The sequence below is a fragment of the Ectothiorhodospira shaposhnikovii genome (genome assembly GCF_047222355.1).
Taxonomy (GTDB): domain Bacteria; phylum Pseudomonadota; class Gammaproteobacteria; order Ectothiorhodospirales; family Ectothiorhodospiraceae; genus Ectothiorhodospira.
The window spans coordinates 1,838,836-2,069,521 of record NZ_CP178333.1; the positions used below are offsets into that span (position 1 = coordinate 1,838,836).

The following is a 230,686-nucleotide window of genomic DNA, read 5'->3' on the forward strand; positions in this document are numbered from 1 at the left end:
CTGGGCCTGACCGCCCTGCCCTTCCCGGGCGGGTCCCGAGCCGCCGTCACCCTCCCGGGATGTCTGACTGGATTGCCGGGAAGACGAGTCGCTGGGCCGACGGTCGTCGATCTGGCGATAGAGGCGTTCCACGTCCCATTCCAGCAAGGATTTTTCCTCGCTCTGCTGGATCTGCAACACGTCGCCCAATAGGCTGGACAGGGTGACGGAACCCTTGGGCAGGGCCATCCAGGTGAGGTGCCCGAGGCTGCTGTTGACGATGGCGTCGGCGCAGATATTGAAGAGGTCCGGGTCCACGCTGCCCCTCAGTCGGGCGATGGCCTGCATGCGCTGGGGGTGGCGCAGGGCCACGTGCAGCACCTGGTGGGCCACCAGGCCCACCTGCTGGGGATGAGGCAGTCGTTCGAAGGCGGGGCCGTAGACAATGGTATGGCCGTCGTTGGCGACGGTGATGGCCTCCCGGCCATCCGGCAGGTCACGGTGCTGCACCCACAGGGCCAGGCCGCCCGTGGACGGCGCGAACTCCACCAGGGTCTGGATGGCGCGGGTGCCCCGGTGGGTGGGGCCGGTGGTGAAGGCGGGTGTGTTCATTCCCCACGCTGTTCCATGTAGCGCCCGTAGACCGGGCTGCCCAGCACGGCATTCTCCAGCCCCAGGGACAGGGCCCGGTGCATGAGCAGTTCCATGGTGAGGGTCTGGGCTTCGCGGATGGGCAGGGGAACATCGCCGCGGATGTCCGGATACTGCTCCACGATCTCCAGGGCCCGGGCCATGCCGTGCTCCCCCGTCACTGCCGCCAGCAGGCCGTAAATCATGCCGTACAGACCGTCCAGGGTGCGGGGCAGCAGGGCCGCCGTCTCCTTGCCGGGGGCGGCGTCCAGCAGACGGGTGACGTCCACCCCGGCCTGGATTTCCCGCAACACGCCGAAGAATTCCGCCGCGTTGGCGGCACCGATGCGTCCCTGGACAAACAGGCGCTTGGCACTGTCCGACATTCCCGACTTGAGCACGTTGGAAATGTCTTCCCAGCCCCGGGGGCTGGCGCCGATCAGGTAGTCGTTGGCCAGCTGGGTCTGGGTGTCGTCCAGCTTGTCGGCGCGCACCTTGAGGTAGGCCATGACCTCGGGGGCGAATCCCCGCGCCAGGGCATGTTCCAGAAAGGCGTCGATCACCGTCTGCACGTTGAAATGGAACATGCGGTCCGCCAGGGCCGTGCCCATGTCGTGGCTCACGGCGCCGTGGAAGCGGGCGTTACCGGCCGCCACCACCATCCAGCCTTCGGGCAGGAGGTAATGGCCGACACGGCGGTCCAGGATCAGGGAATAGGCGGAGATCTGCAGGCGCTGGTCCGCGGCGGTCAGTTCGTCCAGAAACAGGACGCCTTCGGGCGTATCGGCCTCGGGCAGGAATTCCGGTGGGAACCAGACGGTGCGGGACTGCTGTTCGTCCGCGTAGATGGCGCCGCGAATGTCCACCGGTTCGATGGTGGTCAGGCGCAGATCCACCAGGGGGACGTCATAATGCCGGGCCAACTGGGCAACGATGGAGGATTTCCCCACCCCCCGGGTCCCCCACAGCATGGAGGCCCGGCGCCGCAGCACCGGATCGGCATATTGCTCGATCAGGGCCTGCTTGGCCGCGGCGATGGAAACTGCGGGGATGTTCATGGGGTTGCCTTGCATGCGTTATATCCGTCCTCGGGGTTGATCGTTTGGGACTGTGCCATATCGGCTCAGGCATCGGTATCCCGGGTCCAGGCGGGCAGGTCCAGGGGTCTGGGCGGGGGCGGGATCTCCAGTACCGGCACCTCCCGCGACCAGCTCCAGAAGACCGCAAGCAGCAGGACCGGGGGAATGCCGGTGGTCCACAGGGGCAAGGGCTCCTCGCGGCCCAGACCCAGCAGGTAAAGCACCGGCACCAGCGCCAGGATGCCCAGTACCCCCTGGACCGGGAGGCTGCGACGAAAGACCACCTGCCAGCGCCGACGCAGGAAGCGGGCATGAAAATCCTCGGGAGGGCGGGAGAAGATCGCCACCAGATGGGAAATGGTCTGGGCAAACTTGTTTTCCGCGTCCTCGGAACGCTCGGGTTCCCGATGGGCCAACTTGATCGTGGACTTCCAGCCGCTGTCGGTGGCCTGCAGGGGACGCCAGGCCCGGCCTCGCACGGCCAGCAGATCGGCGGGCAGGGCCACTTCCCCGGCGGGCGGTTTTTCCAGCACCAGCTTGGCCGGCAGGCCTTCCACCTGGCGGGCGTCCAGGGTCAGGCGTCGACCGGCCACCACAGCCTCTCCGCCCGCAAAGCGCATGGGCCAGATTTCCCCGCCCTGCAGACGGCGCCGCGCCACCCGCCGGACGCGGTAATCCAGGGCCGCCAGCACGCCATCCACCCGCATGAACTGCTGCGCCGGGGCCACCTTGGTGAGCTGCCGGTAGACCCCTTCCACCGTGGGTCCTTCCACCTCCAGCGTGGCCTTGATTCCCGAGGCATGGGTCAGGGTCCGGACCAGGCGGAACTGGTCGGCCTTCGGGTTTTCCAGGGTGAGGGTTTCCGTCAGGGTCAGGCCGGCCAGACCCACCGACGCATGCTCGACGGGCTGGAAGACGAGGGTTCGTGCCTGCCGGTCCGTGGCCGCCAGATCCACCCGGCGGCCATCCCGTGAAAAGGGTGCCACCAATTTGAGAATTTCATGATGGGTCAGTGGGATCACCTTCCCTCCTTCGCCCTGTTCCGGATTTTGCTCCGGTGTTGGATCGGCGCCCACCATCCAGCGCAGCGTGGCGCCGAGGGGCATGGCTTTTCTGACTGTCATAGTACGATATGTTTCCCCATGAATGTGCTGACCCTACCGTCACTCCCGACTTCCAATGACGGCTGGTCCAAAGGCCGGAATGACAGCCCGGATTCAGGAATCATTTTTTCCAGCATATCCCTAAAGTCGCTCAAGAGACTGCCGCTACAGTCAGCATACCCATCATTCCCGGAGTTCACCGTGGTCAAGATCAACACACCCGTCACGGTCCTTCCCAACACCCCCGACTTCAAGGCCAGAAATCAGGGGATGTCCCAGGCCGGTGGCCGTACCGACAGCGACAGCACCCGCGCACTCTCGAATCTGCAGACCCGTATCCTGGAGGCCCTGGCCAAGCATACGCCCGGGATGAACGCGGCCGGTTTCAAGCAGCTCAAGGCAGAGGATTACACCCCGGACAAGGTGGCCGACCGGATCACCCAGTTCGTGGAAATGGGCCTGGCCAACGCCCGCGCCCGCGGGGCTTCCGAAGAACAGCTTCAGTCCATGTACGACAGCGCCATGAAGGGCGTCGAACGAGGCTTCAGGGAGGCCAGGGAGATCCTGGACGGCCTGAACCTGCTCAACGGCCGCATCGCCGAACAGGTGGACGAAACGCAGCGGCTCACTTTCGAGGGCCTGGCGGCCCTGGCACCCAATGGGCAGGGGCAGTCCCTGTCGTCCCTGACCAATTTGTCGGTGATGCAGCGTTACAGTCGCGCCGAGAGCCTGGAGCTGACCCTGACCACCCGCGAAGGCGACAAGGTGACCATCCAGTTCCAGAGCGCCACCGACATCCAGGCCCGAGGCGGGATGCGCGGCGACGGCAATCAGTCCATGCAATGGCTGGACGTGAGCCGGGCCGAACAGAGCGGCTATCGGTTCTCGGTGCAGGGTGATCTCAATGCCCAGGAACTGGAGGCCATCGAGAACCTGGTGCGGGATGTCAGCAACCTGGCCAATGAGTTCTTCAACGGGGATGTGCAAAAGGCCTTCGAGATGGTCCCTGATCTGCGTTTTGACGGCAGCCAGCTGGCCTCCATGGATCTGAGCATGACCCGGGTGGAGCAGTATTCCGCCGCCGCGCGGTATCAGCAGACCCAGCAGATCGAGGAAGGCGAACGTGCCCGGCCCGGCCTGCGCCTTGGTCAGCTCATGCGGGAGATGCAGGAGCAGTTCAACCGCTCCGTGCTGGCATTCCTGGATCGTCCCCAGGAAGAGGCGGGGCGGATCATGTCCGCGCTGGTGCAGCAGGATGTGCGGTTCCTTGAGGCCGGTGAATCCCAGCAGGCGCGGTTCCGGGAGAATCTGGATCGGCTGTTGGGTGCCTTGCCCCGGCAGGAAGTGGATGGGGATGTTTGATCAGTATTAAAGGCCTATCCGGAATCCGTCATTCCCGCTTTCGCGGGAATGACGGGAGGGGGAGCAGGGAGTGACGGGCGGGGAAATCGGGAGTGACGAGAGAGGCCGCCGGAGGTTCACGGCCGCCGATTGCGCCCCAGGCCGGACAGTGGATCCACGTCCCGCCAACCCATGAACAGCAGGGTGAACAGTCCACCATGGAAGAACAGCGACGCCACCCCCAGATGCGACAACTGCCAGACCATGGCCGTGGCTCCGGCCATGGCCGCCACCCCCAGGGCATACCCCAACAGATACCGGCGGTCCACGGGCCTCAAAAGTCGCCAGCTCACAAGCGTCAGCGCCCCCAGGGTCAGCACCGTCTTGAGTCCGGCAAACCCCTTCAGCAAGGCCGCCGTGTCGGCGTCAACGGCCCGTGGCGCTGCCGGATCACCCAGTGCCAGCACCAGCGAAACGGCCAGCAGAGCCCCGCCCCAAGGCAGCAGCAGGCGCCCGTGGAGGACGCCGCGAGAGTGTTCGGCGATGATGGATTTCATGACATGCCCTCATCAGCAAATGATGAGGTTGGACCGCGGGCAGCGGGGAAAGTGGCATCGGTAAGGGGATCAGTGGCCGCCTTCCCTGCCCGGCTCCGACATTTGTCGACGCCGCAAATCCTCGTAGTGACGGCCGGCGCAGTAATCAATCTTCCAGAAATACAGCAGGTTGATCAGGCGCCGCAGCAGGCACCAGCGCCTGTCACCTTCGGTGCAGAGGCGATAGGCCTTGCCCGGCAGGGATTCCGGCAGGTCCTGGTGGGATGGTTCAGCCTTCGGGGATTCCGTCATGTCGGGATGGTCCTAGGGACAAGACAGTTGTCGAGCAGGCTACCGCCAGCCCTTTTCCGGGTCAAGATCCGCTCTCTCGCAAAAAGAGGGCTGTGCCTGGTTTTATGGGTGGGGCTTGTGGGAGCGGCCCCTGGCCACGAATGACACAAAGGCTTCCCAAAGGCCCCTCCCACAGGGAACTTGTCAGAGGCCCAGACGCTCCGCCACGAAGTCGGCGTCCTTGTCACCACGGCCGGAGAGGTTGATGAGGAAGCGAGTGCCGGGTTCGGCTTCCCGGGCGGCCTTCATCACCCAGGCCACCGCATGGGCGGATTCCAGGGCGGGAATGATCCCTTCCAGACGGGACAGGCTCATGAAGGCGTCCAGACAGGCCTCGTCATCCTGGGCATGGTATTCAGCGCGGCCGATGTCCTTGAGATAGCTGTGCTCGGGACCCACGGAGGGGTAATCCAGGCCGGAGGCGATGGAATACACCGGCTGCGGTTCACCGGCCTCATCCTGCAGCATGTAGGAATGGAAACCGTGCATGGTGCCCGGCTTGCCGTAGGTCAGGGTAGCCGCATGCTCGCCCAGGCCCAGACCGCGACCGCTGGGCTCCACTCCCACCAGACGCACCCCCAGATCCTTCATGAAACCGGAGAACAGACCCATGGCGTTGGAACCCCCGCCCACGCAGGCCACCACATAGTCCGGCAGCTCGCCCTTGAGGGTCAGGAACTGCTCCCGGGCCTCGCGGCCAATGATGGACTGGAAGTCCCGCACCATCATGGGGAAGGGATGCGGCCCCACCACGGAACCGATGGCATAGAAGAAGTTCTGCGGATCCTTCATGTATTCCTCGAAGGCGCTGTCCACGGCGTCCTTGAGGGTGCGGGTGCCGGTTTCCACGCTGATCAGCTTGGCACCCAGGATCTTCATCTTGGTGACGTTGGGATGTTCCTTCTCGATGTCCACGGCACCCATGTGGATCTCGCAGGGCAGGCCCACCAGGGCGCAGGCGGTGGCCATGGCCACGCCATGCTGGCCGGCACCGGTTTCGGCGATCACCTTGGTCTTGCCCATGTGCTTGGCCAGCAGGGCCTCCCCCAGGGCATGGTTGATCTTGTGGGCACCGGTGTGGTTCAGGTCTTCCCGCTTGAGGTAGATCTCGGCCCGGCCACCGCAATGGGCGCTCAGGCGCTTGGCGTGATAAATGGGACTGGGACGACCGACGTAATAGGTATACAGCTCCGCCAGTTCGTTCTGATAGGCCTCGGTCCGGCGGATGGCCAGAAAAGCCTCGGCGATCTCATCCATGATGGCCTTGAGATGGGGAGGCACCGCCTGACCGCCGTAAGGACCAAAACAGCCATTGGCATCGGGGGTGGGCTGTTCGAGCAGGGCTTGCAGATCGGTGGCCGGGGCTTTGTTCATGGATGTCTACTCTCGTTCAAAATCGGCGATGGAGTCAAAACTGGATCAAAGAGGCTGTCAACGACCCGTAATGCTAACCGCCCTGCCCCGACCTGAACAGTGCCGGCTGCCACGGCGGCTTCCCGCCTGAAACCATAATGAAAATACGGCATTTGCTTATCACCAAATCGATTCATGTTATGCTGCGCCGCTACATCACCGTCTGATTGAGCCTGCGCCATGCCGCAACATCGCCCACTGCTCGAAGATGACTTCCAGGACAAGACCCTGGACCCGGCCCAGGAGCGGGCCTGGCAGCATTTGCAGCGCATCCTGGATGCGTTGCAGGCCGCCCCGCCCCGCCCTCCCGCCCACAGTCATGCCATCACCCGCTGGCTGCGCCGGACACCCGCACCCGCCGAACCCGTGCGCGGCCTCTATCTCTGGGGCGATGTGGGTCGCGGCAAGACCTTCCTGGTGGACCGGTTCTTCGAGGCACTGCCCCTGGAAGACAAGCTGCGGCTGCACTTTCACCGTTTCATGCAGCGGGTCCATGCCGAACTCAAGACCCTCAAGGACCAGCCCGATCCCATCCGCGTCGTCAGCCGCCGACTGGCCACGGCGCGGGTGCTGTGCCTGGACGAATTCTTCGTCTCCGACATCACCGACGCCGTGCTCCTGCATCGCCTGCTGGCGGGGCTGATGGAGAACGGCGTGACCCTGATCACCACCTCCAACATCCCGCCCCGGGAGCTGTACAAGGACGGCCTGCAGCGGGACCTGTTCCTGCCCGCCATCGACATCCTGCAGCGCCATCTGGAGGTGGTCCATCTGGACGGGGCCGTGGACTACCGGTTGCGGGCCCTGGAACAGGCCGAGATCTACCACGCCCCACTGGATGACACCGCCGACGCGCGACTCCACGAGGCCTTCCTGTCCCTGGCGCCGGAACCCGGCACCCTGGGGGGAACACTGACCGTGGAAGGACGGGACATCCCGGTGCAAAGGCTGGCCGACGGCGTGGTCTGGTTCGATTTCAAGGATATCTGCGATGGCCCCCGCAGCCAGCTGGACTACGTGGAAATCGCCCGGGAATTTCACACCGTGCTGATCTCCCGGCTGCCGGTCATGGATGCCGCCATGGAAAATGCCGCACGACGGTTTCTGGCCCTGGTGGACGAGTTCTATGATCGCAAGGTCAAGTTGATCGTCTCGGCCGAGGTCCGACCCGAACAGATCTACCAGGGGCAGCGACTGCGGTTCGAATACCAGCGCTGTGTCAGCCGCCTGCTGGAGATGCAGTCGCGGGCGTACCTGGCCAGCCCGCACCTGCCCTGACGGGGATCATTTGATCCCGGCGGGACATTATTTTAATGTCCCCCCTTATCCGGACTGAACGCAGGGATTCACCGATTGACCGTCCAGCCGGTACTCACCCATAGCGGCCAAGGCGTTTCACCATGCTGATCAAGCATCCTGACGATCATTCCCACCATGCAGAAGTGCTCCACGGACTGATGGAGTCCTATCCCGGGCAGGCGGACGAGATTCATCGGGAACTGCTGCAGGTGCAGCTCCGGGAATCCATCCACATGTTCGCCGAACTGCTGGAAATGCAGATGGACCCCCTGGACGAGAACGTGGTGATCCTGCATGACCTGCGCCTGGAACACGAGGGCCGGTTCGTGGAGTTTGATCACCTGCTCATCAACCGCAACCTGCAGATCACCCTGGTGGACTCCGTCCTCGTCGGCTGCGGTTCCCTGCGGATCACCGCAACCGGTGACAGCCTGATCTGGTCCGAAGAGAACAACCGCTGGCTGACCGCGTACCGGCAACCGCTCCAGGAACTGGAGGAAAAGGCGCAGATCCTGGGGCAGATCCTGGATGCGGGCTGGTGGCCCAAGCGGATGGGCATCCGTCTGGCCCACCCCATCGAAACCTGCCTGGTACTGGACGATCATGACCGGATCGTGCTGGATGACCCGGATGCCTACGCTTCCCGGGTCATCAAGATGGGGGATTTCCTGCCCTGGTACAGCAAACAGCGGATGAAGACGCCCATCACCCAGGGAGCGAAGGCCCTCATGCAACGGGCGGTCAACCGGGTGGATCTGAACAGCCTAGAACGGATCGGCTTCGATCTGGCGGATCGGCACCATGCCGCGCCGCTGGACTATTACGAACGTCTGGGTCTGGATCAGGTGGCGCCGATATCTCCGGACGACCATCCGGCGCCGGAGGAAGAAGAGATGGCAGACATCCCGGCCATCGAGACGCCGGCCGTCGAACCCGAACCGGAGCCGGAGCCGGAGCCGAAACCCCACCCCAAGACGGCGGCAGGAAAGAAGAACACCGCGCCCGCCGACGAGGATCGCCAGCCCTCATCCCGCATCGCCGCGGCACTGAAGCTGAAGACCCCCGAGTTCCTCGCCGAGATGGAATCCCGGGGCCTGCTGAAAAAGAATCAGAAGGATCAGCTGGAACTGACCCCGGCCGGACGCAAGCTCGGCGGCAAGGTCAAGGGACGCGGCGGCAACCGCTCGTTTTCCTGGCCCAAAGCCGCGGTGGAGGCCCTGTTCCAGAATCCGGAATCAGAGCAAGAAAAACAGACCTGAGACAATCCAGATACCGGTGGTACGGGCTCGTTCGGATCATGACCGGTATACTTTCAGTCGGATGCCGCCATAGAGTCCGGTCACATGGACAAGCCCACTGTCCTGATTGTTGATGACGAACCCGTCAACCTGTCCCTGCTGACGGAGTTGCTGCGTGCCGATTATCGCGTCAGAGCGGCCAGCTCGGGGCGCCACGCGCTCAAGGCGGCCGCCTCCAGTCCCTTTCCGGATCTCATCCTGCTGGATGTGATGATGCCGGAGATCGACGGCTACAGTGTCTTGAAAACCCTTCGGGCCCGGCCCGATACCCGGGATATCCCGGTCATCTTTCTCACCGCCCTGAGTGATGCCGTCGACGAGGAACGGGGCCTGGAATGCGGTGCCAACGATTACATCACCAAGCCCATCAAGCCCGCCGTGCTGCGTGCCAGGGTACGCACTCAGCTGGACGTAAAGCGGGCCCGCGATTTTCTGCAGAACAAGAACGACTATCTGGAGGCGGAGATCGCACGCCGGATGCTGGATCACGAAATCGCCCAACAGGTCGGTATCCGCGCCCTGGCACATCTTGCGGAAACCCGTGATCCCGAAACCGGCAACCACATCCTGCGCACCCAGGTCTATGTGAGGCTGCTGGCGGAAAAGCTCGGGGACCATCCCCGTTTCGCGTCCCAACTCACTCCCGCCAACATCGAACTCCTGACCAAGTCGGCGCCCCTGCATGACATCGGCAAGGTGGGCATCCCGGATGCCATCCTGCTCAAACCCGGCCCGCTCACGGAAGATGAATGGCAGATCATGAAGACTCACGCCCGACTGGGCTTTGATGCCATCGAGCGGGCGGAGGCCGACGTGGAACGCCCGGTTCCCTTTCTCATCCTGGCCAAGGAGATCGCCCGCTGGCACCATGAAAAATGGGACGGCAGCGGTTATCCGGACGGTCTGGCCGGAGATGACATTCCGGTATCGGCCCGGATCATGGCGGTGGCGGACGTCTTCGATGCCATGACCTCGCCCCGGGTCTACAAACCGGCCCTCCCCATGACCGAGGCCCGCGACTTCATCGGCGATGCCCGTGGCCGCCATTTTGATCCCGACGTCACGGATGCCTTCATGGCCGTCTATGATGAATTCGCGCGCATCGCCCATCGCCATTCCGATGCCGAACCCCCACCTCCATGAACCATGAATCCCTGCTGCTTGAGGCACGCGGAGACCTGTCCTGGGTCATCCTGATCTTCATGGCCATCCTGATGGGCCTTCTGGTGGCCACGGCCACGGCCATGTTGCTGAACCAGCGCCGCCGTCTGCAGCTGGAACGGGCCATCAGCCGGGAAAAGGCAGACAGTCTGGCCGTGGCCGAACAGCACCAGCAACAGCTCAAAGCCTCGGAGTCCCGCCTGCGGGAGCGGGAAGAATTGCTGCGACAGTTCATCGAGCATGCCCCCGCGGGTCTGGCCATGTTCGACCAGGACATGCGCTATCTGGCCACCAGCCGCCGCTGGCGGGACACCTACGGCCGCGGCGAGCAGGAAATCCCGGGGGCGTATCATTACGACGTCTTCCCCGAGATCAGCGAGGCCTGGAAAGCCGTCCATCGGCGCGGACTGGCCGGCGAGATCGTCCGTGCCGAGGAAGACCGGTTCGAGCACGCCGACGGCACCGTTCAATGGCTGCGCTGGGAAGTACGCCCTTGGCGCCATGACGGCGGCAGCGTCGGCGGCATCATGATCCTGTCGGAAGACATCACCGAACGTCACCATCAGGCCCGGACCCTGCGCCTGCTGGCGCGGCGGGCCGAGGCCCTGCTCGAATTGCCCAAGACGGCCGAGATTCTTGACGAGAATACCTTTCTGCAACACACCCTGACCATCGCGGAGGACCTGACCGAAAGCGGTATCGGTTTCATCCATTTCGTGCATGAGGACGGCGACCGGATTGATCTGGCGGCCTGGTCGGAACAGACCCTGGCCCGGTTCTATCGGACCGAGATCAGACGACATCACGCGTTGAGCCAGGCCGGTCCCTGGGCGGATGCCGTGCGTCGGAAGGCACCGGTGATCATCAACGACTATGCCGGCCACGGAGACAGGGACGGTCTGCCGCAAGGCCATTCCCCCCCGCGACGGATACTGGTCGTGCCGGTGATCGAACAGGACCGCGTGGTCATGCTGGCCGGTGTGGGTAACAAGCCAACCGATTACACCGATACCGACACGGAAACCCTGCGACTGATTGCCGAACAGGCCTGGCACCGGGTGCAACGCCGGCGATCCGAAAATCACCTGCGCCAGCTTTCCCTGGCCATCGAGCAAAGCCCCGATAGCATCGTCATCACGGATCTACAGGCGCGCATACTGTATGTCAACGAGGCGTTTCTGCAGACCACGGGATACACCCGCGATGAAGTCCTGGGGCAGAACCCGCGCATCCTGCAGTCCGGCAAAACCCCGCCGGACCATTATCAGGACATGTGGCGACATCTGACCCAGGGACAACCCTGGAAGGGGGAGTTTTACAACCAACGCAAGAACGGCACGGAGTACATCGAATTCGGCCATGTCGCCCCGCTTCGACAGCCGGACGGCGGCATCACTCACTATGTCGCGGTCAAGGAAGACATCACCGAAAAGAAACGCACCGCGGCGGAACTCGATCGCCACCGGCACCAGTTGGAAACTCTGGTGGCTGAGCGTACGGCGCAACTGGAGGATGCCCGTCGGCGAGCCGATTCCGCCAATCAGGCCAAGAGCGCCTTCCTGGCCAACATGACCCACGAGATCCGCACCCCGCTCAATGCCATCGTGGGCCTGGTACACCTGTTGCGCACAGGCGACGCCACCCCCGCGCAACGGGAAAAACTGAACAAGGTGGACAGTGCCGCCCATCACCTGCTTTCCATCATCAGCGACATCCTGGACATTTCCAAGATCGAAGCCGGCAAGTTCAGCCTGGATCAACAGGATTTTCACCTCTCCGCCATCCTGGATCACGTGCGCTCGGTGATCTCCGAGACGGCGCGCGCCAAGGGTCTCACCCTGAAGACCGAAACCGACTCGGTACCCGTCTGGCTGCGGGGCGATCCGGCCCGACTGCGTCAGGCGCTGCTCAATCTGGCGGGCAACGCGGTGAAATTCACGGAACAGGGAACGATCACCTTGCGCGCCCGACGGCTATCGAGCCGGGGGGACACGGTTCGGGTCCGCTTCGAGGTGGAAGATACCGGCATCGGGATCGAGGCAAGCCGCCTGGACCTGCTGTTTCAGCCCTTCGAGCAGGCGGATACTTCCATCACCCGAAAATACGGCGGAACCGGCCTTGGCTTGGTGGTCACCCGTCGACTGGCGGAGCTCATGGGGGGAGGCGCCGGCGCCCGCAGCGAACCCGGCAAGGGCAGCCTGTTCTGGTTTGATGTCAGGCTCCATCAAGGTCGTGCCCGTGGTACCGTCGCCGACGATCAGGGAAACGAGAGCATCCCCGCCACGGAGCGTATCAGGCAACATGCCGGCAAGCGGGTGCTGCTGGTGGAGGATAATCCCATCAATCAGGAAGTGGCCGCGGAGCTTCTGCACCGGGTCGGCCTTTCGGTGGACAGCGCACGGGATGGGGCTGAGGCCCTGACCATGGCGTCGACGACGGACTATGACCTGATCCTGATGGATGTCCACATGCCCGACATGGATGGCCTGACCGCCACCCGTTGCATCCGTGCCCTGCCCGGCCGCAATGACCACCCCCCCATTCTGGCCATGACCGCCAATGTGTTCGAGGAAGACCGACGCACCGCCCTGGCGGCGGGGATGAATGACTTCATTCCCAAGCCCGTGGACCCGGAGCTGCTTTACCGAACCATCGTGCGATGGCTGGATCCGGACACGCCGGATAACGCCGATGCAGAACCGGAGCAGGTGCGGGATCGTGATCCGATGCATGTGGCTCCCCGGGGACTGGCCACCGCCGCCGGCTACCATGCACGGTATCGGACGCTCATCCCCCGCTTCCTGGAATACCATGGTGAAGATCCTGTACTGTTCAGGGATCTGGCCGGGCGAAGAGACTGGGAGGCATTGAGCCGACGGGCCCATGCCCTCAAGGGGGCGGCCGCCAATCTGGGTGCCGATACCATCGCTGTCATTGCCCGCGAACTGGAACGGCTGGGACGGGACACACAGGACACGAAGATGCTCAACACCCTGTGCGAACAATTGCGGCAGACCCTGGACAGCCTGCGGGCCGGCTTCCCGGCCACCGATGCAGCCCTCTGCCGAGCGGATGCCGAAGACCACGACGCCAAGGCCCTGTCCGCTGAAGAGGGAGAGCGGGTACTGGATCGGATGGAAGCGCTGCTGGACAGTGACGACACCGACATCGTCGATGTCTATGAAGCACACCGTCACTGGCTGCACGGGACACTGGGGACGGAAGTCCAGGCGCTGCGGCGGCACATCGAACACTTCGACTACCCCGCAGCCCTGGCACTTCTCAGACACCTGCGCCGCTAGGCTCAGGCCACGGCGCGGGCCGCATCCCCGCGGGGATCACCACCGGTCAGACGCAGATCAAACCGTTCCTGCAGCACCTGGAACACGTCGGGGGTGATGAAGGCCGGCGGATTCGGCCCCAGGGTGATCCCCTTCACCCCCAGGCTCAACAGGGTCAGCAACACCGCCACCGCCTTCTGCTCGAACCAGCTGATCACCAGGGTCAGCGGCAGTTCGTTGACCCCGCAGTTCATGGCCTGGGCCAGGGCGGTGGCCACCCGGATGGCGCCGTAGGCGTCATTGCACTGCCCCATGTCCAGCAGGCGGGGGAAACCCAGGTGCTCGCCGTAGTCGTGGTCGCGGATGCGGTATTTGCCGCAGCCCAGGGTGAGGATGAAGGTATCCTGGGGCGTGGCCTCGGCATAGTCGCTGAAGTAGTTGCGGCCCTTGGCCGCGCCGTCGCAGCCGCCGATGACGAAGAAGCGACGGATCTGACCGGCCTTGACCGCGTCGAGCAGGGTCTCGGCATGGGCCAGCAGCACACTGTGATGGAAACCCACCACAGACTCACCGGTCACGGCATCGGGGCAAGGCGCGCAGCGCCGGGCGGCCTCGATCACGGCGGAGAAATCGTCACCCTCGATGCACTGTCCCTGGGGCACCGCCGTGGCCCGGGTGGTGAACAGGCGATCCCGATAACTTTCCGGCGGGATCAGCACGCAGTTGGTGGTGGCCAGGATGGCGCCGGGAAACTGGGCAAACTCCCGCTTCTGATCCTGCCAGGCGCCGCCGAAGTTGCCGGCCAGGTTCGGATGTCGATGAAGCTTGGGATACATGTGAGCCGGCAGCATCTCGCCGTGGGTGTAGACCATGATGTCGGTGCCCTCCACCTGCTTGAGCAGGTTCCACAGATCCAGCAGATCATGGCCGGTCACCAGGATGCCGGGGCCGGCCACCGTGCCGTGTCTGACGGTGGCTGGGGCGGGCTGGCCGAAGGTCTCCACATGGCCCCGATCCAGCATCTCCATCACCTTCAGGTTCATCTCGCCGCAGCGCATGCACAGCGCCAGCAGGCTGTCCATGTTGAAGTTGACGTTGGTCATGGTGGCAAACAGGGCTTCCTCCATGAAGGCGGCCACGTCCGGATCGGACTGGCCCAGACGGCGGGCATGGTGGGCATAGGCGGCCATGCCCTTGAGGCCGTAGAGCAGCAACTCCTGCAGGGAGTGCATGTTCTCGTCCTTGCCGCAGGTACCCGGCGAGCTGACGCAGGCGGTCTGGCGGAAAGTCTGTTCGCACTGGTTGCAATTCATGTCTGCGCTCCTGGAAGGATCTGAAAAGGTGGGCGCAGTATCGGTAACCGGCCGGCGGACCGGCCTTGACTCGCATCAAGGCGAAAACCACCACGTTGCCCCGGCTTCGTCAACGACCGATAGCGTGCGGCAGTTCCCGCTCCCGGCACAGGAGCTGCGCGATGGGTAAATATCTGGCACCCGGGGTGTATGTGGAAGAGGTGCCCTCCGGCGCACGCCCCATCCAGGCGGTGGGCACCAGCACGGCGGGCTTCGTGGGCATCGCACCGATCCGGTCGGCACACCCCCACGAAGCGGTCGGCATCAGCAACTGGACCCAGTTCTTGCGGGAATTCGCCTCCAACGGGGGCGATCACGTCGGCAACCCCCTGGCACAGGCCGTCTATGGTTTTTTTCTCAATGGCGGCAGCCGCTGCTACGTGGTCAACTGCCAGAGCGAGGACCAACTCAGCGGCAGCCATCAGGGCTTGAATGTCCTTGAGACGGTGGACGAGGTAGCCATCGTGGCCGCCCCCGGCATGACCGGGGCATCCGCCTATGATGCCGTCCTGAGCCATTGCGAGCTGATGGAAATCCGTTTCTTTCCCGGCGAAGGCATTCGCGTCTGGGGCGCTCGAACGCTGGCCCCGGCCGCCGGCGAATGGCCGGACGGGTGGACTACGCCGACCTCACCCTGCGCTACGGAATGACCGCTTCCACCCAACTGTGGGAATGGATGGAATCCTCCATTGCCGGCAACGTGGATCGCCGCCATGTCTCGTTGATCAGGGCCGTGGCCTGAGACGGTCAGTCCCCCACTCGCTTGAAGTCCCCCGCCGACGCCAGGGGCGGCGGGGCCATGCGCAGGAACAGGCGGTACAGATCCGCCGCGCTGTCCCCCTGCCCCATGGTCTCCCGCAGCAGGCCCAGCACCAGGAACATGAGGATGGTGCGCTCGGGCAGGTGGCTGAAGCCCTCGTCGCCCAGCCCCTCCACGTACTCGGTCATCAGGGCCTCGGCCCGGGCGAAATCCCGGCTCCAGATCAGCAGCACCAGCAGATCGTAGAGCACCCCCAACTGGGCCGCCTGGTCATACTCGTCCAGGCGGCCCAGCAGTTCATAGGCCTCCAGCAGGGTATCCCGGGCCTGGGGCAGACGATCAGTGGATTTCTGCAGGGCGGCCAGGTCCACCAGGGTATGGAACACCTCCATGTGGGCATGGCCGTATTCCTCCTGTTTCCCTGCCAGCACCTTGAGCAACCAGCCTTCCGCCGCCTCATGATCCCGGGCCTCGAAACAGGCCACAGCCAGATCCCGCTGGATGACCATGAGATTATCGGGGTCCACCCGTCCCGGCTCCGCCGCGAGCTTCAACGCGGACTCCAGATGGACCATGGCCTTGTCGAAGGCACGCTGGTTCATGCACTCCCGCGACATCTGATGCAGCAGTTCGACGAGCATGGCCGGATCGGGGCCGCGCACCCAGCGCAACCGCCCGAAGGGCTCGTCGGTGTCGCTGGAGGAATTGTCCGTGGTCAGGGAGACCACCCGGGGCCGGTTCTCGTAGAGCCAGGGGTTATCGTGCAGGGTCCAGTAGGGCGCCTTGTAATCCCGGGAAAAGACCGACTCGTCCAAGCCTCGCCGAAACGAGATCAGACTGCGGGCATAGAGGGACTTGAGTTCCCTCTTGCTGGGGATGCGCCAGTCCCGGAATCCGGCATGACCGCTGCTGTTGAAATACTGCAAGCGGATCATGGCCGACTCGGCGGAAAAGACATCGGGACTGCCGTATACCGTGCCGCCGCTCCAGGACTCCCCCACCGAGTGGACGAACCACTGAAGGCCCGTCTTCAGGTCCATCACGGTGCCGTCGCCCAGATCGATGAAACGCTCGCCCCGTCCCATCGGGGCTGGAGACAGGGCGTAGGAATACTGATAGGCATAGCGGCGGGCACGACTGGGCCTGGCCGCCGGTTCCGGTGGTTGGAATCCCCTGGCGTAGCGCTGGTTGGCGATCCAGGTGTCGTGCTCCCGGCGCCGCTCCGGATCGGACAGCACCGTATAGGCATCGTTGATGATCTTGGTGATCCGCTCCGCCTTCTCCCGCTGATGCTGATTCTTGTCCGGGTGCCACTTCTGGGACAGGAACTTGTAGGCCCCCCGGATCACCTCGGGACTTGCGTTCTCGGTGACCTGCAGATTTTCGTAATGGGTTCTTAACCGCTTCATGGTTCAGCGCAATCCAATGATGTCCTCCACGTCTTCCGGCCAGGTCAGGGTATAGGCAAAGCGGATCCGGGTCCGGGCATCCGGTTCCAGAGACTGGTGCCAGGCCAGCACCCCCCGCTTGCCGTCCACGTCCCGCTCGCTGGGCGGGGTGGCGCGACTGCCCAGTTCCACCTTGATGCGTTCGTCCCGGGCCACCGGAAGCTGATCCAGCACGGTGATGTCCACCGGCCGAGGATGGGCATTATGCACCGAGATCAGGTAGGCCCGCTCCAGCCGCTGCTGACGCCGGATCAGTCCCTCCTGGCCGCGGCTGTCCCGGTCCAGTTCATAGCGGATGCCGATGCGCTCATCCACGCCGAAGGCCAGGCGCAGGGGACTGCCGGGCTGCAGGGCCGACAGCGGCACCTGGCCCACCAAAGTGCCGTCCTGGAACAGGTTCACCTGTCCGGCAGGCAGCGGCGCTTCGCCCTCGAAGGTGGTTTCCGCAAACAGGTAGGCATGGGGCATCAGCCGGGGCACGGCGCGGGCCGACAGGGTGGCCTCCAGGCGATGCTCCGCCAGGGCATGACGATGAGGCTGATTGTCCGAGGGGATGGTGACCTGCCCCGCGATCCGGTACAGGGCGCTGAACTGCGCCGCCTCCAGGTCGGCCACCTGCTCCCCCGCCTTCATTTCCGGCACCGGTGCCATGGACATCAGGGCATCCATGGCCGCTTCCTGGGCGCGTCGTGCCATGGGCGCCGGTGTCGGCCGGGCCACGTCCACATACCAGGGCTGCAGTTCCGGCAGCCGGCCGCCCAGTTCGGGGCGGGCGGTGGACAGTCGCAGGATCACGTCGTTCCAGTCCTGGCCGGTATTCTGGCTCAATTCCGCCCGCTGCACCAACCGCAGTTCACCGGTGGCGGTATCCAGACGGGCCTCGTAAATGGGACGCCAGCCGGCATGGCGCACCCGGTATTCCAGCCTCAGGACGGCCTCTCCCGCCGCCGGGCTTTGATAATGTACCCGCGCCTCCAGGGTATCCCGGCGGCCCCGTTGCAGGGTCTCCAGTTCGTCACGGATACGCCGGATGTCCGCCTCGACGTCGCGCAGGGACTGTTCGTGGTTCTGGATGGCGCGCAGGATGTCCAGGGCGCCCTCCCCCACCACCCGCCAGGCCCGCGGCCACTGGTCCGGATCAAGGCCCGTCTCCCCCGGCGGCGAGGCCTGCCCCATCCGCTCCACCAGACGCAGCTGGATCTCGCCGGCGCGGATCTCGTCGGTGATGCTCCGCTTGCTGTCTTCCAGTGCCTGCAGTCTTTCCGTCAGGGCCTGCTCGGCGGGGTGGGCCAGATCACGGCCATGCACCACCCGGGTCTCCAGGGTGCCCAGCATCAGGCCGTCGGGACCCCGGGCGCTGACCCGCAGGCCGGCCGTATCCAGATCAGCGGGCAGCCGGTCCACGGTGATCACCCCCTGCCCGGCGGACAGGGTGGCCGTGTGCTCCATCACCACGCCGGCCTGGTTGGGGAACACGGTGACTTCCACCACCTGGCCCGCCCAGGCGGTACCGGAGACGGCGGCGAACAGCAGGGACAGCGACATCCTGAAGGGGTACATGATGCAGGGACTCCCGGGAAGCGTTGCAGGGATGACACAATCGGGGATTTAGGCGATACCATATGCCAGATCCGGGTGCGTTGCACCATTACTCACTGATCCGGCCAGGGCAGGCACGGCCACTGGAGTCTTTCATGTCACATTCAATCGCCGTCATCCCCGGTGACGGTATCGGCAATGAAGTCATGCCCGAGGGCCTGCGCGCCCTGGAAGCCGCGGCTCGACGCTTCGGCATCGACCTGAATTACACCCATTTCGACTTCGCCTGCTGCGACTACTACCTGGCCCACGGCCGCATGCTGCCCGAAGACTGGTTCGACCGGCTCAAGGGCTTTGACGCCATCTTCTTCGGTGCGGTGGGCGATCCGGCACGAGTACCGGATCACATCTCCCTGTGGGGTTCCCTGCTGCAGTTCCGCCGCGCCTTCGACCAGTACATCAACCTGCGCCCCTGCAAGCTGCTGCCCGGCATCCGCAGTCCCCTGGCGGGCCGCGACCCCGGCGACATGGATTTCTACGTGGTGCGGGAAAATACCGAAGGCGAATATTCCAGCATCGGCGGCCGCATGTTCGAAGGCACCGAGCGGGAGGTGGTGATCCAGGAAACGGTGATGACCCGGATCGGCATCGACCGGGTATTGCGGTATGCCTTTGAACTGGCGAACCGCCGCCCCCGCCGGAAACTGACTTCCGCCACCAAGTCCAACGGGATTTCCATCACCATGCCCTACTGGGACGAGCGGGTGAAGGCCATGGCCGGGCACTATCCGGAGGTGACGGTGGACCAGTACCACATCGATATCCTCACCGCCAACTTCGTGCTCCACCCCGACTGGTTCGACGTGGTGGTGGCCAGCAACCTGTTCGGCGACATCCTCTCCGACCTGGGACCGGCCTGTGCCGGCACCATCGGCGTGGCCCCGTCGGCCAACATCAATCCCGACGGCACCTACCCCAGCCTGTTCGAGCCCGTGCACGGCAGTGCCCCGGACATTGCCGGCCGGGGGATCGCCAACCCCATCGGCCAGATCTGGTCGGCGGCGATGATGCTGGAACACCTGGGCCACCAGGCGGCGGCCCAGGCCATCGTGACGGCCTTTGAAGCGGTGCTGACCGAGGGTGATCCCCGGGTGCTGACCCCCGACATCGGCGGACAAGGCAACACCCGCACCCTGGGCGAAGCAATCGCCGCCCGGATCGAGGGCTGACCCGCCCCGGGATGGCCCTACATGGCGGGGTAGTTGGGGCCATCCCCCCCCTGGGGCACCACCCAGTCGATGTTCTGACCCGGGTCCTTGATGTCGCAGGTCTTGCAGTGCACGCAGTTCTGGGCATTGATCCGCAGTCGCGGCCCGGCACCGTTCTCCTCCACATATTCATAGACGCCCGCCGGACAGTAGCGGGTCTCGGGACCGGCAAAGCGGGCATGATTCAGTGACAGGGGCAGCGCCGGGTCCCGCAGTCGCAGGTGGACCGGCTGGCCTTCCTCGTGATGGGTGTTGGACAGAAACACCGAAGAAAGCCGGTCGAAGGTGAGCGTGCCGTCGGGCTTGGGATAGTCGATGGGGGTCGAGGATGCCGCCGGCCGCAGGGCGGCATGGTCCGGATGATGGTGCAGGGTCCAGGGCGCCCGGCCCTTGAACACATAGGTTTCCAGGGCGGCATGGGCCAGACCGCCCCACAGGCCCCAGCGGAAACCGGGACGGATGTTGCGGGCCGCATGCAGTTCCCGCATCACCCAGGTCTGATCCAGACGCTGCCGGTAATCGGTGGCCTCGCCCCGCTGCCCGGCCCCATCGGCCAGCAGATCGAATACCGCCTCGGCCGCCGTCATGCCGCTCTTCATGGCGTTGTGGCTGCCCTTGATGCGGGGCACATCCAGAAAACCGGCGGCGTCTCCGGCCAGCAGGCCGCCCGGGAAACCGAGACGGGGAATGCTCTGCCAACCGCCCTCCACCAAGGCCCTGGCCCCGTAGGCAATGCGGCGCCCGCCCTCCAGCACCTCGCGGATGGCCGGATGGGTCTTGAACCGCTGCATTTCCTCGAAGGGGCTCAGATAGGGGTTGCGATAATCCAGTCCGACGATGAAACCCACCGCCACCTGATGGTCTTCCAGGTGATAGAGGAATCCGCCGCCATAGGTGCCTCGATCCAGTGGCCAGCCGATGGTATGACGGACGGTGCCGGGACGGTGCCTTGCCGGGTCCACTTCCCAGAGTTCCTTGACCCCCAGGCCGTAGGTCTGGGGGTCGACGCCGTCCCGTAGCGCAAAACGGGCCATCAACTGCTTGGTCAGTGAACCGTGACAGCCCTCGGTGAACAGGGTCTGGCGGGCGTGGAGTTCCACCCCCGGCTCAAACTGGGGGCCTTCGCTGCCATCGGCCAGACGACCCATGTCGGCGGTGGCCACGCCCATCACCGCACCCTGGTCATCGAACAGGATCTCCGCCGCCGGGAATCCGGGCAGGACCTCCACCCCCAGATCCTCGGCCTGCCGGGCCAGCCAGCGGCAGAGATTGCCCAGACTGATGATGTAATTGCCCTGGTTGTGCATCTGGGGCGGCAGGGGCAGTGTGAACGCCCGCTGCCGCCCCAGCCACAGGAAGGCATCTTCGGTGGCCGGCGTATGCAGGGGTGCCCCCCGGGCCTGCCAGTCGGGAATGAGTTCGTTCAGGGCCCGGGGGTCGAACACGGCCCCGGAAAGGATATGGGCACCCACCTCGGAGCCCTTCTCCAGGACGCAGACCGACAGTTCCCGGCCGGCGGCCTCGGCCAGCTGCCGCAGACGAATCGCCGCCGCCAGGCCGGCCGGGCCGGCGCCGACGATGACCACATCAAATTCCATGCTTTCACGTTCCGACATGGCGGGTGTCTCCGTATCAGGGTGTCGGGTCAGGCCTTCATCTGTCTGAGTCCGTCCCGCAACGACGGCAGGATCTCGAACAGATCCCCCACCAGGGCGTAGTCGGCGGTCTGCACCATGGGGCACTCCTCATCCTTGTTGATGGCCACCACCACCTTGCTGTCCTTCATTCCGGCCCAGTGCTGGATGGCGCCGGAGATGCCCACGGCGATGTACAGCTCCGGGGCGACGATCTTGCCGGTCTGGCCCACCTGGTAGTCGTTGGGCACAAATCCCGCGTCCACCGCCGCCCGGGAGGCACCGATGGCGGCACCCAGTTCATCGGCCACGGCCTCCAGCAACTCAAAGCCCTCCGCACTGCCGACGCCCCGCCCACCGGAGATCACCACCCGGGCGGCGCCCAGTTCGGGCCGTTCGCTGCGGGTCATGGCATCCTCCACGAACCGGGACAGGCCCGGATCGGGGCCGGCGGCGATGGCCGTGATCTCCGCCTGCCCATCCTCGGGGGCCGGGGCAAAGGCCGTGGTGCGGATGGTCAGCACCCGGATGGGCTCCTCGCAACAGACCCGGGCCATGACATTGCCCGCATAGATGGGACGCTGGAAGACGGTGGGGCTCTCAATCGCGGTGATGTCCGATACCTGGCCCACGTCCAGCAGGCCCGCCACCCGGGGCATGACATCCTTGCCATGACTGGTGGCGGCGGCCACCACCGCCTGATGGTCGGCGGCCAGGGCGGCGATCAGTACCGCCAGGGGCTCCGCCAGCTGATGTGCGTACAGCGGGTCATCACACAGCAGCACCTGCGTCACACCTCGCAACCGCGCCGCGGCCTCGGCCACGGCACCGCAATGATGACCGGCCACCAGAACCCGGACGTCGCCCCCCAGGGCCGTCGCCGCCGCCACCGCCCGGCGACCGGCATCGGAAAGGATTTTATGATCGTGTTCCGCCACTACCAGGACTGTCATGGTTGTTCTCCTGTTCAAATCACCTGGGCATCATGCTTGAGCCGATGGAGCAGGTCTTCCACGCTCTCCACCCGCACCCCGGGCTTGCGTGCCGGCGGTTCCGACACGCCCAGGCAGCGGATGCCGGTGGACGTATTCACGCCCAGGCTTTCAAGCGGCTTGATGTCCAGTGGTTTTTTCTTGGCCTTCATGATGTTGGGCAGTTTCAGGTAGCGGGGTTCGTTAAGCCGCAGGTCGGTGCTGACTACCGCCGGCAACGGTAGGGCCACGGTGCGGGTCCCGCCGTCCACCTCCCGGCTGACCCGGGCCTCGCCGTCCGCCAACGCCAGCCGACAGGCAAAGGTGCCCTGCCCCCAGCCCAGACGGGCCGCCAGCATCTGGGCGGTCTGGTTGCAGTCGTCATCGATGGCCTGCTTGCCCATGAGCACCAGCCGTGGCGCTTCTTCATCCACGATGGCCTTGAGGATGCGACTGATCACCACCGGCTCCAGAGCGGCTTCCGGAGTCTGTACCAGAACCGCCCGGTCGGCGCCGAAGGCCAGGGCGGTGCGCAGCACATCCTGGCAGGCATCGGTGCCGATACTCACCGCCACCACCTCGCTCACCTGCCCCGCCTCCTTCAGGCGCACGGCCGCTTCCATGGCGATCTCGTCAAAGGGGTTCATGGACATCTTCAGATTGGCCAGGTCCACGCCGGAACCATCCGAGCGGGCGCGCACCCGTACGTTGTAATCCACGACCCGTTTCACCGGTACCAGTACCTTCATGGGCATTCTCCTTCAGGATTTGTCTTCGGGACGCATCACCAGCACCGGCGAGCGGGCGGCGCGGACCACCTCGCGGGCGAAGCTCCCCATGAGCGCCCGCTGCAGACCGGCACGACCATGGGTGGTCATGGCAATCACGGCCCCCTTGATGAGGGCGGAATACTCCACCACGGCCTGGGCCACGTCCTTGCCATGAAGCACATCCCAGTTGACGGACATGCCGTGCAACTCGGGCATGTGGTCCGCCACCCGGCGCAGATAGACCCATTCCCCGGAGTCGGCGCCACCGCCCACGCCGAAGGAGGGCTTGAGCACCTGGATCAGGCGAATATCGGCACCAATGGCCCGAGCAAAGGACACGGCCTCCGGCAACATGGCCTCGGACAGCGGCGAACCATCCAGACAGACCAGCACGGTGCGGATCGGGCCGGTCCACTCCTCGGCAAACTCCGGCCCGGTGAACAGCAGGGGCCGGTGCGTATTCCGTACCATGTGACTGGCCACACTGCCGGCCACGGCCTCCCCCACCAGGCCGCGGGCATGGGTGGACATGACCACCGGCGAGTCCGGGTCCTGATTGATGAGTTCCATCACCCCGTCGGTGACCGAGGCATGGGTGATCACTTCCACCAGGGCATCATTGAGTCCCCGGGCCGCCAGGATGCTCTGCAACAGCGCCTTGCGTTCGCCGGCATCCTGATCCCGGGACACCACGGAGGCCAGACGGACCCGCAGGCCCAGCTGACCCGCCAGTGACAGCCCCGGTCGCAGGGCCGCCTGGGAGCGGACGCTTGAATCCAGCGGAATGGTGACGGCAGCAGACATGACATGACTCCTTGTTGAGGACGTTGCGCGACTCAGGCAAGCCAGCGCTTGCGGCGTCGATAATGTTTCACGTTGAGGTAATCCACCTTGCCCGCGCCGCCCAGATAGAACTCCTGGACATCCGGATTCTCCCGCAGCACGGCGGCCTCGCCGCTCATGACCACATGACCGTTTTCCAGCAGGTAGGCATAGTCCACCACGGCCAGGGCGGCGGTGGCGTTCTGTTCCACCAGCAGCACGCTCATGCCCTGTTCCTCGTTGATCTTGCGGATGATCTCGAAGATCTCCTGCACCAGCAGCGGGGAAAGGCCCAGGCTGGGTTCATCCAGCATGATCAGGTCCGGCTCGGTCATCAGGGCCCGGCCGATGGCCAGCATCTGCTGTTCACCGCCGGAGAGGTAACCGGACTTGGTGCGGGCCCGCTCCTTGAGGCGGGGGAAATAGGTGAACACCTGTTCCCGCAGTTCCTGATAGCGCTGTCGGCTGCCCCGCAGGGGGAAGGCGGCCAGCAGGTTGTCCTCCGGGGTCAGATGCTCGAAGATGCGCCGTCCCTCCAGCACGTGGACAAGACCGGCGGCCACCCTTTTGGGCGGTGTCAGCGGCAGCATGTCCTGTCCCTTGAACCAGAGATTGCCGCGGGTGACCAGACCCCGTTCCGGTGCCAGCAGACCGCTGATGGACTTGAGGGTGGTGCTCTTGCCGGCGCCGTTGCTGCCCAGCAGGGCGATCATCTGCCCCTGCTCGATCCTCAGCGACACACCCTTGATGGCAAGGAACACCCGGTCATACACCACTTCCACGTTGCTCAGTTCAAGCAGGGGCTGGGCCGTATCCCGCAGGGGCACGGCGGTATTCGATGATGTCAGCATGGGAACACCGTTTTCCTGTCTGTGGTGGAGGGTTCCGGAGAGTGCCACCCCGGCGGCACCGGGGTGGCCGACCACGGGCTAGCGGCCGTCCCTGAAACCCTGGGCATCCTTCTCGATCTCGTGCCAGACGATCTCCTGGAAGGCGTTGCTCCAGTCGGTCAGGGGTTCCCAGGTCTGGCCGTTCCACTGGGAGACACGGCCATAACCGCCGCCCTGGTGGTCGGTGGCGGTGAGGGTCACCGGCGGCATCAGGCCACGGGCATCGAAGCCCTCAATCATTTCAAAGCCGCGACGCAGGGTGTCTCCGGTCAGGGGCGCGCCGAATTCACGGATGGCGAGGCGGGCGGCCTCCACCGCCACCGCCATGGTGGCCACGCCGATGTTGTAGTAGCTCGATCCCACATTGGCGGCGGGACCGGCACCCAGACCCGGTTCAACCACGTGAGTGAGAATGTCCTGGATCACCGCCGGCTCCCGGCCGGAAGCCACCGCCTCGAAGCGCTTGACGCCGTTCATGTGGTTGCCGCCCACATTGCGGGCATCGGTTTCCGACAGCCACACCACGGAAAGGATGTTCTGAGGACGGATGCCGTTACGAATGGCCTCGCGCACGGACACCTGCTGACCGCCGCCGGCACCCCAGATGATCACATGGTCGGGCCGGTAGCGACGCACATCGGACCAGGTGGCGGACTGTTCAGTGCCCGGGCTGGGATAACCGAAGCTGCGCAGCTGGAAACCCTTTTGCTGGGCCAGCTCCTGCAGCACCGGCAACGGTTCGCGACCAAAGGGCGAGTCGATATGCACCAGGGCGATGCGCTTGTTGGCCAGACCGCCCTGATGACGGTCGATGTAGTCCGCCAGCAGCGTGGCCTGGGACCAGTAGGTGGCCATCATGGGAAAGACGAAGGGGAAGGTCTCGCCGTGGGAGGCATCGCCGCGCCCGTGCAGGGCGGTGATCATCACCACTTCATCCCGCAGTACCCGGTTCACCGCCGCCCGGGATACCGGCGTGCTGAAGAAGTCCACCAGCACGGCGCCCTCGCGCCGGGCCCGGTTGTAGGCCTCCAGACCCCGCTGGGGTTCGTTGGCGGTGTCGCGGATGATGGTCTCGATGGGATGACCCTCGACGCCGCCGGTTTCGTTGATCAGGCGCAGGTAGTCCTGCTGGCCTTGGTTGTACTCGCTGGAGACGAAGGTGTAGACGGCGGTGAAGTCCTGCAACAGGGCGAACTTGATCGGTTCCTTGTCGGCACTGGCGGTCCCTCCCACCGCCAGTGCCATGGCGCCGGCCACCCCGGCCAGCCCTTTGAGCAATGTCTTCATGGCATACTCCTCATTATCATCATCTGGCCCGGGGGCCTGGTTGGTATCAGCTCTGGGTATGACGGAACGGCCAGACCAGGAAGTACTTGCGGATGTTGTCGTAGATCTTGGCCAGTCCCAGGGGCTCGAACAGAATCACACCGATGATCAGTGCCCCGTAGACCATCAATGGAATGTGCGACAGCAGATTGAAGGAGATGGGAATCAGGTCGAACTTGGCCACGAAGGCCAGCAGGTTGGTGAGCACGATGGGCAGCAGCAGGACAAATCCGGCCCCCAGATAGGCACCGATGACGCTGCCAAGGCCCCCTACCAGCACCATGGCCACCAGCTGGATGGAGACGTTGAACCCGAACTGTTCCGGGGTCACCGCCTGGTAGTAGCAGAACGCCAGCACCGCGCCGGTCACACCGCCCAGGAAGGAACTGGCAAAGAAGGCCAGCAACTTGTACTTGAGCGGGTTGACGCCGATCACCGAGGCGGCAAAATCCTTGTCCCGCACCGCCACCAGGGCACGCCCGAAGCTGCTGCGCTTGATGTTCATGATCAACAGCGTCACCACCACCGTCCACAGCAAGGCCGTGTAGTAGAGGGCACCGTCACTCTGGAGCGGGATGAACAGGAAGGTCACGTCCGGGGTGCTCAGGGTGGCCTGGGCACCGCCGGAGATGGCCGGCACGTTGATGATGGTCCACTCCACCAGGTACTGCATGGCCAGGGTGGCCATCACCAGGTAGAGCCCCTTCACCCGCAGGGCCGCCGCCCCGAACAGGCAACCGATGAGGGCCGCCATCAGGCCGGCACCCAGCAGGGCCAGTTCGAAGGGCACCCCGGCCCGGGTCAGATGGATGCTGGTATAGGCCCCGATGGCCATCACCGCGGCAAAGCCGAAGTGAAGCTGGCCGGCGACGCCCATCAGCAGGGTCAGGGACAGGGCCGCCGCGGTCCAGATCAGCCAGGGCAGCATGTAGCTGGTCAGATACAGGTCGGAGAGCAGGAAAGGGGCCGCCACTGCCAGCAGCAACAATCCCTGGACGATCCGCCGGTCGGCGGTCACGGGCCAGAGGGCACGCGCCGACTCGTAACGGGTATGGTGAATGCCGGACAGTCGATAGAACATGGCGCTTAGACCCTCTCGATGTCTTCACGGCCGAAGATGCCGTGGGGACGGAACATGATGGTGAGCAGGATGATCAGGGAAGTGACCACGTCGCGGGTGCCGCCACCCACCAGCGGGTCCACGTAACCGGGGATCACGCTGCCCAGGATGCCGACGATGAGACCGGCGATGAGAACGCCGTAGATGCTGTCCAGACCGCCCAGGATGACCACGGCCACGGCCGGGAACAGCAGGGCCGTCAGAGTCCAGTCCACCCCCTGTACCGAGCCCCACATGGCCCCGGCGGCCACCGCGGAGATCCCCGCCAGCCCCCAGGAGATGGCCACCGCCCGCTCCACGGAGATGCCCACGGACCAGCTGGAGATGTGGTTGTCGGACACCGCCCGCAACTTGGTGCCCAGGCGGGTGCGGAAGAACAGCAGGGACAGGCCCACCATGGCCGCGCCGATAAGGCCGCCCACCAGATATTCCCGGTTGATGAACACGTCACCGATGATGATGGGCATCATGTCCAGTCCCAGGTCCAGACTCTTGGGCGCCGCCCCCAGCAGGCCGGGGCCGATGCCGCGCAACAGGCTCTCCAGGCCCAGAGTGAGCATGACCACCATGATGATGGGCTGCCCCACCATCTTGCGCAGCAGGAAGCGCTCGGTGAGCATGCCGAACAGGAACATGCCCACCAGGGCCATGAAGAGGGCCACCAGGATGGGCGTGCCCAGCAGGCCGGCAAAGATCCACACCAGATAGGCGGCGATCATCACCATGGCCCCCTGGGCCAGATTGGGCACCCCCGAGGACTTGTAGATGAGCACGATGCCAAGGGCCACCAGGCTGTACATGAGCCCGGTCAGCGCCCCGTTGATGGTCAATTCGATCAGGAACTGGAAATCCATGGGTCACACCTCCTCCGCCAGCCGGGCACCGGTCACGTCCGCCACCGCCAGGTGGCGCTTGAGGGTGCCGGACTCGCCGGTTTCGTAACTGATTCTTGCCTCGAACTCGATGGCGCCGCGGCCGTCGTAGAGGGATTCGATGATGGGGGCGTAGTGGGCGTCGATGACCTTGCGCCGCAGCTTGCGGGTCCGGGTCACCTCGCCGTCGTCCGGGTCGAACTCCTTGTGCAGATTGACAAAGCGCTGGATTGCCAGGGCCTCGGGCAGCACTCCGTTCACATGGGCCACCTCCTTGCGCACCAGTTCGTAGACCTGGGGCTTCTGGGACAGGTCGGCGAAGGAGGTGTAGGCCACCCCGTTTTCCTCCGCCCAGTGCCCCACCGCGTCGATGTCGATAACGATCAGGGCGGCCAGATAGTCCCGATCCTTGCCCAGGATGCAGGCATCCTTGATGTAGTGACTGAACTTGAGCCGGTTCTCCACGTAGGTGGGGATGAACCGCTCGCCACCCCGGGTGTATACCACCTCGGACACTCGGCCCAGTACCACCAGCTGACCGTCCTCCTCCAGATAGCCCGCGTCCCCGGTATGCATCCAGCCGTCCTGGAGGGTCTCGGCGGTGGCCTCGGGATTGTTGAAGTAACCGTCGAAGATGTTGTCGGAACGCACCAGGATCTCGCCATCGTCGCTGATCTTCAGTTCCACCCCGGGGAAGGGTCGACCTGCGGTGTGCAGGCTGATGGAATCCGGTGGCTGAGCCACGCACAGGGCACAGTTCTCGGTCTGGCCGTAGAACTGGCGCAAGTTGAGGCCCAGGGCGCGGAAGAACAGGAACACGTCCTCCCCCATGGCCTCGCCGGCGGTATAGGGCCGCTCCACCCGGGCCAGTCCCAGCTGATCCTTGAGGGGGCCGAAGATCAGCACCTCCCCCACGGCGCGCCAGACACGCTCGACCGCCGTGGGCGCCCTGCCCTCCAGCCGACGCCGTTCCAGTTCCACCGCAAAGGGCATGAAATGGTGATAGAGGCGACGCTTGAGGCCGGTGGATTCACTGATCCCCACCTGGATGCGGGTGAGCATGTTGGACCAGGCCCGGGGCGAACCGAAGTACAGGGTAGGGGCGATTTCCCGCAGATCATGCAGGGCGGTTTCCTGGCGCTCGGGGATATTGACGCAGAAACGCAGTACCAGGGCGGCGCCGATGGTGAAGATGAAGTCACCCACCCAGGCCATGGGCAGGTAGGCCATGTGCACCTCGCCTTCGCGGAAATATCCGGCCTGGGAGGCATTGCGCACCCCCGAGAGGATGTGCCCATGCTTGAGGGGAATGCCCTTGGGGGCACCGGTGGTACCCGAGGAGTGCAGCAGCACCGCCGTGTCATGGACCGAGGGCCGGGACTGCAGGTCCCGGGCCAGGTTCGGCTCCCGTTCCAGCCGGGCACGCCCCCGAGCCAGCAGGTCTTCCAGGGCCAGCGCACCCCGGGGCTCCTTGTCCTTGAGACCCCGGGGGTCATCGAACAGGATGTGATCCAGATGGCCGTAGCCGGCGGCGCGGATGCCCAGCAGCTTGTCCACCTGCTCCTGGTCCTCCACCAGGGCACAACGGATGGACTCCGCCTCCATCTGGGACTGGATTTCCTGGGGATTGGTGTCCGGGTAGGCCGGGGACGGCACAGCCCGCAGGGTCACCGCCGCCAGCATGCCGAAATACAGTGCCGGCCGGTTGTCCCCCACCACCAGGACCCGGTCCCCCGGACCGATCCCCAGTGTCTCCAGACCGGCGGCCAGGGCCATGACCCGTTCCAGGTAATCCTGCCAGGTATATTCCTGCCAGATACCCCGGTCCCGCTCCCGCAGGGCGACCTGGTCACCATGGTCGCGGGCATTGTTCACCAGCTGCCGGATCAGGTGGTCCTGATCCTGCCAGCCAGGGTGCATGGCCCTGGAGCTCTCCAGATTCTGATGTATCTTTTCAGGCAGCATCTTTGACCTTCCCGATATAGGCCGTGACGACGGCAGGATCATTGATGGCTTCGCGGGTGGGGCCTTCGGCGATCTTCTCGCCGTTGTTGAGCACCACAGCCCGGTTGCAGATGGCGGTGACCACGTCCATGTGATGCTCGATCAGCAGCATGGTGGTACCCATGGCCTCCCGGGCATCCAGGATGAAGCGCACCATGTACTCCTTTTCTTCCTGGTTCATGCCGGCCATGGGCTCGTCCAGCACCAGGAAACGGGGCTCGGCACAGAGGGCGCGGGCCAGTTCCACGCGCTTCTGCATCCCCAGGGGGATCACATCCACGGGTTCGTCCCGCACGCTTTCCAGTTGCAGCAGGTCGATGATTTCCTCCACCTTGACCCGGTGCGCCACTTCCTCCTTCTGCGCCCACCACCAGTAGAACAGGGAGGCCATGATGCTGGGACGCATGAAGATGTGACGGCCCAACAGGATGTTGTCCAACACACTCAGGCCCCGGAACAGGGCCACGTTCTGAAAGGTGCGGGCGATGCCCTTCTGGGCGATGCAATGGGGCTTGAGTCCGTTGATGGGTTCACCCAGAAAGCGGATCTGGCCCTGCTGGGGCGGATAGAAGCCGGTGATGGCATTGACCAGGGTGGTCTTGCCCGAGCCGTTGGGTCCGACCAGTCCGAAGATCTCTCCCTTGCGTACCGACAGGGAGATGCCCTTGAGTGCCTGAAGACCGCCGAACCAGCGATTCACCTGGTCGCATTCCAGTACGATGTCCTGGTCGGCGTCATGCTGAGTCTGTGTCACGCCTTACCCTCCCGATGCCTGGTGATCTTGACTGCCGGCGGCCAGGCTGCCGGCGGTGTGTTGCGTTGATGGGCCGTAGCCGGCCCGTGGCCGCCGGGGCGGCTCGGTACCGGTCGCTGTTTCCGTGATCAGCCCCTTGCATGCTCGCGGCGGGGCCGGGCCGCCTTCAGGTCGCCGGCGGCGCGGGGATGCCCAGCGCCGCCAGGGCCTCGTCACGCAGCATGAACTTGAGCGCGCGCCCCGTACTGCGGGGAAATGCCTCATAGAGACGCACATGCAGGGGAATCTTGAAATGGGCGATCTGCCCCTTGCAGAAGTCCTTGACCTCCGCCTCCGTGAGCGATACCCCGGACCCAAGTTCCACACAGGCGCAGACCACCTCCCCCAGTCGGTCATCGGGAATGCCCACCACCACCGCATCCCGGATCCCAGGATGGGTGCGCAGGAAATCCTCGATCTCCCGGGGGTAGATGTTCTCGCCGCCGCGAATGATCATGTCCTTGACCCCGCCGACGATGCGGCAATAACCCTCCTCGTCGATCCGGGCCAGGTCGCCGGTATGCAACCAGCCGGCGGCATCCACCACCCGCCGGGTCAGCTCCGGATCGTCCCAGTACCCGCGCATGACGTTGTACCCCCGCACGCACAGCTCGCCGGTGACCCCTCTGGGGACGATGCGGCCCTCGCTGTCGATGACCTTGGCCTCCACGTGGGGGCGAATGGTGCCGACGGTGTTGAGGCGCCGTTCCACCGGGTCATTCACGTCGCTCATGAAGGAGATGGGAGAGGATTCGGTCATGCCGTAGCCGATGGTGACCTGATCCATGTGCATCAGGCGCATCACCTGATCCATGGTGTCCGGTGGACAGGGCGCCCCGGCCATGATCCCGGTGCGCAGGGAAGCCAGATCAAAATCGGCGAACCGTTCATGGTCGAGTATGGCCTTGAACATGGCGGGCACCCCGTAGAGGGCGGTGCATCGCTCGCCGGCCACGGCCTTGAGGGTGTCCAGCGGATCGAAGGCCTCGCCGGGATAAACCATGGTCGCTCCATGTCCCAGGCAAGCCATGTTGCCCATCACCATGCCGAAGCAGTGGAACAGGGGGACCGGGATGCAGACCCGGTCATCCGCCCCCAGGCGCAGGGTCTGCCCAACCATGTAGCCGTTATTGATGATGTTGTGGTGGGTCAGCGTGGTGCCGGCGGGCTCGCCGCCCATGGCGTTGCTGAACTGGATGTTCACGGGATCATCCATCTCCACCCGGGCGGCCAGGGCCGCCACTTCGGCCAGGGCCTCCGGATCGACGTCACCCTCCATGAGCCTGGTGAAATCGAGCATGCCGGGGGTGCTCGCCTCCCCCACCCGGATCACGCGGCGCAGTGACGGAACGGCGACGGCGTTCAGGATGCCGCTTTCGGCCTCGGCCAGTTCCGGCAGCAGTTCCTGGAGCATCCGGATGTAGTCACTGGTCTTGAACGCATCCTGGGTCACCAGGGCCCTCGCCTGCACCAGGTTCAGGAAACGCTGCAACTCCGCCTTGCGCACGCCGGGATTGATGTTCACCGAGATCATGCCCAGGCGCGCCGCGGCCAGTTGGGTCAGAGTCCATTCACTCCGGTTCATCATCCAGATGGCGATCCGGTCCCCCGGCTGCAGACCCAGCCCCAGCAAGGCGGCGGCCAGCCGGTCCACCGCGACATCCATCGCCTTCCAGCTCAGGCGGACACCGTGGGCACAGTCCACCAGGGCCGGGCCCTCGGGGTGGCTGGTCGCCAGCAGGCGCAACCGTTCCCCCACGGTGGTACCCTGGAGCGGCTCCCCCCCCTTGCCCTGCACATAACTGCGGTCAGGCTGACTCATGATCTCCTTCCTCCGGAGCGCCGACGTTTCGGTTGACGTCGATCTGGTTATGAAGTTATGGCTAATCTAGTTACCGTTTACGTCTACGTCAACTATTTTTTTCCATGATTCCACTGGGGTTTCTATGTGCAGTGCACAAAACCCATGCAGGCAAGTTGGCAATTGCGTAGAATATTCCGTAAACGGAAACCTGATCGAGTCCAGCGGGTCCAAATCAGGACCCACGCGGCGACACCACAGCCAGGAAGCCTCCATAACCCATGGGAAAACATCATGAGCGAACCCCAGCCGACCATCCGGGAACACGACCTCAACGGCACCACCTACACCATCGGTGAACTGGCGAAGGAATTCGACGTCACCACCCGCGCCATCCGCTTCTACGAGGACGAAGGCCTGCTCAGCCCGGTTCGCATCGGCTCCAAGCGCCTCTACCGCCGCCGGGACCGGGCCCGGCTCAAGCTCATCCTCCGTGGCAAGCGCCTGGGCTTCACCCTGGCCGAGATCCGCGAGACCTTCAATCTCTATGACGAAGCCCATGGCGAGTCCCAGCAACTGCGCTATTACCTCTCGGTGCTGGAAGAAAAGCGCCAGCACCTGATCCGCCAGCGGGCAGACCTGGAAGAGACCCTGCGGGAACTGGATCAGTCCTATGCCCATTGCGAGCAGTTGCTGGCACAGCAGGAGCAGCGCAAGGCAAAAGACCAGAATGCCGCCGCCCGCCGACCGACACGTCGCGATCCGACGGCCGCCACCCAGCAGGACTCTGTGGCGAACTGACGCCGGGAAGCCCTCCCGGCCCACCGGCAACGGCACCGCGCCCGGTGCCGCCCCCCCCTTTTCCGCCCTCATCCCGGCCAGATTTAACCTTTCCGTAAAATACTTACGCCCAAATATTGACGTTTACGTCAACGGAATTTAAGCTCCATCACAACCACCCAACACAGAGGGACTTTCCATGAGCCATTTCCCCACGCTGGACTTTGCCCTGGGCGAGGAAATCAACATGCTGCGGGATGCGGTGGCCGAGTTCGCCGCCGCCGAGATTGCCCCGCGGGCGGCGGATATCGACCGGGAGAACCAGTTCCCCCAGGATCTGTGGCCCAAGCTGGGTGAAATGGGCCTGCTGGGCATCACGGTAGGCGAGGAATACGGCGGCACCGGTATGGGGTATCTGGCCCACATGGTGGCCATGGAGGAGATCTCCCGGGCCTCGGCCTCGGTGGCCCTGTCCTACGGCGCCCATTCCAACCTGTGCGTGAACCAGATCAAGCTCAACGGCACCGAGGCGCAAAAGCGCAAGTACCTGCCCAAACTGATGACCGGCGAGCATGTGGGCGCCCTGGCCATGTCCGAGCCGGGCGCCGGTTCCGACGTGGTCGGCATGCGCCTGCGGGCACGCAAGGAAGGCGACCGCTATATCCTCAACGGCAACAAGATGTGGATCACCAACGGCCCCGAGGCCAGCACCCTGGTGGTCTACGCCAAGACCGACCCCGATGCCGGCCCCCGGGGAATCACCGCCTTCATCGTGGAACGGGGCATGAAGGGCTTTTCCACCGCGCAGAAACTGGACAAGCTGGGCATGCGCGGTTCCAACACCTGCGAACTGATCTTCGAGGACTGCGAGATCCCGGCGGACCACATCCTGGGCAAGGAAGGCGAAGGGGTGAAGGTACTGATGTCCGGCCTGGATTATGAACGGGCGGTGCTGGCCGCCGGCCCCCTGGGGATCATGGCCGCCTGCATGGACGTGGTCATCCCCTACGTGCACGAACGCAAGCAGTTCGGCCAGGCCATCGGCGAATTCCAGCTCATGCAGGCCAAGCTGGCGGACATGTACACCAGCCTCAATGCCTCCCGGGCCTATGTCTATGCGGTGGGCCGGGCCTGCGACCGGGGCGAGACCACCCGCAAGGATGCCGCCGGCGCCATCCTCTTTGCCGCCGAAAAGGCCACCTGGATGGCCCTTGAGGCGATCCAGTGCCTGGGCGGCAACGGCTATATCAACGAATACCCCACCGGGCGCCTGCTGCGGGATGCCAAGCTCTACGAGATCGGCGCCGGCACCTCGGAGATCCGGCGCATGCTGATCGGCCGCGAACTGTTCAAGGAAACCCGCTGAACCTGCTTCAGCCCATCGTCGGGGACGCCAGCACAGGGGAGTCAGGGACCATCATGAACGTCATCAAGAGCAAGATCGACACCCGATCCGGGGAGTTTGCCGCCAACCAGACCGCCATGGGCGCTCTGGTGGAAGATCTGCGATCCCGGGTGGCCCGCATCACCCAGGGGGGCAGCGAACGGGCCCGGGACCGGCATCTATCCCGGGGCAAGCTGCTGCCTCGGGAACGCATCCAGGTCCTGCTGGACCCGGGCTCCCCGTTCCTGGAACTGTCCCAACTGGCGGCCCTGGGGATGTACGACGATGAAGTGCCGTCCGCCGGCATCATCGCCGGTATCGGCCGGGTCTGCGGCCAGGAGTGCATGATCGTGGCCAATGACGCCACGGTGAAGGGCGGCACCTATTACCCCATGACCCTCAAGAAGCATCTGCGGGCCCAGGAGATCGCCCGGCAGAACCGGTTGCCCTGCATCTATCTGGTGGACTCCGGCGGTGCCAACCTGCCCAGCCAGGACGAGGTCTTTCCGGACCGGGATCACTTCGGTCGCATCTTCTACAACCAGGCCGTGATGTCCTCCCAGGGCATCCCCCAGATCGCGGTGGTGATGGGTTCCTGTACCGCCGGCGGCGCCTATGTGCCCGCCATGGCCGAGGAAAGCATCATCGTCAAGGAACAGGGCACCATCTTCCTGGCCGGGCCGCCGCTGGTGAAGGCGGCCACCGGGGAGGTGGTCAGCGCCGAGGAACTGGGCGGGGCCGATGTGCATTCCCGCGTCTCCGGGGTCACGGACCATTACGCCCTCAACGACGCCCATGCCCTGGGGCTGGCGCGCCGCAGCGTCGGTCGCCTCAATCGCTGCAAGCGGGTGGACCTGGACATTCGTCCCACCCGCCCCCCCCTGTACGATCCGGCCGAGATCGGCGGCATCATCCCCGCCGACAGCCGCAAGCCTTACGACGTGCGCGAGGTGATCGCCCGCATCGTCGACGGCTCCGAGCTGGACGAATTCAAGGCCCTCTACGGCACCACCCTGGTCTGCGGCTTTGCCCATATCCACGGTTACCCCGTGGGCATCATCGCCAACAACGGGGTGCTGTTTTCCGAATCGGCCCTCAAGGGCGCCCATTTCATCGAGCTGTGCAGCCAGCGGGGCATTCCCCTGGTATTTTTGCAGAACATCACCGGCTTCATGGTGGGACGCAAGTACGAGTCCGGCGGCATCGCCAAGGACGGCGCCAAGATGGTCACCGCCGTCGCCTGCGCCCAGGTACCCAAGTTCACCGTCCTGATCGGCGGCAGTTTCGGCGCCGGCAACTACGGCATGTGCGGCCGCGCCTATTCGCCCCGCTTCCTGTGGATGTGGCCCAATGCCCGCATCTCCGTCATGGGCGGCGAACAGGCGGCCAACGTGATGGCCCAGGTGAAGCGGGATACCCTGGAACGTCGCGGCGAAACCTGGACCCGCGACGAAGAGGAACGGTTCAAGACCCCCATCCGCGAGCAGTACGAACGCCAGGGCCACCCCTATTACGCCACCGCCCGGCTCTGGGATGACGGCGTCATTGATCCGGCGGATACCCGCATGGTGCTGGGGCTGGGTATTTCCGCCAGCCTGAATGCCCCCATCCGCGAGACCCGCTTCGGCCTGTTCCGCATGTAGTCGCAAGGAGCCCTTTCATGCCCGACACCTCAGCCCTGACCTGCGAGATCCGGGACGACATCGCCTGGATCACCCTCAACCGTCCCGAGCGGCACAACGCCTTCGACGACGCCCTGATCCGGGACCTCACCGAGGCCCTGCGCCGGGTATCGGCGTCGCCGGCGGTACGCGCCGTGGTGCTGGCAGGCGCCGGCAAAAGTTTTTCCGCCGGCGCCGACATCGGCTGGATGAAGCGCATGGCCCACTACACCGAGGCGGAAAACCTGGCGGATGCCCAGGCCCTGGGGGATCTCATGGATACCCTCTATCGCATGGACCCGCCGACCATCGCCCGGGTCCATGGCGCCGCCCTGGGCGGCGGCGTGGGCCTGGTGGCCGCTTGCGATCTGGCCCTGGCCACGGAGCAGGCCCATTTCTGCCTCTCGGAGGTTCGCCTCGGCCTGATCCCGGCCACCATTTCCCCCTACGTGATCGAGGCCATGGGGGCACGCCAGGCCCGGCGCTACTTCACCACCGCGGAGCGCATCGATGCCCGGGAGGCCGCGCGCATCGGCCTGATCCATCAGGTGCTGGCGGACGAGGCCGCCCTGGATGCACAGATCCTCCAGACCCTGAACCAGATCCGTCGCAACGGCCCCGAGGCCATGGCCGCCGCCAAGGCCCTGGTCCGGGACGTGAGCCATCGCCCCATCGACGCCGCCCTGGTGACCGAGACCGCCGGGCGCATCGCCCGCATCCGGGCCGGTCGGGAAGCCCAGGAGGGCCTGGGTGCCTTCCTGGAAAAACGGCAGCCCGCCTGGTGCCCCTCCGACCCGGCCTGATGGCCCCCAACCGCAGGGAATCGAGCATGTTCCACAAGATACTGATTGCCAACCGGGGCGAGATCGCCTGCCGCATTGCCCGTACCTGCCGCGAGCTGGGGATTCGTACCGTGGCCGTCTATTCCGAGGCGGACCGGGAGGCCATGCACGTCAAGGCCTGCGACGAGGCCTGGCCCATCGGCCCGGCACCGGCCCGGGATAGCTACCTGAACATCCCCCGCATCCTGGAGGCGGCCCGACGCAGCGGCGCCCAGGCGATCCACCCCGGCTATGGGTTTTTGTCCGAGAACGCCGATTTTGCCCGCGCCTGCGACGAGGCCGGCATCGTTTTCATCGGTCCCCCGGTGGGGGCCATCGAGGCCATGGGCTCCAAGAGTGCCGCCAAGGCGATCATGGAAGCCGCCGGCGTGCCCCTGGTGCCGGGGTATCACGGCGACGATCAGTCCCCTGCCCTGCTGGCCGACGTGGCCGCACGGATCGGCTATCCGGTCCTGATCAAGGCCTCCGCCGGCGGCGGCGGCAAGGGGATGCGACGGGTGGATGATCCGGACCGGTTTCGCGAGGCCCTGGAAGCGGCCCGGCGCGAGGCCCGCTCCGCCTTCGGCGATGACCGGGTGCTGGTGGAAAAATACCTGCTCCAACCCCGCCACGTGGAAGTCCAGGTCTTTGCGGACAGCCAGGGCCGGGTGGTCCACCTGTTCGAACGGGACTGCTCGGTGCAACGGCGACATCAGAAGGTCATTGAGGAAGCGCCCGCCCCCGGCCTGGATCAGGCGCGTCGGCACCAGCTGGGCGAAGCGGCCATTGCCGCCGCCCGCGCCATCGGCTACGTGGGCGCCGGCACCGTGGAATTCATCATGGACAGTCGCGGCGAATTCTATTTCATGGAAATGAACACCCGCCTGCAGGTGGAGCACCCGGTCACCGAGATGATCACCGGCCAGGACCTGGTGGCCTGGCAACTGCGGGTGGCCGCCGGTCACCCTCTGCCCTGCGAACAGGCTGACCTGGCCATCCGGGGACATGCCTTCGAGGCCCGCATCTATGCCGAGGACGCAGATCGGGATTTCCTGCCCGCCACCGGCACCATCGGCCACCTGCGCACCCCGCCGTCGAGCCGGCACGTGCGCATCGATACCGGCGTACAGGAAGGCGACGAGATCAGCGTTCACTACGACCCCATGATCGCCAAGCTGGTGGTCTGGGATCAGGACCGGGAGACCGCCCTGCACCGCCTGGCCACGGCCCTGGAGTCCTTCATCGTCGTGGGCACCACCACCAATGTGGGTTTTTTGTCCCGCCTGGCCCGCCATCCGGCCTTTGCCGAGGCACGGATCGATACCGGCTTCATCGACACCCACCGGGCCGACCTGCTGCCGCCGGTACCACCGATCAATGACGGACAGCTCTGTGCCGCCACCCTGCATGAACTGCTTCGAGTGGAGCAGGCGGCCCGGGAGCGAGCGCGTCAGTCCGGCGACATCACCTCCCCATGGCATGCCACCACCGGCTGGCGCCTGAACACCGACAGCCACCGCACCCTGCACTTTTTCGACTCGGCCCGAGACCAGGATCTCAAGGTGGTGGCCCATTATCTGAATACGGGCTTTCGCCTGGACCTGGGACAGGGTGAACACTGGGTCCAGGGCAATCTGCAGCCCGATGGTCGCCTGCGCATGCAGGTGGACGGCGTGCATCAGGATGCCTGGGTGTTGCAGGAAGGACGCCGTCTGAGTGTCTGCATGGCGGGTCACACCCGTGACCTGGTGATCCATGATCCCCTGGCGGCGGGCATGGACGACGAGATCCAGGAAGGCAGCCTGATGGCCCCCATGCCGGGCCTGGTGGTCGCCGTCCATGTGAAGCCGGGTGACGTGGTGCGGGAAGGCGATCCCCTCATGGTGCTGGAGGCCATGAAGATGGAGTATCAGATCAGCGCCCTCACCGACGGCATCGTCGACAGCGTGAACTACAGCGAAGGCGAACAGGTGACCGAAGGCGCCCAGCTCCTGACCATTCGCCAGGGAGAATGACCCATGGCACCCATCACGACCCCCTATTATCTGGAAGACCTGAGTCCCGGCATGTGCTTCGAGACCGAGGCCACCACCATGACCGAGGCGGACATCATCCGCTTCGGTCGGGAATTCGACCCCCAGCCCCACCACGTGGACCCGGAGGCCGCCCGTCACACCCTGTTCGGCGGTCTGGTGGCCAGTGGCTGGCACACCATCGGCGTGATGACCGCCCTGGCGGTGCGCTCCGGCATGCCCCTGGCGGAAGGTCAGATCGGCGTGGGGGTGGAAGGCATTCGCTTCGCCAAGCCGGTTCGCCCCGGTGATCGCATCCGACTGCATCTGAAGATCCTGGAGGCCCGCCCGCGGGAATCCCGGCCCGGCTGGGGGGTGGTGCGGGTGCAGTGGACCGGCATCAACCAGCATGACGAAGTGGTGGTCGAACTCCAGCCCAGCGTACTGGTGCGCGCCCGCGACGGGGAGATCGCCCGATGAACCTGTCCGGATCGTCAGTGCGTCTGGTGGAGGTCGGTCCCCGGGACGGCCTGCAGAACGAACCGGGTACCATTCCCACGGCCGTCAAACTGAGCCTCATCGAGCGCCTGGCCGACGCGGGCCTGACCTGGATCGAGGCCACCGCCTTCGTTTCCCCAAAATGGGTGCCCCAGATGGCGGACCATGGAGAGATCATGACCGCCCTGGCACTCCGACCCGGGGTGCGCTATCCGGTCCTCGCGCCGAACCTCAAGGGTCTGGAGGCCGCCGTGGCCGCGGGCGCCAGGGACGTGGCGGTCTTTGCCGCGGCCTCGGAAAGTTTTTCCCGCAAGAACATCAACTGCGGCATCGACGACAGTCTGGACCGTTTTGCCCCGGTGATGGAACGGGCCAGGGCGCTGGACATCCCGGTACGGGGCTACGTCTCCTGCACCCTGGGCTGTCCCTATGAGGGCGAGATCCCGCCGGAGGCCGTGGCCCGGGTGGCGGCGCGCCTCCATGCCATGGGCTGCCATGAGATCTCTCTGGGAGACACCATCGGCACCGGCACCCCCCTCAAGGCCCGTCGCATGGTGGAGCGGGTGGCCGAGGTCGTGCCCATGGCGCAGCTGGCGGCCCATTTCCATGACACCTACGGCCAGGCCCTGGCCAATCTCTACGCCGTCATGGAACTGGGCATCCGCACCATCGACACCTCGGTGGCGGGCCTGGGGGGCTGCCCCTATGCCCGGGGCGCCTCGGGCAATGTGGCCACCGAGGACGTGGTCTACATGCTGCACGGCATGGGTATCGACACCGGCGTGGACCTGGCGGCCCTGGTGGAAACAGCCCACTGGATCTGCGGACAGTTGGGACGGCCCGTGAACTCGCGGGTGGCCCGAGCCATGGCGCCTTGTGATACCTGAAGACTGGTCAGCCGGCGCGCTCCCACCCGCCCTGAATGACCCGGATCCGACCGGCCGCCAGGTTCTCCATCACGTTGCGACCCATCACGAAAAAGCGTTCGCCGAAGATCAGTGACGGGTTCAGCGCCCCGGACTCGCCCCGGGCCTCACGGCCCGTGTGCTTGCGGCGCCATTGCAGCGCCTGCTCGCTGATATCCTCCATGAACAGGGGACGCAGTCCGATCGTCTCCAGCCGCGCTTTCAGGGTTGCCAGGTCCGGCAGATGGCTGTGCCGGGGCAGGTCCGCCCAGGGCACGGGTAACTGCAACGCCCCCTCCCCCGACCCTGCCACCACTTCATGGATCAGCAGTCGCCCGCCGGGACGCAGCACCCGGACGATCTCATCCAGTGCTTGCGGCAGGTCCGGCACGTTCAGGAACACATGCTGTGCCCAGACCGCATCAAAGGTGGCCATGGCAAAGGGCAGGCATTGGGCATCGCCGTGAACAAAATCAGTCCTGGCGGCCAGCCCGGTGGCGCGACTGAGCCACCGGCCGGTGGACACGAAATCCGGCGTGATATCCAGGCCGGTGACCCGCAGCCCATGGTCATGGGCCAGCAGACGGGTCGTGCCCCCGGTGCCGCAGCCCAGATCCAGCACCCGCTCAGCTTGGGAAAAACCCGCCCGGTCCGCCAGCCGACGGCTGGCCGCCCGTCCGCCCACATGAAGTTGATCGATGGCGGCGACATCATCGCAGGCGAGTCGATCCGGGTTCAGCCCAGCCTGGATCATGGCTTGACGCAGGATCTGTTCAAGCCCCGACGGGGCGTAGCGTGAGGCAAGGGAGCCGGCAGGGTCCGGTGGTTGCAAGTCCATCTCTATCAAATCCATTACGAAAAAAGGGGAGCCGTTCGGCTCCCCGAAGGATGGCCCGCGATCAGAATCGCGTCTGCAGATTGAGGCTCACCGCGTTGACGCTGTCCCGGTCGGGCAGCAGATCGGCGGTATCGGCAAAGCCGTAGGTGGCCCAAAGACGAGTGGACTGGGTGACGTGGTAGTGGAGCTGGATATCACCGAATACCACATCCTCGGACTGGTTCAGATCCCGTGCCAGACCGTCATACTGCACCCAACCGGCGGCCAGCTTGAGCTGCCAGCTGTCGCTGGGACTGAAAGTGCCCCGGACCGCAATCAGATGACGGTCGAAGTCCCGTCGAACTCCCTCGAACTCCCTGGCTCCCTTCCCCAGCCCGGACATGCTCAGGGCGTCGATCCGGGTGGCGGTGGCATCGTGGCGGGGGCTGCTGTGAATCAGGCTGGAGAAGCTGTCGAACCCGGGCTCGATCAGAGAGCCATTGAGGTTGAAGAAATACTGACCTTCCAGCTTGAAGGCGGGGGTGACGTCAAAACCGCCGCGCACAAATCCTGCGTAGGTGTCATTGGTGAACAGGGCATCCCCACCGCCCAGATAGTGGGCACTGGCCGTCAGTTCCACCTCGCCCACCTTGCCCTGGACCCAGGGGGAGATCAGGGTGCCGCCGCGCACGTTGTAGAACCGATCCGATTCGTAGTCCCCTGTGGCATCCTTCTCATCATCCCCCAGGTAGTAGCCCAGCAGCGCCCCCCAGGCCCAGCCGCTGTTGCGGCCGGTCAGGCCGGTATAGAGCAGGTAACCGTCGTCCTTGTTGTCATCCAGGGTCTTCTTGCGACGCTGGTCCGCGCCCACCAGGAAGGTCACCCCGTCGGCCACCGGCCCCAGCAGGATGATGCGGTCACGTCGGTCGTCCGCCACGGTGATGCCGAAGTTCCAGTTGGCAATCTGCCGGCCCGCCCGGAGCTGCCAGCCCTCCCCCAGAGGCACACTGACATAGCCGTAGTCCAGGGTCACGGTGCGGTGATCCCGGCCGTCGGTGAAGGGTTGGTTCTGCTGAAGATCTTTCAGATCACCCGAAGTGTCCCCCCGCCAGGTGTCGTTGATCAGATTGACGCCCGCATGCACGCTCACCCCGTCCTGGATGCGGATGTCCGTGCGCAGACGCAGACGCTGCTCAAAACCGTTCTGGTTGCCCCCGGTGGCCATACTGCGATCAAAACCGCGCACATCGATGTCGCCATTGAACTTGTATTCCACGGCCTGGGCGCCTGGCACGGCCAGAAGGCCGGCCAACGCAAGGTGGCTGGGTCTGATACCCATCATTGACTCCTCCCATCACTTTCTCTGGTGGTGATTCTTGTCTGGGTGCTCCGGTCGCAAGACGCCGGGCACCGACTAAAACTAGATTACGTTTACGGTAACGTCAATATTTATTTTCCTTGACGTAAACGGTAACCTTGAGACCCAATCAGCATTGCACCACCCACAAGGTCCGCGGAGAGACATCATGGCGACTCAGGCTGAAATCCTTTGGCAACCGGGAACACGTGAACTGAAGGAGAGCGGGATGGCCCGCTACCAGGCCTGGCTGGCGCAGACAGGCTACGGCCATTTCCCGGACTACCCGGCGCTGCACCGCTGGTCCGTGGAACACCTGGAGGCCTTCTGGGAGAGCATCTGGCGCTTCACCCAGGTTCGCGCCAGTCGGCCTTACGAGCATGTCCTTGACCACCCCGCCATGCCCGGTACCCGGTGGTTTCCGGGGGCACGGCTGAATTTTGCCCAGAACCTGTTGCGCCACGTCATCGACCAGCCCGATGACCGGGAAGTGATCACGGAAGTCAGCGAATCCCGCCCTGCCCTACGGCTGAGCCGGGCCGGACTGCTGGCACGGGTGGCCGCCCTGCAGGCCGCGCTCAAATCCCAGGGGGTCGAACCGGGGGACCGGGTGGCCGGCGTGGTGGCCAATACCCATGAGGCCCTGGTGGGGATGCTGGCGGCCACCGGCATGGGGGCCATCTGGAGTTCCGCTTCTCCCGACTTCGGCACCGCGGCGATTCTGGATCGCTTCGGCCAGATCGAACCCAAGGTGCTCCTGGCCGCCAACGGCTACCGGTATAACGGCAAGTGCTTTGATCGCAGGCAGCAGAACCTGGATCTGGCCGCGGGCCTGCCGACCCTGGCCGGCGTGATTTCCCTGCCCATCGTGCCGGAGCTGGGCCACCCGGAGGATGACCGTTTCCTGAGCTGGGAGGAGATCATGGCCGTCCATGCCGACGCCGAACCGGTGTTCGTGCAGGGGCCGCCGGATCAGCCGGTCTATATCCTGTATTCATCCGGCACCACCGGCGTGCCCAAATGCATCGTTCACGGCGCTGCCGGCATGCTGCTCAACCACAGCAAGGAACTGCTGCTGCACGGGGACATCGGTCCCGATGACTGCTTTTTCTATTTCACCACCACTGGCTGGATGATGTGGAACTGGCTCGCGTCCGGCCTGCTGACCGGCGCCAGACTGGTGCTGTTCGACGGCTCGCCCGGCCACCCCGACATGAACCGGCTGTGGGATCTGACGGCCGAGGAAGGCGTCACCCACTTCGGCACCAGCGCCCGGTTCCTGGGCAACTGCCGCAAGCTGGAACTCATTCCCGGCAGAAGCCATGATCTGTCCGCCCTGCGGGTGATCTTCTCCACCGGCTCCCCCTTGCTGGCGGAGGACTTCGACTGGGTCTATCACGGTGTCAAGAAGGATCTGATGCTGGCCTCCATCTCCGGCGGCACGGACATTTGCGGCTGCTTTGTCGGCGGCAGCCCCCTGCTGCCGGTGCGCCGGGGCGAGATCCAGTGCGCACAACTGGGGGTGGATGCCCATGCCTTTCTCCCGGACGGCAGTGATGCCGGCCCGGAACGGGGGGAACTGGTCTGCCTCAAGCCCCTGCCCTGCATGCCGGTGGGATTCTGGAACGATCCCGACGGCAGTCGTTACCGGAGTGCCTATTTCGAACAGTTCCCCGGCGTCTGGGCCCACGGGGACTTCATCCAGTTCACCACCCACGGCGGCGCCATCATTCACGGCCGCTCCGATGCCACCCTCAACCCCGGCGGCGTCCGGATCGGCACCGCGGAGATCTACCGCCAGGTGGAGACCATTCCGGAAATCCTGGACAGCCTGGTAGTGGGGGCGCCGGACCCGGAGGGGGACGTGCAAGTCATTCTGTTCGTGGTCATGGCCCCGGATCAGCCCCTGACAGCGGAGCTGGAACGGACCATCCGCACCCGCATCCGCACCAACGCCAGTCCTCGACACGTCCCGGCACGGATCCTGGACGTACCCCAGATCCCCTACACACGCAGCGGCAAGAAGGTGGAACTGGCGGTGGCAAGGATGTTTCAGGGCGCGGAGATGAGGGAAAACACCGGCGCCCTGGCCAACCCGGAGGCGCTGGAACAAATGGCAGACGTGCTGCGGGAGGCCCGGTTACTGGCCTGACCCTCGGATCACATGCGCTTCTGTTGTGGTCCCGGCGATAATGCCGTCACAAGGATTCGGCCGGAATACCACGAAAGTATAGTGGCACTGCAGAGCAAGCACCGACCCCGTGTCATTCCCGCGCAGGCGGGAATCCAGAGGAAGACTGTCGAATCTCCAGACTCCCGCTTTCGCGGGATGTCAAGGCAATCGGAAGGCCACCCGAGTTCAGACATGTACCGGACAACCCGCTGAAACTAGGAACCGGCCGGCAATTCATGCACACTATGTAATGTTATTGTGCCCAGGCATCTCCAGCCGACGAAGATGTCCCGAGGCCTGTTCCGATTTGTCCACTCATTCCCGGAGAGACCATGCCTGCCAGAACACGTATGATCCTGATCGCCGCGGCGGCCTTCGTGGCCATCGTCTTCTTCCAGCCCCTGCTGACCTTCCTCGGCGGGATACTTGTGATCGCGGTGGCGGCCACCCTGATCTTCCGCGACCTGCCGCAGGATACCCAGGACATGATCGAAGGCCACATCAATGGCTGGATCGGTCGTGCCCGCAGTGGTTTCTGGCCGTCCGACAGCAGTGCCCCTCGGCGCGGCAGCACGTCGGCCCGCGCCCGGGTGATCGAGGCGGAACTGGATGATGATGACTACGAGGAGGAAGCCCCGGCACCCAAGCCCAAGCCCCGCGCTCGCCGTCCCCGTGCCAAGAAGACCCCCTCGGCCTCCGGCAGCAACACGTCTTCCTGATTCCGCCTCACGGAAGCCACCTTGTGGGGGCAGGCCTGCCCGCGAGCCGCGGTGCCACTGGAAACACCGCTCTCGCCGGCAAGGCCGGCTCCCACAGGGGAGATGCAGACAACACCTACCCGGCTTCCGGGTTGCCGGTCACGTTTTCCCCTTGCCGCGTCCGGCATTTCGCTCCTCCCCCATCACCAGCAAACCCGCATTGCCGCCGGTGGCCGTGGTATTCACCGTCAGTACCCGCTCGGTGGCGAAACGCAGCAGATAGTGGGGGCCGCCGGCCTTGAAACCGGTCCCCGACAGCCCCTCGCCGCCGAAGGGCTGGCTGCCCACCACCGCCCCCACCATATCCCGATTGACGTAGGTATTCCCTACCCGCGCCTGACGGGCCAGCCGGTGGACAACGGCATCGATCCGGCTATGAATTCCCAGCGTCAGACCATAGCCGGTGGCATTGATCTGACGGATCAACCCGTCCAGTTCACCGGTACGCCAGCGCAGCACATGCAGCATGGGACCAAACACCTCCCCCGGCAACTCATCCAGCCGCTCCAGCCGATACAGGCTCGGGATCATGAAACTGCCCCGCTCACAGCCGCCCGACAGACGGGCACGGTGAAGCAGCCGATCCTTGCGCCTCATCTCCTCGTCATGGGCCTGCAGGGCCGCCAGGGCCCGGTCGTCGATCACCGGTCCCACATCGGTGGAGAGCCAGTGGGGATCTCCCACCACCAGGGTGTCCATGGCGCCCTTGAGCATCTCCAGCAGGGGTTCGGCCACCGTCTCCTGCACGCACAACACCCGCAGCGCCGAACAGCGCTGACCGGCACTGAAGAAAGCCGAACGCAGGATGTCCGTCACCACCTGCTCATGCAGGGCGGTGGCATCCACCACCATGGCATTGATGCCGCCGGTTTCCGCGATCAGGGGGACGATGGGGCCATGCTCCCGGGCCGCCAGCCCCCGGTGAATCAGACGGGCGGTCTCGGTGGAGCCGGTGAAGGCCACCCCGGCGATGCGCGGATCGGCCACCAATCGGGGGCCGATCTCCTCTCCCCGACCGGGCAGACAGTGCAGCACGTTCACCGGCACGCCGGCCTGATGCATGAGTTGCGTGGCCCGCACCGCCACCAGGCTGGCCTGTTCCGCCGGCTTGGCGATCACCCCGTTACCCGCCGCCAGGGCGGCGGTCACCTGGCCGGTGAAGATGGCCAGGGGGAAATTCCAGGGGCTGATGCATAGAAACACCCCCCGGCCCCGCAGGGTAAGTTCATTGCGCTCCCCGGTGACCCCGGGCAGGGACAGGGGCCGGATGAACCGTTCCCGGACCTGGGCGGCATAATAGCGGCAGAAATCCACCGCCTCACGCACCTCGGCCTGGGCATCCCGCAGGGTCTTGCCCGCCTCTTCCACGCACAGGACCATAAGCTCCGCCGTGTGCTGCTCCAGCAGATCGGCCACCCGGTCCAGGATCGCCGCCCGCTGGGCCGGCGGGCGTTCATCCCAGTCCGTCCAGGCCTGATGAGCGGCCGCCAGGGCCGTCTCCAGATCCTCGTCACCGGCCCAGGTGACGCGGCCGACTTCCCGCCCCCGATCGGAGGGCGCGTAGACCCCATGTCCATGGCCGGTCCTGAGCCGCCCGCCGCAGAGGGGGCCACCGTTCCAGGGGGCACGCGCCCCGATGCGGTTCATGTCCGCCGCCAGCGTCCGCAGGGTCTGGCGGTCGGCAAAGTCCAGGCCCCGGCTGTTGCGTCTGGAGGGGGCATAGAGGGCGCCGGGCAGGGGGATGCGTGGATGGCGCCAGGTACCGTAACCCTTGAGGGTGTTCACCGGATCGGTGATGAGCTGTTCCAGATGTTCCTCGTGCAGGCGATGAACAAAGGACGAGTTGGCGCCGTTTTCCAGCATGCGCCGCACCAGATAGGGCAGCAAGGTCTCGTGACTGCCCACCGGGGCATAGATCCGGCAATGGCGGCGACCCTGGCCGGACCGTTCCACCAGTTGCCCGTAGAGCCCCTCCCCCATACCGTGGAGACGCTGGAATTCGTATTCCCTGTCGCCGGCCATCTCCATCACCGCCGCCACCGTCTGGGCATTGTGGGTGGCGAACTGGGGGTAGAGGTGGGGACTGTCCTGGAGCAGGCGGCGGGCACAGGCCAGATAGGACACGTCGGTGGCCGCCTTGCGGGTGAAGACCGGATAATCGTTCAATCCCTGCTGCTGGCTGTCCTTGATCTCCGTGTCCCAGTAGGCGCCTTTCACCAGTCGCACCATGACGGTACGACGATGCCGGGCGGCCTGCCGCTCCAGCCAGCCCAGCACGGCCCAGGCCCGTTTCTGATAGGCCTGCACGGCCATGCCCAGGCCATCCCAGCCGTTGAGGTCCGCATCGGCGATCAGGGCCTCCATCACGTCCAGGGAGAGATCCAGGCGCCAGGATTCCTCGGCATCGATGCACAGGGAGATACCCTGATCCCGGGCCAGCCGGCACAGCTCCAGGATACGGGGCAGAAGCCGGCATTGCAGACGGTTTTCCTGGCCGGGTTCGTAGCGGGCATCCAGGGCGGAGAGTTTCACCGAAATGCCCGGTCGTTCCCGCAATGGAGCGCGCAGGTCCACCGCCTCGCCGATGCGTTGAATGGCCTGCCGGTAGGCCTCGAAATAGCGCCGGGCATCCTCCTCGGTGCGGGCCGACTCCCCCAGCATGTCGTAGGAATGGCAATAGCCCTCCTGCTCCCGGGGACGTGCCCGTTTCAGGGCCTCGTCGATGGTGCGCCCCAGCACGAAGGCATCGCCCAGCATGGCCATGGCGCGGCGCACGGCGGAACGGACCAGGGGAGCACCGGCCCGGGCCAGCAGACGATGGACCGTTCCCCCCAGCCAGTGGCGGCGATCCTCGGTGTCGATGATGCGCTCGCTGATCCACAGTCCCCAGGTGGCGGCATTGACGAAAAAGGGCCGGTCCTTGCCCAGGTGGGCATCCCAGTGGGCGGCAGAGAGCTTGTCCTGGATCAGCTGGTCCGCGGTGGCCTTGTCCGGCACCCGCAGCAGGGCCTCGGCCAGACACATGAGGGCAATGCCCTCTTCCGAGGAAAGGTCGTATTCATGCAGCAGCGCCCCGATGCCGGACTGGTGTTCCTGGGCCTTGATCATGCCCCGCACCAGCCCCCGGGCCAGGAAACGCACGCGGGTCGCCGCCTCTTCCTCCTGGGAGGCATGGGACAGCAGGGCCTTGACCGCCTCCGCTTCATCCATGCGGCAGGCCAGCATGATGGACTCGCGATCCTGGATGGACAGCGCGTCGAGGTCCGGGTACACGTATCGGCTCATGTTCTTGTTGTCCTGTGGCAAATGCACGCCATGTCGGCGGGGCGTCCGCGGCTGGCCCCGACGGGGTGTCCTTCTTAGAATAGCCGCTCGCATCGGGATCGTTCCAAGATCCTGCCGCCATCACCCCAGCCAGCGCCGGGCCACCCTGGCGCCCTCCTCCATGTCCGTCACATAGGTCAGGCGCCCCGCCTCCTTGCGTACCCCGGCCCGGCGCAGCTTGACGATCAGGCGGGCCTTCATGCCCACGAAGATGAGGGCGATCCCCTTCTGACGCAGATCGGTGATCAGGCTCTGCAAGGCCACCAGGGCGGTGCCGTCCATGCTGGGGACATCCCGCATGTCCAGCATGACCACCTTCACGCCGGGGTCCACCAGCCGCAGGGAAGACATGGCCTTCTCCGCGGCACCGAAGAACAGGGGACCGTTGACGTCATAAAGGGCCACCGCCGCCGGCAGTGAGCGGGTATCCGGATGACGGTCCGTCTGCACCCGGTCGGAGTGGGTGATCAGGGACATGCGATGAATGAACAGGGCCGCCGCCAGCCCCATGCCCACGGCCACCGCCAGCACCATGTCGAACAGCACCGTCAGGCCGAAGCAGATCAGCAGGATGGCCACATCGGGCCTGGGAGCGGAGCGGATCGTGCGGGCAAACAGGTGGGCCTCGCTCATGTTCCAGGCCACCACGAACAGCAGCGCGGCCAGGGCCGCCATGGGGACATGGCCCAGCACGCCGGCCAGGCCCACCACCGCGATCAGCACCACCAGGGCATGGACCACGGCGGCAATGGGGGATCGGGCCCCGCTGCGGATGTTGGTGGCGGTCCGGGCGATGGCACCGGTGGCGGTGATGCCGCCGAAGAAGGGTGCCACCACGTTGCCCAGGCCCTGCCCGATCAATTCCGAGTTGGGATCATGGCGGGTTCGGCTCAGCCCATCCGCGACCACGGCGCAGAGCAGGGATTCGATCGCGCCCAGCATGGCAATGGCAAAGGCCGGCCCCAGCAATGCCCGGATCAGATCGAAATTCAGCTGCAACGGTTGCCCGTCGGGACCGGGGAGATGCCACGGGAGGGCGAAGGCGGGGGGAATGGGCGGAATCCCCTGCCCCGACTCCCCCCGGTATTCCCAGGTGAAACGGGAGGCAATGGTATCCACGGCCCCACCGCCCAGCCAGTGATTGAGGGCCCATGTGGCCAGGGCCGCCGCCACCAGTGCCACCAGGGGTGCGGGCACGGGAACCTTGAGACGTCCCCAGAAGATGAGGATCAGCAGGGTGAAGATGCCCACCCCCAACTCCATCGGGTTGATGCTGGGGAAGGCGGACACGATGCTCCCCAGGTTGGCCAGATAGTGCTCTCCCAGATGATCCACGGTCAGCCCCAGAAAATCCGGCAACTGCAGGGTGGCGATCACCACGGCGATGCCGGCGGTGAACCCCAGTACCACCGGATAGGGCACGAACTGGATCAGGGCACCCATGCGGGTCAACCCCAGGGCAATCAGGATCAGTCCGGCCATCACGGTGGCCACCAGCAAGCCGCCCAGACCGTACTGCTGCACCACCGGGATGAGGATCACCACGAAGGCCGCCGTGGGCCCGGAGACGTTGAAACGGGAGCCTCCGGTGAGGGCGATGATGGCCCCCGCCACGATGGCCGTGTACAGGCCATGTTGGGGCGGCACCCCCACGGCGATGGCCAGCGCCATGGCCAGGGGCACCGCGACAATACCAATGGTCAGGCCGGCCATCACATCCTTGCGCAGGTTGGCCAGACCGTAGCCTTCCTTCCAGGCGGCCCGAAGCCCCATGAACAGACCGGGCATGCGGCCGGACCAGGGGGAATTGTGCATGAATGACACTCCTCAAAGGTGCTGACGGTTCGACGACGGCAAGGGGATGGCAGACAGCTGCCCGGGGCAGACCACGGCCTGTGCCTGATGCAAGGTGACGGGAGTCGTGGCAGATATTGCCAAACGGAATGATGGTATCACTTCTGACACAAATCAGGGGATTCACGCGTCACGGTCTTGCCCTGGCGAGCCGTAAACGGTGAACATCCGGAACTGGGCATCCAGAATCATGGAGCAAGGCATGGCAAAGGCATTCCATTCTTCAGGCAACGGACGGACCCTGGCCCTCTGGGTGGTGGCGCTGGTGTCCCTGGCGGCCATTCTGACCGCCCTCTGGCAACTTCATGCCGGTACCCGGGGGCTCGAGATACGTCAGATTCAGGTGGATGGCGTACCCATGACCCTATATCTGCCGGCCCGGGAGGCTCCCGCCCCGGTCGCGGTCATTGCCCACGGCTTTGCCGGCTCACGGCAGATGATGCAGCCCCTGGCCATCACCCTGGCCCGCAACGGGTACATCGCCCTGACCTTCGACTTCCCCGGCCACGGCGCCAATACCCAGCCCTTCGTCGCCGATCTGCTGGACGAGGACAAGCGTCGCGGCCTGCTGGGCGGAGCGCTGGAGACCGCGGTGACCACGGGCCTGGCCCTGCCCCGTTCGGATGGACGCCTGGCGTTGCTGGGGCACTCCATGGCCGGGGACATCATACTCATGCACATGCATGAACACTCCGACCGGGTCCGGGCCGCCGTGCTGCTCTCCCCCTACATCTCGGGCGCCTTTCCCATGGAGACACTGAACAACCTGTTGTTCGTGTTCGGCGGGCTCGAACCCGCCGGCCTCCATCAGGCCGCCCTGGCGGCTTTTGCCCCCTTGACGGATACCCCCGAGACGGGCGTCACCTACGGCAACATGGCGGACGGCTCGGCCCGGCGCCTGGCTCTGGCCGGCGGGGTGGAACACATTGGCGTGCTCTACGCGCGGGACATGCTGCGGGAGTCCCTGGCGTGGCTGAACGCCAGCGTCAGCCCGGCGGGTGCAAGCCACGACGGTGATCTGGACCGGCGCGGCCCCTGGCTGGGCCTGCTGTTTTTGGGCATCATCGCCCTGGCCTGGCCCCTCTCCCGCCTGCTGCCCCGGGTGGCGGTCCCGTCGGTGGGTCTGGGCCTGCCCCGTCGGCAATTGCTGAAAATCCTCTGGTTACCGGCCCTGCTCACGCCCCTGCTGCTCTGGCCCGTGCCCGTGGGGCTGTTGCCCCTGTTGCTGGTGGACTACCTGGCCCTGCATTTTGCCGTCTATGGCCTGCTCTGCTGGGGCCTGCTGGGATGGTCGGCCCGTCGCCACCGGGAATCCGCCGGGGTCACCATCCGCTGGCAGGCCCTGGCTCCGGCCGTGCTGCTGGCGGCCGGCTATCTCACCCTGGCCATCGGCATCCCCGTTCATCTCTATGTCACCGGCTATCTGCCCGGACCGGAGCGGGCGCTGATCCTGCCGCTGGTGTTTCTGGGCATGCTCCTGTTCTTCTCCGCCGACGAATGGATGACCCGAGGGTCTGAAGCGGCCCGCGGGGCCTATGCCCTGACCAAGGTCTTTCTATTCCTGTCCCTGATCCTGGCCGTGGCCCTGCGGCTGGAGACCTTGTTCTTCCTGATCATCATCCTGCCGGCGATCCTGGTGTGTCTCACCGTCTACGGCCTGCTCAGCGGGTGGATATATCGCGCCACGGGGCACCCCTGGGTGGGCGCGACGGCGGTGGCCCTGGCCCTGGCCTGGGGCATGAGCGTGACCTTCCCCCTGGTGGGGGCATAAGATGAAGCGGGACAACCAAGAGGACAACCAATGACAAAGAGAATCGTCACCCTGACCCTGAATCCGGCCGTGGATGCCTCATGCGCCACCGACAAGGTCAGGCCGGTCCACAAGATCCGCACCACCAACGAGCGCATGGACCCGGGCGGCGGCGGCATCAACGTGGCCCGGGTGGTCAACGAGCTTGGCGGGCAGAGTTTCGCCGTCTATCTGGCCGGTGGACGGTCCGGTGACGTGCTCGACGAACTGGTGGCCGATGCCGGGGTCATGGCTCACCGGGTCCACACCCGCGAAACCACCCGGGTCAGCCACGTGGTCTACGAACAGAGTTCAGGACAGGAATTCCGCTTCACCCCGGAAGGTCCCACGGTGCAGCCAGCCGAGTGGAAGGCCGCCCTGGATTTCATCGAACTGCTGGACTTCGACTACGTGATCGCCAGCGGAAGTATCCCGCGGGGGACACCGGAAGATGTCTACGCCCGTCTGTCGGTGATGACCAAGCGACGCGGTGCCCGGATGGTCCTGGATACCTCCGGACCGGCACTGGCGGCCGCGTTGGAAGAAGGCGTTTACCTGGCCAAGCCCAGCCGGGGTGAGTTTGCCGCGCTGATGGGACGGGATCTGGAAGACCCCAGGGAACTGGAAGCAGCGGCCCGGGAGATCGTGGCCGATGGAGGCGTCGAGATCCTGACGGTAACGCTGGGGCATGATGGCGCCCTGCTGGCCACCCGGGACGGCATCGCCTGGCTCAAGACACCGGAAGTGACCGCCAAGAGCGCCGTCGGTGCCGGTGACAGCTTCGTGGCCGGCATGACCCACGGCCTTTCCACCGGTGAAAGCATCTCCCGGGCCTTCGCCCTGGGCGTGGCGGCGGGAACGGCCACGGTGCTCACCTCGGGTACCGAACTGTGCCACAAGTCCGACGTGATGCACTTCTGGGAAATGCTGACGCAGCAGGAGTAGGTGCATGATCCCATGCCTGCCTTTCGCTTTCGGCTCAGTCCTGCATCGCCACCTCGTCCACCAGGGCATCCAGCGCCGCCGGATCGGGCAATGCCAGATAATCCACCAGATGCTCGCTGCTGATGCTCCATTCCGCATAGGTCATCAGGGAGGCATCCACCGCCGTGGCAAAACGCAGGGCCAGTTTGAGAATGACGACCAGATCCGGCACGTCTTCATGGAGGGTTCCCAGATGCGTGATCTGGTCCACCGCATACTGCTGGTCGATGGCGTGGACCACCGCCGGGGGAATATGCCAGCGCTGGGTGATCAGCGCCCCCACCCGGGGATGCTGCACACCGAACAAGCGCATCTCCTCCGGCAACAGTGCCGACCATCCCTTCGTCGGCGCCGCCTTGACCAGGGCGACATACTCATCGCCCATCAGACTGCACAGGGCTGGAATCCCCACCATGTGGAACAACCCCAAAAGATGGGCCTCGTCCACCAGATCCGGGCGCTTGATCACCCGTGCCGCCCGGGCCGCCGACTCCGCCACATGGACCCCGCGTTTCCAGAAGGCCGCCATGCCGGGATACTGAGCCATGGCATTGCGCAGTGCGACGGTACGGACAATGGCGTAAACCCGGTTAAAACCCAGCAACATCACCGCCTGCTGAATGGAACTGATCTCCCGGGCCCGTCGAAACAGGGGGGAATTGACGATCTGCAACACGCCGCCGGCGATACTGGCATCACCGGCGATATGCCGGGCGACCCGCCCCAGGTCGGGATCCTCCCTTCTGGACTCCGCCACCACCACTCGCAGCACCTCCGGTTGGGGAGGGATGACCAGCTTGTCGACGATGTCGTGTTCTTCAACCTGCATGGATCCAGTATCCTGTCGGGCACAAGCGCGATAGCTTCCTTTCGCGGAGAGTAATCCATTGACAGCCGATTGCGTAGTCGCATGAACAGCACCAGGCAGGAAGACCCCCATGGCCTGATCCGCGACCAGGGCATGATCACCCGCTGTGCCCTGGAAGTCATCGACGCCATCCGTGTGCAGCGCGGCCGACCCCTGCAGTCCCGGGACCGAATGGCCCTGAAACTGCTGACCCCGCGCAATGCCGCCCTGATGATGAAGGAAAACCGTCGACATCTGGCCTGTCGTCAGGTGAGTTTCGAGATCCTTACCGATGACGTGGGCCTGGGTGCCTATCGCCTCCTCCCCGTCGGCGTGCATGTGCTCAATCCGGAACGGGGCTGGTGGAACGATGACTACGGCGTCCGCCGTTTCCTGTGGAACCTGTATCTGGGGGAAGATCCCATCGAAGGCATGCAACGCATCCTGGAGCGCCTGTTCAAGGTATCCCCCCAGGGCCTTCGCACCCTCTCCGGCAACCTGGACATGCACCAGGCGGAACAGGACATTGAGGCCACCGTCCGCCCCGACCTGAATCTTTACATCCGCCGTCACAAGGGCAGCGTGGAAACCTCCCTGCGCAGGCTCAACCAGGCCCAGGCCCTCCACCGGATCAAGGACCTGGGAATCGACACCCACGGACAGGGCCGCATGGCCCTGGTGTTCGGCAGCAACCGACGCTATGCGGTGAGTTTTGCGGTGGAGAGGGCTTGATACCGGCGCCCATCAAGGGGCATCATCCCCGGTCAAACGGGTTCGTGACACCGGAGTGTCATGGACCCGGTGCACAATTCATCCACTGCAACATGATCCTGTCTCGGACCCCGGTCCGATCCGCCTTTTTTCTCACATCTTTCCCAGTTTGATTCGAGGCCTATGAGCAAAGTCCTGATTATCGGCGCCGGCGGCGTTGGCGGAGTTGTCACCCACAAATGCGCGCAGCATCCGGAGGTCTTCACGGAGATCTGTCTGGCCAGCCGCAACGAGGCCAAGTGCCGCGCCATCGCGGCCCAGCTGGACCGTCCCATCCAGACCGCCCAGGTGGACGCGGACGACGTGGAGGCCCTGGTGGCCCTGATCGAGTCCTTCAAGCCTGATGTCCTCATCCATGTGGCCCTGCCCTACCAGGACCTGACCATCATGGAAGCCTGCCTGCGCACCGGCACCCCCTACCTGGATACCGCCAACTACGAACACCCCGACGAGGCCAAGTTCGAGTACAAGGAGCAGTGGGCGTTCCAGGACCGCTACGCCAAGGCCAACCTCATGGCTACCCTGGGCTGCGGCTTCGATCCGGGGATGACCAACATCTACTGCGCCTGGGGTCAGAAGAACCTGTTCGACGAAATCCACCGCATCGACATCCTGGATGCCAACGGCGGCGACCACGGCTACCCGTTCGCCACCAACTTCAATCCCGAGATCAACATCCGCGAGATCACCGCCAACGGCCGCTACTGGGAGGAAGGCGAGTGGAAGGAAACCGCTCCCCTGGCGGAAAAGCGGGTGTTCGACTTCGACGGCATCGGTCCCAAGGATATCTACCTGCTCTACCATGAGGAGCTGGAGTCCCTGTGCCGCAACATCAAGGGTCTCAAGCGCATCCGTTTCTGGATGACCTTCTCCGAAAAGTACATCACCCACCTGAAGGTGCTGGAGAACGTGGGCATGACCTCCATCGAGCCCATCCGCTTCGAAGGCAAGGAGATCATCCCCCTGCAGTTCCTCAAGGCCATCCTGCCCGACCCGGCTTCCCTGGGGCCTCGCACCAAGGGCAAGACCAACATCGGCGTGATCCTGGACGGCATCAAGGACGGCAAGCGGCGCAAGGTCTACATCTACAACATCTGCGACCACGAGGCCTGCTACCGGGAAGTGCAGTCCCAGGCCATTTCCTACACCACCGGCGTGCCCGCCGTCACCGGCGCCATGCTCATGGTACAGGGCATCTGGCAGGGTGCCGGCGTGTTCAACGTGGAGCAGCTGGACCCGGATCCGTTCATGGAACGCATCGGCGACATGGGCCTGCCCTGGAAGATGGTGGAACTGAATCCCGACAGAGATCTCCTGGCCTGATCGCCCATGGACAAGACGACCCCTCCCTTTTTTGACGTCCATGCCTGCCCATCACCCGCCTTCGTGGTGGACGACGCCCTGCTGCGCAAGAACCTGGCCCTGCTCAAGCAGGTCCAGGCCGACAGCGGCTGTCGCATCCTGCTGGCCCTGAAGGGCTTCGCCATGTGGGATACCTTCCCCATGGTCCGGGAATACCTGGTGGGCACCACCGCCAGCGGCCAGGACGAGGCCCGCCTGGGGGCGGAGAAGTTCGGTGGGGAGGTGCATGTGTACTCCCCCGCCTTCACCGACGAGGAGATGAAGGTGGTGGTGCAATATGCCGACCACATCAGCTTCAACTCCCCCACCCAGTGGCAGCGTTTTCGCACGCAGGTGGCCGGGGCGGCCCGGCACATCTCCTGCGGCATCCGGGTGAATCCGGAGTATTCCGAAGGCAAGGTGGCCCTCTACGACCCCTGCGCCCCCGGCTCCCGCCTGGGGACCCGGTCGGTGGATCTGGCCGGGGTGGACCTGACGGGCCTGGAAGGCCTGCATTTCCACACCCTGTGCGAGCAGAACAGTGATGCCCTGGAGCACACCCTGGAGGCTTTCGAGGCCCGGTTCGGGCAATACATCCCGGGCCGACGGTGGATCAACTTCGGCGGCGGTCACCACATCACCCGGGACGACTATGACGTGGAACGGCTGATCCGCCTGATCCGGGATTTCCGTGCCCGTCATCCGGGGGTGACGGTCTACCTGGAGCCGGGCGAGGCCATCGCCCTGCGCACCGGCTACTTGGTGTGCACGGTGCTGGACATCGTGCAGAACGCCGGTCCCATCGCCATCCTGGACACCTCCGCCACCGCCCACATGCCGGACGTGCTGGAGATGCCCTATCGACCGGAGATCATCGGCGCGGGCATGCCGGGGGAGAAGACCTTCACCTATCGTCTGGGTGGCTCCACCTGTCTGGCCGGCGACATCGTCGGGGAGTATTCCTTCGACCGTCCCCTGGAGATCGGACAACGTCTGGTATTCACCGACATGGCCCACTACACCATGGTCAAGACCACCACCTTCAACGGCATCCGCCTGCCCGCCATCTGCCGGGTGGAAGAGGATACCCGGGCCGTGAGGACAGTGAAGACCTTCGGCTACGAAGACTACATGCGTCGACTGAGTTGACGGATTCTCCGGGACGACAGGAACCCGGACACGCCGAAACCAGAAAGACAGGCACGAAAAAGGGCGGGATATCCCGCCCTTTTTTCACACTACTTCCCTTTTCACCCCATCATGCCGCCGGGGGCTGCTCGTAGGTACCTTCCAGACGGTCCTCCAGCTCCTCGCCGGCACGGCGCAGCGCCTCCAGGGTCTCCTCGTCGGGCTGCCAGTAGTTGCGCTCCGAAGCCTCCAGCAAACGATTGGCCATCTTGGCCGAGGCAGTGGGGTTGAGGGCGGCCAGACGCTCGCGCATCTCCGGATCCAGCATGAAGGTCTCGGACAGCTTCTGGTAGACCCAGGGCTGCACCTGACCGGTGGTGGCGGACCATCCCATGGTATTGGTGATATGCACCTCGATCTGGCGCACGCCCTCATAGCCATGCTTGAGGGCCCCTTCATACCATTTGGGATTGAGCATCCGGGTTCGGGTTTCCAGGGCGACCTGTTCCGACAGGGTGCGGACGGTCCCGTCACCCTTGGTCTGGTCACCGATGTATACCGGGGTATCCTGGCCGCCCCGGGCCTGACGCACTGCCCGGCTGATACCGCCCAGGGTATCGAAGTAATTGTCCACCGTGGTGATGCCCAGCTCCACCGAATCCAGGTTCTGGTAGGTGAGCTGTACGTCCGCCAGCATGCTCTTGAGCAGGGCGTCCTGCTTCACCGGACGGCCGGACAGGCCGTAGGCAAAGCCCTTGCGCTGGGTGTAAGTGTCGGCCAGTTCGTCCTCGTCGTTCCAGCGGCCGTTCTCCACCAGGTTGTTGACGTTGGAGCCGTAGGCACCATCGGCGTTGCCGTAGACCCGCAGGGCGGCGGTTTCCAGATCGCAGCCGTGCTTCTCCTGGTAGGCCAGGGCATGGGCACGGACGAAGTTCTGATCCAGCGGTTCATCGGCGCTGGCGGCCAGGAAGGTGGCCTCGGCCAACAGCTTGATCTGCAACGGCAGCAGGTCGCGGAAGATACCCGACAGGGTGATCACCACGTCGACCCGGGGACGCCCCAGCTCCTCCAGGGGAATCAGGGTGGCGCCGGCCAGGCGACCATAGTTGTCGAACCGGGGTCTGGCACCCACCAGGGCCAGGGCCTGACCGATCTGGCTGCCCTCGGTCTTGAGGTTGTCACTGCCCCACAGCACCAGGGCGATGGATTCCGGCAGCGGGTTGCCTTCTTCCACATGGCGGGCCAGCAGGCGTTCCGCCTGGCGGGCGCCATCCTTGAGGGCATAGGCACTGGGGATCCGGAAGGGATCGAAGCCGTGCAGGTTGCGGCCGGTGGGCAGCACCTCGGGGGTACGCATGACGTCACCGCCCGGGGCCGGGCGCAGGTAGCGTCCGTCCAGGGCCTTGAGGATGCCTTCCAGCTCAGTTTCCTGGGCCAGCAGATGGTCGGCATTGGCCAATTCACGCAGACGCTCCAGGGTGGCGTCGTCCACCTGGGCGCCGGTCTGCTTCACCGCCTTGTCGGCGGAACCGGTGCGGACCAGTGCCTCGATCAGGTCACGGTCGGGCCGACTCTCGTCGGTGGCCTCGGCCATGGACAGGAGCATGTCCACCCGCTCCTCTTCGGACAGGGGCTGCCCCACCACGTGCAGGCCGTGGGGAATGAGGGTGTACTCCAGTTCCAGGATCTGTTCGTTGAGCTTGAGGATCTGCGTGTCCGCATCCCCAGCATCGGAGACATCCCACAGGGGCTCGGCCTTGCACAGCTCCAGCTCGGCGGCCTGGGACTGGATCAGGGCCGCCAGTTCCTCCCTCTGATGGGCCTGCTCGGGCTCCAGACCGCGCCAGCGCTCCAGGGAGCTCTTCAGGTCCAGCAAGCCGCGATACAGCCCCGCATGGGCCACCGGCGGGGTCAGGTAGCTGATCAGGGTGGCACCGGCGCGGCGCTTGGCAATGGCCCCTTCCGAGGGGTTGTTGGAAGCGTACAGGTACAGGTTGGGCAGATCACCGATGAGCCGGTCCGGCCAGCAGGTGCCGGACATGCCCACCTGCTTGCCGGGCATGAACTCCAGGGCGCCGTGGGTACCGAAATGCAGCACCGCGTGAGCCTTGAAATCCTCCCGCAGGTAGCGATAGAAGGCGGAGAAGGCATGGGTGGGGGCAAAGCCGTGCTCGAACAGCAGGCGCATGGGGTCGCCTTCGTAGCCGAAGGACGGCTGCACGGCCACCAGCACGTTACCGAACTGCCGTCCCTGGACCAGGATGGAGCTGCCGTTGCTGAGCAGCTTGCCCGGCGCGGCGCCCCACTGGGATTCGATCTGCTTGAGCCAGCGTTCCCGGCGCACGTGCTCTTCGGCGGGGATCAGGGTATGGACGTTGGCATCGGAGCCGTACTGCTCCCGGTTGCCGTTGATCACCGCCTCGCGCAGGGCGTCGGCGTTCTCGGGCAAATCCACCTGGTACCCTTCCGCCTTCATGGCCTTGAGGGTATTGAAGAGGGATTCGAACACCGCCAGGTAGGCGGCGGTGCCGGTATTGCCCGCATTGGGCGGGAAGTTGAACAGGACGATGGCCACCTTGCGCTGGGCGCGCTCGGAGCGGCGCAACGCCACCAGCTTGCGCACCCGGGCCACCAGCATGGCGGTACGCTCTTTGCAGGTGGACATGTCCTGCGGGTTCTCGATCTGGCTGAAGGTGCAGGGGGTGTCGCAACCCTGGCAGACCGCCCCTTCACCACCGGGACGTCCCCCATAGACCATGGGCACGGTGCTGCCGTCCAGCTCCGGGATGGCCACCATGATGGTACTTTCCACCGGCAACAGGCCGCGGTCGGAGTTGCCCCACTGGTCCAGGGTCTGGAATTCCACCGGATGGGCGGCCACATAGGGCACGTCCAGCTTGGACAGGATCTCCTCGGCGGCGCGGGCATCGTTGTAGGCAGGACCGCCCACCAGGGAAAAACCGGTCAGGGACACCACGGCATCCACCGTGGGACGGCCATCCTTCATGAAGAACTTTTCGATGGCGGGACGGGAGTCCAGGCCGGAGGCGAAGGCCGGCACCACCTGCATGCCTTCCTCTTCCAGGCTGCGGATGACCGGATCGTAGTGGCCGGCATTACCCGCCAGGACATAGGAGCGCAGCACCAATACCCCGACCCGACCCTTGGCATTCTTGTCGGACCAGCGGACCGGCAGATCCTGCAGACGGTCGGAGATGCGCGGTTTCATGTCCGGGTGATAGATGCCGGTCTCGGGATATTCCACCGGCATGGAGGACGGCACCTTGCCCTTGAGGGCGGCGCGAGGGCCGGAGGCATAGCGGTCGACGAGGAAGCGAATCATGTTGCTCATGTTCTCTTCCGAACCGCCCAGCCAGTACTGCAGGGTGAGGAAATAGGCGCGGACGTCCTGGGCGGTGCCCGGGATGAAGCGCAGAAGCTGGGGAATGCGCCGCAGCATCTTCATCTGCTGGGCGCCGGCGGTCCCGCCGGATTCCTTATCCTTGTTGCCCCGCAGGCGCTTGAGCAGGGTCATGGGGCCGCTGCTGGGCTTGGACATGTCGAAGCTGCCCATGTGGGTCAGCTTGGTCACATCGGCGGCGGACATGGCGCAGACCAAGGCATCGCAGTTGTCACGGCGGGCTTCCAGGGCCGGCACGATGGGCTTGTACTGGTCTTCCAGGAACAGCATGGTGGCGATAATGATGTCCGCCTTCTCGATGTCCGACCGGCAGGCCTCCAGGGCCTCCTGGTCGCCCTGCCACTCGGAGGCGGCATGCAGGCTCAGCGTCAGGCCCGGCAGGTCTTTCTGGAGCTTGATCCGTGCCCGGTCCGTGGCACTGGCCAGATGAGTGTCCATGGTCACGATGACAACCCGGACGGGAGTATGATCAACTGTGGACTTGGGCTTTGTTGCCATGATGCTCTTGGTGCCTGTTGATAGATTGGGCCGGGTGAGGCGGTCGGACGAATTCACCCTGGAATGCGTGTCAAATTAGATCGCCCTGCCCCGGGTGTCAACCAAGCTAGACAACAACCCGGGGTATAGTTGAGCTTTATCGTGTTGTCAGTTCAAGTGGAGACCTGTCTTGAAAGGAATTACCCGAACCTTCCTCACCGGCCTGGCGGCCATTCTGCCACTCCTGGTCACCATCGTCCTGCTGTTATGGCTGGGCAACACCCTGGAAAACCTGCTGGGCGCGGTACTGCAGTGGGTATTGCCCGACATTCTCTATTTCCCGGGCCTGGGGCTCGTCACCGGACTGGGCCTGATCTTCGTGCTGGGACTCCTGATGCGGGCCTATGTGGTGCAGGGGATCTTCAACTGGGTGGAAGGCTGGATGCAGCGCATCCCGGTGGTGAAGACCATTCACGGCACGGTGCGGGACGTGACCCGGCTCTTTTCCAGCGACATCCAGAAGCGCTTCGGTGAGGCGGTGCTGGTCACCCTGCCGGGGCTGGAAGGCAAGCTGGTGGGATTCGTCACCCGGGAGGATTTTACCGGACTGCCCGACAACCTGGGCGGCAAAGGGATGATCGCCGTCTACCTGCCCATGAGCTATCAGATCGGCGGCTACACCCTGATGTTGCCGCGGGAGCGGGTGGAACCGCTGGATCTGTCCCTGGAAGATGCCATGCGCTATACCCTCACCGCCGGTGTCTCAGCCCACAAGAACGATGACTGATCCTGCACACTCCCGCTGCCGGCGCTATCTCAAGGTGCCCTGGAACCCGTCCTGGAACACCCTCAGGGCAGCCACCCCAAGGCCTTCCGCCAGACGGGTGAACAGATCCTGGCGCCGGGTGAAGTCCACGATCCGCTCCTCGCCGACCACCTCCCGGGCGACATAACCGGCACTGCCCAGGCCGTCGATCAGACCCAGCTCAACGCCTTCCTCGCCGGTCCAGATCAGGCCGGTGAAGAGGCGGGGATCATCCGCCAGCCGATCGCCACGACCGGTCTTCACCGCCTCCACGAATTGCATGTGGATGCGATCCAGCATGGCCTGGACATGGGCCTTTTCATCCGCCTGCACGGGCATGAAGGGATCCAGCAGCCCCTTATTGCCGCCCGCCGTCATCAGACGGCGTTCGATGCCGAGGCGGTCGATGGCGTCCACAAAGCCGAAGCTGTCCATGCGCACCCCGATGGAACCGATGATGCTGGCCCTGTCGGCATAGATCCGGTCCGCGGAAACGGCCACATAGTAGCCACCGGAAGCCCCCACATCGGAGATCACCGCATAGAGCGGGATATCGGGATGCTGCTCCCGCAGGTGCCGGATGGCGTCATTGATGTAACCGGCCTGTACCGGACTGCCGCCCGGGCTGTTGATGCGCAGGATCACCGCCACGGTATTGCGGTTCTCGAAGGCGGCCCGCAAGCCCCTCACCACCAGGTCGGCACTGGCGGCACTCCCCTCGGCAATGATGCCCTGGACATCCACCAAGGCGGTGTGGGGCGCCTTGCGATCCGCGTCCCGGCCCGGCATGGAGTCCATCACCGCAAACAGGATGAAGAAGAGATAGGCAAAGCCCAGCAGTTTGAAAAAGATGCCCCAGCGGCGGGCGGCGCGACGCTCCTTGACGCCCGCCAGGGCAATCTCGCGCAGCGCCTCCCGCTCCCAATTCTCCGGGGCGGAACGGCGCTGGCCGTCATCGGGATCCATTGAAGCATTCATCGGTTGAAGTATCCTTGATTGCACATGATGTTTTCGACCACAGGCCCTATGAGGACCGCCCCTGGCACCGGCGCTTCAGCCACTCCGGCAATTGCGCCACCCCTTCCAGCAGGCCCCTGGGGGCATGGGATTGCAGTTCCCGGGCGGAATGGACACCGGAGGTGACACCCAGGGCGTCGGTACCGGCATTGCGGGCCATCAGCAGATCGTGAGTGCTGTCGCCGATCATCAATGTCCGCGCCGGCATGACGCCCAGCTCGTCCATGATGCCCAGCAACATCTGGGGATGGGGCTTGGAGAGTGTCTCGTCCGCGCAACGGGTCGTCAGAAAGCGAGGCCCCAGGCCCGTTTCCTCCAGCACCCGATCCAGTCCCATCCGTGACTTGCCGGTGGCCACGGCACACCAGTATCCCTGTCCACGCAGGTCATCCAGCAGTTCCGGCACACCCGCAAACAGGGGCATGGGGGTGTCGTCGGTGAACAGGAACCGTTCCCGATAGGCCTGGGTGAAGGCATGGAACAGATCCTCGTCCGCGTCCGGATAGAGCTGCAGGATGGCTTCCCGCATGCCCAGGCCGATCACGTGACGCAGACGCTGTTCCGGCAACGGGGCAATACCCAGGACCTCGATGGTGGACTGCATACAGGTCACAATGCGCGCCACCGAATCCATCAGGGTGCCGTCCCAGTCGAAGACCAGCAGTTGATAGGGGTTTTCAGATGTCACGGGGAAAAGACCTCAATCCAGCGATGCAAGCCGCTTCAGCACCTGCGCCAGCTCCGGTTCCAGCGGGGCTTCGACGGCATAGGTGCGGCCGCTGCCCGGCAGCGTGAAATGCAGGGCACGGGCATGCAGAAATTGGCGCCTGAGCCCCAGTGTCTTCAACCGGCGATTGAACTCGAAATCACCGTAGTGCCGATCGCCCGCCACCGGATATCCCTCATGGGCGGCGTGCACACGGATCTGATGGGTTCGCCCCGTGCCGATACGGATATCCATCAGGGTGGCTTGGTCAAAACGCCGCACCGGGATGAACAGGCTGTCCGCGTCACGGCCCTCCTCCTCATCCACCTGTACCAGACGGATGCCACCGCGACGGACATTACGGGCCAGACCCGCGTTCACCCGACGCTCCCCCCCCGGCCACCGCCCCGCCAGCAGGGCCAGGTAGATCTTGTCGATCCCACCGCCACGCAGAAGTTCATGAAAGGCCAGCAACGCCTGGCGGTTGCGGGCCAGAACCAGGCAGCCGCTGGTCTCCCGGTCAAGGCGATGGGCCAGTTCCAGGAAGGGCTCGCCACGGCCCATCTTGCGCAAGGCCTCGATGACCCCCAAGGCCACGCCACTGCCCCCATGCACCGGCAGACCGGCGGGCTTGTTGATCACCAGCAGGTCGTCGTCTTCCAGCAGCACCGACCGTTCCAGCAGATCCACCAGCCCCGGGGGTAGCGGCCGGTCGTCCTGACGCGGCTCACTGCGGCTGACCGGCGGAATCCTTACACTATCCCCGGTCACAACCCGGTAATCGGGCTTGGCGCGGCCCTTGTTGACTCGCACCTCACCCTTGCGCAGCAGCCGGTAGACCCGGGTACGAGGCACGCCCTTGAGATGGCGCAGGAGGAAATTGTCCAGGCGCTGTCCGGCATCGGCCGCGCTGACCTGGACGTGGACAACCGTCGAAGGGCTGGATTCGGGGCTTTTGGACATCATCGAATAATAACAGGTCACTCAAAGGTTTGATGGAATTTTACCGGATTGCTATCATGACGTGTCGCGCTGGGTTGACTCGGCAGATATCGGAGCGGCCCCCGCAGCCTCGTGGTTGCCGCAAACCCTCCCGAATCGCCCACCTCCCGCGACCGACAGAACACCAAACGGAGAATGCCTGCCCAGAGGGCATGTGTCGTTCCCCGTCATGGATATCCACGCTCTAGAAAAAAGATCCTTTTGAATATTCTGAGCGGTTTTTTGGACAATCTTGCCCCCACGCCCCCATGCCCTGCACATGCGGGCGTCGTGCTCCCATGGCTGTTCGCATGCGCCCTGATGATCGGCGGCGCGCGCCCCCTCCATGCAGCACCGCCGACGCCGTGTGACCGCCGGGGCGTGGCCGGGCATTGCACCCGAGACACACTTCATGAAACGAATCCTAGTCAATGCCACGCAGCCGGAAGAGCTGCGTGTGGCCATGGTGGACGGCCAGAAACTCTACGATCTGGACATCGAACTGCCTTCCCGCGAACAGAAAAAGGCCAACGTCTACAAGGGTGTCGTCACCCGCGTCGAACCCAGCCTTGAAGCCGCCTTCGTCAACTATGGTTCGGAGCGCCACGGCTTCCTGCCCTTCAAGGAAATTGCCCGCGGCTATCTGAACCAGCCCGACAGCCCCGAAGCCTCGCCGAAAACCTCCCTCAAGGAGGGCATGGAACTCATCGTCCAGGTGGAAAAAGAGGAACGGGGCAACAAGGGCGCCGCCCTGACCACCTTCGTCAGCCTGGCAGGGCGTTATCTGGTGCTCATGCCGAACAACCCCCGGGCCGGCGGCGTGTCACGCCGCATCGAGGGCGAGGAACGCAGCGAGATCCGCGAATCCCTGGCCCAACTGGACGTCCCTCAGGGCATGGGCCTGATCGCCCGCACCGCCGGTGTCGGCCGCACCGTGGAAGAACTGCAGTGGGATCTGGAATACCTCAAGACCCTCTGGAACTCCATCGCCGAGGCTGCCGAAAGCCGCAAGGCCCCGTTCCTGATCTACCAGGAAAGCAACGTGATCATCCGTACCCTGCGGGATCACATGCGTAACGACATCGCCGAAGTCATCATCGATGATGCCAAGGTCTTCGGTCAGGCGCGGGATTTCGTCCAGCAGGTGATGCCCAACAGTCTGCGCAAGCTCAAGCTCTACGAAGATCATGTCCCCCTCTTCAACCGCTATCAGATCGAAAGCCAGATCGAAGCCGCTTTCCAGCGGGAGGTGACACTGCCCTCCGGCGGTGCCATCGTCATCGACCACACCGAGGCGCTGATCTCCATCGACGTCAACTCCGCCCGCGCCACCAAGGGCAGCGACATCGAGGAAACCGCCCTCAACACCAACCTGGAAGCCGCCGAGGAGATTGCCAGGCAACTGCGCCTGCGGGACTTGGGCGGCCTGATCGTCATCGATTTCATCGACATGGCCCCCAACAAGAACCAGCGCGAGGTGGAAAACCGTCTACGCTCGGCTCTGGAAATGGACCGGGCCAGGGTCCAGGTGGGACGCATCTCCCGCTTCGGCCTGCTGGAGATGTCCCGCCAGCGCCTACGTCCCTCCCTGGGAGAATCCAGCCAGATCGTCTGTCCCCGCTGCAATGGTCACGGCCATATCCGCAGCGTGGAGTCGCTGTCCCTGTCCGTGCTGCGACTGGTGGAAGAAGAGGCCATGAAGGAGAAAACCGGACGCGTGCTGGCTCACCTGCCGGTGGATGTGGCCACCTTCCTGCTGAACGAAAAAAGGGACGTGATCTCCACCATCGAGAGCCGTTACAAAGTGGACATCACCCTGGTGCCCACTCCCAACATGCTGACGCCCCATTTCACGGTACGGCGCATGCGCGGCGAGGAAGTGACGGAAGAACTCGAAGGCAAGAGCAGCTATCAGATCCTGACCGAAGATGAACCGGAACTGGTGAATCAGACCCGCAAGAGCCGGCTGGAGAAGGCGCTGGTGCAGACCATTGCCCCCTCGGCCCCGGTGCAACCGGACATGCAGCCCCGGGCTAGGCCACTCGCCCCTCAGGATCGCCGTGGTGTCTCTCCGGTGTCCCTGCCCGGCCTGTTCAGCCGCATCTGGAGCAGCCTGTTCTCCAATGAAGAGCGCCCGGTGGCGCCGCAGGCCACGCCACCTCGCCCGGCGCAACGCAGTCAATCTGTCCGCGGCTCTGAGTCACAGGGCGGCCAGGCCCACGGCGAACACGCTGACAGCGGCACGCCTCCCGCTCGGCGTGAGCGCCAGCCCCAGGAGAGTGATGCCGAGACGGGCAGGGGACGCTCTCGTCGCAACCCCCGTTCCCGCCGTGGTCGGGATACGGGCAACGATGAGCGCTCGCGCGGCAATGGCGGTCAGCGCCCGGAATCGTCCAGGCGCGTCGAAGAATCCGACGCCGGCAAAACCGTGGAATCCAGAGCGGCCGAGACACCATCGGCGGCCACCGTCGAGGAATCCCGCCCGAGCGAAACCACCCAGCCCCCAGCTCAGGAGCGTCGGGACCGGGACGGTGCCACCGGTAGCGGCACCCGCAGCCGGGGACGCCGTGGTGGGCGCCGTCGTCGCCGCGGCACAGGCTCGGGTGATGAGACGCGCGGCGCGGAAAACAATCGTCAGGGCGATGCTCAGACCACCACGGAGCCGACACAGGAAGGCCGCAAGGCGCCTTCCGACGGTGCGGAGCAACGTTCCGGAGAGGGTGAGGACAGCCGCGCCAGGGATCGGCGCCCGCGTCAGGCAGAAACCGGAGCGACCACGCCCAAAACAGAGCAACCCGGACAGGAATCCCCGGTAGCCGCACCCCCCGCCGACCCTGACCACCGGCTGCCCCCGCCGCCGGCGGCCAAGCCCTTGGTCGTCTCGACGGAACCCCAGTCTGCCGGGCAACCGGCACCCAAGGTGGAGCTGGCCCGTGAGGCTGCCCAGCCCACCCAGGAGAAGGCGTCACCGGTAAAGGAGACCGCAGGGGAGAAGGATCTGCAGGCCGCCCCCTCGGCCAAGCCGGACGAGGGTGGCAAGGGCGTGGCGGAAGACGCCCGGGAACCCCGTCGCTCGGGTTCCGTCAAGGCCCAGAGACCGGCCGGCAATCGCCGCGGGGAAGGCCGACGCACGACGGCCGGCACCAGCAAGGAAGAGGCCGCCAGGACGGCGAAGGAACATGCCGGCACGGTCGCTACTGCCACCGCTCCGGAACCATCGGCCGCGACTGACAAATCCGCGCCCACCGACAAACCGGCGCCCGCCGGTCCGGTGAACAACGGCAAGGAAACACCGACGACGGACAGCGGCAAGGGCCAGGAAACGACGGATCGCTGACGGCGAGGCCCGATCCGCCACCCGGGCCGGGGGGACTACCCCCGGCCCTTCAACGGAAGATCGTGAGCCTGACAGAGGTGCAACAACAATCCTCTTGAAGCGTCTTCCACCATGTCCATGACCCGCTCAAAGCCGGTGGAACCACCATAGTAAGGGTCCGGCACCTCCCGCTCGGACCAGTGGTTGCCGAACTCCATGAACAGGGACAGACGCATGCCGGGACGCCCCTCGCCCATCAGGCGGACGTTCTCCAGATTGTCCCGGTCCATTACCATCACGTAATCAAACCGTTCCAGATCCGCGCGCTCGATGCGCCGAGCCCGTTGCCCGGACAGGTCAATCCCCCGAGCCTGGGCCGTGCGCCGCGCCCGCTCGTCCGGTGGCTCGCCCACGTGATAGGCATGGGTCCCCGCGGAATCCACATGAAGCAGATCCGCAAGACCGGCCTGTGCCACATGATGTTCGAAGACACCCTGAGCCATGGGGGATCGGCAAATATTCCCCATGCAAACGAACAGGACATTCACTTTCATCTTGAAATCTCCGTCAACAGGCCCGGATTGCCTGCGCCGCTGAAACCATTTCTTGATCATTCATCATCCATCCCGACACTCTCCAGGCACGTTGCCAGGGCGCATCGACGCAGGCTATGGTTAGACCATCCATGGAAACTTCCGCTCCCCAGCTGATTCGTCTCCCACCTGCCGACCTGCAGGCCGGCACGCTGAGCAATCTCCTGCAACGCCTACAGACCGGACAGATCCTCCAGGCCAGGGTTCTGACCGGCAGTCTGAATGCAGGAGATGCCGTCCAGTTACGGCTGGCGGGTGAAACCCTGGCACTGCGCCTGCCGGTGGTCGTGCGCGCCGGGGATAGCCTGCGGATGCAGGTCACCGCCGTCAACCCCAGACTGGAACTGTCCCTGCTGCGGGAAGCATCGTCGCCACAACCCTCCACACCGCAATCTCCGCTGCAGTCCGCGCCACACTCTCCATCGCCGAATACGCCGCAGGCAATCCTGCCGACCTTGCTCCGACAATGGGTGCCCCAGCAGTCGGGACAGGCTCCCCTGCTGGCAAGCCTGCATGCATTGAACCAGCCGGGACAGGCCGGTGCCGCCGGGATTCCCGAACCGCTGACCCAGGCCTTGCAACGTCTGTGGCAGGCCCTGCCCACCCCCTCACACATTGCCACCCCGGAAGGTCTGCGCCAGGTGATGCTGGGGTCGGGCCTGTTCTACGAAGCCCGGCTTGCTCACCCCGCACCTTCGGCGCGCACGGATCTCCCCCAGGACCTGAAGGCACGCCTGCTGTCCCTGGCCGAACAACTGCGCGCCCTGCCCCTGCAGCCGCGCACCTCGTTGCCCCGGGGCGGCCAAGTGACGGCGGACCTGCCGCCGCCCTTGCCCAACACCTTACCGACCGCCCAGCCTCGCGCTCCGGCGGCCGCCGGTACCGCACTCCTGCCCGCCCCTCTGTTGCTGGACGCACTGCGCCAGCAGGTGGAGCGATCCCTGGCCAGACTGGTGATCCACCAGCTTTCGTCCACGGAAAAACCGGACGAGGTTTCTCAGCCACGGTGGCTGCTGGAACTGGCCCTGCGCGCAGAACAGGGGGTCGACATCGTCCATATGCGTCTGGAACGGGAGGCTCGCCAAGGTCACGGGGATGATGCCCGTGAACATGCCTGGAAGGCGGATCTGGCCCTGGATCTGCCGGAACTGGGACCGGTGCATGTCAGGATCGTAGTCCGGGGACAGGATGTCAGCACCCACTTCCGGGTCGGCTCGGAAGAGACACGTCGACGCCTTGAAGACGCGCTACCCCGGCTCAAGGACAACCTGGAAGCCAGGAATCTTCAGGTTCACAGCCTGAACTGCCGCACCGGAACACCCCCGGAACCCTCGCCCACCGCCGCGGACGGCCCCTGGATCGACAGCCACGCCTGATGAAGACACCCATCGAACACAAGCAGGGCCGGCGGCAGGCAATTGCGTTGCACTACGGCGGCAGCGGCGCCCCACGCCTGACGGCCAAGGGTGAAGGGGAGCTGGCGGAGCGGATACTGGACATCGCCAGGGCCCATGATGTGCCCGTTCATCGGGATGCCGCCCTGAGCATGACCCTTTCCCGCGTCCCCCTGGGTGAGGAGATTCCGGAAAATCTCTATGTGGCGGTGGCGGAAGTCCTGGCCTTCATCTACCTGCTCAGCGGCAGGACGCCCGCCGATGCCGGCAGACATCAGGACACGGACTGATCGCGATGCATGGCCAGCAGCAGTTCCGCCTCCCCCGATGAGAGCCCGCAACTGGCCACTAGGTCATCCCGGGTCGCCCCCTGTCTGACCATGCGCATGGCCTGCCGGTAAGGGCCTTCGTCCACATCGCGCATGAGCACCTGTTCCTGCTGCTCCGCCAGACGCCGCAGTTGCTGATCCACCTTCTTGCGATAAGCCTCGAACTGCTGTTCCTCGCTGTGCAGCGCACTGAGTGCGCCCCTCAGGGCCAGCACGGAGGTTTCCTGCAGGCTCAGGCGCTTGCGCACGCCATCCAGTTGGTGCTTGAGCCAGAAACAGGCCGCGGCACTTGCCATGGCAATCAGCAAGGCCAGGGTCATGACGATGTAAGGAATCATGCGTATTCGTCTATGTGGTTGGGGTCATCATCCCGGTCAGACCTGCGCGGCGGCCCGGAGGGCGGCTTGCCGTCATCCTGACTCTCGTCGTCCGCATCGCCTTCCGGTCGCTTGCGACGGGGCGGAGAACGGGGAAACCGCCCCCGCTCGTCCCCTTCCTCGGGCACGGGGCGCCCCGGCACCAGTGGGTGGGCAGGCGGAATCGGGAGATCTGCGGCCATGGCGTGCCTCCGGAAAAGAAGGTCATCCCTCTTAAAGGGTTGCCACCTCGGCCCACTCATCATCGGTGAGCAGCTTGTTGAGGTCAACCACGATGGTCAGCTCGCCGTCACGACTGGCCACGCCCTGGATGTACTTGGAGCTTTCATCGTTGCCCACGTTCGGAGCCGGCTCCACATCCCGGGCCGCCAGCTCGATGACTTCGGCCACGCTGTCCACCATGATGCCCACCACCTGTCCACCCACCTCGATGATGACGATCCTGGAGGCATCATCGGACTCCTTGTCCATCAGCCCCATGCGACGACGGGCATCAATCACCGTGACCACATTGCCGCGCAGGTTGATGATACCGAGCACATAATGGGGTGCCCCGGGTACCGGCGCGATCTCCGTCACCCGCAGCACTTCCTGCACCTGCATGACGTTGATGGCATAGGTCTCCTCCGCAAGCCGGAAGGTGACGTACTGAGTGGCAGCTGCCGCCTGGGATTCTTTTGCCATGAAATGAAACCTCTGTTCGGGCCGGGTGCATCATGTCATGTGACCGGCAATGGATCTTGATATTGGAATTCAGGCTGCAGGAAATGCCTTCAGCCCCAGGTCCCCTGTTCCAGGCTCCGGGCCAGATAATCCGCATCCAGTATCGCACACAGATGCTTGATCACCGTGCCGGAGAGCCAGGGCCGCTTGCCGCTGGGCGAACGCCAGCGCACCAGCTCGGGAGACAGGGTCAGGGTCTCTTCCACCCGGTCACAGACCAGTCCCCAGCGCCCCTCGTCGATGAGGATCAGGTTGCCGGGAGGCGGCCTTTGCGCCAGACGATCCGGTGGCAGTACATGGGGGCTGATATCCACCACCTTCACCTTGCGGCCATGGTGCTCCGTCAGTCCCAGAAACAGGGCACTGTGGCCGGGCATGGGGGTAATGTCCCTGGGCATCGCCAGAATGCCGGTCAGTTTGACCAGTGGAATCGCCAGCGTCACACCGCCCAGCCGGAACAGCAGACACTGAAAGGGCTTCCGTGCCCAGGCCGGGGGGTGATCCTGCACCGGTGCCGTCGGGGGCGGCGGCGGTGCGACAGGTACCGGCTTGATCGGGGTCACCAGGGCGCGTGCCGGGGCGGCGGGCGCGGGCTTGACGACGGCCGGCGGTACCTCCGGCGCGGACGGCCGTGGCGTGACTTCCGCAATTTCCTGCAGCAGGTCATCCAGATAGGCGGTGAGTGCCTGGGGTTCATCCACCACCGTGATCCGTTGCTTGCGCGCCTCCGGCCTGTCATCCCGCTGGTTCATGATGCGGCCCTTTGACGAAAGTCGTCCTGTCCCAGTAGGCTCGCCAGCAGGCGTGCGTAGGCTTCCGTCCCCCGGGCGTCCGGCGCCATGATGGGCAGGGGCATGCCGGCAATGGCCGCTTCCCTGAACTTGGTATCCACCGTGATCACGCCTTGCCAGAGGCAGTCGCTGTAATTGTCACGCAGCTCCCACAGCGCCTGGGTGGAGGCGCGGGTACGGCGATCGAACAGGGTGGGTACCACCACGTATTCCAGGCTGTCCTTGCGGGAACGCTGGATCATCTTCAATGTCTGCAGCATGCGGTCCAGCCCGCGAATGGCCAGATATTCCGTCTGTACCGGGATAAGCAGCTTGCTGCAGGCCGCCAGTGCATTCACCATCAACACCCCCAGCATGGGCGGACAATCCAGCAGGACGTATTCAAAGCGCCCCTGGAGTCCCTGGATCGCCCGTTTGATGACCAGCCCCATGCCTTCCCGGGTCCCCAGCTGACGATCCAGCGTGGCCTGGGCCGTCGATGCGGGCAGGATGTACAGGTGATCGAAGCGGGTGGCGCGTACCGCCCCGGCCGCCTGGATCGGCCGGCCTTCCGCGGCCTGGTGAAACAGGCTGTAGACGCCGCCGGTCGCGCCTTCCGGATCACCGCCGAAATAAGCGGTCAGGGAACCGTGCGGGTCCAGGTCCACCAGCAGGGTCTCATGCCCCCTGGCTGCCAGCAGCCCGCCCAGGGATACCGTGGAGGTGGTCTTGCCCACCCCCCCCTTCTGATTGGCGACAGCCCATACTACGGTCATGGCTGATCCTCCAAAGTACGTCGTCCCTGGTGCAACAGTATCTGGATATCCTCGCGCAGCATCTCCGGCGGGGCACCCTCTCCCATGCCGGGACGACGCCCCGCCAGCACCACGATGTTGACACGACGATTCCGCAGACGCCCTTCCGGTGTCGCATTGTCGGCCTTGGGGCGGTATTCACCGAATCCGATGGCCGCCATCTGCTCCGGATCCACCCCGTTGCGGGCAAACAGGTTGACCACGGTGGCGGCCCGCCCGGATGACAGCTCCCAATTGGAAGGATAGACCGGCGTGCTGATGGGTATATTGTCGGTATGACCTTCCACATGGATGCGCGCGGGAAACTGGGCCAGGATGGCGGCCAGTCTCTCCAGTATCGGCACCGCTTCCGATGCCAGTTCGGCACTGCCGCTGGCGAACAGGATGCTGGTATTGATCTGGACCTCGATCCAGAGTCGATCCCGTCCTACCTCGATCAGGCCTGCCTCGATCAATGGCGCCATGGCCACCTCGATCTGGTCCGCCATGGCATTTATGCCCTCGATGGCTACCGACAGTCCGTCCAGATCCATGTCCACCAGAATCTCTTCCAGGCTGCGGGTCATCTGCCCCAGTTCCGCGGGAGAGGTGATGGGCGGCGGCTCCACCACGGAAGGACGTGGTGAGCGGGTCAGATCACCCACCTGAACCGGTTCGATGGTTCTGGGGGTAGCCCTGAAGGCCTCGACCAGAGACTCGGAAAGGATCCGGTACTTACCTTCGTTGAGCGACGAGATCGCATACATCACCACGAAGAAGGCCAACAGGAGGGTCAGCAGATCCGCATAGGGGATCGCCCAGGCCTCGTGATTGACATGATCCTCGTGTTTTTTGCGACGTCTCGACATGACAGGCTTCCAGCAACCTCCTCAGAGCCGCGGCCATGGTGCATGGCCCAACGGATCAGTGCAGATACCCCTGCAGTTTGGTTTCGATATTGCGCGGGTTCTCACCCTCGGCAATGGAGATGATTCCTTCAATGATCATTTCCCGATAAGACCCCTGATTCTGGATGATGGCCTTGAGCTTGTTGGCCACGGGCAGGAAAAACAGGTTGGCCGAGGCAATCCCGTAGATGGTGGCCACAAAGGCCGCCGCGATGCCGGCACCCAGGCGACTGGGATCGGCCAGGTTCTGCATCACTGCCATCAGGCCCATCACCGCGCCGATGATGCCCATGGTCGGTGCATAGATGCCCATGCTTTCATAGACCTTGGCGGCCTGGGTGTGAAAATCTTCACGGGTCTGGCTGTCCACCTCCAGAATCGTGCGGATGGTCTCGGGCTCCGTGCCGTCCACCAACAGCTGCAGGCCCTTGCGGGCGAACGGGTCTTCCTCGGTTTCCGCCAGCGACTCAAGCCCCAGCAGGCCCTCCTTGCGGGCCACCTGACTCCAGCCGATGATCCGCTCGATGATCGCCTCCGGATCCAGACGCGGCGGCATGAAGGCCCAAGGCAGGATCTTCATGGACTGCAGGAACACCGCCGGCCGGGCCTGGATCAGGGCGGCGGCGATGGTACCGATCACCACAATCACGAACGCGGCCAGATTCCACAGAGCTGCCAGGCCACTGCCCTTGGCAATGGTGCCACCGAAAATGGCCACCAGGGCCAGCAGTACACCGATCAGCGTCAGGATATCCATGAGTCAGCTCCCCTCCGCCAGCAACCTGCCGATCTGAGAGAGCGGCAGAATCCGATCCGCAAGCCCCGCATCCACCACCGCGGCCGGCATGCCGTACACCACGCAGCTCTCCTCATCCTGGGCCCAGATCTTCGAACCGCAGCGTTTCAGGAGTCGCGCTCCCTCCCGACCGTCGGCACCCATGCCGGTCATGATGATGGCCAGGGCATCGCCGCGAAACACCGCGGCAGCGGAATTGAAAGTGACATCCACGCTGGGGCGATAGTGTTGCTCGGGTGAACTGTCGGTGATCCTGATCCGTTGCTGGCCTGAACGGGCCTCCACCAGCATCTGCCTGCCGCCGGGGGCCAGCAGGGCCAGTCCCGGGGCCAGCACATCGCCGTCGGCCGCTTCCTTGACCCGGATCCGGCACAGCTGATCCAGGCGCTGAGCGAAGGCCGGCGTGAAGGTGCCCGGCATATGCTGCACCAACAACAACGGAAGTGGAAAATGGGCGGGCAGTTCGGACAGCACCTTCTGCAGTGCCAAAGGCCCTCCCGTGGAGGTCCCGATAAGAACCACCCGAAAATCCCTGAGCTGGATCGGGGTGCGATCCGGGACGCTCCTGGCCGATCGGGGTACCGGCGTACCGGCAGGCGGCACGACCATCACCGGCCTGCCCGACAGTGGCGGCGCCGGCGTCACGCGAGAAGCGGCGCCGGATGGCGAGGCAACCGCCGTGGTTGAGGTCGTAGGCCGGGAGAAGCGCCGCCGACCCACTGCCTTGACACGCCGTCGCAGCACTTCCTTGGCGTGCTCCTGGTCACGGGCAATCTCCTCGAATTTCTTCGGCAGGAAATCCACCGCCCCGGCCTCCAGGGCATCCAGGGTGGCCTTGGCCCCTTCGGTGGTGATGGAGGAAAACATCAGGATCGGCACCGGATGACGGGCCATGATGCGCTTGACGGCGGTGATGCCGTCCATCACCGGCATCTCGATATCCATGGTGATCACGTCCGGACCCAGACTGGCGGCCAGTTCCACCGCCTCCTGGCCGTTGCCGGCAGTCCCCACCACCTCAATGGACGGATCGGCATTCAGGATTTCCACGATGCGACGCCGGAAGAATCCGGAATCGTCCACCACCAGAACGCGAACCGCCATCAAGTCTCTCCGTCTTTTCCAGGTCATGGGCCCTCGCGTCCGAGTCGATCGGGATGATGCGAGAGCAGGTCAGATCAATGCCTTCTGGCGTAATTCTTCAAAAGCCCAGGCACGTCAAGAATCAGCGCAATGCCACCATCACCGGTGATGGTCGCCCCCGCCAGACCGGGAACGCCGTGCAGCATGTTGCCCAGGGGCTTGATGACCACCTCTTCCTGGCCGATCAGGCTGTCCACCACGAAGCCCACGCGCTGATTACCGCTGAACACCACCACCACATGCCCCATGCCCCGGTATTCATCGCTGCTGCCGGGCACAAGCCACCGCCGCAGATAGTAAAGCGGCAGGGAGCGATTACGCACCATGATGACCTCCTGGTCATCCACGCGGTTGGTCCGGGACAGATCCAGGTCGAAAATTTCACTCACATTGGCCAACGGCAACGCAAAACGCTGCCGGCCCAGCACCACCATCAAGGTGGGCAGAATGGCCAGGGTCAGCGGCAGACGGATGCTCAGGGTACTGCCCTTGCCCAGTTCGGAAGTGACTTCCACCCGCCCATTGAGCTGGGCAATCCGGGTCTTGACCACATCCATGCCGACACCGCGACCGGAGACGTCGGAAATTTCGGTCTTGGTGGAAAAGCCCGCCCTGAAGATGAGATTGAAGGCATCGTGATCGGAAAGCCGTGATGCCGCATCTTCATCCATCAGTCCCTTTTCCACCGCCTTCCCGCGCAACACCTCCGGGTCCATGCCCTTGCCGTCATCGGAGATGGTCAGCAGGATATGATCACCCTCCTGGGCTGCGGACAGGACCACGTGACCGGCACGGGGCTTACCGGCGGCCAGGCGCTCCTCCGGCGACTCGATGCCGTGATCGACCGCATTTCGCACCAGATGCACCAGGGGGTCGGCCAGGGCCTCCACCAGGTTCTTGTCAAGATCGGTGTCCTCCCCCCACAGTTCCAGATTGACCTCCTTTTTCAGGCTGCGGGCCAGATCCCGGACCACCCGGGGAAAACGCCCGAACACCTTCTTGATCGGCTGCATCCGGGTCTTCATCACCGCGGCCTGCAGATCCGCCGTGACCACGTCCAGGTTGGTCACGGCCTTGGATACCTGTTCATCCCGCATCCGGGAGCGCAGGGTCGCCAGGCGGTTGCGCACCAGCACCAGTTCCCCCACCAGATTCATGATGTCATCCAGACGCTTGGTATCCACCCGGACCGAGGTATCAGCCAGAGCGGCGGGCTTGGCTCCCTTGTCGACACCACCGACCGGCGTCTCCGTCGGCGGCGCAGGCCTGGCAGCGGACGGCGCCGGAGCGGCGGGTGTCACGGGTTTGGGCGCCGCCCCCTTGCCATGGAGATTATCCAGCAGGTTTTCAAACTCATCATCGGTGATGATGTCCCCCGCCCCCTGGGAGGATGCCGGCTGGGCAGAGGCCGCCCCCGGCTTTCTGCCCTGCAGCGCATCCAGGAGTTGGTCAAACTCTTCATCACTGATGGTGTCACCCTCGGCCCGATGCGTGCCGGCGGACATCGGCGATGGTACGGCGGCGGCGGGCGACGGTTGCGGGCCGCCATTCTGCTTCTGATCCTGCAGAGCGTCCAAAAGGGCTTCAAACTCATCATCCGTAATGTCCCCCTGCAACTCCCCCGATGCCGATGCCGGTGCGGGCGGAGGCTCGGGTGCCGCGGGGATCGCTGGAGGGGGCGGCGGTGCCGATGCCTCCTCTTCTCCCTCGGGTAGCGTCAGGGGTTCCAAGGCAGCCATCAGCGGGTCCGGCGCGGGCGCCGGCTGCGTGCCGGAACGCACCTCGTCGAACATCCGATTCAGCACATCAACCACCTGAAGGATGATATCCATCAGGTTGCTGTCCACATGGCGCTGGCCCTGGCGCAGCAGGTTGAAGACATCCTCGGCGCGATGGCAGATCTTGACCAGGTTGTCCAGACTCAGGAACCCGGCTCCGCCCTTGATGGTGTGAAAGCTGCGAAAGACCGCATTGAGCAGGTCCTTGTCATCGGGGGTCTGTTCCAGCTGCACCAGCTGCTCACTGAGACCCTCCAGCAATTCGCCGGCCTCAACCAGAAAGTCCTGCAGGATTTCGTCGTCGGTATCCAGACTCATGTCCGTCTCTCACGCCCGGTGCAAACGCACCCTGATATTCCGGTTTGGCGGCCGGAGCGGCGAAATCTGAAACCGGCGGGTGCTCCGATGACAGGCCCGGCCTTAAAATCCAAGACTGGACAACAGGTCATCCACATCATCCTGGCTTTTCACCACGTCACCATGATCCGAGGTCCCCTTGACCGCGGGACCCGTCGGCTGAACCCCCGCGTCCCTGTCCTTGCCCTCCGGCGTGGACAGGCGCTTGCCGGAAATCCGCACCAGCCCCACCAGGTTATCCTCCAGATCCTGCACCAGGGTCATGACGCGACGAATGACCTGCCCCGTCAGATCCTGGAAATCCTGGGCCATCAGCACTTCCGACAGCTGACTGCGCAGGGTTTCCGCGTCCCGTTCCGTATCCTGGAGAAAGTCGGCCAGGGCCTGACTCACCGATCGGAACTCGTCCACGGTCATTTCCCGCTGGCGAAAACGGGCCCAGTCGGCCCCGAGTATCCGTGCCCGATTTGCCAGTGCCTCGGAAACCGGCAATGCCGCCTCCACGGCATTGAGGGTGCGATGGGCCGCCTGATCGGTCATGGCAACCACGTAGTTGAGGCGTTCCTTGGCATCGGGAATATCCTGGTGTGTCAGCTCGGAGAGCCGGGAATCCAGACGGAAACTGTTCAGAGCCTCGTGCAGATCACGGGTCAGCTTGCCCAGCTCCTGGAACAGCAGGCTCTCGTGCATGCGACCCATTTCCTCGATGAGACGCCCCGCCCCTTCCTCGTCCCCCGACTCCATGAGCGTGACCAGCTCCCGGGCGCGTTCCAGCTGCTGCTGTCTGAACAGGGCTTCTTTGCTGTCTTCCTGGTTCTCCATGACGTTGTTCACCCTTTTTCCTGAAGCCGCTCGAAGATCTTGTTGATCTTCTCCTTCAGGGTTTCCGCGGTGAAAGGCTTGACGATATAGCCATTGACGCCGGCCTGGGCCGCTTCAACAATCTGCTCTCGCTTGGCTTCCGCCGTCACCATCAGGACGGGCATGTCCTTGAGGCGGGGATCGGCACGCACAGCCCGCAGCAGATCAATGCCGGGCATGCCGGGCATGTTCCAGTCGGTGACCAGGAAGTCATAGTTACCGTTCTGCAGCATGGGCAGCGCAGTGCTGCCGTCATCAGCCTCGGCGGTATTGTTGTATCCAAGATCCCGCAGCAAATTCTTGATAATGCGGCGCATCGTGGAAAAATCATCCACGATGAGGATCTTCATGTTCTTGTCCACAATAACCTCCCGATTAAACACGCACCGAAGCGAGATCCCCGAACGGGGCGCTCCGGCATTCTGAAATCAAATTCTGCCGGCAAGCGGGGAATCAGACCCGCTCACCGTCGGCCACCCAGTCGGCCATGCGGGCCCGGAGACGAACCAGCGCCTGACCATGGATCTGACACACCCGGGACTCACTGACACCGAGCACTTCACCGATCTCCCGCAGGTTCAGTTCGTCATCATAATACAGCGAGAGGATCAAACGCTCCCGTTCGGGCAAGGCATTGACATGCTCGGCCAGGGCTGTCTGAAAATCCATTCGGGTGATGGACTCCAGGGGCGTCTGCCCCTGGGCCGGGAGGAAATTGTCCACATCGCCATCCCCGTCGCAAAGATCATCAAAACCCAGCACCCGGCTGCCGGCGGCATCCCGCAGCATGTCGTGGTAGGTGTCCAGGTCCACGCCCAGGGCAGCCGCGATTTCCGCACCGCTTGCCTCGCGCCCTTCCCGGTTTTCAATTTCCCGGATCACCTCGCTGATGCGCCGGGCATTGCGATGCACGGAGCGGGGGGTCCAGTCACTGCGACGGACCTCGTCCAGCATGGCACCTCGGATCCGGATGCCGGCATAGGTCTCGAAACTGGCCCCCTGGGAAGGGTCATAATGACGGGCAGCCTCCAGCAGACCGATGACCCCGGACTGGATCAGGTCTTCCACCTGCACATTGGCAGGCAGGCGGGCGAGCAGATGGTAAGCGATTCGCTTGACCAAGGCGACATGCTCATCCACCAGTCGAGTATGATCTGACTCTGCGCTGGCATACATGGCTATGGCACTGATGTGACTGGCTCCAGGTCGTTTCGACCACTGTTGATCAACCTTTCCACAAAAAATTCGATCCCGCCCCGGGTGTTGCGGGGCATGGGCCATTGATCGACGCGACCGGCAATGGTGCGAAAGGCACGGGCGGCAGGGCTGGAGGGATAGGCCTCCAGCACAGTCTGCCGACGCTGCACGGCCTTGCGCAACAGGTCGTCATGAGGAATGGCGCCGACGTAATCAAGGATCACGTCCTCCAGAAAACGGTCACAGACGGACACCAGCTTGCGAAACAGGGCCCTGCCCTCATCCTCATTGTCGTTACGGACCATGTTGGCGAGGATGCGAAACCGCATCAGGCCATGATCCCGGTGCAGCACCTTGATCAGGGCATAGGCATCGGTGATGGAGGCCGGCTCGTCGCACACCACCACCAGCACCTCCTGAGCCGCCCGGCAGAACCGGGTCACGCTGTCATGCAGGCCTGCCGCGGTATCCACCACCAGTACATCCAAGGGGTGAGACAGGGCGCTGAAGGCACGAATGATACCGACATGCTGTGCCGGTTCCAGATCCGCCATGCGGGCAATGCCCGAGGCCGCCGGCACGATCAGCATGCCGGCGGGGCCTTCCAGCAACACCTCTTCCAGCGTCTTTTCGCCGTTGAGGACATGGTACAGGTTGGCCTTGGGCTGCAACCCCAACAACACGTCCACGTTGGCCAACCCCAGATCCGCATCCAGCAGCATGACCCGCTTGCCGCCCTGGGCCAGGGCCGCGGACAGGTTCACCGACACATTGGTCTTGCCCACCCCGCCCTTGCCGCTGGACACCGCCAGCACGCGCACCGGGGACACCGCTCCCGCCGGCGGGGATAACCGGGCCATATTGGGCTCACTGGCTGGAGGCATGGACATACCTGGCATTGGGCTGGTTGATGGGCTCGCGGAACATGGGAGAAACCACCTGGGCCTGACGGGCATCCGCCCGCTCGCCACCGGCATCCGCCATCCTGGCGGCGGTGGCCACCAGTCGGGCGGCACGGGCCGGACGCAAATCATCGGGGATGCGCTGGCCTTCGCTGACGAAGGTCAGCGGCAGGCCTGCCCGGATCAGGGTCGACAGGGCCTCGCCCAACGAAGCGGCTTCATCCACCTTGGTCAGTACGCACCCCTCCGGCTGCAATCGGGCAAAGGATTTCACGGTCTCCGTCATCACGGCCTTCTGCACATTGGCGGCCATCACCAACAGGGTCCTGGCGGAAGGCAGTGCCGTCAGGGATTCCAGTTCGGCCAGCAGCTTCATGTCCCGCTGATTGGTACCCGCCGTATCAATGATGACCAGCCGCTTGGATTTCAACCCCTCTAGCATATCGCCCAGCTGGCGTGCTGTCTGCGCCAGATAGACGGGAACCTCAAGGATCTGACCAAAGGTCTGCAACTGTCGATGAGCGCCGATGCGGTAGGCGTCCGTGGTGATCAGGGCCACCGAGTCATGGCCGTGCCTGAGGCTCTGCAACGCCGCCAGCTTGGCCACCGTCGTGGTCTTGCCCACGCCGCTCGGCCCCACCAGGGTGATGATGCCGGCCTGATCCAGGATACCGTCCGGAGTGACCGCCAGGCGACCGGACAGCTGGGTCAGGGCCTCCTGCCAGGCCTCCGCGGGGTCCTCGGGATGACTGACGGCCAGGGCAATCTCCTTGGCCAGCTCCGGCTCCAACCCCATGCGCTGTAACCGGGCCACCACGCCGGCCCGACCCGGATCACGGCGCATGAACTCCTGGCCCGCCAGACTGGCAAGCTGGTCCTGCAGCATGGCGCGCAACCCTTGAATTTCTTTCTGCATGGCCAGCAGCGTGGGCTCCTGGGACCATTCGATGTTGACGACCTTGCGGGCCTTGGCCGGTTTCACGGGCTCGGGTTCCGTGGCCGGAGGCGGCGGATCGACCACCGGCGTCATCAGGGCGGGCAGCCCCTCCTCCGCCCAACCATCATCACGACGGGCGCGCAGAGGCGGAAATTCCCCCGTCTGGACTCGGATGCCTTCCCGGAGTGCGGGAGCTTGTACCGCCTCGGGCCGAGGCGTCCCGGGACTGCGCGGGGCCTCCGGCCCGTCATCGGGCGCGCCGGAGCCGGCCCCCACGGCGGGAGAGACCGTCCGTTCGGCGGCAAGGGGTGAGGGTCTGGACAGGGGCGAGGGTCTGGATACCGGCTCCCCCGATTGGGCGGCCATCTCCATTACCGCCTCCTCGTCATAGTCCATGGCGGCGATCAACTCGATGCCGCCCTCCACGCTGCGGCTGGAAAGGATCACCGCATCCGGTCCCTGACTCTCCCGCACCAGGCGGATGGCCTGGCGCATATCCGGTGCAAAATAGCGTTTTATCTTCATGACGGTAACCCGTTACCCCCGTTGCACTAACCCGTTTCCCTACCGACGGTGGCCACCACCCGGATCTGCTTGCTGTCCGGTATTTCCGTGTAGGCCAGGACATGGAGCCCGCGTACCGCCGAACGCAGCCAGCGGGACATCCAGGGCCGGATGTCCGGCGACACCACCAACACGGAAGGTTCGCCCGACATCTCCTGACGCTGGGAGGCCTCTGCGATGGAACGCTGCAGGCGTTCGGCCAGTCCGGGTTCGATCCCGAGTCCTGCGCCGCTGCCTCCCTGTGAGGATTTCTGCAATATCTGTTCCAACGCTGGATCAATGGCCAGCAAAGGCAGTTCCGATGCGGTTCCCACAATGTTCTGGACAATGGCCCGCGACAGGGAGACCCGGACCGCGGCCGTCAATGCGTCAGGATCCTGACTCTTGGCACCATGCTCCGCCAATGTTTCGGCGATGGTGCGCATGTCCCGTACCGGGATCTGCTCCGCCAACAGGTTCTGCATCACCTTGAGCACCACCCCCAGTGCCAGGGTCTTGGGCACCAGGTTTTCCACCAGCTTGGGTGAATGCTTGGCCAAGGTGTCCAGCAGGTGCTGGACCTCCTCGTGGCCCAGCAGTTCATGGGCATGGTCACGCAGGATCTGAGACAGATGGGTGGCAATCACCGTCCCCGCGTCCACCACCGTATAGCCCAGCCCCTGAGCCTCCTCCCGCTGCGCCGGATCGATCCAGAGCGCATCCAGACCGAAGGTCGGGTCCTTGGTGGGCGTCCCCTTCACCTGACCGAAGACCTGTCCGGGATTGATGGCCAGCTCCCGGTCCGGGAACACCTCGCCCTCCCCCGTGGTCACGCCCATCAGGGTGAGCCGGTAGTGATTCGGCCCCAGGTCCAGGTTGTCGCGGATGTGCACCGGCTGAATCAGGAAACCCAGTTCCTGGGACAACTTGCGCCGCACGCCCTTGATCCGGGCCATCAGCTGCCCCCCCTGGGAACGGTCCACCAGCGGGATCAGGCGATATCCCACCTCCAGACCCACCAGATCCACCGGCGGCACGTCATCCCAGGTCAATTCCTTCATCTCCGGACTGGTGGGGGGCGGCGCCTCCTCATCCAGCGCCCGGGCCACGGCGGCCTCCTCGGCGACGCGCTGCTGGCTCATCAGGTAGGCGCCGGCGCCCATCAGGGCCCCCAGACTCAGAAACACCATATTGGGCATACCGGGCACCAGTCCCAGGGCACCAACGATGCCGCCCGCCACATAGAGGGCGCGGGGAGAACCGAACAACTGCTTGACGACCTGCTGGCCCATGTCCTGGGCGGTCGACACCCGGGTCACGATAATGGCCGTGGCCGATGACAGCACCAGCGAAGGAATCTGTGCCACCAGGCCGTCGCCGATGGTCAGCAGAACGTAGTTGGTGGCCGCATCCCCCACACTCATGCCGTGCTGCAAGGTGCCGATCACCAGGCCACCGACGATGTTGATGAACAGGATCAGGATGCCGGCGATGGCATCCCCCCGGACAAACTTGCTGGCACCGTCCATGGAACCGTAGAAGTCGGCCTCCTGGGCCACCTCCTCCCGGCGCTTACGGGCCTCGTCCTGGGAGATCAGCCCCGAGTTGAGATCGGCGTCGATGGCCATCTGCTTGCCGGGCATGGCATCCAGGGTGAAGCGGGCGCTCACTTCGGAGACACGGCCGGCGCCCTTGGTCACCACCACGAAGTTGATGATCACGAGGATGGCAAACACCACCAGGCCCACGGCGTAGTTGCCGCCCACCACGAAATCGCCGAAGGCCTGGATCACATTGCCCGCCGCATCGGTGCCGGTATGTCCTTCCAGCAGGATGACCCGGGTCGAGGCCACGTTCAGGGCCAGGCGCAGCAGGGTGGCCACCAGCAGTATGGTGGGGAACACCGCGAATTCCAGCGGGCGCGGGGTGTATACCGCCACCAGGATCACCACCAGGGAAAGGGCGATGTTGAAGGTGAACAGCAGATCCAGGGCCAGCGGCGGCAGCGGGATGACCATCATGGCCAGCAACGCCATCAGCAGCAACGGCGCTCCCAGCCCCATGCGGTTCACATTCTTCAGACTGTCTGCAAAGCTCGCCATTTATGCATTCTCCGCAGGCGGCACATCACGTTTGAGAAACTCTTCCGGCACCGGCAGATCGGTAGGCGGTGTCGGCACCATCCCGCCTTCACGCAGCGCGGCACGCAACTGGTAGACATAGGCCAGCACCTGGGCCACGGCGACATAGAGTCCGGCGGGGATCTCCTGCTCCAGACGGGTGCTGTAGTACAGCGCCCGGGCCAGGGGCGGCGCCGACAGGAGGGTGACACCGGACTGTCTGGCCACCTCCCGGATCTCCCCCGCCACCAGATCCGCCCCCTTGGCCACCACCCGGGGCGCCCCGCCCTTCTGCTGGTCATATTTCAGGGCCACCGCAAAATGGGTCGGGTTGGTCACCACCACATCGGCCTTGGGCACCTCGGCCATCATGCGGCGCCGGGACACCTCGTACTGGAGCTGACGCACCTTGCTCTTGACCTCCGGCTTGCCTTCGGTCTCCTTGAACTCATCCTTGACCTCCTGCTTGGTCATGCGCAGCTGGCGCTGGTGATTCCACAACTGGAACGGCACATCAATCATGACCACCAGGATCAGGGCCACGCTCAGGGCGACGAAGGTCCAGGCGATCATGTAGCCGGCGCTCACCACGCCCGGCACCATCTCCTGCCCCCCCAACCCCAGCAGGCGATCGGAAAACTGCCAGAGGATGCCCATTGCCACCACCGCGATCAGGGAGAACTTGGCCAGGGTCTTGGCCAGTTCCATCAGTCCCTGGGGACCGAAGATGCGCTTGAGCCCCTTGATGGGGCTGAGCTTGTCCGGCTTGGGCTGGAGTCCCTTGAGACGAAAGCGCCCCCCGCCCATGACCACCGGCCCGGTGATGGCGGCAATCACCAGGACCAGGAACATGGGGGCCAGGATCATCAGTGCCTCGCCGATGCGTGCCTGCAGCGCCACCATCATGAAGGAGGGATCAAAGATGCGATCCCGATCGATGATCAGGCTATTTCGGATCAGGGCCTGGATATGATTGAGAAACGCTCCGCCGAACAGCAGCAAGGTGGTGGACCCGGTGAGCAGTACCAAGGTGGTGTTGAGTTCCTTGGAACTGGCCACCTGCCCTTTGTCCTGGGCGTCCCGCAGGCGTTTGGGCGTCGGTTGTTCTGTTTTTTCCTGTGAGGATTCATTCTCGGCCATGGCCTAGCCTCCCAGGATGCGCTGGATGAGTCCGAACCCGGCCATGGCCAGATCACGGATACGGGGTTCCAGGGTGGGCAGATTAAGCATGATGAGGACGAAACCCAGCATGATCATCATGGGAAAGCCCACCGCGAAGATGTTGAGTTGGGGCGAGGCCCGGGTGATCACGCCCATGGACAGGTTCACCATCAGCATGGCCGCCACGATGGGCAGCCCCACCAGCAAGGCCCCCACGTACATGGCGGACCCGAAGCTCGCCACGCCCCAGAAATCCACCCGGGTCAGCCCATCGACACCGATGGGCATGAGGTAGAAGCTCTGCAACAACATGTCCAGCAGCGCGACATGGCCGTTCATGGCCAGGAACATCAGGGTACCCATGATCACGAAGAACTGGGACACCACCGGCACCTGGACCCCCATGGCGGGATCCACCATGGAGGCATAGCCCAGCCCCATGGACAGGGCGATGGACTCACCGGCCATGGTCAGGGCGCTCATGACCATCTGGAAGATGAACCCCATGGTCACCCCGATCAGCACCTGCTGGAGGGTGACGATCAACCCTTCCATGCTCAGGGGCTGCACGGCGGGCGCCGCCGGCAGCAGAGGAGCGATCAGCAGGGCCAGGACCATGGCAAGGACCAGACGCACCCGCAACGGCACCGTCCCCGCGCCGAAGATCGGCGCCGCCATCAGCATCGCGCCGATGCGCACGAACGGCCACAGGAAGGCGGTGACCAGGGCGATGAGTTCGGTGTCGGTGAAATTGAACATGACCGATGACGCCTACCCGATCAGCCCGGGGATGCTCTCATAGAGCCGCAGGCAGTAATCCACCAACAGATCCAGCATCCAGCCGCCGGCGATCACCAGGGCCGCAAACATGCCCAGCAGCTTGGGAATGAAGGACAGGGTCATTTCCTGGATCGAGGTGGCGGCCTGGATCATGCCAATGAACAGACCGATGGCCAGGGCGGTCAGCAGCACCGGCGCGGCGATCAGCACGATGACCCACACGGCCTGCTGCCCCACTTCCACCACGGTATCCGGCGTCATCGGCATGCTCCTCGCGGTTCAGACAAAGAAACTGGTGGCCAGGGTGCTCATGATCATCGCCCAGCCGTCCACCAGCACGAACAGCATGATCTTGAACGGCAGGGAGATGATCAGCGGGGAGAGCATCATCATGCCCATGGACATGAGCACGCTGGCCACCACCAGGTCGATGATCAGAAATGGAATCAGGATCAGGAAGCCGATCTGGAAGGCGGTCTTGAGTTCACTGGTGATGAACGAGGGTACCAGGACGGAAAAAGGTACATCCTCGGGTCCCTCGAAACCGTCATGCCCGGCAATGCGGGCAAACATGGCAATGTCCGTCTCCCGGGTCTGCTCCAGCATGAAGTCCCGCAGCGGCACCCAGGCCCGCTTGACCATCTCCTCCTGACCGATCTCCTCGGCCATGAAGGGCTGGATGGCCTGCTCGTTCACCGCCTGAAAGACCGGCGCCATGATGAAGAAGGTCAGGAAAAGGGCCAGTCCGATCAGGATCTGATTGGAAGGGGTCTGAGTGGTGCCGATGCCCTGGCGCAGGATCCCCAGCACGATAATGATCCGGGTGAAGGAGGTCATCATGATGAGGGCTGCCGGCAGCACGCTCATCAGGGTCATGAGGATCAGGATCTGCAGCGTGACCGAATAGGTCTGAGTACCGCCCGGATCCGTGTCCACCGACAGCAGCGGGATACCGGCCTGCGCCATCACCGGAGCAGCCGGCCACAGGAGCAGCAGCAGCGCCAGGGGTGACAGCAGCAGCGCCCTCATGACGTCCCTCCCTGCCGGCCCATGGCTTGACGCAGGCGCTCGGCAAAACCGCCGCCATGACGGCCCTGGGTCGCGACACCCTCCCCGGTCCGGACCGGCGCATCCAGGACATGCAGGGTCTGCACCCGGCCCGGCGCCACCCCCAGCAACAACTGGGTCTCGCCCACCTGGACCAGGACCATGCGCTCGCGGGCCCCCAGGGAGACCGCACCGAGCACCCGCAGCTCTCCGGACACCCCGCTGTGCATGCCGCCCATGCGGCGCATCATGAAGCCCAGCACCAGGATGGCGAAGATCACCAGGATCAGGCCCATCACCAGTTGTCCCAGATAGGCCGCGCCATCCCCCGTGATGCCAGGTCCGGGCACGCCCCCTCCCGACTCACCCGCCGACACGGCCAGGGGCATGAGCAGAAGCAGCACCACACCGATGAAGGGCTTGAGTAGGGACATGGGACGCCTCACTTGAGCTTGCGAACCCGTTCCGCCGGGCTGATCACGTCGGTCAGGCGGATACCGAACTTCTCGTTCACCACCACCACCTCGCCATGGGCCACCAGGGTGCCGTTGACCATCACGTCCAGGGGTTCTCCGGCCAGGCGATCCAGTTCCACCACGGAACCCTGGTTGAGCTGCAGCAGGTTACGGATGGGGATCCTGGTCCGCCCGATTTCCATGGAGATGGTCACGGGCACGTCCAGGATCACACCCAGGTTGACCTCGGCACCGCCCTCGGCACCCCGACCGGGGGTGGCTTCGGCACCCAGATCCTCAAAGGACATTCTGGGCGTGGGATCCTTCCAGGCATTACCCTTGTTGGCGGCCTCGCCACTCGCGGCACCGCCTGCATCCTGTGCGCCCCCGGCGGCCTCATCGGCGGCCGGGGCACTCCCTCCGGCCTTCTGGTCCGCCTCGGCCTGTTCGGCCAGGGCCGCCGCCCAGATATCCTCTTCTTCGGCTTCGGGTTTGTTGTCCTGATCTTTGTCACTCATGGAGGTCATCCTCGCTGTATTCATTCACTGAGCCGGATCGGCCCGGTAATCTTGATGGCATTGAAACCGTCCGACGTGCCGAAACGACCGCGAAACACGGGGATGCCCTCGGCCCGGATCGTGACTTCCTCGGGAATTTCCACCGGAATGATGTCACCGGGCTTGAGGTTGATCATGTCGGCCACGGTGAGCTCGGTCTCCGTCAGCTTGGCGGTGAGTTCCACCTGCACCATCTTGAGTTCCTCGCGCAGAGCCTTGACCCAGCGGTCATCCACGTCCGCCCGATCGCTCTGCAACCCCGTGTCCAGCTGTTCACGGATGGGCTCGATCATGGAATACGGCATGGTCACGTGCATTTCACCGCCACCGCCGTCCAGTTCCACGTGAAAGGAGCAGACCACCACCACCTCGGTGGGGCTGACGATATTGGCGAACTGGGGATTGACCTCGGAGCGGTTGTATTCAAAGTCCAGATCCATCACCGGTGCCCAGGCCTTTTTCAGATCCGTGAAGGACTGGTCCAGCAACATGCGGATCACCCGCAGTTCCGTCGGGGTGAACTCCCGCCCTTCGATCTTGGCGTGATAGCGACCGTCCCCGCCGAAGAAATTGTCCACCAGGATGAACACCAGCTTGGGGTCGAGCACGAACAGTGCGGTACCCCGCAGCGGCCGGACCCGGACCATGTTGAGGCTGGTGGGCACATACAGGGAGTGCACGTATTCCCCGAACTTCATCATCTTGACCCCGCCCACGGAAATCTCCGCCGAGCGACGCAGGAGTTCGAACAGCCCGATGCGCATGTAACGGGCAAAGCGCTCGTTGATCATCTCCAGGGTGGGCATGCGCCCCCGGACGATACGATCCTGGGTGGTCAGGTCGTATTCCCTGGCCACGCCATCGTGAGCGAGCAACTGATCCTCGGTCTCCACCGCACCGCTGTCCACCCCGTGCAGCAGGGCATCAATCTCGTCCTGGGAAAGAAGATCACTGGTGGCCATCACTCTGCCTCACTGCATCACAAGACTGTTGAAGTACACCGCTTCCACCTGGGTGCGTTCTCCCCGCGTGCCCAGCACGTTGATCACTTCCTCCAGCACTTCAGCGCGAACCTGTTCCTTGCCTGCCTCGGTGATCAGATCGTCATAGGTCTTGTTGCCGATGAGGATCATCAGGTTATTGCGGATGACCGGCATGTGGCGGTTCACCCCGTCCAGCACGGCCTGATCCCGCGCCATGACCACGATGCCCACCTGCACGAAGCGTATCCGGCCCGAGCCCTGGAAATTCACCACCAGCGGAGGGTCCAGAGGCAGATAAATGGCCGGCCGCACCGGCTCCGGACGATCCTGCCCCGGCTCGCTACCGCCCAGCAGATACCAGGCAATCCCGCCGCCGGCCCCGGCGGCCACCAAGGTGGTCAGCAGAATGATCACTATCAGCTTCAGCATGCCGCCCTTGCCCTTGGTGGGCTTGGGGGCGGCGGTTTTTTCAGGTTTTTTGGCCATGACTGCCTGGGCCTCCGTTTTTCATGGAAAGAAGCAACACCCGTGCCAGATAAAAAAGAAACACAAAGTGCAATAAAATCAATTACCTGAGAACCAGGAACACCAGGACGTGACGAAATATTGACGACCGACGACAGCCACGGGACGACGGGCCGACACGGCCCGCCGGAAAGGCAAGGTGTACAGGGAGGGAATTATACGGTGGTCGGACAGGAGACGCCGCCCCGAAGAGGCGCGGCATCGACGACGGCACCTTCCGCGGCCGCTAGAGGCCGGGAAAGGTGATCAGGCATAGGCATCCAGAAGGCCGGTACCGTTCGGATCGGCGGCGCCCGCGGTCCCGTCTCCGGCGACACGCGGATCGACACCGTCGGGATCATCCGGACGCAATCCGGCCTCGTCCCGAGCCATCTCGTCCTGTCCGCCGGCCTCGCGACCGGAAACATCCACATCACCCAACTGCACGCCGCTGTCGGCAAACATCTCCCGCAGCCTGGGCATGGCGGCATCCAGTGCCTCGCGGGCCTGGGGATGATGGGCCAGGAACTGAATATTGGCACGATCGCCCTCCATGGTGATGCGCACCTCCAGCGGCCCCAGGTGGGGTGGGCTCAACCTCAGTTCCGCCCCCTGCATGTTCTGGTTCACCATCCACAGGACCCGGCTGCCCACCGCCTGCCCCCAGTTGGGGCGTGACATCGGCACGTCCACATCCAGGGCACGCAGGGGGAGGGGCTGCGTCGGGGAATGGGGCTGGGCCTGACCGGCAGGCAATGTCTCGGCACTGGTCGGCGCCAGGGGAGCGGCCGCGTCACGCCCGCCCTCCCCGCCCAACCGGGCCACCAGGGCATGCAACGCCTGAGGCATGATCGGGCTCCCGTCCTGTTGTGCCGCTCCCGCACCCTGCTGCCCGTGCAACACCTGGGTCAACGCCGCCGTCAGCGCGGTGAGCCCGCCCCCTTCCGGGCGACGATCCCCCCCGGGATTGAAGGATTCCCCGGCAATTCCCGGCAATCCCCGGCCCGTCTCGGCCAGTTGCTGCCATGCCGCCAGCAGGGAGGCCATTGCGGTATCGTCCCCCTCCTGCCGCAGATCCTCCAGGGTGATGCCGGCCTCATCCATGAGCCGAGCCAGCCAGTCGGGCGGGAAAATCATCGCCGTCGGATCCTGCGCCAGCAAGGCATCCAGGGCCACGGACTGCATCGGGTCCGGATGGCCGCCCGTCAGCTGCTGCAACTGTCCCAGCAGGCTCAGGTGAAAATCGGCGCCCTCCCCGGTCAGGGCAGCGATAGGACTGCGCGAATCCCCCCCCAGGGCAGGCAGGGCGTTCAGTGCAGAAAAGGGCATGAATGACATGTTCATGGCCAGACCCTCGACAGTATCAGGTGAGTCCCGAAATGATGATAAACGTTTGCAATATACGGGCCAGGAATCACTCGATGTCATGTCGCCGGCGACCGTTACGGTCGTCCTGCTCCGCCTGTTCCCGTCGGTCCTGCGCCCTGCGCTCTTCGTGCTGGAACTGTTCGACCACACGATTGAGGGCCTCGGTCTTGCCCCGGGCCTCCACCCAACGCCCACGGCTCATTTCCAGTTCGCGCCGAGCGGCGGCCACCAGCCTCGCCTGCTGTTCGATCGCTTCATTGAGACGGTGCAGAAACAGGCGGTAGTCCCGCACCGACATGCCGGTCATGCCCACCCCGCTTTGGGACTCGAAGCGCTGGGCATACTCGTCACGGTAGCTGCTCAGCTCCTCCAGACGCGCGACGCGCTCTTCCAGGGCCTGCTGTGATTGACCCAGGCGCTGTGCGGCCAGTTGCTGGCGGTTATCCGCCACCTGTACCACGGGTTCCATGCGTTTGGATCGATTCATGACCTACCTCTCTGGTTACAGCCCATCAACGGATCAGCTGCCTGCCCCGCTCGTCACCGCCGGTCGGGGGTGGCGGCGGTTCCATCAGTCCATCCAGTGCCTTCAGGCTGTCCTTGAACGTCACCGACTGGCGCATGTCCTGCTGCAGGTACTGTTCCAGCCTGGGCTGCATGGCAACGGCCTCGTCCACCCGAGGATCGGCACCGCGCTGATAGGCACCCACGCTGATGAGATCCCGATTCTGCTGATAGTGGGAATACAGTTGTTTGAAGCGGCGGGCGGCCTGGATATGCCCGGGGTCCACGATCTCGTTCATCACCCGTGACACGGAGGCCTCGATATCGATGGCCGGATACCGTCCCGTGTCGGCAATCCGTCGCGACAGGACCACATGGCCGTCAAGGATCGCCCGGGCGGCGTCGGCAATGGGATCATTGGTGTCGTCCCCTTCGGCCAGCACCGTATAGAAAGCCGTGATGGACCCACTACCCTGATCCCCGTTTCCGGCCCGTTCCACCAGTTGGGGCAACTTGGCAAAGACCGACGGGGTATACCCCTTGGTCGCCGGCGGCTCGCCGATGGCCAGGGAGATCTCCCGCTGGGCCTGGGCAAACCGGGTCAGGGAATCCATCAGCAACAATACGTCATGCCCCTTGTCGCGGAAGTATTCCGCAATGCTGGTGGCCAGCATGGCGCCATGCAGACGCATCAGGGGAGGATGATCCGCCGGCACCGCCACCACCACGGCCCGCGCCATGCCCTCGGGACCGAGGATGTTCTGGACGAATTCGTTCACTTCCCTGCCCCGTTCCCCGATCAGGCCCACCACCGTGATGTCCGCCGTGGTGTAACGGGTCATCATGCCAAGAAGCACGCTCTTGCCCACGCCGCTACCGGCGAACAGCCCCATGCGCTGACCCCGGCCCACCGTCAACAAGCCGTTGATGGCCCTGACTCCCACGTCCAGGGGTTCGTGGATGGGGCGCCTGGCCAGGGGGTTGATGCTGCGACCGTTAAGGGAGACATGCGCATCGCACTGGGGCGCGGGGCGACCATCCAGCGGCCGCCCGGAACCGTCCAGGACCCGCCCCAGCAAGGCGTCACCCACCTGGGTGTCGCGGGCATGACGGGTGGGAATCACCCGGGCGCCCGGCGTCAGGCCACTGACGTCGCCCACCGGCATCAGGAAGGTACGTTCCGCGGAAAAACCCACCACTTCCGCCTCCACCTCGTGGCCGCCGGCACTGATGACCCGGCAGCGCCCACCGATGGAGGCCTGACAACCTTCCGCCTCCAACGTCAGGCCCACCATCCGGACCAGACGCCCCTCCGCGACAACCGGTTGGGCACGGGCCGCCCGTGCCCGATACCGGGCCAGTGTCTCCGCCAGCAGGCTGGAACGCACGTCGGGACGGAGCGCGGGCGGCAACCGGCGGGTGTCAGTCATCGCCGCCGCCTCCCCCCTGATCGGTGCTGCGCTCCCCGCCCCATACCGAGGCAATGACGGCATTCAGACGGGATTCCAGGGTGGCATCCACCCGTGATGTTTCGGTGATCACCCGCACCCCGCCGCGACTGAGAGTGGGATCTTCGACAATGGACCAGGGACGTTCCAGATCATCCAGCCGCAGGGTTTCCCGGACCAGCTTGCTGTCATCCGGATGCAGGTGCAGATGCAGCTTGCGTTCGGCGCTGGGCAGGGCTTCCAGGGCCTCCCTGAGCACCGCGACGATCGCCCCGGGGTCGGTCTTCAACTCGCGGCGGACCAGCTGGCGGGCTACCGCCATGGCCAGTTGCACCAGTTCGTCCTCCACTGCGGCATCCAGCGCCGCATAGGGCTGCTCAAGCCCCTGGATCAGATGGTCCAGCAGCGCCAGGCGCTCCTTCACGGCAGCCTCCGCGGCCTTCAGGCCATCCGCCTGTCCCTTGGCAAATCCTTCCTTGCGACCCTGCTCCAGCCCCAGTCGGCGCCCCTCCTCCTGTCCCGCCCGCAGGCCTTCTTCACGGGCCTGGCGCTCGATGTCCATGATGCGGTCGGCGGTGGGCAAACCGGGCGCCGAATCCAGCGCCTCGTCTTCCGCCTCTGTCTCCGGCGCCGACGGTTCGGGATCAGATGCCTGATCCGCCAGGGGCGCATGGATATCGGGCAGTTCCCAGCGCCTGGCACCAGTCCCCTTTTCCGATGTGATAATGCGTTCGATCATTCAGTGTCTCCGTCCGGACTAGACCATCTGCTCGGCGCCCTTGTTGCCGAGCACGATCTCGCCGGACTCGGCCATGCGCCGGGCGATGCTCAGGATTTCCTTCTGCGCGACCTCCACCTCGCTCAGACGCACCGGCCCCTTCGCCTCCAGGTCGTCCTGCAGCATCTCGGCGGCGCGCTTGGACATGTTCCGGAGGATCTTGTCCTTGACCGCGTCGTCGGCACCCTTGAGGGCCAGAACCAGGGAGTCGGTGGACACCTCCCGCAACAGGGACTGGATACCGCGATCGTCCACATCCACCAGGTTGGCGAACACGAACATGAGATCCTGGATCTTCTGCCCCAGGCCCTCGTCCAGATCCCGGACCTTGTCCATGATCATGCCTTCCTTGGTGGAGTCCATGAAATTGAGGATGTTGGCGGCACTCTTCACGCCGCCCACCGACGAGGACTTGACGTTCAGGTTGCCGGCAAACTGACGTTCCAGGATCTCGTCCAGTTCCATCAGTGCCGCCGGCTGTACTCCATCCAGGGTGGCAATGCGCATCAGAATGTCCGGCTGGGTACGATCCGGCAGGAAGGACAGCACGGCGGCGGCATGGTCCGGATCCAGGTAGGACAGGACGATGGCGATGATCTGCGGATGTTCCAGCCGGATGACCTCGGCCACGGCGCGGGGGTCCATCCACTTCAGGGATTCAAGCCCCTTGGAGTTGCGTCCCAGCAGGATCCGGTCGATCACCCCGTCCGCCTTGTCCTTGCCCAGGGCGGAGGTGAGCACGCTGCGGATGTACTCGTCCGACCCCATGCCCAGCGCGGTCTGCTCCTCCACTACGGCGATGAAGTCATCCAGCACCTCTCCCACCTCCTTCTTGGAGACATTGGACAGGGAGGCCATGGCGGTCCCGATCCGCTGCACTTCCTTGGGACCCATGTGCTTGAGGACCTGGGCGGCCGATTCCTCGCCCAGGCTCATCAGGAAAACCGCGGCCCGGTCGGGCCCGGACAGTTTGCTCTTAGGATCCATCTTCAGCCACCCAGTTCTTCACCACTTGAGCCACCAGTTTGGGATCTTCCTTGATCAGTTCGCGCACCCGCTGCAGATTTTCTTCATAGCTTGCCGGCTTCTTACCCGGCAGGGCCTGAGGTTCACCGGCGCCCTCGTGGGTCAGGCTGAGTTGATCTTCTCCCAGCCCTTCACCTTCCAGGCGCTTGCGCTCCTCCGCTTCTTCCTCCGTTTCCGGCGCACCCTTGGCGGCCAGTCCCTTGAGCATGGGACGGACCACCAGGAGGATCAGCAGCAGGGCCACCAGTGCCACCAGCGCCATTCTTGCCAGATCCTGAGCCCAGGGCTCCTGCCAGATCACCGGCGCGGGGAAGGGATCAGGCTCGGCCACGGCGCGGAACGGGGCGTTCATGACATTGACACTGTCGCCGCGACGGGCATCAAAGCCCACCGCCTCGCGCACCAGGTTCTCGATGCGCTGCAGTTCTTCCTGGGGGATGGGCTCGCGCACCATCTCCCCATCCTCATTCAACTGTTCACGGAAATCCAGTACCACCGCCACCGACAGGCGACGCACGGTACCGGGCGCCTCGCGGACGTGGCTGATGGTGCGATCCACTTCGTAATTACGGGTCATGCGGCGACTGCTGGAGCCGGGCATGGCGGCGGCATCAGGCCCCAGCACACCCTCCCCTTCGGCATCGAGCACGCCACCCGCGGGCGGCTGATTGGTCAGGGCACCGGGGATACCCATCATGCCCAGACTGCCGCGGGATTCCTCCTCCGCAAGTTGCTCGCTGCGCAGGGCCGTGAGTTCGGGGTCATAGTTCTCGATCGTGCGTTCGATGCGGGAAAAATCCAGGTCGGCGGACACCTGGGCGCGCACCCCGTCGGGTCCGACAATGGGCGAGACGATATCCATGATGCGTCGGACATAGCTCTCTTCCATGCGGCGGGTGAATTCCAGGTTACGGGTGGAGAGATTCATGCCCTCATCCTCGTCCCTGGGGGTCAGCAACTGACCTCGCTGATCCACCACGGTCACCCGCTCCGGCTCCAGATCGGGAATGCTGGACGAAACCAGATGGACAATGCCGGCCACCTGACGTTCCGTCAGCGTCCTGCCGGGGTGGAGATTGACCAGCACCGAGGCACTGGGCTTGGTGCGGTCACGCACGAACACGGTTTCCCGGGGCATGGCCAGATGCACCCGAGCCGTCTCCACGCTGGCCAGGGTCGATACCGAACGGGCCAGTTCTCCTTCCAGGGCACGGTGATAACGGGCCGTCTCCACCAGGCGACTGGTTCCGATCCCCTGATCCTGTTCCATCAGCTCGAAACCGAATCCCCCCGTGCGCGGCAATCCTTCCGTCGCCATCTGCAGGCGGGCTTCATGCACCCGTCCCGCGGGCACCGTCAGGGCGCCGGTCATGGGGTCGATCCGGTAGTTGATGCCCTGACGCCCCAGTGCCTCCATCACCTGAGCCGACTCCCGTTCTCCCAACCCGGGGAAGAGCACGGCATAAGATGGCCGGGTGACCCACAGGAACAGACTCGCCACCAGAGCGACCACCGCCGCCACCCCGACCAGCAAGCCGACCTGGCTCTGCCGGGGCAGACTGGTGAAACCCTGCATCTGCTGATTGAACGTCGTGGTCAGTGAAGTGGCCATGATGCTTCCTTAAAAGGACCTACACCTGCATGTTCATGATGTCCTGATAGGCGGACACCAGACGATTGCGCACCTGCATGGTGGCCTCGAAGGAGATGCTGGCCTTTTGCGTGGCGATCATCACCTGGGCCAGATCCACGTCAGGGTCCCCCATCTCGAACCGGGTGGCCAGCTGATTGCCCTTCTGCTGGGCACTGTTCACCTTGTCCATGGATTGCTTCAGCGCCGCGGCAAAATTGGGCTGCGCCGGTTGCGGCACCGCGACCTTGGGGCCTTCCAGACCGGCACTGGCCGCCAGCACGCGCATCTGCTGAAGCACTTGGTTGATCTGCATGTCACTCATCTCGATACCCTCCCGGCCCGCATCGGCGGACCAAGCATCAATGCATGTCAATAGGGAATGGTCACGCCGGCATCGCGCAGTCTGGCCAGCTTGTAGCGCAGGGTGCGCGGGCTGATGCCCAGACGGGCGGCGGCGTCCTTGCGGCTGCCCTCTTCCACCCTGAGAGCATCCAGAATCAGTTGTTCTTCCCGGGACCTCAGCCTGTCACCCAGGCGCTGGGTGGCGGCGGACGTCGGCTCCGAGACAGGGGCATGGAGAGAAGCATGGGGCGCGGCATCGACCTTCCCCATGGCCTCGAACTGGATGGAGGCGGCATCCAGTTCCTCTCCGTCGCGCAGGATCATGGCCCGCTGGATGACGTTGTCCAGCTCGCGCACGTTGCCCGGCCAGGTGTGATCCATCAGCCGTGCCGCGGCGGCGGTGGTGAGATTGGCCTGGTCGATGGCGCGACCGTGGATATAGATCAGTCGTCGGGCCAGGGGCAGGATGTCGCCGGGACGCTCCCGGAGCGGGGGAATGACCAGGGGGAAGACATTGAGCCGGTAGAACAGGTCCTCGCGGAACTTGCCCTCCGCCACCGCCTGCATGAGATTGCGGTTGGACGTGGCCAGCACCCGGACATCCATCTGCATGGGACGCCGTCCGCCGAGCCTCTCCACCTCCCGCTCCTGCAGCACACGCAGCAGTTTCGCCTGCAGGGAGAGATCCATCTCGGAGATCTCGTCCAGCAGCAGGGTCCCCCCTTCCGCCAGCTCGAACTTGCCGGGACGGGATTCATAGGCCCCCGTGAATGCCCCCCGCTCATGACCGAAGAGCATGGCTTCCAGCATGTTTTCGGGAATGGCTGCGCAGTTGACCGCCACGAAGGGACCGTCGGCGCGGGGAGAGTGGGCATGAATGAATCTGGCATAGACTTCCTTGCCCACCCCCGACTCGCCGTTGAGCATCACGGTCGCTTCCGAGGCGGCAACACGACGCGCAAGCTCCACCAGTTCCCGGCTCCGCGGGTCCTCCGCGACCAGCTCGAAGGCCCCGCCGGAAGGGTCCATTGTCAGAAGTGTTGCCTGGGTCATCTCACCTGCTCCGAAATGTGGTCCGGTTGTCGGCCCTCCCGGCGGTGACGTAACACCGGCGATGGAGTGGCCTGCAACCTTCCAGAAGCAGGTAACGTGCCAGAAAATAAAAACAATTAAAAACAGATACTTAAAAACAAAAAACAGAACTGCGTCAGGATTCCGTCGTCATATCATCCCGCTGGACGCCGTATTTCCGCATCTTTTCCACCAGCGTGGTCCGGCGCATGCCCAGTAACTTGGCGGCATGGGCCACCACCCCGTCGGAGCGATCAAGGGCCTGCCGGATCAGGTGGGTCTCCAGATCGCTGATGTACTCCTTGAGATCCAGCCCGGACTCGGGCAACCCGGCCTCCAGGGTGACGGGAGCATCGACCTCGGCCGCACTGATGGTCTGCAGATCCTGTTCACTCAGACCGGCCCTGAATTTGCCGGGCAGGTCATCAGGCGACACGGTTTCTCCCGGAAACATGATGGAGAGACGTTCCACCAGGTTGGCCAGCTCACGAACGTTGCCGGGCCAGTCATAACGGGACAGTACCCGCAGGGCAGCGGGAGAAAACCGCACCCCGGAGCGTCCCTCGGCCTCCATCCGGGTCACCAGCTCATCGATCAGCAAGGGCAGGTCCCTGAGCCGATCCCGCAGCGGCGGTACCTCGATGGGGAATACATTGAGTCGATAATACAGATCTTCCCGGAAGGTGCCTTCCTGGATCGCCACCTCCAGATCCCGATGGGTGGCGGCAATGATGCGTGCATCGGTGGTCAGCGTCTTGGTGCTGCCCACACGCTCGAAAGTACGTTCCTGCAGTACCCGCAGGATCTTCACCTGCATGGGCAGCGGCATGTCACCGATCTCGTCCAGGAACAGGGTGCCGCCCTGGGCCAGCTCGAAGCGACCGGGACGGGCGGTGATGGCGCCGGTGAAGGCCCCCTTTTCATGACCGAACAGCTCGCTTTCCAGCAATTCTCCGGGAATGGCGCCACAGTTCACCGCCACGAAGGGCTTGCCGCCACGGGACGAGCACTGGTGAACATTGCGGGCCACCACCTCCTTGCCGGTCCCGGTCTCGCCCAGAATCAGCACATTGGCATCGGTCATCGCCACCTGCTGGATCAGCTCACGGATACGCTGCATGGTCCGGTGATACCCCACCAGGGAATGGTAGAGCGCCTGATGCCGGACCTTGTCCGGCGAGACCCCGTTGACCACCAGATGACGCGCCGTCTGCAGACTGCCCGACAAGGCGGGATAACGCAGGGGGAAGTCCAGGCGACCCAGCACCCGGGGATGCATCGCATCCGGCAGGGATGAAAATTCCTCGGCGGCACCCGCCAGGATCAGTGGGGGCAATCCATCAAGCGCCGACAGGGGTTCCACCAGCTCGGCCCCATGCGCCACGGCGCAACCGCTGACCAGGATCGCCAGCCAGTCCCCCCGGGTCTGCTCCCGCAGATGAGCGCCGCACTCCCGTGGCGACATCACCCGTGGACGACAGCCCAGAAAGTCCAGGATGGTTTCCATGCGTTCGGCGCGCCGGGCATCCCCAGCCACCACCAGGACGACATCGGGCAACAGTGGAGGCTGTCCGTCCGCGTCTTCGGTTGTCGATAATGGGTCTTGAAGTGTCATAAATATACGCCCTGGACCGTTCCATGGGTCCGAAACAATAACCGCTTTTTGAAAAGGCTCAGTTGACCTGCGCCGCCGTCCCGACCCGTTCAGTTCGGGGTTTCATCACGCCTGGACCGGCTCTGGGCGATGCTGCGTCGATGGCGCCGGAACACCATTTTCTGAATGCCGTCTTCGAGTGCCGGACTCATTCCCTGGAACAGCACGCTCAGATCATAGCCCGATTCCGCGGCCTCGCACGAGGTCACCCGGGCATACAGCGTCAGCGGCCGGGGAAACTGGGGACACAGATAAAAGCTCAGGCACAGGGCCTGCCCGGGCGGCAGGGACTCCGGCTGGACCCAGCCCAGGCCTTCGGCGGAAATCCGCAAAGGAACCGGCGGTGGAATCCGCGCATGGGCATGCAGCAACAGACTCACCATTTCCACCAGCAGGTTGACCTTCGACTCGATTCTGAGCAGTTCCTGGGTCACCTCACCGGCGTCATCGATCCGTCGCGGCTGAACATCATCCATGCCTGCGCAGACCCGGAGCAGGCTTTCATTGGCTTCATTGATCCGGGCCAGCTCTTCAGCCGGAGGAATCCCGTCCACCGGTTCCATCGCCAGGGGGAGTCGATCCCTGATCACCAGCACATCCTTGAAGGGATCGTCTGTCGTCATGATCTCATTTCAGCATAACCGCAAAGTGACAGGCAAAACCCGGATATCCCGGATCCGCCCCGATCAAGTACCGCAGAAAGTCTGGTACACCCGCTCCGCCGGGTCCGGAGGCCGGGCATAGGCCTGGTCGTCCTCCGCCAGTGCCCAGGGATTGCGCGCCACCTTGAGCAACCGCCGAAAAGGCCCGAAATCCCCCGCCTCCACGGCCGCCGCAATCACCTGTTCCACCCGATGATTGCGGGGAATACAGGCCGGGTTGATCCGTCGCATGCGCGCGGCCCTCGCCCCGGGAGACATCGCTCCCTCCCGGCGCAGGCGTGACCGCCACTGCCGCGCCCAGGCATCGAAGGCCTCGGGCTGCGTGAACAGGCGACGAACCGGCTCATCCTGCCCCTCGTCCTCGGCCGCATCACACAGATGACGAAAACACAGGGTGAAATCCGCCTGGCCCTGCTGCATGGCCTGCAGCAACCCCTGAATCAGGGCAATGTCCCCCTTATCGGCCGTGCTCAGCCCCAGCTTGAGGCCCATCACGTCAATCCAGTGACGCGCAAACCGTTCGGAGAAGGAATTTACCAGATCCGTGGCCGATTCCAGCGCCTGATTTTCGTCGGAGCCGATCAACGGCAGCAATGTCTCGGCCAATCGGGCCAGATTCCACTGGGCCATGGCCGGCTGATTGGCATAGGCATAACGCCCCCGGCTATCGATGGCACTGAAGACCTGATCCGGATGATAGACGTCCATGAAGGCGCAAGGACCGAAATCGATGGTCTGTCCGGACACGGCCATGTTGTCCGTGTTCATCACCCCGTGGATAAACCCCACCCCCATCCACAGGGCCACCAGCCTTGCCTGGGCTTCCACGATGGCCTCCAGCAAGGCCAGGCCGGGCTGGTCCGCCTCACGGGTCCAGGGGTAATGACGATCCGCGACATGGTCCGCCAGTTGCCCCAGCGCCGCCCGATCGCCACGCATGGCGAAATACTGAAATGTCCCCACCCGCACATGACTGGCCGCCACCCGGGTCAGCACAGCCCCCGGCAGGACCGTTTCCCGCAGCACCGGTTCTCCGGTGGAGACGGCGGCCAGGGCCCGGGTCGAAGGGATGCCCAGGGCATGCATGGCCTCGCTGACCAGATACTCACGCAACACCGGACCGAGGGCGGCACGGCCATCGCCTCCCCGGGAAAACGGGGTACGGCCCGATCCCTTGAGCTGGATATCCCGACGCTGCCCCCGCACATCCACCACTTCCCCCAGCAGGATGGCCCGCCCATCCCCCAACCGGGGCACGAAATGCCCGAACTGATGGCCGGCATAGGCCATGGCCAGAGGCTCCGAGCCGGGCAGTACGCGGTTACCCGCAAACACCTGGGCCCAGACTTCCGGCGTCAGGGACAGGGGATCGATGCCCAGCTCCCGACACAGGTCGTGATTGAGTTCGATCAGGGAGGGGGCAGGCACCGGATCCGGGTCAAGCCGGACATGGAAGGTCTCCGGCAGGCGGGCATAGGTGTTGGAAAACGGGATCGGATCAGGCACCGGGGACACAGGGTTCAAACCTCCTTCATTGGGCCGGCGGGCACACCGCCACAGCAATCCGACCACGCGCCGCCGTCGGGGTTCGCGCCGACGGCGGCAAGGAATATTGACCATACTCAATTCCGGGTCTACGCTCTAGCTTATATACCTATTACAAAAGTCAACTACCCCGGCCTGAAGGCCGGAGCTTGTGAAAGCAGGCTGGGTTGACCAGGGAGAGCGGTGAAAACCCGCTACGTTTGCAACAGGTCGTCAAGACCCACCGGCGGATGCTGCCTCAGTCCGCCGCTCTGGAAGAGTGGGATCATGCTGGCGAAAGGTAAAACGCCGAAGGTTCCAGTCGCCGCGAAAGCGGGAGCCGGTTGCAGACATTCCCGAGGGGAGATGGGGCGCAAGCCCCACGTCACCGGACCCGTAAGGGTTCTGTTTTGAGAGCATTTTAGATGGCGGTTTTGGTACTGGACAAGAGGAAAAAGCCCCTGATGCCCTGCTCGGAGAAACGGGCACGGTTGCTATTGGAGCGGGGCCGGGCCGTGGTCCACCGGATGCGTCCGTTCACCATCCGGCTCAAGGATCGCACGGTGGAAGAATCCGTCCTGCAACCGATCCAGATCAAGATTGACCCCGGCAGCAAGACCACCGGAGTCACGGTGATACGCGAAGACGATACTGATCCAGAGGAGCAGCAGGTGTTGATATTGATGGAGATCGAGCATCGGGGCCAACAGATCAGTGAAAATTTGACCCAGCGCCGGGCCTTTCGTCGGCGGCGCCGGAATCAGTTACGTCACCGGGCGCCCCGGTTCGACAACCGGACCCGGCCCCAAGGCCGGCTGGCCCCCAGTCTGCAACATCGGGTAGACACCACGATGGCCTGGGTGAACCGATGGTGCCGACTGGCCCCGGTGACGGGGATCACCATGGAACAGGTCCGATTTGATATGCAGGCCATGGAAAACCCCGAGATCAGTGGCGTGGCGTATCAACAGGGCACCTTGCAGGGCTATGAGGTGAGGGAATACCTGTTGGAGAAGTGGCAACGGTGCTGCGCCTATTGCGGCGCCAGGAACGTGCCCCTGGAGATCGACCATATTCACCCCAAAAGTCGGGGCGGCTCGGATCGGGTCAGCAATCTGACCCTGGCCTGTCATGATTGCAATCAGGCCAAGGGGAATCAGCCTGTGGAAGTGTTTATGGCCGACAACCCCAAGCGCCTGCAACGGATCAAGGCCCAGGCCCAGGCCAAGGCCCCCCTCAAGGATGCCGCCGCCGTCAACAGCACCCGCTGGGCACTGTTTCAACAGCTTCAGACCACGGACCTGCCCGTGATCACCAGTAGCGGTGGCCGCACCCAATACAACCGACAGCGGTTGGGCATCCCCAAGACCCACGCCCTGGATGCGGCCTGTGTCGGGCCAGTCACCGCCGTTACCCACTGGAACGTGCCCACCTTGACGGTGCGGGCCACGGGTCGGGGCAGTTATCAGCGCACACGGCTCAACCGTTTTGGCTTCCCCCGTGGCTACCTGATGCGGCAAAAACAGGTGAAAGGCTTTCAGACCGGGGATCTGGTTCAGGCCAACGTACCGACTGGTAAAAAGGCCGGCACTTACCAGGGCCGGGTGGCCATCCGCGCCACCGGCAGTTTCAATATCCAGACCCGAGAGGGTGTGGTTCAGGGCATTTCACACCGCCATTGCCGCCTGCTTCAAAGAGCCGATGGCTACGGCTATACCTTCCAACCCAAACCGGCACTGGAGGACGCGACCAGGGCCGCGTGATCGTGCTGTGCACGATGCGCTATCCCTCCCCGCCCTGAAGGACGGGGTTTCTCGCCCAAAATGATGAAGCTCTGCGGCGTCGGGCTGGGATCATCCAGCCTGGCGGTCATGGGCTTCTCCCCCACCGAGCTGCAGGCTTCGGTGCGCCAGTTCAAGACCGCCAAGACCGCCCGTGCCTACGGCATGACGGCGGTGGATACCCAGGCACGCATCTGACACGCCCCGACGGTGGCCAGTCTGGCCCCGACGTTCGGCAGAGGTGCAATGACCAATCACTGGGTCGACATCAAAAATGCCGACCTGATCCTCATCATGGGCGGCAACGCGGCCGAGGCCCAACCCCCGCTGCGTCTACCAGATGATGAAGACCCACTTCGATCGCTATACCCCCGAAGTGGTCAGTCGCATCACCGACACACCGGAAGACCGTTTCCTGCCGCCGCAATCTGGGGGGCGGCCTGATCCTGGATCCCTGGGGACCCGCCCGGGTGCGGGATATTGCCCGCGCCCTGTCCCGGGATGAGACCCACATCCGGGCCCTGATGCAGCGGCTCACCGCCATGGGGCAGGTCTGCCGCATCGCCCATGACACTATTTCCACCGGGAGGCAGTGGCCGAACTGGAAGCCATCGTCCGCGAGTTGTCCGACACCGACCACATCCCTCTCACCACCCTCTCCCACGGCGACGGCTGCGGCTGCAAGATCGCCCCGGCCGTCCTCCAGGAGGCCCTGCGGGGTCTGACACAGGGGGTGTTTCAGCCGAACCATCAGTAACATATCCCCCGCCCGACACAACCGAAACCGATCTCGGCCAGGACTGAAAACCAGAGTCGCCAGACAAAACCCGGGGCCAATCCCTCACTGCCGCCAGCCCGAAATCACCCGGGGGCTACCATCCACAAACCGGGCCCACTCCGGCGTCCGGTGTACCCGCCCCTGATCATCCACGGTCAGGGTGCCCGTCAGACCATGGAGACGCTCCCCGCCTCCCTGTTGCAAAGTGCCCAGCCGCATCCCCAGCCGATAGGCATCATAGCCAAAGGCCCCCATGCGCGGCCATCGCTGCAGGGAGGCATCCAGCGATGTCTCCAGGCCGGCCCGGGGACCGGTCTGGCCAAGCAACCAGGGCATGTCGGCCACCAGCACACCCTCCATATCCCGGTCCACACCCGGATCCATACGCCCGGAGAAGACGTGGGAGGTGGCAAACACCGGCAGATCACCCGCCTGATGGAAACGCAACTGGGGCACGATCAGCCGGGCATGACGGGGTTCGCCGGAGATGAACACCATGTCCACATCCCGACGCCCGCGCCCCTGTCCGTCCTCCATCACACCGGCACGGATCACATCGCCAAAGTCCGTGGCCTGATGGGGAAAGGTCTGCACTGATCGCACTTCCCCGCCCAGGGCTTCAAACCGGGCACGAAAGGCGACCTGCAGCCGCTCGCCCAGATCCGTGCGCGGCACCATCACCACCGCCCGTCGGTGCCCCTGGGCAAAGGCCCGCTGGGCCGCTTCGACCGCTTCATCCTCGGGATTGAGGCCGAAACGGAAAAAATGCGCCGGATACTGCCTGCGTCCTTCCCCATGATTCAGGGCCAGCACCGGCACTGGCAACGCGCCGGGACGAGCAGCCAGCCGGTCCACGGCCTCCCGGGACAAGGGGCCGATGACCAGATCCGCCCCCTCGCGCACGGCTTCCTCGTAATGACGCAGTACATCGCCGGCATCCTCACCCATATCGTGGACACGCAACACGACGGACGAGGCGACGCCGGCGTCCTCGTGGGCCGCCTCAATCCCCTGCAGGATGCCGCGGGCGACACTGCCGTAACGCCCGGTCAGGGGCAGGATGACCGCGATCCGGCGCGGCGGCGAGCCGCTGCCCGCCATGCCCGTCCGCTGTGAAATCGATGTTCCCGCACCGGTGACCGTGCCAGGCAGGGAGCCGGTCGAAGACGGCGCGACCGGCCGTGTGGGCACCAAGGCCACCCGCACTGCAGAGGGCGGCTCGATCCCCCGTGAGCGCAATGCCTCATCCAGACGATTCACCGTATCCGGGCTGGATGCCCGGCTTCTCAGGGCCCGTAATTCAGCGGTATCCAGCCCTTGCAGCCAGTGCATCAGTTGCTGCCGTGCCCATGCCTGCGAAGCGGCATCCTCCGCCAGGGCATGGGCACGATTCCAGGTGGTGATCGCATCCAGATGACGTCCCAACGCCGCCTCGGCCTGGGCACGGATGGCCAAGGACTGCAGCGCCAGGGTCGTGGACAGACGATGGGATTCCAGCGGCAGATGACGCAATGCCTGCAGGGGATCCTGCTGCTCCAGTGCCATCCTGGCCGCCTGGAGCCGGTCATCATCACCGGCCAGCGCGGGCATGAACGCCGTCACCAGCAACAGGCAAAGACCGAGGAGCAAACCATGCAACCCTGGCAGATGGGTGCATCGCCCCGACACAACGCCACTGCGCATCATGACCTGACCCTTCGATGATCGAATTTCCATGGTGAATCCATGAGCGGATATCCCCCTGTGTCGGCTTCCCCCTCATTTTCTTGACCCGGCCATGGATGTTCCGAACCCGTCATTCCCGCGAACGCGGGGATCCCCACATCATCCGTCAGACCCAACACCTCCCCGGCCCCGTCATTCCCGCGAACGCGGGAATCCAGTCACGGTGCCCCCATGGACTCCCGCTTTCGCGGGAGTGACGGCTGATAAATACGGGAGTGACGCCGGGGAATAACGGCCGGAGACAGGGTCGGAATATTCCTAAAGAGTTCCATGCCCCCGGCCGATACGTTCAATGAAGGGGACATTCATCGGATATCCCACGAAGTGCCCGGGTATAGGCTGAGGCATGGCCGCGGCGAGGTCATGTCGGCAGATCGATGGGACACTGCAGGAATAACTAAGGCTGGTTCCATCTCAAGGAGATAAAAATGAAAAAAATGAGTCTGCTGTTGCTCGTGCTCATACTCTCGTTCGTCACTTCCGCCTGCGCACAGCACTACGCACATCCTCCCGTCGTCTACCATGGACACTATGAAGACCGGGTCATTCGGGTCAGCGGCTACGGCGCCGTGACACCCAGCGTCCATCAGACCCAGGCACAACTCAAGCTCAATGCCATGCGCGCCAGCCGCCTGGATGCCTATCGCAATCTGGCCGAAAGTGTCTACGGCATCAACCTGGAAGGCAGCTCCACCGTCAGGGACATGGCGGCACGCCATGACCAGATCCGAACCTATGTCAATGCCAAGGTCACCGGTGCCCGGGTGGTGGATGTCATCCTTGCCGATGACGACATCTACGAGACTGTCCTGGAGCTCACCGTCGGCCGCCAGTTCTACAGTTGTGTCACCCAGCCGCAAACCTGCATGGTGCCGGTGGGCGCGCCGGTCAGAAGCCCGGCTTATGTGGCTCCGGCGGCGCCTTATCACCCTGCCGTCGTACCCAACCAGTGCGGTGCCTGGGGCTGCGCCCCCATCCGCCGGGCCGCCCCGCGCCCCTACTGGCAACACTGCGCCGGATCCTACTGTGATTACGGCCCCGGCGGTTACAATGCACCTTACCATTACTATCCCCGTTGACCGGGAGGTTCGCCGTGAAGGTGCTCTTGCTGCTGGCCCTGCTCTGTCTGCCCGGTGCAGTGCTGGCTGACGTGATCTTTGCCGAGGGCGTGGCGTCCTCGGCCGGAAGATCGATCACCGAAGCCCGGCGGGATGCCCTGGAAGACGCCCTATGGAACGCCTCTGCCCAGCTGGGCATCACGGTGAGGGGACGATCCCAGGTAGGTGAGGCCGCGGTGATCCAGGACGATACCCGCCTGGACACCGCGGCCCGCATTTCACGGTATGACATTGTCGGGGAATGGCAGGAAGGGGACATCTACCATGTCCGCATCCGGGTGGACGCCGCACAGGCCCTGTGCGGTGACCCGGATGCCCGGATGGGCGCCGTCCACTTCCCACTTCTGCAACCCCATCAGCAGCTCACCAGCAGTCTCAACGGCATCGAACCCGGGGTACCCAATGAAATTCTTCACCGCCTTTCCATCCGTACGGGAACACCGCCACGGCGAGCGGAACATCGTCGGCTGCTGGAACCCCTGAACGGACTACCCAATCCCCACGCACCGGAGATCCGCGAACGGGCACGACGCCTGGCCCAGGAGATGGAGGTCAACTACCTGCTGGCCGGGGTGATCATCGACATCGGCTATGAAAACGTCGGCCTCATCCGCAACACCTACCTTCGTCGCAGTGAAGTGGAAATCTACGTGTTTGCCGGTGACACCGGAGAACTGCTCCTGCAGCGCCGAGCGGCCCGTGAAGCCAAGGGCGACGTACTCTACCCCACGCCGGTGGCCTTCGGCAGCCGGCGTTTTTATGAATCACGCTACGGAGAAGCCTTCGACTGGGTGCTGGACCGGCTCAGTCAGGAAATCAGCGGCCTGCTGGCCTGCCCACCGGGAGATCGGGCTTTCGATTGATCATTATGGTGCCCGGAGCCGGACTCGAACCGGCACGGCCAAAGCCGAGGGATTTTAAATTCACATTTTGCCATCATTTGGCAGCATTTCGAGGCATTTAGGCTCCGCATCTCAATAAAATGATTGGCGAGATAGTCGGGTAGTCCAACAATTTGGCATCCAGGGGCATACCTAGTCCGAGGCGCAGACGGTGCGCAGGCGGTTCGCCCCCTGTCCAGCCAACTGCGAGGAGCCCAATCATGTCAAGGTACGCACCTACCAAACTAACAATCCGTTTTGTTGAGAACCTGCCGCACGCCGAGCGCCACCCAACCACCGGGCGCGTCCTGTCGTACTCAGTCCGGGACACCCTCGTCCCTGGGCTGATGGTTGTCGTGAATGCGAACTCCAAGTCGTTCGCAGTCCAGCGCGACCTGTACTCCGAGGAACGTGACACCCAGGGCCGCCGGGTCAAGCTGGGAACCCGCCGCGTTCGCCTGGGCGATGTCAGAGACTTCCTGTCCATCGAAGCCGTCCGGGCGAAGGCCCAGGAGGTCATCAACCAGCTCCGGGCAGGCATCGACCCGAACGCCCAGGGGGTGGCACAAGCCCAGTCAGCGCCAGCGCCCGCCCCGACCTTCACCCTGGGCGACGCCATCGACGCATACGTGGAAGTCTGCCAGCGCAAGGGCAGGCGGCCCAGTACCATCTCGGGCTACCAGAAGCTCACCCAGCGATACCTGCGGGACTGGGTGGGCCGCCCCCTCCGCGAGGTGGGAGACGACCCTCTCGGCGTCGATAGACTCCACCGGGACATCACCCGCGACCACGGCCCAGTGGCGGCGAACCAGACGATGAGGCTAGTCAGGGCGGTGTATCGCAGCGCGGCCCGGAAGATGCGGAACCTTCCGCCCTGCCCGACGGATGCCGTGGATTTCAACGAGGAGCGTCGTCGGACGCTGGTGGTCACGGACTGGGCGAAGTTCTTCGACACGGTGGACGGTCTCAGGAACCCTGTCACCCGCTCCTTCTACTACTTCCTGGCGCTGACAGGCTGCCGCAAGGGTGCGGCAGAAGCGGCCCGCGTGGAGCATGTCAATTGGGAAAAGGGCTTCATCCACATCCCCGACCCCAAGGGCGGCCCCAAGAGGGCGTTCGACCTCCCTCTGGGCAACAGGCTGCTGGCGCTTCTGCGCGCCCAGGTGGAAGATAACCGGGCCGTGTTCGGGCCGAACTACCCCTGGCTCTTCCCCAGCCACTTCTCCAGCAAGGGCCACCTTACCCAGGCGGCGGTGCGTGGGCAGGGTCTCGTGAATCCCCATGCGATAAGGCACTCGTGGGCGTCTTGCGCGACGGCGGCGGGCCTCAACCCCTACGAGATCAAGCTCATCCTAAATCACGTCATCGTGGACGGGGCGACGGGAACCTACCTGCACAGTTCCGCCATGGGCGACGCCCTGCGGCGGGCGGCCCAGCGGGTGGAGGACTACATCTTCGCCCGAGCGGGGCGGAACGTCGTGTCGCTGGAGGCGGCTCGGCGGGCGGGCTAGTAGGAGCCTTCGCCCAGGAGGACGAAGATACCACCCTCGTTCAGGATGGGTTGGTGGTGTTTGCGAAGGTCGCTTAGCGCGTCACGCACTCCGCCAGAGCCGGTCTCGGGACGATCTAGGAGGGAGCAAAGCGCTGGCACGGTAAGCCCCTCGGGGTGCTGGCGTAGAGCTTCTAGAACGGTTCCCAAGGCCTCGGAGCGCGGCTCCTTGGGCACAACACAGGGCAGCGGGTTCCTGGGCTGGTCGAAGGCTTCCAGGCACAGGTTGTCAAGCGGCAGGGGCTGCTGGCCCCAGTCGCGGCGCTTGGTGGCGGCGGCGAGGCGCTTCTGGAGCCCACTCCGGCGGGCGTTCATGCGCTCGCGGAAATCCGGATCTCCCCAGGCAGCTCGGGCGTTCAGCTTGTTCTGCTCAGTGGCTCGCGCCCGGTACGCCGGATCTTCCCAGGCCTGCTGGCTCGCCTCGCGGATGCGTGCCCGGTACTCTGGATCTCCCCAGGCTCGACTCATCGACTCGCTGATGAGCGCCTGGTGGGCTGGGTTTTCCCACAGCTTCCGGCTCGCCTCGCCGTCGTACCCATCCCCGCCGTTCTGGATGTTCTTGCACCCTTCCCCGAACTCCTCCCGTGCCGCTGCAACGGCGCGGGCCTCGGCGTTCGCGTAGTCCTGCCCAGGCTCCACCACCTCCAGCACGAACCAGCGGAAGGCATCGTCCCCGTACTTGGCGCGGGCGTTCTTCACCCAGTTGCCCGATCCACCGTAGCCGCTGGGCAGCTTCCCGACACCCGAGCTTGACCACTGGCGCGGGTCGCCCTTCCGGACTTCGTGCTTCCCGACGTACACGCCCCGGCTGCCCTCGGTGCAGTGGAAGGCGTAGATGACAACGGGGTTCTTTGCCGTCTTGGGCTTGACAGCGGGCGCGGTGCCCAGAGTGGCGATAGGCTTGCGGCTGGTGGTGCGGCTGGCGCGGGCGGCGGGTTCAGTATTCATGACAAGGGTTCCGGGCTTCCATACTCAGCCGGAACTCTCTCGGCCCGTGCCCTGCCGGGCAATCAGTTTGCCGGGCAGGCAGGCAGCAGAGAGTCACAGTTACCGGGGCGGCCCCGGTAGAACAGCGCCAGCCGGTTCCGCCCTGCTGGCGCACCGTGGGGGCGAACCGTGCCCAGGCTCCAGACGCAAAAAGCCCCGGCGCAGGGCCGGGGCGAAGGTGCAGTCGGAGCAACAGGAGTGGAACGATTAGACCGGCAGCATGACCTCGTGGCCGCCACGGCCCAGGTGCGGCAGCCCTTCGGCGTTGCCGGGCTGGCTCACGGGCGGATGGCCCTCAACAGCGAAGGCGGTCGTCGCGCCGATCTCAACAACAGCGAAGTTGTCGAAGGCGTCGATCTCCACACGCTTGCAAAGGGCACGGGCGGCGGCAGGGGCGGAAGCGGCATCGGCAGCGGGAACGACGAGGGCGTTCAGGCCATCGGCGCGGCGCTGGTGCGGTTCAGCGGGGTACAGCAGGAAGGTAGCCATGGTTAGATCTCCTCAGAGGCTTGGATGAAACGAAGGTTGGCGCGGAGGCGGCCCCCGAGCTGGCGGAACACGAACAGGCCGGGTTCTTGGGTGCGATCTACGATGCCAGGGCCGTGTGCGCCCTGCTCGGCGTCGGCCCAGGCGTCGGCGTAGCCCTTCAGCGGCAGATAACCCAGGAAGGGCATCACGCGCTGGGCGTTCGCCCCGGCCAAGGTGCAGCAGGTGCGGGCCGTCTTCACGTCCGGTCGGTCTTTGCCGTGGGCGTGCGCCATCAGGCAGGCGGAAGCCAGTGCGGCGGCGTCGCGGTCGTCGAGGGTGTCGATGATCCGCTGGGCCAGCTCGGCGTCGGTCAGCGATTGGAGATGGGCGCTCATTCGTCACCCCCTTCAGCGCCAGCAGCGGTTTCGCGGTCGCGCAGGGCGCGTTCGATGCGGGCGGTCGGGTTGGCCGTGCCATTCACGACTTCGCCATACAGCGACAGGCCATCAGCCAAGGCGGCCTCGGCTTCCTCGAACTCGACCATCGGCGCGAAGACCTCGTGCTCCTCGGGGAAGATGTCAAGGACGGCAGCCGGATGGAACGGGCGCTTGTCGGTCGGCATGCCCGAGACCACAGCGATGACAGCGGCGGCCAGTTCGGCATCGCCAAGGGAGGCGGCACGCTCGGCGGCGTTCTTCAGGGCCACCGGGCCAGCACTGGCGAGGTTCTGCATGTAGGTAGCGCGGCGCGGGCTGCCCAGGGTCGCAGCGTCGAGCGCGGAGAACGGGTTGTCATAGACGCCTTTGCCCAGCTCCAGCACACCGCGAGCGGTCGCCAGATCCTTTGCCAGGCGCTCGGCTGTCTCCTTCGCGGCGGCCCGCTGGGCTGCGACCAGGGTGTCGGCCTTGCGCTTGGCGAAGGTCTGGCGCTCCTGGGCGGTCATAGTGATTTTGGAGACTTCCTCCATCGCACGCTTTTGGGCAATTTCGCGGGCGTCGGTCAGCGACTTGCGCAGGCTCTGGAGGTTGGCGGCGTGGCTGCGAAGAATAGAGCGGAGCTCTTGGACATTGGCCCGAGACGGGATTTTCTTCAGATTCAACTTGGACATGATTCTCACCTTTGAGAAATCGGAGCCGAACCATTTCGGCTTCCGTGATGAGAATCATTCCTTTTTGTTGCCGCCTCGGCTCTCAGTTTTTAGCGGGTGGCCCAGGTGGTCACTGCTAACGTCCAGTTACCCCAGGCGGCCCCGCCGGATGGGCGCTCCAGGCTGCTGGACGGTTCGCCCCGGCGCATCGCGCACTGCCCTGGGCACAGGGATGGGCAGTCGGGTGGTGCCTCGGGCCTTCTCCCCATAGGCTGCCTCCCAGCGGTCGAGCCCTTCCTCGTCCTGCCGGTAGTCCGGCATCAGGAAGCCGAACGGGGTTCGCCGGGGCGGCACCCCGGCTTCTTCCTCGAAGCTGACAAGCCCCTCCACCTGGGCCAGGAAGTCGCCAATCATGCTTCCGCCTCCAGCAGCCCAGCGGGCTCCGGCTCTACCTCCAGCAGGTCGCCCCGTGCCAGCGCAATCTCGGTGAGCAAGCCCAGAAGCTGCTGGCGCTTGCCTTCGTCGAGCAGCAGCACGTCCTCGGGCTTGAGCGTCAGCGCGTGCCCGCCGTACAGCTCCTGGGTGACGTTCAGGTTCGCGCTCAGTTCGACGGCCCGGCGCTCGATGTACTTCTGCGGGAGGAGCGCCTTGGCCCGCAGCTCCAGCAGGCGGTCGCTGTACTTCGTCACCGTCCCGACCAGCTCGCCCTTCTGATAGACCGGCTCGTCGTAGCCTTCCACGGCGCGGCGGTGAATCTCCAGCTCGACGCTGCCGGTTGCCTGCTCGATGGCGTCATCCCACGCGGCGGCGAACTCGGGATCGTTTTTCCGCAGGATGTAGAACGACGGGGCGCACGTCCCCTTGGCGTGTGGGCTGGCTGCCCGAGCGGCGGCACTCACGATCCCATGGCGGCGTAGCTCCGACAGGAAGACCTCCTTCCGTTCTTCCGTCAGTGCGGCTTGGGGTACGCCTTCGCCCCGTTTTCGGCCCACAGGTGCGCCGGGGCGTGCCCCGCCTCCAGTCTTCGGCTTGATACTCATCTCAGTGTCCCTCTCCAAACTGGGCCACCGCACGCAGGCGGATGGCCTCATCATCAACGGATAACGCGCTCGTGAAGAGCTGGCGCTGTCGTGCCCAGGAGCCCCGCTTGTCTGTCAGGAACCGTCGCGCCGTTCGGACGAGGTGCTCGGGCGTGAAGCCTCCGCTTCCCTTCGCGTATTTCACCGTTTCGGGCGTCGCGTTTGCGTCGTTCCATGCCTGGAGAAGGACGGCGGCGGCGAGCTGGCGCTCGGGGCTGTCGCGGGCTTCGTCCTCGTCCTGCTCGATTCGGTACAGGTCGATTCCTCTCTGGGCTGGTGCGCGGGCGGTCAATGTCATGCGGATTCCCTGGTGCTTGCGTTCTCAAGGGAAATGATCTCGGCCCGGCAGCGGCGGCGATATCAGTTTTGGCGGGCGATGAGCGGCCCAGGAAGGCGCTGTACGGTGCGCTCCACGGTCGGCAGCCACAGGCCCAGGGTGGCGGGCTGGTCTCGCTGGCGGGGCGTGGTAACTCGAACTTACCGGGGCGTTCCGCTGCACCTCCTAGGCGGGCCTAGGGGCGGCGGCGCGGCCCAGGCAGGCCAGCGGCTGGGCGAGGTGCTGGCGGGCGCTCTCGGCGCTGCGAGAGCGGCCCAGGAGGTGGGAACGTGCGGGCGGGGTGGTGCCCGTGCGCGGGCGCGATGTGTCAGCTGAGATGGATATGTCAGGAGTAGCGCCCTGCTGCCCAGGCGGAACGCGGGAACGCAGGCGGGAACGCCATCAGCCGGGCCAGCGTTCCAGTCCAAACCCGTGCAGATACAGGCTCCTAGCTCCTCGGAACTAACGGAACGAAGGAATTAAGTAAGAGGTAGAGAGAAGCAGAGCACTACACCACAGCAGTGTGGTGTGGGCACCTGGGCAGTAGAGGTAGCCCCTATATACGCACGTTCTTCGACCCGTTCGTTCCGGGCCTAGAACCCGCGTCTCTACAGGCTTCCAGTCCGGAACCGGGCGCGGAACGGGGCGCGGAACGCCCAGCAGTGGCGCACAAAAACGGGGGCCGAAGCCCCCGCATGGTTAGAACGGTTGTGTCGAAACAGGTGGTGGTGGTTCGTCCTTAGCCCATAGATACAGCCGTCGTTTCTTGCCCTGCCAACGCACGGAGCCCTGCGACGGCTTCCATCCGGCTTCTTCCATCGCACGGCGCACGTCAGAGGCAAGCTGGCCGCGACGGCGTTCCACCGGAATGCCCATGGACTGATACACCGCATCCGTGCTGATGGCTGCCGTGCCCTCGTAGAAGCCTTCGGGGTGCAGCCCTTCGGCGATCTCCAGGAAACCATCCTCCACGGTGCGGCGGGCCTCCTGGGCCTGCTTGGCCCCTTCCAGCACCTCGCCTGTCAGGAACAACTGGAAGTCGCCGCTGCGGTAGCGGGCCAGCGCCTCGGCCAGAAGCTGGTCGCGGTCGGCCTGAAGCCCAGGCAGGTCGATCTCGCCAACCTCCACCGGCCAGAAGCGGCGGTTGCCCGTCTCATCGTGCAGGAAGCGCCCGCTGTTGGTGGTACCCGCCAGGACGAAGCGACGCTTTACCGACATGACCGTCCGCGCATAGGCAGGACGGCCCCGGTCTTCTCGCCGGGTGATCTCGTGCTTCAGCGTCTCCACGTCCTTCCGGCGCATCCCGGCCAGTTCGGCACACTCCACCATCCACGCACCTTCCGTTGCCTCCAGAACTTCGCGGGTGTCCTGGGCATCGAGGAAGTTCGCATCGCTGAAGAACTCCCCGGCGAGGATGTTGAGCGCGGACGACTTCCCACGCCCCTGGGCACCCACGAGCACCAGCATGTGGTCGAACTTGGTGCCCGGCTCGAAGGCGCGGGCCATCGCTGCCACGAGCCAAGTAGCGCCAGCGGCCCGGATGTAGGGCGAATCCTCTGCGCCCAGATAGCGAACGAGCCAGGAGTCCAGCCTGTGCACTCCGTCCCAAGCGGGCAGGCCGTGCAGATGATCCCGGAGCGGGTCGAAGCTGCCCAAGGCGCATAGCTCCAGCACCGCGTCGCGGACGTACTCCTTGCCCGGATCGAAGCCGAAGCGGCAGCGAATTTCGCGCCGAATCAGCACCTCGGCCATGTCGGAGAACTCACCGGAGAGCTCCTGCATCTGGTGGTGGCCGACCATGTTCCGGCGACGGAACAGGTCATAACTGCACTCCAGACCGATCAGCCTCAGGGCAGTGATGGTGTTGTGCAGGCTCTTCAGCGGCTCGCCTGCCTTGTTGGTCGGGTTCCAGCCCACGTCCTGGCCAACGGCCTCATGGGCTTTGTCGATCTGGCGACGTGCGTACTTCTCTGGGCTCTTGTGTTCGACCACCGATTCGGCAATGCCGAACGACTCGTCGGTGAGCACCGAGAAAATCACCTCGTCGGGCACCCCCTGGCGCACCAGCCCACAAGCGGCGGCGAACAGCGCCTCGGAACGGCTCGGGTACTTGGTCGGGTTGTCGGGATCGTGGCCCTGAACGATCAGCACCTTCAGCCAGCCCGGCACGTTCCACTTGTCGAGGGCATCCACCGACTCCAAGCGTTCCACATCGCCCAGCGTGACGGCGGCGAGAGCCGCGCCAGAGGAGCGCACGGTGGCGGGCGCGGCGGTACCCTGGGCCGGAGCCTGCTGGAAGCTCTCCAGGCCATAGACGCGCTCGGGGTGCAGCTCCACGAGGGTGGCCGGGGCAGCGGTGCGGCCCTTGGCCCGCTTCTTGGCGTCCGGGTTGTTGATGGTGCCCGGCAGGCGCAGGATGCGATCCACGTTGTGGCAGTTGTCAGCCTCGCCGAACACGCCCTGAATCCAGCGGGTGTAACGTTCGGCCTCTGCCGCTTGGGCCTCGGAGCCGTCCAAGAGGATCGGCTCGCGCAGCGCCCACAGCGCCTGAGCACCAGCGCCGGAGCTGATGATTGCGGTGGGCGGCGGCAGCTCCTTCGGCAGGTTGTGCGTCAGGCGGCCGATGATGCGCTGGCGCTCCTCGCCCACGTCCTCTCCTGCACGCGGGTCGATATCCACGTGCAGGAAGCGCACGGCGGTAACGTCCGACTTGGCGGCCTTCTTCTCCAGCCCGTCGCGGGTGGGGTTCAGGTGGTAATAAACGTTCTGCGAAGACAGGCCCGCCAGCCACTGGGCGAGGTCGGCCTCTTGCCCAGGCGCGAACAGCTTGGGCCGGAACCCGTTCCGTTCGGGGTGCTTGGCGACCAGCAGCCACGGGCCTTCCGGGCGGAGCCACTGCAAGAAACTGACAGCGGCGGCGGTGTCGATGATTGCCGGGGCAGCCTGGACCACCGAGAATTCAGCTTGAGTATGGCTTCCTTCTCGCTTTGCTCCGAAAGCCCCGTCTTCTGTCGCCCCGGAAGCGGGGCTTTCACCTTTTCGAGTGTCCAGAAAATCGCTCACAGGCCACCCCCTTTGTTTTCAAAGCGGGGCTGCGCCAGGACGAAGTCGTCCAGCTCGCGAATGTCGTACAGGACAACGCTGCCGAACTTGCGGTACGGCGGGCCTTTTTTCAGCTCGCGCAGTCGGGCGAGGTGCGGCACGGAAACGCCCAGGTACTCGGCAGCTTCACGGGCGCGGAGCCACCGCTTCGGGACGTTGAAGGAAATTTCTTCGGCGAGGTTGCCGTCTTGGGCAGGGATGTTGGACATGAGAGTCTCCGAATCTGATGTCGCCAAGATCCGGAGCCGCCCCGAGACAATGCCGGGCGAAGCATGAGAACCCACTCGGCGGGAACGGGTTCGGCTGTTAGCTGCGGACTGCCACCGCTACTGGTCGGCCCTCCGTAGGCCGTCCTGGTTCGTCCTGTCGATTCAGGCACGCTCTCGCTAACGACCCCAATTATCTGGCATCTACGCTCCCAGCCGCAACAGGACAACCGTTCCTCCTGACACCGGCCAGAGCCATTCCTGAGATGTCATGAGAAAGGCACGCGGTCGGTCTCGCGGTGCGTGCCCTGCCCAGGGAGCGCCAGCGGCCCGCCAGACCATGCCAGAGTGGTAACGCGGCGTTACTGCTCCTCGCCCGGCAGAGCGAAGGTGCCCCGGCCCACACAGGCGATGGTGTAGCCGCTCCGGCGAGCGGTATCTATGAGGCTCCGGGCCTTCTTCTCGTTCTCCAGACCGAGTGCCTGGGTGATCTCGGCGACGGTCTTGGGGCCGCCCGCCAGAGCGGCGAGGAGTTCATCGACGCGAGCCCGCAGGCCAGCTGGCTTGGCGGCTGCCGGAGCCTCCTCGGCTGTGCTAGGCGCGGCGGCGTGCTCCTGCACGCTCTCGGCCTGCTCCGGCGCAACCTCGGCGGGCTCCTCCTGGGCAGCCTCCACGGCTTCCGGCTCCTGGGCCTGGGCCTGGGCAGCTTCCACCTTGTCAGCGATAACGGCCCACAACTGCTGCATCCCCTTGGCACGCTTGGCGAACTGCTTCGTGTTCTTTCCGGTGGCCTCGTTGTAGGCGGCAAGGATCTCAGCGGTGGAAAGCTGGTTGAGGTCTTCGAAGCAGGTGATGGTGGTGTCAGCGATAGCGAGGGTCATGGCGATTCTCCTTTTCTGAAAGACCGGGCGTCCGGTCGGTAAGGAGAATCCTGTCCAGCTCGCTGAAGTCCGACAACAGCTAGGTTCTAAAAGCGGATGCGGGGTGCCCAGTGGCTGCCGCTGGGCGTGTCAGTACTCGCCTGGGCGGAGGAGGCGGAAGACGCCACCCTCGTTCAGAATGGGCTGCCGCCCCTGATCGCGTAGCCCATTCAGCGCCGCACGGACTCGGGCTTCTGACAGTCCCAAGGTCTCCTCCAACTGGTCAGCCGTGAGACCTCCAGGGTGCCTCCGGAGCGCCTCCAGAACCTCCAGTCTCATACCTCGTGTCGGCTCCCTAGGCTTCTCCGGCTGTCGCGGATTCAGCTCCTCTTCCTCGAAGTGGAGTAGCACGAGGTTGTCGAGCGGATGGGGGGCGCTCCCCGGCATCTCGCCGCCTGCGGGCAGCCTCCAGGCGTTTCTGAAGAGAGGGGCGATGCAGGGCAGCACGCGTCTCTGGGTCTGCCCAGAGACGCCTCAGCAGGTCGGAAGGGCTCTCGCCTCTGCTCATCGTTACTGGCTCCTAGCCTGGACGGTTCGCGGGACGGTGCGCGAGGTGCTGGTGCCCGGAGCGGGAATCGAACCCGCACGCCTTTCGGCTCCGGATTTTAAGTCCGGTATGTCTACCAGTTTCATCATCCGGGCTTGTAAAACAACAGGTTACAGCCTTTTGTTACTCGTTCTCAACACACCCCGAAGCCTGCTGCGAGATGTCTACCTAGTGCGGAATCAGTAGGGACTCAGTAATTTTAAATCCCTTGCGTCTACCAATTTCGCCATCCGGGCAGGACAGGGCGAGAGTGCGAGGCACCGGATTATACCCGAAACCGGCACTGGAAGAATCCGTCCGAAACGCTAAGATGCGGGACTGACCTTTTTCATCGACGCCGCCCGTGTTTCCGACCCTCACATCCGTCTCCACCCTGCTCCTGGGCATGGGCATCCTGCTCTGCGGCTCCGGCATGCTGGGCACCCTGCTGGGCCTGAGCGCCGCCCAGGAAGGCCTGCCGAGCTGGCTGATCGGCCTGGTCATGTCCGGCTTCTTCATGGGCTTCATCATCGGCTCGTTCCTCTGCCCCCGCCTGATCCGACGGGTGGGACACATCCGTGCCTTCGCCGCCCTGGCCGCCGTGTCGGCCATCGCCGCCCTGCTCCACGGTCTGATCTTCGATCCCTGGGTGTGGTGGGTGTTGCGCATCTTCAACGGCATCTCGGTGGTGGGGCTTTACATGGTCATCGAAAGCTGGCTCAACGAACGGGCACGACAGAACCGGGGCCAGATCTTCGCCTTCTACATGACGGTCTGCCTGGTGATGCTGGGCGTGGGACAGTTCCTGGTACTGATCTACGGACCGGGGCATCTGGCCAGCTATGCCCTGGTGGCCATTCTGTTCTCCCTGGGGCTGATCCCCATCGCCCTGACGCCGGCCTTGCAGCCCACGCCCATCAAGGCCCAGGCCCTGCCGCTGAAGACCCTCTATGGCAGGACGCCGGTGGGCGTGGTCGGAGCGCTGGTGGCGGGGATCGCCTCGGGCGGGTTCTGGGGGTTCGGCGCCATCTATGCCCAGCAGTCCGGCATCGAACCCCTGGGGGTGGCCGCCTTCGTCAGCGCCGTGATCCTGGGCGGCGCCCTGCTGCAATGGCCCATCGGCTTTTTCTCCGACCATCGGGACCGGCGCTGGGTGCTGGTCTTTGCCTGTGCCGGCGCGGCCCTGGCGGCCCTGGCCATCTTCATGACCGTGGATCAGTCACTGCTGGTGCTACTGGTGGCGGCCCTGTTCTACGGTGGGTTTGCCTTCAGCCTCTACGCCCTGGCGGTGGCCCATACCCATGACCGACTGGATGTCACCCAGGTGCTGGAAGGCACCCAGGGGCTGCTGTTGCTCAACGGCATCGGCGCCACCCTGGGGCCGTTGCTGGCCGGGATTGCGGTGAGTGTTGCATCCATCAGCGTGCTGCCCCTGCTGTTCGGGAGCATCATCCTGCTGCTGTCCCTGTTCGCGCTATGGCGAATCCTGCGGGAACCCCCGGTCGCCCCCGAGGAGAAGGCCGGCTTCGTGCCGGTCACCCGCACCTCGGCGGTGGCGGCCGAGCTGGACCCGCGCACCGAACTGCAACCGGAGCTGGACCTGGAACACAAGCCGTAGGAACCCGGCTCCGTTCGCATATCACCCGGTGACCACCGACCGACCGCGGGTGCGCAGGCCGATCAGGGCGGCATGCCGGATACTCTGGAGCAAGGCCTGACGGCCGGTGCCGGTGCAGGGGATCCAGGGCCGGGGCGGGTCATTGAGGGCCTCGCGCAGGACCCGGCCCAGGGTGGTCCGCATCATGGTCATCAGGACCACCGCGTCGGCCTCCGCCGCCTGACGCTTGAGGTGATTGACGTCACGCCCCCAGTTGGAAGACCAGCCGGTATGACGAAACTCCACCCGGACCCCCGGCCACTGGTCGGTGATTTCCCGGATCAGGTCATCACTGTACCGGGCCTGGATCTCGTTACCACCCACGAACAAGACGGTCAGCTCGGCCCCGCCCTCCAGTTGCTCCAGCAGTTCGCTGTCCTCGTCGTGTTCCGCCTCGGCACCGGGTAAAACCAGATCTTCATACTGGGCCGGGGCCGCGCCGCACTCGCGGAATAGCGCCAGGGTCTGAGCGGCCTCCAAGGGCCGGGCATCGCGCAGGGCAAAGAACAGGGCCCTGAGTTGGGCAAAGGCTTCCGGATCACGGCCCAACCGGCGATACAGGCGGAACCGGGCGCGCAGGATATCCGTCTCCGACCAGGCCGGATCCAGCCGGGCCGGCGCCTCCAGCAGATCGAGCATGGGTTCGCAGAACCGGGAATCCTCATGGGCCAGGTGCTCCAGCCCGTCCAGCCCCTCCTGAGCCGTCTCCAGTCGCCCCGCCGACAGGGCCGCCGACACCAGCAGTGACAGACGTTCCCAGCGGGCCTGCAGCGGCTGATCAGCGCCATCCCGGCACAGGATCTGCAGATCGTCCAACAGCCGGGATGAGCGGGCAAACCATTCCGGCCGGTGGATCAGCGGCAGGACGGCCTGTCCGTGCCGACACCACAGGGATTCGGCAATCTCTCCCGCCAGGGCCGGATCCACCAGATCCGCGCATTCCAGCAGACGCTGCATCCCCCACTCCGGCCACGGGGCCGCGGACGGGTCCCGCGCCAGCAGCATCCGCCAGGTCTCCATGGCCGCCTGGGCCGAGGCGGCATCCAGCCGGGCCATCATGAGCACGGCCTGCATGAAACGGCAGCGATCCACCAACAACGGACGCTCCGGGTCCTGGGCATCGGTTTCCGTCATCATCCCGATCAGGGCGGCATTCACATGCATCAGGGCCTGCTCCCGGGCCTCGTCACCGCTGTCGGTCTCCATCCAGCGCAGAAAATCCCGCACCCCCAGGGCATAGTGAGCCCCCAGGGCCGCCGACCCGAATCGTTCCACCGCCTCGGTGAAATACCGCTCTCCCTGTCGGAGCTGGGCCAGGATCGCGCGCACCCGATCCAGGCCCGGCGGCAACACCAGTTCGGCCAGGGAACGAAAGCCCCCCAGCACCAGCCCCATGTCCGCATGCAACCGGGGCGACATCAGACGCCCTTCGGCGATCAGCCCGGCAAAGGCCTCCTTCGCCGCGGAGAAATTGCCCTGCAACTGCAGGGCCTGGCCCAGACGGCGCCCCACCCCGGCCTCAAGAGCGGCCCGCTCGGTGATGTCCAATGCCACATGGGGCAGGCCCTCCCGCAGTTCCACCAGCAACACGTTGGCAATGGCTGCATCGCCTCGGTGGATGGCATCGGTGGCGGACTGGAGGATCAGCGTGGCGGTCGCCGGGGTCAGATGCCGGCGCTGGCCACGCAACAGTCGGGTGGCCTCGTTCTGGAATCCGTGGGTGAGTAAATAGGGGTGTACCTCGGTGAGCATGCCGGCCCCGGCCCCGCCGGGGGTGGACGAAGCGGCCCGGAAGATGGCGGCATACCGGTGCAGGGCATCCCTGACCGAGGCATGATTCTGCTGCCGCACGTAGCCGCTGAGCAGTCCCGCCAGATACCACTGGCGTCGTTCGTCATTCATCTCGGGGCGTCCCATGTCGGGACGTCGCCCGGGCAACAGGGCGTCGAGAAAACCCAGGTGAAAATAGCTGCGCTTGCGACTGGTATCCAGGGCATGTACCGATTCCACCAGATCCACCAATTCGTCGGGCTTGAGGGCCCGGTCTTCCTCGGCCAGAGTGGCGATGATCTGTTCCATCACCACCCGGTCCAGCTGGGTGAACTCCTCGGAAACATCCAGTACCGCCCGCTCGTTGGCCTCCTCCACCACGATCGACTGCTCTTTCTGTCGGGCCGCTTCCGCCGCCGCCATGGCCTGGTCCAGGGCCGGCAGCACCGGGTCCAGAAACCGCCACAGATCCGGGTCCATCAGCTTGAGCACATGGAAATAGACACCCACCTCCATGGCCCCGAACTCCTCCACCAGGGCGTCCTTGGCCTTGACCATGTCGGCGGGGGGATGGATCTTGTCGTCCCCGCCCACCACGAAGCCCCGTTCATCATGGGGGACACCGCACAGATCCAGGAATCGGCACATGATGGCCGACTTGTAGTCGGCGAAGTACCCCAGGAACAGCAGGGTCCATTCCCGCGCTCCCAGGACCACCGGCACATGGGGCAGCAGAACATCGGCCAGCTGATGGTTGTTCATGCGCTTGAGGGTTTCAACGCGAAACCCCTTGCGGCGCGCCAGGGTCTTGAGGGTGGCGTCGCATACCAGCTCAAGCCGGGAGGCCGGCTCCCGCAGACGTTCCAGAAAGGAGATCACCGCCCGGTGTCGATCCAGGGGCAGCAGCCGATTCCAGACCGCCTTCCAGTCGTTGAGTCCCGCCTGCGGCATCGGTGCCGCCACGCCCCGGGCCATGGTCACCCTCCCCTTGCCGGTCCGCCGACCGGCGTCCGGACAATTCGGGAAGAAAGGCCCACAAGGGCCTGAAGCATAAGCAGATGTGCTGAAGGGTATCTGGGCATACCCCGATCATAGATGGGTCCCGGTGGCTCAACAATGGCCACGGGGCTGAATTTCACCCGGGGACGGGCCGCCGTCACTCGAGCGACGACAGGGCCTCCGACCGCATCCCCACCAGCAAGGCTTCCACTTTCGGCATACCTTCCCGAAGTACCTGGCGATGGCGGGGCAAGGTGCCCAGCACGGCCGTCAATGCACCCGGAAGCTGTTCGTAGATCAGCAGCAACGCATCATCCAGGGTCTCGATCATGTCCAGCGCCTGATCGTGATGATCGGTCCCGAGCCCGGCCTCGATACTTGCCAGGTCCGTGGCCGCGGCGGAAGCCCCTATGGTCATCAGATGCCCCTTCAAGGTATGTGCCATGCGACGGGCCGTGATCAGATCATTCTCCGTGAGAGACTGCCTGAGTTCAGCCAGCCGCTCCGGCAGCTCGGGCAGGATGGTCAACAGGGTATCCATCAACAGGATACTGTCGTCTCCCAAACGCTGCAGCACCACGGACAGATCCACGATGGGAAGGGTCTCTTCCTCCGCGGCTGAGAGGGTCTCGATTTCACGGGGCGTTCGAGCGCCCATCACCCGGTCAATGGCCTGTCCCAGCCCGGCCAGACTGATGGGCTTGAAGATATAATCATTCATCCCCGCCGCCAGTCCCCGTTCCCGGTATTCGCTCAGGGCATGGGCCGTCAGGCCGATCACCGGCAGCTCCCGACAGGCCTCGCCGGCCTGCCCTTGCCTGATTCTGCGAGTGGCCTCAAAGCCGTTGATCCCCGGCATCTCCACGTCCATCAGGACCAGATCGGGACACTCCGTTGTCAGATACCCGAAGGCGGCCTGGGCATTGTCGGCCACCGTCACCCGGTGTCCCAGCCGCTTGAGCAGATGCACGGCCACCACCACGTTGGCCGGGGTATCTTCCACCAAAAGCACATGCCAGGAGCGGGTGGGTTGAATCTGCAGTGTTTCAACCGCGGGCAGGACGGATGCCTTCACCGCCTTGCCCGGGGCCATGGCCACGGTGAAACGGAAGGTGCTGCCCTCTCCCGAACGACTGCTCACCGTGATCTCACCCCCCATCTTCTCCACCAGTTGACGGGTAATGGTCAGCCCCAGCCCGGTGCCGCCATGGCGGCGTCCGGCCGAGCCGTCCACCTGGGTGAAGGCCTGAAAGATCTCACGCTGACGTTCCGGGGGAATCCCCTCACCGGTATCGATCACTTCGAATGCCAGTCGCAGTCGCTGGTCCGGCTTACCCAGACAATGGGTCTGCAATCGCACCGACCCCTGCTGGGTGAACTTGACGGCATTGCCGATCAGATTGATCAGAACCTGGGTCAATCGGTGCGCGTCCCCTTTCAGGTAGCGTGGCAGATCCGGGGCCAACGCCAGTGTCAGTGCGAGCCCCTTGTCCTCGGCCGGCACACGCAGGGTCTCGATCACCTCTGCCAGAACCTGGTGAAGATCAAAATCCGCCTCCACCAGTTCCATGCGTCCGGCCTCGATCTTTGACAGATCCAGGATGTCGTTGATGATCGTGAGCAGATGCCGGGCCGAGTGCTCGATGATGTGCATGAAGTCCCGCGACTGCCCGGCGGGCTGATTGAGCAACACCAGTTCACTCAAACCCAGGATCGCATTCATGGGGGTCCGGATCTCATGGCTCATCCGGGCCAGAAACTCGCTCTTGGCCTGATTGGCCGACTCCGCCGCCTCACGGGCACTGATCAGCTGTCGCTCCATGACCCGCAGGTCACTGATATCGGTGTAATAGACCATGCCCCCGATCACTTCCCCCTCCTCATTCAGGATGGGGCCGGAGAAGATCTGCAAAGCCTTCCCCCCGAAACGGTCTTCTTCCCGGGGCGTGGAGTAGCGGACCATCGGTTTTTTGGAACGAAAACATTCCGATAATGCACACTGTGGACAAGGATCGATCTCGTTCCAGGCAATGCGGTAACAAGGTTGATCCAGCACGGAGGAAAGATTGAGACCGAACAGCTCCAGCAGGCCCTGACTGGCGCTCACGATGCGAAAATCCGCATCGACGATAACGATGTAACCAGGGATGTTCTCAAAAAAGGCCCGCAACCGGCTGGAGGCCCGATCCAGTTCCTCGGTTCGCTGCGCCACCCTTTGCTCCAGCAGGACGTTCTGCTCGGAGATCACCCGTGCCTGGGATTCCAGGCGCTCGAACTGACCACGCAATTGCCCGGACATGGACTGGAAAGCCTGATCCAGCAGATTGAATTCACGAATGGAAGTATGGCCCGGCGTGCGTTCCCAGTCCCCCCTTGCCAGTCGATCCGCATCCATGCCCAGGCGCTCCAGCGGAGAGGCGATACGGGCCGCGATCCACACCCCCAACAGCAGGGCCGCCAGTAATACGCCTGCGATCATGATCAGGGTATCCCGGGTCTGGGCGTGAATACTGCCGAGAAAATCCTGTTCCGGCACCACCGCCCCCAGCACCCAGTCAAGCCCCGGTGCCGGTGCGAAGTGCTTCACCTGGAGAAACTGGCGCTCTCCGTCCAGATCAAAAGTGAGCAGTTCCTCCTCCCCGACGGCCGCCAGGCCGCCGGGCCTGGCACTCAGCAGACGGGCAACCTCCGCCAGCGCTGGAATACCCGAGTCCACTGCCCGCAATGGCAGGAAACGGCCGGCCTCCTCCCGAAAAAACCCGCCCTCGGGCGCCGACGACGAAGCAACCAGATGCCCGTCCCTCTGCATGACGAAAATCAGGGCGCCGGGACTCAGGTCGATGCGGCGTAAAAAGTCATGCACCTGAGTCAACACATAGTCCACGGCGAAGACACCCAGCAGATTCCCGTCGTCGTCCTTGAAGGGCTGGGCGGCGGTCAGCGCCAGGTCGTGGATCACGAAATGCCGGTAGATAGGCGTCCAGGTCGGACCGTCCGCCGCCACCCCGGCCTGGTACCAAGGCCGGGCGCGAGGGTCAAAACCGGGATAGACTTGCCTGAGCTCCAGGGCATCCCCGAGATCATTGGTGGAAAAGTTATGGGAATCCCCACCGGTCACCGCACCGGCGCGCACCACCTGGATATCCCCGTCCCTGAGCCGGCGGGCGCCATAAAACTCACCTTCCACGGTGCCGAAGAAGCTGTAGGCCAGCGAGGGGTGGGTACTGAGAACACCGTGGAAATAACGCTGCACATTGGCGGTATCCTCCGGTCGCAGCACACCGCTGCGCAGGGCCCGGGCATTGGCTTCGTTAACGGCGGGGGGGATGCCCAGATACCCGGTCAGACGATCTTCCACCCGGATCAGCACATCGGTGCGCAGCTGACGCGCAATATCGTCCACGGCCAGCCGACCATCGTGAATCGCCAGCCAGGCCACCAGCGCGGCGGATATCATGGTCAGCAGCACCAGCGGCAGGCCGATGAGCAGACGCAGGGAAAAAGCCGGTGCCCTGATGCCCTCGAATCCCCGTCTCATGTCTGACCGACGTCCCGCCCCCGCCATGCTTCTGCTCCCCTTTTCAGAGCAAGCCGCATAGTCAAATTACCCTGTGATCCAGCGGCAGATCGTGTTCACCCAGTCAATGCCCCGTCCACGGCGACATCCATCGTGATTGTACGTCACCCGCGGCAACATCCGCCTTGATTGTTCACCCCCCTCATTTAAGGGTTGATTGATGCGGCTAAGGGTTGATTGATGCAGCATCATTCCCACGCAAGCGGGAATCCAGTCACGGAGTTTCCTGGACTCCCGCTTTCGCGGGAGTGACGGGCAATGGGCCGGGGGCAGCCGGCCTGTGAGGAAATGACGGCAAGAGACCAGCGGCAGCCGGCCTGCGAGGAAATGACGGCAAGAAACCAGCGGCAGCCAGCCTGTGCAGGGGCGGTGACAAAGGACCGATGGGCGGCAGCAAGGATCAGTCCGACCACTGGGTCGCTGAGGCAAAACCTTGGAGACGAGACTCAAATATCAAAAAAGTCATCCCCGAAACCGTCAAGGAAACCGCCTTCGTCCGCGCCCATGTCACCGGGATCCAGATCCAGATGCGCGGTGTCCAGGCCGATGTCCAGCGGGGAGACGCCCAGGTCCATGGCCACGTCGGCAAAAGCCTGCTGCATCTGTGAGCTCAGGACCATGCCGGCGAACAGGGTCCCCAGATAGGCCCCGCCGGCGGCGGCCAGGCCGGTGCCCAGCAACCCGGGTCCGCTCCGGCGACCTCGGGCGGCGATCCGGGGATTACCCTGGGTGGCCTCCAGGAAATGCAGTCGGTCGATCAGCTCCTTGTTGCCCGACTGCAGGATCTTCTGCCGGGCCTCTTCCGCGCGCTTGCGTCGTGAATCCATGGGGAGATCCTCCAGGTGAATGGGGGTGTCTGATGGGATTGGACAAGGGAAATGTTGAGAAATCCCGATCCATCACCAAAAATTTTGCCGTCCTCACTCCCTCATGGGAACCCATCACCCCCACAAAAAACCTCGTTACTCCCGTAAAAAACCTCTTCACTCCCGCCAAAAAACCCGTCACTCCCGCGAAAGCGGGAGTCCAGGAGCACCGGCGACACTGGATTCCCGCCTTCGCGGGAATGACGGAAGTTCAATCCCGACATACCATCATGGCGACACTGGATTCCCATCGGCGGAGGAATGACCTGATCCGGAATTCAATTCCGGATCAGGTGATCAAACGCCCCCAGCGCCGCCTTCGCACCCTCGCCCACCGCAATCACGATCTGCTTGTAGGGCACCGTGGTCACATCACCGGCCGCAAACACCCCGGGCACCGAAGTCATGCCATGGGCATCCACCACGATCTCACCCCGGGCGGACAACGCCACCGGCGACGCCTTGAGCCATTCGGAATTGGGCACCAGACCGATCTGCACAAAGATCCCCTCCAGATCCAGACGCTTGAGCGCATCCGTGTCCCGATCCTTGTAGGTCAGGCCGGTCACCTTGCTGCCGTCCCCGTTCACTTCCATGGTCTGGGCATGGGTGATGATGTCCACGTTGGGCAGACTGCGCAGCTTTTTCTGCAACACCGCATCGGCCCGCAGCTCGGTCATGAACTCGATCAACGTGACGTGGGCCACCACGCCCGCCAGGTCGATGGCCGCCTCCACGCCGGAGTTGCCGCCGCCGATCACCGCCACCCGCTTGCCCTTGTACAGGGGACCATCGCAATGAGGGCAGTAGGCCACGCCCCTGGCACGATACTTCTGCTCACCGGGTACGTTCATCTCCCGCCAGCGGGCACCGGTGGCCAGGATCACCGTCTTGCTGCGCAGCACCGCGCCGGAGGCGAAATGCACCTCATGCAGCCCGGCCTCACCCTGGGCGGGCACCAGCTTCGCGGCCCGCTGCAGGTTCATGATGTCCACCTCATATTCCCTGACGTGGTTTTCCAGCGCCGCCGCCAGCTTGGGGCCTTCCGTATGGGGCACCGAGATGAAGTTCTCGATGGCCATGGTATCGAGCACCTGACCACCGAAACGCTCCGCCGCCACCCCGGTGCGGATGCCCTTGCGGGCCGCATAGATGGCCGCCGCGGCGCCGGCGGGACCACCGCCTACCACCAGCACGTCGAAGGCGGCCTTTTCATTGAGCTTTTTCGCCTCCCGCTCCGCCGCCCCCTTGTCGATCCTGGCCAGGATCTGCTCCAGGCTCATGCGGCCCTGATCAAAGGGCTGACCGTTGAGGAAGATGCTGGGCACGGACATCACTTCCCGTGTCTCCACCTCGTCCTGGAACAGGGCGCCGTCGATGGCCACGTGACGCACGTTCGGGTTGAGCACCGCCATCAGGTTCAGGGCCTGCACCACGTCGGGGCAGTTCTGGCACGACAGGGAATAATAGGTCTCGAACAGGAACTCCCCTTCCAGAGACCGGATCTGCTCAATCACCTCGGGCGAGGCCTTGGGCGGATGCCCCCCCACCTGCAGCAGGGCCAGCACCAGGGAGGTGAACTCATGGCCCATGGGCAGACCGGCAAACGCCACCCGTCCGCTCTCGCCGGGACGCACCAGGGCAAAGGAGGGACGACGGTTATCCCGACCGTCGGTGCGCAGGGAGATCTTGTCGCTCAGGGCGGTGATCTCCCGCAGCATCTCCAGCAGTTCATTGGATTTTGGGCGTTCATCCAGGGTGGCCACGATCTCGAAAGGCTGGGTGACCTTTTCCAGATAAGCCTTCAATTGATTCTGCAGATTGGCGTCCAGCATGCCGAATGACCTCATAAAAAAATGCCCGGGACTCGGCCCGGGCAAGGAATAGGAGATTTGGGCAATTCAATGGGCGTGAGCGAACCTGCTCAGATCTTGCCGACCAGGTCCAGGGACGGGGCCAGGGTCTTCTCCCCTTCCTTCCACTTGGCGGGGCACACTTCGTTGGGGTGAGCCGCCACATACTGGGCCGCCTTCACCTTGCGCAGCAGTTCCTCGGCGTTACGACCGATGTTGCCGGCATTGATCTCGACGATCTGGATCACGCCCTGGGGATCCACCACGAAAGTACCGCGCTCGGCCAGACCGGCCTCCTCGATCAGCACTTCGAAGTTGCGGGAAATGGTCAGGGTCGGATCCGCAATCATCGGGAACTGCAGCTTGTTGATGGTTTCAGAGCTGTCGTGCCAGGCCTTGTGGGTGAAGTGGGTGTCGGTGGACACGCTGTAGATCTCCACGCCCAGCTTCTGGAACTCGGCATAGTTATCGGCCAGATCGCCCAGTTCGGTGGGGCACACGAAGGTGAAGTCGGCCGGATAGAAGAAGAACACCGACCACTTGCCCTTGATGCTCTCGTCGGTCACCTCGACGAACTCGCCGTTGTGGAAGGCGGTGGCCTTGAAGGGCTTGACTTCGGTATTGATCAGGGACATGACAGGCTTCTCCAAAGGTTGTGATTTAGACGCATTCCAAATGTTGTGGTGCAATAATACCCAGACTGTCGGATAGATGCAATTGAAGATTTCAATCGCCCAAAAAGCTGTTATCTATCACGAAGGGGGAGAGTGTTGCCCGCGAAGCGCACGTTCAAATCCCTGCCTCGACAGGTTAAACTGCCGCACACCCCGGCGGGTCTTCACAGCCGCCCTCCCACTTCCAGTGGCAACCGGACTCAAGCAAGCACACCATGGGTTACACCTTGCACAAGGCCAGATCCACCCCCCTGGCCCTCCTGATCTGTATGGCCACCCTGACGGCCTGCAACACCCTGCCGACCGCGCCCACCGAAGGCGCCTGGCTCAGCATCCATGCTCCGGACGCCATGGATGCCCTGTCACCCGCCCTCAACAGCTTCCTCACTGAGGCCCCCGCCGGCAGCAGCATTGCACTGTCGGACAGTCCTTGGGGCAATGACGTCCTCATCCACGCCGAAGCCGCCTACTTCGCCGCCAGCGGACGCACCTGCCGCGGCCTGGTGGTGCAAGGCGAACATGGACAACGGCCGGCCCTGGTCTGCCGCAAGAGCGAAGCTGAATGGGAAGAAGTTCGCGTACTCACCGGCCCGGTCGGGGACATCACACCATGAGCCTTTGCACAACCGCCCAAAGCCTGCCCAAAACCGGTCGCCCCGCCGCATGGCTTGTGACAACCCTGCTGCTGATCATGCTGCTCCCGGCATTGCCCATGACCGCCGCGGCACAGAGCTTCAGCGGCATGGGAGACCTCCCCCGCGCCCAGCAGGCCGCCCCCATACCGGACACCCTGGAGCCCCCCTCTCCGGTGGACTGGCGTACCGGCACCCACGGCCCCGTACCCGGCACCCTCGGCCGGGACACCGGCATCGCCCCTTTCGGCGCCCACCTGTTCAAGGGCGGCTTTCGCGGCACCCGCGCCGCCGGCCTGAGCCCCGACTATCGCATCCTTCCCGGTGATCAGATCACCCTGCGGGCCTGGGGCGCGGTGGAAATCGACCGCGTACTGCCCGTGGACGCCCAAGGCAACATCTTCATCCCCTATGTGGGGCCGGTGCAGGTCCAGGGGCTGCCCCACGGCCAGTTGGACGGTCGCGTCAGAAGCGCCGTCAGATCCGTATTCACCGACAACGTGGAGGTCTACACCAACCTCCAGGGCATCCAGCCCGTGGCCCTGTTCGTCACCGGGCACGTGGTCAACCCCGGCCGCTACGCCGGCAGCCCCCACGACTCCCTGCTCTACTTCCTGGACCAGGCCGCCGGCATCGACCAGGACACCGGTAGCTACCGCCGGGTGCGCCTGATCCGCGACGGCGAGACCATCGCCCTGGCCGACCTGTACGATTTCCTGCTCACCGGCAGCATTCCCCGGCCCCAATTCAAGGATGGCGACACCCTGGTGGTGGAACGTCGCGGCCCCGTGGTCACCGTGGCCGGTGACGTGGCCCGCCCCCACCGCTTCGAACTGGAACCGGACACCCTCACCGGCCAGAGCGTGCTCGATCTGGCCCAGCACACGCCGGATGCCTCCCATGTCCTGGTGCGCGGCGTGCGTGCCCAAGGCCCCTTCTCCGCCTATCTGAGCCTGGAGGAATTCCGCCGCACCCCGCTCAACAACGGTGACGAGATCCTGTTCTCCGCCGATGAGCGGCCGGACACCATCGTGGTTCAGGTGGAAGGCAGCTACATGGGGCCCTCCCGCTTCGCCGTGCCCAAGGATGCCCGTCTCCGGGAACTGCTGGACAGCATCGCCGTCGATCCGCGCCTGACCGACGTCACCGCCGTCTCCATCCGTCGCCTGTCGGTGGCCGAACGCCAGCGTCAATCCCTGGAAGATAGCCTGCGGCGCCTGGAGACCACCTACCTGGGGGCCTCGTCCGCCACGCCCGAAGAGGCCACCATCCGCGCCCGCGAGGCGGAACTGATCCAGGGCTTCGTCGCCCGGGCGCGACAGGTGCAGCCCACCGGCCGCATGGTGGTGGCCAGCGAGGACCGCATCGCCGACATCCGCCTGCAGGACGGCGACATCATCACCATCCCGGAGCGTTCCGATTCCCTGCTCATCAGCGGCGAGGTGCTGATCCCCCAGGCCATGGTCTATGTCCCCGGTCAGAGCCTGCGTGACTACATCGACCGGGCCGGTGGCTTCAGTCAGCACGCGGATCGCAAACACATCCTGGTGGTGCGTCAGAACGGCGAAGTTCGCGCCGCCGACCAAGTGGCCCTGCGCCCCGGCGACGAGATCCTGGTGCTGCCGGAAGTACCCACCAAGAACCTGCAACTGGCCGCCACCCTCACCCAGATCCTTTACCAGATCGCCATCGCCACCAAGGTTGTCGTGGATCTTTGATGCGTACCCCCTGGCAGGTCACATGGAGCGTCTGGCGGGCGCTGTTTCTGCGGGAAGCGGTGGCGCGCACATCGGGAGACCGGTTTGCGTGGTTCTGGATGCTGGCGGAGCCACTGGCCTTCGTGGTGGTCATGGTCTGGATCCGCAGCCTGATAGGCCGGGTTCAGTACATCTTCGGAGCCGACTTCGTCACCTGGCTCATCGTCGGTCTGACCGCCTTTTTCCTGTTCAGGGAGGGAGTCACCCGTTCGCTGGGAGCCGTGGAGGCCAACCGGGGGCTGTTTGCCTATCGCCAGGTACTGCCGGTGGACCCGGTCCTGGTCCGCAACGTGGTGGAAGGCATCCTCAAGACACTGGTCTTTCTCATTCTGCTGATCGGTGCCGGCCTGCTGGGTCATCCCGTCATTCCCGCCGATCCCCTGGGTGTACTCTACGTCTGGTGCCTGCTGTGGTTACTGGGCATGGGCATCGGTCTGGTCATGTCGGTGGCCGCCACCCTGGTCAGCGAGATCGGCATCATCGTTCGCGTCATGATGCTGCCGCTACTGATCCTGTCCGGAGTCATCATTCCCCTGCAGACCCTACCGCACCATGTTCAGGAGGTGCTGCTTTACAACCCGATTGTCCATGGACTGGAAGCACTGCGCCTGGCCTTCTTCCAGCATTACAAGACCATGCCCGGCGTGGATCTGCTGTACCTGTGGTACTGGATCATCGGCAGCACCGCGCTCGGACTGGCCATGCATCTGCGCTTTTCCCAGCGACTCAAGGCCCAATGATCCACATCAACCACGTCTACAAGCGCTATCACAATCACCATGGCAGCGACTGGGTATTGCGGGACATCGACCTGAAGATCCCCAAGGGCGTGAGCGTGGGCCTGGTAGGCCGAAACGGTGCCGGCAAGTCCACCCTCCTCCGACTCATCGGCGGCATGGACACCCCGGATCGGGGAGAGATCATCCGCCGCTGCCGGGTTTCCTGGCCCATCGGACTGGCGGGGGGATTCCAGGGCTCCATGACCGGACGCCAGAACTGCAAGTTTGTTGCCCGCATCCACGGCAGTGAACGGTCCATCGCGGATGTCATCCGCTTTGTCGAAGACTTTGCCGAGATCGGCAAGGCTTTTGATGAACCCGTCAGAACCTATTCCAGCGGCATGCGCAGCCGCTTGGCCTTCGGTCTCTCCCTGGCGTTCAACTTCGATGTCTACCTCTCCGACGAGGCCACCGCCGTCGGGGACAAACTGTTCCGCGAAAAGGCCACCAAGGCCTTCAAGGACAAGGTAGGACAGGCCAGCCTGATCATGGTGTCCCACAGCGAGGGCATCCTTAAAGATCTGTGCCAGGCAGGCATCTTCCTGCACGAAGGCCATGCCCACTGGTTCGATAGCATCGACGCAGCCATCAAGGCCTATCACGAGAGCATCGGCACCAAGGACAAAAGTGCAAAACCGGCCCCGAGCGCTGCCCCCAGGCCCCCTGCATCGAAACCCGCATCCGCACAATCATCATGAAAACCATATTCCTTCGACACTTCTACTGGCCCGTCTGCCTGCTCCTGATCATCGGCGCCGCCACCTACTGGTCCCTGCTTTCCTCGGATCGCTACGTCTCCCAAGCCAACGTGGTGCTGCAGACCCCGCAGATCGCCCCCCCCACCCTGAGCTTTGCATCGCTGATGACCGGTGGCGGCAACATGGCCGACATGCTGCTGTTGCGGGATCATCTGCTGTCGGTGGACATGGCCCGCAAGCTGGATGAGGCCTTCGATCTCAGGGGACATTACAGCGACCGGCGCATTGATCGGTTCTCGCGCCTGAGTGACGCCGACCTGCCGCTGGAAAAATTCCACCGCCACTACCTGCGCCGGGTCAAGGTGGAGATGGACGAATACGCCCAGATCATGCGCATCAGGGCCAGCGCCTATGATCCGGATCTGGCCCAGGCCATGGTCATCAAGCTCATGCGCGAAGGCGAGGCCCACATGAACGCCATGGGCCAGCGCCTGGCCACCGAACAGGTCCGCTTCATCGAAATCCAGGTCGCAGACCTGCAGAGGCGGCTGGAACAGGCCCGGGAAAACCTCCTGGCCTTCCAGAACCGGCACGGCCTCGTCTCCCCCACCGGCACGGTGGAAAGCCTGAGCACCGTGGTGGCCTCACTGGAGGCGGAACTGGCCAAGCTCAGCGCAAGACAGATGGCCCTGAGTGAGTCCCAAAGTCCCACCTCGCCGGAAATGGTCCGTCTGCGCAGCGAGATCCAGGCCATTCGCAACCAGATCGACATCGAACGCACCCGCATGGCGGCCCAGAGCGGTGACGCCCTCAATCGTCTGGCCGCCGAATATGAAACCCTGCTGCTGCAGGTGGAGTTTGCCCGGGAACTCTATGCCAACGCCCTGGCCTCCCTGGAAAACACCCGGGTTGAAGCCGCCCGCACCCTCAAGCAGGTTTCGGTGCTGCAGGAGGCCACCTACCCCCAATACGCCATGGAGCCACGGCGGGTGTACAACATCACCGTTTTCAGCATCCTGGCCATCCTCGGCGCCCTGATCATCCACATGCTGGCCGCCATCATCCGTGATCACCGGGATTGATGATCCGGGAGCAGGCCCGCCACCAGGCCCCTGACCTTGCGAACCTGCCGTCGGACCCAGCCCCGCCGCAAATGCACCAGCCTGCCCTGCGCCTGCAGGGCATCGCGCTCCGCCACCAGCCCCCGCAGCACCGACTCGCAGGACACGAAGCCCCGCACCGACCCGTCCCAGTACAGCGGATAACGCAATAAGGCCCCGGCCACCAGCGCATCCAGCGTCAACCGGCGGGTGCGCCCGGGCATGGGCAGGGCATCCTGTGTCAGCCCCCATCCGGCATAAAAGGGACGACCATGGACCACCACCGGTTTTTCCCGCAACAGGGCCTCGAACCCGGCCATGGAAGTCATGGTATGTACCGCATCCGCCGCCTCGATACAGGCCACCACGCTGGCCTCCCGCTCGATCCAGTCCGCGTGAGCCAGCGCCTGGTCATCAGGCACGTGCCCTCGCCGGTTGCCGGAACTCACGTCCGGATGCGGCTTGAAAACGATGAAGGCCTCCGGACAGGCGGCCCGGGCGGCCCGGATCAGCCCAAGATTGGTGTTGACCCCGGCACAGCCGTGGCGGATGGAGGCATCATCCTCCACCTGCCCCGGCACCAGGATCACCGGACGGTCCCCGGCGGGCCACTGCACCGGGGCATGGCTTTCCAGGTTGTATTTGGTCAGCCCCTGTTGGACGATCAGATCACGCACGGTACGCGCCCGCGCCAGTTCATCCGGCTGGAACACCGCCGTGTTGAGCAGCCGTTCCAGATCGGACGGCGTCCGGGGATCGAAATAGAGTCCCTGTTCATCCAGCACCAGGGAACGCGGCGGAATCAGATCCGAACCCAATCCCACCGAGCGATAGAAACCGTCCTCGATAAAAAAGGTGCGCAGCCCCCATTCCCCGGCAAGCGTCATCAAGTCTTCCGGCGCATCCCGTCCCCAATGCACGAAGGCATCACCGGGCCGCGGATCCATCGCCGCCGCGGCCTTCGGTGTCGGCACGAACACCACCCCCTCCCGTGCCTGGGCCAACAGCGGCCTCAAATGGGCCTGCTTCCAGCGCTGAACCCCCACGCCGATGAAGCGCCGGGGCCACTGATCGCGGACACGCTGCTGGCGCTCGATGAAGTCGGCGACCTGAAAGAAATCCCCCGGGTTGCCGGTTTCCGGATCCAGGTAGCGGGGGTAGCGCAGATAGGCGGCGGCGATGAGTTCCCTGAGGGTGCGCCGCGTGGTACGCCGATCGCAACCGGCACGATCATCGGTCAACCCCCAGCCACTGTAGAAGGGCACTCCGAAACAGGTGACCGGACGCCCCACGATCAGGGCATCCAGTCCCATTTGGGAGGTAACCACATAGACATGGTGAAAATGGCCCAGCAGGTCATGGGGATGCCAGTCCTGAGTGATCCAGTGGACATCCCGACGGGCCTGGGCCCGGGACAGACAGCTTTGGCGGCGCCCGGCCAGGACATCCGGATGGGTCTTGATCCAGACCTGGGCATCGGGATGCTCATCAAAGGCGGCCTCCAGCATGCGAAGAAAGGTCTCTTCCGTGGCCAGACCGCAGGTGATGGAGGCATCCCCGGCGGTCTGATCCACCAGCAGGACCCGCTTGCGATCAGGATCGAAAGCGCCGGGAGGCACCTCGGCGCCCTGGTTGTACTTGGTCAGACGCCCCCGACGCAGTCGCTCCAGGGCCAGATCGGCCTGCACCAGGCGTGGCGCCGAGAACGTTTCATGCTGGAGTATCTGCTCCAGGCGGGAAGGTTGCCGGGCATCAAAATAGATCCCCAGATCGTCCACCACCACGGACAGGGCGGGCGTACCGTTGACCCCCAGCCCGAAGGAGCGCAGGAAACCATCTTCCAGGGTGATGAAGGGCAGATCATGGTTTTCGGCCAAGGCCAGGGTCTTGAAGGCAGGACCCTTGCGCCCCCAGCCCACCAGGGTGGTCACTTCGGCCGGAGGCTTTCTCCATGCGGAAACATGCACCAGGCGGGCGCCGAGCATGCGGGCAACTCGTGTATTGCGGCTCAATGTCCTTGAGCAGGTACCGAAAACCTGAAACAACGAAAATCCCCCTGTGCCATCACCCCGTCAACTTGTGCTACCACACTACCGGTTGAAATCCGGGCGGGGTGCGCAGGTCGATCTGCTCGCCATTTTGGCAGAGCACATATAACCCGCGGTCAAGGGCATACTGGGCGACCTTATCTTCCACCACCATCCCCGCCACGGCACCCATCACCCGATGATCTTTGTAAATGGGCAGGACGCGCTTGAAGTGGCCCAGGCGTTCCAAATGAGCATCGACATGTGCCTCTACCAGCTTGCTCTTGCATTCAACGCCAATGAGCACGCCATCGTTGACCACTAACAGGTCAATCTCCAATGCCACGCCGTTGCGTTTGGCACGGATATTCGGATAAACGGCATGAACCTCAATGCCTTGATCACGAAACAAGCGCACTACTGCAGGTGCAACCATGTGTTCGACAAACTCACCCAAGCGATTGCCAATATCGCCGAGGTTCTTGGCCAGTTGCTTGATCAGGCGGTCGGTTTCCTGAATCTTGCGGTCGGTTTCCTGAAATTTGCGGTCAGTTTCCTTGAACTTGCGGTCGGTTTCCTGAAATTTGCGGTCAGTTTCCTTGAACTTGCGGTCAGTTTCCTGTGCGGATTCTTTGATTAGGCGATCCGTTTCCTGAAACAGCCGCCAGACATCATCCAGTGTGGGGTTAGCTTGGGTCACGGGAAGTTCCTCTTTCGATGTCTGGTACCATGATCGCACAAGCGGCGGTTTCCCCCAAAAAAAAGCCCCCCCCCCCGCTGGCCTACAACACCGACGGGATGGCGATGGCAGTGGCAGTGGCGATGGCAACAACGACCACCACCAGGGGCCATGATAGACTGCCACCGGCACAAAACTTGTCCCTGGAGGGCCAGGCATGGCTGACCAACAGCGCCTCACACTGCCCATCGGCATCCAGTCCTTTGAAAAGCTGCGCAAGGGCCACTACTACTACGTCGACAAGACCCCCCTGATCGAGTCCATGGCGAAGATCGGCGGCTACTACTTCCTCTCCCGCCCCCGCCGCTTCGGCAAAAGCCTGCTGCTCGACACCCTGCGCTGCCTGTTCGAAGGGCACCAAGCCCTGTTCGAAGGACTCTACCTCCATGACAAATGGGACTGGCAGACAACACACCCGGTCATCCGCATCAGCTTTGCCGACGGCATCGTCAAAAGTCGCGAGGAACTGGATGCCCACATCTGGCATCAACTGAAAGTACAACGAGAAAAACTGGCGCTCCCCCAACCACCAGCCGAGATCATCTCCGGTGAATTTTCATCACTGATTCGCCAGACTCACGCCCACTACGGACAGCGCGCCGTCGTACTTATCGACGAGTACGACAAGCCCATCCTCGATAACATCCTGGAGCCCGAGCGTGCCCGCGAACTGCGCGAGGGCCTCAAGAACCTCTACAGCGTGCTCAAGGACGCCGATCCCCATCTGCATCTGGTACTGCTCACCGGTGTGTCCAAGTTCAGCAAGGTCAGCCTGTTCTCAGGGTTGAACAACCTCAACGACATCACCCTGGATGCCCCCTTCAGCACCCTCTGCGGCTATACCGACGAAGACATCGACACCGTGTTCGCCCCGGAATTGCACGGCCTGGACCGGGACGCCATCCGTCAGTGGTACAACGGCTACCGCTGGGGTAGCGGCAAGGTCACGTCCGTCTACAACCCCTTCGATGTCCTACTACTGTTCCAGAAACGTGAACTCGCGCCCTACTGGTTCGAAAGCGCGACGCCCACCTTCCTGGTGAACCTGCTCAAGGAACGCGGCGTCTTCACCCCCGAGCTTACCGCCTGGCACAGCCGACCGGCACTGCTCAGCCGCTTCGATGTGGACGACATCTCCACCGATGCCCTGCTGTTCCAAACCGGCTACCTCACCCTCAAGGACATCCACGAAGAAGTCCCCAACCGGCCCCTCTACAAACTGGGCCTGCCCAACCAGGAGGTGGAAATCAGCCTCAATGAGGCCCTGCTGCCGGCGCTGGGCGTCAGCCATGCCGTCTTCGATGATGTGGTCATCCGCTTGCCGCGCCTGCTCAAGGCCGCAGACATGGCCGGCCTCGAAGCCCACCTGAAGGCCCTCTACGCCGGCCTGCCCCACGACTGGTACCGCAACAACCCCATTGCTCAGTACGAAGGCCACTACGCCAGCGTCTTCTACAGCCACTTCGCCGCTCTGGGGGTCCAGGTCACGGTGGAAGACGCCAGCCACCACGGCAAGGTGGACATGACCGTTGACTTCGGCGGCCACCTCTACCTGTTCGAGTTCAAGGTGGTGGAGCAGCTGCCCGAAGGCAAGGCCCTGGAACAGATCAAGCAAAAGGGCTATGCCGACAAATACCGGGCCACCGGCAAACCCATTCACCTGATCGGCGTGGAGTTCTCCCGCGAGCAGCGGCAAATCGTGGCATTCGACGTAGAAACCCTTTTGACACAGGGAGGAGGACAAGGCAGACTACAAAAGTAGCAAATCCCATCAGGAGAAGATCATGGGCATGCCTGTCCGCATCGAAGACGAACTGTACGAAAGTGCCAAGGCCCAGGCCCGGGCGGAATGCCGCACCATCGCCGGTCAGATCGAGTTCTGGGCCAAAGTGGGTAAGGCCGCTCTCGACAATCCCGACCTGCCGGTCGAGTTCGTACGCGATTTGCTCATCGCTCGCGCAGAAGGCCGCGAACGGGCCATACCCTTTATTCCGGAAGGCCTTTCCCGGGAATGATCACGGTCCTGCAAACCAACGCCTTCAGCCGTGCCTACAAGCGCCTTCAGCGCAACCAGCAGGCCGCCATCGACGCTGCAATCACAACCATCATCGACCAGCCTGAGCGGGGCGAGGCCAAGAAGGGCGATCTTGCCGGTGTGTTTGTCTACAAATTCCCATGCGTCGGTCAACAATTCCTGCTCGCCTACGAGTACGACCCGGCAACCCGACTGCTCTTGCTGATCGGCACCCACGAGAACTTTTATCGCAACCTCAAACGCTGATCACCTCGCCATGGCCGCCCCACTCTTGGTGAGATTCCTGGGCTTGTCCACCTCGGTGCCCTTCACAGCGCCACATGGTAGGCCAGCGGAAAGTACGGACGATATAGTCCCTGTGCTCGCAGCTGCCAAACCCACACAAGCGAAGAACCACTAGGGGCCATGATAGACTGCCGCCGGCACGATACATGTTCCCGGAGGGCCAGGCATGGCTGACCAACAGCGCCTCAGACTCCCCATTGGCATTCAGACCTTCTCCGAGATCCGTGAGGGGGGCTACTACTACGTGGACAAGACGCCGATCATCGAGCGCCTGGTCCACCAGAACAAGTACTACTTCCTCTCCCGCCCCCGCCGCTTCGGCAAAAGCCTGCTGCTGGACACCCTGCGCTGCCTGTTCGAGGGTCACCAAGCACTCTTCGAGGGGCTCCATATCCACGACCGCTGGGACTGGCAGCGGACCCACCCCGTGATTCGTCTGAGCTTCGGCAGCGGCGTGATGCGCACCCGGGAGGAGCTCGACACACGGATTCGTGACCAGTTGTTCCTCGAGCGTGAACGCCTGGGAGTATCACTGCAGCGCGAGACAGACATTGCAGGAGAGTTCTCCGCGCTGATTCGCGATACCCACACCCAGTATGGCGAACGGGCGGTGGTCCTGATCGACGAGTACGACAAACCCATCCTCGACAACATTCTGGAACCGGAGCGCGCCCGCGAACTGCGCGAAGGTCTCAAAAACCTCTACAGCGTACTCAAGGACGCCGACCCGCACCTGCATCTGGTGCTGATCACCGGTGTGTCCAAATTCAGCAAGGTCAGTCTCTTCTCGGGACTGAACAACCTGAGGGACATCACACTGCTACCCGAGTATTCAACGATCTGCGGCTATACCGATGACGACATCGACACGGTATTCGCCCCCGAGCTATCCGGCCTGGACCGGGAGGCCGTCCGCCAGTGGTACAACGGCTACCGCTGGGGCGGGCAGGAGGTCAACTCCGTCTACAACCCGTTCGATGTGCTGCTACTGCTCCAGAATCGCGAGTTCGGCCCCTACTGGTTCGAGAGCGCCACGCCCACCTTCTTGGTGAATATTCTCAAGCAGCGCGGGGTCTTCACCCCTCAGCTGGACCGGCTGCAGGCCAAGGCCCAGCTGCTCGGGCGCTTCGACGTCGACGACATCACCACAGAAGGACTGCTCTTCCAGACCGGCTATATCACCATCAAGGACGTGCAGGAACCCATGCTGGGCTACCGGCTCTACACGCTGGGGTTCCCCAACCTGGAGGTGGAAAGCAGCCTCAACGACCTGCTGCTCCCCGTACTGGGTATCGGCCACAGCGAGGCCCAGACCCACCAGTTGGGCCTGATGGACACCCTGCAGCGCCAGGATCTGGCCGGCCTGGAAACCCACCTCAAGGCCCTCTACGCCGGCCTGCCCCACGACTGGTATCGCAACAACCCCATTGCCCAATACGAAGGCCACTACGCCAGCGTCTTCTACAGCCACTTCGCCGCCCTGGGGGTCCAGGTCACGGTGGAAGACGCCAGCCACCACGGCAAGGTGGACATGACCGTCGACTTCGGCGGCCACCTCTACCTGTTCGAATTCAAAGTGGTGGAGCAACTGCCCGAAGGCAAGGCCCTGGATCAGATCAAGGCCAAGGGCTATGCCGACAAGTACCGCGCCTCCGGCAAACCCATTCACCTGATCGGCGTGGAGTTCTCCCGCGAACAGCGACAGATCGTGGCATTCGACGTGGAAACGGCATGATAAACTTCCGCCGGCAGGATACTTGTCCCTAGAGGGCCAGGCATGGCTAACCATCAGCGCCTCACACTCCCCATCGGCATCCAGTCCTTTGAAAAGCTGCGCAAGGGCCACTACTACTACGTCGACAAAACCCCCCTGATCGACTCCATGGCGAAGATCGGCGGCTACTACTTCCTCTCCCGCCCCCGCCGCTTCGGCAAAAGCCTGCTGCTGGACACCCTGCGCTGCCTGTTCGAGGGTCACCAAGCACTCTTCGAGGGGCTCCATATCCACGACCGCTGGGACTGGCAGCGGATCCACCCCGTGATTCGTCTGAGCTTCGGCAGCGGCGTGATGCGCACCCGGGAGGAGCTCGACACACGGATTCGTGACCAGTTGTTCCTTGAGCGTGAACGCCTGGGAGTATCACTGCAGCGCGAGACAGACATTGCAGGAGAGTTCTCCGCGCTGATTCGCCAGACGCACGCCCACTACGGACAGCGCGCCGTCGTACTCATCGACGAATACGACAAACCCATCCTCGACAACATTCTGGAACCGGATCGTGCACGCGAACTGCGCGAAGGTCTCAAAAACCTCTACAGCGTACTCAAGGACGCCGACCCGCACCTGCATCTAGTGCTGATCACCGGCGTCTCCAAGTTCAGCAAGGTCAGTCTCTTCTCGGGACTGAACAACCTGAGGGACATCACACTGCTACCGGAATACACCACGATCTGCGGGTATACCGACGAAGACGTCGACGCCGTGTTCGCCCCGGAGCTACCCGGTCTGAACCGCGAGGCCATCCGCCAGTGGTACAACGGCTACCGCTGGGGCGGGCAGGAGGTCAACTCCGTCTACAACCCCTTCGATGTACTGCTGCTCTTGCAAAATCGTCAGTTCGGCCCCTACTGGTTCGAGAGCGCCACGCCCACCTTCCTGGTCGATGTCCTCAAGCAACGCGGGGTCTTCACCCCTTCGCTGGACCGGTGGGAGACAGAATACGAATTACTCAGCCAGTTCGATGTTGACAACATCAGCACCGACGCCCTGCTCTTCCAGACCGGCTACCTGACCATCAAGCAGATCAAGGAGCCCATGCTGGGCTACCGCCAGTACACCCTGGGCTTTCCCAACCACGAGGTGGAGACCAGCCTGAACCACGCGCTGCTCCCGTCACTGGGCGTCGAGAACGGCCCACGCGAACGCCGCACCCTGTTCAAGCACTTGCAGCAGCACGATCTGGCCGGCCTGGAAACCCACCTCAAGGCCCTTTACGCCGGCCTGCCCCACGACTGGTACCGCAACAACCCCATTGCCCAATACGAAGGCCACTACGCCAGCGTCTTCTACAGCCACTTCGCCGCCCTGGGGGTCCAGGTCACGGTGGAAGACGCCAGCCACCACGGCAAGGTGGACATGACCGTCGACTTCGGCGGCCACCTCTACCTGTTCGAATTCAAAGTGGTGGAGCAGTTGCCCGAAGGCAAGGCCCTGGATCAGATCAAGCAAAAGGGCTATGCCGACAAGTACCGCGCCTCTGGCAAACCCATTCACCTGATCGGCGTGGAGTTCTCCCGGGAAAAGCGGCAGATCGTGGCATTCGACGTGGAAACGGCCTGAAGCGACAATCTCGGGCATCGCTCGCGGCCAAGGGGTCAGATCAATGCTTGCCCAGCAGGGACTCCAAGCTGTCCGCCTCCAGAATCCGCACCACCCAATCATCAAGCTGGGCATCCGTGGCAGCGGCTATGCGTTCGTCTGCCCAGGCAGGCAACTCGCCAAATTTCAGGGTTGCTTGCTTGCGCAGGGTACCTTCCACCCCTTGATGGCGACCTCGCTCAACCCCCTGCTGAAGCGCTTTCTCTCGCTCAACGCGTTCAATCGTGTTCACGTAAGGCATCTTCTTCTCCTCCTGTAGGGCAAAGACCGCCTGCACAAACCCCGGTTCCAGCTCTCGGGGCAGCTGGATCATCCAGTCGATGATCTTGAACAAACACACGACCTGCTCCCGACTGTATCCCCGTTCGTACAGCAGCCGAACCAGGGCGATCTTGACGTCCTTGCGCGTGGCGCCATCCTTGACGCGCCGCGCCTTGGCCCGACAGCGGTGCGCCCGCATATCTGGGGAGAATCAAACGATACCAGGCAGGGAACCGCTCGCGGTCCACGGCAAGCTCAATCATCCCGCCGCGCCGCCCGCCAGCGATTGCAAATAGGCCACAACGGCATCCGTGCGACCCTCCTGAACCAGCGCTTCAGCTGTCTTGTAGTCAAAGGTCCGGAGCGGCTCGTTACGCAGCAAGAACGCCGCACGATCCAGATCACCCGTCATTTCATGGGCTGCGGCCAGCACCCGCACCATGTCCTGCAGATACTTCTGTAACTGAGGGGCATGTGGGCGCGCAAACACCTTCACCCTGTTCACCCTGACAGCTACCATCCAACACACGCGAGCTACACTCCCTTTTCACATGCCGTACAGGCAGCGTTGATTACAGTGTCGGAGAGATAATAACCAGCACGTCGCAAATCGAGCAAAACAGGCCTTACCTCGTCCAACAGGCCACGTCGATGGGCTTCGACGAAGAGGCCCGCCGTTCCTTTGACAGGTAAGTCGTAGACATGGCGGGCGATCTTTCTCCCTCGCTTTTCATCAATGACCGCGAGACATGGCGATAAACTTCGTGCAAGTGTGATGACCGCTGCTTCGCCAGGATCCAGCTCGGCAACCAAGAGAGGATCAGGTTCAGGTGAAGGCCGCACATGGACTGCCCAGCGACTATCAGATAGTGCGTTCGCCCCTGGTCGACCAATACCTGCCACGGCAACCTCGTTATAGACAAGTTCCGGGATCCAGAATTCGGCAAACAACGCTGGCAACAAATCCAAACGTCCGGCGAGCGATAGCCCAACAAGAGGGCCAGAGTTGATTACGGCACGATGTTCAATCAGCATCAGGCAAACTCGTTTTCAAGCTCATCACCCTGCATATCAACTACGGGCACCCCAGAACGACTTGCCGCTAGCAAAAACTCAACACGCCCCATTTCACATAATCGACTGGCTTTTCCCGAAGAAATGCGGCCTTGTTCAAAAAGTTTAACGGCAAGCAAAAAGCGGGCTTCATCTGCAAAATTTTCTGACATCTCCGCAGGAGATGGCAGCCCGGCCATGGGTAACTCGATAGTTAATGTCGTGCGCATCTCGACTTCCTCAATGAAGTGCCGGCATGCCATAGTATACTCCCGACATAGGCCTTGACGATCAAACCATCCAAAACAACTGAGTACACATTGGCGTGAGATAAGAGGATATTTACAAAAAATCAATGTGTGAGGCGCCGCAACAGCACGCGTACTTGTGTCAGATCAATGCTTGCCCAGCAGGGACTCCAGGCTGTCCGCCTCCAGAATCCGCACCACCCAATCATCCAGCTGGGCATCCGTGGCAGCGGCTATGCGTTCGTCTGCCCAGTCAGGTATCTCTCCAAATTTCAGGGATGCTTGCTTGCGCAGGGTACCTTCCACCCCTTGATGGCGACCTCGCTCAAGCCCCTGAGCCATCCCCTGCGCCATCCCCTGCTCAACCCCCTGCTGAAGCGCTTTCTCTCGCTCAACGCGTTCAATCGTGTTCACGTAAGGCATCTTCTTCTCCTCCTGTAGGGCAAAGACCGCCTGCACAAACCCCGGTTCCAGCTCTCTGGGGAGCGGGATCATCCAGTCGATGATCCTGAACAAACACACGATCTGCTCCCGCCGGCTCGCCCTGCACTTCCACGTGAATGAGCACCCAGGTCTCGCTACCATCCTGGGCATACACCTGGATCAGCTTGTCCGCGTGGCGTCGACCCGTGTTGGCGTCTGCCGTGATCTGCTGCAGTTCCTTGTCCATCGGGTTGTAACCCCGGGACCAGTCCACCTCACCGTGGATCGCCGGGAACAGCAGCTGTGTGAATTCCTGGAAGTAGTGCTCCAGGGCTTCCTTCCAGGGGCTGTCGTGGTCCGTGGGCCTGTCGGCATCTTGTCCGTCATTCCCGCAAAAGCGGGAATCCAGTGGCAGACTGAAACCGTGCACTGGACTCCCGCTTTCGCGGGAGTGACGATGATAATGCCGGTGACGGTGGCCGTGGCCGTGGCGATGAAGATGAAGATAAAAGATGACGACAACGACCACCACCAAGGCCATGATAGACTGCCGCCGGCACAAGACTTATCCCTGGAGGGCCAGGCATGGCTGACCAACAGCGCCTCAGACTCCCCATCGGCATTCAAACCTTCTCCGAGATCCGTGAAGGGGGCTACTACTACGTGGACAAGACGCCGATCATCGAGCGCCTGGTCCACCAGAACAAGTATTACTTCCTCTCCCGCCCCCGACGCTTCGGCAAAAGCCTGCTGCTGGACACCCTGCGCTGCCTGTTCGAGGGTCACCAAGCACTCTTCGAGGGGCTCTACATCCACGACCGCTGGGACTGGCAGCGGACCCACCCCGTGATTCGCCTCAGCTTCGGCAGCGGCGTGATGCGCAACCGGGAGGAGCTCGACACACGGATTCGTGACCAGTTATTCAGCGAACGGGAGCGTCTAGGGGTATCACTGCAGCGCGAGACAGACATTGCAGGAGAGTTCTCCGCGCTGATTCGCGATACCCACACCCAGTATGGCGAACGGGCGGTGGTCCTGATCGACGAGTACGACAAGCCCATCCTGGATAACATCCTGGAGCCCGAGCGTGCCCGCGAACTGCGCGAGGGGCTGAAGAACCTCTACAGCGTACTCAAGGACGCCGACCCGCACCTGCATCTGGTGCTGATCACCGGTGTGTCCAAATTCAGCAAGGTGAGCCTCTTCTCGGGGCTGAATAATCTCAACGACATCACCCTGGACAAGCCCTACGCGGACATTTGCGGTTATACGGATGAAGACGTGGATACGGTGTTCGCGGCGGAGTTACCGGGGCTGGATCGGGCTGAGATCCGGGACTGGTATAACGGCTACCGCTGGGGTGGGACGGATACGCCCTCGGTGTATAACCCCTTCGATGTGCTGCTGTTGTTGCAGAAGCGCCAGTTCGGCCCCTACTGGTTCGAAAGCGCGACGCCCACCTTCCTGGTGAACCTGCTCAAGGAACGCGGCGTCTTCACCCCCGAGCTCACCGCCTGGCACAGCCGACCGGCACTGCTCAGCCGCTTCGATGTGGATGACATTTCCACCGATGCCCTGCTGTTCCAGACCGGCTACCTCACCCTCAAGGACATCCACGAAGAAGTCCCCAACCGGCCCCTCTACAAACTGGGCCTGCCCAACCAGGAGGTGGAAATCAGCCTCAATGAGGCCCTGCTGCCGGCGCTGGGCGTCAGCCATGCCGTCTTCGATGATGTGGTCATCCGCTTGCCGCGCCTGCTCAAGGCCGCCGACATGGCCGGCCTTGAGGCCCACCTCAAGGCCCTTTACGCCGGCCTGCCCCACGACTGGTACCGCAACAACCCCATTGCTCAGTACGAAGGCCACTACGCCAGCGTCTTCTACAGCCACTTCGCCGCCCTGGGGGTCCAGGTCACGGTGGAAGACGCCAGCCACCACGGCAAGGTGGACATGACCGTCGACTTCGGCGGCCACCTCTACCTGTTCGAGTTCAAGGTGGTGGAGCAGCTGCCCGAAGGCAAGGCCCTGGAGCAGATCAAGGCCAAGGGCTATGCCGACAAGTACCGCGCCTCCGGCAAACCCATTCACCTGATCGGCGTGGAGTTCTCCCGCGAGCAGCGGCAGATCGTGGCATTCGATGTGGAAACGGCCTGAAGCGACAATCTCGGGCATCGCTCGTGGCCAAGGGCCGCTCCCACTCCCCATCGGCATTCAAACCTGGCGGCGGAGCATGAGGGACGCCACCGTCATTACCAGCCGAACACGGCCAAGCGACGGGTGTTATCCCATTTTTTCCTGGGCTTGAGGGTGTTGCGGCGAGAATCCGCCAACATCCGCGACGACACCCTAAACAGCATCAGATCAGCCATACGAACCGTGTTTGCCGCCGGGCTCCCTGCATGAAATTCGTGGGGATACGTCAGGCTCTGAGTGCTGGCCTAGCCTTTGTTTTCCTTGCACTTCAGAGCCAGGGCGGGAGAGCAGTCAATCCAAAGCAAACTCAAGCACTGCGTTATGTTGATTCATGGGCACCACTTTTGCTTCAAGTGCGTTGAGTATTTTCAGAGCACTTAAGTAGGCTGCATATTGCGGAGTATCTTGCTCTTCTGGTCCATCAACAGCAAAAAGCAGCTCTTCAGGACACTGATGGCGGCGCTGTAATTCGTGGACTCTGAATTGCCAGCGCCCAGCCTTTTCCAGAATTTTACTGGTTTCTTTTTGCCCCAAGAAAAGAGGCTTCATTGCTTTAAGCAAGCGACCTTCTTTTTGCTCCACAAAAGGTAGTGAAACCCGATATTGCTCATCACCCAACTTTTTTTGGCTAAAACGATCAGCCAAGTCGGCCTGAATCAAGAGCTGGCGTAAGCGGCTTTCCATCTGGGTTTCACGGTACTGAGGGGTAACAAAATCATGCTCAACGTAATGACTGTAAAGTTCTGCCAGTTTATTTTCAGGCGCATCGGTAAGCACCAGGCTTGGTTCACTAAAGCGAAAAATGGTTTCACGAGAACGAACAAGCTCTTCAAATAAACCAGCACTCCCATAGCGGCATGTCTCTACATACTGCTGAATGCGGCTAAGCTCTTTTTGCATTGCCTTAATGGCAGCAATGTAAGTCGTACCTTCCAGATCTTTAAAAAAATGGGTCAGCCGGGCGTAACGTTTTTCTTGCAGCTGGTAAGCAAAAAAACCCTGGCCGGGTGCGGCCATTACCAACCCCACATTGGCAAACTCACCCGTTTCAACGTAGGGCATAAAGCGCAAAATAGCGTACTGATAAGCCATACGGCTCATGGTACTCTCCAGAAATTTGGATTTTTAAATTCACTTAAATGAGCATACATTTGCGTTAAATCAAATTCGGCGGGCAATGTTTGTTCTTCGTCAATATACCACCAGGCTTGAGGAATCGCATCAACCCAGGCATCACCACGACAAATGAAAGGCTCAGTCACTCCTTGGGTTGATCGACGCAAAATCTCAACGATTTCTATTGAATGCATTGAACAACAAACCCTCACTATACCGTATAGAGTGCAATCTAGCGGGAGCTGCGCGATTAATTACTCCCAAACAGGTCGCGGGCATAAACCTTAGCCTGCACATCCACCAGTTCATCGGCCAAGTCGATAATGATGTTGGCATCACTGATCAGCAGCATCCACAGTCTCCTCAAAGCGGGAATCCAGTGGCAGACTGAAACCACGCGCTGGACTCCCGCTTTCGCGGGAGTGACGGTGATAAGAGAGAAGCAAAAATAGTGGGCGCCTTATATAGTGTGGTCGCTGTCCTCAGATCAATGCTTGTCCAGCAGGGACTCCAGGCTGTCCGCCTCCAGAATCCGCACCACCCAATCATCCAGCTGGGCATCCGTGGCAGCGGCTATGCGTTCGTCTGCCCAGGCAGGCAACTCGCCAGCGCTTTCTCTCGCTCAACGCGTTCAATGGTGTTCACGTAAGGCATCTTCTTCTCCTCCTGTATGGCAAAGACCGCCTGCACAAACCCCGGTTCCAGCTCTCTGGGCAGCTGGATCATCCAGTCGATGATCCTGAACAGACACACGATCTGCTCCATTGGGACGGTTGACCCACTGCACCGGCATGCGAAACGGCAAACGCTGCAGACGGGCCTCGCCCTGGAACTGCTCCCCCTGTTCCACGGCCTGCTGTTGCTGCTGGGCGGGCTGCTGCTGGGACGGGTGCTCAGCCCCGTCGAGCTCCGCCGGCGCTTTCCCTTCGATCTATGGATGATCATTGGCTCGGCCCTGGCCATTGCCCAGGGGCTGGAACACTCGGGGGCCGCCGCCCTGATCGCCCAAGGCATACAAATCCTGTTCACCGGCCACGGTGTCTATGCGGCCTTTGTGGGCTGCTACCTGCTGACCCTGCTGCTGACCGAAACCGTCACCAACAACGCCGCCGCCGCATTGGCCTTTCCCGTGGCATGGAGTACCGCCCAGGCCTTCGGCGTCGATCCCATGCCCTTCATCATGGCCGTGGCCTACGGGGCCAGCGCCTGCTTCCTGATTCCCTACGGCTACCAGACCCACCTGATGGTCTATACACCGGGCCGTTACCGGATCAGCGACTTCCTCAAAACCGGTCTACCGGTGAGCCTGACCTATTCCGCGGGGGTGTTGTTGTTGACGCCGTGGGTGTTTCCGTTTTGAGCAAAAAACACCCACTACCGCAGCGAAAAATCCTCATGCGCCAGGGTCAGATTCGGATTATAGGCCGGATCATGATCCAACTCCCGGCCCCAACGCCGCCGCATGTAGGCAATTTCCCGCTCCAGTCGCCGCCGTTTCTCCGGTGTCTTTTCCTCCCCCCGGGAGGCCGACTCATGATGATAAGCCTCCGCATAAGGCGTCCACAGATTCCGGTAACCCGCCTCGCGCACCTTCAGACACAGATCCACATCATTGAACGCCACCGGCAGATTGCACTCATCAAACCCGCCCACCTCATCGAACACCTCGCGGCGCATCACCAGACAGGCAGCCGTCACCGCCGACAGATTCTGGACCAACTGAAGACGGTCACAATACCCCGCCGCATCCCCCGGCAAATGCCGGTGGGCATGTCCGGCAATCACCCCCATCCCCAAAATCACCCCACCATGCTGAATGCGGCCACCGGGATAATAAAGCTTGGCACCCACACACCCGATTTCCGGCCGGCAGGCTTGAGACACCATCTCCTCCAGCCAATCGCCGTTGATAGGCTCAATGTCATTATTGATCAAGCCGATGACCGTTCCCCGGGCATGACCCACGGCAAAATTATTGATGGCCGAAAAATTGAACGGCCGGTGCCATCCTAAAACCCGCACACGGTGATCACGGCGCAGATGGGATAAATACGCCAGCGTCCGCGGACAACGGGAGGCATTGTCCACCACCAACACCTCGAAATTCGGATAACGGGTCCGCGCCAGCAAGGCATCCACGCACGGCCTGAGGACATCGACCCGATCCCGGGTCGGAATGACAAGACTCACCAGAGGGGCCGGATCCGGCAACGGCCAACGGACACGATAGCCGCGAACAACACGCCCCGGCTCCACCCGGGCCAAGGGCGACATCAAGGCAACCGCTTCAGACACCACGCGAAGCCCCATGTCATGCGCCTCGTTCTCACATCGAGAGCCACCCTGCCCCAGGCGCCGGTGATACAGCACACGGGGCACATGATGAATGCGGGAACCCGGCAAATCCCTCACAAAGCGCAGCAAGAGATCATGCATCACGCCCCCCCCGCAATGCGCCCTCAAGCCCCCCACCGCCAATAACCGTCGGCGCTCAAACACTGTCAGATGACCTACATAATCCCGCGACAAAGCCAGGTCCGGATTCCAGGCCGGCTTGAAGCAAGGCGCAACGCGCTCACCCGAGACATTGAGACAGTCCTCGTCACTATAGATGAGCAACACATCGGGATGAGCGGCGACCAACTCCGCCACGCACAGTAAGGCCTCCGCCGTCAGGCAGTCCTCCTGACCGAGCATGGCCACAAATCGCCCCTGTGCCATCGCCATAGCCCTACCGGGAATGTCATCGACGGGCACACGCTCCGGCTGAGGCATCAGCCGGATGCGAGCTTCCCGATTGGCATACTCATCCAACACCCGATACACCGCCAAGGGCGCCGAGGCAGCCACGGCAATGCACAGCTCCCAATCCTGAAAATGCTGAGACAATACCGAATCCAGACACTCGATCAGCAACGGCGGATCCGGATCAATGACCGGCAAAATCACCGAGCAAAACGGACGCGTGGACCCATCCACAGGCTCACCCATCGCTCCCAGAGCGCCGTCGACTTCCCGAATGCGTCGCCGGATGCCGCGTTCATCCGAAATCGGATGATGGGCCAGCCACACGGCATAATCCGCCTGGGTACAACGACGGCGGAAAGTCTGATCATATTGATACCAAAGCCACTCTCGGAACGGCACGCCCACCTCGCCAGCCTCATCACGCAAACCGGCCAGAACTTCGCCGACGTCTCTTCCGCGCCACTGGGGATGGGCACCGCAGAGTCGGCGCAAAAGCCGCTTGTGGGCAAACCAGGGCGAGAGCCACGCCAGACGAAACGCCTCGATGGAAAATTGCCCCGCATGTCTGACGGGGCAAAGTCGTAACCGCTTGGGACGCTTGGGAAAATACACCAGCCGCTTGGCCATGCGGCCGGACTTCACCTGCAGGAGAAAGGAATCGGCCTCGGAAAACCCGCTCCCATAATCCACCCACAGGCAGGCCGTCGAAACGTGACGCTCGTGAGACAGCGCCAGCTCCAGCATATGCCAACCAGCCCAGGGCAGGTCATCCCGGAGGATCATATGCGGGTTGTCCCGTAGCGCATTCCAGCTTCCCTGCCCCAGTGGCTCCAGGGAATGGCACACAGCCACACACTTCACCGGCTCACGCAGCAACCCCAAGCACCGGCGCAGACGATCAATCCCCTCAAGCTGCATGGCGGCATTCCGGTAAGGTCGCTTGAGATTCGCGCAGGCGGGCAGTCAACTTATGAGTTGGGCTTGATGCCGCCACGCCGACCAAGACCAAAGCCCACACGATAAAGATCAGGCAGATCAATACGGCCATCACGGCGCTGTTCGAACACCCCTATGCGCAACAGGTCATCCTTAACGCCTTCCCAACCCAGCGCCTGATGCTGCGGCGGCAAGCCAGTTCCCAGATCCAATCCCAGGATATCGGCCGGAAAGGTACTCAACCAACGCTCCCGGATAACCTCGAAGGCGATGGGCACCGTCAGCCCCTCAAGTGGAGCCAGCACGGTGCGCACCCAAGGGTAATCTTCGGCCAACTCGTTGACCCGAATCTCGGACGCCTTGCGCACACCCCGCTTGATGCTCTCGTAATGCAGCGCATGGCGATGCTCGGGGTAACGGTTACCCGTCTCTTCCACCGCCTGGCGCACAGCGGCCAGGAAAGAGCGGGGAGAGGTGCGCCCCTGTCCATCCGCCAGATGGCCAACAACCCACGTATAGGGAATGCCCCGACGCCGGTCGCGGCCCATCCAGGCCCCCGCCAAAGCCTCGAATAACTGGCGCTGAACCGAAGTGTCGCGTTTGGCGGCTTCATGCAAGGCAAAATGGTCATCTTGCTGGATCGGCGGCCTGCGCTGCACGCTCGAATAAACCTCACGCAACATGTCACCCTGTTCGCCGGGCCCATTGATCAAATACTGCCATAGCAGCCCATGCAGGTCATGACGCGCCCAGGAAAGCTCGGCCTGGGTTGCCAGCAGCTTTGAGGCATCGGGAAAATCGGTCACAGTCCGCTCCAACTGGTCCTCGCGCAGGAACACCTTGGCCGACAGATGGGGGTAACTCTTCAACCATAAGACGGCCCTGAGCAAGTCGCGCACCACCCGATCCATCTGCACCCAGTCGCTACTCACCCGATCCAGGGCATCGAACAGAATCAGGCCATGGGTGCCCTGGTTCATCTGGTACCGGCTCGCCACCTGCATCAACCTGGCGACGGACTCGGGCTGATTCAACACCCAATCCACCGTGGCGCCCCAACTGTCCATGGGCACACCCTGGTCACTCAAGCGGGCGACCCAGCGCACCATGACCGCCCGCCATATCTGATAGGGGGCATGATCGGCCGAGAGCAACGCAGCCAAGGTATCCGCATCGGGATAGTCATCCAGTGCGGGACGCTCTGAATAGCCGACGTGAATGGCCGTACGATCCAGCTCCGGCACGGCAGAGCCAAGCGCCCTGCGTAAGGCAAGATCACCGAGTGCCATCGTCCAAACGGACTTCCCCACACCGCGGGTTCCCACCACCAACTGGCACTCCATACGCAGTGCCTTGAGGTGCGTGGGTGGCACATACAGCTGACTCAACGGCAAGCAAGTGCCGCTTGGCGATGTATCCACCGGCAAGGCAGCCAGCATTGCCTCCCGAGTCCGGACAGCATCACTCATTGGCATGCTCCGGCGACATCACGGCCAGCCGCACACCCTCCAGAAGGGGCCCAAAGGTTGACTTGACCAATGCTTCGTCCAGCGTTTCCAGATGCGAATGAAGGGACGTCAGCGCAGCAAAACCACGGTTCCAGCGAATCGGCCAGGGATGATGGGGGGCCGCCTCATCACGATCATCAAAGTTCCACAGCCCTTCGCCGGTCCTCCCCGGCGGCACCTCATCATAGAGTTGCTCAGAAAACAGGTCCCAGCCATGTTCACGCAACGCGGCGAGATAGTCCGGCGCCCCCAGTTCAGGGATCATCGCCCCCACCAGCTGCAGACGTTCCCGAATCTCATGAGCCACGCCGGCGCGGTGCCAATGGTCAAGCATCAGCCGGTACCCATTCCAGGTCTGCTCCCCATCCAGCGCGAAAAGCAACACCAAGGTTGCGCCCAAGTCCGTGACACAACTGGAAGCGACCTCGTCAATGCCGGAGCGAGAGTCTATCAAAACCACATCCGGCTGCCAGCGCCGTTCCAGTTCATCCAACAAGCGCCCGAGTCGCTGGGACCAGGTTTCACGCCGACCGGTTGGCCCCATCTTGGGCATCCACACCCGGCCCAGCTTGGCGATGTACTCGCCGGGATCCGCGCCATGAGCAGGCACCACCAGGATCTGACCATCATGAGACAGCGTACTGGTCGCGACGAGATCCGCAAATACCGATTGGCCATTGTCCACCAGATCTTCCACCAGCCAATCGGTGATGCCATAGGCCGGGCGGCGTGACTCTGGCAGCAAACCGGACGAGAGTCCGGGGGACTCAAGGTCCAGGTCCAGCACCATCACGCGCTTGCCTTCCTGTGCCAGGGACCAGGCCGCAACCGCCATGGCGGTCGAGCGCCCCACGCCCCCCTTGATGGAGAAGAAGACCACCCTCGGAGCGCCGGGAGAAAGCGGCGCAATTCGTGCCCACTGCCCCTCGCTGGCCAGCCGGTCAATCAATTCAATACCATTCACACCGGGAAGCGGCATCGGTTGCGTACCTCGACGCACTGCGGCCATGTCTTCTTCGTAAAGCACCATCTGCCCAGCCAGGAAGGCATGGCAGCCCAGACGCTGAGAAAGCGTTTCGGCAACTTTTTCAAGTACTTCACGTGCCGCGCTCTGCTGGGAGACTTCGGCCGGCACCACCAATCTCACCCGTCCATTGAGATCCCGATTAACAATAAGTGGCGCAAAAGCCTGAAGTTCCACCGGCGGACAGGGCCCTAGCACCTCTTGCAACACAGGCACGATCATGTCGAAAGTGGTCATATCAGACCCTCCCAACGGGCCTTACGCACCAACTCGTACACCTGTTGTGCGCCCACGCGGTGAGGATCCACACGCTGCATCGAAAACTCACTTTGCCTGGCATAACGCTGAGATGCGTGCCAGTCCCCGAACGGATTGGGGTTTGACAGTCCATATTCCGTGCCTTGGTGGAATCCACTCCGGTAAGTGTCGTAGCGGACCCAGATACGCTCGGCATGCTGCCGGTCTTCGCTCTCGACCGGCTTGCCCTTCTGGTCATCGAAGGGCATCCCGAAAGCCAACATCAAGCGCTTAAGGCCACACTCCACCGCCATACCATAGAGATGATCTGCATTGGCCAGCCGCTGCGCAGCGTACAGCATCTCTGCATCCTGCCAGTGACGGTCATGGGCATCAAGAAAGTCGCTCTGCATCCCCAACATCCTGATGGTCAAATCGAGCGAGGATACCAGATGGACCCACTGCTCCCCAGCCCGGGTATGCCAGCCGGCCCAGGGCAGATCATCCGGCGCCGATCAGATCGAGTTCTGGGCCAAGGTTGGTGTCGGGGCGGCGGCCTTATGACCGCAAAAGATCCCGCAAGTGGCGCCACAGCGCATTCATCCCCGAGGATGGCTGCGCCGGCATACGCTCGCGATAAAACTCCAGCTTACGCGCAATGAATGGGCCCCGTGGCCGGATGCGATGAGCCAGAGTCATCAAGCGCAAGGCCGTGTTCGGCGCCGAGGTCTCCCGTTGCACGGCCAGATCCCGAAACCAGTTCGCGCAGGGGTCGAGATCGGTGAGTGGTTGCCCCTCTTCCACCCTTTTTGCCAAGGCGGCCACCACTGCTTCCGCCAGGGTCAATTGAGCACTCGTCATGTCCTGCAGAGGCCCACGCCCCTGACCATACGCCTCTTCCACCGGATCGAACAACCGGGCCCGATCGGAAAACCATCGCTGCCGTACCCATTCATTGCTGGCCTCGAAGTGGGTCTGTAGAGAGTTCGCGTCCGCAGCCTTCAATTGCAGTCCGCTACCCCTGTATTCCCGGATCAGGTCATGACGCAAGGCCTCCAGGCAGTCATGCTCTTGCACCTCATCCTGAGACAGACCCGCAACCTGCATATTCAGCGCCCGCAGCATCACCTGCCCTGCCGGGATCAGGGATTCGTTATGCCGCTCGGGGGCAGACATGGCATGGATAGCTACCTCGGGGCACTGCACCAGCGAGAGAAAATCCTCCTGGATGGTGCGACCTTCCAGGAAAGATGCATCGAACAGACGCACACGCAAGGCCTCCTCGCCAAAAACCCGCGACCAAAGGTCCAGCACCATGTGGTAATTGTAATAATGATTGCGGGGATGACAGGTGGATCGGGCCACATTCTCCAGCTTCTGACTGCCGCCGTTTTTTAGATGCGTGGAATAAAAAGAAGCCACCAGATCCACCTGCCGACGCAGATAGACCACCACCTCAATCTGCTGGGAAAAGGGCGCAAGAATCTGCTTCAACCATTGCAGTTGCCCCGGTTGACGGAGGCGAGAATGGAAATGCTCACTGGAGATCAGCACGGTATGCACGGATGGCGGAAGCCCTTCCAGCATGGACTGCAAATCCGCCAGCTCGCGCTGCCGGAACGCTTCGCGCGAGGCGGTGTCCATACAACCCAACTGCTCGAGATAGTCGTCACCTGCCTGATCATCCAGCGCCGCCGAAGCCAGGCCCCGAGCCTCCTGTCGCCCAGGCGAATGCCAATAGGCCAGACCATGGGATTGCAGCAGCATACGATGACGATAGAGAGCCCCCTGCAGGGCGGTGGATCCGGTCTTCTCGGTGCCTATATGCAGAACGATACGATAGTGTCGGCTCATGAAAAATGGAAGCGAATGAGGGAGGGATTGGTTGTGTAAAAACGCAGACCCGATGACACATCAGACTCGCTTCCAGCTTTCAAGCTGCAGTCTTTCAGTACGGGACAATTCCAGGCCAATAGTCGAATTAAATAATTGATGGCAGATCAGTTCACGGCTAACCTGAAACTGCTGCTCAATCAATTCCAGGGTAGAGAGTAGATCGTTGCTCGCTGAAACTCGCAGGGCCACCTCCTCCCGGGGCAGTAAAAACTCCGCAGCAAATGCATTAGCCCGTTTTTCAGCCCAGCGTGGTGATCCGCCGCGGAGCACTTCCGCCACAGGCAAAGCTCCCTCACGATCCAGCAGCAGATGGCAGATCTCATGTGCAAGCGCCGTGCGTCGACCATTGCGAGTGGAACTGCGTGACAAGGCATGCGTGTTACACAAGATGGCCGGTCCATGAGCGAGCCCCCATACCGCCAGAGCATCCAGGGGAGCAGGTAAGTCAATATCTCGCAACTCAACCCCCCAGTCTTTCAGGTAATGCTCCGGTTCCACCAAGTCCCCCGGAACCAAACCCAAACCGGGACGCAGCCAGTGAGCCAGGTCATACCCTTGCTGCCACGCAGGCTGACCTTCAAGGGGTGTTGGGGCAAGTTTGGACAACTCGTCCAATGTCGGTGTCGCACAACGTGGTAAAGCCTTGATGGCAAGCAAAATTTTGCGTTGATGCTGGACACCGACATAGCCGGTTGTCATTCGAGCCGCCATCAAGAGTTCATTCCCCAGCAAGAGATCATCTTCCTGATCTCCCTGCGCAGGAACGGCATACTCAAGGAAATTCGCGATATCCGCATGAGCGTTGGTCCCTGCCAACTCCGCCAATTCGGGCCAATCCATGCCACTGATCACCGGCAAACATTGCGCCGCACCAACCTCTTTACGAGTCTGCCAACGGCGAACGGCTTCCTTGGCCCGAGGTGTTTCGGATTCAGCCAGCGCATCGCACAGGAAACCAGCCACCTCACTCCATAAAGATAATGCTTCCCGGTGAGACATCCTGACAGGTCCACTGCAATCAGGCGACCAAAACACCGCCTCGCGTCCCTCCTTCACCCACCACAAGGGAGGAAGGGAGATACCCCGCAACAGTAGGGATAGATCATGCCTTTGGCGAAAATCGTAAAGGGCATCCTCTTCCACCTCAACTTGCCCCTGGGCCAAATCCCGCCAGCGCTCTTCAGCAGCACCCATCAACTGCCCAGGATGCTCGGGTGACAGCGGTAAGGGATAGCCCTCCTCAAGCCGCAGCCAGGGCCATATACGGGCGAGTCCTTGCAACAGATCAACCCATGTCCATCTTACTGCGGCTGGTTCGTCCGCTCCTGCGTCCGTTGACTGCATCTCCCTGCACTGCTGGCACCAGACACAGTTGCCTGCCAGCCACACACGCATCTGCCCCCAGGCAAGCCCGGCATCATGTGAATGAGAAGCCGGATCCAGTTTGATCTCGACCTCCAATTGAGTTCGACTTCCTAACCGTAGGTATTCAGCCATTTTTCAAACTCTTTGACATAGCCCTCAAGCTCAGCCCTTCGACGCAACTCACGGACAATCCGTGGCGGCAACGGCGGCGGGGGCATCCAGCCAACTCATCCCCGTCACCCCCGGAAATCATCCTGGTGATCCAAAAACCACCGGTAGGCATCCTGCAACCCCACCTCCAGCTCAATGGATGCCGCCATCCCAACGCCTTCAGGCGCGATACATCCATCAGCTTGCGCGGGGTGCCATCGGGCTTGGTGGTATCCCAGACAATCTCCCCGTCAAATCCCACCACCCTGGCCACGGTTTCCATCAATTCACAACACTTCGAATGCCTGTCCTTCTCACCCTAGATTAAAGAGATGCGAGTCTTACCTTGTCATGGTCCCACTTTTCTAACACAGCGCTCACGAACCAGTCTGGATTTGCTTGATCAAAATATTTCTGGTAAATATCAAGATAGCCATCAGGGGTGATCTCGGCAAAATGAATATGGTTGTCGCCCGAGTTATCGAAAAAGTACGCACGCTTACACTTATTTGCCATCACATGTAAAAGTGCCAGACTCTTTTTATAGCGACTTATAATTTTATCTGCTGGAACGCCATGCCCTCCGGCTAACACACGACGGCCCACTCGTTCCTGATTGATAAATGAATCATTAGTGCAAATATAATAAAGATAGCTTTCGAAACCAGCATTTTTTGCGTCATCAACAAACTCAAGATGGCTCTCATGACTCATCACAGACTCATAAGTCAGAGACAGGCGAGCGTCAACCCATTCACTTCGCAACCCAACAGCAATACGCTGGGCCAGCATATCTGCAAACATGGCAGCAAACCGTTCCAAGCCATCAGTTGCACAAGGCAATTCGATATCTAGAGCATCCGATGCGCCATGAAGAACGTCGAAAAAGGAGATATATTTTGCGACATCATCAGGATTTACATATTGCCCCAAAGGCACGCCCTGAGCGATCAAGTAGCGAGCAAGTGTTGTTTTGCCTGACCCATTCGGGCCAGCAATTAACCGGAGTCTTGGCATAGATAGGCTTGTAGATCGAAAGGCTTTTTAGGTTTTACATGCTTTATCACCTTTTCCTTACCATCAACACCCACTTCAACCACATTCCCATCCTTCACAAAAACAACCGGAACGCCATTCTTCAGTTGCTTTTGGATCGCCATAGTTGAAGCAGTCCGCGCAAACTTCATCAACTTGCGAGTATCCTGCATAGGATCTTTACGTTCATACTTGCGTACACGAGCAATTTTTTTATCAGCAATCATATCACCCTCACTGTCACTGTCACTCGCTCCACCATCATACTCTTGCACAGGCTCATCTGCTTGACCACATCCATGCCGTCGCACCCCCCCCCCGCGGGAGCGGCCCTGTCCGCGAAACGCGGCGCCAGCAGGGTGGCACGCAGCCCGTCCGTCTCATTCAGTGCCGCGATGGCCTGCCCCAGCCCCAGAGCCTGCTGCATGTCGACCTGACGAACCTTGCCTTGCAAGTAGCGCCGGAGCGATTCGGAATGCGGTTTATCCTCGGTGGTGATTTCAAGATAGACAGCCTTCCGGCACCAGAACCGTGCCAAAAAGCGCGTCCAGCACGGGCAGGCTGTTACACGCTGACAGAGCGATCAGGGCGGAGGCATCCGCAATCAGAATCATGTTTTCCCAAGGCCTTCGAGTTCTGCCGTCAGTTCATCACGGCTCATGTCGATGACAGGGATTTGATTGGTTTTGCATAAGCTCATGAATTCATAGAGCGAAACCCCAGCGACTTCGGCAGCCTTTGCGAGGGTCACGCGTTCGCGCTGGAAGAGCCACAAGGCGTAGGCGGTCTGCAACTCCTGACGGGTGTCTGCGGCACCTTGAAACGCGACGAGGTCGCTGGGCAGGTCGATGGCAACTTGCATGGTATGTCCCCGTTTGCTGTCATGATCCGTGGGCCGGGCGGTGTCTTGATCGGTCATGGCCACTCCTGTTGCAAGCCAATAGCCTACACCACCGCCCGCCGCTCAAACACCCGCCGGGCCACCCCCATCCCGCGCAGGAACTTCGCCTGGCGGCAGGATGCCGAACCTGCCCCCCCTTGAGATCAATCAACATCAATCCGTTTAACGCACAGTCCCGAAAGACACCGCTCCACCAGCCCCAATGCACCAGCCTCGCTGTCCGATTCCGCATAACACCGCAATTCCGGCGCATTGCCGGAAGGGCGCAGATGCACGATATCACCATTCTCCAGGGTGGCACGCAGCCCATCCGTCTCATCCAGTGCCGTAATGGCCTGCTCCAGCCCCAGAGCCTGCTGCATGGCGGCCAGGTCCTTGCGCCACGCTGCCAGCAAACTCCCACTCCGGTCAGAGGGAAAATCCTTGAGACGATCGCTGGCAGTATGGCGAGACGGCAAATCCGATACCAGCGAGGACAGCGGCTTGCCACGGCGAGCCGCCGCCACCAGTAGCGTCAGCGCCGGCAACAGCGCATCCCGTGTGGGTAGCGCCGCCAACCGGCGACCACCCTGCTCAATGACACTGCCCAACAAAAATCCGCCATTGGCTTCGAAACCCGCCACCCGATCATACTGCCCCGCCAGTTCCTCCATACCTGCCAGCACATAGGGCGAACCGATTCGGGTCCGCAGCACCGGCTCAAAGGCACCGCAGGCCTCAATCGCGGTATTACAGCTCACCGGCACCACCAAGGCCTGAATGCCCAGTTCCCGGGCACACAGCAGACCCACGATATCGCCGCGCAACCAGCGGCCCTGCTCGTCAGCCAGCAGCGGACGGTCGCCATCACCGTCCGTCGTCAACAAGGCATCCAGCCGGTGCTCGGCAACCCAATCACGCCCCCGGATACGATCCTCCTGGCTCACCGCCTCGGTGTCCACCGGGACGAACAGCTCGCTGCGACCCAGAACAACCACCTCCGCGCCGAGGGCTTCAAGCACATCACGGTTGAGATCGCGCCCGGCGGCGGAGTGCTGATACAGCCCCACACGTTTGCCCGCCAGCGGCTGGTCAGCAAACCATTGCGAATAGCGAGCCATATACCCCTGCACGGCCAGAGCACTTTCCGGCTCACGGGCAACGGCCCCAAATACCGGCAAACGAGCGGTCATCGTCAAAATCGCCTGCTCATCCGCCTTGGTGATCTCACCTTCCGGCCGATAGAACTTGATGCCGTTACGATCGAAGGGAATATGACTGCCGGTGATCATGATGGCCGGCATGCCATCCGCCATGGCCTGCAGCGCCAAAGCCGGAGTCGGCAGAATGCCGTAATCCAGCACCCGGACCCCCAAAGCTCGGGCGGCCGCTGTACAGGCAGCCGCCATGGCAGGGCTACTGGGACGCCGATCCATGCCAAGGGCTACGCACTCCACCTCACCTTGCTCGCGCATCACGGTAAGAAACGCCGTGGCAAAGGCTGCGCATACCTCATCTGTGAACTGCTCTACCAAGCCGCGGGCACCACTGGTGCCGAAGGCGATGCCGCTGCGGCCAATCAATTCATGGGCTTTCAAGCTACCTCCCTATTTCATCTCTGTTCCAGCAAGTCTCGAATACTTTGGCAAATGGTTATGCTTGAGGAGGCTTTCCAGATATCTGGGGTCTACTTTATTGCTACCAGCAACATAGTGGTCATCGCTCCCCCCGATGCTGGCTCCTCTCACTCTCCCCACGCGGCCTCAAGAATACTGGTCAGGGTCGTCACATCCACCAAGTTATTATCCGCCCTCCCCGGCGTGAACATCTCGCTCTCCAGGGCAAGAAGCGCGTCGAGCCTGGGGATATGTACCATCACACGCTCACGCACCCGCATCGTCTCATGCAACTGATCGAAACACGCCACGAGACCTGCCGGGTCTGAGCTACCGGTGAGGGCCAGCGCCACTTGGGCAAAGCGGCCGTCCTCAGCCTGCAGGTTGTGGCGCAGCACCGCTGGCATGGTAAAGGCGCAGGCCAAGCCGTGGGGCACCCCGAAGTGTGCGGTAATGGGGTAGGACATGGAGTGACACAATGCCGTGCGCGTATGGCTGATGGCTAGCCCTGCCAGCAGGCTGGCTTCGGCCATCTGGTCACGGGCGGCCTCGCCGCCCTCCCCCCTGGCCAGCGGTGGCAGCGCGGCAAAGCCCAGTTGCAGGGCGCGAATGGCATAGCCCAGGGTGATGGGGTTGGCGTTGCGGTTCCAGAGCGACTCGGCCGCTTGATTGATGGCGTCCAACCCGGTGGAAATCGTCGCAGACAGCGGCACGCTATCGGTCAGCGCCGCATCCACAAAGGCCGCCGTCGGCCACACCGCCGGCCCGGCCAAGGAGAGCTTCTTCTTGATCTCGTGGTGCCACACGGTAGCAAAGGGGGTGACTTCGCTGCCGGTGCCCGACGTGGTGGTCACGGTATAGAGCGGCCTGGGCCGAGCGCCGGCATGGCGCGCAGGATCGACCAGCAGCGTCTGCAGGCTGTGCGCGCGGCACTCCGGGGCCAGGGCTACGTTCAGGGCCTTGGCCGCATCCATGGCGCTGCCGCCGCCGAAGGCTATCACCGCGTCAAAGGCCTCCCCTTGCAGCCGATCGATCTCGGCCTGCAGGTCGGTCAATCCCGGATTCTCGCGCACGCTATCCACCCACAGCACGCGGTTCTGGGTAACCAGCGCACCCAGCAGGGCATCCTCGGTCAGCTGACGCCGACCGCGCTGCGTGGTGACGATCAGCAGCGTCTGGTTCGCCAGCGCTTCCACCAAGGCCTGACGGCATCCGCGCCCCACAGTGAGCTTGACCGGATTATAGAACTTCCAGCCTGGCTGGGCATGAAAGTGAATGGGCTGGGGTTGGCTCATTTGCTTAGCCATTCCATGAACGCCTGCTTGTTCTCCCGGGGGGTGCTGGTGGGGCGTCCAAGGTCGCTGCGCGAGCCTGTGGTGATCCGCACTTCCAGCATGACAGGGCCAGGCTCATCGGCAAGCTGCGCCCAGGCAGCCTTGAGTTCATCAGGAGTGGAGGCCATCGCATAGGCGTTATAGCCACTGGCCAGGGCAATGGCACGGAAGTCAGTGCGGTCGGCCACGGTCGGCTGACCACCCACGGACTCATGGGCGGCATTGTTCAGCAACACATGGGTGAAATTGGCGGGCTTGAGGCTGCCGATGATGGGCAGCGCACCCAGGTGCATCAGCGCCGAGCCATCACCGTCGATACACACCACCGGCTTGTCCGGCCGCCCCATGGCAGCGCCCAGCGCGATGGAGGCCGTATGGCCCATGCCGCCCACGGTCAGGAAATCGCGCTGCTTTTCTTCGCGGACAACACGCAGTTCGAATACTTCCCGGGAGGTCTTGCCCGTGGTGGAGACGATGGAGGCATCACCGGCCAGTGTCAACAACACGTCTAATGCGGATTCGCGCTGCAGAGTCGCATTGGTCGCTGGCTTACGCTGGCTCTTGTAGCCGGCGAAGGCACCCTTCTTCACCAGCAAGGCCACGGGGGCACCAGTCTCGTCCAGCATGTTACGGGACCAGCGCACCAGCTCACGGAGATCGCTATCGGCCGCCACCACCTGATAGGGGATCTCCAGCAACTCCAGCTGCTCGGGGGTGATGCGCCCCTGCTTGATATGCTGAGGTTCATCCTTGACGCCGGGCTCGCCCCGCCAGCCCACCACCAGTAGCATCGGGGTCTGATAGACCTCCTTGTCGGCGATGGAGGTCAGCGGGTTGATGGCGTTGCCCAGCCCCGAGTTCTGCAGGTAGACCACCGCACTCTTGCCGGTGGCCATGTGGTAACCACTGGCCATGGCCACGGCGTTACCTTCGTTGGCGGTAATCACATGCTGGCCTTGCTTGCCGTGGTCATCCACATAGGCGCAGAAATCCTTCAACAGCGAATCCGGTACGCCGGCATAAAACTCGATGCTCTGCTCGGCCAGCGCATCCACGAATTCCTTAGGTTCAATCATGATGTTGTCTCGCTCACTTACTCACTTGGTACCCGGAATCAACTCAAGAATCTCCTTGATGGAGAGCATGCGCTCATCGCATTCGGCGGAGCGGTGATGGGTCAAGATAGACTTCGCTGTTTCCATCATCGCCGGGTAGGCGCTACGCAGCAGCTGATTGGCGTAGATCACCACATTGATGCCATATGCCTGCAACTCATCCTCAGTCACATGGTTGTAGCTAGAGGGCACAGCGACCAAGGTCTTGCGGTTGGGCAGTTGGTTGTAGCGCTCGCAGAATTCAAAAATCTCGTCGGGAGACTTCTGACGACTATGAATCATGATCCCATCGGCCCCCGCCTCCAGGTAGGCCTTGGCACGCTCGAAGGCGTCATCCACGCCTTTTTCGAGAATCAGGCTTTCGATACGGGCAATGATCATAAATTCATCGGTGGCCTGGGCCCTCTTGCCTTCGCGGATCTTGTGACAGAACCCTTCGATGGTATCCTGGGTCTGGACCACATCGTTGCCGAATAGGGAGTTCTTCTTGAGGCCGGTCTTGTCCTCAATGATCGCCGCCGAGACCCCCAAGCGCTCCAGGGTGCGCACGGTGAACTGGAAGTGCTCGCTCTGGCCGCCAGTATCCGCATCGTAGATGATCGGCTTGGTGGTGACTTCCAGCACCTCGTTGAGGGTGGTCATGCGCGCCGAGACATCAACGGCTTCGATATCCGGCTTGCCCTTGGCAGTAGAGTCAGTCAGCGAGCTGCCCCACATGCCGTCGAACTCCCGACGACCTTCCGGAGTATCGAGGTAGGCGTGCTCGATGATCAGGCCGCTCAAGGCATTGTGGATATCGAGGAAGCGAACCAAGGGCTTGGCCAGCAGCATGCGACGCAGCGACTTCAGACGCAGTTCCGGAGTGGTACCTATCTCCTTGAGCGCCTTGTTAAGCTGTGTAGACGAAATACCTTTGGTATAGGGCACTTCCACCAGTTCACCGCCCCACTCAGCCAGGGTATCAATGACTCGCTGGCGGGTTTCACGCTGGACACCCTCCTTCCAGTCGTCACCGTGAACCACATAGTCTGGCTTATACTTACGCAGGTTGGGAACATAGTCGAGCGTTTCCTGAGGAACCACCCTAGAGACACCTTTAATGTTCTCGATTACAAGCTTACGCTGTTCGAACTCCATGTAAGGAATACGCTTATAGCTTGCAATCGCCTTATCAGTTAACAGACCAACAATTACTTCACCATGTTTGGCAGCTTCTTTTAGAATGTTTAAATGGCCTGGATGAACCAGATCAGCACTCATACCCACATAAACTTTTTTCATATAAATCCCAAATTAATTTAAATTAATTTAAAGTAAGTATCCCCCGGCAAAGCCGGGGGCTTTAATATGTGAGCCGCTCAAAGCGGCATAAACATGGGGCCACCTGAAAGTGGCTTTCAGTTCCAGAGCTTCATCTGGTCAAGTCGCTTGTCTTCGGCTTCCTGGTGACGGATGTACTGTCGTATCGTCTCCTCATCACGCCCCACCGTCGATACAAAGTATCCCCTGGCCCAGAAACTCTGGCCCACAAAATTCCGCTTCCTCTCTCCGTACACCCGGGCAATGTGAATCGCACTCTTGCCCTTGATGTACCCCACAACCTGCGATACCGCATACTTTGGTGGGATCGAAATCAGCATATGCACATGGTCCGGCATCACATGCCCCTCTTCAATCCAGCTTTCCTTCTGCCTCGCCAACCGATGGAAAACTTCCCCCAAATGTCGTTTCAATTGGCCAAAAAGGACCCTGCGACGATATTTCGGGATGAATACCACGTGATATTTACACTCCCACTTTGAGTGGCTTAGGCTCTCAAATTCGTCCATTGGGATTCTCCTGTGTCGTGTGCTTGGCGGCTCACAACCGGGAGTTTTCCCAATGGACTCCCTACAATGTCAAACTTCTACTGTCACCCCGGCAGAGCCGGGGGATTTCCCAAGTCTGGTTAAAATCACTCAAAACCTGCAGGAATTTTAATAAATGGTCCAGCTGGTAAAAACTCCTCAACCTCATCAGAAATCATCTCAAACTGCTTGAATGCATGATTATATTTATTTGCCGACAAATACCATTGACTTCCAAAATCCTGACAAAGTACAGCTTCATGATTATTAGGCACTGAAATACCAAACCCACCAAAATCCATAAGCTTTGTTGGAAATACATCATCATAGAAAGGCTTTGCACGTAAAAAACCCTTCAAATCAACTAATCTAGAGCCAACATCCCTAACTATAAAAACATCACAATAGGGCGAAGGATAGTCTCTTATTTGCCTATTCTTTGAAACAACATTGAAACCAACCCAATTTGAGGGGTCTGGATTTTTATTTACCTTCCAACCAAGCGCAACCAGTAGTGGGACAACTTTTGATTCAAAATTATCAACATCATCTTCTAGTAAGCACAAATCTATATCATCATCCCATGGTATCATACCTTTGTGCCGTGCTGCACCTAACAATGTCCCAGAGGAAAAGTAGTACCTAATATTAAAGTACTGCATTATTTTCTGCATTATATAGGTTAAGCGATAAGCCTCAGGTGCAATTCTGCTATCAAACTCGTGAGCAGTGTTACCATTGCAAACCAAACCACCAAACTTACTTATTGTTAATTGCTCGATATCAGCATCACCAATACCCAACCTCAGAAAACCCAGACCTAGTCTTCTAGTGTCAGCCGAACCGCACTCTGAAGGTGAACGCGGATTCAAAATTTTGAAATTAATTGAAGCAAATCCATTGGAACAAAAATCCAAAAGCACCAAAGGGACTTTGACAAAATGGATATTGCTGTTATATGAGCAGCCTGCCTTAAATGTTCTTCTAAACCTTCCCGCAGAAAAAACAAAAGAAACAGAGTTATTTATTTTATCATTGATATATGGTCGAAAATACACATACAGAAAATTACCGCAAATAATATTTTTATTAACTTTCAACTCCACTATTTCACCATTACTCCAACAGCCCCACTCTTCAAATCCAGACAACCCCTCTGTAATTATATTTTTATTTTTACTTGCAAAGTCCCACTCATAGAAAAACGAAGGCTCCTCAAAAAAATCAACACTATTAATTTCAAAAAAATCTTTATAAGCATCAGCAGCGACCATATAGACAACCTTTTACCATTTGAAATCCCTAAAGAGCTTGGGCTTGCAGGGTTTTTAATTTTTATTAGTTAAGAAAGGGTCTTATTCAGCATTAACTGAGAGCTCTCACGCCATCTCAACCAAGGCATCCCAGCCGAGGATCGCACTTGTCCTCGGGAATAATCCATCAACCACTGTTTTAACACCGCATCGGATTGCCCCGAATTCATGTCCCTGGGCAGATAAGTGGCATACTCCCCCGCCACTTCCCGAAATACCGGGATATCCCTTGCAAGGATGGGCAGCCCCTGCTGCGCTGCCTCGATCAAGGGCAGGCCGAAGCCTTCGCCGTAGGAGGCGGCGATGAGGCAAGCGCAGGCATCATATACTTGTTGCAGGTATTCATCGCTGATGGCGGCGAGCCAGAATAGCCGCTGATTGTACTCGGGATGCGTCTTGATGCGCTCGGCCAGGTGTTCCACCTTCCAGCCCATCTTTCCCACGAGGACCAGGTTCACGTCCTGTCCTTGTTGCCAGAGGCGGTCAAACAGATCCAGGGTGTCGGCGTGGCCCTTGCGCGGTTCCAGGGTGCCCACCATGAGAAAACTGGGCTTGGCTCGCAAGGTATCCAGCACCTGAGGCGCATCGTCCGGCAGGCCGCTCGTGGGGGCGGAACCTTCAATGTCCGCTCCATTGTGGGACCAGGCGATCTGCAGCGGGCGGGTTCGCTCGGGGCCGTGGTGCTGCATCCATTCCGCCAATTCCTCGGACACCGTGCGCGAGACGCAGATCACCCCATCGGTCGCGGTGATGGTCTTGAGCCAGCGGGTAAAACCTTCTTCATTGCCTGGGGGGAAATGCTCCGGCATCTGGATGGACAGCAGATCGTGCAGGAGGAATTTGACGGTAACACCCTCCCTTCGCAGCTTCTGGTAGAACGCCCCATGGGCGATCTGTACCTGGGGTTGCATATCCAGCCCAAAGAAGACATCCCCTGGGGCATGGTCCATCAGGCTGTCTTCTCCGGGGGTGCCGGGCAGGCCGAGAAACTGGTGGGTAAAGGCGCGGGCATAGCGGTAGGCCTCGTCCGGTGCGGCATAGACCGGTTCCACCCGATAGCCTTCCGGCGGATGGGTGAGCCATTCCTTGAGCACGCTGCGCACCACCCGCTGGATGCCGCTGCGGGCATCCCGCTGGGCCAGTTCGGACACATCCACCAGCAGTTGCTGTCGCGGGCAGTGCCGCCCCAGCAGGGCTTGCTGGAGTTGGTGGGTGCTTTCGGCCCAGGTATTCCAGCGCAATCCCTGGACCTTGGGGTGGGTGCCGGCCTGGTAATGGGCCAGCCAATGATTCAGGTGCTCGGCCAGGGCCGTGCCGGTCTCGCCGGTGAAGTAGCTGGCATGGTCCTCGGCCACTTCCCGGAATACCGGGATATCCCGGGCGATGAGGGGCAGACCATGGCGCGCCGCCTCGATGAGGGCAAGGCCGAAGCCCTCGTTGAGGCTGGCGGCCACCAGGGCGGTGCAAGCCTTATAGACCCGTTCCAGGTATTCGTCGCTGATGCCTTCCAGCCAGAACAGGCGGCGATCCCGCTCGGGATGATTGCGCAACCGCTGGGCCAGGGCCTGGATATGCCACCCTTCCCTGCCCACCAGGACCAGATTCACGTCGTGGCCCTGATCCCAAAGGATTTCCACGGCCTCCAGCAGTTGCTGCTGGCCCTTGCGGGGTTCCAGGGTGGAGACCGTGAGAAAGCTGGGACGGGATGCCAGGCGCTCCAGGACGGACTCGGCCTCGACTGGCAGGCCGGTGGAGGGGCGGGAGTGCTCGATGTCGGCGCCATTGTGTACCCAGTCGATCTGAAAGCCTGGTGTAGTCTGGATACCGGCTTCCTGGATCCAGGACTGCAAGGCATCGGCCGTAGCCCGGGATACGCACAGGGCGCCGTCGAAGCCGGCGATCATGGTCAGCCACTGTTCGTGCAGCGCCCTGGCCTCGGGGTCGACAAAGAAGCCGTCCAACTGGATGGGCAGTAGGTCGTGCACGAGAAACTTGATCACGACACCATCCAGGCGCAGGGCCTGAAGCTGGTCCTGTCGGGCCAGTTGCACATGGTGCTGCATGTCCAGGCCGAAGAAGACGTCGCCCCGTTGCCAGTACATCGGGGTGTCTTCCAGGGAGGGGGCTGGTGTTGTGCCCAGGAAACGGGCGGTGAACTGGCGGGCATACTGATAGCCTTCCTCCCGCGTGGCGTACACAGGCTCCACGACAAAACCCTGGGGGGGATGTTCCAGCAGGGCCTTGAGGTAACTGCGCACCACCCGCTGTACGCCGGTGGCGGCATCGTTCTGACAAATCTCAGAAACATCCAGCAGCAGTTGCCGCGTGGTGCCTGCCTGCTGGTTGCAGGCGATGGCCGTAGCCAGCTCGCTCTTGGCACCATTACTCCAATCGCGCACCGAGTGTACCAGTTGACTGATCAACTGGTTGGGGCTCACGGCCTGGGGGAGCGGAGCCGGCTTCTGCGCTCGCTTGGTTAACAGATGGGTCCAGGCATCCAGGGCGAGACGCGCCGAGCGGTCCCAGGAGAAGTGCCGGGCCTGTTGTGCACCGTGGTCTTTGAGTTGCTGGCGCAGCGCATCCTGTTCCAGCACTTGCTGTAACTTGGCGGTGATGGCTGCGATGTCCAGGGGGTCGAACAATGCGTCGGGATGGCCGATCACTTCCGGTAAACTGGAGGTGTTGGCACCGATCACCGGCGCGCCGCAGGCCATCGCCTCCAGGGCGGGCAAGCCGAATCCTTCGTGCCAGCTGGGGAAGACATACAGATGGCACAAGTTGTAGAGCCGCACCAGTTCGTCATCGGTGACATAGTCGGTGAAGATGAATTCATCTTCACCAAGCCCGGCTCCACGGGCCTTTTCCTTGAGGGCGACGACGATGCCGTGGGGGATGCGTCCGGCAAAGACCAGTTGGTGCCGACGACGCAGTGCTTCGGGCAGGCGGGCGTAGGCCTGGATGAGCCTCGGCAGGTTCTTGCGTTCATCTCCGCCGCCGCTGTAGAGCACAAAGGGGCGGCGAATGCCCCAGCGTTCCAGCAAGGTCTGGCGTTCACCTGGGTCGATGTCCACCACGCGGAATAGGGCATCCGCAGCCTCCGAGGTGTTGACCACCTGATCTTCTGCCACATCCAGGTATGTGAGGGCCTCCTGACTGGAGGAGTTGGAGATGGTCAGCAGCAATGCGGCCCGGCTCAGGTGGTCGATCTTGTTGCGGTAATAGGCTGCGAACCGGGGATTGCGATCGAGATAATGCTCCGGGTTCATCAGGGGAATGAGGTCGTGCAGGGTGACGCTGACCGGTGTGGTGGTATCCAGACGACCAATGCTCAGAACGGCGTCGTCCCCAAAGCCCTCGAAAAGACTAGGGATGTGAACGAGATCGGGCTGCAGGCTCTGGAGGAAGGCCTCGCGCATCAGTTCCGCCGCCAGGCGGTAGGGGGCCGTGCCTTCCTCTGCTTCCAGCACAGGACCGGGGGCATGCCAGACCCGAATGTTGCTCTGAGGCAATAGCCCATCAAAGGCAGCGCGGATGGGTTCGATGGTCTCCGGGAAACGGCCATTCAGGGCCAGGAGGATCTCGTGTTCACCCCGATGACGGGCGATGGCCTGGGTCAGGGAAAGGGTATAGCGGCCAATGCCCCGGTAACGGCTCTCGGTCTGCGCACCTTGCATATCGATGACGATGCGCATCAATGCCCTACCTCCGCTTCCACTGCCTGGAATTGCTTGAACACGGAGAGGGCATGCCGGGAGAGCCCACGGCCATCATAGTCCTGAACCGTGAAGTTCAGAACGTGCACATCCATGCCGGCCTCCTCCATCCAGCAGCAACCTTCGTGCACCATGGTGACCATCAAGCGGTATTCTCCTGCCTCGTCTGGTGGCATGAGCTTCATCGCCATCTCCATCCTTGTGCCGGGAACCGCAGGCTGAGGTAATGGTGTGCGCTCACCTTCGAATTCATAGACCTCCCCATCGGCGCGATACCAGTGGTAGGCAACGTACAACGGCTCCTCCGGGGTGGTCTGGAGGGCGCGATCGGTGAAATTTTCGATCCGGATCCTGAGCTTGCGCTTGAGTCCTGCATGCAGGGTGAGGTTGTCGTCGATGACTCGCAGGCGGCCCATCGCCTCTGGAGGCTGCTCCTGTTCCGGGGTGGATTTAGCTTCCGGAATGACTTGGCCATGCTTCAATTGGTGGATAAAGGCATGGGCACAATGCCCCTCCACCAAGCGTTCGATCCATGATTCCCTGTGCTCCGATGTGTTGTGTTCGGGGGGGGCAAAGATGGTAAAGGCGCGCTCGACCAGGATTGCTTTATTTCGCCGTCTAAGGGTAGAAAAATCCGTATATTTCTGTTCCATTTTTCCTATCATATCAGCTCGGGCTCGTTTGGGCATTACGTTTGGACATCAAGGTATATGAAACCCCGTATTCCTGATCCCAGGGGTTTGCCAGAGGATCCCGTCCTTCCTCTTCTGATGGATCAAAGCGATTCACTTGCGCCAATACAGCGTAATCCGGGCTAATCCCGGTGAGGAAGTCTTCCACCTTGAATTCGTCCCTTGTTCGCATGCCGTCAGGCTCCTGTAATCGCAAGACTTTCACTCGCTCGAAACCATAGTATTCTGGGACAAATGCCAACAATGGGGGCGGCAGTGGATTACGGTGGGTGGGATCCATGTAAAAATTACAACTTCCCACCGTGTAGTTTTCAGGATTAGGGGTTTCCATGATCAAAATCCCCTGAGGAACCAGGACGCGACGAGCCTCTTTCACGATGGCTCGAAGCATCTCAAATGGAATATGCTCCACCACATGCATGAGGCTGATGCAGATTCGGCTGGATTCGCGTTGCTGGAGCAGATAAGCCAGTGCATCACCTTGCTGTATTGACAAACCTTCCAGTTGTGCTGCTTCCAGCATACCGGCATCCTGGTCCACGCCTTCAGCGGGAATTCCCGTCTCTTTGAGCACTTCGAGCCATTCGCCCCGCCCGCATCCCAAGTCCAACACAGAAACACCGGGGTAACGTTTCGCGATGGGTTGCACAAAGGGCAGATACACGAGGACTCGCTGCTTGATCAGCTCACGGGAACCCCGAAAGCGATCTTCGAAGACACGATAGAAGTTATCCTGCGCGGCCGGATGATATTCCGTTTGATGATCTTTAAAAAAATGAGGCGGTAAGGTCTGATGAAGTGCACCTGCTTCCTGTACTGCCCTGGCCTTGGCCAGGGTACCGCTTTCAGTATCCTGCATCTGTGCCAACTGCATGCTAGCGGTGAAGTGCTTACCGATGTCTTCTGCGTTTTCACGCAAGATAGCGATCCGTCCCAGTGTGTGATGAACGCCAGCGGCAAGCAGCCGCGCGACCTGCGTGGGTTTCAGGCCCCATTGCATGGCCAATTGTGCCCAGTGCCGAGTGGATTCAAGATCTCCCAGTTGCTGATGGGCATTACTGATCAATAGCGCGATGGTCGCCCGCTCGGGGCGATCCTGAATGGTTTCTTCGGGAATGGAAGCAAGGCGCTGCCACTCACCAAACAGCCAATATGTCCTTGCTTGGGTGAGCTGATTTGACGTTTCAGAGGCCACGACCATCTTGCTGGCCGAATTTTGCTTTTGTTTTTTCACCCTGGGTGGTCTAGGTTTCCTGCCCATCGCTATGATTCCTTGCCTTGAACAAGGATCTCCTTGATCAAATCCAGCTGGGCTTCCGCCTTGCGCATTTCCTGCTCTATCCGTTGCTGGTCATTCTTGTTCTCTTCATCCACTATCTGACGGATTTTCGAGGTTTCTGACTTGAGTGATTCGAGCTCTTTCTCCAGGGCTTCCACTCGTGATTCAGCAGCGTTTTTTGCCTGTACATTGAGATGATTCTGGTGTAGCGCGTCTTCTTTCTTTTGAAGCGCTTCTTCCAATTGATGTTTTAGGTCATCCCGTTCCTTCTTGATGCCTTCCAATTGTTGAGCCTTTTCATCACGCTCATGAGTCAGGTCGTTCAGGTGCTGCTGGATCTGCTTGAGCTCCTGCTGGTGTTGTTCCGCTTGCGCCTTGAATTCGTCACGCCGTTGTTTCAGTCTGGCGATGTCATCCTTGAAAGTGGCGTTCTCCTGCGCCAGCTGCTCGGCACGCTGGGCCTGCTCATCATGCTGAGCTTTCAGAGCATCCCGTTCCTGAGTCAGTTGAGCTGTCTTGCCTTGCTCGCTTTCCAGTGATTGGGTCAACCACCGATTTTCCTTGGCGAGCGGGTGAAGGGAAAACACTTGCTGGTGGTCCGAAAAACCTTCAAACCGCACTTCCGTATTGTGTAACGGACCATGCAGGCCTAGTGGGGGTACGATCGATTGAGTACTGCGGGGCGCAGGTATTACCACCACATGACTGAATGCACACAGATGACCACTTTTCTGTAGTTCGTTCAGCAAGAGTTGCGCCTGTTCACCTAAATCAATGATCAGAAGATTGGACCGATGACTGTCCGGGGCAATCTCGTTGATCAGTTGCTTGATATCAGTAGTGAGTTGGTCTTCCTTGGCTAGGCAGACAAGCCCAGGATATAACATCTGCACTTCCTGAGACGGGGGAATCAGCCCGTTAGCCCAGCTCAGGTTATAGCGGTGAAACGTGCCGGGTCGCTGCTCGGTGTCGATCAGGGCCTGGCGCACTTGCAGTCCAGGCTGATCTTCGAACTCACTGGCCCGCTGCGCAATGACTTCTGAATCGGCATCAACCAGCCAGCTATTTTCCGCCAACATGGTATAGAAAGCTGCAGGGGGCTGGGTACCTGCGCCCAAGTGAATCAGTGTGTGATAGCTGGAGGACATGGACGTTATTCCCTCGACAAGAGACCGGGCCTGTTATTTCGCTTTGGCAGAGTGGATGCGCTGCATGTCCGCGGCCAGCCGTTGCCAGTCGGCCCAGTCGCGGGACACCCTTCTGCCCTGCTGCGCCAGGGATTCCAGCATCTGCGGTAACTGCTGGATGAGGGAGCGCAACAGCTGCTGGTCTTGCGGTTGAATCTTTTTCCATACCCCACCATCCATGGCATCGGGCAAGGCAAAGCGCAGCTCCAGTTTGGGGCCGTGATCGTCCCGGCTTTCTTCAAACCAGTGCTCGAAGAGTTGCTCTTTCTGTTCCGGCAGTTCCAGTTTGGGCTGGCTGCCGAAATCACCAGGCCGTACCCCCGCGCAGGACAGGCGGAAGCTCCAGGCTTCGGCGTGACGAGTCCCGAAGGTGGGATTCTTCAGCCTGATCCAGAGATGCTCATAATCCGGGTTGACCTGTTCATGCTGCAATTGAATGTGTTCATACGCCAGCTGGGGTTGTCTGTCCTTTTTCCTTCCGATGATACGTTTGAGCCAGCCTTGAGACTGTTCCGCCTGTTCCTGTTCGAATGTGCTGAGCTGCTGTTTCAGGCGGCGGGTTTCCGCGGCCAGTTGTTCATTGTCCTTGGTGGCTTGCTGGTGTTGCAGGAAATAGCTTTCCAGTTCTTCCTGTACCTGATGCAGCTGCAGGAGCAGTAGTTCATTCTCCTGCTTGCTCTCTTCCAGTGCCTTCTCGGCTTGCTGCTGTGACCGAAGTGCTTTGTCGCGCGCTTGGGCCATCCCGGCCAAGGCCTGTTTGTGCTGCTCTGCCTGCTGGCGGGCTTGGTCACGCTCCTTGGTGACATCGGCCGCTGACTGCCTGGATTGTTGCAGTGCCTTCTCATTCTCCTGATGCTTCAGGAACGTGGCTTCCAGTTCTTCCTGTACCTGATGCAGCTGCAGGAGCAGTAGTTCATTCTCCTGCTTGCTCTCTTCCAGTGATTTCTCGTTTTCCTGGTGACGGGTGAGTGCCTTGCGGGTTTCAACCAGTGACTGCTGTAACGCCTGGTGTTGCTGGGTGGCACTTTCCAGCTTTTCCTGTACCTGATGCAGTTTTTCAAGCAGCTTGGCGTTTTCCTGCTTGAGTACATTGAGCTGCCGGCGTTCGTCTTCCGACAGATCCTGGGCACAGCGACGCTGGTAGTCCTTGAGAATGGAGGCCAGGGACAGTTCTGCCTGACCTTGCAGAGTACCGTCTTCATCCTTTTCGGTATCCACATCGGTCAGGGGTTGCTGCGCAGCCTGCAGTTCCTGGTGCAGGGGGGTCAGATTGCCTCCGGCTTCCCGCAGGGTTTTGTCTGCCAGATGACGCGCCAGTGTCAGGGGTGCCGTTTGACGTGCTCCCGGTAGCGCCGGCAGTGACTGGGGCTCCGGCATCTGCAGGCCAAGCTGCCAGCGCTCGTTGAGTTTCTCCAGCAAGGCCGTCGGTTTGATAACGGCCTGACGGGCATTCACCAGCAGGCAGCGCTCGGGGTTGGCCAGGTAGAAGTTCAGCAGGCGCTCGTGGTGGCTTCGCCACTGCTCTAGGCAGGTTTTTTCATCCAGGTCTTCTTCCGTCAGCAGGCAGTGGGCCAGGTAATCCTGGGGGTCGCAGGTCAGCAGCAGGAAATGGATGCCGGGTTCCAGTTCGGCCCAGTAGTCAAGTGCCCAGAGACTTTCCGGTTCGGCCCAGCCCCAGCAGGGCTGGTGGAGATTGGTCAGCAGCAGGTCTGTGGCCACCTCGTCCCACAGACGCCCAAGTGGCTGTTTGCGTTGCAGCACCGGGGCCACCTTGGCATGCCAGTCGGCCATGCTGAGCCGGGCCTGGCGCTCGATGGGCTGGGCCTGAGACAGGCCGCTTTGAAAAAGCAGTCCACTGAGGGTGTTGAATTCAGCACTGGGGGCGCCGGTGATGCAGAGTGTGTTCATTGAGTAAGGAGTTCGCTTAGTGATAAGAAGTGGAACAATAATTCTCTAGAGTATGCTCGACGACACGAGTTGATACCTGAAAATGCTCAGCGGCAGCTTCAATCTGATCGTCGTCTGGAGCATCCGTGTCCATCCATTCAATCAGTGCCTCGTAGGGGCACAACAATGACTGTGCGAAGGCCCGCTGATATTTCTGACGTGCAGTGCGTGCGCGCGTCGATGGAAGCAGTTTTTCAGACTTGTCAAATGCGAGCGCATCTCCAAGCAGACGGGCAAGCCCGAAACGACGCCCGGTGTGTCGATGCGAGGATAGGTTCACCAATATGCCGCTGTCCCGGCGCAGTCCGGCATTCCAGTCGTACTTGGGGAGTCGGGGACCTTCGGTTGTCAGAATGTCTTCGGGCAAATGAAGCAACTCGGACAGACGGCGATCCGTCACAGGATCATTGCCCATCCCTAAACAGGTTCTTACCTGGGTAGCCATGTCCACACCCGACTGCCACGGCGGCCGATTCGCTGCATGAAGCCTGGTCGGTGGCTCAATGCCATGAAGGTCTTCCAAAGACATCACGGGAAGATGACTTGTGCTTATTGCATCGCCCAATTCTTCAAGCATCGCGGGCATCTCAGTGGATGAGTCGGCGGCAAGTTCTTCCATGGCCTGTTCGCCAAAGCGGGCGCCTGCGCTGATCAAACGCTGAATCAGTGACTCTGGACCCTCATCAGGATCAAACCCCATACGGGCTTCCAGCCGACGCCACAGGGCCGTTTCAGGATCGGCGCGTTCGGCCATGACATCAGCCCATAGCGCCTTGGCCGGATGGTCTTCAGGTATCATCTGCAAGGTTTGGGTGACGCTGGCGTCCAGGGCTTGCTCAAATGCTTCGGCGTCAACCCATCCTTCCGCGGCATTCAGGAAACGCAGTGCGGCGTTTTCACCTCGAGTGGGTTTGGCACGCAGAAAAATGGCTTCGCCATCCGAATGCATGCAGACATGCGGCCACACTATCCCACCTGCTGCCCCGGACAGGCAGTGACTCATGCGCCAATCGACTGTAGGGGAGCCATGATGCTCGCCCTCCCAGCGCAACCGCCACCAATTCGCCGCGACCCATTCCACCCATGGAATGGGATCCATGATCAAAGAGCGCTTGACGCGATGTTCATCAAGGAAGTCTTCATTTTCCGTTACATATTGACCACCTACGCGAATCGTCAGCCGAGCTTTTCCGATGTTTTCGAGCGGTTCGACACTGAGTTCAAACATGGGCATCACGCTGCTCCCACCGTTTAAGGACTTCCTCCCGAAACGGATCCTGTTCCGGCATCGGGTAGCCATGATAGGTACCTTTTGCTGGATTCTCCAACTGCGCTTCCATGGGTAGGCCTGTTTCCGTGACAGCCCAAATATTCTGCGGCCAGTAGTCTCCATGTCCCATACGGCTGCTGTACAGCCCTGCAGACAAGCCTTTTTGCAGCAAGCTCAATGCAGCCTGACGGGTAATGATTCCCGTATCATCACACAGCATTTTTCCAGGACGTGGATCAGAAGGGGGCGTCAAGCCAAAATCCCCCGGATTTCTCTTATGCTCCGGGTTTCCACCATAACTTACTTGATTCTGCCAGTCGGCTTGAGCTGAAAAGTCAATTTCCATAACCAAACGCCGCTTTGGGTTGTAGGTTCTTTGCCTGCGTTTGAAGGCCATCCTCACTCCTTGGGCCAAAATTCTTTTCTGTTTAAAATACCTTCACAGGGATAAGGTACATGCCGACCCTTTTACCATGATTAACGCCCATAGCCGTCTTCAAAGCGGACGATGTCATCCTCGCCAAGATAACTGCCGGACTGCACTTCAATCAGTTGCAAGGGCACTTTGCCGGGATTTTCCAGACGATGCGTTTCCCCCATGGGGATGTAGGTGGACTCATTTTCACGCAGCAGGCGCTGCTCATCGCCAACGGTGACCAGGGCCGTACCCCGTACCACAATCCAGTGTTCGGCACGATGATAGTGCATCTGCAGTGAGAGCTTTTCACCCGGTTTGACGGTGATGCGCTTGACCTGATAGCGATCCCCCAGATCAATGCCCCGGTAACTTCCCCAGGGGCGGTGAACGGTGGTGTGAAGGTTGTGTTCGTCGCGCCCTTCCACCTTGAGGCGGTCAACGATTTTCTTGACGTCCTGAGCCTTGCGGCGATCAGCGACAAGCACCGCATCATCGGTGGCGACCACGATCACGTCTTCCACGCCGGCCAGGGCCACCATGGCATGGGTGCTGTGCACGTAGCTGTTGCGGGTATCGTGCAGCAACACGTCACCCTTGGTTGCATTGCCTTGCTCATCTCTGGCCTCGATCTCCCACAAGGAAGACCAGGCACCCAGATCGTTCCAGCCCATGTCCACCGGCACCACGGCGGCCTGGTCGGTATGCTCCATCACCGCGTAGTCGATGGAATCGGACGGTGACTCGGAAAAGGCTTCGCTGTCCAAGCGGCAGAAGGTCATATCCTGGGTGCTGTGTGTCACGGCCTTGCGCACCGCGGCCAGTATTTCCGGCTGGAATTGCTCCAGCGCCTGGAGATAGGCACCGGCCTGGAACAGGAAGATGCCGCTGTTCCAGACATAGTCGCCGGATTCCAGGTATTGACGGGCGGTTTCCTGATCAGGCTTTTCCACGAAGCGCTCCACTTCGTGAATACCTTCGGCCTCCCTGCCCCAAGCCCTACCCTGCTGGATGTAGCCATAGCCGGTTTCCGGCGCCGTGGGGGTGATCCCGAAAGTGACAAGCGCGCCCTCAGCGGCCGCCACGGCAGCCCGGGAAACGGCCTGACGGAAGGCGGGTTCGTTCAGGATGACATGATCGGAAGGCATCACCAGCATGAGTGCTTCCGGCCCATGTTCGCTCAAACGCAGGGCCGCGGCCGCCACGGCGGGTGCGGTGTTGCGCCCCACGGGCTCAAGCAGGATGTCGCTGGGAGTGATTCCGATCTGACGCATCTGTTCCGCGATGATGAAGCGATGGGCTTCATTGCAAACCAGCAGGGGATCGGCAAACCCTTCACCACTGGCCCGTTTTACGGTGTCCTGCAGCATGGTGGTTTCACCCTGGCCATGCAGGGGTAAAAACTGCTTGGGGTAACCCGCGCGGGACATGGGCCAGAGGCGGCTGCCGGAGCCACCGGAGAGGATGACGGGATGAATCATGGAAGGGTGAATTCCTTTCTTCATGCAATTTGGCGAAATTCTGACGTTACCTGATTGCAGGTATTAATTTAGTCAGGATGTGAGATGTATTGCGCTGATACTTTTTCGTCTATGCTTTTGGAGCCAGAGAACCATTGCGGGATCCAGTACGTTAACGTGGCTGAAAGTATTGCTGTAATGAGCACCATCGCGAAGGTAAATTTCCTATCACTAATTCGCTGCGAGTCTTTCTTGGCTTCGCGGGCCGTGGCGAGAACATAGGATTGATCGCGAGTGAAAACTTCAACTTTTTGTCTTAGGGTGTAGCAACGCGCCAAGGCCTGATTGTACTGTTTTATTGCCTGCGTGAATTCACCACGAGATTCGAGCCGCTTTGCCTGCGCATACAAGCCCTTCACTTCTCGCGAGAGATCCTTGACTTCTTGCACCTTCTTAAGCCCATCAGGTACATACCGGGTAAAATCTTCTACCAAAACCATGTAGTCAAGGAGTTCTCGCTCCTTGGTATCTTCCTTGAGAAATGAATTGATCGCAATTTTATAGGAGTCAAGCGTGGCACGTTTAAGGTGGGTAGATCGCGCTTTTTCAATTTCTTCCTGTGCATCCGCCTCTGCCAAACACAGCCCGCGAGCAATATGATGAAACGCGGAAAAAACTTCATTAGCGAGTCCTTCCGGACGTACACCAGCACTTTCTATGGTTGCCACTGTTAGTACGTCATTCAACTCCCTGGCGTAGTATGAAAATGTCTCAGCCAGTGATTCCCTGACACTGGCATCTTCCATGAGTGACCGAGCCCTCCCCTTGATATCATCCTCTGATTCAATCATTGATCATTACCAGAACTTAAGTAGATCCATATTTTCTTTGTCTTTCTCAGCAGCAGAAACACCCACCCCCATGTGTACGTATCCGCGCCCGTGCTTCGACGGTCCGCTTACCTGAGATGCTCCACCTGCCTTGGTAATGGCGGGGCGAGTCTGATTGACCAACTGGCTAGCTTCTTCAATTGTGTAGCCATGAAACCTTGCAAACTGCTCTTTAACCTCTGCGCTTAGTGGCATTTTTCATAATCCCGTTAACACTTCATTAGCAACGGCTTCTAGGCGCGTGCGATATATCTTTCCGCAATACTGGGTAGAAAAACGCACCAAGTCACACCTCGGAATTCGCGGACTTTCAGCGCACTGCCGCATAAACCTGGCGGCCTGAAGGATATCAGGGTCGGCCCAGTGCTGGCCATCACCGTAGAAATACTCGCCGGGGCCGACCTCGATCAGCCGGTAATCCACCGTGCGGGTGTCGTTGTCGGCGCAGAACACCATGTTGCCGGAGTAACCGGTGGCAATGATCTCCAGGCCCAGCAACTGGGCCTCGGCAAGCCCTCGCCCGAAGCCTTCCGCGCGATGCAGGGATACGAAACAGTCGCAGCTTTTGTACAAGGACAGGACTTCGCTTTTGCGTAGTTCACCTTTAATGAGGTGGATGCGATCATCTTTTTTGATCAGTCGGGAGAGGGTTTTCCAGTCAGGGTGGCGCTGTTTGAGGTGACTCACCTTGATGACCAGCCCCACACGCTTCTGCGGCTGCTCGGCAAAGGCCTGCAGGAAGGCCTTGACCACGGCCACCGGGTTCTTGCGTGCCAGGGTGGAGTTCATGTCGAAGGAGAAGACGAACAGGTAGGCATCTTCCGGCAGCCCCCAGGCGGCCCGATCCTTGCGAATGAGATGATCGCTGATGTCCACCGGCAAGGGCATGGGCACCACCGGCACCGGCGCCTTGGCGTAGGCCTTGGCGGTGTAGGGGCTGATGCCCCAGAGTTCGTCCACCAGGGAGAAGGTGTGTTGCCAGGGTTGTGGCCATTCGGGCAGTTCCCAGGGCCAGAGGCCGATGTTGTAGTGGCCTTCGAGCCATCCAAATCCTCTCTCGGCGGTCATGCGGGCCATTTCGATGCCGGTCATGCAGAAGAGATTGATGGCGTAGTCGAAGCGGTCGGTGATCCAGTGTTCGGCACTGGTATCGCCCTGGCTGACGTCGGCACCGGGTTCCACGTTGACGATGCTGAAGGGGACACCGGCCTCCTGGAGGGATCGGGCCACGGTACGGATATCTTCCCCGATGCCCAGCTCGCCGCGGGCGTAGCCGATGAGGTTGACGCCGAAGGGACGGGTGCCAAGATAACCTCTTTGCGCCGGCCTGATGGCCTGGGACGCGGCCGTGTTCAATGGCGCCACCATACGATGGATCTGGGCCATGTCGGGTTGTTGGTTTGATAAGCGCTGCTGGATTTCACGCGCCAGCCAGTACAGGCGATGGGAGATCACCGGCAGACCGGTCGCCAGGAGCCGGCTGGCCTTTGGAGAGGAGGAGTCGGGTTGGCAAGCAGGTGGCTTTGGGGGACCGACGCACTCGGCCTGCCCCCAGCACTGGACGATATCCTCCACGGCCTGCTGGATACGCGCCGGGCCTTCGGGATGCCGGTGGTCCTTGGGCAGGAGCAGTTGTTGCACGAAGGATTGCGGGCAGGAGAATCCCTGTTCCAGGGCGGCTTGCTGCCAGGGAGGGCAGTGGTTCAGCCCCATCAGGAGACGACCTTCACGGAAGTACCAACGGGCGGCCCGGTGGCGCATCGTGCGGTTACCCAGCAACTGGCCATGCCAGTATCTGCTCCGGGTGATGCCGGCCAGGTACATGCCCACGGTATAGCTTTCCTGCCAGGGACATCCCTTGATCGGGGGGAGCGCCATGGGGCGCATGAGTTCTTCGTTCCAGGCGTCGATGGAGCGCAGCAGGGCGTACTGGCGCCGCCCCATGGCGGTACACCAGGCCAGAAACTTCAGATAGACATCCCGCTGCCCCAGATGAAGGGGGAATCGTCTTTGCAGTGCCGGGCGCAGCAACCACACCAGCAGCATACCGCCATAAAGTCGAGTCGGCAGTGTGAACGGCAGAGGCAGGGGTTGGTGGTAGGCGTGCGGAATACCCAGCCCCTGGGCCATGACTGAGGGGGCCGTGTCGTCGGTTGCGGGGATATTCATGCGTCGGATACCGCCAGGCTGATGTGCCGCGGGATCATGATTTGAGGGCAGGCCCGGCCACTTCCAGTACTTGACATCAATATCCTTCTGCAGTCATGAACAGGGTTCTGGTGCTTAGATTAACTCATTTAAGGGCAAGGAGTTAAGGGTGTCCCGGATGAACTTCCTGTATATTCCAGTGCCAGGACTCTTCTCCCGCCATACTGATTAAAAGATTCATCCCATGCCACTGGAAGCCTGGTTCACCGCCGCCATTGTGGTCGGCATGCTGTCGGTGCTCACCCTCACCCGGGCGGCGCCGGATCTCGTCTTTTTCGGGGCGGTGGTGCTGTTGCTGCTGACCGGCATCATCTCCCCCGGCGAGGCCTTCGCCGGGCTGTCCAACCAGGGGGTGATCACGGTGGCCGCCCTGTATATCGTGGTCGCCGGCCTGCGGGAGACCGGGGGGATCCAGTGGATCGTGAATCGCCTGTTGGGGCGGCCGAAGAACCTGATGCGTGCCCAGGTGCGCCTGACCGGGCCGGTCGCCATTATGAGCGCCTTTTTGAACAACACCCCGGTGGTGGGCATGCTGATCCCGGCGGTGAGCGAGTGGGCGCGCAAGTTCCAGTTGCCGGTGTCCCGGCTGATGATGCCCCTGTCCTTTGCCGCCATCCTGGGGGGCACCGTGACGGTGATCGGCACCAGCACCAACCTGGTGGTGAACGGCCTGTTGCTGGAGCAGACCGGCGATGGGCTGGGATTGTTCGACATCGCCTGGGTCGGTGTGCCGGTGGCCGTGGCCGGACTGGCGTTCATGATCCTGTGCAATCGCTGGCTGTTCGTGGACCGCAAGCCGGCCATCAGCGAGATCGATGATCCCAGGGAATACACCCTGGAGATGATCGTCGAGGCCGGCGGCCCTCTGGTGGGTCAGACCATCGAGGCCGCCGGCCTCAGGCATCTGCCCGGCGGCTTTTTGATGGAGCTGGACCGGGACGGCACCCTGATTCCGGCGGTGTCACCCCAGGAGGTGTTGCGGGCCGGGGACCGGCTGATTTTCGTGGGGGTGGTGGAGTCCATGGCGGATCTGCAGCGGATTCGCGGGCTGACGCCTGCCACTCATCAGGTATTCAAGCTGGATGGCCGGCGTTCGGACCGGGCCTTGCTGGAGGTGGTGGTGTCCAATACCTGCCCGGTGGTGGGGATGACCATCCGGGACGGGAAGTTTCGCAACCGTTACAACGCGGTGGTGATCGCGGCGGCCCGCAACGGCCAGCGGCTCAGGGGCAAGCTGGGGGATGTGGTGTTGCGGCCAGGGGATACCCTGCTGGTGGAGGCGGGGCCGAGTTTCATGGCTCAGAACCGCAATCGGCGGGATTTTTTCCTGATGAGCCAGGTGCAGGATTCGGTGGCGCCACGCCATGACCGGGCGCTGGTGGCGGTGGGGATCCTGGCGGCCATGGTGGGCAGTGCCACCCTGGGATTGTTGAGCATGCTGGAGGCGGCGCTGGCGGCGGCGGGGCTGATGGTCCTGACCGGCTGCGTGAGCATGTTCTCCGCCCGCAGCAGCCTGGACTGGTCGGTGCTGTTGACCATCGCGGCGGCCTTCGGGGTGGCGGCGGCGATGGAGAACACCGGTCTGGCCCAGTCGATCGCCCTGACCCTGACGGGGCTGGCGGGCACGGACCCCTGGGTGAATCTGTTGATGGTGTATCTGGTGACGGCCCTGTTCACGTCGCTGATCACCAACAATGCGGCGGCGGTCCTGATGTTTCCCATCGCGTTTGCGGTGGCGGCGGACCTGGGGGTGAGCCTGCTGCCGTTTGCGGTGATCATCATGTTCGCGGCCTCGGCCAGTTTTGCCACGCCGTTCGGCTATCAGACCAATCTGATGGTGTACGGTCCCGGCGGGTATCGGTTCAGCGACTATCTGCGGGCGGGGATTCCGATGACGGTGGTGACCGGGGCGCTGGCACTGCTGCTGGTGCCGATGGTGTGGGGGTGGTAGGGGCGGATGATCTTTCTGGTGGAAGAACAGCCCAATCCCTCCTCGGATTTCTTCGTGCTCCCGGCATTGCGGGCCGGGGGGGAAGCCGTCCGGCGTTGCCGGTTCTCGGATATCCCAGCCATCGAGGCGCTCCAGGGGGCGACGGTGGTGTTCGTGCGTTACATCCCCCCTGCCTGGCGCCGCTTGCTGGAGCATGCCCATGGGCATGTCGCGCATCTGGTGCTGTTCATGGATGACGACGTGCTGGATGTGCGGGCTTCGGCGGGCATGCCCTGGCGGTATCGGGCCAAGCTCTGGCGCTTGGCGGCCCGGCATCGGGACTGGCTGCGCCGACGGGGGGCGAGGCTGTGGGTCTCCACCCCTTATCTGCAACAAAAATATGCCGACTGGCAACCGGCGCTGGTGCTGCCCTGCCCCGTGCCGCCGCCGGCATCCATGTGCCGGGTGTTTTACCATGGTTCCGCGTCCCATCAGGCCGAGATCCGTTGGCTGCGACCGGTGATGGAGACGGTGCTGGCGCGGGATGAGCGGGTGCATTTCGAGATCGTCGGTGGCCGGGATGTCTACCGACTGTACCGGGGTCTGCCCCGGGTGACCGTGGTGCATCCCATGCGCTGGCCGGCCTATGGGGGGTTTCTGGCCTCGGCCCGGCGGGATATCGGGCTGGTGCCGCAGCTGGATCTACCGTTCAATCGGGCACGTTCTCATACCAAGGTGTTTGACATCACGGCCTGTGGGGCAGCGGGGGTGTATTCGCCGGGATCGGCCTGTGCGGACGTGATTGCCCATGGGGTCGATGGTTGGGTGGTGCCGCTGGATCAGGCGGCCTGGGCGGAGTCGATCCTGGCGCTGGCCGGCGATGAGGCTCTGCGGGCGGCGCTGGCGGCGAAGGCCAGGGAGACGGTGGGGAGGCTGGCTGATCTGGATTCCCGCTTTCGCGGGAATGACGGATTGGGGTGTGGGGAATGACGGATTCCATCAATTCATCAATTGCGAGGCACCATGATCCAGAAGCGCAAAGGCATCATCCTCGCCGGCGGCTCCGGCACCCGGCTTCATCCCGCGACCCTGGCTGTGTCCAAACAGCTGCTGCCCGTCTACGATAAGCCGATGATTTACTACCCCCTCAGTATCCTGCTGCTGGCGGGGATTCGGGAGATCCTGATCATCTCCACCCCCCAGGATACCCCACGCTTCTCGCAGCTGTTGGGGGACGGCAACCAGTGGGGTATTCAGCTTTCCTACGCGGTGCAACCCAGCCCCGACGGTCTGGCACAGGCCTTCACCATCGGCGCCGATTTCATCGGTGATGACCTCTCCGCCCTGGTGCTGGGGGACAATATCTTCTACGGCCATGACCTGCCGCCCATGCTGAAAAGCGCCATGGAGCGGACCCGGGGCGCGACGGTGTTTGCCTATCATGTGCAGGATCCGGAACGCTACGGGGTGGTGGAATTCGACCGGGACCAGCGGGTGCTCTCCCTGGAGGAAAAGCCCTCGCGCCCCAAGTCCAGTTATGCCGTGACCGGGCTTTACTTCTATGACCAGCAGGTGGTGGAACTGGCCCGGGGCCTGCGGCCCTCGGCCCGGGGGGAGTTGGAGATCACCGACCTGAACCGACGATATCTGGAACAGGGTGAGCTGCATGTGGAGATCATGGGACGCGGCTATGCCTGGCTGGATACCGGCACCCATGACAGTCTGCTGGATGCGGGGCAGTTCATTGCCACCATTGAGCAGCGGCAGGGCCTGAAGGTGTGCTGTCCGGAGGAGATCTGTTTCCGGGCCGGCTGGATCGACGGGGTACAGCTGGAAGCACTGGCCGCGCCCCTGGCCAAGACGGGATATGGACGGTATCTGATGAACCTGCTCCAGACGGAGGTGTGATGATGGAGGCAAAGCGTCTGGCCATTCCCGAGGTGGTGCTGTTGACGCCCAGGGTGTTCGGAGATGAGCGGGGATTTTTTTACGAAAGCTTCAATGCCCGGGCCTTCGAGGCCGCCGTCGGGGTACAGGCTAAGTTTGTGCAGGATAACCACTCACGCTCGGCGAAGGGGGTCCTGCGGGGGCTTCACTATCAGCTGCCGCCTCATGCCCAGGGCAAGCTGGTGCGGGTGGTTCAGGGGGAAGTGTTTGATGTGGCGGTGGATGTTCGTCGCTCGTCCCCCACCTTCGGACAATGGGTGGGTGCCGTGCTGTCCGCGCAGAACCGGCGGCAGCTGTGGATCCCGCCCGGGTTTGCCCATGGTTTCCTCACCTTGAGCGAGGTGGCCGAGTTTCTTTACAAGACCTCGGATTTCTATGCGCCGGAGTGTGAGCGCTGCATTGCCTGGAATGATGCGGATATCGGGATTACCTGGCCTTTTGAGGGGGACCCGGTGCTGTCGGGGAAAGACCAGGAAGGCGTGCCGCTGGCGAAGGCGGAGGTCTTTGCGTGAGTCACCCCGGATAACGAAAGATACGTGACAAGCCCCTCTCCCCCCTCATCCCCAGCCCTTCTCCCCCTGAGGGGGGAGAAGGGAGCGCCTGTAGCTGACTGGGTTCTTTCACGTTCACCCAGGGGAGAAGGGTCGGGGATGATGATGAGGCGGGAGCTGAAGCTTAGACCGCCTTTCCGGAGACCCGTTGGGCACATTTCCCCAGCACCGCCGTGCCGGGGCGCAGATTGCGCTGCTGACGCCGTTCCCGCGCCCTGTCCAGGTCCGAGTCCGTGGCAAGCGCTTCCGCACCCAACAGTGGCGGCCAGGTGACGCCGGTATGTCCCTTCAGGCCCGGCAGGGGTTGATAGAAATTCCCGTTGGCCTGATTGTGGGCCAGCAACCAGGCGCGAAACCGCTTGAACAGCGCCTTGTCCACTTCCCCGGGGTTGTTCCAGAAACTGTGCAGGGTGCCCTGATGGGTCAGCCCCGGCATGTGATAGACCGGGTCACCCAGCACGCATACCGGCGTGCCGTGCAGGATGGAAGACAGGCCCACGGTGCTGTTGATGACGACCGTGCCGCGGGCACGGTCCAGCAACATGGGCAGGTGGACATCGTGCACATAGTCAACCCGCCCCTGGAGTTGATACTTGGCGGTCAGACGACGGATGAGCGGGCCATATTCCCGATAGCCCCGGTCCATGGGGTGATGCTTGATGACCAGGCGCTGATCCGCCGGCGCATGTTCGGCGAAGGAGCGCATCACGTCTTCGATGAAGGTCGGGATATCGCGAAAATCGGAGTGGACCCGGATCTGGGCGTCGTTGTGGGTCTGCAACGGGACCAGGAAGAAACTCCCCGCCGAGGCGTCCTGGAGCGACCGGGCCAGCTTGCGTTCCCGTAGCTTGAACCAGTGCTTGCGCCACAGGCTCCGGGTCCAGACAAAGGCTTCGGACAGCGGGTGCAGGGGGCGATGATGCTCATAGCCGGGGAAGCGACGATTCAGGAAATGGCTGGTGATGGCATACAGCGTGGCATAGATGCCCGCCCACAGCACCGGCCAGGTGGCGCGGGCCCAGGTGGCCGTTTCCACCTCGTGAGGGGCGAAACGACGGTAGTGATCCGGGTCCCGAGGCAAGGAGGAGTAGCTGTTCACCCCGTCCTGTTCCAGGGTGATGTGATCCGGACGCAGGTACCCTTCCTCGAAAACGTACAGGCGGACCTTGAGAAAACGGATGACGTGGGGCACTACGGCATGATAGGGACGGCAATCACCGAAGAGCATCACGGCATCGTAATCGCGATCCGCCAGCAAGCCGGCCAGGTAATCCGGCCAGTCCTTGAGGGGGCCACGATAATTGATGGCACGGAACGGGTAGAACAGCTGGTCGCCGGCACAGAAGTTGATCTTGTCCACCTCGGCCCCGGCAGCCTCCAGGTCTTTCCTCAGGCGCCAGAAGAAAGGCCCCATGGGCCCCTGCAGCAAAAGTACACGCTTGCCCGAAAATTGCGACAGCACGATGACCTCTCAGCCGTTGAGAACAGGAGCCGCCGGGGTTCCGACCGGCCCTCAATCCATGGAGGGTAAAATTTGCCGACAGTATAGCATCCTGATCCGAAATGGTGCTTTGCAGTGCACCACAGAATCGGGTTTTCTTTTGCATCCCCGGTTGGATTCCCGCTTTCGCGGGAATGACGGATCTGATGCCTGGATTCCCGCCTACGCGGGAATGACGGCCTGCGCGAAGGCATTTGGTGAGCACAACTTGACCCCTTGCGGGGATCGGGTTAGAAACCTGCCTTCGTCCACGGGGTGAGAAAAACATCCATGTTGAAAGGATCCACCTGCCGGACCGGCGTGCGCGGGACTCTATCCTTCTCCAGCCGGCACCTTGCCGTCGCCCTGCTCTGCTGCCTGCTTGTGGTGAGCGGGCCGTGGCATGGGCACGCCGTGGCCGCCGACGCGCCGGCGCGGGATCTGACGCTGTACGCGGGTCAGGGGGTGGACTCGGATCTGCTGCAGATGCCCAAGAAACTGGTGGACGGCTCTCTGGACTATGAGTCCAGCTATTTTACCGCCCTGGGTTTTCGTCAGCAGACCCCTACCCCGGGTTTCATCGATACCGCCTTTGGCTGGATCGGGGTGTCCGGAGTGACCACCGGCGCCGAGGCCATTGTGGTCAGGCATTATGGATTGCAGGACAACTGGGAACTGAACGCGGCCTATGTGCTGGCCAGCCCCCAGGGAGAACTGGGGCCTGTGCGACTGCGGGCGGCGATGAGCCTGGGGCTGTCCTATGCCTTCGGCAATCCGGCCTATGAGGATGGCCCCAAGGATGACCCGGAGCGACGTTACCGTTTCCAGAATTACAATGGCTACGAAGTGGAGTGGGGGCTGGTGAGGTATCCTCAGTTGAGCTTCATCACCCGGGTACATCATCGGTCCGGGATCTATGGTGTGATTGCCCCTCGGCGGGTAGGCTCCAATTTCGTGACCTTAGGGCTGCGGTATCACTGGTAAACATCAGGATTTGATCCGACCCATGCGCAAAACCTTTCTCGTCACCGGCGGCGCCGGTTTCATCGGCTCCGCCGTGGTCCGTGAGCTGATCACTTCCACCGATCACCGGGTGGTGGTGGTGGACAAGCTCACCTACGCGGGCAACCTGGAATCCCTGGCCCCCGTGGCCGACAGTGACCGCTATCACTTCATCCATGCCGACATCTGCGATGCCCAGGCCATGGCGGCGGCCTTTCGCGATCATGGACCGGACATCGTCATGCATCTGGCGGCGGAAAGTCATGTGGATCGCTCCATCGACGGCCCGGCGGCCTTCATCGAGACCAACATCGTCGGCACCTATACCCTGCTGGAGGCCGCCCGCGGCTACTGGAAAGATCTGCAAACCGACCGGCCCGACAAGGCCGACGGGTTCCGCTTCCATCACATCTCCACCGACGAGGTCTACGGCGACCTGGAAGGCCCGGACGGCCTGTTCACCGAAACCACGCCCTATGCCCCCAGTTCCCCCTACTCCGCCAGCAAGGCCGGTTCCGATCACTTGGTGCGGGCCTGGCAGCGCACCTACGGCCTGCCGACCCTGGTCACCAACTGCAGCAACAATTACGGTCCCTACCACTTCCCGGAAAAACTCATCCCGCTGATGATCCTCAATGCGCTGGCGGGCAAGCCCCTGCCGGTCTACGGCGACGGTGGTCAGATCCGCGACTGGCTGTATGTGGAGGACCATGCCCGTGCCCTGATCCTGGTGGCCTCCCGGGGGCGGCCCGGCGAGACCTACAACATCGGCGGCCACAATGAAAAGACCAACCTGGAAGTGGTGCATACCCTGTGTGACCTGCTGCAGGCGGTGCAACCCCCCGCCTTCGGGGGTCATTATCGAGACCTGATCACCTTCGTGCAGGACCGCCCCGGCCATGACCGGCGCTATGCCATCGATGCCGGCAAGATCGAGCGGGAACTGGGCTGGACACCCCGGGAGACCTTCGAATCCGGCCTGCGCAAGACGGTGCGCTGGTATCTGGACAACGCCTCCTGGTGGCAGCATGTGCTGGACGGCAGCTACCAGGGAGAACGATTGGGGACCGGCGTATGAACATCCTGATCCTGGGTGCCACCGGCCAGGTGGGTTTTGAACTGCTGCGGGCCCTGTCTCCGCTGGGATCGTTGATCGCTCCCACCCGTGCCCAACTGGACCTGTCCAGTCCGGATGCGGTGGCCGGGGTCTTGCGGGCCATCCGTCCGGAACTGATCGTCAACGCCGCTGCCTGGACGGCGGTGGACGCGGCCGAGACGCAGCGCGAGGCGGCCTTTCGCCTGAATGCCGAACTGCCGGAACAGCTGGCCTGCTTTGCCGCCATCGCCGGTATTCCGCTGATCCACTATTCCAGTGACTATGTCTATCCCGGCGACGGGGATGCGCCCTGGCGGGAAGACAGTCCCACCGGGCCCCTGTCCGTGTACGGGGAAAGCAAGCTGGCGGGGGATCAGGCGGTGATGGACGGCGGGGCCGCTCATCTGATCTTCCGCACCAGCTGGGTGTACAGCGCCCGGGGCAACAATTTCATGAAGACCATGCTGCGGCTGGGCCAGGAACGGGACAGCCTGAAGGTGGTGAATGATCAGATCGGCGCGCCGACCCCGGCCCGCCTGATTGCCGAGGTCACTGCCCTGGCGGTGTATCGGCAGCGGCTGGGGCGGGGCATCGAGGGGCTGTATCATCTGGCGCCCCATGGGGAGACCAGTTGGCATGGGTTTGCCTGCGAGATCTTCCGACGGGCGGCGGAGTCGGGGATGGCCTTGACACTCACCCCGGCCCAGGTGGCGGCGATCCCCGGCAGTGATTACCCCACCCCGGCACGGCGGCCGGGCAATTCGCGGTTGTGCGTGAAGAAGCTGGAGACCGATCTGGGCATCGAGCTACCCCACTGGGAGCCGCAGTTGGTGCTGACCTTAAGGGAGCTTTGACGTCAATCACCCCCCCTGTGAGCTGTAGCCCTTTTCTTCCCGCCCGGTTTCCGGCGGCTCACCGGCGCCCTGCTCCGCCAGACGCCCTTCCAGGGCGCGGATCGCGGCGTCGGTGGAGGGGAACATGAACCCCTCTCCCACCTGCTCATACAGGCCGGTGCGCTTCATCACCTCCACCACCTGAGGCTTGAGGCCGGCAAACACCAGACTGATGTCCCGGTTGCGCAACCGCCAGATCAGGTTGCGCACCACTTCCTCCCCCGAGGCGTCCAGTTCATTGATCCCGGAGGCAATGACGATCACGTAACGGGCCTTGGGGTGGCGCGCCAGCAGGCCCAGCATGGCGTCCTCGAAATAGGGCACGTTGGCAAAGTACAGCGAACCGTCGAACCGGATGATGCAGATGCGCTCTTCCTCGCCCTTGCCGTGGATGCGGGCATCCGCCAGGGTGCCCTCCGGGGTGCGGGCCAGTTCATACACCCGGGGATGCATGGTCCGATACAAATACAGCACCAGGGCCAGACCGGCGCCGATGAGGATGCCCTTGTCCAGGCTCGGCGCCAGGGCCAGGGTGGCGACAAAGGTGACCAGGGCCGCCATGCCGTCATGCCAGTGGGCCGCCCAGGACTGGCGCAGCCCCCGCAGGTTCAGCAGGCTGGCCACGGCAATGATGATGATCCCCGCCAGCACCGCCTGGGGCAGATGGTACAGCCAGGGGGTGAAAAACAGGATCACCAGCAGCACCAGCAGGCCGGTGAAGATGGAGGACATGCCGGTGCGCGCCCCGGAGGCCAGGTTGATGGCCGAGCGGGAGAAGGAACCGCTCACCGGATAGGCCTGGCTGAAGCTGCCCACCACCTTGGCCAGCCCCTGGCCGATGAGTTCCTGGTTGGGGTCGATGCGCTGGCCGGTGCGGGTGGCCATGGCCTTGGCGATGGCGATGGCCTCGGTAAACCCCACCAGGGCAATGACGAAGGCGGTGCTCAGCAATGCCGTCACCATGTCCCAGCTGAGCTGGGGCAGGGTCAGGGGCGGCAGGCCGGCGGCCACCTGCCCCACCACATGCCCCCCGCCATTGAGATGGATGACGTTGTCGCGCACGGCGGTGATGCGCCAGACGGGACCTTCCGGTTCCAGCCCCGGCGGCAGCTGATCGGCCAGGTAGAACCCCGGATGCTCGCCCCCGGCCTGGCGCAGGGGCAGTCCATGGAGTTCCCGCTGCAGGTGGCTGATGGTCTCGGCCCGACGCTGGCTGTCGTAGATGAGCACATCCACCTGATGGCGGTGATTCAGGGCCTCCATGGGCGGCAGTTCGTCCAGGGTCTTTTTCAGGGTGCGGATCTGGGCATCCTCGGTCCTGAGTACCGTTTTCTGGGTATCGAGCTGGATCACCAGTTCCTGCACCTGGCCGGAGCGGATGTCCTGCAGGGTGATGGACTGGGTCTTCTCAAAACCGACGGCCCAGCTGATGACCGTGGCCATGACCACCACCACCAGCACCCCGGGCACCCGGGGAAAGCGCCGGCGCAGCCCCCACATGGCGAGCATCGCCCCCAGGCCCATGGCCAGGGTGGGCAGATGGGCCTGGGGGATCTGCATCAGCATGGCGCCGATGTCCCGCAGGAACACCCCGCCGGAGATCATGGGTACACCGAGGATCTGGTTGACCTGGGAGAGCACGATGATGATGGCGGCGGCGTTGGTGAAACCGACGATGACCGGATGGGAGATGAAGCTCACCAGGACCCCCAGTCGCAGTAGTCCCATGCCCAGCTGCAACAGTCCCACCAGCAGGGCCAGGCTGATGGCCAGGGTGATGTATTCCATGGAGTCCGGGGCCGCCAGGGGGATGAGGGCCGAGGCGGTGAGCAGGGAGACGATGGCCGCCGGGCCGGTGGCCAGTTGGCGGGAAGATCCCCACAGGGCGGCCACCATCACCGGCAGGAAGGCGGCGTAGAGTCCGTAGACCGCGGGCAGGCCCGCCAGCTGGGCATAGGCCATGGACTGGGGAATGAGCACCATGGCCACGGCCAGGCCCGCCATCAGGTCCGCCCGCAGACTGCCGAGGGTCATGGGGAACCAGGTCAGGAAGGGGAACAGGCGTTGGAGGCGGGGCGTGGGGCTCGGAGGCATGGTCCTGAGGAGGTTGGGTGCTCAGTTCATGCCAAAAAGTTTAACACTTATAACCTGGGATTTGCTGATAAACGGCCCGGTGTTGTTCTGCGTCATTCCCGCTTTCGCGGGAGTGACGGGCATGGACCCCACCCTGATCCTCACTCAATAAACCATAAGTTATAACTTATACATACAATCATCATAATTGATTATCTATTATACCCATAGATCATGTAGTCTCTTGTCTATCGGATTTGAGTACGCTTTACCCACGACCCGGCTTGACCCGGGACGTGGTTCAAAACATCAAGCCCAAAGGAGTCGATGATGGCAGTCAAGACCTACAGTGCCGGTGTGAAAGAGTACCGCCAGACCTACTGGACCCCGGAATACACCCCCCGGGATACCGACATCCTCGCCTGCTTCAAGGTGACCCCGCAACCGGGCGTGGATCGCGAGGAAGCCGCCGCCGCGGTGGCCGCCGAATCCTCCACCGGTACCTGGACCACCGTGTGGACCGACCTGCTCACCGACCTGGATCACTACAAGGGTCGCGCCTACCACATCGAGGACGTGCCCGGCGACGACGAGTGCTTCTACGCCTTTATCGCCTACCCCATCGACCTGTTCGAGGAAGGCTCGATGGTGAACGTGTTCACCTCCCTGGTGGGCAACGTGTTCGGCTTCAAGGCCGTGCGCGCCCTGCGTCTGGAAGATGTGCGCTTCCCCATCGCCTACGTCATGACCTGCGGCGGTCCGCCCCACGGCATTCAGGTGGAACGGGACATCATGAACAAGTACGGCCGTCCCCTGCTGGGCTGCACCATCAAGCCCAAGCTGGGTCTGTCCGCCAAGAACTACGGCCGCGCCGTGTACGAATGCCTGCGCGGCGGCCTAGACTTCACCAAGGACGACGAGAACGTCAACTCCCAGCCCTTCATGCGCTGGCGCCAGCGCTTCGACTTCGTCATGGAGGCCATCAACAAGGCCGAGATGGAAACCGGTGAGCGCAAGGGCCACTACCTGAACGTGACCGCCCCCACCCCGGAAGAGATGTACAAGCGGGCCGAGTACGCCAAGGAAATCGGCGCCCCCATCATCATGCACGACTACATCACCGGCGGCTTCTGCGCCAACACGGGTCTGGCCAACTGGTGCCGCGAGAACGGCATGCTGCTGCACATCCACCGCGCCATGCACGCGGTCATGGACCGTCATCCCCGCCACGGCATCCACTTCCGGGTGCTGGCCAAGATCCTGCGCCTGTCCGGCGGTGACCACCTGCACACCGGCACCGTGGTGGGCAAGCTGGAAGGCGACCGCGCCGCCACCATGGGCTGGATCGATCTGCTGCGCGAGTCCTACATCAAGGAAGACCGCTCCCGCGGCATCTTCTTCGATCAGGACTGGGGCGCCATGCCCGGTGTCTTCGCCGTGGCCTCCGGCGGCATCCACGTCTGGCACATGCCGTCCCTGGTCACCATCTTCGGTGACGACTCGGTACTGCAGTTCGGTGGTGGCACCCTGGGTCACCCCTGGGGCAACGCCGCCGGCGCTTCCGCCAACCGCGTGGCCCTGGAAGCCTGTGTGCAGGCCCGCAACGAAGGACGTGAACTGGAGAAGGAAGGCAAGGACATCCTCATCGCCGCCGCTCAGCACAGCCCTGAACTCAAGATCGCCATGGAAACCTGGAAGGAGATCAAGTTCGAGTTCGATACCGTGGACAAGCTGGACGTGCAGCACCGCTAAGCGGCCTTGCCGGGGGCGGCCGTCGGGCCGCCCCGCCCCCAGACACTGAACAGAGGATAAGACCATGTCCGAGATCCAGAGCTTCAAGCAGTCCGAAAAGTACGAAACCTTCTCCTATCTGCCGCAGATGACCGCCGACCAGGTGCGCAAGCAGGTGGAATACATGATCAGCAAGGGCTGGAACCCGGCCATCGAGCACAGCGAACCGGAAAATGCCTTCGGCTCCTTCTGGTACATGTGGAAGCTGCCCATGTTCGGCGAGCAGTCGGTGGAAACGGTGCTGGCCGAAGTGGAGGCTTGCAAGAACGAGCATCCCGATCATCTGGTGCGCGTGATCGGCTATGACAACTTCGCCCAGTGCCAGGGAACGTCCTTCGTCGTCCATCGCGGCGAGTAAGCTTTCCCCTCACCCCAACCCCTCTCCCCTTGGGGAGAGGGGCCTTGGTTCTCCGGGAGTGACTCATGCACGACACCATCCGCGATTATCAGATCAAGGAAGAACCCTACTACCGCGCCGTCGGTGATGAAGTGGCCCTGTACGAGGCCGCCTATGCCGTGCGCATGCCCATGATGCTCAAGGGCCCCACCGGCTGCGGCAAGACCCGGTTTGTGGAATACATGGCCTGGAAGCTGGGCAAGCCCCTGATCACCGTGGCCTGCAACGAGGACATGACCGCTTCGGACCTGGTGGGCCGCTATCTGCTGGATGCCGACGGCACCCGCTGGCAGGACGGTCCCCTCACCCTGGCCGCCCGCCATGGCGCCATCTGCTACCTGGACGAAGTGGTGGAAGCCCGTCAGGACACGGTGGTGGTGATCCATCCCCTCACCGACAACCGCCGGGTGCTGCCGCTGGAAAAGAAGGGCGAACTGGTGCGCGCCCATCCCGACTTCCAGCTGGTCATCTCCTACAACCCCGGCTACCAGAGCCTGATGAAGGATCTCAAGCAGTCCACCAAGCAGCGTTTCGGTGCCCTGGACTTCGATTACCCGGAAGCGGGCCTGGAGGCGGAGATCGTCGCCCATGAAACCGGCATCGCCACCGACACGGCGAAGAAGCTGGTGAGCGTGGCGGAACGGGCCAGGAACCTGAAGGGCCACGGCCTGGATGAAGGCATCTCCACCCGCATGCTGGTCCATGCCGGTTCCTTGATCGCCCGCGACGTGGAACCCCTGGCCGCCTGCCGCATGGCCCTGGTGCGTCCCCTCACCGACGATCCGGACATGCGCGACGCCCTGGACGCGGCGGTCACCACCTTTTTCTGATGCCCTGACACGGGAGGAGGATCAGGCCCATGAGCGTCCATCTGGAAGACTACCCCGAACTGCTGGAGGACCTGGGCGGTCATGCCGTCGAGGTGCTGGAATCGGCCTGGCAGGAAGCGGTGCGCAGCTTCAGCTCCACGGGCCTGAAAAACTACTACATGGAAGGCGCCCGCGCCCTCCACGCCCTGGGTAAGGGCACCGAACCCGTGGCGGCCTTCATCCAGGAGAGCCCCGTGGTGGCCCGGGAACTGGGGGAAGACGCGGTGATGGACCTGATCGAGAGCGTCATCAAGCTCTCGTCCAAGACCAGCGGCGCGGTCATCAGCCTGGTGATCGCCACCAGCCCGGTGGCCTCCCGACGACTGGCGGACCCCACCCTGTTCAAGGGGTATCTGCGTCTGCTGGACAATCTGGTGGCCCAGGTGCCCCGAGGGGTGCGGCCCATGCTGGAACACCTGGACCCGTTGCTCACCCATCTCACCCTGGGGGGACTGCGGCGCTGGGCCCTGTGGGGGGCCAAGGTCCATGGTCGGGACTTCAAGGCCCAGACCGCCTATTTCGGGCTGGAGACGCCCGAATCCCGCTCGGTGTTCCAGAACGAGCGGCGCGGCACCCTGTTCGTGGACGTGCAGCGACGGATCAACATGTATCTGCGTGCCCTCTGGGCCAGGGACTTTTTCCTGCGCCCCACCAGCGGCGACTTCGAATCCCGCGAGGGGATGCGCCCCTTCATCGACGGTTTCACCCTCTATGTACCCGATGCCTATGACGACGGGTTCGGTATCGGCGGCCTGCAGATCTATCGGGCCACGGCGGCCCACGGGGCGGCCCATCTGGTCCACAGCCGCAGCCCCATGCCGGCGGACGATCCCGGTGGCCTCACCGGCCTGCTGGTGGGGCTGTTCGAGGATGCCCGGGTGGAGGCCCTGGCCCTGGCCGCCTTCCCCGGACTGCGCCAGCTCTGGCTGCCCATGCATGTGACCGGACCCGAGGACGGCGACGGTACCACCGCCCTGCTGGGCCGCACCGCCCGCGCCCTGCTGGACCCGGACTACGAGGATCCGCACCCCTTCGTGCAGCGGGCGCGGGCCCGGTTCGATGACGCCGCCGCGGACCTGACCCGCCACGGCCTGGCCTGGGACCTGGCCCATCAATTGGCGCCGGCCTTCCCCACCGACGAACCCTTCAGCACTCGTCATCACCACATCCCGGTGCTGTACCGGGATGACAACCGGTATCTGTGGACCCTGGGCGAGCAGGACGACGTGGACCTGATCCGTCTTTGGGAACGACCCCAGGTGCGGCGCAACGTCACCCTCATGGAAATGGTCAACGGACTGGACGTGCCCTTTGCCGGGGATGACGCCCAGGAGATCTGGACCCTGAGCACGGAGTTCTTCTGCGACGAGGAAGACATCAGCCTCAACGAGAAGGAAGGCAAGCCGCCGGTGTCGGCCCCGTTCCATTACCCGGAATGGGATTACCAGATGCAGCTGGAGCGCCCCCACTGGTGCACCCTGCTGGAGCGCCGTCCCCGGACCGGGGACCCGGCCGAGATCGACGCGGTGGCGCAACGGCACAAGCCGTTGATCAGCCGCCTGAAATACCTGATCGAGGCAATGCAGCCCCAGGGCGTGCAGCGCTATCGGCGCCAGCCGGACGGGGACGAACTGGATCTGAACGCGGTGGTGGAGTCCCTGGTGGATCTGCGCATGGGACGACAGCCGGACACCCGGGTGCATATCCGCACCGAGCGCAAGGTGCGGGACCTGTCGGTCCTGGTGCTGATCGACCTGTCCGAATCCACCAACGACAAGGTGCGCGGCACCGACAGCACGGTGCTGGATCTGGCCCGGGAGGCCACGGCGCTGCTGGCGGGGGCCTTGGCGAAGATCGGCGATCCCTTTGCCATTCACGGCTTTGATTCCGATGGCCGTCATGATGTGGAGTATTACCGGTTCAAGGATTTCGACGCCCCCTATGACGACACCGTGAAGGCCCGTCTGGCGGGGATGACGGGGCAGATGTCCACCCGCATGGGCGCGGCGATCCGTCATGCCGGGGAGCATCTGCGGCGGCAACCCTCGCGGCGCAAGCTGCTGCTGATCGTGACGGACGGGGAGCCGGCGGATACGGACGTGCGGGATCCCCAGTATCTGCGCCAGGATGCCAAGCATGCGGTGGAGGAAGTGGCCAAGCACGGGGTCTACAGTTTCTGCATGAGCCTGGACCCCCACGCGGATGACTATGTGGAGCGGATCTTCGGGGCGCGGCGCTACATGGTGGTGGATCATGTGGCCCGACTGCCGGAAACCCTGCCGATGCTCTATGCCGGACTGACCCGATAAGGATTATACTCCGGGCATGACTCCCGAAAGCTTCGCCCTTCCCGCCTACTTCGATCTGGGCGCCGTCTTCGTCTTTGCCCTGTCCGGCGTGGTGGTGGCCATGCGCAAGGGGTATGACCTGATCGGCATGTTCTTCCTTGCCCTGGTCACCGGGGCAGGCGGGGGACTCCTGCGGGACGGGCTGTTCCTGCAACAGGGGCTGCCGGTATTGCTCACCGATCCGGGCTATCTGGCCGCCATCGGCGCCGCCACTCTGATCGGACTGGTGTTCGGCGAACGGCCCTGGTACACCCGTCGCGGGGTGGCCATCATCGACGCCGCCGGGATCGGCGGCTTTGCCGTGGTGGGCATCGAACGCTCCCTGGAGGCCGGGCTGGGACTGCCCGCCGCCCTGCTGGTGGGGGTGCTCAACGGGGTGGGCGGCAGCCTGATCCGGGACGTGATCGCCGGTGATCCGCCCCTGATCCTCAAGCCCGGTCAGTTCTATGCCCTGGCGGTCCTGGTGGGCGGCACCGCCTACCTGGCCATGACCCAGTGGCTGTCGGTGCCGGTGGTGGCGGCGGCCTGGGTGACGATCCTGATCACCTTTGCCCTGCGCATGGCCTCCATCGAATTCAACTGGAGCACCCGAGCGGTGCACCGGGAGGGCCTGGTACGGTACCTGAAGCGGCGCCGGCCCTAATCCTTGCCGCCGCGCCGGCTTGCCTCGTTGCGCCGGCGCAGATCCAGCAGCTTCTCCCGGATCCGGATCTCCAGACCCCGTTCCACCGGCTGGTAATAGCGGGGCTCCCCCATGCCGTCCGGAAAATAGCACTCCCCGGCGGCAAAACCGTCCACCTCGTCATGGGCGTACCGGTAGCCCTTGCCGTAATCCAGCGACTTCATCAGCCGGGTGGGCGCGTTGCGCAGATGCAGGGGCACCTCCAGGGTCCCCCGCTGCCGGGCATCGGCCATGGCGGCCCCATAGGCCGCATAGACCGCGTTGCTCTTGGCGGCACAGGCCAGATAGATCACCGCCTGAGCCAGGGTCAGCTCCCCTTCCGGACTGCCCAGGCGCTCGTACACATCCCAGGCCTCCAGGGCCAGGGTCAGCGCCCGGGGATCGGCGTTGCCGATGTCCTCGCTGGCCATGCGCACAATCCGCCGGGCCAGATAGACGGGGTCGCAGCCGCCATCGAGCATGCGGCAGAACCAGTACAGCGCCGCGTCCGGGTCACTGCCCCGCACCGATTTGTGCAGGGCGGAAATCTGGTCGTAGAACAGCTCCCCGCCCTTGTCGAAGCGACGCAGGCCCTGACTGGTCACCTCCTTGAGAGTGTCTTCGGTGATCACGGCACCCTCCCCCCCTTCCGGGGCCAGGTCGGCGGCGATCTCCAACAGGTTCAGGGCACGCCGGGCATCACCGTCGGCCAACTCCGCCAGCAGGTCGCGCAGGGACGGCGCCATGGTCAGGTGGCGCCGGCCCAGGCCGTGGGTCTCGTCGTCCAGGGCCCGGTCGATGATGGCGCGGATGTCCGCCGCCTCCAGCCCCTTGAGCACGTAGGTCCGCACCCGGGACAACAGGGCGTTGTTGAGTTCGAAGGAGGGATTTTCCGTGGTGGCACCGATGAAGGCGATGGTGCCGTCTTCCACGTGGGGCAGGAAGGCATCCTGCTGGGACTTGTTGAAGCGATGGACCTCGTCCACGAACAACAGCGTGGCCCGGCCCTCGTCCCGGCGGGTCTCCCGGGCCTGGTCCACCGCGGCGCGGATGTCCTTGACCCCGGACAGCACGGCGGACAGGGTGATGAATCTCGCGCCGCAATAGTTGGCGATGAGCCGGGCCAGGGTGGTCTTGCCGGTGCCGGGCGGCCCCCAGAAGACCATGGAATGCAGCCGGTCCTCCTCGATGGCCCGGCGCAGGGGCTTGCCCGGTGCCAGCAGATGCTGCTGCCCCATGTACTCCTCCAGCCGCCGGGGACGCATGCGATCCGCCAGGGGACGGTCGGGGGCCGGGGTGGAAAAGAAATCGGTCATGGAGGCCGGGCAGCCGCGGTGCTCAGTTCCTCATCACATCCACCCCGGCCGGCGGCTCGAAGCGGAAACGGGCATCGGGGATGCGGGGGTTGAGCCGCATATCTTCAAAGCGGATGCGGGTCTGCTGACCGAACTGGTCATAGAGCACCATCATCCGCACGGTGCGCTCGTCCAGGCCGATGAGAATGCGCTGGAAATCGGTGTCGCCCGAATGGGGGGTCAGGGCCAGCCAGCTCAGCCCCTGATGGGTACCCTCGGAGGCCACCTTGAAATCATTTTCCAGCGCCCGGGGTTCGGACAACAACATGATGGGGGTACGCCCCAGCACGGCGTCCATCTCCTGCACCGTGGCCTGGGCCAGGTCTTCGTCGTAGGTCCACAGATACTGGCCGTCGGCCACGATCTGCTGGTTGTAGGGGGTCTGGTAGTCCCAGCGGAACTGGCCGGGACGCTTGAGATAGACCTTGCCCTGGGCGTGCTGCAGGACCTCGTCCCGCTCGTTGATGACCATCTGTTCGAACACCGCCTCGAAACTGGTCATCTCCTGGAAGAAGTGATCCAGTCGGGCACGGGCATCGTCCGCCAGCACCGGCGACAGGCTCAGGCAGGCGGTCAGCATCAGGGCAAACAGGGCTCGCATGGGTGTTGGCATCTCGTTTTCAGTCCTGGGGTGCCGGCGCCAGCACTTCCCGGTTGCCGTTGGATTGCAGCGCGCTCACCACGCCGGCTGCCTCCATGTCCTCGATCATCCGGGCGGCCCGGTTGTAACCGATCTTGAGGCGGCGCTGTACATAGGAAATGGATGCCTTGCGGGATTCCAGCACGATGGCCACCGCCTGATCGTACAGGGGGTCGCTCTCCTCGCCGGAATCCACCGGCTCCAGTCCTGGTACGACCGCAGCGCCGGATTCCGGTTCCTCCAGCACATCGTCCAGGTAATCCGGCTCGCCCTGGGCCTTGAGGAAGTCCACCACGTGATGGACCTCGTGGTCCGCCACGAAGGCCCCGTGCAGACGCACCGGATGCCCGCTGCCCGGGGGCAGGTAGAGCATGTCGCCGTGCCCCAGCAGCTGCTCCGCGCCCATCTGATCCAGAATGGTGCGCGAATCCACCCGGGAGGACACCTGGAAGGCGATGCGGGTGGGGATGTTGGCCTTGATGAGACCGGTGATCACGTCCACCGAGGGGCGCTGGGTGGCCAGGATCAGGTGAATCCCCGCCGCCCGCGCCTTCTGGGCCAGACGGGCGATGAGTTCCTCCACCTTCTTGCCCACCACCATCATCATGTCGGCAAACTCGTCCACCACGATGACGATGAACGGCAACGGCTTGAGTTCCGGCGGCGGTGCCTCCGGATCGAAGGCGGTCTGTGGATTGTAGAACGGGTCCGGGATGGGTTCACCGGCGGCGATGGCGTCCTTGATCTTGCGGTTGAAACCGGCCAGGTTGCGCACGCCCATCTGGGACATGAGCTTGTAGCGACGCTCCATTTCCGCCACCCCCCAGCGCAGGGCGTTGGAGGCGTCCTTCATGTCGGTGACCACGGGGGCCAGCAAATGGGGGATGCCCTCGTACACCGATAGCTCCAGCATCTTCGGATCGATGAGGATCAGACGGACCTCGTCGGGATGGGCCTTGAACAGCAGCGAGAGCAGCATGGCGTTGATGCCCACGGACTTGCCCGAGCCGGTGGTGCCGGCCACCAGCAGATGGGGCATCTTGGCCAGATCGGCCACCACCGCGTGGCCGCTGATGTCCTTGCCCAGGGCCAGGGTGAGGGCGGAACCGGCCTTTTCGAATACCGGCGCCCGGAAGATCTCCGACAGGCTCACCAGTTCCCGTTTCTGGTTGGGTATTTCCAGGCCCACGGTGGACTTGCCCGGAATGACCTCCACGATGCGGACACTGATCACCGACAGGGCCCGGGCCAGGTCCTTGGACAGCCCGGAGATCCGGCTCACCTTCAGGCCCGGTGCCGGCTGCAGTTCAAACCGGGTGATCACCGGTCCCGGATGCACCTCCACCACGTCCACCTGGACCCCGAAGTCCCGCAGTTTTTCCTCCACCTGCCGGGACATGAAGTGCAGGTCTTCCTCGGTATAGCCCCCTTCCTGCGGCTTGGGGGCATCGAGCAGATCCAGGCTCGGGAAGGCGTCCGGGGGGATCTCGCCGACGCCGAACAGGGAAGGTTGTCGCTTCGGCGCGGGGGGTTTGGGCGGGGTGATGGGCGTGGGCAGCACCGCTTCCAGGACCGGTTCCACCCGGGCCTTGATCTTCGGCGCCGGTTTTTCCGCCTCCTGCGGCGCCTGCACTTCCTGCAGGGTGTCGATCCGGGGTTCCACCTTGGGCTGGGACCGCGGGCGCGGGGCTTCCGGGTCCGCGGCGGCGGCCCTGACGGCGTTTTCCCTGGCTTCCCGTTCCTTGCGGGCCTTGCGCCCGGCATGGCGCTCCCGGGCCGTGGCGATCCATTCCAGGGTCCAATCCACCCCCTGGAGGGTGTAGCGCCCCAGCCGGTCCATCAGGGACAACCAGGACAGCCCGGTGAGCAGGGTCACGCCGGTCAGGAACAGGGCCAGCAGGAACAGGGTGACGCCCAGCAGGTGAAAGATCGGTACCAGCCCCTCGCCGATCACCTCGCCCAGGATGCCGCCGGCATTCATGGGCAACGCGCCCGGCAAAAAGTGCAGGGTCGCCAGACCACAGCCGGCGGCCAGGGTGATGACAAACCCCAGCCAGCGCACGCCCAGGGCATGCAGGTCCAGCTCACCGGTATCCTTGCGGCCGCGAAAGACCAGCCAGCCGCTGTAGGCCACCACCACCGGCGCCAGATAGGCCAGATAGCCGAAGAGATGGAAGAACACATCGGCAAACCAGGCCCCCGCCCTGCCCCCCAGGTTGGTGACCTTCATGCCGGTCCCGGTCTGGGACCAGCCGGGGTCGGTGGGGCTGTAGCTGGCCAGGGCGATGAACAGGTAGGCGGCCGCCGCCGTCAGCACCAGCAGGGTGCCCTCGCGCAGGGCACGGCGCAGATGGGCGCTGATGGGTCGCGGTGCGGAAGCAGGCTTGCGGGCGGGCTTGTCCGCCGTTTTCTTGGATTTTGCTCTGGCCAATGGTCAGGTCGTGTCAGGGGCTTGAGTGTGAGAGTCAGGGTAAGCCGTCGAGTTTAACCCCTTGAAGGGTTTCCAGTCCCTTTTTTGGGACTTCGCGTCGGTATTGTACATCCTGCCGGGGACTTGGCGCCGCCGGGGCTTCAAAGTAGATTAGGCGGCTCGGATTTTGACCGCATCCTTCATTTCCCCAGGAGAACCGTTTCCCATGACTGCCCCCAGACACTGCCGCCTGCTCATTCTCGGCTCCGGCCCCGCCGGATATACCGCTGCAGTGTACGCTGCCCGTGCCAACCTCAAGCCGGTCATGATCACCGGTCTGCAGCAGGGTGGCCAGCTCACCACCACCACGGAAGTGGACAACTGGCCCGGGGACGACCAGGGGGTACAGGGGCCGGAACTCATGGAGCGGATGAAACGCCACGCGGAACGCTTCAATACCGAGATCATCTTCGATCACATCCATACCGCCGACCTGAAGCAGCGTCCCTTCACCCTCACCGGCGATACCGGCACCTATACCTGTGATGCCCTCATCATCGCCACCGGGGCCTCGGCCATGTACCTGGGGCTGCCCTCCGAGGAGGCCTTCAAGGGCCGGGGCGTCTCCGCCTGCGCCACCTGTGACGGTTTTTTCTATCGCGGCCAGAAGGTGGCGGTGATCGGCGGCGGCAACACCGCCGTGGAAGAGGCCCTGTACCTGTCCAACATCGCCGAGCATGTCACCCTGGTGCACCGTCGGGACAAGTTGCGGGCGGAGAAGATCATGCAGGATCATCTGTTCGAGAAGGAACGCCAGGGCAAGGTGAGCATCGAGTGGAATCATGTGCTGGACGAGGTCCTGGGCGACAATCTGGGCGTGACCGGCATGCGAATCAAGGACGTGCAGTCCGGGCAGACCCGGGATGTGGCGCTGCAGGGGATCTTCATCGCCATCGGCCACAAGCCCAATACCGACCTGTTTCAGGGCCAGCTGGAGATGAACAATGGATACATTCGGGTGAAAAGTGGTCTGGATGGTAATGCCACGGCCACCAGTGTGCCGGGGGTGTTTGCCGCCGGGGATGTGATGGACCATGTCTATCGTCAGGCGGTGACCTCGGCCGGTTCCGGCTGCATGGCGGCCCTGGATGCGGAGCGTTTCCTGGAAGGCGGTTGAGGGTGCCGCGGGCGCGGCCCTCCACGGGGAATGCTTCACCCGCACGGTAAGCCCATTCCACTCGGAGGCTTCATCATGGATCACCCGGGCGTGCTGGAATGCCGCATCAGCGATGACCTGTCCGCCCTGCCCGCCGCCGAGTGGGATGCCCTGGGCGGGCGGGATGAGCCCTTCCTCAGCCATGCCTTCCTCTGTGCCCTGGAACGCCATGACTGCCTGGGCAGCCGGTTCGGCTGGTATCCCCGGCATGTCACCCTGCACCAGCCGGGCGGTGAACTGGTCGCCGCCCTGCCCCTCTACATCAAGACCAACAACTACGGCGAGTTCGTCTTCGACTGGGCCTGGGAACAGGCCTGGCGCCAGTCAGGACTGAACTACTACCCCAAACTGGTCTGCTCGATCCCCTATACCCCGGCCACCGGCACCCGCCTGCTGGTCCACCCCGACCATGACCGGAAGGCCCTGCAACAGGTACTGATCCAGCAGGCCATCGAGCTGACCCATGCGGGCGAGTTGTCCGGACTGCATGTGCTGTTTCCGGAACACGAGGACAGCCGGGCGCTGCAGGCGGCCGGCCTGACCCTGCGCATGGGCTGCCAGTACCACTGGCATAATGAGAATTACCGGGATTTCGACGATTTTATACAACGTTTCAGCGCCAAGAAGCGCAAGAACGTCCGGCGTGAACGGCGCCGGGTGCAAGAACAGGGGCTGGATATCCGGGTACTGCACGGTGACGAGGTGAACCAGGACCTATGGGCGGTGTTCCACCACTTTTATGTGAGCACCTTCGAACGCAAGATGGGGATTCCGACCCTGAGCCTGGGCTTTTTTCAGGAAACCGGCCGCACCCTGGGACGACAGGTGGTCATGTTCCTGGCGGAAGAGGACGGCGAACCGGTGGCGGCGGCCCTGTGCTACCGGGGCAAGGACACCCTCTACGGCCGCTACTGGGGCTGCATCCGGGATTACGATGCCCTGCATTTTGAAGCCTGTTACTACCAGGGCATCGACTACTGCATCCAACAGGGTCTGGCGAGGTTTGAGCCGGGCGCCCAGGGAGAACACAAGATCAGTCGGGGTTTTCTGCCCACCCGGACCTGGTCGGGACACTGGATTGCCCATCCGGGACTCAGGGGCGCGGTGGCCGCATTCTGTCAGCGGGAGCAGGCGGCGATGGCAATCCAGTGCGAACAGCTGATGCGCCTGTCGCCGTTCCGGGTGGAAGCGGACTCCGGCTCGGGTTAGGCTGTGTCTCGGACACCCAAAGGGATCACGGACCATGTCTGGCAACAACGATATGCATTCCCTCACCTGGCTGCACCCCGGACAGAGCGATGAGCCGTTTCCGCCGGTGGAGCGCGCCCTGCGTGAGCCCAACGGCCTGTTGGCCGCCGGCGGCGACCTGAGCCTGCCCAGGCTGCTCAATGCCTACCGTCACGGCATCTTTCCCTGGTACGAGGCGGGTCAGCCCATCCTCTGGTGGTCGCCGGACCCCCGCACCATCCTCTACCCTTCCCAGGTGAAGGTGAGCCGCAGCCTGGGCAAGGTCCTGCGCGGACATCGCTTCCAGGTGACCTTCGACCAGGCCTTCACCGATGTCATCAAGGGGTGCGCGGGCCCTCGGCGCGGGGTTCACGGCACCTGGATCACCTACGGGATGCAGCAGGCCTTCATCCAGCTGCACCATACCGGACACGCCCATTCAGTGGAGGTCTGGGAAGATGACGTACTGGTGGGAGGACTCTATGGAGTGAGCATGGGGCGGGTTTTCTTCGGTGAGTCCATGTTCAGCCAGGTGCCGGATGCCTCCAAAGTGGCCCTGGTCACCCTGTGCCGTCATCTCGATCACTGGGGATATCCGCTGCTGGACTGTCAGACCCCTTCCGAGCACCTGACCCGCATGGGAGCGATACCCATGTCACGGCAGCGCTTCACCACCCGGCTGCAGCAGCTGTGCTCGGTGCCCAGCCGCCCCGGCCCCTGGGCAGTGGAGCTGGAGCCGGGGGCCGCCACCAGGCCATGACTACCCCTGTCGTTCAGGCTCGGACAAGGTGATGTTGACCTCCAGAATCTCGCAATCGCCCTGATTTTCCAGACTCATCTGCACCGCCTCGTCCCCCACCTGAACATACTTGCGGATGACTTCCAGCAATTCCCGGTGCAAGGCCGGCAGATAGTCGGGGCCTGAGCGGTGGCTCCGCTCCCGTGCCACGATCACCTGCAGGCGTTCCTTGGCCACCTTGGCGCTGCCCTGTCGGGGTGAACGAAAGTAATTGAAAATGCCTTTCATGGCCATTAACCCCTGAACAGGCGTCCGAAGAGACCCTTCTTCTGCGTGGTGAGGAAACGGTGCGGGCGGTCTTCGCCCAGAAAACGGGCCACCGCGTCACGATAGGCCTGTCCGGCGTCGGACTCTTCGTCCAGAATCACCGGCATGCCCGCATTGGAGGCATTGAGCACCGACTGGGATTCGGGAATCACCCCCAGCATGTCGATGGACAGGATCTCGGTGACATCATCCACACTGAGCATCTCGCCCCTTTCCACCCGCTCGGGGGAATAACGGGTCAGCAGCAGCTTGGCCGGCAAGGGACCTTCGCCCCGCTCCGCCTTGCGGGTCTTGCTGGAGAGGATGCCCAGCATCCGGTCCGAGTCACGGACGCTGGAGACCTCGGGATTGGTCACCACGATGGCCTCATCGGCAAAATAGGCGGCCATCATGGCCCCCCGCTCGATGCCGGCCGGGCTGTCGCAGACGATATAGTCGAATTCCTGACTCAGCTCATCCAGCACCTTTTCCACCCCTTCCTCCGTCAGGGCGTCCTTGTCACGGGTCTGGGAGGCGGGCAGGATGAACAGGTTGTCCGTGCGCTTGTCCTTGATCAGGGCCTGGCGCAGATTGGCATCACCGTTGATCACGTTGACGAAATCATAGACCACCCGCCGCTCGCACCCCATGATGAGATCCAGGTTGCGCAGACCCACGTCAAAGTCGATGACGGCGGTTTTGTGGCCTTCCAGGGCCAGGCCGGTGGCCACGGCCGCCGAGGTCGTGGTCTTACCGACGCCACCCTTGCCTGAGGTAATTACTACAATGCGTGCCATATAGCCTGCATCTCCTTGAAATTCTGCGCTAGATTTCCGAAATGTTGATGGTCTCGCCGGCCAGGGTCACCAGCCTGTGATCTCCCCGTTCGGCATCAAGGATATCCTCCGCGATCCGATAATGCCCGGCAATGGATACCAGTTCCGCATCCAGGCGCCGGCAGAAGATTCTTGCCCCCGTCATGCCGCGGACCCCGGCCAGGGCCTTGCCCCGCAGGGTGCCGTAAACATGGATATGCCCGTCGGCCAGCAGCTCGGCCCCCGCCGACACCGTCCCCAGGACGATCAGATCGCCCCCCCGGGCATAGACCTGCTGGCCGGAACGCACCGGCTGATTCACCACCAGCGAAGCCGTATGCAGCGCCTGCACCGGTGCCGATTCCTGATGTGCGGCGGGGGCGGGTTCGTTCGCGGGCTCGGCCTGCGGGGAAGGGGCGACACGGAGCGGTATCTCGCCCCCCTTGCCGCCCAGGACGATCAGTGGCAGCCCCACCCTGGAGGCGACGGACTGGGCCGCGGTCCCCTGCTGCAATCCGATAAGCTTGAATCCCCGCCCGCGCACGGTCTCGATCACCTGCGTCAGGGTCTCCACCGAGGTGTCCGCCAGGTGCTCCAGGTCCACCAGCAGGGGCATGTCCCGCATCAGCTCGAGGGCCTCCCGCATGCGGGCATTCAGCGCCTCGTTCAGTCGATGGGTATCCGCATCATGCAGCCGAAGAATGGATACCAGGATCATGCGCCCCTTGAGTTCAATGGGCTGGATGGGACTGGGATTGGCATTCATAAAGGTCGTTCCGCGAAGCCGGGCCGCAAGGGCCCGCCGGTTATGAAGACGTGGATTGGGGATCTGGCGCATCATTGTAACGGTTCGGAGGATTCAACGCGCCGGCAACATGTTAATATACTTATAATCTATCCAATAAAGCATCGACCCAGTCGAGCAACCGCCCTGTCGGCAGGCACGGAAAGTCCGTTGCGGCCGTCCACCAAGCAGGAATGGAGATGAAGCAAAGATGAGCAGCCAAGATGACAAGCACGCAAAAGACGCGGTTGAGCGTGCCCTGAAGCACTCCGGTCTCTCGCGCCGGGATTTCCTCAAGCTTTCCGGCGGTGGCGCCCTGCTGGCGGGGGCCGCCGTGGGCACCGGCGGCATGATGTATCCAGCCGCCGCCCGGGCCGTTCCCACCAACGCCCGCATCGTCATCGTCGGTGCCGGTGCCGCCGGTCTCTCCTGCGCCACCCGACTGGCCCGGGAACTGGATGGGGCGGACATCACCCTGATCGATCGCCGTCAGGACCATTATTACCAGCCCGGCCTGACCCTGGTGGGTACCGGCGTCTGGCAGACGGAAAAGCTCCTGGACCGGAACCGGCGCTACGTCCCCTCCAGTGTCAACTGGGTTCACGACATGGTCGCCGAATACGATCCGGACAACAACCGGGTGGTGACCGAAACCGGTCGCACCATCGACTATGACTTCCTCATGGTGGCCACCGGACTGCAGGTCAACTACACCGCCATTGACGGCATGTCGGAGAATCTCATCGGTCACCGGGGCGTGGGCTGCGTCTATGACAAGCCGGAACTGGCCGAGCGCACCTGGCAGGCCGTCGACCATTTCGTGAACGAGGGCGGCATCGGCCTGTTCACCCGCCCGCGGGGTGACATGAAATGCGCCGGCGCCCCGCTCAAGGTGGCCATGCTCACGGAAAGCCGCATGAAGGAACGGGGCACCCGGGATCGCGCCGAGATGCACTACCTGCCCCCCGGTACCGGCCTGTTTTCCCAGCCCCACACCGACGACTTCCTGCGCAAGAACTTCCCCGAACGGGGTATCCATATCCACTGGGATCACCCCCTCAAGGCCATCGACCCCGAGCGCAAGACCGCCACCTTTGCCACCCCCCTGGGTGACGAGACCCTGGATTACGATTTCATCCACGTGGTGCCGCCCATGAGCGCCCCCGATTCCCTGCGCAACAGTGAGCTGGCGGCCCGCGAGGTTCCCTTCACCGGTTGGCTGGAGGTGGACCGCTTCACCCTGCAGCACAAGCGCTATCCCAATGTGTTCGGTGCCGGCGACATCAACGGTGTCCCCATCGGCAAGACCGCCGCCAGCGTCAAGGCCCAGGTGCCGGTGGCGGTGGAGAACATGATCCGGACCATTCAGGGCAGTCAGCTCAACGCGGCTTACGACGGCTATACCTCCTGCCCCCTGATCACCGAGTTGGGTCAGGCCATCCTGGTGGAGTTCGATTACGACCTGAAGATGAAGCCGTCCTTTCCCTTCATCAGCCCCTATCAGGAGCACTGGGTGCCCTGGGTCATGAAGGACCGCCTGTTGCTGGCCGCCTACCGGGCCATGCTCCGGGGCCGTATCTGAGGCGCCGTCATGACTTTTTCAGAACATTTTTAGAGAGGAATCGGCAATGGCATTTTCAATCCTGGGGTTATTGGCAGTGGTCCTGGAGTTCTTCCGGGGCTGGCTGTGGTTTATCGGGCTGTTCCTGCTGCTGGACTTTGCACTGACCTTCTATTTCCTCAAGCGCTCCGCGGGTTGCAAGACCTGCTGGGTCCTGCCGGCCTATGTGACCGTCGGCTTCGGGGTCTTCATCTTCGTGCTGGCCATGATCACCCTGCCGACCATCACCAAGTCCAGCTGGGCGGCCCTGTCCGGCATCGACTATCTGGCCCTGATCGGCGCCAGCATCGGCTTCGGCGCCCTGTTCGCGATCCTGGCCTTCCCCTTCATGCTGAACCTGCTGGGGATTCGTTCCAGACCCAGGCCCACCAGCCAGGCGACGCGCACCGAAACGCCCTCCCAACCCCAAGCCTCGCCTCAGCCCCAGCCCGCCATGGCGGAAAAGGTCGCGGACTGACCACCCGCTGGATATCTCGCCTCGGTCGGGTTACGCTTCGGCATCCCGACCGAGACCGAGAGCCGTCCGCCGACGATGAAGATCTCACACCACGATATCCGCCTTCGCACCGAGGCCCCCATCCAGATCATCGATGTCACCCAGCAGGTGAAGGACCTCTTCGCGGATAGCGGCATCCGCAACGGCATCTGCACCGTGATCTCCCGTCACACCACCGCCTGCGTGAATCTCAACGAGCAGGAACCCATGCTGCAGCGGGACATGCTCACCCACCTCAAGCGCCTGGTGCCCCGTGACGGCGACTACCTTCACAACGAAAACCCCGTGGACGGCCGGGACAACGCCCATTCCCATCTCATGGGACTGTTCATGAACGCCTCCGAGACCATCCCCATCGTGGACGGCGCGCTGATTTTGGGCACCTGGCAGTCCATCTTCTTCATCGAACTGGACGGTCCTCGCCCCGAGCGCCGTCTGACCGTACATTTCATGGGAACCGACTAAAGCCGATGCAGCCCGCCGACATTGAAGGTTTCTTCGCCGATCCCGCCGATCTGGATCTGAACCGCTATCTGATCCTGGACTACGAACTGGAATGCGTGGGTGACCCGCGCCTGGCGGTGGCCCACCTGTGCAGCGAACAGTCCACCGCCCAGTGGAAGCGGGTGGATGTGGACGAGGACCTGCGTCCCCGGTTCGCGGCCAAGGCGATCAAGATGGAAATACTGGAAGAGCGGGAAGCCCTGAGCTATCCGGTCACCCATGCCGCCGAAGGGCGTATTTTCGCCTGCCGGGTCCGCATCGCCCATCCCCACGAAAACTTCGGCCCCCGCATTCCCAACCTGCTGTCGGCGGTCTGCGGCGAAGGCCCGTTCTTCACCCCGGGCATCCCGCTGATCAAGCTGATGGACATCCACTTCCCCGAGGTCTTCCTCAGGGCCTTCCAGGGTCCGAAGTTCGGGGTGCAGGGGCTGCGTGACCTGCTCCATGCCCATGACCGCCCCATCTTTCTGGGCGTGATCAAACCCAACATCGGACTGCCGCCGGAGGCGTTCTCGGCGATTGCCCGCGAGGCCTGGCTGGGCGGCCTGGACATTGCCAAGGACGACGAGATGCTGGCCGATCCGGACTGGTCCCCGCTGGAGGCGCGCTGCCGCCATCTGGGCGAGGCCCGGCGCCGGGCCGAGCAGGAAACCGGCACGCCCAAGATGTACATGGCCAACATCACCGACGAGGTGGATCGTCTGACCGAGCTTCACGACATCGCCGTGACCCGGGGTGCCAATGCCCTACTGGTGAACGCCATGCCGGTGGGTCTGTCCGCGGTGCGGATGCTGCGCAAGCACACCCAGGTCCCCCTGTTCGGGCACTTTCCCTTCATTGCCGCCTTCAGCCGCCTGCCCCACTACGGCATCCACTCCCGGGTCATCACCCGGCTGCAGCGTCTGGCCGGCTATGACTCGGTGATCATGCCGGGTTTCGGGCCACGCATGATGACCAGCGACGAGGAGGTCATGGCCAATGTCCGCGCCTGCCTGGAAGACATGGGCCCCATCAAGCCCTGCCTGCCGGTGCCCGGCGGCAGCGATTCCGCCGCCACCCTGCAGCGGGTGTACGAGAAGGTGGGCAGCGTGGACTTTGGTTTCGTGCCGGGACGCGGTGTATTCGGCCATGCCATGGGTCCCCGCGGTGGTGCCGCCAGCATCCGGCAGGCCTGGGATGCCCTGGCCCGGGGGGTGCCGGTGCCGGAACAGGCCCGGCAACACCCGGAGCTGGCGGCGGCACTCAAGCAGTTTCAGTGAATCCGGTCCCAGAACTGCATTGCCAGCAATTCCAGATGCCGTGACAGGTCCGCCAGTTCACCGGCGGCCTGTTCGATCTTGAGAATGGCATCGGCGTTTTCTTCCGCGCTGTGACGGATGTTCGTGACACTGCGGTTGATGTCTTCGCTCACGGCACTTTGCTGATCCACCGCCGTGGCGATCTGGATGCTCATTTCGGTGATGGCGCCTACGCTGCGGGTAATGGCCTCCAGGGATTCGGCGGCCTCTTCCGCCTGGATCACGCAGCGCTCGGCCTGCTCCCGGCTCTGCCCCATCACCTGCACCGATGACTCGGCGCCGGCCTGGAGCTTCTCGATCATGTCCTGGATCTCCTGGGTGGACTTCTGGGTTCGCGAGGCCAGGCTGCGCACCTCATCGGCCACCACCGCAAATCCCCGCCCTTCCTCGCCGGCCCGAGCCGCCTCGATGGCCGCGTTGAGGGCCAGCAGGTTGGTCTGTTCCGCGATCCCCTGGATCACCTCCACCACCTTGCTGATCTCGTTACTGCGCGTCTGCAGGTCATGAATCACCTGGGTTGCCCGGTCCACCTCCCGGGACAGGTGACCGATGGCGGCGCCGGTTTCCACCACCAGTCGGCGCCCTGAGACGGCACCCTCATCGGCATGTTCGGCGGATTGCGCGGTATGTCGGGCACTGGATGCCACTTCCTGCACACTGGCGGACATCTGGTTGACGGCGGTGGCCACCTGTTCCGTCTCCGCCTGCTGGGCCATGATCGACTTGCGGGAGTGCTCCACGCTGGTCACCATCTCCCGGGTCTGCTCGGACAGACGCTTGGCGGCTTCCGCCACGCGCCCCACCGCCGCCCCCGTCTCGGCCGCCAGCATGCGCAGCGCAAAGTCGATCTCCCCGTATTCATCGGTGCGGCCGGTATAGACAAACTGGCAGAGCGGGTTGTGAACCACCACCCGCGCACGCTGCTGCAATCGGGCCAGGGGGGATACCCCGAACCAGGCCCATGTCCCGGCCAGCACGCCGAACCCGGCCGTTGGTGCCAGCACCTGCGCGGCCGACCCACCCGCGAAAAGCCCCATTACCCCGCCCACCGCCGCGGCGGCGAGGATCAGCATCGGCAGACGAACCCGCACCCCGGGCAACGGCCATCGGAGTGCCCGGGGCAGCCTGCCGGCCATGACCTGGGCATAGACGGCTTCCGCCCGTTCCACCAGCGCCCTGTCGGGGCGGGTACGCACGGACTGGTATTCCACCACCCGGCCATCCTTGCGAATCGGGGTGACATAGGCGTTGACCCAGTAGTGATCACCGTTCTTGCAGCGGTTCTTGACCACCCCCATCCAGCTTCTGCCGGCCTTGAGCGAATCCCAAAGATTCTGGAATGCGGCCGGCGGCATGTCGGGATGGCGCAGGATATTGTGGTTCTTGTTCAGCAGTTCGGCTTCCGTATAGCCGCTGATCTCGATGAAATCCCCATTGACGTCCGTGATGATGCCCTTGAGATCGGTGGTCGAAAGAATATTGACCTGGCTGGAAAAGGTCTTCTCCCTTCCTGTGACCGGCAGATTCTTCTTCATGGCAATTCTCGGTGATGTAGTGGAGGTCGGCCCGACAAATCCGGAACGACGGCCTGCTCACTGCTTTTTGTCCCAGAAGTGCGCCGCAAGCAGTCGCAGCTCCGAGGCCAGACCGGCCACTCCCACCGCCAGCGCCTCGATACTGCGGCTGTCCCGGGCGTTGCTGTCAGCGGCCTCCCGAATGCGGGTGATGCTGCGATTGATTTCCTCGCTGACCAGACTCTGCTCGTTCACCGCCGTGGCAATCTGGGTACTCATGTCCGTGATGGACTTCACGTCACGGGTGATGGCCTCCAACGCGGCGGCGGCGTCCCGGGCCTGATTCACGCTCTTTTCCGCCTGTTGCAGGCTCTCCTGCATCACGCTCACCGAAGAACGAGCGCCTGCCTGCAGCTTCTGTATCATGGCCTGAATCTCCTGGGTGGAGTTCTGGGTCCGGGTGGCCAGGCTGCGCACCTCATCGGCCACCACGGCAAATCCCCGGCCATGCTCGCCGGCACGCGCGGCCTCGATGGCCGCGTTCAGGGCCAGCAGATTGGTCTGCTCCGCAATGCCCCGGATGACATCCAGCACGGCACTGATCTGACTGCTGCTGTGTTCCAGGGCCTGGATCACGGTCGTGGCGTGCCGCACCTCCCGGGCCAGATGCAGGATCGAGTCCTCGGTGGAGGCAACCACCTGCCGGCCGTGACTGGAATTGCCGTCCGCCACGTCCGCCGCCTCCGCGGTGCTGCGGGCATTGTGGGCAACCTCCTGGACGCTGGCGGCCATCTCGTTCACGGCTGTCGCCACCTGGTCCGTTTCCGCCTGCTGACGCAGGATCTGTGCGGTGGCAGCCTGTACGGTATCGACCATGTGATCCGCCTGGCGGGCCAGGCGGGTGGCATCGTCGGCCACCCGACCGACCGCCGCGCCCCGCTCCGATTCGAGCATGCGCAGGGCAAACTCGATTTCGCCGAACACGTCCCGTCGTCCGGTGTAGACATATTGGCCCAGGGGATTGACGGCAACGGCTCGCGCCTTGTCCCGCAGTGCCGACAGGGGCTGCAACTGCCAACCGGCCAACGCCAGTGCCAGTGCCGTGGCGGGCCCCAGCGTGAACAGGGCGATCGATACCGGCGTCCCCAGCCACAAGGCACCCAGCAGCGTCGCCATGCCGGCCAGGGCAATGCCCGTGAGCAGACGCAGATGCACGGAAATGGCGGGGAGTTTCAGGGCAATGGGGGGCTTGCCGGCCAAGATGCGGGCATAGATGTCGGTCGCCCGGCTGACCAGATCCCGTTGGGGGTGGGTCCTGACGGACTGGTACTCCTGTACCTTGCCGTTTTGCAGGATCGGCATGACGAAGGCGCTGACCCAGTAGTGATCGCCGTTCTTGCACCGGTTCTTCACCATCCCCATCCAGGCCCGTCCGGCCTTGAGGCTGGACCACAGGTCCGAAAATGCCTCGGGGGGCATCTCGGGATGACGTACGATGTTGTGATTCTTGCCCAGCAGTTCGTCTTCGGTAAAACCGCAGATGGTGATGAAGTCATCGTTGACGTAACTGATGGCACCCTTGAGATCCGTGGTGGAAAGAATGTTGGCTTTGTCCCCGAAGGACTGTTCCCTGCCGGTGATAGGGAAGTTTTTTTTCATATCGCGAATTCGGATCCCGTAACGGAAGACAAGCTTGCAACCCGTGAAGCTCGGGGCTCCCCTTCGGCCCGGCGGGCATGGACCGGAGGGGAGAGCCGGGTCCGGGCCTTACTTGACGGGCACCCCGATCAGCCACTCGTGCAGGAAGAAGGCAAAGATCAGGTAGCCCGCCAGACCGGCCACGACCGTGATGGCGGTTCCTTTCAGGTTAGCGGCAGCAACCGTGGAACCCTGAGCCTGATCACGCTGGCGCAGGGAACGGAAGCACAGCACGGACCATACCAGGAAGGCACCGAACAGCAGGATGTCCGCCAGCATGCCGTTGGCCAGCAGATGCCCGAAGGCCCAGGCCTTGACGGCGATGACCATGGGGTGCTTTACGGCTGCCTTGATGTGATTGCCCGGCACGAAGGCCGCCGCCAGGATGATGAAGGCCAGCAGGGACAAAAGGGCCGTCACGTGGTGCAGCCAGATAGGCGGATACCAGATGACGATGGGGCTCAGCCGGGCCATGCCGTAGCCCCAGATGATGAGAATGAAGCCGATCAGGGACACCGCCCCGGCAAAGGCCATCCAGCCCTTTTCTCCCCACTGCCGAATGCGGGCACTGCGCCAATCGTCGGCAAAGATGCGCAGGGAATGAATCCCCAGAAACATCGCCAGACCAAGGATGAGTACGATCACGGTTATTCCTTCCTGTGTTGGATTTTGACGGTAAAAGCGGGGGAATTCTAACCGAATTTGCTGAAATGCTTATGCTGGGGCATGATCCAGCATCAACTCGCCTTCCCGTAGCAGAAAGACACCGCCGACCGATTCCGATTCCATGCGCCGCGGCTTGTCCCCGACCCAGACCTCCACGCCGGGATAGATCCGTTGCCTGACCAGAATGCAGGCCCCTTCGCAGCGCCCCAGCTGCGCCGTCAGGCTGTCCTTTTCCAGCCCCAGATCCCGGATATGGCCCTGGGCCTCGACCAGGGTATTGGCCGCCCGGCGCTGAAAATCCGCCGCCACCCGCTCGGGATGGTGTCTGGCGAACTGCAGACTGCGGGAGAGTTCTTCCGCCAGATGGGTCTGTTGCTCGATGCGCTGTTCCAGGGCCTGGAGTTGGTCCCGCAACTCGGGATCGGCGCCCACCACCACCTGGGTATGAGGGCCCGTGGGCGAGCCCAGCAGGAGGCATTCGATCAGTTCCCGGGCACGCACCACCCCGCCCACGATCTGGCCCTTGCGCGCCCCCGTGCCACCCACCACCACGGTATGGGCCGCACTGATCCAGCAATGGACAACCTGCTCCTGAACCACCACTTGGGCGGCCTGAACCCGCGCATTCTCCAGAAAATGGGCGCTGACCGTGCCGAGGGCCTTGAGCGATGCCGTGGGCTTGGTCTTGCCTTCCTCCTGTTCATCCGGATGCAGCTGGCCCACCACGCCGTGCCGGATCCGGATATCCCCGCCGGCCTCTAGCACGGCACCCTCCACCATGCCGTTGACGATGATGTCACCGCTGGCGGTCACCTTCATGCCGGACACCACGTCACCCCGGATCAGGACACTGCCCTCGAAGGCGAGATTGCCCGAGGAGAGATCCACTCTGTCGACCTGAAGGGATTCTTCGACCATGACACCCCGGGGCACGACCACCGGCGCACCGGCGATGGTCGCCACCAGCAGATCGGGGTCATCGGGATCGGGGGCGACATTGCGCAGTGAACCGGCAAAGGCCAGTTCCCGACCGGGCCGGGCCGGGACGATCTGACCCAGCAGGTTCGTGCCGGACGTACCCGACGTGGCGGCATGCCGACGCATCAGGGGGGTACCGGGACTGACCTGGGGCACCTCCCCCAGATCCCGGTAATCGGCCCGTCCTCGCTCATCGATATGAGGCATGCGGCGGCGGGCCTTGGGGATCAGGGATTCAAACTCCGTGTCCCGACCGTGAACCGGAGGCGTGGCCCGGGCAATGATCGCTTCCGCGGGCGCCAGGCGGCCCGCCTGCAGGGTATCGAACAGGACGGCCTCATCCAGGCCGTGGATGATGCCCTGCGCGTTGATGGCTTGGCGGACGGCGTCCTCGGAAACCGCCAGCCCACCTCTGGGAGGTGTGACACGCAAGGTGGCGGCCTGTTTGCGCGCATCCAGGGTGAGCCTGAAACTGCCGTCCATGCGGCGGGCAACGGGAAACTCCCGTCCGGCAAGCTCGGCCGCCTCATTGGCCAGGGCCTCCAGCAACAGGGACATCTCCCTTGGGTCAACGGCCCAGTCACCAAATCCGGCTTCCGCCAGGGCGGCGGTCAGCCGGGATTCATCCACCTCGTGCCGGCGCTCCGGATCAATCACGCCCACAAAAAGACGACCCGTTGCATCGTCCACGCGAAACGCCAGTCCGGCCGAAGTCATATCCTGTCCCGTCGCCATGTCTATGGAACGAGTCTTAACACTCCCAAGGCAATGTGTCCATGACCCACCAGACGTACCGGGGTGATTACCGGACGATCCCCCCCGCACTCAGGCGCGGCGCCCCCGGCCGTACCCGAACTCCATGATCTCATCGGGCAAGGCCTGTAACGAGACACTGCGATCCACCGCCTGCATTTTGACCGCCTCCCGGGGCATGCCGTAGACCACGCAGGATGCCTCATCCTGAGCCAGTGTGAGCGCCCCCGCCTCATGCATCTCCTTCAGCCCCCGGGCACCGTCATCCCCCATCCCGGTCATGATGATGCCCAGGGCGTTGCCCCCGGCACAGCGGGCCACGGAACGAAACAGAACATCCACGGAGGGTCGGTGACGGTTCACGACCGGCCCCTGGATCACGCCGACCCGGTACTGAGCCCCACTGCGCTGCAGCAGCAGATGAAAACCGCCGGGGGCGATGAGGGCCAATCCGGGGATGACCCGATCGCCGTCCCGCGCCTCGCGAACCTCGATAGCACAAATGCCGTTCAGCCTGGCGGCAAAGGCGGCGGTGAATTTTTCCGGCATGTGCTGAACCACCACCAGACCCGGTGTGGTGCGAGGAAGGCGCGTGAGCAAGGATTCAAGGGCCTGAGTCCCCCCGGTGGAGGTACCGATGGCCACCACCTTGTCGGTGGTCTTGTACATGCCGGGTTCGTTCACGGGCATGAACGCGTCCGAGGGCGGCTTTGGAGTCCCTCCCGGCACCGGTATCGGTTTGCGCATCCGGGCATTGGCCGCGGCTCTTACCGAGCGAATCAAGGCCTCCCCGGCGTCCACCAGAAACTGCTTGAGTCCCACGGTGGGCTTGGTCACCACTTCAACGGCACCGGCGGCCATCGCCTGCATGGTCACTCGGGCGCCCTTTTCCGTCAGAGTGGAGCAGATCACGACCGGCGTGGGATGCTCGGCCATCAATTTCTTCAGAAAAGTGATGCCGTCCATCCGGGGCATCTCGATATCCAGCACCAGCACGTCAGGCCATTCCCGCTCCATCTTCTGCAAGGCGAAGATGGGATCGGCCGCGGTGCCGATCACCCGGATATCGGGCGCGGTGGACAGCACTTCGGAAAGAACCTGCCTGACGGTGGCGGAATCATCCACCACCATCACCCGGATTGTCTTCATGAGCCTCTCTCGAATCCCGGGCTGACTTCACCGGGATGGACGCACATATCGTATGTGCGAGCATTGTGTTTCATCACGCAGGGACTTTCTGATAGACCGCCGGCGCCCTCTGGATCAACTTGTGGTCGATGCCATTCAGGGTTTCGGAGTGCCCGATAAAGAGCCATCCCCCCATGCGTAGACGACGAATCACTCGATCCAGCACCTGCTGCTTGGTCTCCATGGTGAAGTAGATCAGTATGTTACGCAGAAAAATGACATCAAACTCTCCCACATCGGGCAGGTTTTCATTGAGGTTCACCGGCACAAACCGTACCTTTTCACGCAGCTTCGGCTCCACCAGCAAGTGCCCCGCATACTGCCCTGTGCCCTTGAGGCAAAATGCCTTCAGGTAACGCTCGGGAATGCCATCGGTACGGGTCATCTCATAAAGCCCCCGGCGGGCCTTGGCCAGTACGCGGTGACTGATGTCGGAACCCATCACCTCCCAGCCTTGCCGGCCCAGAATGTCCGCGCAGGACATCGCCATGCTGTAGGCCTCCTCGCCGCTGGAAGCGGCGGCACTCCAAAGCCGCAGCGGCAGGGCCGAGGAACGGCTGGATCGATCCCGATAAGGAATCAGCACCTGCTGCTGAAGCCAGTCGAAATGACGCGGCTCACGGAAAAAATACGTCTCGTTAGTGGTGAGCAGATCCACCGCCAACTGGCACTCCGCGGGATGCAGTTGCAGATAACGATAATACGCGGTGAAACTGGCGACACCATGGTGGTCCAGCCGTTTGGACAGTCGCCCCTGCACCAGCGTCTTCTTGGCGGAGGACAGACTGATGCCCGCCAACTGGAAAATCAAACGCTGGAACTGGGCAAACTCGTGGTCCTTAAGTTCAACATCAGCCATGAGGACACCGTGCATATCACCAGGCTATGCCTGGCTACCCGGCTCGTGACGCACGCCCCCGGACGGCAATGAAGGCAACTCGCCCACTTGAGACAGCAATTGCATTTCTTCAGCGGAAAGAATCTGATCCAGCTGCAAGATGATGACGAAATCCTCCCCCACCCTGCCCATGCCCTGGATGAAATCGGTGCGAATCCGCGCCCCAAAGGCCGGAGGCGGCAAGACGTCGACATCAGCAATCTCAAGCACTTCGTTGACTGCGTCCACCACCAGCCCCAGCACATGGGTTTCATCCTGAGCATCCGCCAGCTCAATCAGAACGATGCAGGTACGTCGATTGATCTGGCTGACGCTCTTGCCGAAGCGACGTGCCAGATCAATGACGGGCACCACGGCCCCTCGCAAATTGATCACGCCGCGAATGAAGTCCGGCACCATGGGTACGGAGGTCACCTTGTCATATTCGATGATCTCCTTGATATGCAAAATGCCGATCGCATAGACATCCCCCTTGAGCATGAACGATAGATATTGCCTGAGGACGTCTCCCGCCGGATCAGCGGACGGCTCCCTGGGTTTGAGTGCCTTCATCGTCCCCTCCTAAAAACGCACGAACTCGTTTTCGTCGACCGGTTTTTCCAGATCCCGGCCGTGACGGAAATCACTATGCCGAGGCGGCTTGCCTGACGAAGCGGTCACGGGGCGGTCGCTCTTGCGCGGGGTCTGGATACGAGTCCGCCGGTCATCATCCAGGCGGAAGAAGCCCATACTGCTCTGCAGTTCCTCCGCCTGACTGCTCATTTCCTCGGCGGTGGCTGAAAGCTCTTCCGAGGCGGCGGCACTTTGCTGAGCCACCGTATTGAGCTGGGTAATGGCCATGTTGATCTGGCTCACGCCGCTGGCCTGCTCCTCGGAAGCAGAACAGATCTCCTGCACCAGATCGGAGGTGCGGGTGATGGACGGCACCATTTCCTCCAGCAAACGTCCCGCCCGCTCGGCCATGTCCACCGAGTTGCCGGCCAGTTCGCCGATTTCACGAGCCGCCACCTGACTGCGCTCGGCCAGTTTTCTCACCTCGGTGGCCACCACGGCAAACCCCTTGCCGTGGTCACCCGCCCGGGCTGCCTCAATGGCGGCATTGAGCGCCAGAAGATTGGTCTGATAAGCGATGTCATCGATGATGCCGATCTTGTCGGCGATGCTCTTCATTGCAATCACCGTTTTCTTGACCGCCTCGCCTCCCTCGACGGCCTCCTGGGCCGCCTTGCCGGCCACGCCATCGGTGACCCGGGCATTTTCCGTGTTTTGACTGATCGAGGCACTCATCTGCTCCACCGAGGCACTGGTCTCCTCAAGACTGCTGGCCTGCTCCGTGGCGCCCTGGCTGACTGACTGGGCCGTGCTGCTGACCTGCTCCGAAGCCGATGCCAGGCCGTCCGCGGCGCCCCGCACCTCGGAGATGACCTGGGAAAGCTTCTCCACCATCCGGCCCATGGCCGTGAGCACCTGACCGGTTTCATCCCGGGGCTGGGGCGCAATGTGGACCCGCATGTCCCCTTCCGCGAGCTGATTGGCAATGCCGACCGCGCGACGCAGGGGACCGGAAATGATGTGGGCTATGAAAAAACCCAGGGCCAATCCGACCAGGACACTGGCAACGATCAGGACGGAAGTGAACAGGAGCGTATTTTGATGGATGCCGTTCGCGGCCAGACTCAGCTGCTCGGCGTTGGACTCCTTGATGTTGCTGAGCTGGGTCAGCAGTTGGTCCAACTCATCCCCGAGCGGTCGTAATTCCCGGCTGACAAACTGCCTTGCGGCCAGTTGTTGCTGTTCATCAGCGTCCATCACCATCGCCACCAACGTATCGATCATTCGTGCCCGCTCGGCGGTCAGGCTATCGTAACGGGCAAACAACTGCCGTGACTCATCGGTGTAGAACAATCCGCGAGCCAACTGGATATGGGCGGACTCCTGGGCACCAAAGGCCCGGATGTTCTGGACATGACGCTGGCGTTCCGTCGGTGTATCCGCGAGCAGCAGGTTGCGTATGGCCCGGCTGCCGTTCAGCAACTGGACGTTGGCCTCCTTGATCTCGGAGATCCCGCGCAGTTCAACCTCATACATCTGATCCGCAAGCGCGTCGATGCGGTTCATGTTGCTGATTCCTATCCACCCGACCGTGGCGGTAATCAGCGCCATCAGGATGAAGGCTGAAATCAGCTTTACACCTACCCGTAGATTATTGAACCAAGCCATGTGTCCTGCTCCCATTGTCATCAGTGCGAGAACCGTTGCGGCCCCGTCTCTCATCCCTCAGCGCCAGGTCCATGAGCCCTGACACATCCAGCACCAGCGCCACCTCTCCGGACCCAAGGATGGTGGACCCGGAAACCCCCGGCAGACCCGAAAAAAGAGACCCCAAAGGCTTGATGACCGCTTGCAGCTGTCCCTTGAGCTCATCCACCAACAGACCTGCCTTGCGTCCCGCCCAATGCAACACCACCACATTTCGGCGGCGGCCGCGCGGCCCCTGAAGACGGAAGAGTTCCGCCAGCCGCAACAGCGGCAGGATCTCGCCCCGCAGACTGAGCTGGTTATCACCCCTGGCCTCCGCATTGGGCGGCAGTTCCAGACACTCCAGCACCGTATCCAGCGGTACCACGTAATCGTTACCCGCGACCCTGACCAGAAATCCATCGATGATGGCCAGCGACAGGGGCAACCGCATGCGAAATGTCGTGCCTTCTCCCGGACGGGTTTCAATCTCGACGCTCCCTCTCAAGGCATCGATGTCGCGGCGGACCACATCCATGCCCACTCCGCGGCCGGACAGATTGCTGACCTCCTGGGCGGTGGAAAAACCCGGCTCAAAAATCAGACGCCATACCGCGTCGTCGTCCAGTTCCTTGTCCTCCGGGATCAGCCCCCGCTTGCGGGCCTTGGTCAGGATGCGTTCCCGATCCAGCCCTCCGCCGTCATCGGAAACCTCCACCAGGACACAGCCCGCCTCGTGGAAGGCATTCAGTCGTACCTGCCCCTGATCAGGCTTTCCTCTGGCCCTGCGCTGTTCCGGAGATTCGATACCGTGATCCACGGCATTGCGAATCAGGTGGGTCAGCGGATCGGAAAGACGTTCCACCACGGTCTTGTCCAATTGGGTATCCGCGCCGTGAATGACCAACTCGATATCCTTGCCGCTTTCCTTGCACACATCGCGGACCACGCGCCTGAAACGGTTGAAGGTTTCGCCGATTTCCACCATGCGCAGGTTCATGGCACTGTCACGTATTTCATCCACCAGACGTGCCACCTCGTAGATGGACTCCATCAGCACGCTGTCCTGGGTATCCTTTGACTGGACACGCAAGCCGGCGGTGGCAATGACCAGTTCACCGACTTGATCGATCAAAAGATCCAGCTTGTCCGCCCGGACCCTGAGCAGGCGGGTATCCTGAGTCTGCCGCTTGCGTACTTCCTGCTGGCGATCCAGCGCGACGGCAACGACTTCCGGCTGGATGCATTGTTCCCTGACCAGGGCTTCACCCAGCAAGGGCGGGTTCGTCGATTGACTGGCCTGCAGATCCAGCACATGATCCAGTTCCCGCCGGGTAATGGCACCGCAACCCACCAGAATCTCCCCCAGACGGTGGACACCTTCAGGCAGGGATTCCATGAGTTTCCGGAAGTCCTCCAAACGACTACCCGGAGGCAGGATGCGGATCTGACTGTCCTCGCGAACAAAATCGAAGACACCTTCCAGCCTCGCCTTGTCCACTCCACTGCGCAAACGAATCTCGAACCCCAGATAGCACTGCTCCGGGTCCATCTCCGCAGCTGGCGGAATGGCATCGGTCAAGGTAAACAGGTGGACGATCTCACCCATCGTGGTGAGGTAATGAATGAAGGAAAGAGGGTCCATGCCGTTGCGCAGGACATCCGGACCAAAACGCAAGGACAGGTGCCAGACGTCATCCTCACTGCCTCCGTTCCGCCCCAGGTTGACCACCGGATCTTCCAGGACCAGCGGGGCGACTCCGGCGCCGGGGGACGGGTCGGCGTCCGGCTCCCCGTGTCCCAGGTAATGCGCCAACCGGGCGACCAGGTCTGCCCCCTGATCGAGGGTGGCACCGTCCGGTGGTTCATCCCTCTCCACGGCATCAATGAGGTTTTCAATATGATCCCGACAGTCCATGAACAGGGCAATGAGCACGGAATCCATGGGCAGGGGACCATCCCTGACCCGGTCCAGAACACTTTCGGCATGGTGGGTGAAGGCAACGATCACCTCCAGACCGAACAGTCCGGCGGAACCCTTGATGGTATGAGCCGCCCGAAACAGGGCGTTGATGGCTTCCGCGTCCGCCGGCGACTGCTTGAGAATGCGCAGGGATTCTTCCATCTCCTCCAGCAGTCCCCGCGCCTCCGCCAGAAAGGTCGGCAATGCATCGGACAGACTCATGAGCGATCTCCATGCCTGCCATGACCATGGGGGATGAACATGGGGTCACCCAACTGACCGGCCAGGTTATACAGATCCAGTACGGCCAGCACGGATGGACTGTGATCGGAGAGTGTCAGGTGACGTCCCGTCGCCTGGGCTTCCTTCTTGATCAGAATGAGCAATTGGGCGCCGGTGGTATCCATGTCGGTGACCTTGGCCAGGCTCACCGTCACCTCTTCAAAATCATGCAGGATCTCCATGAATTTCTGCTTGATCTCCATGGCATGATAAATGGTCATCTCCCCTTCCATCCTCAGGAGACAATGCCCAGCGTCCTGTTCCAATATCATTTCCATGTGCGGCAGCCCTCCCGGCCAGTATTCTCCGACGCCTTCCGAATCGGACGGCGTCAGGGACCCATGAGTTTTGCCACTGCGTCCAGCATCTGATTCGGCTGAAAGGGCTTGACAATCCAGGCCTTCGCGCCGGCTTCCTTGCCGGCGGACTTTTTCGCGTCCCCGGCCTCCGTGGTCAACATGATGACAGGGGTGAACCGACACTCCGGACGAGCCTTGAATTCCTTCAGGAAACTGATGCCGTCCATCCCCGGCATATTCACGTCACTGATCACCAGATTGACTTTCCCGCCACTGAGTTTGGAAAGGGCATCCCGACCATCAGACGCTTCTATGACGGTATAACCGGCCCCTCTCAGCGTCATACCGACTACTTGCCGTATTGAGGCAGAGTCATCAACAATCATGACAGTCTTTCCCATGGCCTTGATATCTCCTAGAAAAAAGTCACTTCAGTGGGTGCCGGCGAGCGGGATTTTCGTCCGTGGTGATTACTCAATTGCTCAGGCGTGGTATATCCCTGCTCCAGCGCGGAAAGCCATTTCTGCATATCCACCTGATCACAGTCATCGGCCTTGATGCGAGATGCAAGCTGTTCCATGTCCGCAACGACATGATTGAGGATCTGGGAGACTCGGTCCTGGAATTGCAAGGACACGATGACGCCACAGACCTCTTCACGCACCTCGTCACTTTCCGTGCGCAGTAACCGGGTGGAAGCCTCAAGACCTTCTGTGACTTTCTGATAACGGTCCATCACCGAACGGATTGAACGTTCAGCCTGTTCAACCAGTTGCTTGTCCTGAGTGGAGAAGGTTTCAGCAGCCTTGCGGGTTTCGTGAATAGCGGCGTTCACGGCGTGGACCTTCTCGGCAATGCTGCGACCGGCGGTTCCCGACTGGGAAGACAGGGCACGTACCTCGTCGGCAACCACCGCAAACCCTCGCCCCTGCTCTCCGGCTCGCGCGGCTTCGATCGCCGCGTTCAAGGCCAGCAGATTGGTCTGAGAGGCCACGGCGGATACGGAATCGGCCATGCCTTCCATTTCCTTGGTGAAATCAGCCAGATCGCTGATCCTTGCCAACAGAACCTTCTTGGTCTCCAGGGCCTTGAAGAGCGTCTGCAGTACCTGATCCAATTCCTGACGACAACTACCCAGTGTGCCGAGCACACTCTCCCCTTGATGACCATGGTGATCATGAGAGGATTCCAAGGCGTGAGTCAGACGCTGATTGATATCATCAAAGCGACGTGCCAGATCGTTAACGGCAGTCTCGGTGTGAGTGCGAGCAGAATCAACCTGGCGCCCCCAGATGGGAACCACCGAGGCACAGAGCTTTTCCACGCGCGACAAATCCCGAGAATCCTGCATCCGCGGGGCATTCGCCGGGGCATTCGCCTGAATTTCCTTGAGATTGGCCGCCTCGGCCTTCACAAGCCTGGATAGCCAACTAAAGAGCGCCCAGGATGTCAGGAGCGAAATCAGAAAAAGGAATAAAAGCGCCCAGAGAACGAAGGGACCATCCCCTAACAAGGCAAGGAGAAAACCGCCAAGACCACCGGTGAGTGCCGGCATCAAAGCCATCCATTTTCCTTGAACACCAGACACATCCATAGTCATAGGATATAGTGGACCCCGATATCTAGACAGCAGTTTAAGCTCTGAGTGGGGGGCTGAATCGGGATACTAACAAGATGACTGAAAAACGGAAGAGAAACACGTACAACGCTGAATTCAAGGCGAAAGTTGGTCTTGAGGCGATTCAGGGGGTCAAGACCGTCAACGAGATCGGTCAAGCCTACGGGGTCCATCCCGCCCAAGTGACCCAGTGGAAGAAGGCGATCCTCGAGCAGGCTGGCACGCTCTTCGAAGGCAAGCGGGGCCCCAAGCCAGTGTCGGAAAAGGATGCCCCGGACCGTCTCTACGGTGAGATTGGGCGCCTGAAGATGGAACTCGATTGGCTCAAAAAAAAGTCCGGGATCAACCTGCCGTGAACCGTCAAGACTGGATTGACGCGGGTGGCGAGATCTCCATCGTTCGCCAGTGTGCGCTGGCCGGGGTTTCCCGGGCGACCGTGTATGCGCGCTGGCGTTTGTCACCGGATGAGGCCGGCGACCTGCTGCTGTGTGGACTCATCGACGAGATCTACACACGACGGCCGTTCTACGGGAGTCGGCGCATGGTGGTCGAGCTGCGGACCCAGGGCCATAAGGTCAACCGTAAGTGTGTCCAGCGCCTGATGCGTCGGATGGGGTTGGCGGCGATCGCGCCGGGTCCGCATACCAGTCGTCCGCACCCGCAGCACAAGGTTTATCCGTATCGGCTGCGTGGCGTTGTGGTCAACCGGCCCAACCAGGTTTGGAGTACCGACATCACCTACATCCGTCTGGCTCAGGGCTTCGCCTACTTGGTCGCGATCCTGGACTGGTACAGCCGCAAGGTCTTGAGTTGGCGGCTCAGCAACACCATGGATACGACCTTCTGCGTTGACTGCCTCGAAGAGGCCCTGCAGCTGTACGGGCCACCGGAGATCTTCAACAGTGACCAGGGCTCGCAGTTCACGGCTGACTCGTTCACTGGCGTGCTCAAGCGAGAGGGAGTCACTATCAGCATGGATGGCCGCGGAAGGGCCTTTGACAACATCTTCGTCGAGCGACTCTGGCGGACGGTGAAATATGAAGACGTCTACCTCAAGGGCTACGCCAATCTCAAGGAAGTCACGCTGGGACTGATGGACTACTTCGCGTTCTACAACGGCGAACGCCCCCACGCGGCTCTGGCGAACGAGACACCGGATACGGTCTATCGGAACCGGCAGGGCGGAGGCGCACTGATCGTGGATAAGTACGGCCCGTCGGCTGTGACGCCACCCAGTGAAACCGCAGTACCAGGGCAGCGCTGTTCCGCTGCGAGCGAACCCCAAGCTATTGCTTAAACTCGTACTCTTTCTGTCTTGACGATGGGGTCCACTTTAGGATTCTCCGGATGAGCTCAAGGCAAGACGCCCGTCCCTTGAGCTGAAAACCAAAACACGACAAGCATCACCAACACCGAAAATCATGCAAACGCCTGACGGCCGGCGTCAAAAAAACACAGCGGCGAGCCTCAATGATGCGCACCAGCCACCATGCCTGCGTCTATCCAATACAGAAAAAACCATAAACCGTCAACATTTGGTGCCCGGAAATTCATTTAAGAAAGGCGTTGTCATCCCCCCTCGCTGCTGTCTCCCTCACCCTCTCCCTCACTCGCTACGCCATCCTCTCCCTCACCCTCTACGTCACTCCCGCGAAAGCGGGAGTCCAGTATTCTCAGTCCGTTACTGGATTCTCGCTTTGGATTCCCGCCTGCGCGGGAATGACTGATTCATTCGCAAGCACGACTGCTTCAGAAGATGAAAATCCACTTCATCCTTCCGCTTGTTCATCCGGCCAATTTAAGCCCCACCAGGCCAGCGACGATCAGCAGCACACTCAACACCCGCAGCAGGGACAGGGTCTCGCCGTAGTAAAGAATGCCGAGAATGAAAGTGCCGACCACACCGATGCCCACCCAGATGGCGTAGGCCGTGCCCACCGGGATGGTCTTCATGGCCTGAGCCAACAGCCAAAAGCTGGCGGACATGGCCGTCAGGGTCACCACACTGGGCCACAGACGGGTAAAGCCTTCGCTGGCCTTGAGGCCGATGGCCCAGACCACTTCGAGCAAGCCGGCGATGATGAGGGCAAGCCACGCCATGTTCATGATGGAATCTCCACGAATCGGCGGGGTCGTCCCCGGGTTTGGCAGGCACACGCAGGTCGTCCTGCGCGGATAAATGATTTTTTAAATCAAGGGGATGGCGGAAGGGGTGGGATTCGAACCCACGGACGGTCGCCCGTCGCTGGTTTTCAAGACCAGTGCAATCGACCACTCTGCCACCCTTCCGCGGGGATGCCTTGCAGGCGAGGGGTCTTCAAGCGGGCTAGTTTAACCGTCCGGAGAAAAAGCGACAACTCGGGTAGCGGACGCACGGGAACAAGGCAAGAGACCTGCCGGTCTCAGATTTCGGCGACCATCGCCGGTTTTGATCCCGGGACGCCAATCAAGTACCTTAGCGCCATCACGGACACACTTGATGTTCGTCATTCCATCCCGTCAAAGAGGAGCATCCACCATGTCAACCGAGCGCGTCACCGCCGTCAGCCGTCCGGCCGAGGGCGTTCTGGCCACCAACAAGGTCATCCGCAACACCTACATGCTGCTGTCCATGACCCTGGCCTTCAGTGCCGTGATGGCCTTTGT

The 230,686-nt window shown here is 62.9% G+C and carries 202 protein-coding genes, 2 tRNA genes and 3 pseudogenes (2 of these 207 running past the window's edge); 66 read left to right on the forward strand and 141 right to left on the reverse strand.

Going from position 1 to position 230,686, the window contains the following annotated elements; translation table 11 throughout:
- The 3 genes in view from ACLF6L_RS08415 to ACLF6L_RS08425 are tightly spaced (at most 50 nt apart) and all read right to left on the reverse strand, a layout consistent with a single transcriptional unit that may run on beyond the window.
- Positions 1–591, reverse strand: the 5' portion of a protein-coding gene (locus ACLF6L_RS08415) for a DUF2201 family putative metallopeptidase (RefSeq protein WP_412851427.1). Its footprint begins 759 nt before the window's first position; 591 of the gene's 1,350 nt are visible here — the first part of the coding sequence; it begins with the start codon at positions 589–591; its stop codon lies off the left edge, out of view.
- A complete protein-coding gene (locus tag ACLF6L_RS08420; RefSeq protein ID WP_238618001.1) occupies positions 588–1,682 on the reverse strand; it encodes an AAA family ATPase in 1,095 nt (364 codons plus the stop codon). Before ACLF6L_RS08420 ends, ACLF6L_RS08415 begins: the two co-directional genes overlap by 4 nt.
- Before the next feature lie 50 nt (positions 1,683–1,732).
- A complete protein-coding gene (locus tag ACLF6L_RS08425) occupies positions 1,733–2,812 on the reverse strand; it encodes a hypothetical protein (RefSeq protein WP_412851428.1) in 1,080 nt (359 codons plus the stop codon).
- Positions 2,813–2,992: 180 nt separating this feature from the next.
- On the opposite strand from ACLF6L_RS08425, the gene ACLF6L_RS08430 reads away from it, so the two are divergent.
- On the forward strand, positions 2,993–4,153 hold the full coding sequence (locus ACLF6L_RS08430; RefSeq protein WP_238618003.1) for a DUF5610 domain-containing protein: 1,161 nt from the start codon (positions 2,993–2,995) through the stop codon (positions 4,151–4,153).
- A 116-nt stretch (positions 4,154–4,269) separates the two neighbouring features.
- On the opposite strand, the gene ACLF6L_RS08435 is transcribed toward ACLF6L_RS08430, so the two are convergent.
- The 3 genes from ACLF6L_RS08435 to trpB all read right to left on the reverse strand — a co-directional run bounded on the left by ACLF6L_RS08435 (position 4,270) and on the right by trpB (position 6,393).
- On the reverse strand, positions 4,270–4,689 hold the full coding sequence (locus ACLF6L_RS08435) for a hypothetical protein (protein ID WP_412851429.1): 420 nt from the start codon (positions 4,687–4,689) through the stop codon (positions 4,270–4,272).
- A gap of 69 nt (positions 4,690–4,758) precedes the next feature.
- Complete coding sequence (locus ACLF6L_RS08440; RefSeq protein WP_200176364.1) at positions 4,759–4,980, reverse strand: hypothetical protein; 222 nt, start codon at positions 4,978–4,980, stop codon at positions 4,759–4,761.
- A 183-nt stretch (positions 4,981–5,163) separates the two neighbouring features.
- Positions 5,164–6,393, reverse strand: a complete 1,230-nt coding sequence (gene trpB, locus ACLF6L_RS08445) for a tryptophan synthase subunit beta (RefSeq protein ID WP_412851430.1) — start codon at positions 6,391–6,393, stop codon at positions 5,164–5,166.
- A gap of 219 nt (positions 6,394–6,612) precedes the next feature.
- Between trpB and zapE the strand changes: the two genes are divergently transcribed.
- From zapE to ACLF6L_RS08465, 4 genes are all read left to right on the forward strand, one after another.
- On the forward strand, positions 6,613–7,710 hold the full coding sequence (zapE, locus tag ACLF6L_RS08450) for a cell division protein ZapE (protein ID WP_412851431.1): 1,098 nt from the start codon (positions 6,613–6,615) through the stop codon (positions 7,708–7,710).
- Positions 7,711–7,832: 122 nt separating this feature from the next.
- A complete protein-coding gene (locus ACLF6L_RS08455) occupies positions 7,833–8,990 on the forward strand; it encodes a nuclease-related domain-containing protein (protein WP_412851432.1) in 1,158 nt (385 codons plus the stop codon).
- An 84-nt stretch (positions 8,991–9,074) separates the two neighbouring features.
- A complete protein-coding gene (locus ACLF6L_RS08460; protein ID WP_412851433.1) occupies positions 9,075–10,172 on the forward strand; it encodes an HD-GYP domain-containing protein in 1,098 nt (365 codons plus the stop codon).
- The gene (locus ACLF6L_RS08465) at positions 10,169–13,492 is read left to right on the forward strand and encodes a PAS domain S-box protein (RefSeq protein WP_412851434.1); all 3,324 of its coding nucleotides are present in this window, start codon (positions 10,169–10,171) and stop codon (positions 13,490–13,492) included. The genes ACLF6L_RS08460 and ACLF6L_RS08465 overlap by 4 nt, the downstream gene beginning before the upstream one ends.
- Before the next feature lie 2 nt (positions 13,493–13,494).
- Here the strand turns inward: ACLF6L_RS08465 and hcp are convergent, their stop codons facing one another.
- The gene (gene hcp / locus ACLF6L_RS08470) at positions 13,495–14,784 is read right to left on the reverse strand and encodes a hydroxylamine reductase (RefSeq protein ID WP_008931483.1); all 1,290 of its coding nucleotides are present in this window, start codon (positions 14,782–14,784) and stop codon (positions 13,495–13,497) included.
- Positions 14,785–14,945: 161 nt separating this feature from the next.
- On the opposite strand from hcp, the gene ACLF6L_RS08475 reads away from it, so the two are divergent.
- On the forward strand, positions 14,946–15,473 hold the full coding sequence (locus ACLF6L_RS08475) for a hypothetical protein (RefSeq protein ID WP_412851435.1): 528 nt from the start codon (positions 14,946–14,948) through the stop codon (positions 15,471–15,473).
- Positions 15,425–15,565 (forward strand): phage tail protein, encoded by a 141-nt coding sequence (locus ACLF6L_RS08480; RefSeq protein WP_238618010.1) that lies wholly within the window; start codon positions 15,425–15,427, stop codon positions 15,563–15,565. The genes ACLF6L_RS08475 and ACLF6L_RS08480 overlap by 49 nt, the downstream gene beginning before the upstream one ends.
- A 5-nt stretch (positions 15,566–15,570) precedes the next feature.
- On the opposite strand, the gene ACLF6L_RS08485 is transcribed toward ACLF6L_RS08480, so the two are convergent.
- Together ACLF6L_RS08485 and ACLF6L_RS08490 are read right to left on the reverse strand one after the other, a co-directional pair.
- Complete coding sequence (locus ACLF6L_RS08485; protein ID WP_412851436.1) at positions 15,571–16,992, reverse strand: DnaJ domain-containing protein; 1,422 nt, start codon at positions 16,990–16,992, stop codon at positions 15,571–15,573.
- A 3-nt stretch (positions 16,993–16,995) separates the two neighbouring features.
- Complete coding sequence (locus tag ACLF6L_RS08490; RefSeq protein WP_412851437.1) at positions 16,996–18,591, reverse strand: mucoidy inhibitor MuiA family protein; 1,596 nt, start codon at positions 18,589–18,591, stop codon at positions 16,996–16,998.
- A gap of 134 nt (positions 18,592–18,725) precedes the next feature.
- On the opposite strand from ACLF6L_RS08490, the gene ACLF6L_RS08495 reads away from it, so the two are divergent.
- Positions 18,726–19,799: a tartrate dehydrogenase gene (locus ACLF6L_RS08495; protein WP_412851438.1), complete on the forward strand. Its 1,074-nt coding sequence runs from the start codon at positions 18,726–18,728 to the stop codon at positions 19,797–19,799.
- A gap of 17 nt (positions 19,800–19,816) precedes the next feature.
- On the opposite strand, the gene ACLF6L_RS08500 is transcribed toward ACLF6L_RS08495, so the two are convergent.
- From ACLF6L_RS08500 to ACLF6L_RS08550, 11 genes are all read right to left on the reverse strand, one after another.
- The gene (locus tag ACLF6L_RS08500) at positions 19,817–21,454 is read right to left on the reverse strand and encodes an electron transfer flavoprotein-ubiquinone oxidoreductase (protein ID WP_090202318.1); all 1,638 of its coding nucleotides are present in this window, start codon (positions 21,452–21,454) and stop codon (positions 19,817–19,819) included.
- Positions 21,455–21,483: 29 nt separating this feature from the next.
- Entirely contained in the window at positions 21,484–22,425 is a 942-nt protein-coding gene (locus ACLF6L_RS08505) for an electron transfer flavoprotein subunit alpha/FixB family protein (RefSeq protein ID WP_238618015.1), read from the reverse strand.
- 14 nt (positions 22,426–22,439) lie between these two features.
- Positions 22,440–23,192, reverse strand: coding sequence for an electron transfer flavoprotein subunit beta/FixA family protein (locus ACLF6L_RS08510; protein WP_090202321.1), 753 nt, complete (start codon positions 23,190–23,192; stop codon positions 22,440–22,442).
- Between the two features lie 12 nt (positions 23,193–23,204).
- Positions 23,205–24,017 (reverse strand): universal stress protein, encoded by an 813-nt coding sequence (locus tag ACLF6L_RS08515; RefSeq protein ID WP_238618016.1) that lies wholly within the window; start codon positions 24,015–24,017, stop codon positions 23,205–23,207.
- Between the two features lie 32 nt (positions 24,018–24,049).
- Positions 24,050–24,886, reverse strand: coding sequence for an ABC transporter ATP-binding protein (locus ACLF6L_RS08520; RefSeq protein ID WP_412851439.1), 837 nt, complete (start codon positions 24,884–24,886; stop codon positions 24,050–24,052).
- 78 nt (positions 24,887–24,964) lie between these two features.
- Positions 24,965–26,212 carry an ABC transporter substrate-binding protein gene (locus ACLF6L_RS08525; RefSeq protein WP_238618018.1) on the reverse strand — a complete coding sequence of 416 codons (1,248 nt, stop codon included), beginning with the start codon at positions 26,210–26,212 and terminating at the stop codon, positions 24,965–24,967.
- 46 nt (positions 26,213–26,258) lie between these two features.
- On the reverse strand, positions 26,259–27,332 hold the full coding sequence (locus ACLF6L_RS08530; protein WP_412851440.1) for a branched-chain amino acid ABC transporter permease: 1,074 nt from the start codon (positions 27,330–27,332) through the stop codon (positions 26,259–26,261).
- Between the two features lie 5 nt (positions 27,333–27,337).
- Positions 27,338–28,225, reverse strand: a complete 888-nt coding sequence (locus ACLF6L_RS08535) for a branched-chain amino acid ABC transporter permease (RefSeq protein WP_238618020.1) — start codon at positions 28,223–28,225, stop codon at positions 27,338–27,340.
- A 3-nt stretch (positions 28,226–28,228) separates the two neighbouring features.
- Complete coding sequence (locus ACLF6L_RS08540; protein WP_412851441.1) at positions 28,229–30,163, reverse strand: AMP-dependent synthetase/ligase; 1,935 nt, start codon at positions 30,161–30,163, stop codon at positions 28,229–28,231.
- A gap of 34 nt (positions 30,164–30,197) precedes the next feature.
- Positions 30,198–31,001, reverse strand: a complete 804-nt coding sequence (locus tag ACLF6L_RS08545; protein ID WP_238618022.1) for an ABC transporter ATP-binding protein — start codon at positions 30,999–31,001, stop codon at positions 30,198–30,200.
- A gap of 166 nt (positions 31,002–31,167) precedes the next feature.
- Positions 31,168–32,862, reverse strand: a complete 1,695-nt coding sequence (locus tag ACLF6L_RS08550) for an AMP-binding protein (protein ID WP_412851442.1) — start codon at positions 32,860–32,862, stop codon at positions 31,168–31,170.
- Positions 32,863–33,135: 273 nt separating this feature from the next.
- Here ACLF6L_RS08550 and ACLF6L_RS08555 point away from each other — a divergent pair, with 273 nt between their 5' ends.
- The 7 genes from ACLF6L_RS08555 (at position 33,136) to ACLF6L_RS08585 (ending at position 40,884) form a co-directional block, all read left to right on the forward strand.
- Positions 33,136–33,642, forward strand: a complete 507-nt coding sequence (locus ACLF6L_RS08555; RefSeq protein WP_238618024.1) for a MerR family transcriptional regulator — start codon at positions 33,136–33,138, stop codon at positions 33,640–33,642.
- Positions 33,643–33,820: 178 nt separating this feature from the next.
- Positions 33,821–34,987 (forward strand): isovaleryl-CoA dehydrogenase, encoded by a 1,167-nt coding sequence (locus ACLF6L_RS08560; protein WP_238618025.1) that lies wholly within the window; start codon positions 33,821–33,823, stop codon positions 34,985–34,987.
- Positions 34,988–35,040: 53 nt separating this feature from the next.
- Positions 35,041–36,648, forward strand: a complete 1,608-nt coding sequence (locus tag ACLF6L_RS08565; RefSeq protein ID WP_412851443.1) for a carboxyl transferase domain-containing protein — start codon at positions 35,041–35,043, stop codon at positions 36,646–36,648.
- A gap of 17 nt (positions 36,649–36,665) precedes the next feature.
- Complete coding sequence (locus ACLF6L_RS08570; RefSeq protein ID WP_412851444.1) at positions 36,666–37,469, forward strand: enoyl-CoA hydratase/isomerase family protein; 804 nt, start codon at positions 36,666–36,668, stop codon at positions 37,467–37,469.
- A 26-nt stretch (positions 37,470–37,495) separates the two neighbouring features.
- Complete coding sequence (locus tag ACLF6L_RS08575; protein ID WP_412851445.1) at positions 37,496–39,502, forward strand: acetyl/propionyl/methylcrotonyl-CoA carboxylase subunit alpha; 2,007 nt, start codon at positions 37,496–37,498, stop codon at positions 39,500–39,502.
- Positions 39,503–39,505: 3 nt separating this feature from the next.
- Complete coding sequence (locus ACLF6L_RS08580; protein ID WP_412851446.1) at positions 39,506–39,979, forward strand: MaoC family dehydratase; 474 nt, start codon at positions 39,506–39,508, stop codon at positions 39,977–39,979.
- Entirely contained in the window at positions 39,976–40,884 is a 909-nt protein-coding gene (locus ACLF6L_RS08585) for a hydroxymethylglutaryl-CoA lyase (RefSeq protein WP_412851447.1), read from the forward strand. The genes ACLF6L_RS08580 and ACLF6L_RS08585 overlap by 4 nt, the downstream gene beginning before the upstream one ends.
- A gap of 7 nt (positions 40,885–40,891) precedes the next feature.
- On the opposite strand, the gene ACLF6L_RS08590 is transcribed toward ACLF6L_RS08585, so the two are convergent.
- Together ACLF6L_RS08590 and ACLF6L_RS08595 are read right to left on the reverse strand one after the other, a co-directional pair.
- Entirely contained in the window at positions 40,892–41,740 is an 849-nt protein-coding gene (locus ACLF6L_RS08590; RefSeq protein ID WP_412851448.1) for a class I SAM-dependent methyltransferase, read from the reverse strand.
- Between the two features lie 61 nt (positions 41,741–41,801).
- On the reverse strand, positions 41,802–43,061 hold the full coding sequence (locus ACLF6L_RS08595; protein ID WP_412851449.1) for a hypothetical protein: 1,260 nt from the start codon (positions 43,059–43,061) through the stop codon (positions 41,802–41,804).
- A gap of 184 nt (positions 43,062–43,245) precedes the next feature.
- On the opposite strand from ACLF6L_RS08595, the gene ACLF6L_RS08600 reads away from it, so the two are divergent.
- On the forward strand, positions 43,246–45,228 hold the full coding sequence (locus ACLF6L_RS08600) for an acetoacetate--CoA ligase (RefSeq protein WP_412851450.1): 1,983 nt from the start codon (positions 43,246–43,248) through the stop codon (positions 45,226–45,228).
- Between the two features lie 353 nt (positions 45,229–45,581).
- Positions 45,582–45,968 (forward strand): hypothetical protein, encoded by a 387-nt coding sequence (locus ACLF6L_RS08605; protein WP_238618035.1) that lies wholly within the window; start codon positions 45,582–45,584, stop codon positions 45,966–45,968.
- A 138-nt stretch (positions 45,969–46,106) separates the two neighbouring features.
- On the opposite strand, the gene putA is transcribed toward ACLF6L_RS08605, so the two are convergent.
- Complete coding sequence (gene putA / locus ACLF6L_RS08610) at positions 46,107–49,292, reverse strand: bifunctional proline dehydrogenase/L-glutamate gamma-semialdehyde dehydrogenase PutA (protein ID WP_412851451.1); 3,186 nt, start codon at positions 49,290–49,292, stop codon at positions 46,107–46,109.
- Positions 49,293–49,412: 120 nt separating this feature from the next.
- Positions 49,413–51,146: a C4-dicarboxylic acid transporter DauA gene (gene dauA, locus ACLF6L_RS08615; RefSeq protein WP_412851452.1), complete on the reverse strand. Its 1,734-nt coding sequence runs from the start codon at positions 51,144–51,146 to the stop codon at positions 49,413–49,415.
- Between the two features lie 241 nt (positions 51,147–51,387).
- On the opposite strand from dauA, the gene ACLF6L_RS08620 reads away from it, so the two are divergent.
- Entirely contained in the window at positions 51,388–52,956 is a 1,569-nt protein-coding gene (locus tag ACLF6L_RS08620) for an alpha/beta hydrolase family protein (protein ID WP_412851453.1), read from the forward strand.
- A 30-nt stretch (positions 52,957–52,986) separates the two neighbouring features.
- Positions 52,987–53,919 carry a 1-phosphofructokinase family hexose kinase gene (locus ACLF6L_RS08625; protein ID WP_238618040.1) on the forward strand — a complete coding sequence of 311 codons (933 nt, stop codon included), beginning with the start codon at positions 52,987–52,989 and terminating at the stop codon, positions 53,917–53,919.
- 34 nt (positions 53,920–53,953) lie between these two features.
- Here the strand turns inward: ACLF6L_RS08625 and ACLF6L_RS08630 are convergent, their stop codons facing one another.
- Positions 53,954–54,787: an HDOD domain-containing protein gene (locus tag ACLF6L_RS08630; RefSeq protein ID WP_008931496.1), complete on the reverse strand. Its 834-nt coding sequence runs from the start codon at positions 54,785–54,787 to the stop codon at positions 53,954–53,956.
- An 81-nt stretch (positions 54,788–54,868) separates the two neighbouring features.
- On the opposite strand from ACLF6L_RS08630, the gene ACLF6L_RS08635 reads away from it, so the two are divergent.
- The 3 genes from ACLF6L_RS08635 to nspC all read left to right on the forward strand — a co-directional run bounded on the left by ACLF6L_RS08635 (position 54,869) and on the right by nspC (position 58,066).
- Positions 54,869–55,537, forward strand: coding sequence for a hypothetical protein (locus ACLF6L_RS08635; protein WP_008931497.1), 669 nt, complete (start codon positions 54,869–54,871; stop codon positions 55,535–55,537).
- A 162-nt stretch (positions 55,538–55,699) separates the two neighbouring features.
- Entirely contained in the window at positions 55,700–56,899 is a 1,200-nt protein-coding gene (locus tag ACLF6L_RS08640) for a saccharopine dehydrogenase family protein (protein ID WP_412851454.1), read from the forward strand.
- 6 nt (positions 56,900–56,905) lie between these two features.
- Positions 56,906–58,066, forward strand: coding sequence for a carboxynorspermidine decarboxylase (gene nspC, locus ACLF6L_RS08645; protein ID WP_238618043.1), 1,161 nt, complete (start codon positions 56,906–56,908; stop codon positions 58,064–58,066).
- Positions 58,067–58,175: 109 nt separating this feature from the next.
- On the opposite strand, the gene ACLF6L_RS08650 is transcribed toward nspC, so the two are convergent.
- A complete protein-coding gene (locus ACLF6L_RS08650; protein ID WP_276315713.1) occupies positions 58,176–61,964 on the reverse strand; it encodes a magnesium chelatase subunit H in 3,789 nt (1,262 codons plus the stop codon).
- A gap of 169 nt (positions 61,965–62,133) precedes the next feature.
- Between ACLF6L_RS08650 and ACLF6L_RS08655 the strand changes: the two genes are divergently transcribed.
- Positions 62,134–62,730, forward strand: coding sequence for a DUF502 domain-containing protein (locus tag ACLF6L_RS08655; RefSeq protein ID WP_238618044.1), 597 nt, complete (start codon positions 62,134–62,136; stop codon positions 62,728–62,730).
- Between the two features lie 24 nt (positions 62,731–62,754).
- Here ACLF6L_RS08655 and ACLF6L_RS08660 read toward each other — a convergent pair whose 3' ends face one another.
- The 3 genes from ACLF6L_RS08660 to ACLF6L_RS08670 are packed head-to-tail and all read right to left on the reverse strand — an operon-like array spanning position 62,755 to position 65,437.
- Positions 62,755–63,726, reverse strand: a complete 972-nt coding sequence (locus tag ACLF6L_RS08660) for a S49 family peptidase (protein ID WP_040405131.1) — start codon at positions 63,724–63,726, stop codon at positions 62,755–62,757.
- Positions 63,727–63,772: 46 nt separating this feature from the next.
- Positions 63,773–64,453, reverse strand: a complete 681-nt coding sequence (locus tag ACLF6L_RS08665; protein ID WP_412851455.1) for an HAD family hydrolase — start codon at positions 64,451–64,453, stop codon at positions 63,773–63,775.
- 12 nt (positions 64,454–64,465) lie between these two features.
- The gene (locus ACLF6L_RS08670) at positions 64,466–65,437 is read right to left on the reverse strand and encodes an RluA family pseudouridine synthase (protein WP_412851456.1); all 972 of its coding nucleotides are present in this window, start codon (positions 65,435–65,437) and stop codon (positions 64,466–64,468) included.
- Positions 65,438–65,864: 427 nt separating this feature from the next.
- Here ACLF6L_RS08670 and ACLF6L_RS08675 point away from each other — a divergent pair, with 427 nt between their 5' ends.
- On the forward strand, positions 65,865–68,789 hold the full coding sequence (locus tag ACLF6L_RS08675; RefSeq protein WP_412851457.1) for an Rne/Rng family ribonuclease: 2,925 nt from the start codon (positions 65,865–65,867) through the stop codon (positions 68,787–68,789).
- A gap of 35 nt (positions 68,790–68,824) precedes the next feature.
- On the opposite strand, the gene ACLF6L_RS08680 is transcribed toward ACLF6L_RS08675, so the two are convergent.
- Positions 68,825–69,322, reverse strand: coding sequence for a low molecular weight protein-tyrosine-phosphatase (locus tag ACLF6L_RS08680; protein WP_238618048.1), 498 nt, complete (start codon positions 69,320–69,322; stop codon positions 68,825–68,827).
- Positions 69,323–69,453: 131 nt separating this feature from the next.
- Here ACLF6L_RS08680 and ACLF6L_RS08685 point away from each other — a divergent pair, with 131 nt between their 5' ends.
- Complete coding sequence (locus ACLF6L_RS08685) at positions 69,454–70,737, forward strand: flagellar hook-length control protein FliK (protein ID WP_238618049.1); 1,284 nt, start codon at positions 69,454–69,456, stop codon at positions 70,735–70,737.
- Positions 70,737–71,045 (forward strand): EscU/YscU/HrcU family type III secretion system export apparatus switch protein, encoded by a 309-nt coding sequence (locus ACLF6L_RS08690; RefSeq protein WP_238618050.1) that lies wholly within the window; start codon positions 70,737–70,739, stop codon positions 71,043–71,045. The genes ACLF6L_RS08685 and ACLF6L_RS08690 overlap by 1 nt, the downstream gene beginning before the upstream one ends.
- Here the strand turns inward: ACLF6L_RS08690 and ACLF6L_RS08695 are convergent.
- The 34 genes from ACLF6L_RS08695 to ACLF6L_RS08860 all read right to left on the reverse strand — a co-directional run bounded on the left by ACLF6L_RS08695 (position 71,030) and on the right by ACLF6L_RS08860 (position 102,778).
- On the reverse strand, positions 71,030–71,422 hold the full coding sequence (locus ACLF6L_RS08695) for a DUF2802 domain-containing protein (RefSeq protein WP_238618051.1): 393 nt from the start codon (positions 71,420–71,422) through the stop codon (positions 71,030–71,032). The genes ACLF6L_RS08690 and ACLF6L_RS08695 overlap by 16 nt on opposite strands.
- Positions 71,419–71,643, reverse strand: coding sequence for a hypothetical protein (locus ACLF6L_RS08700; protein WP_083838765.1), 225 nt, complete (start codon positions 71,641–71,643; stop codon positions 71,419–71,421). The genes ACLF6L_RS08695 and ACLF6L_RS08700 overlap by 4 nt, the downstream gene beginning before the upstream one ends.
- Positions 71,644–71,674: 31 nt before the next feature.
- Positions 71,675–72,145 (reverse strand): chemotaxis protein CheW, encoded by a 471-nt coding sequence (locus tag ACLF6L_RS08705; RefSeq protein WP_238618053.1) that lies wholly within the window; start codon positions 72,143–72,145, stop codon positions 71,675–71,677.
- 89 nt (positions 72,146–72,234) lie between these two features.
- A complete protein-coding gene (locus ACLF6L_RS08710; RefSeq protein ID WP_412851458.1) occupies positions 72,235–72,936 on the reverse strand; it encodes a chemotaxis protein CheW in 702 nt (233 codons plus the stop codon).
- On the reverse strand, positions 72,933–73,730 hold the full coding sequence (locus tag ACLF6L_RS08715) for a ParA family protein (RefSeq protein WP_238618055.1): 798 nt from the start codon (positions 73,728–73,730) through the stop codon (positions 72,933–72,935). Before ACLF6L_RS08715 ends, ACLF6L_RS08710 begins: the two co-directional genes overlap by 4 nt.
- Entirely contained in the window at positions 73,727–74,617 is an 891-nt protein-coding gene (gene motD / locus ACLF6L_RS08720; protein WP_238618056.1) for a flagellar motor protein MotD, read from the reverse strand. Before motD ends, ACLF6L_RS08715 begins: the two co-directional genes overlap by 4 nt.
- 55 nt (positions 74,618–74,672) lie before the next feature.
- Complete coding sequence (locus ACLF6L_RS08725) at positions 74,673–75,413, reverse strand: flagellar motor protein (protein WP_238618057.1); 741 nt, start codon at positions 75,411–75,413, stop codon at positions 74,673–74,675.
- Between the two features lie 3 nt (positions 75,414–75,416).
- On the reverse strand, positions 75,417–76,556 hold the full coding sequence (locus ACLF6L_RS08730; RefSeq protein ID WP_238618058.1) for a protein-glutamate methylesterase/protein-glutamine glutaminase: 1,140 nt from the start codon (positions 76,554–76,556) through the stop codon (positions 75,417–75,419).
- 74 nt (positions 76,557–76,630) lie between these two features.
- Entirely contained in the window at positions 76,631–78,691 is a 2,061-nt protein-coding gene (locus ACLF6L_RS08735; RefSeq protein WP_412851459.1) for a chemotaxis protein CheA, read from the reverse strand.
- Between the two features lie 102 nt (positions 78,692–78,793).
- Complete coding sequence (locus tag ACLF6L_RS08740; RefSeq protein ID WP_238618106.1) at positions 78,794–79,552, reverse strand: protein phosphatase CheZ; 759 nt, start codon at positions 79,550–79,552, stop codon at positions 78,794–78,796.
- Positions 79,553–79,560: 8 nt separating this feature from the next.
- The gene (gene cheY / locus ACLF6L_RS08745) at positions 79,561–79,953 is read right to left on the reverse strand and encodes a chemotaxis response regulator CheY (protein WP_412851460.1); all 393 of its coding nucleotides are present in this window, start codon (positions 79,951–79,953) and stop codon (positions 79,561–79,563) included.
- Between the two features lie 91 nt (positions 79,954–80,044).
- Positions 80,045–80,767, reverse strand: coding sequence for an RNA polymerase sigma factor FliA (locus tag ACLF6L_RS08750; RefSeq protein WP_238618061.1), 723 nt, complete (start codon positions 80,765–80,767; stop codon positions 80,045–80,047).
- A 2-nt stretch (positions 80,768–80,769) separates the two neighbouring features.
- Positions 80,770–81,672 carry a MinD/ParA family protein gene (locus ACLF6L_RS08755; RefSeq protein WP_412851461.1) on the reverse strand — a complete coding sequence of 301 codons (903 nt, stop codon included), beginning with the start codon at positions 81,670–81,672 and terminating at the stop codon, positions 80,770–80,772.
- On the reverse strand, positions 81,656–83,152 hold the full coding sequence (gene flhF, locus ACLF6L_RS08760) for a flagellar biosynthesis protein FlhF (protein ID WP_238618062.1): 1,497 nt from the start codon (positions 83,150–83,152) through the stop codon (positions 81,656–81,658). The genes ACLF6L_RS08755 and flhF overlap by 17 nt, the downstream gene beginning before the upstream one ends.
- 26 nt (positions 83,153–83,178) lie before the next feature.
- Complete coding sequence (gene flhA / locus ACLF6L_RS08765; protein WP_238618063.1) at positions 83,179–85,272, reverse strand: flagellar biosynthesis protein FlhA; 2,094 nt, start codon at positions 85,270–85,272, stop codon at positions 83,179–83,181.
- Complete coding sequence (gene flhB, locus ACLF6L_RS08770; protein ID WP_238618064.1) at positions 85,273–86,430, reverse strand: flagellar biosynthesis protein FlhB; 1,158 nt, start codon at positions 86,428–86,430, stop codon at positions 85,273–85,275.
- A 3-nt stretch (positions 86,431–86,433) separates the two neighbouring features.
- Positions 86,434–87,210: a flagellar biosynthetic protein FliR gene (fliR, locus tag ACLF6L_RS08775; RefSeq protein WP_238618065.1), complete on the reverse strand. Its 777-nt coding sequence runs from the start codon at positions 87,208–87,210 to the stop codon at positions 86,434–86,436.
- Positions 87,211–87,222: 12 nt separating this feature from the next.
- Positions 87,223–87,492, reverse strand: a complete 270-nt coding sequence (gene fliQ, locus ACLF6L_RS08780) for a flagellar biosynthesis protein FliQ (RefSeq protein ID WP_008931528.1) — start codon at positions 87,490–87,492, stop codon at positions 87,223–87,225.
- A gap of 18 nt (positions 87,493–87,510) precedes the next feature.
- Positions 87,511–88,260, reverse strand: coding sequence for a flagellar type III secretion system pore protein FliP (fliP, locus tag ACLF6L_RS08785; protein ID WP_008931529.1), 750 nt, complete (start codon positions 88,258–88,260; stop codon positions 87,511–87,513).
- Positions 88,257–88,712 carry a flagellar biosynthetic protein FliO gene (gene fliO / locus ACLF6L_RS08790; RefSeq protein WP_008931530.1) on the reverse strand — a complete coding sequence of 152 codons (456 nt, stop codon included), beginning with the start codon at positions 88,710–88,712 and terminating at the stop codon, positions 88,257–88,259. Before fliO ends, fliP begins: the two co-directional genes overlap by 4 nt.
- Before the next feature lie 8 nt (positions 88,713–88,720).
- Positions 88,721–89,275, reverse strand: a complete 555-nt coding sequence (fliN, locus tag ACLF6L_RS08795) for a flagellar motor switch protein FliN (protein WP_412851462.1) — start codon at positions 89,273–89,275, stop codon at positions 88,721–88,723.
- A complete protein-coding gene (gene fliM, locus ACLF6L_RS08800) occupies positions 89,272–90,252 on the reverse strand; it encodes a flagellar motor switch protein FliM (RefSeq protein WP_238618068.1) in 981 nt (326 codons plus the stop codon). Before fliM ends, fliN begins: the two co-directional genes overlap by 4 nt.
- A gap of 9 nt (positions 90,253–90,261) precedes the next feature.
- Positions 90,262–90,759 carry a flagellar basal body-associated protein FliL gene (gene fliL / locus ACLF6L_RS08805; RefSeq protein WP_238618069.1) on the reverse strand — a complete coding sequence of 166 codons (498 nt, stop codon included), beginning with the start codon at positions 90,757–90,759 and terminating at the stop codon, positions 90,262–90,264.
- 285 nt (positions 90,760–91,044) lie between these two features.
- The gene (locus ACLF6L_RS08810; RefSeq protein WP_412851463.1) at positions 91,045–92,121 is read right to left on the reverse strand and encodes a flagellar hook-length control protein FliK; all 1,077 of its coding nucleotides are present in this window, start codon (positions 92,119–92,121) and stop codon (positions 91,045–91,047) included.
- Between the two features lie 70 nt (positions 92,122–92,191).
- Entirely contained in the window at positions 92,192–92,632 is a 441-nt protein-coding gene (fliJ, locus tag ACLF6L_RS08815) for a flagellar export protein FliJ (protein WP_238618071.1), read from the reverse strand.
- Positions 92,633–92,657: 25 nt separating this feature from the next.
- Entirely contained in the window at positions 92,658–94,079 is a 1,422-nt protein-coding gene (gene fliI / locus ACLF6L_RS08820) for a flagellar protein export ATPase FliI (protein ID WP_238618072.1), read from the reverse strand.
- Positions 94,072–94,836: a flagellar assembly protein FliH gene (locus ACLF6L_RS08825; protein WP_238618073.1), complete on the reverse strand. Its 765-nt coding sequence runs from the start codon at positions 94,834–94,836 to the stop codon at positions 94,072–94,074. The genes fliI and ACLF6L_RS08825 overlap by 8 nt, the downstream gene beginning before the upstream one ends.
- An 18-nt stretch (positions 94,837–94,854) precedes the next feature.
- Positions 94,855–95,868 (reverse strand): flagellar motor switch protein FliG, encoded by a 1,014-nt coding sequence (gene fliG / locus ACLF6L_RS08830; protein WP_412852767.1) that lies wholly within the window; start codon positions 95,866–95,868, stop codon positions 94,855–94,857.
- Positions 95,852–97,513, reverse strand: coding sequence for a flagellar basal-body MS-ring/collar protein FliF (fliF, locus tag ACLF6L_RS08835; RefSeq protein WP_238618075.1), 1,662 nt, complete (start codon positions 97,511–97,513; stop codon positions 95,852–95,854). The genes fliG and fliF overlap by 17 nt, the downstream gene beginning before the upstream one ends.
- A 19-nt stretch (positions 97,514–97,532) precedes the next feature.
- A complete protein-coding gene (gene fliE / locus ACLF6L_RS08840; protein WP_412851464.1) occupies positions 97,533–97,856 on the reverse strand; it encodes a flagellar hook-basal body complex protein FliE in 324 nt (107 codons plus the stop codon).
- Positions 97,857–97,903: 47 nt separating this feature from the next.
- Positions 97,904–98,929, reverse strand: a complete 1,026-nt coding sequence (locus tag ACLF6L_RS08845; RefSeq protein ID WP_276315714.1) for a sigma-54 interaction domain-containing protein — start codon at positions 98,927–98,929, stop codon at positions 97,904–97,906.
- A gap of 154 nt (positions 98,930–99,083) precedes the next feature.
- Positions 99,084–100,454: a sigma-54 dependent transcriptional regulator gene (locus tag ACLF6L_RS08850; protein ID WP_412852768.1), complete on the reverse strand. Its 1,371-nt coding sequence runs from the start codon at positions 100,452–100,454 to the stop codon at positions 99,084–99,086.
- A gap of 197 nt (positions 100,455–100,651) precedes the next feature.
- Positions 100,652–101,224, reverse strand: a complete 573-nt coding sequence (locus ACLF6L_RS08855) for a PilZ domain-containing protein (RefSeq protein WP_008931543.1) — start codon at positions 101,222–101,224, stop codon at positions 100,652–100,654.
- Between the two features lie 63 nt (positions 101,225–101,287).
- Positions 101,288–102,778, reverse strand: coding sequence for a protein adenylyltransferase SelO (locus ACLF6L_RS08860; RefSeq protein ID WP_412852770.1), 1,491 nt, complete (start codon positions 102,776–102,778; stop codon positions 101,288–101,290).
- A gap of 434 nt (positions 102,779–103,212) precedes the next feature.
- On the opposite strand from ACLF6L_RS08860, the gene iscB reads away from it, so the two are divergent.
- The 3 genes and pseudogenes from iscB (at position 103,213) to ACLF6L_RS08875 (ending at position 105,325) form a co-directional block, all read left to right on the forward strand.
- Complete coding sequence (gene iscB, locus ACLF6L_RS08865; RefSeq protein WP_412851465.1) at positions 103,213–104,550, forward strand: RNA-guided endonuclease IscB; 1,338 nt, start codon at positions 103,213–103,215, stop codon at positions 104,548–104,550.
- Positions 104,551–104,712: 162 nt separating this feature from the next.
- Positions 104,713–104,892, forward strand: a pseudogene (locus tag ACLF6L_RS08870) (hypothetical protein); the annotation flags it as partial.
- Between the two features lie 268 nt (positions 104,893–105,160).
- A complete protein-coding gene (locus ACLF6L_RS08875; protein WP_412851466.1) occupies positions 105,161–105,325 on the forward strand; it encodes a hypothetical protein in 165 nt (54 codons plus the stop codon).
- An 84-nt stretch (positions 105,326–105,409) separates the two neighbouring features.
- On the opposite strand, the gene ACLF6L_RS08880 is transcribed toward ACLF6L_RS08875, so the two are convergent.
- Positions 105,410–107,062 carry a penicillin-binding protein activator gene (locus tag ACLF6L_RS08880; protein WP_412851467.1) on the reverse strand — a complete coding sequence of 551 codons (1,653 nt, stop codon included), beginning with the start codon at positions 107,060–107,062 and terminating at the stop codon, positions 105,410–105,412.
- A gap of 437 nt (positions 107,063–107,499) precedes the next feature.
- Here ACLF6L_RS08880 and ACLF6L_RS08885 point away from each other — a divergent pair, with 437 nt between their 5' ends.
- From ACLF6L_RS08885 to ACLF6L_RS08895, 3 genes are all read left to right on the forward strand, one after another.
- Positions 107,500–108,150: an LPP20 family lipoprotein gene (locus ACLF6L_RS08885; RefSeq protein WP_238618086.1), complete on the forward strand. Its 651-nt coding sequence runs from the start codon at positions 107,500–107,502 to the stop codon at positions 108,148–108,150.
- A gap of 14 nt (positions 108,151–108,164) precedes the next feature.
- The gene (locus ACLF6L_RS08890) at positions 108,165–109,052 is read left to right on the forward strand and encodes a flagella assembly protein FlgT middle domain-containing protein (RefSeq protein WP_412851468.1); all 888 of its coding nucleotides are present in this window, start codon (positions 108,165–108,167) and stop codon (positions 109,050–109,052) included.
- A gap of 239 nt (positions 109,053–109,291) precedes the next feature.
- Positions 109,292–110,581, forward strand: coding sequence for a tyrosine-type recombinase/integrase (locus ACLF6L_RS08895; protein ID WP_412851469.1), 1,290 nt, complete (start codon positions 109,292–109,294; stop codon positions 110,579–110,581).
- Here ACLF6L_RS08895 and ACLF6L_RS08900 read toward each other — a convergent pair.
- The 12 genes from ACLF6L_RS08900 to ACLF6L_RS08955 form a co-directional block, all read right to left on the reverse strand.
- Positions 110,578–111,567: a hypothetical protein gene (locus ACLF6L_RS08900; protein ID WP_412851470.1), complete on the reverse strand. Its 990-nt coding sequence runs from the start codon at positions 111,565–111,567 to the stop codon at positions 110,578–110,580. The genes ACLF6L_RS08895 and ACLF6L_RS08900 overlap by 4 nt on opposite strands.
- Before the next feature lie 246 nt (positions 111,568–111,813).
- Complete coding sequence (locus ACLF6L_RS08905) at positions 111,814–112,095, reverse strand: hypothetical protein (protein ID WP_412851471.1); 282 nt, start codon at positions 112,093–112,095, stop codon at positions 111,814–111,816.
- A 2-nt stretch (positions 112,096–112,097) separates the two neighbouring features.
- Positions 112,098–112,469, reverse strand: coding sequence for a hypothetical protein (locus ACLF6L_RS08910; protein ID WP_100882670.1), 372 nt, complete (start codon positions 112,467–112,469; stop codon positions 112,098–112,100).
- Positions 112,466–113,182 (reverse strand): hypothetical protein, encoded by a 717-nt coding sequence (locus tag ACLF6L_RS08915; protein ID WP_412851472.1) that lies wholly within the window; start codon positions 113,180–113,182, stop codon positions 112,466–112,468. Before ACLF6L_RS08915 ends, ACLF6L_RS08910 begins: the two co-directional genes overlap by 4 nt.
- Positions 113,183–113,308: 126 nt before the next feature.
- Positions 113,309–113,575: a hypothetical protein gene (locus ACLF6L_RS08920; RefSeq protein WP_080050632.1), complete on the reverse strand. Its 267-nt coding sequence runs from the start codon at positions 113,573–113,575 to the stop codon at positions 113,309–113,311.
- Positions 113,572–114,201, reverse strand: a complete 630-nt coding sequence (locus ACLF6L_RS08925) for a hypothetical protein (protein WP_196187145.1) — start codon at positions 114,199–114,201, stop codon at positions 113,572–113,574. The genes ACLF6L_RS08920 and ACLF6L_RS08925 overlap by 4 nt, the downstream gene beginning before the upstream one ends.
- A gap of 1 nt (position 114,202) precedes the next feature.
- The gene (locus ACLF6L_RS08930) at positions 114,203–114,538 is read right to left on the reverse strand and encodes a hypothetical protein (RefSeq protein ID WP_412851473.1); all 336 of its coding nucleotides are present in this window, start codon (positions 114,536–114,538) and stop codon (positions 114,203–114,205) included.
- Between the two features lie 717 nt (positions 114,539–115,255).
- Positions 115,256–117,619, reverse strand: coding sequence for a VapE domain-containing protein (locus ACLF6L_RS08935; protein WP_412851474.1), 2,364 nt, complete (start codon positions 117,617–117,619; stop codon positions 115,256–115,258).
- A complete protein-coding gene (locus ACLF6L_RS08940) occupies positions 117,616–117,867 on the reverse strand; it encodes a helix-turn-helix transcriptional regulator (protein WP_412851475.1) in 252 nt (83 codons plus the stop codon). Before ACLF6L_RS08940 ends, ACLF6L_RS08935 begins: the two co-directional genes overlap by 4 nt.
- A 359-nt stretch (positions 117,868–118,226) precedes the next feature.
- The gene (locus ACLF6L_RS08945) at positions 118,227–118,745 is read right to left on the reverse strand and encodes a hypothetical protein (protein ID WP_412851476.1); all 519 of its coding nucleotides are present in this window, start codon (positions 118,743–118,745) and stop codon (positions 118,227–118,229) included.
- A 129-nt stretch (positions 118,746–118,874) separates the two neighbouring features.
- A complete protein-coding gene (locus tag ACLF6L_RS08950) occupies positions 118,875–119,171 on the reverse strand; it encodes a MarR family transcriptional regulator (protein WP_412852772.1) in 297 nt (98 codons plus the stop codon).
- 170 nt (positions 119,172–119,341) lie between these two features.
- A tRNA-Leu gene (locus ACLF6L_RS08955) sits at positions 119,342–119,426 on the reverse strand.
- A 248-nt stretch (positions 119,427–119,674) separates the two neighbouring features.
- Here ACLF6L_RS08955 and ACLF6L_RS08960 point away from each other — a divergent pair.
- A complete protein-coding gene (locus ACLF6L_RS08960) occupies positions 119,675–120,928 on the forward strand; it encodes an MFS transporter (protein ID WP_412851477.1) in 1,254 nt (417 codons plus the stop codon).
- Between the two features lie 21 nt (positions 120,929–120,949).
- Here the strand turns inward: ACLF6L_RS08960 and ACLF6L_RS08965 are convergent, their stop codons facing one another.
- The 5 genes from ACLF6L_RS08965 to ahpC form a co-directional block, all read right to left on the reverse strand.
- Positions 120,950–123,712, reverse strand: a complete 2,763-nt coding sequence (locus ACLF6L_RS08965) for a hypothetical protein (RefSeq protein ID WP_412851478.1) — start codon at positions 123,710–123,712, stop codon at positions 120,950–120,952.
- Positions 123,713–123,893: 181 nt separating this feature from the next.
- Positions 123,894–127,274: an ATP-binding protein gene (locus ACLF6L_RS08970; protein WP_412851479.1), complete on the reverse strand. Its 3,381-nt coding sequence runs from the start codon at positions 127,272–127,274 to the stop codon at positions 123,894–123,896.
- A gap of 485 nt (positions 127,275–127,759) precedes the next feature.
- Positions 127,760–128,140, reverse strand: coding sequence for a hypothetical protein (locus ACLF6L_RS08975; RefSeq protein ID WP_238618091.1), 381 nt, complete (start codon positions 128,138–128,140; stop codon positions 127,760–127,762).
- A 317-nt stretch (positions 128,141–128,457) separates the two neighbouring features.
- On the reverse strand, positions 128,458–130,014 hold the full coding sequence (ahpF, locus tag ACLF6L_RS08980; RefSeq protein WP_412851480.1) for an alkyl hydroperoxide reductase subunit F: 1,557 nt from the start codon (positions 130,012–130,014) through the stop codon (positions 128,458–128,460).
- 89 nt (positions 130,015–130,103) lie between these two features.
- Positions 130,104–130,667 carry an alkyl hydroperoxide reductase subunit C gene (gene ahpC / locus ACLF6L_RS08985; protein ID WP_008931554.1) on the reverse strand — a complete coding sequence of 188 codons (564 nt, stop codon included), beginning with the start codon at positions 130,665–130,667 and terminating at the stop codon, positions 130,104–130,106.
- A 266-nt stretch (positions 130,668–130,933) separates the two neighbouring features.
- Here ahpC and ACLF6L_RS08990 point away from each other — a divergent pair, with 266 nt between their 5' ends.
- From ACLF6L_RS08990 to ACLF6L_RS09010, 5 genes are read left to right on the forward strand one after another with little or no spacing between them, the layout of a single operon-like run.
- Complete coding sequence (locus ACLF6L_RS08990; RefSeq protein WP_412851481.1) at positions 130,934–131,320, forward strand: DVU3141 family protein; 387 nt, start codon at positions 130,934–130,936, stop codon at positions 131,318–131,320.
- Positions 131,317–133,056: a polysaccharide biosynthesis/export family protein gene (locus tag ACLF6L_RS08995; protein WP_412851482.1), complete on the forward strand. Its 1,740-nt coding sequence runs from the start codon at positions 131,317–131,319 to the stop codon at positions 133,054–133,056. Before ACLF6L_RS08990 ends, ACLF6L_RS08995 begins: the two co-directional genes overlap by 4 nt.
- Positions 133,056–133,835, forward strand: a complete 780-nt coding sequence (locus ACLF6L_RS09000; RefSeq protein ID WP_238618095.1) for an ABC transporter permease — start codon at positions 133,056–133,058, stop codon at positions 133,833–133,835. The genes ACLF6L_RS08995 and ACLF6L_RS09000 overlap by 1 nt, the downstream gene beginning before the upstream one ends.
- Positions 133,832–134,572: an ABC transporter ATP-binding protein gene (locus ACLF6L_RS09005; RefSeq protein WP_412851483.1), complete on the forward strand. Its 741-nt coding sequence runs from the start codon at positions 133,832–133,834 to the stop codon at positions 134,570–134,572. The genes ACLF6L_RS09000 and ACLF6L_RS09005 overlap by 4 nt, the downstream gene beginning before the upstream one ends.
- Complete coding sequence (locus tag ACLF6L_RS09010) at positions 134,569–135,654, forward strand: chain-length determining protein (protein WP_412851484.1); 1,086 nt, start codon at positions 134,569–134,571, stop codon at positions 135,652–135,654. The genes ACLF6L_RS09005 and ACLF6L_RS09010 overlap by 4 nt, the downstream gene beginning before the upstream one ends.
- Here the strand turns inward: ACLF6L_RS09010 and ACLF6L_RS09015 are convergent.
- Both ACLF6L_RS09015 and ACLF6L_RS09020 read right to left on the reverse strand, forming a co-directional pair.
- A complete protein-coding gene (locus ACLF6L_RS09015) occupies positions 135,642–137,657 on the reverse strand; it encodes a capsular polysaccharide biosynthesis protein (RefSeq protein WP_412851485.1) in 2,016 nt (671 codons plus the stop codon). The two genes, ACLF6L_RS09010 and ACLF6L_RS09015, sit on opposite strands and share 13 nt — an antisense overlap.
- Before the next feature lie 97 nt (positions 137,658–137,754).
- Positions 137,755–138,399 (reverse strand): DUF3782 domain-containing protein, encoded by a 645-nt coding sequence (locus ACLF6L_RS09020; protein WP_412851486.1) that lies wholly within the window; start codon positions 138,397–138,399, stop codon positions 137,755–137,757.
- Positions 138,400–138,595: 196 nt separating this feature from the next.
- Between ACLF6L_RS09020 and ACLF6L_RS09025 the strand changes: the two genes are divergently transcribed.
- From ACLF6L_RS09025 to ACLF6L_RS09045, 5 genes are all read left to right on the forward strand, one after another.
- Positions 138,596–140,200 carry an ATP-binding protein gene (locus ACLF6L_RS09025; protein ID WP_412851487.1) on the forward strand — a complete coding sequence of 535 codons (1,605 nt, stop codon included), beginning with the start codon at positions 138,596–138,598 and terminating at the stop codon, positions 140,198–140,200.
- A gap of 22 nt (positions 140,201–140,222) precedes the next feature.
- A complete protein-coding gene (locus tag ACLF6L_RS09030) occupies positions 140,223–140,453 on the forward strand; it encodes a ParD-like family protein (protein ID WP_238618101.1) in 231 nt (76 codons plus the stop codon).
- Complete coding sequence (locus tag ACLF6L_RS09035) at positions 140,450–140,719, forward strand: type II toxin-antitoxin system RelE/ParE family toxin (protein WP_238618102.1); 270 nt, start codon at positions 140,450–140,452, stop codon at positions 140,717–140,719. Before ACLF6L_RS09030 ends, ACLF6L_RS09035 begins: the two co-directional genes overlap by 4 nt.
- Before the next feature lie 205 nt (positions 140,720–140,924).
- Positions 140,925–142,493, forward strand: a complete 1,569-nt coding sequence (locus tag ACLF6L_RS09040; RefSeq protein WP_412851488.1) for an ATP-binding protein — start codon at positions 140,925–140,927, stop codon at positions 142,491–142,493.
- 42 nt (positions 142,494–142,535) lie between these two features.
- A complete protein-coding gene (locus ACLF6L_RS09045; RefSeq protein WP_412851489.1) occupies positions 142,536–144,098 on the forward strand; it encodes an ATP-binding protein in 1,563 nt (520 codons plus the stop codon).
- Positions 144,099–144,138: 40 nt separating this feature from the next.
- Here the strand turns inward: ACLF6L_RS09045 and ACLF6L_RS09050 are convergent, their stop codons facing one another.
- The 6 genes from ACLF6L_RS09050 to ACLF6L_RS09075 form a co-directional block, all read right to left on the reverse strand.
- Positions 144,139–144,597, reverse strand: coding sequence for a hypothetical protein (locus ACLF6L_RS09050; RefSeq protein ID WP_412851490.1), 459 nt, complete (start codon positions 144,595–144,597; stop codon positions 144,139–144,141).
- Positions 144,598–144,657: 60 nt separating this feature from the next.
- Positions 144,658–144,894, reverse strand: a complete 237-nt coding sequence (locus ACLF6L_RS09055) for a hypothetical protein (protein ID WP_412851491.1) — start codon at positions 144,892–144,894, stop codon at positions 144,658–144,660.
- Between the two features lie 38 nt (positions 144,895–144,932).
- On the reverse strand, positions 144,933–145,433 hold the full coding sequence (locus tag ACLF6L_RS09060) for a DUF3368 domain-containing protein (protein ID WP_412851492.1): 501 nt from the start codon (positions 145,431–145,433) through the stop codon (positions 144,933–144,935).
- Positions 145,433–145,681, reverse strand: a complete 249-nt coding sequence (locus tag ACLF6L_RS09065) for a UPF0175 family protein (RefSeq protein WP_412851493.1) — start codon at positions 145,679–145,681, stop codon at positions 145,433–145,435. Before ACLF6L_RS09065 ends, ACLF6L_RS09060 begins: the two co-directional genes overlap by 1 nt.
- A gap of 165 nt (positions 145,682–145,846) precedes the next feature.
- Entirely contained in the window at positions 145,847–146,113 is a 267-nt protein-coding gene (locus ACLF6L_RS09070; RefSeq protein ID WP_412851494.1) for a hypothetical protein, read from the reverse strand.
- Positions 146,100–146,552, reverse strand: coding sequence for a hypothetical protein (locus ACLF6L_RS09075; RefSeq protein WP_412851495.1), 453 nt, complete (start codon positions 146,550–146,552; stop codon positions 146,100–146,102). Before ACLF6L_RS09075 ends, ACLF6L_RS09070 begins: the two co-directional genes overlap by 14 nt.
- A gap of 155 nt (positions 146,553–146,707) precedes the next feature.
- On the opposite strand from ACLF6L_RS09075, the gene ACLF6L_RS09080 reads away from it, so the two are divergent.
- The gene (locus ACLF6L_RS09080; RefSeq protein WP_412851496.1) at positions 146,708–148,276 is read left to right on the forward strand and encodes an ATP-binding protein; all 1,569 of its coding nucleotides are present in this window, start codon (positions 146,708–146,710) and stop codon (positions 148,274–148,276) included.
- A gap of 330 nt (positions 148,277–148,606) precedes the next feature.
- Here the strand turns inward: ACLF6L_RS09080 and ACLF6L_RS09085 are convergent, their stop codons facing one another.
- Together ACLF6L_RS09085 and ACLF6L_RS09090 are read right to left on the reverse strand one after the other, a co-directional pair.
- Positions 148,607–149,416, reverse strand: coding sequence for a DUF3037 domain-containing protein (locus tag ACLF6L_RS09085; RefSeq protein WP_238629992.1), 810 nt, complete (start codon positions 149,414–149,416; stop codon positions 148,607–148,609).
- Positions 149,413–149,625 (reverse strand): HipA family kinase, encoded by a 213-nt coding sequence (locus ACLF6L_RS09090; protein ID WP_412851497.1) that lies wholly within the window; start codon positions 149,623–149,625, stop codon positions 149,413–149,415. The genes ACLF6L_RS09085 and ACLF6L_RS09090 overlap by 4 nt, the downstream gene beginning before the upstream one ends.
- 539 nt (positions 149,626–150,164) lie before the next feature.
- On the opposite strand from ACLF6L_RS09090, the gene ACLF6L_RS09095 reads away from it, so the two are divergent.
- Positions 150,165–150,791 carry an SLC13 family permease gene (locus ACLF6L_RS09095; RefSeq protein ID WP_412851498.1) on the forward strand — a complete coding sequence of 209 codons (627 nt, stop codon included), beginning with the start codon at positions 150,165–150,167 and terminating at the stop codon, positions 150,789–150,791.
- 14 nt (positions 150,792–150,805) lie between these two features.
- On the opposite strand, the gene ACLF6L_RS09100 is transcribed toward ACLF6L_RS09095, so the two are convergent.
- The 27 genes and pseudogenes from ACLF6L_RS09100 to ACLF6L_RS09230 all read right to left on the reverse strand — a co-directional run bounded on the left by ACLF6L_RS09100 (position 150,806) and on the right by ACLF6L_RS09230 (position 183,457).
- Positions 150,806–153,097: a glycosyltransferase family 2 protein gene (locus ACLF6L_RS09100; protein WP_412851499.1), complete on the reverse strand. Its 2,292-nt coding sequence runs from the start codon at positions 153,095–153,097 to the stop codon at positions 150,806–150,808.
- Positions 153,098–153,147: 50 nt separating this feature from the next.
- Entirely contained in the window at positions 153,148–154,584 is a 1,437-nt protein-coding gene (locus tag ACLF6L_RS09105) for a hypothetical protein (protein WP_412851500.1), read from the reverse strand.
- Positions 154,577–155,884, reverse strand: a complete 1,308-nt coding sequence (locus ACLF6L_RS09110; protein WP_412851501.1) for a KGGVGR-motif variant AAA ATPase — start codon at positions 155,882–155,884, stop codon at positions 154,577–154,579. The genes ACLF6L_RS09105 and ACLF6L_RS09110 overlap by 8 nt, the downstream gene beginning before the upstream one ends.
- A complete protein-coding gene (locus ACLF6L_RS09115; protein ID WP_412851502.1) occupies positions 155,881–156,297 on the reverse strand; it encodes an SAM-dependent methyltransferase in 417 nt (138 codons plus the stop codon). Before ACLF6L_RS09115 ends, ACLF6L_RS09110 begins: the two co-directional genes overlap by 4 nt.
- 145 nt (positions 156,298–156,442) lie before the next feature.
- Positions 156,443–157,738, reverse strand: a complete 1,296-nt coding sequence (locus tag ACLF6L_RS09120) for a hypothetical protein (RefSeq protein WP_412851503.1) — start codon at positions 157,736–157,738, stop codon at positions 156,443–156,445.
- A gap of 60 nt (positions 157,739–157,798) precedes the next feature.
- Positions 157,799–159,241 carry an ImmA/IrrE family metallo-endopeptidase gene (locus ACLF6L_RS09125; protein ID WP_412851504.1) on the reverse strand — a complete coding sequence of 481 codons (1,443 nt, stop codon included), beginning with the start codon at positions 159,239–159,241 and terminating at the stop codon, positions 157,799–157,801.
- A gap of 140 nt (positions 159,242–159,381) precedes the next feature.
- Positions 159,382–159,584: pseudogene (locus ACLF6L_RS09130) on the reverse strand (GDP-L-fucose synthase); the annotation flags it as partial.
- A 35-nt stretch (positions 159,585–159,619) separates the two neighbouring features.
- Complete coding sequence (locus tag ACLF6L_RS09135; protein ID WP_412851505.1) at positions 159,620–160,312, reverse strand: zeta toxin family protein; 693 nt, start codon at positions 160,310–160,312, stop codon at positions 159,620–159,622.
- Positions 160,294–160,557: a hypothetical protein gene (locus ACLF6L_RS09140; RefSeq protein WP_412851506.1), complete on the reverse strand. Its 264-nt coding sequence runs from the start codon at positions 160,555–160,557 to the stop codon at positions 160,294–160,296. Before ACLF6L_RS09140 ends, ACLF6L_RS09135 begins: the two co-directional genes overlap by 19 nt.
- Entirely contained in the window at positions 160,554–160,784 is a 231-nt protein-coding gene (locus ACLF6L_RS09145; protein ID WP_412851507.1) for a hypothetical protein, read from the reverse strand. Before ACLF6L_RS09145 ends, ACLF6L_RS09140 begins: the two co-directional genes overlap by 4 nt.
- Positions 160,785–160,940: 156 nt before the next feature.
- Complete coding sequence (locus tag ACLF6L_RS09150; protein ID WP_412851508.1) at positions 160,941–161,249, reverse strand: UPF0175 family protein; 309 nt, start codon at positions 161,247–161,249, stop codon at positions 160,941–160,943.
- A gap of 125 nt (positions 161,250–161,374) precedes the next feature.
- Entirely contained in the window at positions 161,375–162,808 is a 1,434-nt protein-coding gene (locus tag ACLF6L_RS09155; protein ID WP_412851509.1) for a phosphomannomutase, read from the reverse strand.
- Between the two features lie 146 nt (positions 162,809–162,954).
- Complete coding sequence (locus ACLF6L_RS09160; RefSeq protein ID WP_412851510.1) at positions 162,955–164,121, reverse strand: phosphonoacetaldehyde reductase; 1,167 nt, start codon at positions 164,119–164,121, stop codon at positions 162,955–162,957.
- Positions 164,118–165,236, reverse strand: a complete 1,119-nt coding sequence (gene aepY / locus ACLF6L_RS09165; protein ID WP_412851511.1) for a phosphonopyruvate decarboxylase — start codon at positions 165,234–165,236, stop codon at positions 164,118–164,120. Before aepY ends, ACLF6L_RS09160 begins: the two co-directional genes overlap by 4 nt.
- 21 nt (positions 165,237–165,257) lie before the next feature.
- Positions 165,258–166,556: a phosphoenolpyruvate mutase gene (gene aepX, locus ACLF6L_RS09170; RefSeq protein ID WP_412851512.1), complete on the reverse strand. Its 1,299-nt coding sequence runs from the start codon at positions 166,554–166,556 to the stop codon at positions 165,258–165,260.
- Between the two features lie 116 nt (positions 166,557–166,672).
- Positions 166,673–167,104 carry an IS200/IS605 family transposase gene (tnpA, locus tag ACLF6L_RS09175; RefSeq protein ID WP_412851513.1) on the reverse strand — a complete coding sequence of 144 codons (432 nt, stop codon included), beginning with the start codon at positions 167,102–167,104 and terminating at the stop codon, positions 166,673–166,675.
- A 125-nt stretch (positions 167,105–167,229) separates the two neighbouring features.
- Complete coding sequence (locus tag ACLF6L_RS09180) at positions 167,230–168,396, reverse strand: LicD family protein (protein WP_412851514.1); 1,167 nt, start codon at positions 168,394–168,396, stop codon at positions 167,230–167,232.
- A 68-nt stretch (positions 168,397–168,464) separates the two neighbouring features.
- Positions 168,465–172,127, reverse strand: coding sequence for a glycosyltransferase family 4 protein (locus tag ACLF6L_RS09185; protein ID WP_412851515.1), 3,663 nt, complete (start codon positions 172,125–172,127; stop codon positions 168,465–168,467).
- Positions 172,127–172,801 carry a hypothetical protein gene (locus ACLF6L_RS09190; protein WP_412851516.1) on the reverse strand — a complete coding sequence of 225 codons (675 nt, stop codon included), beginning with the start codon at positions 172,799–172,801 and terminating at the stop codon, positions 172,127–172,129. The genes ACLF6L_RS09185 and ACLF6L_RS09190 overlap by 1 nt, the downstream gene beginning before the upstream one ends.
- A 13-nt stretch (positions 172,802–172,814) precedes the next feature.
- Positions 172,815–174,074: a class I SAM-dependent methyltransferase gene (locus tag ACLF6L_RS09195; RefSeq protein ID WP_412851517.1), complete on the reverse strand. Its 1,260-nt coding sequence runs from the start codon at positions 174,072–174,074 to the stop codon at positions 172,815–172,817.
- A gap of 29 nt (positions 174,075–174,103) precedes the next feature.
- Positions 174,104–175,267, reverse strand: coding sequence for a hypothetical protein (locus ACLF6L_RS09200; RefSeq protein ID WP_412851518.1), 1,164 nt, complete (start codon positions 175,265–175,267; stop codon positions 174,104–174,106).
- 33 nt (positions 175,268–175,300) lie between these two features.
- On the reverse strand, positions 175,301–177,214 hold the full coding sequence (locus ACLF6L_RS09205; protein ID WP_412851519.1) for a hypothetical protein: 1,914 nt from the start codon (positions 177,212–177,214) through the stop codon (positions 175,301–175,303).
- Between the two features lie 16 nt (positions 177,215–177,230).
- Complete coding sequence (locus ACLF6L_RS09210) at positions 177,231–178,481, reverse strand: ImmA/IrrE family metallo-endopeptidase (RefSeq protein WP_412851520.1); 1,251 nt, start codon at positions 178,479–178,481, stop codon at positions 177,231–177,233.
- Positions 178,474–178,920, reverse strand: a complete 447-nt coding sequence (locus ACLF6L_RS09215; RefSeq protein ID WP_412851521.1) for a hypothetical protein — start codon at positions 178,918–178,920, stop codon at positions 178,474–178,476. Before ACLF6L_RS09215 ends, ACLF6L_RS09210 begins: the two co-directional genes overlap by 8 nt.
- Before the next feature lie 80 nt (positions 178,921–179,000).
- Complete coding sequence (locus ACLF6L_RS09220; RefSeq protein ID WP_412851522.1) at positions 179,001–180,419, reverse strand: mannose-1-phosphate guanylyltransferase/mannose-6-phosphate isomerase; 1,419 nt, start codon at positions 180,417–180,419, stop codon at positions 179,001–179,003.
- 68 nt (positions 180,420–180,487) lie between these two features.
- Entirely contained in the window at positions 180,488–181,204 is a 717-nt protein-coding gene (locus tag ACLF6L_RS09225) for a hypothetical protein (RefSeq protein WP_412851523.1), read from the reverse strand.
- Positions 181,205–181,486: 282 nt separating this feature from the next.
- Positions 181,487–183,457: a glycosyltransferase gene (locus ACLF6L_RS09230; protein ID WP_412851524.1), complete on the reverse strand. Its 1,971-nt coding sequence runs from the start codon at positions 183,455–183,457 to the stop codon at positions 181,487–181,489.
- A gap of 223 nt (positions 183,458–183,680) precedes the next feature.
- Here ACLF6L_RS09230 and ACLF6L_RS09235 point away from each other — a divergent pair, with 223 nt between their 5' ends.
- The 4 genes from ACLF6L_RS09235 to rfbC are packed head-to-tail and all read left to right on the forward strand — an operon-like array spanning position 183,681 to position 187,885.
- Entirely contained in the window at positions 183,681–185,447 is a 1,767-nt protein-coding gene (locus tag ACLF6L_RS09235; RefSeq protein WP_412851525.1) for an SLC13 family permease, read from the forward strand.
- A gap of 6 nt (positions 185,448–185,453) precedes the next feature.
- Complete coding sequence (locus ACLF6L_RS09240; RefSeq protein ID WP_412851526.1) at positions 185,454–186,416, forward strand: glycosyltransferase; 963 nt, start codon at positions 185,454–185,456, stop codon at positions 186,414–186,416.
- A 33-nt stretch (positions 186,417–186,449) separates the two neighbouring features.
- Positions 186,450–187,334 carry a glucose-1-phosphate thymidylyltransferase RfbA gene (gene rfbA / locus ACLF6L_RS09245; RefSeq protein WP_412851527.1) on the forward strand — a complete coding sequence of 295 codons (885 nt, stop codon included), beginning with the start codon at positions 186,450–186,452 and terminating at the stop codon, positions 187,332–187,334.
- Positions 187,335–187,336: 2 nt separating this feature from the next.
- The gene (rfbC, locus tag ACLF6L_RS09250; protein WP_412852774.1) at positions 187,337–187,885 is read left to right on the forward strand and encodes a dTDP-4-dehydrorhamnose 3,5-epimerase; all 549 of its coding nucleotides are present in this window, start codon (positions 187,337–187,339) and stop codon (positions 187,883–187,885) included.
- Between the two features lie 163 nt (positions 187,886–188,048).
- Here rfbC and ACLF6L_RS09255 read toward each other — a convergent pair whose 3' ends face one another.
- Positions 188,049–189,386: a capsule biosynthesis protein gene (locus tag ACLF6L_RS09255; protein ID WP_412851528.1), complete on the reverse strand. Its 1,338-nt coding sequence runs from the start codon at positions 189,384–189,386 to the stop codon at positions 188,049–188,051.
- Between the two features lie 309 nt (positions 189,387–189,695).
- Here ACLF6L_RS09255 and ACLF6L_RS09260 point away from each other — a divergent pair, with 309 nt between their 5' ends.
- Genes ACLF6L_RS09260 through rfbD form a run of 3 tightly spaced genes read left to right on the forward strand, consistent with a single transcriptional unit; the run spans position 189,696 to position 192,356 of the window.
- Positions 189,696–190,388 (forward strand): hypothetical protein, encoded by a 693-nt coding sequence (locus tag ACLF6L_RS09260; protein WP_412851529.1) that lies wholly within the window; start codon positions 189,696–189,698, stop codon positions 190,386–190,388.
- A 22-nt stretch (positions 190,389–190,410) separates the two neighbouring features.
- Entirely contained in the window at positions 190,411–191,484 is a 1,074-nt protein-coding gene (rfbB, locus tag ACLF6L_RS09265) for a dTDP-glucose 4,6-dehydratase (protein WP_238617893.1), read from the forward strand.
- Positions 191,481–192,356, forward strand: coding sequence for a dTDP-4-dehydrorhamnose reductase (rfbD, locus tag ACLF6L_RS09270; RefSeq protein WP_412851530.1), 876 nt, complete (start codon positions 191,481–191,483; stop codon positions 192,354–192,356). Before rfbB ends, rfbD begins: the two co-directional genes overlap by 4 nt.
- 6 nt (positions 192,357–192,362) lie before the next feature.
- On the opposite strand, the gene ACLF6L_RS09275 is transcribed toward rfbD, so the two are convergent.
- A complete protein-coding gene (locus tag ACLF6L_RS09275) occupies positions 192,363–194,489 on the reverse strand; it encodes a SulP family inorganic anion transporter (protein WP_412851531.1) in 2,127 nt (708 codons plus the stop codon).
- Between the two features lie 309 nt (positions 194,490–194,798).
- Here ACLF6L_RS09275 and ACLF6L_RS09280 point away from each other — a divergent pair, with 309 nt between their 5' ends.
- From ACLF6L_RS09280 to ACLF6L_RS09300, 5 genes are all read left to right on the forward strand, one after another.
- A complete protein-coding gene (locus ACLF6L_RS09280; RefSeq protein ID WP_008932609.1) occupies positions 194,799–196,220 on the forward strand; it encodes a form I ribulose bisphosphate carboxylase large subunit in 1,422 nt (473 codons plus the stop codon).
- Between the two features lie 64 nt (positions 196,221–196,284).
- A complete protein-coding gene (locus tag ACLF6L_RS09285; RefSeq protein ID WP_008932608.1) occupies positions 196,285–196,617 on the forward strand; it encodes a ribulose bisphosphate carboxylase small subunit in 333 nt (110 codons plus the stop codon).
- 65 nt (positions 196,618–196,682) lie between these two features.
- Complete coding sequence (locus ACLF6L_RS09290; RefSeq protein WP_008932607.1) at positions 196,683–197,486, forward strand: CbbQ/NirQ/NorQ/GpvN family protein; 804 nt, start codon at positions 196,683–196,685, stop codon at positions 197,484–197,486.
- A 29-nt stretch (positions 197,487–197,515) separates the two neighbouring features.
- A complete protein-coding gene (locus ACLF6L_RS09295; RefSeq protein WP_412851532.1) occupies positions 197,516–199,834 on the forward strand; it encodes a nitric oxide reductase activation protein NorD in 2,319 nt (772 codons plus the stop codon).
- Positions 199,835–199,850: 16 nt separating this feature from the next.
- On the forward strand, positions 199,851–200,516 hold the full coding sequence (locus ACLF6L_RS09300; protein WP_238617898.1) for a trimeric intracellular cation channel family protein: 666 nt from the start codon (positions 199,851–199,853) through the stop codon (positions 200,514–200,516).
- Here the strand turns inward: ACLF6L_RS09300 and ACLF6L_RS09305 are convergent.
- Genes ACLF6L_RS09305 through ACLF6L_RS09315 form a run of 3 tightly spaced genes read right to left on the reverse strand, consistent with a single transcriptional unit; the run spans position 200,513 to position 204,960 of the window.
- On the reverse strand, positions 200,513–201,850 hold the full coding sequence (locus ACLF6L_RS09305; RefSeq protein ID WP_412851533.1) for a replication-associated recombination protein A: 1,338 nt from the start codon (positions 201,848–201,850) through the stop codon (positions 200,513–200,515). The two genes, ACLF6L_RS09300 and ACLF6L_RS09305, sit on opposite strands and share 4 nt — an antisense overlap.
- A gap of 22 nt (positions 201,851–201,872) precedes the next feature.
- Positions 201,873–202,502, reverse strand: a complete 630-nt coding sequence (lolA, locus tag ACLF6L_RS09310) for an outer membrane lipoprotein chaperone LolA (protein WP_238617900.1) — start codon at positions 202,500–202,502, stop codon at positions 201,873–201,875.
- 7 nt (positions 202,503–202,509) lie between these two features.
- Positions 202,510–204,960: a DNA translocase FtsK 4TM domain-containing protein gene (locus ACLF6L_RS09315; RefSeq protein WP_412851534.1), complete on the reverse strand. Its 2,451-nt coding sequence runs from the start codon at positions 204,958–204,960 to the stop codon at positions 202,510–202,512.
- 205 nt (positions 204,961–205,165) lie between these two features.
- Between ACLF6L_RS09315 and trxB the strand changes: the two genes are divergently transcribed.
- From trxB to aat, 3 genes are all read left to right on the forward strand, one after another.
- Entirely contained in the window at positions 205,166–206,116 is a 951-nt protein-coding gene (gene trxB, locus ACLF6L_RS09320) for a thioredoxin-disulfide reductase (RefSeq protein WP_238617902.1), read from the forward strand.
- Positions 206,117–206,191: 75 nt separating this feature from the next.
- Positions 206,192–207,364: a GNAT family N-acetyltransferase gene (locus tag ACLF6L_RS09325; protein ID WP_412851535.1), complete on the forward strand. Its 1,173-nt coding sequence runs from the start codon at positions 206,192–206,194 to the stop codon at positions 207,362–207,364.
- Positions 207,365–207,398: 34 nt separating this feature from the next.
- On the forward strand, positions 207,399–208,142 hold the full coding sequence (aat, locus tag ACLF6L_RS09330) for a leucyl/phenylalanyl-tRNA--protein transferase (RefSeq protein WP_238617904.1): 744 nt from the start codon (positions 207,399–207,401) through the stop codon (positions 208,140–208,142).
- On the opposite strand, the gene minE is transcribed toward aat, so the two are convergent.
- The 3 genes from minE to minC are packed head-to-tail and all read right to left on the reverse strand — an operon-like array spanning position 208,143 to position 210,008.
- Complete coding sequence (minE, locus tag ACLF6L_RS09335) at positions 208,143–208,415, reverse strand: cell division topological specificity factor MinE (protein WP_008932599.1); 273 nt, start codon at positions 208,413–208,415, stop codon at positions 208,143–208,145.
- Entirely contained in the window at positions 208,415–209,224 is an 810-nt protein-coding gene (gene minD / locus ACLF6L_RS09340; RefSeq protein WP_238617905.1) for a septum site-determining protein MinD, read from the reverse strand. Before minD ends, minE begins: the two co-directional genes overlap by 1 nt.
- Before the next feature lie 28 nt (positions 209,225–209,252).
- A complete protein-coding gene (gene minC / locus ACLF6L_RS09345; RefSeq protein ID WP_412851536.1) occupies positions 209,253–210,008 on the reverse strand; it encodes a septum site-determining protein MinC in 756 nt (251 codons plus the stop codon).
- Positions 210,009–210,237: 229 nt separating this feature from the next.
- Between minC and ACLF6L_RS09350 the strand changes: the two genes are divergently transcribed.
- The 4 genes from ACLF6L_RS09350 to ACLF6L_RS09365 all read left to right on the forward strand — a co-directional run bounded on the left by ACLF6L_RS09350 (position 210,238) and on the right by ACLF6L_RS09365 (position 213,906).
- Positions 210,238–211,608 carry an NAD(P)/FAD-dependent oxidoreductase gene (locus ACLF6L_RS09350; RefSeq protein WP_238617907.1) on the forward strand — a complete coding sequence of 457 codons (1,371 nt, stop codon included), beginning with the start codon at positions 210,238–210,240 and terminating at the stop codon, positions 211,606–211,608.
- A gap of 46 nt (positions 211,609–211,654) precedes the next feature.
- Positions 211,655–212,104, forward strand: coding sequence for a hypothetical protein (locus ACLF6L_RS09355; RefSeq protein WP_412851537.1), 450 nt, complete (start codon positions 211,655–211,657; stop codon positions 212,102–212,104).
- A 75-nt stretch (positions 212,105–212,179) separates the two neighbouring features.
- On the forward strand, positions 212,180–212,608 hold the full coding sequence (locus tag ACLF6L_RS09360) for a secondary thiamine-phosphate synthase enzyme YjbQ (protein ID WP_238617909.1): 429 nt from the start codon (positions 212,180–212,182) through the stop codon (positions 212,606–212,608).
- Positions 212,609–212,613: 5 nt separating this feature from the next.
- Complete coding sequence (locus ACLF6L_RS09365; RefSeq protein WP_412851538.1) at positions 212,614–213,906, forward strand: RuBisCO large subunit C-terminal-like domain-containing protein; 1,293 nt, start codon at positions 212,614–212,616, stop codon at positions 213,904–213,906.
- Here ACLF6L_RS09365 and ACLF6L_RS09370 read toward each other — a convergent pair.
- The 12 genes from ACLF6L_RS09370 to ACLF6L_RS09425 form a co-directional block, all read right to left on the reverse strand.
- Entirely contained in the window at positions 213,900–215,480 is a 1,581-nt protein-coding gene (locus ACLF6L_RS09370) for a PAS domain-containing methyl-accepting chemotaxis protein (protein WP_238617911.1), read from the reverse strand. The two genes, ACLF6L_RS09365 and ACLF6L_RS09370, sit on opposite strands and share 7 nt — an antisense overlap.
- A 57-nt stretch (positions 215,481–215,537) precedes the next feature.
- The gene (locus ACLF6L_RS09375) at positions 215,538–217,118 is read right to left on the reverse strand and encodes a PAS domain-containing methyl-accepting chemotaxis protein (RefSeq protein WP_238617912.1); all 1,581 of its coding nucleotides are present in this window, start codon (positions 217,116–217,118) and stop codon (positions 215,538–215,540) included.
- A 108-nt stretch (positions 217,119–217,226) separates the two neighbouring features.
- Entirely contained in the window at positions 217,227–217,802 is a 576-nt protein-coding gene (locus tag ACLF6L_RS09380; RefSeq protein ID WP_238617913.1) for an NnrU family protein, read from the reverse strand.
- A gap of 69 nt (positions 217,803–217,871) precedes the next feature.
- The gene (locus ACLF6L_RS09385; protein ID WP_238617914.1) at positions 217,872–219,518 is read right to left on the reverse strand and encodes a DUF342 domain-containing protein; all 1,647 of its coding nucleotides are present in this window, start codon (positions 219,516–219,518) and stop codon (positions 217,872–217,874) included.
- A gap of 108 nt (positions 219,519–219,626) precedes the next feature.
- A complete protein-coding gene (locus tag ACLF6L_RS09390) occupies positions 219,627–220,703 on the reverse strand; it encodes a protein-glutamate methylesterase/protein-glutamine glutaminase (RefSeq protein WP_412851539.1) in 1,077 nt (358 codons plus the stop codon).
- A gap of 73 nt (positions 220,704–220,776) precedes the next feature.
- Positions 220,777–221,601, reverse strand: coding sequence for a CheR family methyltransferase (locus tag ACLF6L_RS09395; protein WP_412851540.1), 825 nt, complete (start codon positions 221,599–221,601; stop codon positions 220,777–220,779).
- A gap of 24 nt (positions 221,602–221,625) precedes the next feature.
- Entirely contained in the window at positions 221,626–222,192 is a 567-nt protein-coding gene (locus tag ACLF6L_RS09400; protein ID WP_412851541.1) for a chemotaxis protein CheW, read from the reverse strand.
- Between the two features lie 9 nt (positions 222,193–222,201).
- Positions 222,202–223,860 carry a methyl-accepting chemotaxis protein gene (locus tag ACLF6L_RS09405; protein ID WP_412851542.1) on the reverse strand — a complete coding sequence of 553 codons (1,659 nt, stop codon included), beginning with the start codon at positions 223,858–223,860 and terminating at the stop codon, positions 222,202–222,204.
- Positions 223,844–226,063, reverse strand: a complete 2,220-nt coding sequence (locus ACLF6L_RS09410; RefSeq protein ID WP_412851543.1) for a chemotaxis protein CheA — start codon at positions 226,061–226,063, stop codon at positions 223,844–223,846. The genes ACLF6L_RS09405 and ACLF6L_RS09410 overlap by 17 nt, the downstream gene beginning before the upstream one ends.
- Positions 226,060–226,344: an STAS domain-containing protein gene (locus tag ACLF6L_RS09415; protein WP_238617920.1), complete on the reverse strand. Its 285-nt coding sequence runs from the start codon at positions 226,342–226,344 to the stop codon at positions 226,060–226,062. The genes ACLF6L_RS09410 and ACLF6L_RS09415 overlap by 4 nt, the downstream gene beginning before the upstream one ends.
- 110 nt (positions 226,345–226,454) lie before the next feature.
- Positions 226,455–226,823 (reverse strand): response regulator, encoded by a 369-nt coding sequence (locus ACLF6L_RS09420; protein ID WP_238617921.1) that lies wholly within the window; start codon positions 226,821–226,823, stop codon positions 226,455–226,457.
- 14 nt (positions 226,824–226,837) lie between these two features.
- Complete coding sequence (locus tag ACLF6L_RS09425; RefSeq protein WP_412851544.1) at positions 226,838–227,986, reverse strand: methyl-accepting chemotaxis protein; 1,149 nt, start codon at positions 227,984–227,986, stop codon at positions 226,838–226,840.
- A 110-nt stretch (positions 227,987–228,096) separates the two neighbouring features.
- On the opposite strand from ACLF6L_RS09425, the pseudogene ACLF6L_RS09430 reads away from it, so the two are divergent.
- Positions 228,097–229,337: pseudogene (locus ACLF6L_RS09430) on the forward strand (IS3 family transposase).
- 488 nt (positions 229,338–229,825) lie between these two features.
- On the opposite strand, the gene sugE reads toward ACLF6L_RS09430, so the two are convergent.
- Both sugE and ACLF6L_RS09440 read right to left on the reverse strand, forming a co-directional pair.
- Positions 229,826–230,140 carry a quaternary ammonium compound efflux SMR transporter SugE gene (gene sugE, locus ACLF6L_RS09435; RefSeq protein WP_238617992.1) on the reverse strand — a complete coding sequence of 105 codons (315 nt, stop codon included), beginning with the start codon at positions 230,138–230,140 and terminating at the stop codon, positions 229,826–229,828.
- 101 nt (positions 230,141–230,241) lie between these two features.
- Positions 230,242–230,329 (reverse strand) — tRNA-Ser (locus tag ACLF6L_RS09440).
- Between the two features lie 229 nt (positions 230,330–230,558).
- Between ACLF6L_RS09440 and ACLF6L_RS09445 the strand changes: the two genes are divergently transcribed.
- A protein-coding gene (locus ACLF6L_RS09445; RefSeq protein ID WP_238617923.1) for a Bax inhibitor-1/YccA family protein crosses the window boundary here: on the forward strand, positions 230,559–230,686 show its start. It continues 544 nt past the right edge of the window; only the first 128 of its 672 coding nucleotides appear in the window; its start codon is at positions 230,559–230,561; its stop codon lies off the right edge, out of view.

Excerpts from the sequence above, each read along its gene's own strand:
- ACLF6L_RS08420 (WP_238618001.1), bottom strand. The coding sequence starts at position 1,682 with ATGCAAGGCAACCCCATGAACATCCCCGCAGTTTCCATCGCCGCGGCC.
- ACLF6L_RS08425 (WP_412851428.1), bottom strand. The coding sequence starts at position 2,812 with ATGACAGTCAGAAAAGCCATGCCCCTCGGCGCCACGCTGCGCTGGATG.
- ACLF6L_RS08435 (WP_412851429.1), bottom strand. The coding sequence starts at position 4,689 with ATGAAATCCATCATCGCCGAACACTCTCGCGGCGTCCTCCACGGGCGC.
- ACLF6L_RS08440 (WP_200176364.1), bottom strand. The coding sequence starts at position 4,980 with ATGACGGAATCCCCGAAGGCTGAACCATCCCACCAGGACCTGCCGGAA.
- trpB (WP_412851430.1), bottom strand. The coding sequence starts at position 6,393 with ATGAACAAAGCCCCGGCCACCGATCTGCAAGCCCTGCTCGAACAGCCC.
- zapE (WP_412851431.1), top strand. The coding sequence starts at position 6,613 with ATGCCGCAACATCGCCCACTGCTCGAAGATGACTTCCAGGACAAGACC.
- ACLF6L_RS08455 (WP_412851432.1), top strand. The coding sequence starts at position 7,833 with ATGCTGATCAAGCATCCTGACGATCATTCCCACCATGCAGAAGTGCTC.
- ACLF6L_RS08460 (WP_412851433.1), top strand. The coding sequence starts at position 9,075 with ATGGACAAGCCCACTGTCCTGATTGTTGATGACGAACCCGTCAACCTG.
- ACLF6L_RS08465 (WP_412851434.1), top strand. The coding sequence starts at position 10,169 with ATGAACCATGAATCCCTGCTGCTTGAGGCACGCGGAGACCTGTCCTGG.
- hcp (WP_008931483.1), bottom strand. The coding sequence starts at position 14,784 with ATGAATTGCAACCAGTGCGAACAGACTTTCCGCCAGACCGCCTGCGTC.
- ACLF6L_RS08475 (WP_412851435.1), top strand. The coding sequence starts at position 14,946 with ATGGGTAAATATCTGGCACCCGGGGTGTATGTGGAAGAGGTGCCCTCC.
- ACLF6L_RS08480 (WP_238618010.1), top strand. The coding sequence starts at position 15,425 with ATGGCCGGACGGGTGGACTACGCCGACCTCACCCTGCGCTACGGAATG.
- ACLF6L_RS08485 (WP_412851436.1), bottom strand. The coding sequence starts at position 16,992 with ATGAAGCGGTTAAGAACCCATTACGAAAATCTGCAGGTCACCGAGAAC.
- ACLF6L_RS08490 (WP_412851437.1), bottom strand. The coding sequence starts at position 18,591 with ATGTACCCCTTCAGGATGTCGCTGTCCCTGCTGTTCGCCGCCGTCTCC.
- ACLF6L_RS08495 (WP_412851438.1), top strand. The coding sequence starts at position 18,726 with ATGTCACATTCAATCGCCGTCATCCCCGGTGACGGTATCGGCAATGAA.
- ACLF6L_RS08500 (WP_090202318.1), bottom strand. The coding sequence starts at position 21,454 with ATGTCGGAACGTGAAAGCATGGAATTTGATGTGGTCATCGTCGGCGCC.
- ACLF6L_RS08505 (WP_238618015.1), bottom strand. The coding sequence starts at position 22,425 with ATGACAGTCCTGGTAGTGGCGGAACACGATCATAAAATCCTTTCCGAT.
- ACLF6L_RS08510 (WP_090202321.1), bottom strand. The coding sequence starts at position 23,192 with ATGAAGGTACTGGTACCGGTGAAACGGGTCGTGGATTACAACGTACGG.
- ACLF6L_RS08515 (WP_238618016.1), bottom strand. The coding sequence starts at position 24,017 with ATGTCTGCTGCCGTCACCATTCCGCTGGATTCAAGCGTCCGCTCCCAG.
- ACLF6L_RS08520 (WP_412851439.1), bottom strand. The coding sequence starts at position 24,886 with ATGCTGACATCATCGAATACCGCCGTGCCCCTGCGGGATACGGCCCAG.
- ACLF6L_RS08525 (WP_238618018.1), bottom strand. The coding sequence starts at position 26,212 with ATGAAGACATTGCTCAAAGGGCTGGCCGGGGTGGCCGGCGCCATGGCA.
- ACLF6L_RS08530 (WP_412851440.1), bottom strand. The coding sequence starts at position 27,332 with ATGTTCTATCGACTGTCCGGCATTCACCATACCCGTTACGAGTCGGCG.
- ACLF6L_RS08535 (WP_238618020.1), bottom strand. The coding sequence starts at position 28,225 with ATGGATTTCCAGTTCCTGATCGAATTGACCATCAACGGGGCGCTGACC.
- ACLF6L_RS08540 (WP_412851441.1), bottom strand. The coding sequence starts at position 30,163 with ATGCACCCTGGCTGGCAGGATCAGGACCACCTGATCCGGCAGCTGGTG.
- ACLF6L_RS08550 (WP_412851442.1), bottom strand. The coding sequence starts at position 32,862 with ATGAGTCAGCCTGACCGCAGTTATGTGCAGGGCAAGGGGGGGGAGCCG.
- ACLF6L_RS08555 (WP_238618024.1), top strand. The coding sequence starts at position 33,136 with ATGAGCGAACCCCAGCCGACCATCCGGGAACACGACCTCAACGGCACC.
- ACLF6L_RS08560 (WP_238618025.1), top strand. The coding sequence starts at position 33,821 with ATGAGCCATTTCCCCACGCTGGACTTTGCCCTGGGCGAGGAAATCAAC.
- ACLF6L_RS08565 (WP_412851443.1), top strand. The coding sequence starts at position 35,041 with ATGAACGTCATCAAGAGCAAGATCGACACCCGATCCGGGGAGTTTGCC.
- ACLF6L_RS08570 (WP_412851444.1), top strand. The coding sequence starts at position 36,666 with ATGCCCGACACCTCAGCCCTGACCTGCGAGATCCGGGACGACATCGCC.
- ACLF6L_RS08575 (WP_412851445.1), top strand. The coding sequence starts at position 37,496 with ATGTTCCACAAGATACTGATTGCCAACCGGGGCGAGATCGCCTGCCGC.
- ACLF6L_RS08580 (WP_412851446.1), top strand. The coding sequence starts at position 39,506 with ATGGCACCCATCACGACCCCCTATTATCTGGAAGACCTGAGTCCCGGC.
- ACLF6L_RS08585 (WP_412851447.1), top strand. The coding sequence starts at position 39,976 with ATGAACCTGTCCGGATCGTCAGTGCGTCTGGTGGAGGTCGGTCCCCGG.
- ACLF6L_RS08590 (WP_412851448.1), bottom strand. The coding sequence starts at position 41,740 with ATGGACTTGCAACCACCGGACCCTGCCGGCTCCCTTGCCTCACGCTAC.
- ACLF6L_RS08595 (WP_412851449.1), bottom strand. The coding sequence starts at position 43,061 with ATGATGGGTATCAGACCCAGCCACCTTGCGTTGGCCGGCCTTCTGGCC.
- ACLF6L_RS08600 (WP_412851450.1), top strand. The coding sequence starts at position 43,246 with ATGGCGACTCAGGCTGAAATCCTTTGGCAACCGGGAACACGTGAACTG.
- ACLF6L_RS08605 (WP_238618035.1), top strand. The coding sequence starts at position 45,582 with ATGCCTGCCAGAACACGTATGATCCTGATCGCCGCGGCGGCCTTCGTG.
- putA (WP_412851451.1), bottom strand. The coding sequence starts at position 49,292 with ATGAGCCGATACGTGTACCCGGACCTCGACGCGCTGTCCATCCAGGAT.
- dauA (WP_412851452.1), bottom strand. The coding sequence starts at position 51,146 with ATGCACAATTCCCCCTGGTCCGGCCGCATGCCCGGTCTGTTCATGGGG.
- ACLF6L_RS08620 (WP_412851453.1), top strand. The coding sequence starts at position 51,388 with ATGGCAAAGGCATTCCATTCTTCAGGCAACGGACGGACCCTGGCCCTC.
- ACLF6L_RS08625 (WP_238618040.1), top strand. The coding sequence starts at position 52,987 with ATGACAAAGAGAATCGTCACCCTGACCCTGAATCCGGCCGTGGATGCC.
- ACLF6L_RS08630 (WP_008931496.1), bottom strand. The coding sequence starts at position 54,787 with ATGCAGGTTGAAGAACACGACATCGTCGACAAGCTGGTCATCCCTCCC.
- ACLF6L_RS08635 (WP_008931497.1), top strand. The coding sequence starts at position 54,869 with ATGAACAGCACCAGGCAGGAAGACCCCCATGGCCTGATCCGCGACCAG.
- ACLF6L_RS08640 (WP_412851454.1), top strand. The coding sequence starts at position 55,700 with ATGAGCAAAGTCCTGATTATCGGCGCCGGCGGCGTTGGCGGAGTTGTC.
- nspC (WP_238618043.1), top strand. The coding sequence starts at position 56,906 with ATGGACAAGACGACCCCTCCCTTTTTTGACGTCCATGCCTGCCCATCA.
- ACLF6L_RS08650 (WP_276315713.1), bottom strand. The coding sequence starts at position 61,964 with ATGGCAACAAAGCCCAAGTCCACAGTTGATCATACTCCCGTCCGGGTT.
- ACLF6L_RS08660 (WP_040405131.1), bottom strand. The coding sequence starts at position 63,726 with ATGAATGCTTCAATGGATCCCGATGACGGCCAGCGCCGTTCCGCCCCG.
- ACLF6L_RS08670 (WP_412851456.1), bottom strand. The coding sequence starts at position 65,437 with ATGATGTCCAAAAGCCCCGAATCCAGCCCTTCGACGGTTGTCCACGTC.
- ACLF6L_RS08675 (WP_412851457.1), top strand. The coding sequence starts at position 65,865 with ATGAAACGAATCCTAGTCAATGCCACGCAGCCGGAAGAGCTGCGTGTG.
- ACLF6L_RS08680 (WP_238618048.1), bottom strand. The coding sequence starts at position 69,322 with ATGAAAGTGAATGTCCTGTTCGTTTGCATGGGGAATATTTGCCGATCC.
- ACLF6L_RS08685 (WP_238618049.1), top strand. The coding sequence starts at position 69,454 with ATGGAAACTTCCGCTCCCCAGCTGATTCGTCTCCCACCTGCCGACCTG.
- ACLF6L_RS08690 (WP_238618050.1), top strand. The coding sequence starts at position 70,737 with ATGAAGACACCCATCGAACACAAGCAGGGCCGGCGGCAGGCAATTGCG.
- ACLF6L_RS08695 (WP_238618051.1), bottom strand. The coding sequence starts at position 71,422 with ATGATTCCTTACATCGTCATGACCCTGGCCTTGCTGATTGCCATGGCA.
- ACLF6L_RS08700 (WP_083838765.1), bottom strand. The coding sequence starts at position 71,643 with ATGGCCGCAGATCTCCCGATTCCGCCTGCCCACCCACTGGTGCCGGGG.
- ACLF6L_RS08705 (WP_238618053.1), bottom strand. The coding sequence starts at position 72,145 with ATGGCAAAAGAATCCCAGGCGGCAGCTGCCACTCAGTACGTCACCTTC.
- ACLF6L_RS08710 (WP_412851458.1), bottom strand. The coding sequence starts at position 72,936 with ATGAACCAGCGGGATGACAGGCCGGAGGCGCGCAAGCAACGGATCACG.
- ACLF6L_RS08715 (WP_238618055.1), bottom strand. The coding sequence starts at position 73,730 with ATGACCGTAGTATGGGCTGTCGCCAATCAGAAGGGGGGGGTGGGCAAG.
- motD (WP_238618056.1), bottom strand. The coding sequence starts at position 74,617 with ATGTCGAGACGTCGCAAAAAACACGAGGATCATGTCAATCACGAGGCC.
- ACLF6L_RS08725 (WP_238618057.1), bottom strand. The coding sequence starts at position 75,413 with ATGGATATCCTGACGCTGATCGGTGTACTGCTGGCCCTGGTGGCCATT.
- ACLF6L_RS08730 (WP_238618058.1), bottom strand. The coding sequence starts at position 76,556 with ATGGCGGTTCGCGTTCTGGTGGTGGACGATTCCGGATTCTTCCGGCGT.
- ACLF6L_RS08735 (WP_412851459.1), bottom strand. The coding sequence starts at position 78,691 with ATGAGTCTGGATACCGACGACGAAATCCTGCAGGACTTTCTGGTTGAG.
- ACLF6L_RS08740 (WP_238618106.1), bottom strand. The coding sequence starts at position 79,552 with ATGGAGAACCAGGAAGACAGCAAAGAAGCCCTGTTCAGACAGCAGCAG.
- ACLF6L_RS08750 (WP_238618061.1), bottom strand. The coding sequence starts at position 80,767 with ATGTATGCCAGCGCAGAGTCAGATCATACTCGACTGGTGGATGAGCAT.
- ACLF6L_RS08755 (WP_412851461.1), bottom strand. The coding sequence starts at position 81,672 with ATGCCTCCAGCCAGTGAGCCCAATATGGCCCGGTTATCCCCGCCGGCG.
- flhF (WP_238618062.1), bottom strand. The coding sequence starts at position 83,152 with ATGAAGATAAAACGCTATTTTGCACCGGATATGCGCCAGGCCATCCGC.
- flhA (WP_238618063.1), bottom strand. The coding sequence starts at position 85,272 with ATGGCGAGCTTTGCAGACAGTCTGAAGAATGTGAACCGCATGGGGCTG.
- flhB (WP_238618064.1), bottom strand. The coding sequence starts at position 86,430 with ATGGCCGAGAATGAATCCTCACAGGAAAAAACAGAACAACCGACGCCC.
- fliR (WP_238618065.1), bottom strand. The coding sequence starts at position 87,210 with ATGTTCAATTTCACCGACACCGAACTCATCGCCCTGGTCACCGCCTTC.
- fliQ (WP_008931528.1), bottom strand. The coding sequence starts at position 87,492 with ATGACGCCGGATACCGTGGTGGAAGTGGGGCAGCAGGCCGTGTGGGTC.
- fliP (WP_008931529.1), bottom strand. The coding sequence starts at position 88,260 with ATGAGGGCGCTGCTGCTGTCACCCCTGGCGCTGCTGCTGCTCCTGTGG.
- fliO (WP_008931530.1), bottom strand. The coding sequence starts at position 88,712 with ATGTCCCTACTCAAGCCCTTCATCGGTGTGGTGCTGCTTCTGCTCATG.
- fliN (WP_412851462.1), bottom strand. The coding sequence starts at position 89,275 with ATGAATACAGCGAGGATGACCTCCATGAGTGACAAAGATCAGGACAAC.
- fliM (WP_238618068.1), bottom strand. The coding sequence starts at position 90,252 with ATGGCCACCAGTGATCTTCTTTCCCAGGACGAGATTGATGCCCTGCTG.
- fliL (WP_238618069.1), bottom strand. The coding sequence starts at position 90,759 with ATGGCCAAAAAACCTGAAAAAACCGCCGCCCCCAAGCCCACCAAGGGC.
- ACLF6L_RS08810 (WP_412851463.1), bottom strand. The coding sequence starts at position 92,121 with ATGAACATGTCATTCATGCCCTTTTCTGCACTGAACGCCCTGCCTGCC.
- fliJ (WP_238618071.1), bottom strand. The coding sequence starts at position 92,632 with ATGAATCGATCCAAACGCATGGAACCCGTGGTACAGGTGGCGGATAAC.
- fliI (WP_238618072.1), bottom strand. The coding sequence starts at position 94,079 with ATGACTGACACCCGCCGGTTGCCGCCCGCGCTCCGTCCCGACGTGCGT.
- ACLF6L_RS08825 (WP_238618073.1), bottom strand. The coding sequence starts at position 94,836 with ATGATCGAACGCATTATCACATCGGAAAAGGGGACTGGTGCCAGGCGC.
- fliF (WP_238618075.1), bottom strand. The coding sequence starts at position 97,513 with ATGGCCACTTCACTGACCACGACGTTCAATCAGCAGATGCAGGGTTTC.
- fliE (WP_412851464.1), bottom strand. The coding sequence starts at position 97,856 with ATGAGTGACATGCAGATCAACCAAGTGCTTCAGCAGATGCGCGTGCTG.
- ACLF6L_RS08845 (WP_276315714.1), bottom strand. The coding sequence starts at position 98,929 with ATGACCCAGGCAACACTTCTGACAATGGACCCTTCCGGCGGGGCCTTC.
- ACLF6L_RS08850 (WP_412852768.1), bottom strand. The coding sequence starts at position 100,454 with ATGGAAACCATCCTGGACTTTCTGGGCTGTCGTCCACGGGTGATGTCG.
- ACLF6L_RS08855 (WP_008931543.1), bottom strand. The coding sequence starts at position 101,224 with ATGACGACAGACGATCCCTTCAAGGATGTGCTGGTGATCAGGGATCGA.
- iscB (WP_412851465.1), top strand. The coding sequence starts at position 103,213 with ATGGCGGTTTTGGTACTGGACAAGAGGAAAAAGCCCCTGATGCCCTGC.
- ACLF6L_RS08880 (WP_412851467.1), bottom strand. The coding sequence starts at position 107,062 with ATGGAAATTCGATCATCGAAGGGTCAGGTCATGATGCGCAGTGGCGTT.
- ACLF6L_RS08885 (WP_238618086.1), top strand. The coding sequence starts at position 107,500 with ATGAAAAAAATGAGTCTGCTGTTGCTCGTGCTCATACTCTCGTTCGTC.
- ACLF6L_RS08895 (WP_412851469.1), top strand. The coding sequence starts at position 109,292 with ATGTCAAGGTACGCACCTACCAAACTAACAATCCGTTTTGTTGAGAAC.
- ACLF6L_RS08900 (WP_412851470.1), bottom strand. The coding sequence starts at position 111,567 with ATGAATACTGAACCCGCCGCCCGCGCCAGCCGCACCACCAGCCGCAAG.
- ACLF6L_RS08905 (WP_412851471.1), bottom strand. The coding sequence starts at position 112,095 with ATGGCTACCTTCCTGCTGTACCCCGCTGAACCGCACCAGCGCCGCGCC.
- ACLF6L_RS08910 (WP_100882670.1), bottom strand. The coding sequence starts at position 112,469 with ATGAGCGCCCATCTCCAATCGCTGACCGACGCCGAGCTGGCCCAGCGG.
- ACLF6L_RS08915 (WP_412851472.1), bottom strand. The coding sequence starts at position 113,182 with ATGTCCAAGTTGAATCTGAAGAAAATCCCGTCTCGGGCCAATGTCCAA.
- ACLF6L_RS08920 (WP_080050632.1), bottom strand. The coding sequence starts at position 113,575 with ATGATTGGCGACTTCCTGGCCCAGGTGGAGGGGCTTGTCAGCTTCGAG.
- ACLF6L_RS08925 (WP_196187145.1), bottom strand. The coding sequence starts at position 114,201 with ATGAGTATCAAGCCGAAGACTGGAGGCGGGGCACGCCCCGGCGCACCT.
- ACLF6L_RS08930 (WP_412851473.1), bottom strand. The coding sequence starts at position 114,538 with ATGACATTGACCGCCCGCGCACCAGCCCAGAGAGGAATCGACCTGTAC.
- ACLF6L_RS08940 (WP_412851475.1), bottom strand. The coding sequence starts at position 117,867 with ATGTCCAACATCCCTGCCCAAGACGGCAACCTCGCCGAAGAAATTTCC.
- ACLF6L_RS08945 (WP_412851476.1), bottom strand. The coding sequence starts at position 118,745 with ATGACCCTCGCTATCGCTGACACCACCATCACCTGCTTCGAAGACCTC.
- ACLF6L_RS08950 (WP_412852772.1), bottom strand. The coding sequence starts at position 119,171 with ATGCCGGGGAGCGCCCCCCATCCGCTCGACAACCTCGTGCTACTCCAC.
- ACLF6L_RS08965 (WP_412851478.1), bottom strand. The coding sequence starts at position 123,712 with ATGGCCCGGGGCGTGGCGGCACCGATGCCGCAGGCGGGACTCAACGAC.
- ACLF6L_RS08970 (WP_412851479.1), bottom strand. The coding sequence starts at position 127,274 with ATGAGACGGGGATTCGAGGGCATCAGGGCACCGGCTTTTTCCCTGCGT.
- ACLF6L_RS08975 (WP_238618091.1), bottom strand. The coding sequence starts at position 128,140 with ATGGATTCACGACGCAAGCGCGCGGAAGAGGCCCGGCAGAAGATCCTG.
- ahpF (WP_412851480.1), bottom strand. The coding sequence starts at position 130,014 with ATGCTGGACGCCAATCTGCAGAATCAATTGAAGGCTTATCTGGAAAAG.
- ahpC (WP_008931554.1), bottom strand. The coding sequence starts at position 130,667 with ATGTCCCTGATCAATACCGAAGTCAAGCCCTTCAAGGCCACCGCCTTC.
- ACLF6L_RS08995 (WP_412851482.1), top strand. The coding sequence starts at position 131,317 with ATGAGCCTTTGCACAACCGCCCAAAGCCTGCCCAAAACCGGTCGCCCC.
- ACLF6L_RS09000 (WP_238618095.1), top strand. The coding sequence starts at position 133,056 with ATGCGTACCCCCTGGCAGGTCACATGGAGCGTCTGGCGGGCGCTGTTT.
- ACLF6L_RS09005 (WP_412851483.1), top strand. The coding sequence starts at position 133,832 with ATGATCCACATCAACCACGTCTACAAGCGCTATCACAATCACCATGGC.
- ACLF6L_RS09010 (WP_412851484.1), top strand. The coding sequence starts at position 134,569 with ATGAAAACCATATTCCTTCGACACTTCTACTGGCCCGTCTGCCTGCTC.
- ACLF6L_RS09015 (WP_412851485.1), bottom strand. The coding sequence starts at position 137,657 with ATGCTCGGCGCCCGCCTGGTGCATGTTTCCGCATGGAGAAAGCCTCCG.
- ACLF6L_RS09025 (WP_412851487.1), top strand. The coding sequence starts at position 138,596 with ATGGCTGACCAACAGCGCCTCACACTGCCCATCGGCATCCAGTCCTTT.
- ACLF6L_RS09030 (WP_238618101.1), top strand. The coding sequence starts at position 140,223 with ATGGGCATGCCTGTCCGCATCGAAGACGAACTGTACGAAAGTGCCAAG.
- ACLF6L_RS09035 (WP_238618102.1), top strand. The coding sequence starts at position 140,450 with ATGATCACGGTCCTGCAAACCAACGCCTTCAGCCGTGCCTACAAGCGC.
- ACLF6L_RS09040 (WP_412851488.1), top strand. The coding sequence starts at position 140,925 with ATGGCTGACCAACAGCGCCTCAGACTCCCCATTGGCATTCAGACCTTC.
- ACLF6L_RS09045 (WP_412851489.1), top strand. The coding sequence starts at position 142,536 with ATGGCTAACCATCAGCGCCTCACACTCCCCATCGGCATCCAGTCCTTT.
- ACLF6L_RS09050 (WP_412851490.1), bottom strand. The coding sequence starts at position 144,597 with ATGCGGGCGCACCGCTGTCGGGCCAAGGCGCGGCGCGTCAAGGATGGC.
- ACLF6L_RS09060 (WP_412851492.1), bottom strand. The coding sequence starts at position 145,433 with ATGCTGATTGAACATCGTGCCGTAATCAACTCTGGCCCTCTTGTTGGG.
- ACLF6L_RS09065 (WP_412851493.1), bottom strand. The coding sequence starts at position 145,681 with ATGCGCACGACATTAACTATCGAGTTACCCATGGCCGGGCTGCCATCT.
- ACLF6L_RS09080 (WP_412851496.1), top strand. The coding sequence starts at position 146,708 with ATGGCTGACCAACAGCGCCTCAGACTCCCCATCGGCATTCAAACCTTC.
- ACLF6L_RS09085 (WP_238629992.1), bottom strand. The coding sequence starts at position 149,416 with ATGAGCCGTATGGCTTATCAGTACGCTATTTTGCGCTTTATGCCCTAC.
- ACLF6L_RS09090 (WP_412851497.1), bottom strand. The coding sequence starts at position 149,625 with ATGCATTCAATAGAAATCGTTGAGATTTTGCGTCGATCAACCCAAGGA.
- ACLF6L_RS09095 (WP_412851498.1), top strand. The coding sequence starts at position 150,165 with ATGATCCTGAACAGACACACGATCTGCTCCATTGGGACGGTTGACCCA.
- ACLF6L_RS09100 (WP_412851499.1), bottom strand. The coding sequence starts at position 153,097 with ATGCAGCTTGAGGGGATTGATCGTCTGCGCCGGTGCTTGGGGTTGCTG.
- ACLF6L_RS09105 (WP_412851500.1), bottom strand. The coding sequence starts at position 154,584 with ATGAGTGATGCTGTCCGGACTCGGGAGGCAATGCTGGCTGCCTTGCCG.
- ACLF6L_RS09110 (WP_412851501.1), bottom strand. The coding sequence starts at position 155,884 with ATGACCACTTTCGACATGATCGTGCCTGTGTTGCAAGAGGTGCTAGGG.
- ACLF6L_RS09115 (WP_412851502.1), bottom strand. The coding sequence starts at position 156,297 with ATGCAGAGCGACTTTCTTGATGCCCATGACCGTCACTGGCAGGATGCA.
- ACLF6L_RS09120 (WP_412851503.1), bottom strand. The coding sequence starts at position 157,738 with ATGAGCCGACACTATCGTATCGTTCTGCATATAGGCACCGAGAAGACC.
- ACLF6L_RS09135 (WP_412851505.1), bottom strand. The coding sequence starts at position 160,312 with ATGCCAAGACTCCGGTTAATTGCTGGCCCGAATGGGTCAGGCAAAACA.
- ACLF6L_RS09140 (WP_412851506.1), bottom strand. The coding sequence starts at position 160,557 with ATGATTGCTGATAAAAAAATTGCTCGTGTACGCAAGTATGAACGTAAA.
- ACLF6L_RS09150 (WP_412851508.1), bottom strand. The coding sequence starts at position 161,249 with ATGACCGATCAAGACACCGCCCGGCCCACGGATCATGACAGCAAACGG.
- ACLF6L_RS09160 (WP_412851510.1), bottom strand. The coding sequence starts at position 164,121 with ATGAGCCAACCCCAGCCCATTCACTTTCATGCCCAGCCAGGCTGGAAG.
- aepY (WP_412851511.1), bottom strand. The coding sequence starts at position 165,236 with ATGATTGAACCTAAGGAATTCGTGGATGCGCTGGCCGAGCAGAGCATC.
- aepX (WP_412851512.1), bottom strand. The coding sequence starts at position 166,556 with ATGAAAAAAGTTTATGTGGGTATGAGTGCTGATCTGGTTCATCCAGGC.
- tnpA (WP_412851513.1), bottom strand. The coding sequence starts at position 167,104 with ATGGACGAATTTGAGAGCCTAAGCCACTCAAAGTGGGAGTGTAAATAT.
- ACLF6L_RS09180 (WP_412851514.1), bottom strand. The coding sequence starts at position 168,396 with ATGGTCGCTGCTGATGCTTATAAAGATTTTTTTGAAATTAATAGTGTT.
- ACLF6L_RS09185 (WP_412851515.1), bottom strand. The coding sequence starts at position 172,127 with ATGCGCATCGTCATCGATATGCAAGGTGCGCAGACCGAGAGCCGTTAC.
- ACLF6L_RS09190 (WP_412851516.1), bottom strand. The coding sequence starts at position 172,801 with ATGGAACAGAAATATACGGATTTTTCTACCCTTAGACGGCGAAATAAA.
- ACLF6L_RS09200 (WP_412851518.1), bottom strand. The coding sequence starts at position 175,267 with ATGTCCTCCAGCTATCACACACTGATTCACTTGGGCGCAGGTACCCAG.
- ACLF6L_RS09205 (WP_412851519.1), bottom strand. The coding sequence starts at position 177,214 with ATGAACACACTCTGCATCACCGGCGCCCCCAGTGCTGAATTCAACACC.
- ACLF6L_RS09210 (WP_412851520.1), bottom strand. The coding sequence starts at position 178,481 with ATGTTTGAACTCAGTGTCGAACCGCTCGAAAACATCGGAAAAGCTCGG.
- ACLF6L_RS09215 (WP_412851521.1), bottom strand. The coding sequence starts at position 178,920 with ATGGCCTTCAAACGCAGGCAAAGAACCTACAACCCAAAGCGGCGTTTG.
- ACLF6L_RS09220 (WP_412851522.1), bottom strand. The coding sequence starts at position 180,419 with ATGATTCATCCCGTCATCCTCTCCGGTGGCTCCGGCAGCCGCCTCTGG.
- ACLF6L_RS09225 (WP_412851523.1), bottom strand. The coding sequence starts at position 181,204 with ATGGAAGATGCCAGTGTCAGGGAATCACTGGCTGAGACATTTTCATAC.
- ACLF6L_RS09230 (WP_412851524.1), bottom strand. The coding sequence starts at position 183,457 with ATGAATATCCCCGCAACCGACGACACGGCCCCCTCAGTCATGGCCCAG.
- ACLF6L_RS09235 (WP_412851525.1), top strand. The coding sequence starts at position 183,681 with ATGCCACTGGAAGCCTGGTTCACCGCCGCCATTGTGGTCGGCATGCTG.
- ACLF6L_RS09240 (WP_412851526.1), top strand. The coding sequence starts at position 185,454 with ATGATCTTTCTGGTGGAAGAACAGCCCAATCCCTCCTCGGATTTCTTC.
- rfbA (WP_412851527.1), top strand. The coding sequence starts at position 186,450 with ATGATCCAGAAGCGCAAAGGCATCATCCTCGCCGGCGGCTCCGGCACC.
- rfbC (WP_412852774.1), top strand. The coding sequence starts at position 187,337 with ATGGAGGCAAAGCGTCTGGCCATTCCCGAGGTGGTGCTGTTGACGCCC.
- ACLF6L_RS09260 (WP_412851529.1), top strand. The coding sequence starts at position 189,696 with ATGTTGAAAGGATCCACCTGCCGGACCGGCGTGCGCGGGACTCTATCC.
- rfbB (WP_238617893.1), top strand. The coding sequence starts at position 190,411 with ATGCGCAAAACCTTTCTCGTCACCGGCGGCGCCGGTTTCATCGGCTCC.
- rfbD (WP_412851530.1), top strand. The coding sequence starts at position 191,481 with ATGAACATCCTGATCCTGGGTGCCACCGGCCAGGTGGGTTTTGAACTG.
- ACLF6L_RS09275 (WP_412851531.1), bottom strand. The coding sequence starts at position 194,489 with ATGCCTCCGAGCCCCACGCCCCGCCTCCAACGCCTGTTCCCCTTCCTG.
- ACLF6L_RS09280 (WP_008932609.1), top strand. The coding sequence starts at position 194,799 with ATGGCAGTCAAGACCTACAGTGCCGGTGTGAAAGAGTACCGCCAGACC.
- ACLF6L_RS09285 (WP_008932608.1), top strand. The coding sequence starts at position 196,285 with ATGTCCGAGATCCAGAGCTTCAAGCAGTCCGAAAAGTACGAAACCTTC.
- ACLF6L_RS09290 (WP_008932607.1), top strand. The coding sequence starts at position 196,683 with ATGCACGACACCATCCGCGATTATCAGATCAAGGAAGAACCCTACTAC.
- ACLF6L_RS09295 (WP_412851532.1), top strand. The coding sequence starts at position 197,516 with ATGAGCGTCCATCTGGAAGACTACCCCGAACTGCTGGAGGACCTGGGC.
- ACLF6L_RS09300 (WP_238617898.1), top strand. The coding sequence starts at position 199,851 with ATGACTCCCGAAAGCTTCGCCCTTCCCGCCTACTTCGATCTGGGCGCC.
- ACLF6L_RS09305 (WP_412851533.1), bottom strand. The coding sequence starts at position 201,850 with ATGACCGATTTCTTTTCCACCCCGGCCCCCGACCGTCCCCTGGCGGAT.
- lolA (WP_238617900.1), bottom strand. The coding sequence starts at position 202,502 with ATGCCAACACCCATGCGAGCCCTGTTTGCCCTGATGCTGACCGCCTGC.
- trxB (WP_238617902.1), top strand. The coding sequence starts at position 205,166 with ATGACTGCCCCCAGACACTGCCGCCTGCTCATTCTCGGCTCCGGCCCC.
- ACLF6L_RS09325 (WP_412851535.1), top strand. The coding sequence starts at position 206,192 with ATGGATCACCCGGGCGTGCTGGAATGCCGCATCAGCGATGACCTGTCC.
- aat (WP_238617904.1), top strand. The coding sequence starts at position 207,399 with ATGTCTGGCAACAACGATATGCATTCCCTCACCTGGCTGCACCCCGGA.
- minE (WP_008932599.1), bottom strand. The coding sequence starts at position 208,415 with ATGGCCATGAAAGGCATTTTCAATTACTTTCGTTCACCCCGACAGGGC.
- minD (WP_238617905.1), bottom strand. The coding sequence starts at position 209,224 with ATGGCACGCATTGTAGTAATTACCTCAGGCAAGGGTGGCGTCGGTAAG.
- minC (WP_412851536.1), bottom strand. The coding sequence starts at position 210,008 with ATGAATGCCAATCCCAGTCCCATCCAGCCCATTGAACTCAAGGGGCGC.
- ACLF6L_RS09350 (WP_238617907.1), top strand. The coding sequence starts at position 210,238 with ATGAGCAGCCAAGATGACAAGCACGCAAAAGACGCGGTTGAGCGTGCC.
- ACLF6L_RS09355 (WP_412851537.1), top strand. The coding sequence starts at position 211,655 with ATGGCATTTTCAATCCTGGGGTTATTGGCAGTGGTCCTGGAGTTCTTC.
- ACLF6L_RS09360 (WP_238617909.1), top strand. The coding sequence starts at position 212,180 with ATGAAGATCTCACACCACGATATCCGCCTTCGCACCGAGGCCCCCATC.
- ACLF6L_RS09365 (WP_412851538.1), top strand. The coding sequence starts at position 212,614 with ATGCAGCCCGCCGACATTGAAGGTTTCTTCGCCGATCCCGCCGATCTG.
- ACLF6L_RS09370 (WP_238617911.1), bottom strand. The coding sequence starts at position 215,480 with ATGAAGAAGAATCTGCCGGTCACAGGAAGGGAGAAGACCTTTTCCAGC.
- ACLF6L_RS09375 (WP_238617912.1), bottom strand. The coding sequence starts at position 217,118 with ATGAAAAAAAACTTCCCTATCACCGGCAGGGAACAGTCCTTCGGGGAC.
- ACLF6L_RS09385 (WP_238617914.1), bottom strand. The coding sequence starts at position 219,518 with ATGACTTCGGCCGGACTGGCGTTTCGCGTGGACGATGCAACGGGTCGT.
- ACLF6L_RS09390 (WP_412851539.1), bottom strand. The coding sequence starts at position 220,703 with ATGAAGACAATCCGGGTGATGGTGGTGGATGATTCCGCCACCGTCAGG.
- ACLF6L_RS09395 (WP_412851540.1), bottom strand. The coding sequence starts at position 221,601 with ATGGCTGATGTTGAACTTAAGGACCACGAGTTTGCCCAGTTCCAGCGT.
- ACLF6L_RS09400 (WP_412851541.1), bottom strand. The coding sequence starts at position 222,192 with ATGAAGGCACTCAAACCCAGGGAGCCGTCCGCTGATCCGGCGGGAGAC.
- ACLF6L_RS09405 (WP_412851542.1), bottom strand. The coding sequence starts at position 223,860 with ATGGCTTGGTTCAATAATCTACGGGTAGGTGTAAAGCTGATTTCAGCC.
- ACLF6L_RS09410 (WP_412851543.1), bottom strand. The coding sequence starts at position 226,063 with ATGAGTCTGTCCGATGCATTGCCGACCTTTCTGGCGGAGGCGCGGGGA.
- ACLF6L_RS09415 (WP_238617920.1), bottom strand. The coding sequence starts at position 226,344 with ATGACCATTTATCATGCCATGGAGATCAAGCAGAAATTCATGGAGATC.
- ACLF6L_RS09420 (WP_238617921.1), bottom strand. The coding sequence starts at position 226,823 with ATGGGAAAGACTGTCATGATTGTTGATGACTCTGCCTCAATACGGCAA.
- ACLF6L_RS09425 (WP_412851544.1), bottom strand. The coding sequence starts at position 227,986 with ATGGCTTTGATGCCGGCACTCACCGGTGGTCTTGGCGGTTTTCTCCTT.
- sugE (WP_238617992.1), bottom strand. The coding sequence starts at position 230,140 with ATGGCGTGGCTTGCCCTCATCATCGCCGGCTTGCTCGAAGTGGTCTGG.